General features: G+C 46.9%; 159 protein-coding genes, 5 pseudogenes and 1 other annotated feature (1 of these 165 running past the window's edge). Of the genes and pseudogenes, 72 read left to right on the top strand and 92 right to left on the bottom strand.

Annotation, left to right across the window (positions count from 1 at the left end; genetic code table 11):
- Window positions 1–231: 231 nt before the first annotated feature.
- From DMN77_RS11270 to DMN77_RS11155, 24 genes and pseudogenes are all read left to right on the top strand, one after another.
- A complete protein-coding gene (locus tag DMN77_RS11270; RefSeq protein ID WP_179014967.1) occupies window positions 232–1,710 on the top strand; it encodes an Lsa family ABC-F type ribosomal protection protein in 1,479 nt (492 codons plus the stop codon).
- A 333-nt stretch (window positions 1,711–2,043) separates the two neighbouring features.
- A complete protein-coding gene (locus tag DMN77_RS11265; protein WP_179014966.1) occupies window positions 2,044–3,294 on the top strand; it encodes a sensor histidine kinase in 1,251 nt (416 codons plus the stop codon).
- A gap of 20 nt (window positions 3,295–3,314) precedes the next feature.
- Entirely contained in the window at window positions 3,315–3,968 is a 654-nt protein-coding gene (locus tag DMN77_RS11260; protein WP_068781170.1) for a response regulator, read from the top strand.
- Window positions 3,961–4,854: a hypothetical protein gene (locus DMN77_RS11255; protein ID WP_179014965.1), complete on the top strand. Its 894-nt coding sequence runs from the start codon at window positions 3,961–3,963 to the stop codon at window positions 4,852–4,854. The genes DMN77_RS11260 and DMN77_RS11255 overlap by 8 nt, the downstream gene beginning before the upstream one ends.
- 124 nt (window positions 4,855–4,978) lie before the next feature.
- Window positions 4,979–6,511: a nitrate/nitrite transporter gene (locus DMN77_RS11250; RefSeq protein WP_179014964.1), complete on the top strand. Its 1,533-nt coding sequence runs from the start codon at window positions 4,979–4,981 to the stop codon at window positions 6,509–6,511.
- 125 nt (window positions 6,512–6,636) lie between these two features.
- Window positions 6,637–10,317: pseudogene (locus DMN77_RS11245) on the top strand (nitrate reductase subunit alpha).
- On the top strand, window positions 10,307–11,776 hold the full coding sequence (gene narH, locus DMN77_RS11240) for a nitrate reductase subunit beta (RefSeq protein WP_068781174.1): 1,470 nt from the start codon (window positions 10,307–10,309) through the stop codon (window positions 11,774–11,776). The pseudogene DMN77_RS11245 and the gene narH overlap by 11 nt, the downstream one beginning before the upstream one ends.
- 33 nt (window positions 11,777–11,809) lie before the next feature.
- Window positions 11,810–12,469: a nitrate reductase molybdenum cofactor assembly chaperone gene (gene narJ, locus DMN77_RS11235; protein ID WP_068781175.1), complete on the top strand. Its 660-nt coding sequence runs from the start codon at window positions 11,810–11,812 to the stop codon at window positions 12,467–12,469.
- Entirely contained in the window at window positions 12,469–13,149 is a 681-nt protein-coding gene (gene narI, locus DMN77_RS11230) for a respiratory nitrate reductase subunit gamma (RefSeq protein WP_179014962.1), read from the top strand. Before narJ ends, narI begins: the two co-directional genes overlap by 1 nt.
- Before the next feature lie 21 nt (window positions 13,150–13,170).
- Entirely contained in the window at window positions 13,171–14,202 is a 1,032-nt protein-coding gene (locus DMN77_RS11225) for a ThiF family adenylyltransferase (RefSeq protein WP_179014961.1), read from the top strand.
- 44 nt (window positions 14,203–14,246) lie between these two features.
- The gene (locus DMN77_RS11220) at window positions 14,247–14,477 is read left to right on the top strand and encodes a MoaD/ThiS family protein (protein WP_068781178.1); all 231 of its coding nucleotides are present in this window, start codon (window positions 14,247–14,249) and stop codon (window positions 14,475–14,477) included.
- Window positions 14,464–14,754 (top strand): annotated as a pseudogene (locus tag DMN77_RS11215) (cyclic pyranopterin monophosphate synthase MoaC); the annotation flags it as partial. The gene DMN77_RS11220 and the pseudogene DMN77_RS11215, both read left to right, overlap by 14 nt.
- 26 nt (window positions 14,755–14,780) lie before the next feature.
- The gene (locus DMN77_RS11210; protein WP_068781179.1) at window positions 14,781–15,314 is read left to right on the top strand and encodes a molybdenum cofactor biosynthesis protein MoaE; all 534 of its coding nucleotides are present in this window, start codon (window positions 14,781–14,783) and stop codon (window positions 15,312–15,314) included.
- A complete protein-coding gene (gene moaA / locus DMN77_RS11205) occupies window positions 15,289–16,299 on the top strand; it encodes a GTP 3',8-cyclase MoaA (RefSeq protein ID WP_179014959.1) in 1,011 nt (336 codons plus the stop codon). Before DMN77_RS11210 ends, moaA begins: the two co-directional genes overlap by 26 nt.
- Window positions 16,300–16,311: 12 nt before the next feature.
- Window positions 16,312–17,133 carry a molybdate ABC transporter substrate-binding protein gene (gene modA, locus DMN77_RS11200; protein ID WP_179014958.1) on the top strand — a complete coding sequence of 274 codons (822 nt, stop codon included), beginning with the start codon at window positions 16,312–16,314 and terminating at the stop codon, window positions 17,131–17,133.
- Complete coding sequence (gene modB / locus DMN77_RS11195; RefSeq protein ID WP_179014956.1) at window positions 17,130–17,804, top strand: molybdate ABC transporter permease subunit; 675 nt, start codon at window positions 17,130–17,132, stop codon at window positions 17,802–17,804. The genes modA and modB overlap by 4 nt, the downstream gene beginning before the upstream one ends.
- A 20-nt stretch (window positions 17,805–17,824) precedes the next feature.
- Window positions 17,825–18,556, top strand: coding sequence for a YwiC-like family protein (locus tag DMN77_RS11190; protein ID WP_256872348.1), 732 nt, complete (start codon window positions 17,825–17,827; stop codon window positions 18,554–18,556).
- A gap of 266 nt (window positions 18,557–18,822) precedes the next feature.
- The gene (locus tag DMN77_RS11185; RefSeq protein WP_256872347.1) at window positions 18,823–19,584 is read left to right on the top strand and encodes a YheC/YheD family protein; all 762 of its coding nucleotides are present in this window, start codon (window positions 18,823–18,825) and stop codon (window positions 19,582–19,584) included.
- Window positions 19,585–19,775: 191 nt separating this feature from the next.
- Window positions 19,776–20,270 carry a MarR family winged helix-turn-helix transcriptional regulator gene (locus tag DMN77_RS11180; RefSeq protein ID WP_069188370.1) on the top strand — a complete coding sequence of 165 codons (495 nt, stop codon included), beginning with the start codon at window positions 19,776–19,778 and terminating at the stop codon, window positions 20,268–20,270.
- The gene (locus DMN77_RS11175) at window positions 20,230–20,856 is read left to right on the top strand and encodes a nitroreductase family protein (RefSeq protein ID WP_068781183.1); all 627 of its coding nucleotides are present in this window, start codon (window positions 20,230–20,232) and stop codon (window positions 20,854–20,856) included. Before DMN77_RS11180 ends, DMN77_RS11175 begins: the two co-directional genes overlap by 41 nt.
- Window positions 20,857–21,094: 238 nt before the next feature.
- Entirely contained in the window at window positions 21,095–21,424 is a 330-nt protein-coding gene (locus tag DMN77_RS11170; protein ID WP_068781184.1) for a PadR family transcriptional regulator, read from the top strand.
- 14 nt (window positions 21,425–21,438) lie between these two features.
- Window positions 21,439–22,308 (top strand): pentapeptide repeat-containing protein, encoded by an 870-nt coding sequence (locus DMN77_RS11165; RefSeq protein ID WP_179014950.1) that lies wholly within the window; start codon window positions 21,439–21,441, stop codon window positions 22,306–22,308.
- Window positions 22,309–22,320: 12 nt separating this feature from the next.
- Window positions 22,321–23,082 carry an ABC transporter ATP-binding protein gene (locus DMN77_RS11160; protein WP_179014948.1) on the top strand — a complete coding sequence of 254 codons (762 nt, stop codon included), beginning with the start codon at window positions 22,321–22,323 and terminating at the stop codon, window positions 23,080–23,082.
- Entirely contained in the window at window positions 23,083–23,850 is a 768-nt protein-coding gene (locus DMN77_RS11155; protein WP_068781187.1) for an ABC transporter permease, read from the top strand.
- Between the two features lie 212 nt (window positions 23,851–24,062).
- Here DMN77_RS11155 and DMN77_RS11150 read toward each other — a convergent pair whose 3' ends face one another.
- On the bottom strand, window positions 24,063–24,596 hold the full coding sequence (locus DMN77_RS11150; protein ID WP_179014941.1) for a CueP family metal-binding protein: 534 nt from the start codon (window positions 24,594–24,596) through the stop codon (window positions 24,063–24,065).
- Window positions 24,597–24,808: 212 nt separating this feature from the next.
- On the opposite strand from DMN77_RS11150, the gene DMN77_RS11145 reads away from it, so the two are divergent.
- The 6 genes from DMN77_RS11145 (at window position 24,809) to DMN77_RS11120 (ending at window position 29,976) form a co-directional block, all read left to right on the top strand.
- A complete protein-coding gene (locus DMN77_RS11145) occupies window positions 24,809–25,717 on the top strand; it encodes an RCC1 domain-containing protein (protein ID WP_179014939.1) in 909 nt (302 codons plus the stop codon).
- A 39-nt stretch (window positions 25,718–25,756) separates the two neighbouring features.
- On the top strand, window positions 25,757–26,722 hold the full coding sequence (locus tag DMN77_RS11140) for an arsenic resistance protein (protein WP_179014938.1): 966 nt from the start codon (window positions 25,757–25,759) through the stop codon (window positions 26,720–26,722).
- Between the two features lie 162 nt (window positions 26,723–26,884).
- Entirely contained in the window at window positions 26,885–27,286 is a 402-nt protein-coding gene (locus tag DMN77_RS11135; protein WP_179014936.1) for an Rrf2 family transcriptional regulator, read from the top strand.
- Window positions 27,287–27,463: 177 nt separating this feature from the next.
- Window positions 27,464–27,934: a DinB family protein gene (locus tag DMN77_RS11130; RefSeq protein WP_179014935.1), complete on the top strand. Its 471-nt coding sequence runs from the start codon at window positions 27,464–27,466 to the stop codon at window positions 27,932–27,934.
- A gap of 178 nt (window positions 27,935–28,112) precedes the next feature.
- A complete protein-coding gene (locus DMN77_RS11125; protein WP_179014933.1) occupies window positions 28,113–29,027 on the top strand; it encodes a class I SAM-dependent methyltransferase in 915 nt (304 codons plus the stop codon).
- Window positions 29,028–29,064: 37 nt separating this feature from the next.
- Window positions 29,065–29,976 carry an NAD(P)/FAD-dependent oxidoreductase gene (locus tag DMN77_RS11120; RefSeq protein ID WP_179014932.1) on the top strand — a complete coding sequence of 304 codons (912 nt, stop codon included), beginning with the start codon at window positions 29,065–29,067 and terminating at the stop codon, window positions 29,974–29,976.
- 176 nt (window positions 29,977–30,152) lie between these two features.
- Here the strand turns inward: DMN77_RS11120 and DMN77_RS11115 are convergent, their stop codons facing one another.
- On the bottom strand, window positions 30,153–30,965 hold the full coding sequence (locus tag DMN77_RS11115) for a class I SAM-dependent methyltransferase (protein ID WP_179014930.1): 813 nt from the start codon (window positions 30,963–30,965) through the stop codon (window positions 30,153–30,155).
- Window positions 30,966–31,174: 209 nt separating this feature from the next.
- Between DMN77_RS11115 and DMN77_RS11110 the strand changes: the two genes are divergently transcribed.
- A complete protein-coding gene (locus DMN77_RS11110) occupies window positions 31,175–32,560 on the top strand; it encodes a DUF4832 domain-containing protein (RefSeq protein WP_179014929.1) in 1,386 nt (461 codons plus the stop codon).
- Window positions 32,561–32,767: 207 nt separating this feature from the next.
- Window positions 32,768–33,958 carry an MFS transporter gene (locus DMN77_RS11105; RefSeq protein ID WP_179014927.1) on the top strand — a complete coding sequence of 397 codons (1,191 nt, stop codon included), beginning with the start codon at window positions 32,768–32,770 and terminating at the stop codon, window positions 33,956–33,958.
- A gap of 685 nt (window positions 33,959–34,643) precedes the next feature.
- Here DMN77_RS11105 and DMN77_RS11100 read toward each other — a convergent pair.
- Entirely contained in the window at window positions 34,644–35,441 is a 798-nt protein-coding gene (locus DMN77_RS11100; RefSeq protein WP_218652932.1) for a helix-turn-helix domain-containing protein, read from the bottom strand.
- A 137-nt stretch (window positions 35,442–35,578) separates the two neighbouring features.
- On the opposite strand from DMN77_RS11100, the gene DMN77_RS11095 reads away from it, so the two are divergent.
- Entirely contained in the window at window positions 35,579–37,348 is a 1,770-nt protein-coding gene (locus DMN77_RS11095; RefSeq protein WP_179014926.1) for a glycoside hydrolase family 2 protein, read from the top strand.
- A gap of 125 nt (window positions 37,349–37,473) precedes the next feature.
- Here DMN77_RS11095 and DMN77_RS11090 read toward each other — a convergent pair whose 3' ends face one another.
- Window positions 37,474–38,502, bottom strand: a complete 1,029-nt coding sequence (locus DMN77_RS11090; protein ID WP_179014924.1) for a nitroreductase family protein — start codon at window positions 38,500–38,502, stop codon at window positions 37,474–37,476.
- A gap of 57 nt (window positions 38,503–38,559) precedes the next feature.
- Window positions 38,560–39,042: a MarR family transcriptional regulator gene (locus DMN77_RS11085; RefSeq protein WP_068781199.1), complete on the bottom strand. Its 483-nt coding sequence runs from the start codon at window positions 39,040–39,042 to the stop codon at window positions 38,560–38,562.
- 281 nt (window positions 39,043–39,323) lie between these two features.
- Between DMN77_RS11085 and sufC the strand changes: the two genes are divergently transcribed.
- From sufC to DMN77_RS11065, 4 genes are all read left to right on the top strand, one after another.
- A complete protein-coding gene (gene sufC / locus DMN77_RS11080) occupies window positions 39,324–40,151 on the top strand; it encodes a Fe-S cluster assembly ATPase SufC (RefSeq protein ID WP_068781200.1) in 828 nt (275 codons plus the stop codon).
- A gap of 17 nt (window positions 40,152–40,168) precedes the next feature.
- Window positions 40,169–41,488 carry a Fe-S cluster assembly protein SufD gene (sufD, locus tag DMN77_RS11075; protein WP_068781201.1) on the top strand — a complete coding sequence of 440 codons (1,320 nt, stop codon included), beginning with the start codon at window positions 40,169–40,171 and terminating at the stop codon, window positions 41,486–41,488.
- A 15-nt stretch (window positions 41,489–41,503) separates the two neighbouring features.
- Entirely contained in the window at window positions 41,504–42,901 is a 1,398-nt protein-coding gene (sufB, locus tag DMN77_RS11070) for a Fe-S cluster assembly protein SufB (RefSeq protein WP_179014922.1), read from the top strand.
- A 124-nt stretch (window positions 42,902–43,025) separates the two neighbouring features.
- Window positions 43,026–44,513, top strand: a complete 1,488-nt coding sequence (locus DMN77_RS11065) for an MDR family MFS transporter (RefSeq protein WP_068781203.1) — start codon at window positions 43,026–43,028, stop codon at window positions 44,511–44,513.
- A gap of 125 nt (window positions 44,514–44,638) precedes the next feature.
- Here the strand turns inward: DMN77_RS11065 and DMN77_RS11060 are convergent, their stop codons facing one another.
- Window positions 44,639–45,394 (bottom strand): YheC/YheD family protein, encoded by a 756-nt coding sequence (locus DMN77_RS11060; RefSeq protein ID WP_179014919.1) that lies wholly within the window; start codon window positions 45,392–45,394, stop codon window positions 44,639–44,641.
- Between the two features lie 249 nt (window positions 45,395–45,643).
- Here DMN77_RS11060 and DMN77_RS11055 point away from each other — a divergent pair, with 249 nt between their 5' ends.
- The 6 genes from DMN77_RS11055 (at window position 45,644) to DMN77_RS11030 (ending at window position 51,074) form a co-directional block, all read left to right on the top strand.
- Complete coding sequence (locus tag DMN77_RS11055) at window positions 45,644–46,054, top strand: hypothetical protein (protein WP_179014917.1); 411 nt, start codon at window positions 45,644–45,646, stop codon at window positions 46,052–46,054.
- 267 nt (window positions 46,055–46,321) lie between these two features.
- Complete coding sequence (locus DMN77_RS11050; protein WP_179014916.1) at window positions 46,322–47,173, top strand: helix-turn-helix transcriptional regulator; 852 nt, start codon at window positions 46,322–46,324, stop codon at window positions 47,171–47,173.
- A 71-nt stretch (window positions 47,174–47,244) separates the two neighbouring features.
- Window positions 47,245–48,252 carry an ABC transporter substrate-binding protein gene (locus DMN77_RS11045; RefSeq protein WP_179014914.1) on the top strand — a complete coding sequence of 336 codons (1,008 nt, stop codon included), beginning with the start codon at window positions 47,245–47,247 and terminating at the stop codon, window positions 48,250–48,252.
- 40 nt (window positions 48,253–48,292) lie between these two features.
- A complete protein-coding gene (locus tag DMN77_RS11040; RefSeq protein WP_068781491.1) occupies window positions 48,293–49,354 on the top strand; it encodes an NAD(P)/FAD-dependent oxidoreductase in 1,062 nt (353 codons plus the stop codon).
- Window positions 49,355–49,650: 296 nt separating this feature from the next.
- Complete coding sequence (locus tag DMN77_RS11035) at window positions 49,651–49,974, top strand: ArsR/SmtB family transcription factor (protein WP_179014913.1); 324 nt, start codon at window positions 49,651–49,653, stop codon at window positions 49,972–49,974.
- A 92-nt stretch (window positions 49,975–50,066) separates the two neighbouring features.
- Complete coding sequence (locus tag DMN77_RS11030; RefSeq protein WP_179014911.1) at window positions 50,067–51,074, top strand: NADP-dependent oxidoreductase; 1,008 nt, start codon at window positions 50,067–50,069, stop codon at window positions 51,072–51,074.
- A gap of 90 nt (window positions 51,075–51,164) precedes the next feature.
- Here DMN77_RS11030 and DMN77_RS11025 read toward each other — a convergent pair whose 3' ends face one another.
- Complete coding sequence (locus DMN77_RS11025; RefSeq protein ID WP_372775757.1) at window positions 51,165–53,537, bottom strand: ABC transporter ATP-binding protein/permease; 2,373 nt, start codon at window positions 53,535–53,537, stop codon at window positions 51,165–51,167.
- Window positions 53,538–53,678: 141 nt separating this feature from the next.
- On the opposite strand from DMN77_RS11025, the gene DMN77_RS11020 reads away from it, so the two are divergent.
- The 5 genes from DMN77_RS11020 to DMN77_RS11000 all read left to right on the top strand — a co-directional run bounded on the left by DMN77_RS11020 (window position 53,679) and on the right by DMN77_RS11000 (window position 59,703).
- The gene (locus DMN77_RS11020) at window positions 53,679–54,353 is read left to right on the top strand and encodes a response regulator transcription factor (protein ID WP_068781210.1); all 675 of its coding nucleotides are present in this window, start codon (window positions 53,679–53,681) and stop codon (window positions 54,351–54,353) included.
- Window positions 54,350–55,417 carry a HAMP domain-containing sensor histidine kinase gene (locus tag DMN77_RS11015; RefSeq protein WP_068781211.1) on the top strand — a complete coding sequence of 356 codons (1,068 nt, stop codon included), beginning with the start codon at window positions 54,350–54,352 and terminating at the stop codon, window positions 55,415–55,417. Before DMN77_RS11020 ends, DMN77_RS11015 begins: the two co-directional genes overlap by 4 nt.
- A gap of 86 nt (window positions 55,418–55,503) precedes the next feature.
- Window positions 55,504–57,264, top strand: a complete 1,761-nt coding sequence (locus DMN77_RS11010; protein WP_068781212.1) for an ABC transporter ATP-binding protein — start codon at window positions 55,504–55,506, stop codon at window positions 57,262–57,264.
- On the top strand, window positions 57,261–59,123 hold the full coding sequence (locus DMN77_RS11005; RefSeq protein WP_179014909.1) for an ABC transporter ATP-binding protein: 1,863 nt from the start codon (window positions 57,261–57,263) through the stop codon (window positions 59,121–59,123). The genes DMN77_RS11010 and DMN77_RS11005 overlap by 4 nt, the downstream gene beginning before the upstream one ends.
- 382 nt (window positions 59,124–59,505) lie before the next feature.
- On the top strand, window positions 59,506–59,703 hold the full coding sequence (locus DMN77_RS11000; protein WP_179014908.1) for a DUF3934 family protein: 198 nt from the start codon (window positions 59,506–59,508) through the stop codon (window positions 59,701–59,703).
- 232 nt (window positions 59,704–59,935) lie between these two features.
- On the opposite strand, the gene DMN77_RS10995 is transcribed toward DMN77_RS11000, so the two are convergent.
- The 3 genes from DMN77_RS10995 to DMN77_RS10985 all read right to left on the bottom strand — a co-directional run bounded on the left by DMN77_RS10995 (window position 59,936) and on the right by DMN77_RS10985 (window position 62,836).
- A complete protein-coding gene (locus DMN77_RS10995) occupies window positions 59,936–60,148 on the bottom strand; it encodes an alpha/beta-type small acid-soluble spore protein (RefSeq protein WP_068781215.1) in 213 nt (70 codons plus the stop codon).
- A 208-nt stretch (window positions 60,149–60,356) separates the two neighbouring features.
- Entirely contained in the window at window positions 60,357–62,105 is a 1,749-nt protein-coding gene (locus DMN77_RS10990; RefSeq protein WP_068781216.1) for a sensor histidine kinase, read from the bottom strand.
- Window positions 62,102–62,836: a response regulator transcription factor gene (locus tag DMN77_RS10985; protein WP_179014907.1), complete on the bottom strand. Its 735-nt coding sequence runs from the start codon at window positions 62,834–62,836 to the stop codon at window positions 62,102–62,104. The genes DMN77_RS10990 and DMN77_RS10985 overlap by 4 nt, the downstream gene beginning before the upstream one ends.
- Before the next feature lie 161 nt (window positions 62,837–62,997).
- Between DMN77_RS10985 and DMN77_RS10980 the strand changes: the two genes are divergently transcribed.
- From DMN77_RS10980 to DMN77_RS10945, 8 genes and pseudogenes are all read left to right on the top strand, one after another.
- Window positions 62,998–63,336, top strand: a complete 339-nt coding sequence (locus tag DMN77_RS10980) for a stalk domain-containing protein (RefSeq protein ID WP_068781218.1) — start codon at window positions 62,998–63,000, stop codon at window positions 63,334–63,336.
- On the top strand, window positions 63,314–64,033 hold the full coding sequence (locus DMN77_RS10975) for a TraB/GumN family protein (RefSeq protein ID WP_068781219.1): 720 nt from the start codon (window positions 63,314–63,316) through the stop codon (window positions 64,031–64,033). The genes DMN77_RS10980 and DMN77_RS10975 overlap by 23 nt, the downstream gene beginning before the upstream one ends.
- Complete coding sequence (locus DMN77_RS24270) at window positions 64,018–64,092, top strand: hypothetical protein (RefSeq protein WP_082790134.1); 75 nt, start codon at window positions 64,018–64,020, stop codon at window positions 64,090–64,092. Before DMN77_RS10975 ends, DMN77_RS24270 begins: the two co-directional genes overlap by 16 nt.
- Window positions 64,093–64,309: 217 nt before the next feature.
- Window positions 64,310–64,622: pseudogene (locus DMN77_RS10965) on the top strand (YbjQ family protein).
- A gap of 55 nt (window positions 64,623–64,677) precedes the next feature.
- Complete coding sequence (locus DMN77_RS10960) at window positions 64,678–65,484, top strand: CPBP family intramembrane glutamic endopeptidase (RefSeq protein WP_179014906.1); 807 nt, start codon at window positions 64,678–64,680, stop codon at window positions 65,482–65,484.
- A gap of 284 nt (window positions 65,485–65,768) precedes the next feature.
- A complete protein-coding gene (locus tag DMN77_RS10955) occupies window positions 65,769–66,518 on the top strand; it encodes a response regulator transcription factor (RefSeq protein WP_256872345.1) in 750 nt (249 codons plus the stop codon).
- Window positions 66,519–66,547: 29 nt separating this feature from the next.
- Window positions 66,548–67,942 (top strand): sensor histidine kinase, encoded by a 1,395-nt coding sequence (locus DMN77_RS10950; RefSeq protein WP_218652930.1) that lies wholly within the window; start codon window positions 66,548–66,550, stop codon window positions 67,940–67,942.
- Window positions 67,943–68,057: 115 nt separating this feature from the next.
- The gene (locus DMN77_RS10945; protein WP_256872344.1) at window positions 68,058–68,777 is read left to right on the top strand and encodes a hypothetical protein; all 720 of its coding nucleotides are present in this window, start codon (window positions 68,058–68,060) and stop codon (window positions 68,775–68,777) included.
- 955 nt (window positions 68,778–69,732) lie between these two features.
- On the opposite strand, the gene DMN77_RS24265 is transcribed toward DMN77_RS10945, so the two are convergent.
- The 5 genes from DMN77_RS24265 to DMN77_RS10920 all read right to left on the bottom strand — a co-directional run bounded on the left by DMN77_RS24265 (window position 69,733) and on the right by DMN77_RS10920 (window position 76,196).
- The gene (locus tag DMN77_RS24265; protein ID WP_372775773.1) at window positions 69,733–69,855 is read right to left on the bottom strand and encodes an S-layer homology domain-containing protein; all 123 of its coding nucleotides are present in this window, start codon (window positions 69,853–69,855) and stop codon (window positions 69,733–69,735) included.
- A complete protein-coding gene (locus tag DMN77_RS10935; protein WP_179014903.1) occupies window positions 69,837–70,265 on the bottom strand; it encodes an Ig-like domain-containing protein in 429 nt (142 codons plus the stop codon). Before DMN77_RS10935 ends, DMN77_RS24265 begins: the two co-directional genes overlap by 19 nt.
- A 767-nt stretch (window positions 70,266–71,032) precedes the next feature.
- Window positions 71,033–74,341 (bottom strand): leucine-rich repeat protein, encoded by a 3,309-nt coding sequence (locus DMN77_RS10930; RefSeq protein ID WP_179014901.1) that lies wholly within the window; start codon window positions 74,339–74,341, stop codon window positions 71,033–71,035.
- Between the two features lie 48 nt (window positions 74,342–74,389).
- Window positions 74,390–74,974, bottom strand: a complete 585-nt coding sequence (locus DMN77_RS10925) for a TetR/AcrR family transcriptional regulator (RefSeq protein ID WP_179014899.1) — start codon at window positions 74,972–74,974, stop codon at window positions 74,390–74,392.
- A 658-nt stretch (window positions 74,975–75,632) separates the two neighbouring features.
- Window positions 75,633–76,196, bottom strand: coding sequence for a PadR family transcriptional regulator (locus DMN77_RS10920; RefSeq protein WP_179014898.1), 564 nt, complete (start codon window positions 76,194–76,196; stop codon window positions 75,633–75,635).
- Between the two features lie 151 nt (window positions 76,197–76,347).
- On the opposite strand from DMN77_RS10920, the gene DMN77_RS10915 reads away from it, so the two are divergent.
- Window positions 76,348–77,541, top strand: a complete 1,194-nt coding sequence (locus tag DMN77_RS10915) for an alpha/beta hydrolase family protein (protein ID WP_179014896.1) — start codon at window positions 76,348–76,350, stop codon at window positions 77,539–77,541.
- 742 nt (window positions 77,542–78,283) lie between these two features.
- On the opposite strand, the gene DMN77_RS10910 is transcribed toward DMN77_RS10915, so the two are convergent.
- A complete protein-coding gene (locus tag DMN77_RS10910) occupies window positions 78,284–78,865 on the bottom strand; it encodes a TetR/AcrR family transcriptional regulator (RefSeq protein WP_179014895.1) in 582 nt (193 codons plus the stop codon).
- 445 nt (window positions 78,866–79,310) lie between these two features.
- Here DMN77_RS10910 and DMN77_RS10905 point away from each other — a divergent pair, with 445 nt between their 5' ends.
- Entirely contained in the window at window positions 79,311–80,333 is a 1,023-nt protein-coding gene (locus DMN77_RS10905; protein WP_179014893.1) for an MBL fold metallo-hydrolase, read from the top strand.
- Window positions 80,334–80,498: 165 nt separating this feature from the next.
- On the opposite strand, the gene DMN77_RS10900 is transcribed toward DMN77_RS10905, so the two are convergent.
- The 10 genes from DMN77_RS10900 to DMN77_RS10855 all read right to left on the bottom strand — a co-directional run bounded on the left by DMN77_RS10900 (window position 80,499) and on the right by DMN77_RS10855 (window position 90,776).
- The gene (locus DMN77_RS10900) at window positions 80,499–80,954 is read right to left on the bottom strand and encodes a DinB family protein (protein ID WP_179014892.1); all 456 of its coding nucleotides are present in this window, start codon (window positions 80,952–80,954) and stop codon (window positions 80,499–80,501) included.
- A gap of 59 nt (window positions 80,955–81,013) precedes the next feature.
- Entirely contained in the window at window positions 81,014–81,964 is a 951-nt protein-coding gene (locus DMN77_RS10895) for a LacI family DNA-binding transcriptional regulator (protein WP_068781228.1), read from the bottom strand.
- Window positions 81,965–82,116: 152 nt separating this feature from the next.
- Window positions 82,117–82,734, bottom strand: a complete 618-nt coding sequence (locus DMN77_RS10890; RefSeq protein WP_179014890.1) for an NUDIX hydrolase — start codon at window positions 82,732–82,734, stop codon at window positions 82,117–82,119.
- A gap of 124 nt (window positions 82,735–82,858) precedes the next feature.
- Window positions 82,859–83,485, bottom strand: coding sequence for an HAD family hydrolase (locus tag DMN77_RS10885; protein ID WP_068781230.1), 627 nt, complete (start codon window positions 83,483–83,485; stop codon window positions 82,859–82,861).
- A 173-nt stretch (window positions 83,486–83,658) separates the two neighbouring features.
- Window positions 83,659–84,255, bottom strand: coding sequence for a sugar O-acetyltransferase (locus DMN77_RS10880; protein ID WP_179014888.1), 597 nt, complete (start codon window positions 84,253–84,255; stop codon window positions 83,659–83,661).
- 162 nt (window positions 84,256–84,417) lie between these two features.
- Window positions 84,418–86,133 carry an ABC transporter ATP-binding protein gene (locus DMN77_RS10875; RefSeq protein WP_179014887.1) on the bottom strand — a complete coding sequence of 572 codons (1,716 nt, stop codon included), beginning with the start codon at window positions 86,131–86,133 and terminating at the stop codon, window positions 84,418–84,420.
- On the bottom strand, window positions 86,126–87,901 hold the full coding sequence (locus DMN77_RS10870; RefSeq protein ID WP_179014885.1) for an ABC transporter ATP-binding protein: 1,776 nt from the start codon (window positions 87,899–87,901) through the stop codon (window positions 86,126–86,128). The genes DMN77_RS10875 and DMN77_RS10870 overlap by 8 nt, the downstream gene beginning before the upstream one ends.
- 18 nt (window positions 87,902–87,919) lie before the next feature.
- Window positions 87,920–89,431 carry an ABC transporter ATP-binding protein gene (locus DMN77_RS10865; RefSeq protein ID WP_179014884.1) on the bottom strand — a complete coding sequence of 504 codons (1,512 nt, stop codon included), beginning with the start codon at window positions 89,429–89,431 and terminating at the stop codon, window positions 87,920–87,922.
- Complete coding sequence (locus tag DMN77_RS10860) at window positions 89,428–90,165, bottom strand: energy-coupling factor transporter transmembrane component T (RefSeq protein WP_179014882.1); 738 nt, start codon at window positions 90,163–90,165, stop codon at window positions 89,428–89,430. The genes DMN77_RS10865 and DMN77_RS10860 overlap by 4 nt, the downstream gene beginning before the upstream one ends.
- Window positions 90,162–90,776: an MptD family putative ECF transporter S component gene (locus tag DMN77_RS10855; RefSeq protein WP_068781235.1), complete on the bottom strand. Its 615-nt coding sequence runs from the start codon at window positions 90,774–90,776 to the stop codon at window positions 90,162–90,164. Before DMN77_RS10855 ends, DMN77_RS10860 begins: the two co-directional genes overlap by 4 nt.
- Before the next feature lie 172 nt (window positions 90,777–90,948).
- Between DMN77_RS10855 and DMN77_RS10850 the strand changes: the two genes are divergently transcribed.
- Together DMN77_RS10850 and DMN77_RS10845 are read left to right on the top strand one after the other, a co-directional pair.
- Window positions 90,949–91,950, top strand: coding sequence for a helix-turn-helix domain-containing protein (locus tag DMN77_RS10850; protein ID WP_068781236.1), 1,002 nt, complete (start codon window positions 90,949–90,951; stop codon window positions 91,948–91,950).
- 63 nt (window positions 91,951–92,013) lie between these two features.
- A complete protein-coding gene (locus DMN77_RS10845) occupies window positions 92,014–92,223 on the top strand; it encodes a CLC_0170 family protein (RefSeq protein ID WP_068781237.1) in 210 nt (69 codons plus the stop codon).
- On the opposite strand, the gene DMN77_RS10840 is transcribed toward DMN77_RS10845, so the two are convergent.
- The 18 genes from DMN77_RS10840 to tyrS form a co-directional block, all read right to left on the bottom strand.
- Window positions 92,216–93,352, bottom strand: coding sequence for a Ger(x)C family spore germination protein (locus tag DMN77_RS10840; RefSeq protein ID WP_068781238.1), 1,137 nt, complete (start codon window positions 93,350–93,352; stop codon window positions 92,216–92,218). The genes DMN77_RS10845 and DMN77_RS10840 overlap by 8 nt on opposite strands.
- Window positions 93,349–94,437 carry a GerAB/ArcD/ProY family transporter gene (locus DMN77_RS10835; RefSeq protein ID WP_179014881.1) on the bottom strand — a complete coding sequence of 363 codons (1,089 nt, stop codon included), beginning with the start codon at window positions 94,435–94,437 and terminating at the stop codon, window positions 93,349–93,351. The genes DMN77_RS10840 and DMN77_RS10835 overlap by 4 nt, the downstream gene beginning before the upstream one ends.
- Before the next feature lie 6 nt (window positions 94,438–94,443).
- Window positions 94,444–95,850, bottom strand: a complete 1,407-nt coding sequence (locus tag DMN77_RS10830; protein WP_179014879.1) for a spore germination protein — start codon at window positions 95,848–95,850, stop codon at window positions 94,444–94,446.
- Window positions 95,851–96,097: 247 nt separating this feature from the next.
- Window positions 96,098–97,150 carry a hypothetical protein gene (locus DMN77_RS10825; RefSeq protein WP_068781241.1) on the bottom strand — a complete coding sequence of 351 codons (1,053 nt, stop codon included), beginning with the start codon at window positions 97,148–97,150 and terminating at the stop codon, window positions 96,098–96,100.
- A gap of 43 nt (window positions 97,151–97,193) precedes the next feature.
- Window positions 97,194–97,997, bottom strand: a complete 804-nt coding sequence (locus DMN77_RS10820) for an ABC transporter permease (RefSeq protein WP_068781242.1) — start codon at window positions 97,995–97,997, stop codon at window positions 97,194–97,196.
- Between the two features lie 12 nt (window positions 97,998–98,009).
- Window positions 98,010–98,819, bottom strand: coding sequence for an ABC transporter permease (locus tag DMN77_RS10815; RefSeq protein ID WP_179014878.1), 810 nt, complete (start codon window positions 98,817–98,819; stop codon window positions 98,010–98,012).
- Window positions 98,816–99,811, bottom strand: coding sequence for an ABC transporter ATP-binding protein (locus DMN77_RS10810; RefSeq protein ID WP_179014876.1), 996 nt, complete (start codon window positions 99,809–99,811; stop codon window positions 98,816–98,818). Before DMN77_RS10810 ends, DMN77_RS10815 begins: the two co-directional genes overlap by 4 nt.
- Before the next feature lie 56 nt (window positions 99,812–99,867).
- Entirely contained in the window at window positions 99,868–101,043 is a 1,176-nt protein-coding gene (locus DMN77_RS10805) for a radical SAM protein (protein ID WP_068781245.1), read from the bottom strand.
- Window positions 101,007–102,122 carry a hypothetical protein gene (locus DMN77_RS10800; protein WP_256872343.1) on the bottom strand — a complete coding sequence of 372 codons (1,116 nt, stop codon included), beginning with the start codon at window positions 102,120–102,122 and terminating at the stop codon, window positions 101,007–101,009. Before DMN77_RS10800 ends, DMN77_RS10805 begins: the two co-directional genes overlap by 37 nt.
- 21 nt (window positions 102,123–102,143) lie before the next feature.
- The gene (locus tag DMN77_RS10795; protein WP_179014875.1) at window positions 102,144–103,550 is read right to left on the bottom strand and encodes a hypothetical protein; all 1,407 of its coding nucleotides are present in this window, start codon (window positions 103,548–103,550) and stop codon (window positions 102,144–102,146) included.
- Window positions 103,537–103,809 carry an acyl carrier protein gene (locus DMN77_RS10790; RefSeq protein ID WP_068781247.1) on the bottom strand — a complete coding sequence of 91 codons (273 nt, stop codon included), beginning with the start codon at window positions 103,807–103,809 and terminating at the stop codon, window positions 103,537–103,539. Before DMN77_RS10790 ends, DMN77_RS10795 begins: the two co-directional genes overlap by 14 nt.
- A gap of 495 nt (window positions 103,810–104,304) precedes the next feature.
- Window positions 104,305–104,622 (bottom strand): YerC/YecD family TrpR-related protein, encoded by a 318-nt coding sequence (locus tag DMN77_RS10785; protein WP_068781248.1) that lies wholly within the window; start codon window positions 104,620–104,622, stop codon window positions 104,305–104,307.
- A 156-nt stretch (window positions 104,623–104,778) separates the two neighbouring features.
- Entirely contained in the window at window positions 104,779–106,149 is a 1,371-nt protein-coding gene (nhaC, locus tag DMN77_RS10780) for a Na+/H+ antiporter NhaC (protein ID WP_179014873.1), read from the bottom strand.
- A gap of 89 nt (window positions 106,150–106,238) precedes the next feature.
- On the bottom strand, window positions 106,239–107,063 hold the full coding sequence (thiD, locus tag DMN77_RS10775; protein WP_179014871.1) for a bifunctional hydroxymethylpyrimidine kinase/phosphomethylpyrimidine kinase: 825 nt from the start codon (window positions 107,061–107,063) through the stop codon (window positions 106,239–106,241).
- A gap of 82 nt (window positions 107,064–107,145) precedes the next feature.
- The gene (gene tdc, locus DMN77_RS10770; RefSeq protein WP_068781251.1) at window positions 107,146–109,020 is read right to left on the bottom strand and encodes a tyrosine decarboxylase; all 1,875 of its coding nucleotides are present in this window, start codon (window positions 109,018–109,020) and stop codon (window positions 107,146–107,148) included.
- Between the two features lie 56 nt (window positions 109,021–109,076).
- Entirely contained in the window at window positions 109,077–110,483 is a 1,407-nt protein-coding gene (tyrP, locus tag DMN77_RS10765; protein ID WP_068781252.1) for a tyrosine-tyramine antiporter, read from the bottom strand.
- Window positions 110,484–111,269: 786 nt separating this feature from the next.
- On the bottom strand, window positions 111,270–111,974 hold the full coding sequence (locus tag DMN77_RS10760; protein ID WP_068781253.1) for a protein rep: 705 nt from the start codon (window positions 111,972–111,974) through the stop codon (window positions 111,270–111,272).
- A 48-nt stretch (window positions 111,975–112,022) separates the two neighbouring features.
- Window positions 112,023–113,285: a tyrosine--tRNA ligase gene (gene tyrS, locus DMN77_RS10755; protein ID WP_068781494.1), complete on the bottom strand. Its 1,263-nt coding sequence runs from the start codon at window positions 113,283–113,285 to the stop codon at window positions 112,023–112,025.
- A gap of 71 nt (window positions 113,286–113,356) precedes the next feature.
- Window positions 113,357–113,579, bottom strand: a binding site (T-box leader).
- A 591-nt stretch (window positions 113,580–114,170) separates the two neighbouring features.
- On the opposite strand from tyrS, the gene DMN77_RS10750 reads away from it, so the two are divergent.
- The 3 genes from DMN77_RS10750 to DMN77_RS10740 are packed head-to-tail and all read left to right on the top strand — an operon-like array spanning window position 114,171 to window position 117,900.
- The gene (locus DMN77_RS10750; protein ID WP_179014870.1) at window positions 114,171–115,265 is read left to right on the top strand and encodes an endospore germination permease; all 1,095 of its coding nucleotides are present in this window, start codon (window positions 114,171–114,173) and stop codon (window positions 115,263–115,265) included.
- Window positions 115,262–116,743, top strand: a complete 1,482-nt coding sequence (locus DMN77_RS10745) for a spore germination protein (RefSeq protein WP_068781255.1) — start codon at window positions 115,262–115,264, stop codon at window positions 116,741–116,743. The genes DMN77_RS10750 and DMN77_RS10745 overlap by 4 nt, the downstream gene beginning before the upstream one ends.
- On the top strand, window positions 116,740–117,900 hold the full coding sequence (locus DMN77_RS10740) for a Ger(x)C family spore germination protein (protein WP_179014868.1): 1,161 nt from the start codon (window positions 116,740–116,742) through the stop codon (window positions 117,898–117,900). The genes DMN77_RS10745 and DMN77_RS10740 overlap by 4 nt, the downstream gene beginning before the upstream one ends.
- Window positions 117,901–118,475: 575 nt before the next feature.
- Here DMN77_RS10740 and DMN77_RS10735 read toward each other — a convergent pair.
- Genes DMN77_RS10735 through DMN77_RS10715 form a run of 5 tightly spaced genes read right to left on the bottom strand, consistent with a single transcriptional unit; the run spans window position 118,476 to window position 122,158 of the window.
- Window positions 118,476–118,748: an HPr family phosphocarrier protein gene (locus DMN77_RS10735; RefSeq protein WP_179014866.1), complete on the bottom strand. Its 273-nt coding sequence runs from the start codon at window positions 118,746–118,748 to the stop codon at window positions 118,476–118,478.
- A gap of 48 nt (window positions 118,749–118,796) precedes the next feature.
- Window positions 118,797–120,248, bottom strand: a complete 1,452-nt coding sequence (locus DMN77_RS10730) for a glycoside hydrolase family 1 protein (RefSeq protein WP_179014864.1) — start codon at window positions 120,246–120,248, stop codon at window positions 118,797–118,799.
- 6 nt (window positions 120,249–120,254) lie between these two features.
- Window positions 120,255–121,505, bottom strand: a complete 1,251-nt coding sequence (locus tag DMN77_RS10725; RefSeq protein ID WP_229521042.1) for a PTS sugar transporter subunit IIC — start codon at window positions 121,503–121,505, stop codon at window positions 120,255–120,257.
- A gap of 12 nt (window positions 121,506–121,517) precedes the next feature.
- The gene (locus DMN77_RS10720) at window positions 121,518–121,838 is read right to left on the bottom strand and encodes a PTS lactose/cellobiose transporter subunit IIA (protein ID WP_068781260.1); all 321 of its coding nucleotides are present in this window, start codon (window positions 121,836–121,838) and stop codon (window positions 121,518–121,520) included.
- A gap of 2 nt (window positions 121,839–121,840) precedes the next feature.
- Window positions 121,841–122,158, bottom strand: a complete 318-nt coding sequence (locus tag DMN77_RS10715) for a PTS sugar transporter subunit IIB (RefSeq protein ID WP_179014863.1) — start codon at window positions 122,156–122,158, stop codon at window positions 121,841–121,843.
- A gap of 254 nt (window positions 122,159–122,412) precedes the next feature.
- On the opposite strand from DMN77_RS10715, the gene DMN77_RS10710 reads away from it, so the two are divergent.
- The gene (locus tag DMN77_RS10710) at window positions 122,413–124,320 is read left to right on the top strand and encodes a BglG family transcription antiterminator (protein WP_179014861.1); all 1,908 of its coding nucleotides are present in this window, start codon (window positions 122,413–122,415) and stop codon (window positions 124,318–124,320) included.
- 87 nt (window positions 124,321–124,407) lie between these two features.
- Here the strand turns inward: DMN77_RS10710 and DMN77_RS10705 are convergent, their stop codons facing one another.
- The 10 genes from DMN77_RS10705 to DMN77_RS10660 all read right to left on the bottom strand — a co-directional run bounded on the left by DMN77_RS10705 (window position 124,408) and on the right by DMN77_RS10660 (window position 133,781).
- Window positions 124,408–124,782 (bottom strand): VOC family protein, encoded by a 375-nt coding sequence (locus tag DMN77_RS10705; protein WP_179014990.1) that lies wholly within the window; start codon window positions 124,780–124,782, stop codon window positions 124,408–124,410.
- Between the two features lie 134 nt (window positions 124,783–124,916).
- On the bottom strand, window positions 124,917–125,477 hold the full coding sequence (locus DMN77_RS10700; RefSeq protein ID WP_068781263.1) for a DUF1697 domain-containing protein: 561 nt from the start codon (window positions 125,475–125,477) through the stop codon (window positions 124,917–124,919).
- 235 nt (window positions 125,478–125,712) lie between these two features.
- The gene (locus DMN77_RS10695; RefSeq protein ID WP_068781264.1) at window positions 125,713–126,129 is read right to left on the bottom strand and encodes a hypothetical protein; all 417 of its coding nucleotides are present in this window, start codon (window positions 126,127–126,129) and stop codon (window positions 125,713–125,715) included.
- Window positions 126,130–126,348: 219 nt separating this feature from the next.
- Window positions 126,349–126,849: a DUF4358 domain-containing protein gene (locus tag DMN77_RS10690; RefSeq protein ID WP_068781265.1), complete on the bottom strand. Its 501-nt coding sequence runs from the start codon at window positions 126,847–126,849 to the stop codon at window positions 126,349–126,351.
- 4 nt (window positions 126,850–126,853) lie between these two features.
- Entirely contained in the window at window positions 126,854–127,993 is a 1,140-nt protein-coding gene (locus tag DMN77_RS10685; RefSeq protein WP_068781266.1) for a DHHW family protein, read from the bottom strand.
- A gap of 12 nt (window positions 127,994–128,005) precedes the next feature.
- The gene (locus tag DMN77_RS10680) at window positions 128,006–129,412 is read right to left on the bottom strand and encodes an MBOAT family O-acyltransferase (protein WP_068781267.1); all 1,407 of its coding nucleotides are present in this window, start codon (window positions 129,410–129,412) and stop codon (window positions 128,006–128,008) included.
- A 36-nt stretch (window positions 129,413–129,448) separates the two neighbouring features.
- The gene (locus tag DMN77_RS10675; RefSeq protein ID WP_068781268.1) at window positions 129,449–130,120 is read right to left on the bottom strand and encodes an SGNH/GDSL hydrolase family protein; all 672 of its coding nucleotides are present in this window, start codon (window positions 130,118–130,120) and stop codon (window positions 129,449–129,451) included.
- Between the two features lie 183 nt (window positions 130,121–130,303).
- Entirely contained in the window at window positions 130,304–131,155 is an 852-nt protein-coding gene (locus DMN77_RS10670) for a polysaccharide deacetylase family protein (RefSeq protein WP_179014860.1), read from the bottom strand.
- A 137-nt stretch (window positions 131,156–131,292) separates the two neighbouring features.
- Window positions 131,293–133,107, bottom strand: coding sequence for a sensor histidine kinase (locus DMN77_RS10665; protein WP_179014858.1), 1,815 nt, complete (start codon window positions 133,105–133,107; stop codon window positions 131,293–131,295).
- Complete coding sequence (locus tag DMN77_RS10660; RefSeq protein WP_179014857.1) at window positions 133,104–133,781, bottom strand: response regulator transcription factor; 678 nt, start codon at window positions 133,779–133,781, stop codon at window positions 133,104–133,106. Before DMN77_RS10660 ends, DMN77_RS10665 begins: the two co-directional genes overlap by 4 nt.
- A gap of 226 nt (window positions 133,782–134,007) precedes the next feature.
- Between DMN77_RS10660 and DMN77_RS10655 the strand changes: the two genes are divergently transcribed.
- The gene (locus DMN77_RS10655) at window positions 134,008–135,183 is read left to right on the top strand and encodes a serine hydrolase domain-containing protein (RefSeq protein ID WP_179014856.1); all 1,176 of its coding nucleotides are present in this window, start codon (window positions 134,008–134,010) and stop codon (window positions 135,181–135,183) included.
- Window positions 135,184–135,421: 238 nt separating this feature from the next.
- On the opposite strand, the gene helD is transcribed toward DMN77_RS10655, so the two are convergent.
- From helD to DMN77_RS10635, 4 genes are all read right to left on the bottom strand, one after another.
- Complete coding sequence (helD, locus tag DMN77_RS10650) at window positions 135,422–137,827, bottom strand: RNA polymerase recycling motor HelD (protein WP_179014854.1); 2,406 nt, start codon at window positions 137,825–137,827, stop codon at window positions 135,422–135,424.
- Between the two features lie 478 nt (window positions 137,828–138,305).
- On the bottom strand, window positions 138,306–138,632 hold the full coding sequence (locus DMN77_RS10645; RefSeq protein WP_068781274.1) for an AzlD domain-containing protein: 327 nt from the start codon (window positions 138,630–138,632) through the stop codon (window positions 138,306–138,308).
- The gene (locus DMN77_RS10640; protein ID WP_068781275.1) at window positions 138,623–139,354 is read right to left on the bottom strand and encodes an AzlC family ABC transporter permease; all 732 of its coding nucleotides are present in this window, start codon (window positions 139,352–139,354) and stop codon (window positions 138,623–138,625) included. Before DMN77_RS10640 ends, DMN77_RS10645 begins: the two co-directional genes overlap by 10 nt.
- 69 nt (window positions 139,355–139,423) lie before the next feature.
- The gene (locus tag DMN77_RS10635; RefSeq protein ID WP_179014853.1) at window positions 139,424–140,311 is read right to left on the bottom strand and encodes a helix-turn-helix transcriptional regulator; all 888 of its coding nucleotides are present in this window, start codon (window positions 140,309–140,311) and stop codon (window positions 139,424–139,426) included.
- A gap of 128 nt (window positions 140,312–140,439) precedes the next feature.
- Here DMN77_RS10635 and DMN77_RS10630 point away from each other — a divergent pair, with 128 nt between their 5' ends.
- Window positions 140,440–141,042: a DapH/DapD/GlmU-related protein gene (locus DMN77_RS10630; RefSeq protein WP_068781277.1), complete on the top strand. Its 603-nt coding sequence runs from the start codon at window positions 140,440–140,442 to the stop codon at window positions 141,040–141,042.
- A gap of 407 nt (window positions 141,043–141,449) precedes the next feature.
- Here the strand turns inward: DMN77_RS10630 and DMN77_RS10625 are convergent, their stop codons facing one another.
- The 7 genes from DMN77_RS10625 to DMN77_RS10595 all read right to left on the bottom strand — a co-directional run bounded on the left by DMN77_RS10625 (window position 141,450) and on the right by DMN77_RS10595 (window position 154,255).
- On the bottom strand, window positions 141,450–144,707 hold the full coding sequence (locus DMN77_RS10625) for a hypothetical protein (protein WP_179014851.1): 3,258 nt from the start codon (window positions 144,705–144,707) through the stop codon (window positions 141,450–141,452).
- An 80-nt stretch (window positions 144,708–144,787) separates the two neighbouring features.
- Complete coding sequence (locus tag DMN77_RS10620; RefSeq protein ID WP_179014850.1) at window positions 144,788–146,131, bottom strand: FAD-dependent oxidoreductase; 1,344 nt, start codon at window positions 146,129–146,131, stop codon at window positions 144,788–144,790.
- Window positions 146,132–146,135: 4 nt separating this feature from the next.
- Window positions 146,136–148,247: an MGH1-like glycoside hydrolase domain-containing protein gene (locus tag DMN77_RS10615; protein WP_179014848.1), complete on the bottom strand. Its 2,112-nt coding sequence runs from the start codon at window positions 148,245–148,247 to the stop codon at window positions 146,136–146,138.
- A 36-nt stretch (window positions 148,248–148,283) separates the two neighbouring features.
- Window positions 148,284–149,813, bottom strand: coding sequence for an extracellular solute-binding protein (locus tag DMN77_RS10610; RefSeq protein ID WP_068781281.1), 1,530 nt, complete (start codon window positions 149,811–149,813; stop codon window positions 148,284–148,286).
- Window positions 149,814–149,864: 51 nt separating this feature from the next.
- Window positions 149,865–150,737 carry a carbohydrate ABC transporter permease gene (locus tag DMN77_RS10605; protein ID WP_068781282.1) on the bottom strand — a complete coding sequence of 291 codons (873 nt, stop codon included), beginning with the start codon at window positions 150,735–150,737 and terminating at the stop codon, window positions 149,865–149,867.
- Between the two features lie 3 nt (window positions 150,738–150,740).
- Window positions 150,741–151,700 (bottom strand): ABC transporter permease, encoded by a 960-nt coding sequence (locus tag DMN77_RS10600; protein ID WP_179014847.1) that lies wholly within the window; start codon window positions 151,698–151,700, stop codon window positions 150,741–150,743.
- A gap of 263 nt (window positions 151,701–151,963) precedes the next feature.
- A complete protein-coding gene (locus DMN77_RS10595; protein WP_179014845.1) occupies window positions 151,964–154,255 on the bottom strand; it encodes a helix-turn-helix domain-containing protein in 2,292 nt (763 codons plus the stop codon).
- A 190-nt stretch (window positions 154,256–154,445) separates the two neighbouring features.
- On the opposite strand from DMN77_RS10595, the gene DMN77_RS10590 reads away from it, so the two are divergent.
- Window positions 154,446–154,625, top strand: a complete 180-nt coding sequence (locus DMN77_RS10590) for a hypothetical protein (protein ID WP_179014844.1) — start codon at window positions 154,446–154,448, stop codon at window positions 154,623–154,625.
- A 42-nt stretch (window positions 154,626–154,667) separates the two neighbouring features.
- Here DMN77_RS10590 and DMN77_RS10585 read toward each other — a convergent pair whose 3' ends face one another.
- Window positions 154,668–155,585 (bottom strand): AraC family transcriptional regulator, encoded by a 918-nt coding sequence (locus DMN77_RS10585; RefSeq protein ID WP_068781286.1) that lies wholly within the window; start codon window positions 155,583–155,585, stop codon window positions 154,668–154,670.
- 133 nt (window positions 155,586–155,718) lie between these two features.
- Here DMN77_RS10585 and DMN77_RS10580 point away from each other — a divergent pair, with 133 nt between their 5' ends.
- From DMN77_RS10580 to DMN77_RS10565, 4 genes and pseudogenes are all read left to right on the top strand, one after another.
- Complete coding sequence (locus DMN77_RS10580; protein ID WP_179014842.1) at window positions 155,719–157,704, top strand: alpha-amylase family protein; 1,986 nt, start codon at window positions 155,719–155,721, stop codon at window positions 157,702–157,704.
- A gap of 330 nt (window positions 157,705–158,034) precedes the next feature.
- Window positions 158,035–159,138, top strand: a complete 1,104-nt coding sequence (locus tag DMN77_RS10575) for a DNA alkylation repair protein (protein ID WP_179014840.1) — start codon at window positions 158,035–158,037, stop codon at window positions 159,136–159,138.
- 884 nt (window positions 159,139–160,022) lie between these two features.
- A pseudogene (locus tag DMN77_RS10570) lies at window positions 160,023–160,314 on the top strand (FGGY family carbohydrate kinase); the annotation flags it as partial.
- Between the two features lie 110 nt (window positions 160,315–160,424).
- The gene (locus DMN77_RS10565) at window positions 160,425–161,771 is read left to right on the top strand and encodes a GntP family permease (protein WP_179014838.1); all 1,347 of its coding nucleotides are present in this window, start codon (window positions 160,425–160,427) and stop codon (window positions 161,769–161,771) included.
- A 6-nt stretch (window positions 161,772–161,777) separates the two neighbouring features.
- On the opposite strand, the gene DMN77_RS10560 is transcribed toward DMN77_RS10565, so the two are convergent.
- The 18 genes and pseudogenes from DMN77_RS10560 to DMN77_RS10480 all read right to left on the bottom strand — a co-directional run bounded on the left by DMN77_RS10560 (window position 161,778) and on the right by DMN77_RS10480 (window position 179,928).
- On the bottom strand, window positions 161,778–162,209 hold the full coding sequence (locus DMN77_RS10560; RefSeq protein WP_068781290.1) for a YciI family protein: 432 nt from the start codon (window positions 162,207–162,209) through the stop codon (window positions 161,778–161,780).
- Between the two features lie 45 nt (window positions 162,210–162,254).
- On the bottom strand, window positions 162,255–163,520 hold the full coding sequence (locus DMN77_RS10555) for an RNA polymerase sigma factor (protein ID WP_179014836.1): 1,266 nt from the start codon (window positions 163,518–163,520) through the stop codon (window positions 162,255–162,257).
- Window positions 163,517–163,951 (bottom strand): YciI family protein, encoded by a 435-nt coding sequence (locus DMN77_RS10550; protein ID WP_068781291.1) that lies wholly within the window; start codon window positions 163,949–163,951, stop codon window positions 163,517–163,519. Before DMN77_RS10550 ends, DMN77_RS10555 begins: the two co-directional genes overlap by 4 nt.
- Before the next feature lie 177 nt (window positions 163,952–164,128).
- Window positions 164,129–164,941 carry an alpha/beta fold hydrolase gene (locus DMN77_RS10545; protein ID WP_068781292.1) on the bottom strand — a complete coding sequence of 271 codons (813 nt, stop codon included), beginning with the start codon at window positions 164,939–164,941 and terminating at the stop codon, window positions 164,129–164,131.
- Between the two features lie 34 nt (window positions 164,942–164,975).
- Entirely contained in the window at window positions 164,976–165,542 is a 567-nt protein-coding gene (locus DMN77_RS10540; protein ID WP_068781293.1) for a dihydrofolate reductase family protein, read from the bottom strand.
- Window positions 165,543–165,897: 355 nt separating this feature from the next.
- Complete coding sequence (locus tag DMN77_RS10535) at window positions 165,898–166,488, bottom strand: pentapeptide repeat-containing protein (protein WP_068781294.1); 591 nt, start codon at window positions 166,486–166,488, stop codon at window positions 165,898–165,900.
- A 28-nt stretch (window positions 166,489–166,516) separates the two neighbouring features.
- Window positions 166,517–168,607: a PrsW family glutamic-type intramembrane protease gene (locus DMN77_RS10530; RefSeq protein ID WP_179014835.1), complete on the bottom strand. Its 2,091-nt coding sequence runs from the start codon at window positions 168,605–168,607 to the stop codon at window positions 166,517–166,519.
- A 342-nt stretch (window positions 168,608–168,949) separates the two neighbouring features.
- Window positions 168,950–170,140: a macrolide family glycosyltransferase gene (locus DMN77_RS10525; RefSeq protein ID WP_179014833.1), complete on the bottom strand. Its 1,191-nt coding sequence runs from the start codon at window positions 170,138–170,140 to the stop codon at window positions 168,950–168,952.
- Window positions 170,141–170,238: 98 nt separating this feature from the next.
- The gene (locus tag DMN77_RS23895; RefSeq protein WP_015735743.1) at window positions 170,239–170,343 is read right to left on the bottom strand and encodes a DUF6254 family protein; all 105 of its coding nucleotides are present in this window, start codon (window positions 170,341–170,343) and stop codon (window positions 170,239–170,241) included.
- 91 nt (window positions 170,344–170,434) lie between these two features.
- Window positions 170,435–171,334 (bottom strand): hypothetical protein, encoded by a 900-nt coding sequence (locus DMN77_RS10520; RefSeq protein ID WP_179014831.1) that lies wholly within the window; start codon window positions 171,332–171,334, stop codon window positions 170,435–170,437.
- Between the two features lie 96 nt (window positions 171,335–171,430).
- The gene (locus DMN77_RS10515; protein ID WP_179014829.1) at window positions 171,431–172,309 is read right to left on the bottom strand and encodes a DMT family transporter; all 879 of its coding nucleotides are present in this window, start codon (window positions 172,307–172,309) and stop codon (window positions 171,431–171,433) included.
- A 202-nt stretch (window positions 172,310–172,511) separates the two neighbouring features.
- A complete protein-coding gene (locus DMN77_RS10510; protein WP_179014827.1) occupies window positions 172,512–173,696 on the bottom strand; it encodes an aminotransferase class I/II-fold pyridoxal phosphate-dependent enzyme in 1,185 nt (394 codons plus the stop codon).
- Window positions 173,689–174,627, bottom strand: a complete 939-nt coding sequence (locus DMN77_RS10505) for a D-alanine--D-alanine ligase (RefSeq protein WP_068781299.1) — start codon at window positions 174,625–174,627, stop codon at window positions 173,689–173,691. The genes DMN77_RS10510 and DMN77_RS10505 overlap by 8 nt, the downstream gene beginning before the upstream one ends.
- Window positions 174,628–174,656: 29 nt before the next feature.
- A complete protein-coding gene (locus DMN77_RS10500; protein WP_068781300.1) occupies window positions 174,657–176,147 on the bottom strand; it encodes an aminotransferase-like domain-containing protein in 1,491 nt (496 codons plus the stop codon).
- 182 nt (window positions 176,148–176,329) lie between these two features.
- Window positions 176,330–176,860 carry a DinB family protein gene (locus DMN77_RS10495; protein ID WP_068781301.1) on the bottom strand — a complete coding sequence of 177 codons (531 nt, stop codon included), beginning with the start codon at window positions 176,858–176,860 and terminating at the stop codon, window positions 176,330–176,332.
- Between the two features lie 69 nt (window positions 176,861–176,929).
- Window positions 176,930–177,877: a helix-turn-helix transcriptional regulator gene (locus tag DMN77_RS10490; protein WP_179014826.1), complete on the bottom strand. Its 948-nt coding sequence runs from the start codon at window positions 177,875–177,877 to the stop codon at window positions 176,930–176,932.
- Between the two features lie 243 nt (window positions 177,878–178,120).
- Window positions 178,121–179,398: a DUF4179 domain-containing protein gene (locus DMN77_RS10485; protein WP_068781303.1), complete on the bottom strand. Its 1,278-nt coding sequence runs from the start codon at window positions 179,396–179,398 to the stop codon at window positions 178,121–178,123.
- Window positions 179,382–179,928 (bottom strand): annotated as a pseudogene (locus DMN77_RS10480) (sigma-70 family RNA polymerase sigma factor). The gene DMN77_RS10485 and the pseudogene DMN77_RS10480 overlap by 17 nt, the downstream one beginning before the upstream one ends.
- Before the next feature lie 183 nt (window positions 179,929–180,111).
- On the opposite strand from DMN77_RS10480, the gene DMN77_RS10475 reads away from it, so the two are divergent.
- A complete protein-coding gene (locus tag DMN77_RS10475) occupies window positions 180,112–180,723 on the top strand; it encodes a nitroreductase family protein (protein ID WP_179014824.1) in 612 nt (203 codons plus the stop codon).
- Between the two features lie 103 nt (window positions 180,724–180,826).
- Here the strand turns inward: DMN77_RS10475 and DMN77_RS10470 are convergent, their stop codons facing one another.
- The 3 genes from DMN77_RS10470 to DMN77_RS10460 all read right to left on the bottom strand — a co-directional run.
- Window positions 180,827–181,240: a hypothetical protein gene (locus DMN77_RS10470; protein WP_068781305.1), complete on the bottom strand. Its 414-nt coding sequence runs from the start codon at window positions 181,238–181,240 to the stop codon at window positions 180,827–180,829.
- Window positions 181,241–181,401: 161 nt separating this feature from the next.
- A complete protein-coding gene (locus DMN77_RS10465; protein WP_179014822.1) occupies window positions 181,402–182,484 on the bottom strand; it encodes a winged helix DNA-binding domain-containing protein in 1,083 nt (360 codons plus the stop codon).
- A gap of 60 nt (window positions 182,485–182,544) precedes the next feature.
- Window positions 182,545–184,520, bottom strand: the 3' portion of a protein-coding gene (locus DMN77_RS10460; RefSeq protein WP_179014988.1) for a hybrid sensor histidine kinase/response regulator. It continues 1,153 nt past the right edge of the window; 1,976 of the gene's 3,129 nt are visible here — the last part of the coding sequence; its start codon lies beyond the right edge, outside the window; the stop codon is at window positions 182,545–182,547.

The following is a 184,520-nucleotide window of genomic DNA, read 5'->3' as shown; positions in this document are numbered from 1 at the left end:
TAGCTTGAGCGAAGTGAAAGCTAGCGCCTTTAGACGCGAGCCGGTAATAAAGGCTTATAGCCTTAGAGCAAACCACCCGTTAGACGGGTGGTCATGATTCTCCCATAGATTGGCCTATAAGCTTTGACAATAAAGGAGGGAAGGAATGAGTACCACAGACGCCATCGTTACACATGTAATGCTCCGTATAAGCCGCTAAAATCTATCAAACTTATACGGAGGAATCAAAACATGTCAATCATACAGGTTCAAGACCTAACGTTTTCTTATCCGGGCAGCTATGACAACGTTTTTGAAGGGGTCAGCTTTCAAATAGATACGGATTGGAAGCTTGGATTTATCGGTAGAAACGGACGGGGGAAAACCACATTTTTTAATCTCTTATTAGGGAATTATCAGTATAGCGGGAAGATCACTTCATCGGTAGAATTTAATTATTTCCCATATCCGGTGTCGGATACCGCCAAGTATACTTATGAGGTCCTTGAGGAAATTTGTCCCCAAGCGGAAGATTGGGAATTCCTTCGTGAAATATCTTATCTAAATGTGGATGCCGAGGTCATGTACCGCCCTTTTAGAACCTTATCAAATGGGGAACAAACCAAGGTGCTGCTGGCCGCTCTATTTTTGAAGGAAGGTCAATTTCTGTTAATTGATGAGCCAACCAATCATTTAGACACTGAAGGGCGCAAGATGGTCTCCAATTACTTGAAGAAGAAAAAAGGGTTCATTTTAATTTCGCACGACAGAATCTTTTTAGATGGATGCGTTGACCATATCCTGTCGATCAATAGAGCGAATATTGAGGTTCAAAGCGGGAACTATTCTTCATGGAAGTTGAACTTTGATAGGCAGCAGGAATATGAAGAGGCAACCCATGAGCGTCTACAAAAAGACATCGGGAGATTAAAGGATTCCACAAAGCGTTCGGCAGGTTGGTCTAATCAGGTGGAAGCTTCAAAAAATGGGACAACAAACTCGGGTTCCAAGCTGGACAAGGGGTTTGTAGGACATAAAGCGGCAAAGATGATGAAGAGAGCAAAGAATATGGAGTCAAGACAACAAAAAGCGATTGAAGAAAAGTCCAAGCTGCTAAAAAATGTGGAAAAAACCGAGCCTTTAAAATTGGAACCCTTGGAATTTCACTCGAAAGAATGGATTGTTTTGTCCGATTTGTCTGTTAAGTACGATGAACAGATCGTGAATAAGCCTATTAGCTTTATCGTTGAGCCAGGCGACCGGATTGTACTTGATGGGAAAAACGGGAGCGGAAAAAGCAGTATCCTGAAGCTAATCTTAGGTTATCCGATACCGCATACCGGCTTAATCACTTTAAGCAGTGGATTGATCATATCCTATGTGGAGCAGGATACTTCTCATTTGAAGGGGAGGTTATCAGACTTTATCCAGGAACATGAGATTGATGAATCGTTATTTAAATCGATCTTACGCAAAATGGACTTTGATCGGATACAATTTGAGAAGGATATATCTCATTACTCTGGGGGACAAAAGAAAAAGCTGCTAATCGCCAAAAGCTTATGTGAAAAAGCTCATTTATATATTTGGGATGAACCGTTGAATTTTATTGATATTTTTTCGCGCGTACAGATTGAAGAGCTTGTTCAAACCTTTAATCCAACCATGGTGATTGTTGAACATGATCAGGCCTTTCAACAAACCGTTGCAACAAAGACTATTTCCATGTAGCTGAGGTGTTTTCGCGAAAAAAGGACATTACATATTTATATGTAGTGTCCTTTGCTTTTTCAGAGCTTATAAAGTTGGCAATAGATTCACACAGCCGTTCCACTTATGGACTATTCATGTTAATAAACTCGCGAATCCTCCATTTTTGTCCGTTTATCGCCTACATATGCTTATTTTAACGATACAGAACGTATGTTCTTGACGAACGGAAATGTGGTCGCTATAGAACTGCTGAAGAGAATGCTCTAAGGCATACACGTGATGAGAATCACACTTTGCCCAATTTAATCAATGATAGACTTTCAGTAAATAAGGATGGGGGGAGGAGCACCTTTGTTATCCACGTTTCAGAGAACCAAAGCATTTGCGAAATTCATGGTGAAGAACGGGATCTTAACCCTGAGCACCACCTTGATTATCGTATTTGCGATTCGCGCCGTCCTTCATGAGGAGAGTCGAGGCTGGCCGGAATATGTGCCGGTTTTTTTGTTTGTATTGATGATTACCACGATGTTTTTCTTTATTATTTATTGGCAGAGCCACAAGCTCCGCTCCGAGCAGGAACTGCTCTCGAATGTCTTCAAGCATAGTCCGGATGGAATTCTGGTGCTGGATCATGCCCTAAATATTGTTCGAATGAACCCTGTTGCCGGTCAGATGATCCATATGGATCATGAGTCGGTTTCGATCAATTTCTGCAATCTATGTTCGAATTATCCGGGGTTAAACAAGATTTGTTCCTACCAAAAATGTTTTATTACGTTGCCTAACCAACAGGCTGTGGAATTGCAATTGACGACGCCAAGCGGTTTGACGAAGTCGCTTAATGCCAGCGTCTCGAAATATCGGGATCCCATGTATGGCCAGTTGAACATTATTCGTATACAAGAAGTGGAGGAACAGCGTCAGGAAGAACAGCATCAGATAGCCAAAATGATTACCCACTCTATTTTGTCCGCGCAAGAAAATGAACGCAAACGCATCTCAAGAGAGCTGCACGACGGAATTGGTCAGTCCTTGTACAGTATTTTGATTCAGACGGAGATGCTGAAAGCTTCACTTGAGTCGGAGGAGACTGACGCAGCAGAAGAACCCCTGGATGCTTTGCAGGCATCCATTCGTCATACCATTGAAGATATTCGTGATTTGTCCGTTGAATTGCGACCTTCTGCGCTTGATGATATCGGCCTTGTGGCGGCACTTCGCAACTATGTGAGGTTATATGGGCAGAAATTCGGAATTCAAGTGTTGTTCACGATTGAAGGAGACAGCGGGCGGTTGCCAGCAGCGCATGAAATTGCTTTTTACCGCATCGTTCAAGAGGCGCTTACCAATGCTGCGAAATATTCGCATACCGAAGTCGTCGATGTCAGATTAAAGCTGCTGCCGAGGTTCGCTGAGCTGCATATTCGCGATTATGGAATCGGATTTATGCTGACAACCGAATTGCGTCAAGGCGTTGGACTCTATAGTATGGAGGAGCGCGTCAATATTCTGGGCGGAGAATTCGATATTCAATCGACACCGGGACAAGGAACAGCGATTCAAGTCAAGGTGCCCATTGGCGACCAACACGCTATGTAAACAAAGAGGATGTGTATACGATGGATATCAAAGTGTTAATTGTCGACGATCACGCGGTTGTTCGCAGTGGACTTCGTGCTGTTCTGGATACGAAACCGGGGATTCAGGTCGTGGGAGAAGCAGCGGATGGCATATCTTGCATGAAGGCAGCCTTTGAACTGCATCCTGATCTTGTACTTATGGATTTAAGCATGCCCAATGGTCGCGATGGACTATATACGACAAGCGAACTGCTGCAATCGATGCCGGAGGTCAAGGTCATCATTCTTACGATGCACGATGATGAGCAGTACTTATTTCGCGCGCTGAGAGCAGGCGCTTCCGGTTATATTCTCAAATCGGCCCCAATCTCGGAACTTGTGACGGCCATTACGCAGGTTCATCAAGGACTGGTTTATTTGCATCCGACAGCAACGAAAAAAGTCATCGAGGGTTACTTGCAAGCCCAGACAAGGGAAACAAAGGACGCGTTCGAGACATTAACCGAACGGGAAAAAGAAATTTTGACTCTTGTTGCGAAAGGCTACACCAATAAAGAGGCTGCTGACCTGCTAACGATCAGCGTGAAGACGATTGAGAACCATAAGGCCAATATTATGGAAAAGCTCCAATTAAATAATCGACGGGAACTGATGAAATTCGCATATAGAAGGGGGTTGCTCGATTTTGATTAATGAAAGCGATCAACCGCTGACGATTCAGCAGCAAATTCAACTGGAATTGCAGCAGCTGAAGTCAGACATGGCGCTTGATTTTGTCGCCGTGGCACTGGCTGATGCCAATTACCGGGATATATACTGGAAAATTGCACTTGGCGCCAATTCAGAGCGTTACAAGAAAATCACGGTGCGAATGGGCAACGGAATGGCAGGGAAGGTATTGCAAGCCAGACGCCCCCATGTGGTGACCTCCTTTCCTGAAGAAGTGCAGGATGAGGTGTTGGAATATCCTATTTTCCTCGTGGAATCATTACGTTCTGGCGTAGGGGTCTCGGTAGACTCGGGACGGATCGAACAGAAGGAATCTTACGGCGTCCTGCTCGTAGGTCAGCGGGAGAAGAGGCTATTCAGCCGGCAGGAGATTGAGCGTGTGGAACAAGCAGCCTCCATACTGGCAGCATTATATGACAGCATCACGATCCAGCCTTTGTCAGAGGTTATGCACAGCAAGGTGGAGATGCTTCAATCAAGCCCGCTGCTTAAGCATTTACGGAATTTTCGTGCTCAAGGGGTCACCTGTGAACTGCTGGACCAGCGTATTACGCGATTGCCCGATGAGCGCCAAGAGCAGATCGCAACGATTCTCGAACTGCTCGTATGCCGCTGTATCCAATCCCATGCGGCAGCGAAGATTGTGCTGGGACAGGACGATGGGGGGCATACGTTGGTTGAATATGAATGCGAAGGAGTCTGCCATTTATCCCGGGAGTTGTTTAACCCCGTTCAGGAACAGCTCATCGCATTGAAATGCAACTTGGAAATTATGGTGGAAGAACGACAACAGTCCGTGCGCTTTACCATACCCACGCGATTATTATTGGATGAATTGAATTGGAACTAAATAGCTTAAGTCCGAGATGGGGAATTTCCTAGAAAGCAAATGAGGGAATTCCCCAATTTTTTTTCGTGACAGTCTCCACGGATAATGATCGATAGGTAGTCGATTTCACGAGGAGGAATAAGCAATGAAACGATCCAAAGCGATATTACCCTTGCAAACGTTAAGTCTGATTCTCGGATTTGCGGTATGGGGCATCTTGTCATCATTAATTGTATTTATTAAAGACGGTATTTCACTAACACCGGGACAGCTATCTTTAGTCACGGCGGTCCCGGTTGTCCTGGGTTCGATTCTGAGGATTCCGTTCGGCTATTGGACCAATAAATACGGGGCGCGCAACATGTTTATGATCAGCTTCATCTTGCTGCTCGCTCCTGTATTCTACATCAGTCAAGCCAAGAGCTTCCCGGATCTGATTATAGGCGGGTTGTTCTTAGGGATCTCCGGTGCAACATTCTCCGTAGGGGTAACCTCTTTACCCAAATATTATCCCCAAGAAAGACATGGGTTCGTTAACGGGATTTACGGACTGGGGAACTTGGGCTCGGCGCTAAGCACATTTTTCGCCCCGGTCTTGGCGACACAGATCGGATGGCGTTCGACAGTTCAGGCCTATTTGATTCTGCTCGCGATCTTTGCCCTTGCCAACTTCTTCATAGGCGATCGGAAGGAAACGAAGCTCAATACCCGATTGATGGAACAAATTAAAGGCATCTACAGAAATGAAAAACTGTGGCTGATTTGCTTCTTTTACTTCATTACGTTCGGGGCCTTCGTAGCGTTCACCGTCTTCTTGCCCAACCATCTGGTGAATACCTTCGGGATCAGTAAAGTCGATGCGGGTCTACGTACCGCCGGGTTCGTAACTCTCGCTACCTTTATGCGGCCGGTGGGAGGATGGCTTGGGGATAAGCTCAATCCATTTAAAATACTGCTGTTCGTATTCAGCGGACTTACGATCGGCGGCATTTTGCTCGCTTTCTCCCCGTCGATTCCGCTCTTCACTGTGGGTTGTCTGTTAATCGGTTTATGCGCGGGATTGGGTAACGGTACGATCTTCAAATTGGTTCCGCTTTACTTCGCGAAGCAATCCGGGATTGCGAACGGGTTGATATCGGCGCTGGGCGGATTGGGCGGATTCTTCCCGCCGCTTATGTTATCCTTGCTATTTGCGATGACAGGTCACTATGCGATCGGATTCATGGCGTTGGCAATGGTCGCGCTGTGCAGCGTGCTTCTTGTTCTCTACATGTATTGGCAGGATCGCGTGAAATTAGCGGAACAAATTGTACGAGGCACATCGCAAGCCGTATTGGTTACTAATTCCAAAGGGCTGATTCTAACCGTCAATCCGGCGTTCACAGAAATTACAGGCTACCCCAGTGAGGCTGCTATTGGCCAGAAGCCAGGCTTCTTGAAATCCGGAAAGCATGATAATACCTTCTATGAAGCTATGTGGAGGCAGCTTGGAATAGAAAACGCATGGTCGGGCAACATCTGGAACAAAAAGCAAAATGGCGAATTGTATTTGCAGCATCTGACCATTAACGGGATCAAAAATGATGTTGGTGAGACAAATTATTATGTCGGCGTGTTCAGTGAAATCGACCCTGTGGATATTCAGAACCAATCCCGCAATCACGCAGTGAATCTATAGAGCGCAAGTCATTTCAATGATCGATATCGGGAAATCCCTACTGTGAAATGAGGGAGTTCCCCCCTCTTATCGACCAGCCCCAGCCTCTACAATAGAAATATCATAAGGCGCAAGGAGCTGGAAAGATGAACAAGACCAATCCGCTAATCCAAAAGCTGAAATTTTTCCGTAAGCGCGAGACGAATGCGGAAGGGTGGAGCGAAGAATCCACAGCCGATCGTTCTTGGGAGAATATGTATCGGAACCGCTGGCAGCATGATAAGGTTGTTCGCTCAACCCATGGCGTGAACTGTACAGGTTCATGCAGTTGGAAAATTTTCGTGAAAGACGGGATTGTGACGTGGGAGACACAGCAAACGGATTACCCGACGACAGGACCGGACATGCCGGAATTCGAGCCGCGCGGCTGTCCGCGTGGAGCCAGCTTTTCCTGGTACCTCTATAGTCCGCTGCGTGTGAAATATCCCTATATTCGTGGCAAGCTGCTGAATCTATGGCGTGAAGCGAAGAGCCGGCATCCCGATCCCGTTGCAGCGTGGAAATCTATCGTACAGGACGACAACAAAAAATTGACATATAAATCGGCTCGCGGGAAAGGCGGCATGGTTCGCGCGACTTGGGACGAGGTATCCGAGATCATCTCCGCTTCCATGATCCACACGATCCGGCAATATGGTCCGGACCGCATCATCGGGTTCTCCCCGATCCCGGCTATGTCGATGGTAAGCTATGCCGCGGGCTCACGGTTCTTATCCCTCATCGGTTCGCCGCTGCTCAGCTTTTACGACTGGTATGCCGATTTGCCGCCGGCCTCGCCGCAAATATGGGGAGACCAGACAGATGTTCCTGAGAGCAGCGACTGGTACAACTCGAGTTACTTGCTCGTATGGGGTTCAAATCTGCCGATGACAAGAACTCCGGATGCACATTTCATGACGGAAGCTCGTTACCGCGGAACCAAAGTCGTATCGATCAGTCCGGACTATGCGGAATTCGTAAAGTTCGCCGATAAATGGCTTGCAGCGAAGCAAGGAACGGATGGCGCACTCGCTATGGCGATGGGGCATGTCATCCTCAACGAGTTCTATGTGAAGCAAAGTACTTCGTATTTTGAAAATTATTCGAAGAAGTATACCGATTTTCCATTCCTCGTACTGCTCCAGGAGCAAGATGGCGTATTCACAGCCGATCGGTTCCTCACGGCAAACGATCTTGGAATCGATACAAATAACAAGGAATGGAAGACGGTTCTCATAGATGAGAAATCCGGTGAACTTCGCATTCCTAATGGTACGATCGGCTCCCGTTGGGGGGAAGAGGGCACATGGAATCTGGAAATGGTCGACACGTTCACAGCTGAAGAAATTGTACCCCAGCTCGGACTTAGGGATTCTGCTGAGGGCCGGCTTGAGATCAAGCTTCCTTATTTCGCCGACGAAGGCAAATCCGCGATTTCCAGGCGCATCCCTTACCGTACCGTTACGGGGGTAGGGGGCGCGGAATACCGCGTCACAACTGTGTTCGATCTTATGCTCGCCCAGTATGGCGTCGATCCGACCATTGGAAGCGACTACGATGACGCGAACATCGCATATACCCCCGCATGGCAGGAGCCAATTACGGGCGTTGACCGTGCATCCGTCATTCAGATTGCGAGAGAATTCGCGCAGAATGCAGTAGACAGCGAAGGACGATCGATGATCATCGTCGGGGCAGGCATTAACCACTGGTACAACTCGGATACGATTTATCGTAGCGTGCTGAACCTCGTCTTAATGACAGGCTGTCAAGGGGTCAATGGCGGCGGCTGGGCGCATTACGTCGGACAGGAGAAATTGCGTCCTGCAGAAGGCTGGGCGAATGTTGCCTTTGCAAGAGACTGGACCCTGCCGCCACGACAGCAAAATGGAACATCCTTTTTCTATTTTGCAACGAATCAATGGAGATTCGAATCCAATCCGGTGGATGGACATACGTCAGCCCTGGTCGACAAAGCGCGTTATGCGCATTATGCAGATTACAATGTGATGGCCGCACGCTTGGGCTGGCTGCCGTCTTATCCGCAGTTCAATGCGAACTCCATTGAAGTGGCGAACAAAGCGGCCGCGCAGGGGGTTGATACCCCCGAGGCGATTGCGAGCTATGTTGCGGCTCAGCTCAAGAATCGGGAATTGCAGTTCGCGATCGAAGATCCCGATGCCGAGGTGAATCATCCGAAAGTGATGTTTGTCTGGCGCGCAAATTTGATCTCCAGCTCGGGGAAAGGGCATGAATATTTCTTAAAATACTTACTTGGTGCGCATAACGGCTTATTAAATGATGATGCGGATACGATCCGTCCCGAGGAGATAAAATGGCATGAACAGGCGGCAGAGGGCAAGCTTGATCTCATGGTGGATATCGATTTCCGCATGTCCGGAACCGCCGTGTATTCGGATATCGTCCTGCCAGCGGCTACCTGGTATGAGAAGAGCGATCTCTCGTCGACGGATATGCATCCGTTCATTCATCCATTTAATCCGGCGGTGCCGCCATTATGGGAATCGAAGTCCGATTGGGAGACGTTCAAGACGATTGCCAGGACCTTCTCCGATATGGCAGCAACGCAATTTGATGCGCCGCAGCGCGATATTGTCGCCGTACCTTAGCAGCATGATACGCCGGATGGGCTGGCGCAGCCTTTCGGTAAGATCCTCGACTGGAGCAAGGGAGAGATCGAAGCGATCCCAGGCAAGACAATGCCGAAATTCGTAGTCGTTGAGCGGGATTATGCCGAGGTGTATAAGAAAATGACGGCGCTTGGGCCGAATATTAAAGATAAGCCTTACGGCATCAAAGGGATGAACTGGTCAGCGGCCGATGAATACGAGCTGATGAAAAAAGTGAACGGCGTTGTCGATGAGCCCGGGATCAGCGAGGGCTGTCCGAAGCTCTTCACGGATCGACACATGGCGGAAGCGATACTCACTCTGTCTTCGACGAGCAACGGAAAAATGGCCGTCAAAGCATGGCAGGCATTGGAGAAGAAAACCGCGCTTCAACTCAAGGATTTGGCAGAGGACCGCATCGAAGAACGCTTCACCTTCAATGAGATTACAACACAGCCGAAGACGGTCATTACTTCACCCGCCTTCAGTGGCTCCGAGCAGCACGGACGCCGGTATTCGCCATTTACGACCAATGTGGAACGTTTGATTCCATATCGAACGTTAACCGGGCGTCAGCATTACTTCCTGGATCATGAGATGCTCACCGAATTTGGCGAGAATATGGCGGTCTACAAACCGACGATGAAGCATGCGCCATTCCATACGAACAAGAAGCGCCCGGCGGAGAAGGGGAAGGAGATCGTCCTGAACTTTATGACTCCGCATAGCAAATGGTCGATTCATAGTATGTATTTCGACTCCTTGCCGATGCTTACGCTGTTCCGCGGCGGCCCCACCGTCTGGATCAATAAGGACGATGCCGCCGCCGCGGAGGTCGAGGATAACGATTGGATCGAATGCTTTAATCAAAATGGCGCTGTTGTTGCCCGTGCAGTGGTTACCCACCGGATGCCGCGCGGTATGGCTTATATGCACCATGCACAGGATCGGACGATTAACGTGCCTGCCACCGATGTGACAACAACGCGCGGTGGAACGCATAACAGCCCGACCCGGATTCATGTGAAGCCGACCCATATGATCGGCGGATATGCGCAGTTGAGCTATGGATTCAACTACTATGGACCAACAGGGAATCAACGGGATCTATATGTCGTGATTCGCAAACTTGAGGAGGTGAATTGGCTTGAGGATTAAAGCGCAAATCGGGATGGTCATGAACTTGGATAAATGTATTGGATGCCACACCTGCTCGGTTACGTGCAAGAACACATGGACAAACCGTAAAGGCGCGGAATACATGTGGTTCAACAATGTTGAGACCAAGCCGGGCATCGGGTATCCCAAGCAATGGGAGGATCAAGCCAAGTATAAAGGCGGTTGGATGCTCAAGAACGGCAAGCTGGAGCTGCGCTCCGGCAGCCGCGCCAACCGATTGAAGAATATATTCCACAATCCGGATCAACCGACGATCGATGAATACTACGAACCGTGGGACTATGATTACGAGAAGCTTCAGCAAAGTCCGGAACGCAAGCATCAGCCCGTAGCTCGTCCGAAATCCCAAATTACAGGCGAATATATGAATTTGGAATGGGGACCGAACTGGGAAGATGACCTCGCGGGGGTTCATGAGTCAGGTTACCGCGATCCGAATATGGCCGGCATCGAAGAGGCGGTGCGAATGGAATTCGAGCAGGTGTTCATGATGTATTTGCCACGAATTTGCGAGCATTGCATCAATCCCTCCTGTGTCTCAAGCTGCCCATCCGGTGCGATGTATAAGCGTGACGAGGACGGAATTGTGCTCGTCGATCAGAACGCCTGCCGGTCATGGCGGTTCTGCGTATCCAGCTGTCCGTACAAGAAAGTCTACTTCAACTGGCAGACGAATAAAGCCGAAAAATGTACCTTGTGCTTCCCGCGAATTGAACAGGGATTGCCCACGATATGTTCCGAAACCTGCGTAGGGCGCATTCGTTACCTGGGCGTCATGTTCTACGATGCAGATCGGGTGGAAGCAGCGGCTTCCGTGACTGATGAGCAGGAACTCTACGAGTCGCAGCTGGATATTTTCCTCGATCCGAAGGACCCTGAGGTAATTGCTGCCGCACGCGCAGCGAATATTCCCGAAGATTGGATTGAGCACGCGCAGCGTTCGCCAATCTATAAAATGGCGGTCGATTGGAAAATCGCGCTTCCGCTGCATCCGGAATACCGGACATTGCCGATGGTCTGGTATGTTCCGCCGCTTAGCCCGATCACGAATATGGTGGAAGGCAAAGGGGCGACAGCGACGCCGGACGATATTTTCCCGGCGATTGATGATATGCGAATTCCCGTACAATACCTCGCAAACCTGCTCTCTGCGGGCGATACCGAAGTGATTACCCGCGTGTTGAAGAAGATGGCTGTCATGCGTTCCCATATGCGTTCGCTTAACCTGAACAAGTCGCCTGACCTTGTATTACTGGAGCAATTTGGGATGACCGCCAAAGACACAGAGGAAATGTACCGCCTCTTGGCCATTGCGAAGTACGAGGATCGCTTTGTCATACCGTCGGCGCATCGTGAGGAATTCGCGGATCTCTATTCCGAGCAAGGTGCTTGCGGATTTACGAATATGATGGGCGGCCCGGGGCCTTGCGGCGGTTAACAGCCTGCTACTCATCAAAAAAGGAGGTTGGATATGAAGGAGTTTACGCGGCGTTCCAGTTGGATGCTATTCTCGCAGCTATTGCAGTATCCGGATGTTACATGGCAAGACACGGCGGATGAGATGTATGTGAATTGGTGCCATTTGATCCAGGATGAGCAAGCGGAGTCGGCAAAGTCCCTGCAAGAGCTCGCGGGTCAGTGTCTTGTTGAATTCGCAGGAATGGATGCGGAGGCCATTACAGCGGCTTATGTGAAGACCTTTGATTTTAGCAAAAAGGCGAATTTGTATTTGACTTACGCACAGCTTGGGGATGATCGAGAACGCGGTCCGGCATTATTAAAGTTAAAGCAAGTGTACGAGGAAGAAGAGATCGTTCTCGACACGGATGAATTGCCGGATTATTTACCTCTGGTATTGGAATATGTGGCAATCGCAAACGAAGAGAGGGGCATGGGCCTCCTCGTTTCGTTCCGCAAAGCGTTAGTGAGTATCCGGGATGCGCTGCACCATGCAGGCAGTCCCTATCGACATGTACTTGATGCGATATTGCTTACCCTGGATCAATCGGGCATAACAGAGGGGTCCTTTGATATGACGGCATTTGTTGGTTGCGGAAGTACGCCATCCTCACTTGGATGCGGACCGATGTGGGCCGCTGCCGGGTACGGCAACGTAGGGGGGAATGCGTAATGTCATGGGGAAGCCAGTTCCTCTGGGTTATCTATCCCTATATGATTCTTATTATTTTCCTGGTCGGTCTCTACTATCGTTACCAGACGGATCAGTTCGGTTGGACGGCAAAATCGAGCGAAATGCTCGAGAAGAAGAAGCTTCGTTGGGGAAGCAATCTATTTCATGTCGGGATCATGTTTGTCTTTTTTGGCCATGTCGGTGGGATTCTGATTCCGAAGTCATGGCTTGAAGCGATTGGTGTCTCGGATCATCTGTATCATGCGATGGCGCTATGGATTGGCTCAGCAGCAGGGCTGATGACGCTCATCGGATGTATCATTCTTGTGATCCGCCGCTTCTCCGATGTGCGAATTCGTAGAACGAGCAGCTTTGGCGACATGCTGTCGATTATTCTGCTTACGCTCATTATCGTGGTAGGTATGGCATCGACGCTGTTCAATATGACGGATCGCTCTGGCTTTGATTACCGGGAGACGATCGGGCCCTGGCTACGCGGGGTAATGCGAATTATGCCCGATTATACATTAATGAACACCGTGCCATGGATCTTCAAGATTCATATTATTCTCGGCCTGGCTTTATTTGCTGTTTTTCCTTTTACTCGACTCGTACACATGCTAAGCTTGCCGATCAAATATCTATCACGCAGCTATGTGGTATATCGTAAACGAAAGTAATCCTTGATAAGGGGGTGACCCATGTCATACGATCGGTACAGCAGACAACAGAACTTTGCTCCAATCGGCCCGGCAGGTCAGCAAGAATTATCGGCAAAGCATGTGCTGATCCTTGGAGCGGGGGCGCTGGGCGCCGGGAGTGCGGAGCTCCTGGCACGCTCAGGCGTCGGAACGATCACCATCATCGATCGTGACTATGTGGAATGGAGCAATCTCCAGCGGCAGTCGCTCTACTGCGAACAGGATGCGATAGATCAATTGCCCAAAGCTGTAGCGGCGGCGAAGCGTCTCCGACAGATCAATTCAGAGATTACCGTGCATGCACAGGTCATGGATTGCACAGCCACTGAGCTTAGTGCGCTGCTGGATAACAGGAAGGTAGATTTGATGCTTGATGCCGCGGACAATTTCCCAATACGATATATCCTGAACGATGTCGCCTATCGATATAAAATTCCGTGGATTTACGGTGCCTGTTCGGGCAGTTATGGTGCAGTGTGCGGCTTCATACCAGGACAGACCCCTTGTCTGCACTGTGTATTGGAACGGATGCCGATCGGTTCGGCATCATGTGATCGCGAGGGAATTATTGCGCCGGCGGTGCAGATGGTCGTTGCGATGCAATCGGCAGAAGCGCTGAAATGGTTGTCTGGAAACCCTGCGCGAATGTCGAATCGATATACCGTGTTTGATCTCTGGTCGAACATACAGCAATCGATTCAGATCAATAGAGCCGTGAAGCAGCAGGCCTGTCCCACCTGCGGGGCACAACCAAGCTATCCTTATCTGAAGTCGGAGTCAGCGATGAGAACAGAAGTGTTATGCGGTCGATCCTCCGTCTGGGTTCGTTATCCACGCCAAGAGCCTCTGGATTTGAATCTGGTAGCCTCCAAGGCTCTGCAGTTGCATGCCGATGTGCATCTGAATCCTTATCTGCTTCAAATTCAAGAGGGCGGATATCGCCTCGTTATTTTCCAAGATGGTAGAGCCCTAATTCATGGCACCTCAGATCCGCTTGAAGCCAAAAAACGGTATTATAGGTACTTAATCTAATTAATTTCTTATGATATAAAATAAGGGGGTGTGAACTTAAACTTATGAAAATATTATGTTTCGCCCATTTGAGTGAACAGCTAGGAACGTCCAGCATGGAAATAGAGCTGGGGCCAATCTCGGCAGCAGATTTCATCGCTGAGCTGAAGCTTCGCTATCCGGCTCTGCTGCTCGATCATGTCATGATTGCGGTTAATGAACAATTTGTCGAACCGACCTCTGTCATAGCGGCAAATGACACGGTCGCATTGCTCCCCCCGGTTAGTGGCGGTTAAGACGGCGGATCTCATTCCTATGTGCCATCCGCTTCCGCTCACGGGGGTTGATATTACGTTCGAGGTTGAAGATGCGCAGACGATATCTTTTCGTATACAGGTCAAGACGACAGGGGTGACGGGGGTCGAGATGGAAGCTTTAACGGCGGCCCAAACCGTGGGGCTCACGATTTATGACATGTGCAAAGCGTTTGATAAAGATAGGGTGCTGGGTCCGACTTACTTGGAACAAAAGCAAGGCGGCAAAAGCGGGGATTATGTCCGTTATAATATGTAAGGCGCGTGTAGTTAGGAGAGGAACCTATGAATAGCTCGATGTATGTGATTACAGATCAACCGATCGTGCCGGAGGAAGTTTCGAATAAAGTGAAGCGGAGGGAAGCCGGGGCAATCACGTTATTCCTTGGCACGGTGCGTGAATGGACCTATGGCCAACGAACGATATTCCTCGAATATGAAGCCTACCTGACCATGGCGCTCGCACAAATGGAGCAGATCGGGCACGAGGTCCGTGAACGCTGGGCAGATACCGTCGTTGCTGTGACGCATCGCGTAGGCCGATTAGAGATATCGGATATCGCCGTCGTGATCGCCGTCTCCTCACCGCATCGCAAAGCGGCCTATGAAGCGAATGAATACGTCATTGAACGAATCAAGCAGATGGTTCCCATCTGGAAAAAAGAACATGGGGAAGATGACGCCGAGTGGATTGGCGATCAACTCAATCGGCAGGTCTATCCTGACGGACGGCCATTATTAGCAGAGATGCGGAAGGAAGACCAGAAGGAACTTCGGAAAGGAGTGTCGAACAATGAACATTCCCCGCTTAATCGATAATTATGGCCGAAAGCATCATTATTTGCGGATATCAGTGACCGATCGCTGCAATTTGCGCTGCGTTTACTGTATGCCCGAAGAAGGAATGGAGTTCGAGCCTGCGGAGAAAATTCTGACGTTCAAAGAAATCACCGAAGTCGTACGTGTCGTAGCAGGGATGGGGATTCGTAAAATCCGCTTAACGGGCGGCGAGCCTTTGGTTCGAAAAAACCTTGAACAGTTAGTGGCAATGATTGCGCAGATCCCCGAGATTGAGGATATCTCGCTGACGACAAACGGCATGTTCCTTGCGGCCAAAGCGTCAGCTTTGAAGGAAGCTGGGCTTACACGCGTGAACATCAGTATGGACTCGCTTCAGCCGGATCGGTTCAAGCTGATTACGCGCGGGGGTGATGTCCGGAAGGTGCTGGATAGCATCGATGCTTGTGTGGAGGCTGGCCTCCGCCCCATCAAATTGAATGTGGTGCTGATGAGAGGATTAAACGATGATGAAATCGCGGAATTTATCCGATTAACACGGGATCGGGACATCCATATCCGGTTCATTGAGTATATGCCGATTGGACATAGCGATGCGACGTGGAAGAACTTGTACTTGCCGCTCTCCCGGGTGAGGGAGGTCTGTGCTGAGCAGCGATGGGATTATGGCCCGGTGGCAACGGTTCAAGGAAATGGCCCTTCGGAGAATTACCGTCTGGACGGAGCGCTTGGAAGCTTTGGATTGATCCATCCGGTTAGCGAGCATTTCTGCCAGTCTTGCAACCGGCTAAGGCTTACCGCTGACGGTTATATCAAGCCATGTCTAGCCTGGACGGAACAATTCCATGTCCGGCGTGTTATCGGGGATGATAAGGCAATACGGCAAATGTTTCTGGATGCTCTCGGTACCAAGCCTGAGAATCATGAAATGTCACATTTCTTGAACGATGATCCAGCGATTACACACACGCCTACTGCGCGTAGAATGTCACAAATTGGTGGATAAGGAGAGATTTATATGAGACATGTTTTAGTGAAAAGAAAATGGGGCTTGCTTGCCTTGCTATTGGTCACGACGCTGCTGATCTCAGCCTGCGGCAATCAACAAACCAGTAAGGACTCCGGTGCAAAGGGAGAGGCTGTTGAACTGACGATCTCCGCTGCAGCCAGCTTAACCGATGCGCTGCAAGAAATTCAGAAAAATTATGAGGCCAAGACGAGCGGCGTAAAGCTTAATTTCAACTTCGGCGCTTCCGGCGCATTGCAGCAGCAGATTGAGCAAGGGGCACCGGTGGATCTGTTCCTCTCCGCGGCTTCTAAAAATATGAATGCGCTCGTGGATAAGAAGCTGATTACACAGGATCAACAGAAGGACTTGCTCGCCAATGAATTGGTGGTGATTACCGCTACCGAGCCATCGATATCCGTTCAAGAAGCGAAGGATCTCCTGAATGCGGATATTCACAAAATCGCTATCGGAATACCGGAGTCGGTTCCCGCGGGAAAATACGCGCAAGAGGCTCTTACGAACGCCGGCGTTTGGGACGAACTGCAATCCAAGCTGGTGCAAGCCAAAGATGTCCGCCAAGTACTGCAATATGTTGAGACAGGAAATGCAGACGCGGGGTTCGTGTATAAAACCGATGCATTATCAACAGATCAGGTGAAAATGGCCTACACCGTCGATCCTGCCTTGTATACGCCGATTACCTATCCTGTCGGAATCGTCCAAGCGACAACCCATGCGAAGGAAACTGAGGAATTGTACAATTATCTGCAGTCGAAGGAAGCGATAGACGTCTTCACAAAATACGGATTCTCCGTGCCGAATTCGAAATGAGTATGCTGCAAGTCGACTGGGCTCAGCTATGGATGCCTATTCGGTTATCTCTACAGGTTGCGCTGATCGCAAGTATTCTCAGTACGCTCTTCGGAGTGGCTTTGGCATGGCCGATGTCGAGAAGCAAGGTGAAGGGGAAGATTTTACTTGAGACCGCATTTATGCTGCCCCTTGTGCTGCCGCCCACGGTCGTCGGCTTCTTGCTCCTCATCCTGCTTGGACGACGAAGCTGGATCGGGCAGTTCGCGGAATGGCTGTTCTCTGCGCCGATTATTTTCTCGTGGGGTGCTGCGGTGATTGCTTCGGTTGTCGTATCGTTTCCACTCGTCTATCAGACGATGAAGACGGGCTTTCATACCATTGATCAACAAATAACCGATGCCGCACGTTCGAGCGGCGCGAATGAATGGCAGGTTTTTCGCTATATCACGCTGCCGCTTGCATTTCCATCGGTGATCACCGCCTATATTCTGAGCTTCGCTCGCAGTTTGGGCGAATTCGGCGCGACACTGATGATCGCTGGCAACATTCCAGGAAAGACACAAACCGTACCCACAGCGATCTTCGTAGCGGTTGATTCCGGCAATATGACGATGGCATGGTTATGGACGATTTCCATGGTAGTTATTTCATTTTTATTGCTGCTCCTAACTGGGCGGCAGCGAACATGATTATGAAGTAGGTGAAACGATTGAAGGCTGCAAATCAGGGCATCGTGATTCCACATGAGCATGGTGGCTGGGCAATGGTCAGCGTGCCATTTCTATTCGGGGTGATGGCGGGGACGCCTAAGTGGGATCATATATTATTGTTCATCGCCTGGCTGTGCTTATATTTAGCATCGTATCCTACGCTGCAAGCTTTGAAACGAAGGAAGCAGCGCGATCATCTGTTGAAGTGGTCAGCCATTTATGGAGCTATCGCACTGGCCGCTCTCGTGTATCCGCTTTACCACATGCCGGCGTTATTCTATTTTGCCATTCCATTCGTCTTGTTATTGATCGTAAATATATGGCATGTGAAGCAGAGGGCAGAACGAGCGCTCGTGAATGATCTCTGCGCCATTCTGATCTTCTCCATCGGAGGCGCTGCAGCCTATCTGTATGGGGATGGAGATTGGAATTTAACGATGCTGTTTGTCGTTCTTTTTAATTTCCTGTATTTTATGGGGACGGCCTTCTTCGTGAAGACGATCTTCCGTGAGCGCGGCAACAAAAAATGGGAGGCAGCTGCACGAATTTACCATATCCTTTTGCTCTTCATCCCTTGGGCATGCGGTTATCCCTGGATGACATTGCCTTTCATCATTCCGCTAATTCGCACACTCCTCCTGTCAGGAAAGCAGATCAAACCGATGAAGGCAGGCATCATAGAAATTATCGGTTCCGTGCAGTTTATCGTTATTTCATGGATTGTATTCTAAGCTGCCAACAAATTCAGATTTAATTCGAGCATCTCAAGCTCATTCCTTCCGCTCGGGGCCCTCCATTTAATAGGGGTTACCGGGCTTTCTATGCATGTTCATTTTAATAATGCATTCAAATTCAATAAGCGTTACATCGTCATATGTTGGAGAGGGGATCTAATTTTCGGAATTCCTTCAAATGACCTGTCTTCGTTTCTCTGGGAGGAGCATAGTATATTCTAATTTCCTAGTTAAAACAGCAGGCGTGCGAAGGGAGAACAATCATGGCGATGGTATTAAAGAAACGTCGCAAGTATGTATTGAGCAAATGGCTTAAGACTAAAGCGCTCCTTGGGAATAAGGAAGCTCGTGCTCATATTCCGGATACCCGAAAATTCTCCAAATCTACACTTAGGACGATGTTGAAATTATACGAAATGGTATACGTTAAGCCCGAGATCGGAACTCACGGAAAAGGAGTTATCCGCGTGGAGAAGCGAGCGGAAGATAAGTATACCTACCAGCTTGGTCTCGCAGAAAAAAGCTTCCAGGATTTCGAAAGCTTCTACCAATCCCTATTAAGTGACACTAAGAAGAAAAGCTATTTGATCCAAAAAGGGATTCATTTGGTGAAATACAAAAAAAGGCGTTTTGATATAAGGGTGATGGTTCAGTTAAGTCCCGAAGGAGTGTGGGAAACGACAGGCCTCATAGGTAGAGTTGCCCCGCCGGAGAAGATTGTAACTAATTATCATAGCGGTGGTAAGCTAATGGATGTCAAGCGATTGTTCGTCACGCATCTGTCAGCAAGTAAAACGGATAAAATCATCCGGAAATTAGATAAATTGGGAGTAGTAACAGCAAAGCATCTTCATAAGAAATATCCCGGAATCCAACAGATCGGGCTTGATATCGGATTCGATCAGTCCTGGATTCCTTGGATCATTGAAGTTAACACCAATCCGGATCCTTATATTTTTAATAAGTTGTCAGATAAATCGGTGTACAGGAAGGTTATGAGATACAAAAAAGCAGGAATGGAGTAAATTGGCTATGAACGAATAAATCCTTTATAACTGAAAAAACGATGCTCCCAGAGCTCCTGGGACAAACAGGAGTTTTTTGGTTTGGCGGGGTATTTTTCGATAAGTTTAAGCAGCTTCTTGATAAATTAATATCACTGTTTTATAATTGACAAGTCAATAATTGATTAGTCATATATGGAGGTGGGAAACGAATGGCGCTGTCTCAGCAGGAAATGAAACAGATTTTCCTCATGATCAAAAATATTGATAGACACGTAACCCAATACTTTGAGAAGCGAACAGGCATTAGCTTAACCAGATACGAAATATTGTACAAGCTGCTTGAAAAAGGCCAGCTGTCTCAAATGAAGTTACGACATGAGTTGAAAATTGATCAGGCTGCTATAACGAGACACTTAAAAATACTTGAGGAAGAATGCTATGTCACCCGCAATCGCAATGCGCAAAATAATCGGGAAGTGATTGTACAGATTACAGAGGCGGGGAAAGAAACCTTAAACAACTGTGATCTTGATAAGAATCGATATATGCTGGAGTTATTCGGCAGTTTTACAGCGCAAGAATTGAAGCAGCTTCAAGCTTTAATCAAGAAGTTTGAAGGCGAAGCAGAAAAATTGAAAAGTGAACCAGAAAGGGGTATCCAGGATGCCAACGACACAAACCACAATAGAACAATTAATGCATGATCGCAAATCCGTACGTAAATATAAAGAGGGAGTTGTCATTCCGGAAGAAAAGCTGCAACATCTGCTTGAACAAGCGATTTCCGCACCCTCATCGAGTAATATGCAGCCTTGGCGATTCCTTGTCATTAAGGATCAACAAGTGAAAAAAGAGCTGCGTGCCATCGCCAATAATCAGGAACAAGTGGAGACTTCCTCAGCGATTATTGCTGTACTTGGCGATCTGAGCATGTATGAAAATGCAGAGCAAATTTATGATGCCAATTATGAACAGGGGTTTATGACTCGTGAAGTAGCGGACTTCATGATTCAAAATTCCCGGACTTTATATAGCAGCTTACCCGAAGCCGTATTGAAAAATATTATACACTTCGATGCAGGGCTCGTATCGATGCAAATTATGCTATTAGCCAAGGATATGGGGTACGATACAGTACCGATGGGTGGTTTTGACAAGGTTAAATTTGCGGAAAAATTCAATCTTCCTCAGCATGAAATCCCTATTTTGCTCATTGCCATTGGTGAAGCATCAGCCCCTGCATATGGGTCATCCCGTCTGCCTTTGGCTCAGATCACACGTTTTATCTAACAAACATACATCAGGGCAGCGAACTGGATTGAATTTACAGCCGATGTCAGATTATATAATAAGTTGAGATATGGTTAAAGCCGCATAATTGCGGCTTTTTTGTATTTTAACAGCAAAACCCTTGGCCCTGCCAACCCAGGTGAACAGTAAGAAAAGAATTCAACAAGGTATTTTAGTTAACATACTACCTTGACTGTCATAGTACTTTAATTTAAACTGCAAATATGGAGGTAATTATATGAGCGATAACAAAATCACATCAGACCTGCTGCGTGGCCATACCGATACGATGATATTACGACTCCTCTCTGAAGCTGACCGCTACGGCTATGAGATTGTCAAGCTGATTGCCCAGCGCTCTGAGGGCGAGTATGAATTGAAAGAAGCTACCATGTACTCCAGCGTACGGCGGCTAGAGGCTGATGGCGATATCGAGTGGTATTGGGGCGATGAATCTCAGGGCGGACGTCGTAAATATTTTAGGATTACCGAGAAGGGCAAGGCGACTTACGCCCGCAACAAAAGCAATTGGGAGTATGCCAAGCGCGTGCTTGAAAACTTATTATAGGGAGGTTTGCTGTGATGAATGAGAAATTGAATAGCTATTTAAACGGGGTTTTTGCGCCCTACGACGGATTAAAAAGCGTGGAAGAACTAAAGTCCGACTTACTCTCCGATTTGCAGGAGCGATTCCATGAACTTAAAGCTGAGGGGAAGGACGATGAGACCGCTTTTGAGATGACTATAGATAGCATCGGTGACATTGAGGAAACGGTACTGGAAGTTGCCAATCTCTCCCGTTCGCTGGAACGGCAGGTGCAGATTAATCTCCGAGCGATCAATTTGCAAGAGAGCGACTTCGCGGGCGTTACGTTGCACGAGGGCGAATTCAAAGTGAGCGATTTACAGGGGGCCAACTTTGCCGGTGCCGACTTGACCGGTACATCGTTTGCAACCAGCAATGCGCAAAAAGCCAATTTTGACGGCGCAAATCTGACAGACTGCAGCTTCTCTGTTACTGACCTAACCGATGCCAGCTTCCACAAATCCGTCCTTGTACGCACCAATGTGATCACCTCAAGCATGAAAGGTGCGAAGTTCAATCATATAAGACTGACCGATGTCAGGCTGACCAAGACGGACCTGAGAGAAGCCACTTTTGAGAATTGTGTATTTAATGGCGTTGATTTCAAATCCTGCGATTTGCGCGGGAGTCATTTTGACGGGCAGACCTTTATTGGTGTCAAGTTTGATAAATCTTCACTGATCAACGCTTCATTTCGAGGAGCGACGCTCAAGAACGTGTCATTCCGTTTGCCTTTCTCTATGACAAACAAGTCTTACCTTGATTTCAAAACCGTCTGTTTTGACGATGCGGCGATGGATAAGCTGACCTACGCTGCGCTCAAAGGCCTATGGGTTGTCGATTTATCAAAAGTCACGATTATTTAAGGAGGGAGAAATATGCCAGCATTGGCAATCCAAGTCAAAGGACTGCAAAAATCCTACAAGCAGCTGCAAGTCCTGAAGGGCGTTGAATTCGAGGTGGAAAAGGGCAGTATCTTCGCCTTGCTCGGCTCCAATGGGGCAGGGAAGACAACGGTTGTTAAAATTCTCAGCACGCTGCTCAAACCTGACAGCGGTAAAGCTGCCGTAAACGGGTTCGATGTGGAGTCCATGCCGGATCACGTGCGGCAGGCAATCAGTCTGACCGGGCAATTCGCCGCCGTGGATGAAATATTGACCGGACGAGAAAATCTGATCATGATTGCCAGGCTGAGATACCTTAACAATCCCCGGCAGGTGGCGGATTCCATGCTCAGACGCTTTGATCTGACAGACGCCGCCAACCGCAAAGCATCTACTTATTCGGGGGGGATGCGCCGCAGGCTAGATATTGCCCTAAGCCTTGTAGGAGATCCTCAGATCATTTTCCTTGATGAACCCACTACTGGGCTTGATCCCGAGTCGCGCATCGAGGTCTGGAAGATCGTGAGGGAGCTTACTGACAACGGTACGACCGTATTCCTGACTACACAGTATCTGGAAGAAGCAGAACAGCTTGCCGATCAAATCGCAATTCTACATGAAGGAAGAATTATTGCCGAAGGCACGCTCGAAGAACTAAAAAAGCTGCTCCCGCCAGCTGAGGTAGAATATGTTGCCAAACAACCGACTTTGGAGGAAGTATTCCTCGCAATCGTCGGTAAAAAGGGGGAAAAGTAATTGGAAGCCATCAAGAAGCACTTCTTGCATGATATAGGTGTTATGTTCGGGCGTTCCATGCGTCATATTAGCCGAAGTATGGACACTATCATCACAGTTACCTTTATGCCGATCGCAATGATGTTGCTGTTCGTCTATGTGCTGGGAGGTGCAATTCAGGCCGGAACGGATAACTATGTAAATTACCTGTTGCCCGGTATACTGCTTATTGCGATTGCCAGCGGGGTATCCTACACTTCCTTCCGCCTGTTTACCGATGTGCAACGAGGCATATTCGAGCGGTTTCACTCTATGCCAATATCACGTTCCACCGTACTGTGGGGTCATGTATTGACCTCACTGGTATCTAATGCCATATCGGTTGTCGTTATTCTTCTCGTAGCGTTAATTATGGGCTTCCGTTCGTCGGCAGGGGTGCTGTCCTGGCTTGCAGTAGCGGGCATACTCATGCTGTTTACACTGGCTTTGACTTGGGTCGCGGCGATCGCCGGATTATCGGCCAAATCAGTGGATGGAGCAAGCGCCTTTTCCTACCCGATTATCTTTCTGCCGTTTATCAGTTCAGCCTTTGTACCGACGGAGTCAATGCCAAGCGTCGTTCGCGCGTTTGCTGAAAATCAGCCGGTAACCGCGATTGTGGAGGCGATCCGTTCGTTACTTTCAGGCCAGCCCGTAGGCAATGATATCTGGGTCGCTCTAGCGTGGTGTGCTGGAATACTGCTTGTAGCGTATCTTTTGGCGATGAGGGCTTATAAAAAACGGATGTAAGCGATCGGACGGACCTGATCGGGAAAATGAACTTGTCATCATTCATAAAGGAGCAGATTTGCCAACGGCAGCTGCTCCTTCTATTTTGATGAGAATTATTGCCCGAATTAGCAAAGCTATTCTCCATGTATTGAACTTGCTGTACGATCATCTAATATTGATCTCATCTTTAGGCATTGAAATAAGAACGGAGGACAAAGAGCTCGGATTTTTTAGGCCAATTGCATAGTTGTAATGCAGGTATCGTCACTTTCAAACGTTGAGAAATCGGATTTTACGGTTTTTCCATTTTGGGTAATCGTGATCCTGTATTCTTGATCTCTTGGAAGCCATAAATCAATAAACCCATGGGAATTTGACGTTATTGTTTCATCACGTATAACGTTCCCTTCGTGATCTTCGATGTAGATTTCAAACTCTTCATTCATCAATTCACCTTGGCAACCCGTCAAGCTGTGAGTGGCGCAGGGATGTGTTTGCTCAATATAGGGTGCAATCGAAACAAAGAACTCGTCTTTTGGCAGTGCATAGGTTAACTGACTATTATCCTGCTTAGTAACTATGAGCTGTGTTGAATTAATCGAGGCGGATTGGTCTTCTATATTACCGGCACTGTAATCACTAACTAATTGTTTGATATTCACCAATTCACTATCTACGTTTCCTTTGCTTTCTGACTGCTGACCTGCACATCCGCTTAAAGCGATTATTGAAGCGATACAAACCAAGAGCAATTGTTTTCTCATTAGACGATCTACCTCAGCTTTCATAGTTTTCAAAATTTGCATAGATGCCATAATTTGTATATACACCACAAATGAGATGAAGTAAATGATTCACACTCTTACAATCTGTTGAACTTTTCCGATGATCCATTAAGAAATTTGATGTGAATATGGAATCTCGCATGAAAATAGTAGATACTTAGATGTGCGTTTAAGTGGTCAGGAGGTAGAATATGGATGACTTTTCAACGAAAGATATGGCACTCATGGTAGAACGGTGGCCTAAATATCCCCTGGCGGCGGGACGTCGTCATACTGTAGGTCTTAAATTGGACGGTACCGTGGTGGCCGTGGGTGATAATAAACGGGGTCAATGTGATGTAAGCGGCTGGCGTGATATGGTGTCGGTTGCGGCGGGCAATGTTCATATGGCGACGAACACAGGCAACGCTCACACCGTTGGGCTGAAATCAAACGGCACGGTAGTCGCCGTGGGTTGGAATGGGCACGGCCAATGCGATGTAAGCGGCTGGCAAGATATTGCAGCGGTAGCAGCAGGTTGGCGTCGTACCGTGGGAATCAGAACGGATGGCACGGTGGTGGCGGCCGGCCGGAATCATGAAGGGCAAAGCCAGGTAAGCGATTGGTGTGAGATGGTGGCAGTTACGGCGGGGGACTGGCATACAGCAGGCCTTAAATCGGACGGTACGGTGGCGGCTGTGGGGAATCATCGGCATGGGCAATGCGACGTAAGTGATTGGACCAAGATCGTGGCCGTAGCAGCGGGTTATCTTCATTCGGTCGGTCTTAAATCAGATGGCACGGCGGTAGCTGCGGGCTTGAATAAGCATGGCCAATGCGACGTAAGCGGTTGGAGCGGTATTGTGGCGATATCGGCGGGGAGTTATCACACCATCGGTCTTAAATCAGACGGCACCGTGGTGGCTGCAGGCCTGAATAAACATGACCAATGCAATGTAAGCGGCTGGCGTGAGATGGTGGCCGTAGCGGCGGGCTGCACTCATACTATCGGGCTTAAATCGGACGGTACAGTAGCCGCTGTGGGAAGTAATGAATTTGGCCAATGCGATATAGGAGACTGGTGTGATATCCAGTTACCCGGCCATCGTTTTCAGGCATAATGTCAGCGTGGAATCCGAATAAAAGGGGAGAACATATAGGTGTTTTCAAGAGAAAGTCTAGAAAAGAAACAAATCAGCGTATATGCAGTGGCATTAATCGTTGGAGGAACCTTGGGATGGTTAAGTCCGCAAATTGGCAGCTTTCTGGAACCCATGGTTTCATCCATAATTGCTATCCTCTTATTCAGTATGTTTTGTCAAATTCCTTTTTTGAAATTAAGGGAAGCACTTTCCAACAGACGCTTTATAGGAGCCTTATTGCTTGTCAATTTCATCTTAATTCCTTTGCTTGTACTCGCCTTAACCAAGCTTTTTCCTCAGCCTGGCCCGGTTCTGATAGGGGTTTTCTTGGTGCTTCTAACTCCATGTATAGATTATGTCATTGTTTTTACTCAATTGGGCAAAGGGAATGAAAAGTTAATTCTGGCGTCTACTCCAGTGCTATTTGTAGTCCAATTGATAATGCTGCCTTTTTACCTTTGGTTATTTATCGGTGCCGAGGCATCCGAAATCGTAAGAATTGGCCCCTTCGTTGAAGCTTTTACTTATTTAATTATTGTTCCTTTATTTTTGGCATTGGTCATTCAATTTTTGGCGAGAAGAAACGCTGGCGGTGTTAAAGCTCTGGATTTTACAGCATGGCTGCCCGTTCCGCTTATGGCACTTGTGCTTTTCGTGGTGATCGGCTCGCAAATCGGCAGGGTGGTAAAGGAATTCAATATCATTGTAGCTGTGATACCGATCTACGTATTATTCCATATCGCCTCGCCATTCATTTCACGAGCTATCGCAACTATTTTTAGAATAGGGCCGTCAGACGGCAGAGCACTTATTTTTAGCGGGGGAACACGCAATTCGCTTGTTGTGCTTCCGCTGGCCCTTACCTTACCGGGGGAGATGGCCACCATAGCTGCGTCAGTGGTCGTAACTCAAACCATTATTGAACTGATCGCAGAGCTTATCTATATCTATGTTGTGCCTAATCTTATCTACCAAGACGTATGAGCATATACAAGCCTTGAAGAAGGAAGCGGCACTTGGGCTGAAAATCATGCAACGGCAATCGACCCTGCGATCGGCTGCCGTTATTTATGGCAGGCATCCTTGACGATGTGAGACATAATAGATATTATGGACTTATTAAGTCTGTGTTTGAGGTGATCATGAATGAAGTTCTCCAAGGCTACTGATTATGCCCTCCATACGATGCTCTTTCTTACTGTGGCAACTCCTCAGAAACCAATCGGTGTACAGCAGCTAGCGGAGCGGCAAAAGGTGTCTCCAACCTATCTGTCCAAAATACTGACCAAGTTGGTGAAGGCGGGCATGATTGAATCGATAACGGGCGTGAATGGCGGGTACCGCCTCAAGCGTGATTGGGAAAATATTTCGTTCCTCGATATTATTCATGCGATTGAAGGCTCGGCCTCCTTGTTCGATTGCAGTTTCGATCATGGACCGGGATGCCCGATTCAAAAGGTCGTGTTATCGGCAGAAGAGAAGATGGAAGAACACTTGAGAAATCAGAAAATGTCTGATCTTGTGCGTGATCTGAATATCGTCGTATGATTCCCTTTTTTAGCTCAATTAAAGACACTAAATGTCTTTAAAGTCTGTGATTAATCATCGGCATGATTAAATCGATAATGGGGGTGAGGCGCTTGAAAGCACGGCTGGCGGATATGTAGGCGGATTGGTTATAAGCGATAGCGCTATTCAACTGATTGCCAAAAGGAGAGCGGAAACATGAATGTATTCGAAAGCCAGTATGATTTGATCCAAAACACAAGGGAATCATTGTTTCGTTATTGCGAAATTATGTCCCCTACAGATTATGTTAAAAAACTTGAAACCTTGGGTGGAGTATCTATTCACCGTTTACATGCTCACGTAGCCGAGTGTTATCAGGTATGGTTGGGGACTCGCGCCCTTGGTAAATCACTACCCAAAATAACACCGGAGTCCATTCACAATATACAGGAAATGCGTGAAGTTTTTAAGAAAACGGATGAACTGGTTTATGAATTTCTAAATGAATTTAAGAACAGATGGGATTCTGCCCTTCAAGCATCGTGGCAAAGTGATAGCATGGAGCTAACCGAATTATGGCTTTTTACGCACACGATCACCCATGAATTTCATCATAGAGGACAAATTGTAAAAATCGGCAGGCAACTCGGGTATATCCCGCCCAAAATGAACCTCGCTAAACCATAGTGGTTTCATGCAAACACTTTCGATAAGTTGGGTTCAACCCTTAAAGGCTGTATCCTTGTTCAAGGGCGGTTTCGATTTTGGAGCAGGATGTTTTTTAGGCTAATTACAGACAACCACTATCTTTAATGTCTGTAATATTCATTTAAATTTATTATGAAAAAAGCAGGGGATGAGTACAATGACAAATGAACTGTTTGATTCGTCGGTATGGGAACAGGCTTGGAAAGAGGATTCAAATACGGGAGTCAACAAAATGAAGAGGGCTGGCATCGATCCAGCGCATTCTTTTGATTCATCCGCCAAGTCATTCAATAAAGAGGTGTTTAGCGAAGAAGGAAGGCGAAGGGCCAGACGGATTATGAACTGGCTGGAGGACCAGGGCGTTGAATTTTCCGGAGCTTCTATTCTGGATATAGGTGCGGCATCGGGGGGATTTTCCGTACCTTTCGCGGAGCGGGGAGCAGCTGTAACGGCGGTGGAAACCTCCCGGCCATTGGTTGAGCTCCTTCAGCAGAATAGTTCGGGCTTGGGGAAGGGAGCCGTCAAAGTGGTCCACGAACCCTTCGAACATATCGATCTTGAGGTAAGGGGATGGAAGCGAGCCTTTGATCTTGTCTTTGTCTCCATGTGCCCGGTTCTGGTCGATTGGGCCAGTGTAGAGAAGGTGCTTAGCTGCGCGAGGGCGTTCTGTTATATGAGCTTGTCGGTAGGTTCCCACAAGCACAGCCTGGTTGACGAGATATGGCCGCTTGTCACCGCTCGGCCCCGAGAGGCCGAACATTTGGAGATGATGTACCTGACCCAGCTACTGCTATTAAAGGGATACTCTTATCAATCATTAGTAACCCAGGAAATGAAAACAATAACAGTCTCCAGAAAGACCGCATTCAATGATACGATCAATCGGTTGAAAATGCACGGGATCACGGTCGACGAGAGGGTCCGTGATGTGATCTCCCGTCATCTGGATAAGCGTTATCCCGGTGATCAGGTGGAAATTCAGCAAGGCGGTCGGTTCGGCAAAGTGCTTGTTCGTCTGCAAAATCAGCATATGTACGACAGGGAGGAGCGTTCTAGCCTGCAGTTGCCTTAAATATCGAAAAACACTTAACGAGGAGGACGAAGCATTTATGAACAAAGTGGATGTAGCGATTATCGGGGGAGGTCCCGCCGGTTTAAGCGCCGGACTTATGCTGGGACGCGCCAGGAAGCAGACAATTGTGATTGATGAGGGACGTCCGCGCAATGCCGTGACCCGGGAGGCCCATGGGTTTTTAACGCGAGACGGGATCAGCCCGAGCGAGTTCCGACGTATCGCAAAGGAGCAACTGCGTGCTTATCCGTCGGTTTCCCAAGTGGAAGATACCGTGGTATCGATCACGCGGGAGGACGGAAGCTTCTTGCTGAAGACGGCCGCCGGGATGAAGATCGCCAGCAAAAAGCTGCTGTTTGCCGCAGGCATGAAGGATCGCAAGCTTGGAATTCCGGGATTGGCCGAGGTCTACGGAAAGAGTGCATTTGTTTGTCCGTATTGCGACGGTTGGGAATTAAGGGAGGAGCCGCTGGTTGTCATCAGCAGAGGAAATGCGCTCATGCATCTCGCTCCATTGCTGTCGGGGTGGACGAAGCGGTTTACCGTTTGCACAAATGGCCCCGATGAATTGAGTGAGGCTGAACGCAATGACTTGCGGGATCATCATATTCCGCTATTCGATACGCCGATTCGTGCCATTTTATCCTATGAGGGCATGGTGAGCCATGTTCTGCTTGAGGATGGGACAGAAATTCCGTGTACGGGGATCTTCTTCAAGTCGGAACTGGTTCCGGGAACGGACTTGCCGCAGTCCCTTGGCTGCCGCCTATCAGAGACGGGAGTGATCGCCGTCGACGAATTTGGAAAATCCAGTGTCCCTGGTGTTTACGCAGCGGGTGACATGTCTTCACGAATGCATCAATCCATTGCGGCAGCCGCATCAGGAGCTGCCGCCGCGGCTGCAATAAATGGAGAATTAAATCAGGAAGCCTGGAAGCAAACACCATAAATGTTCCGCCCCCAGCTAGCAGCTCTGAACTTTTATCCAGAGCTAATTAAGGGGTCGTTCCATTGCTGGAGTAGGAAGGCTTTAAGGTGAAGAGGCGGTAGTATTCAACCATAAAAAACCAGGGATCCGGGCGAACTTCCCTTGCTTAGATCCCTGGTTTATTACGTTCAGTCGGATTATAGCTTCCTTGCCTTGATGACAAAGGTTACGGGAAGCATCTTGGCTTTTTGGGCAAAATCGTTGTTGTCTCCTCGCGATTGTATGATATCTTCATCCGATTGCTCGATCATTTGCTCAATAACAAACCCGGCCTTTGAGAGTGCATTCACATAGGTTGATAGTTTACGGTCCGACAAGGTTAGGGTACCCTCCTCAAGAGATACCGAATACCAGGATTCATCAAAATAGCATTTTTTAAAAGCAAGACTATCATTTTCTGCAGCAACACATTTGTGAATAGGGTGGGACCAACTGAAAATAAATACGCCATCTTGTTTTAAATAAGAAGCGATGCGGCCAAAGGTACCTTCCAGATCGGTGGTCCAGCCTATGGCATAAACCGAATAAACAAAGTCAAAATAATCCACCGGTATGCCGCATTCCTCTTCCATGGGAGAACAGATAAATTGAGCTGAAAGGCCGCAGTCCGTCAAATGCTGCTTTGCCTTCTCGATTTGTTGTTCAGATATATCCAAAGCCCATAGTTCAGATGCATTGCGTTCCCCTTGATATTGCAAGGAATGACCAGTTCCACAGCCGATCTCCAGCATCTTTTTTCCCGAGACATCACCAAATAGCTGGCATTTTTCTTCTGAGACAAAGGCTCCATAGTAAGGAAGCGAGGTTGCCCCTAAGATGTCATTTCCTTTTGTATCCCAGAAAAGGCTGTTTGTTTGGTGAATAGATTCCCTGTCCATCTCAACCGGGATAGCACTGCCAACTTCGCCAGCGCCTATAATGTTTGGTCTATAAACCGAATTCTTGTCCATTCCAACACCCTCCACAAAATAAAATACGAACATTTGCTCTGTTAATCCCTAATCTACCATTTTTATAGGAACAAATCTACACCGGAATATTCCATAATACGTCCTATCAAAAATAGTAAAAAGAACAAAAGTAAAATCAATAAATTGATATTGAGCTGCTGTTCGGTTCATTTATGATTAAAGTAACGAACCCGGAAGGAGTGGAAGGAATGAGTACTTGCAAAGTCATGGTTACAAGACCGAAATTAATCGACGATGTTCTGATGAACCCCGGAATCGGATTTACGACTTTTCAACGCTTTAATGGAGACAAATTGAACGAAGGAAAACGTTGGACAGAGGGATCCCCCATTGTATATCAAGACTTCGATGGAAACCTGGAGAATGAAAATCATCCAATGACTTCAATCGCTTATTTCAGGATTTACTGGAAATACATAGAGCAGGAAAAGGGCAGCTACAATTGGGAGCTCATAGACAAGGCCCTCGCGACAGCCCGGCAGCGCAAACAAACGCTAATGCTTCGAATAGCCCCTTATGGTGCTAACGAAGAAGAAGACGTTCCCGCTTGGTATCGGGAATTACTAGGGAAACCGCCCGAGAAGTTTGATGGGCCAGGTTGGATGGTTGATGCGGAAGATCCGACTTATGCCGAGTATTTCGGAGACTTTATCCGCGCCTTGGGCAGAAGATACGATGGCCACCCGGATATGGAAAGTGTGGATCTCTCCATTGTAGGCTCCTGGGGGGAAGGCATCGGTTCAAATCTGCTGACCCGTACAACAAGAGAGGCGCTGGTCGATGCCTACACGGATTCCTTCAAAGAAACACCGCTTGTGATGCTGCTGACCGATAAGAAGACGAACGGCTACGGCTTGTCTAAAGCTAATGTAGGCTGGCGTGTCGATTGTCTGGGGGATGTGTGCGGCAAAGCGTGGGATTTCTCGGATGACTGGTCGCATATGAACGATTATTATCCGCAGCAGCTTATACGCTCAGGCATGCAGGACGCGTGGAAGAAGGCTCCCGTTTCGCTGGAGGTATGCTGGGTGGTTCAGCACTGGAAGGATATGGGGTGGGATATCGATTACATTATTGATCAATCGTTGAAATGGCATATCTCATCCTTTAACGCAAAGTCTTCACCGATCCCCAAGGAATGGGAGCCCAACGTGGATCGTTGGCTCAAAAAAATGGGCTATCGTCTGGCCTTACGCAAGTTCTCATTCCCTGAGACGGTAAAACCGGGCGGCAAGCTGGCGTTTGCTTCCTGGTGGGAGAATCTGGGCGTCGCTCCTTGCTATAAGAAATTTCCTTTAGCTCTGAGACTTAAAGGCGAGCGAGCGACACAAGTTTTTATCACGGATGCCAATATCTGCGAGTGGCTCCCCGGGGACAGCCTTTTCGACAGTAACGTATGGATTCCGGCAGATATGCCACTGGGCAGTTATCAGCTTGAGCTTGCTATTTTGCATGGGCATACCCATCGGCCCGCCGTTCAACTGGCCAATACCGGCCGACAACCGGACGGTTGGTATCTGCTTGGCAACGTAGAAGTGCAGCTTGAGCTTGAATCGCCTGATGCAATCGAATAACAGTAGGGGAACAGGAACATATATGCATAAAACCGCGTAAAATCGCGGTTTTTTATTTTGCGCCAGATTTAAACCTCGGTGAAAATAATACTATAGTTATAAAATCGGATATTTTTGTTATGTTAATTTGAATAATTGAAACTATAATTATAAATATCGTGATCTGCGATTAAAGAACAGAAAAGGAATAGAAATGGAGAGGAATGGATGGTTTCGATTTTACTTATTATCATTTATTTGGCATTTATTAGTTTGGGATTGCCGGATTCCCTAATTGGATCTGCCTGGCCTGTAATGCAATCAGAATTCGGTGTTCCTGTTTCTTATGCCGGATTGATTACTATGATTATTGCCTGCGGAACCATTATTTCCAGCTTGCTTTCCGATAAACTCACCAGGAGGCTTGGAACCGGACTCGTAACGGCAATCAGTGTTTTGTTGACAGCGGCGGCTCTTTTCGGCTTCTCCATATCACATTCGTTTGTCTGGTTATGTTTATGGGCGATCCCTTATGGTCTTGGCGCAGGGGCGGTTGACGCCGCACTTAATAACTATGTTGCTCTGCACTATGCTTCCCGCCATATGAGCTGGCTGCACTGCTTCTGGGGTGTTGGCGCGGCTGTCAGTCCCTATATTATGAGCTATTATCTGACGGGCGGTTATGGGTGGAATAATGGTTATCGCACGATCGGCATCATTCAGATTATATTGACTGTGATCCTCTTTATCAGTTTGCCGTTGTGGAAGAATAGAAATGCAGAGAACTCTAAGGAAGAGATTTCATCTAAGCCGCTAAGTTTGCAGCAAGCTGTTCGAATAAACGGGGTTCCTCTTATTCTAGTTGCCTTCTTCTCATATTGTGCACTGGAACAAACAACCATGCTTTGGGCAAGCAGCTATCTGGTACAACATCGGGGAGTAGATATTAATGTAGCCGCTCGTTTTGCATCCCTGTTTTTCCTTGGAATTACATTCGGTCGCTTCCTTTCTGGATTCATCGCTGATCGATTGGGCGATAAGTTATTGATTCGCATCGGAATCTTCACATCAATGGCAGGCATCATTTTCATTGCCTTACCCGTAACAACGGATGTACTGGCGTTAATTGGGCTAATTATCGTTGGACTGGGGTGTGCGCCTACTTATCCTGCGATTATTCACTCTACACCGTTCAATTTTGGCAAAGAAAATTCACAGGCTATTATCGGTATCCAAATGGCAAGCGCTTATGTCGGCACAACCTTTATGCCTCCGCTTTTTGGCTTCATTGCAGCCCATGTTAGCATAGGCTTGTATCCTTTATTTTTGATTATTTTGGCAATTCTAATGTTATTCATGTCGGAGAAGTTAAACAAAGTGGTAGCAGAAAGAGAAGCTGCAAAATTACAACCCCAATGAAATGACGAGCGCTACAGTTTACTATCAAAAAATAATAAAGCTGTTCACTTTACTCACCATAGGCTCCGCGCGTACGTAGTACGGGGCTGAGATGGTGAGTCTTTTTTTGTTCATCTCCCCAACGCATGAAACTCAACCCTTCATCTTCTCTTTAAATGAGAGATTCAGCGATATCATCCTCAATCACCTCCACACTTGTTTACTTAAATCTCATTTTCTACATATTCAGATAAAAAAAGAGTTTATTTGGAGCGAAACAAACTATTTCCAATCCAATTTGTGGTAAAGTATTCTCTCTGATGCTAGAAAGTCTAGGCGGATTTGCGACTTCCGCACAAGCCGCCGGTTTTCAGCTTAAGCCTACAGCGAGCGCATATGCGAAAGCCTTATTCAGCAAAGTGAAGGACAGCAGTGGTTCATCGAGGAAGTCGAGAGGCTGCTTAACATCCAGGAGAAGAGCTTGAACACCATCCAAAGCCAGGAGGACCTGAATCAGATCCTGACCTTAGGCCTATACAATAAGGAACAGGAGCTAAGCCCAATCTATGGGCTTAGCTCCTGTTTTAATTAATACCTTTTTTCCATAACTTCAATAGCAATTTGCATCCCCAAGAAGAAACTTTGGAATTTCGATGTAGACGGGAAAGATCACTTCCTATTTTTAACAAAACCCAGTGCTTGCAGTTTACGGCAGCTCGGCAACATCAGGCCTTTCTCTGTATTCACTTGGCGTTAGTCCTATGAACTTTTTGAATTGCCGCATAAAATGCACATCGTTCTCATAACCACAAATTCCAGAAATATGGCTGATCGTATACGATGTGTTCTTCAGTAAATAGGAGGCATACCCTAGTCTGTTAAGGATAATATCGTTAATTACCGACACGCCAAAAATTTGTTTGTAGATATGCTGAAAATAAGATCGACTCATCTTCATCTTATCCGCCAAGAACTCGACAGTGTACCAGGTAGATGGGGAACTGAAAACTTCATTTCTCAGATTCAGGAACTGATCATAGTATTTGCTGATCTGATGATGTGGCTCCAGATGATTTCGTATATCGCTAAGCTTCATGAACAGACAACGAATGGTATAATCGATGATCTCATGTCGGAAGGTTCCATTCTGCAAATTCTCCCAATGAATCTCATTCACTTTTCTGGAAATATAAAAGGGGTCATAGGCTTTGATTAAGGTATCTAGAGGCAGACTCAACCGATCAAAAAAATCGTCTGCGGCCTCCATTTCAAAATGGAACCAGTCATGAATCAGAGGTTGTTCGGTATCCCGGTAGAAATACGGGCTGTTTTTGTTAAAAATAATAAAGCTATTGGGTTCAACAAACACATTCTGCGATTGCACCCTAAGCTCCATTTTGCTGCGAAAGAGTAAAAATACGTAATCCCCGGAGCCTTCCGGGCGATCGACCGTAAAGCCTTCCGGATGAATCACATGATAACCGCATCGCTTCAAATGTATCAATCAAGTCCACTCCTCAAAAGGATAATAGATCAGTTATTAGATAGGATAAGTCATTTCCTTTCTCTATACAAGATAGTAATCTGTGATAAGAAATACAGAGTATACTTCAGTGATTAGAGAGAGGATAGGTGCCTAAAATGTCCACAGCAGCTACGAAATTTTATATAAAAAACTATCCAAGACCCCAATTTGTACGAAATAAGTGGGTGGATCTGAACGGGGAGTGGGATTTCAGTTTCGATGATGACGAAGTTGGGGTTGCTGAACGTTGGATGGACCATTTTCCGGCTGCACTCCAAATAAACGTTCCATTTACCTATGAAACCCGGGCGAGCGGGATCGGTGAGGAGAAGTTCCATGCGCAGGTCTGGTATCGCAGAAAACTGATACTGTCCCCTGAGGCGGAAGGGAAACGAACAATCCTGCATTTCGAAGGCGTCGATTATAAAGCCACCTGTTGGGTGAACGGTAGTTATGCGGGAGAGCATGAAGGGGCATATGCTCGGTTCTCCTTTGATATTACCGACCTGCTGGTTCAAGACGCTGAAAATGAAATGGTGCTGAAAGTGGAAGACAGCGATAGCTGTTTGCAGCCTCGAGGCAAGCAGCGCTGGGCCGGGCGGAATCATGATTCGTTTTATGTGCAGACAACAGGCATTTGGAAAAGCGTCTGGCTTGAGCATGTCCATGAAACCCGCCTGGATATGGTGAAAACGACGCCGGACATCGACGCCCAAAAGATGCGGTTTGACTTTCGCTTTAACGGTACAAAGAAGAAAAATAATCTGCGGCTGGAGGCCGAAATTACATTTAAAGGGGAGACAGTAAGAAAGCTGAGCCTTTCGGTGGACAGAGCCTGGCTTATGTTGGAAACCGGCATGATGAGCGGCATCAACGGACCATGGCTGCAAAACCTGTGGTCCCCGGACCATCCCAATCTATTTGATGTGGAGTTTGTGCTGTATGAAGGAGAACAAGAGATCGATCGGGTGGGCTCCTATTTTGGCATGCGCAAAATCTCGATCAGGGATGGCCAAATCCTGCTGAACAATATTCCCCTTTACCAAAGATTGATCCTGGATCAGGGCTACTGGACCGAAAGTCATCTGACACCGCCGTCGGAAGAAGCGCTGATAGAAGATATCGAGGCGATTGCCCAGATGGGCTACAACGGTTTGCGCAAGCATATGAAAATTGAAGACGCCAGGTTCCTGTACTGGTGTGATGTCAAAGGCATGTTGGTCTGGTCCGAAATGGCGGCTGCTTTTGAATATAACGACGAAGCTGTGGAGCGTTTTACCAAGGAATGGATTGAGGTTGTACAGCAGCAGTATAATCATCCCTGCATTATTACCTGGGTACCCTTTAATGAATCCTGGGGCATTCAAAATATTATCCATGACGACCGGCAGCAAAAATTTACGGAGGGCATTTATTATTTGACCAAATCGATCGATCCTTATCGTCCAGTCATCACCAATGATGGATGGGAGCACACTATTTCTGATATTTTGACGCTTCATGATTACGTGGAGCGAGGCGAAGATTTGTATGAAACCTACAAGGATAAAGACTCGATTACGGGCAGCATCGGTACGTACAACGAGTGGAAATTTGCGTTCGCCCAAGGCTACAGTTATAAAGGCCAACCGATTATGATCAGCGAGTTTGGAGGGATTGCTTTCAAGAGCGAGCATGGCTGGGGTTACGGTAATCAGGTTGATAGTGAGGAAGCTTTCCTGGAGCGATTCGGCAGCATAACAAGAGCGATCAAAGCAATTCCGTTTATTTCCGGCTACTGTTATACGCAGATTACAGATGTGCAGCATGAGGTCAACGGCCTGCTTACCGAAGACCGAAAACCGAAAGTGGCACCGGAAAAGATCCGGGAGATCAATTTGGGATAGAGAAGCTATTAAAGAATGCAGGGTTAGTAGGATGACGACAAACAGTCCCCCTTCCGCTAGGGGAGACTGTTTTTTCTTTGGGTCAGGGTGCTAATTCCGTTTCATACGAGATATTTAATATCCCCTCATAGCTGCGTGATGTTAAGGAATGGGGAAGGGGAGGAGTGCGAGCCCGACGGTCGATCGTCTTCTCTGAATTCCAGAACCGCCACGATCCGCTCGCCCGGCTGAATGCCAAACGGCTCACACTGATTCGGGTCATAAATCCAATTCGGTATTGATCGGCGCGAGTACCATGATCTGGATTTAGCCAACAGTTGGACGTTCTGGATCAAACAGCAGACCGCCGCGTAATCCTCCTCCTGCTTGTGGGGATCAACTTCTTGCTTGGCTACAATAAGGAGAAAAGCTGATGATGCATTTCCGGATGAATCCGAGAGTTTTGTGGCAGCGAGGCTGCCCGTCACATGGATAAAGCGCCATGGCTCCCTTAGTCCATCGTTTGGTGCCCAGACGGCATCATTCAGCACTTCAAGAATGCTCGGCACCGCAATGCGCACGTGACCCGGCTGAAGCTCATCCGCTTTCCCACCGCCGATTGCAGTCCATTTCTGCTCCGCCGGCGTTCTTCTTCGGGCTCTCGGTGCTTTATCGAAATACCCTATATGCAAAATCCCGGCAAATCTTTCACCGGTCTGCAATCCGATTTCTGCAAGAAACGCCTCGCTATGAAACATAGGGTCCGTATCCCATAGCGCGCCCAACCCGCGATGCCAGGCAAGCAGCTGAAAATTTTGCATTACACTACAGACTGCAGCGTAATTTTCGTCGCTCTTCCGCCGATCGGAGGCAGACTCGGCAATGAAGATCAGGTGAGCGGGAATATCCGTTATTCGTTTGACGAAGAAATCGATCATTTTAGCGGGGATGAGCTTACCGAAGCGGCTTTCCTTCATCTTGGCCATCATGCTGTCCACCAACCTATGGCACGCCTCAGGTGTATTCGCGATAAGGCAGCGCCAGCGCGGCGCGCCTTCAGCTTCGTATAGACTGGCCGCATCATTCATCAAGGATACGACCAGTTCTGGCGCTACCGGTGTTGTGTTAAATCTCCGGATGGTTCTGCGTTCTTTGATCGCTTGGGGATAATCCAATATAATTCCTCCTTGCTAAATTTGTTTACTAGTAAACAATAATACCAAAAAATTTTTTTATCTCTTGTCTACATACCGGGACATACCTTGAAAAAACTTGAAAATCGTCTGCAGCTCGCTTTCGGAGTAATCTCCCAAAAATTGTATAAAGCGCTGTTCCTCCTCTTCATGCAAATCCCGATGCAAATCGTACATCTGCTTCCCATGGGGCGTTAGACGAAAATACACCTCTTTACGATTGTCGTTCAGCTGGGTCCGGCGAATGAGGTCAAGCTCAAGCAGCTTCTTACTGATCTTGGTAATGCTTGCCTTGGACAATTTTAATTTCTCTGCAATCGCGGAATGATTAATCGGTTCATAATGGCCGATGCAATCCAGCACATGGATAGTCGATAAATTACCTGGGATGCTTTTCAATTGCCGGAGCTGCACCATATCTTGAATCTCTTTAAGTTCAAGCTCCATTCGCTGTTCATGCAAATGAGAGAAGTGAAGCAACTGTTCATAAATTAACGCCTTAATATTGACAGGATAATCCATTGATTCGGAATCACACTCCATATTGTTAACTCGGAAATTAAAATATCACAATTTAACGGATTCAGCAAGTGCCGCAACCAAGGTTTTTCTCAAATCATCATTGACATTGAGAATCATTATCACATATTATGTTTACTAGTAAACAAAACAAAAGTGTTCTGGGGAGGTATGGTAACGGAAGCCTAAAAATGATGAGTATAAGATCAAACGGATATGTACCTGGTCAGCAGTTTTGTAAGAATACGGGTTGAATGAGGCAAATGAAAAGGAGTGGCGATGAAATGACAGTGAACCTGCGAATCGAACATTTAAAGGCGGCAGTAGAAGGCAAAGAGATCCTGAAAGGTCTGAACCTTGAGGTGAATGGCGGAGAAATTCATGTTGTAATGGGACCGAATGGAACGGGGAAGAGTACATTGGCCTCAGCTTTGATGGGGCACCCCAAGTACGAAGTGACAGAGGGGATTGTTACACTTAACGGGGAAGATCTGCTGGAGATGGAAGTGGATGAAAGGGCCCGGGCAGGATTATTCCTGGCTATGCAATATCCGAGTGAGATCACCGGGGTCACGAATTCTGACTTCATGCGCAGTGCGATCAATGCAAGGCGTGAAAAAGGCCAAGAGCTTTCGTTAATTAAATTTGTACGGATGATGGAAGCGAGCATGCAGACGCTGGAGATGAACCCGGAATTTATGCATCGTTACCTGAACGAGGGTTTTTCCGGAGGGGAGAAAAAGCGGAATGAAATTTTGCAAATGCTGATGCTCGAACCGCCTTTGGTCATATTGGATGAAATCGACTCCGGTCTGGATATTGATGCGCTGCGCATCGTTGCTGAAGGGGTCAACGCTTTGCGTAGCCCAGACCGCGGATTTTTAATTATTACGCATTATCAGCGACTGCTTAATTATATCAAGCCGGACTTCGTACATGTAATGATGCAAGGAACCATCGTAAAATCCGGGGGGCCGGAATTGGCGGAGCGGTTAGAAGCCGACGGATATGAGTGGATCAAAGAAGAACTGGGGATTACAGAGGAATCTGCTGCTCCGGACGAAGAAGAATCGTTTCAAATGCCAATGCAAACCAAGTCACCGCGTATCTGAAAGGAGAGAGCCGTAACATGACAATGAACAGTGCAGAGAACCGGGCATCAGAACAAGTTCGTTATGAAGCAGACCCGGATTGGCTGACGATGTTGAGGAAGAGAGGCCTGGATGCCATCAGTACCCTGCAGTTGCCCAGGCTGGAGAAGACGAATTTGCAGCGCTGGCCTTTACCTCAGCAAGGCGTATACCGCAAGCCAGAGCTATTGACATTTCTCGAAGAATTACCGGAATCCATCAGAAAATGGGTGTACTCTGACAATGTACTGGTACAGCAAAATTCAGGCCCTTTGATCAAGCACTTGACGGAAGGGCTGGGGGAGCAAGGCGTTATTTTAACCGATTTGGAAACAGCGGCCCGGCAATATCCGGAACTGGTTAAGCCCTATTTGATGCAAGCCGTGAAGACGGAGGAGAATCTGCTTACCGCGCAGCATGCCGCACACTGGAGCGGCGGAGCCTTTATTTACATCCCTAAGGGGGTTCATGTGGAGGCCCCGCTGCAGACGCTATTTTGTGTAGATGAATCCGATACGCTCTTTATGCCGCATGTATTGGTGGTAGCCGAGGAGGGCAGCTCCGTAACACTGGTGGAGAATACCATGTCCTCCTTAAGCAAGATTGTGGCGGTGAACCAAGCCGTTATGGAAGTATTCGTCGGCGAAGGGGCAAAGGTCCATGTCGTGTCATTGCACCAACTGGAAAGAGACTTGATCGACCTGACGTATCGACGCGCCATTGTTGAACACGACGGACAGGTCAACTGGTTGATTGGCGAAATGAATTGGGGCAAGACGATGAGCGATACAGTATCCGTGCTCCAAGGCGAAGGGGCCGGTTCGGATTTAAAGTCCATCCTGGTAGGATCCGGTCGTCAGACGATGAATATTACAGCCCGGACGGTTCATATCGGCAAGAATTCGCCAAGCGATATGGTAATCAGAGCGGTGATGAGAGAGCAGTCAACCGCCATATTAAACGGAATCACCAAAATTGAAAAGGGGGCAACAGGCGCGAACGGACAGCAGACCGAAAAAATATTGATGCTGCATCCCGAGGCGCGCGGCGATGCCAATCCGATCCTGTTGATTGATGAAGACGATGTGAAAGCCGGACACGCCGCCAGCGTCGGACAAGTTAATCCGGAACAGCTGTATTATTTGATGTCCAGAGGAATTAGCCGGGTGGAGGCGGAGCAGCTAATCGTATATGGGTTCCTTGCTCCCGTCGTGGCCGAAGTACCGCTGGAAGGTGTAGCCACCCAGCTGCAAGCGCTTGTGGAGCAGAAGCTGGGACAAATCAAGGAATCGGATCAAGCAAGCATATTTGCTGAATAAGGAGGATGAGAACATATGGCCAAGGAAATGGTGGAGCTGGGAGAATATCAATACGGCTTCAAAGATGCGCATCAAGCAGTGTTCCAATCCGGTAAGGGACTGACTCGTGAGATCGTTACTACCATCTCGGAGATGAAGGAAGAACCCGACTGGATGCTCGACTTTCGGCTAAAGGCGCTGGAAGTGTTCCAAAGTATGCCGATGCCTGCATGGGGGGGCGATTTGGGAGCCCTGGATTTCAATGATATTCAATATTATGTCAAGCCTTCCGAGAAGCAGGGCAAAACTTGGGAGGAAGTGCCGATCGAGATTAAGCAAACCTTTGACAAGCTTGGCATACCGGAAGCGGAACAGAAGTTTCTTGCCGGGGTGTCGGCTCAGTATGAATCCGAAGTCGTCTATCACAGTATCCAACAAGAGCTGGAGGAACAAGGGGTTATATTTACAGATACCGACACAGCGCTGCGCGAGCATCCCGAACTGCTGCGTCAACATTTTGGCACCATTATTCCGCCAAGCGATAACAAGTTTGCCGCACTGAACAGCGCGGTATGGTCCGGAGGAAGCTTTGTTTATGTTCCAAAAGGGGTAAAATGCGAGGTTCCTTTGCAAGCTTACTTCCGCATCAATTCGGAGAACATGGGACAATTCGAAAGAACGCTCATTATTATGGAAGAGGATAGCTTTGTCCATTATGTAGAGGGCTGCACGGCACCGATCTACAGCACGAACTCACTTCATAGTGCCGTTGTAGAGATTATCTGCAAGCGAAATTCCCGGGCGCGATATACAACTATTCAAAATTGGGCGCCCAATATTTATAATATGGTGACAAAGCGGGCGATAGCTGAAGAAAACGCAACCATGGAATGGGTGGATGGCAATATTGGCTCGCGGCTGACGATGAAATACCCTTCCGTAGTGTTAAAAGGACGCGGATCAAAGGGGAACATGCTCTCGATTGCGGTCGCAGGCAAGGGGCAGCATCAAGATGCCGGGGCCAAAATGATTCATCTGGCTCCGGATACGACATCGACCATCATATCAAAATCGATCAGCAAACACGGTGGTAAAGTGACGTACCGAGGTTTGGCTACTTTTGGACGAAAAGCTTTCGGCGCCAAGTCTAACATCAAATGCGACACGCTTATTCTCGATAATGAGTCCACGTCAGATACGATACCTTATAACGAGATCATGAACGACAATATCACGCTGGAACACGAAGCGACTGTCTCCAAGGTATCCGAGGATCAGCTCTTCTACTTGATGAGCCGAGGCCTGTCCGAGGAAGAAGCGACCCAGATGATCGTGATGGGCTTCATCGAGCCGTTCACGAAAGAACTGCCCATGGAATATGCGGTGGAAATGAACAGGCTCATCAAGCTGGAGATGGAAGGCAGTATTGGGTAAACAGCCGATCCCCCCGACGTTCCAGCCCGTCCGGGCAATGCTTGGAATGAAATTGCCGCGGATGTGTCCGAGTAGATATTTTGTTAACAAGTAAACAATAAGTAAATGGATGGTTTAACCTGCTATGGAAAAAAAGAATTTAATCAACACCGAAGAGCCACAAACACAGAAGCCTATGAAGTTTATCCCCATAATAATAGCTATTTTCATGGGAAATTTCCTTTCGCTGTTGAACAGTAATACGATTAATATAGCTTTACCGGTTTTGCAAAAAGAATTTTCCACCGACTTAAATGTCGTGCAATGGACATTGACAGGCTTTATGCTGGCGCTTGGCACGTTCGCGCCAACTGCCGGGTATTTCGGTGAACGCTACAGTTACAAGCGGCTGTATATTTTCGCTTTGCTTGGCATGACGGTGGCCTCCGTACTATGCGCTTTGTCCTGGAACGCACCGATGCTGATCGTGTTCCGCATAATTCAGGGTGCATTCTGCGGTATTATCGTGCCTGCATCGATGACGATGATATTTCAGATCATACCGCGACACCAGCAGTCTGTCGCCATGAGCATCTGGATTGCCGCTTCGATCGTGGCGCCAGCGATTGGACCGAGCTATGCAGGTTGGCTTATCCAGCACGGATCCTGGAAATGGCTCTTCTGGACCAATGTGCCGCTCGGTGTGCTTGCTATCGTTACTGCCTTTTTCTTCATTCCTTACTATCGCCTGCGCGTACCGAAGGGATTCGATTTATGGGGGCTTTTGACAGTCATCGCCGCCAGCTCACTGCTGCTGATCGCGTTGTCGCAAGGCTCCGGTTGGGGCTGGGGATCGGTTAGCACACTGCTTTGTCTGGGCGGGGGACTATTGGCGCTGGCGCTCTTTCTATGGCGCGAGATGTCCATCGAGTCGCCGCTACTGCAGCTCAGAGTGTTTCTAAATCGACGCTTCACGATGACGGTCATATTGCTCTGTATCGTAATGATCAACTTTTTTTCAGGCATGCTTCTCGTGCCCGTCTTCCTGCAAAATGTTCAGGGGCATTCGCCACTTGATACAGGGATCATTTTGTTGCCGTCCACGCTTGCCATGGCAATAATGTCCCTGGTTGTTGGCAGACTATATAAGGGGGTTGGACCCAAGCCGCTATTACTTATTGGCGTATTGCTGATGATTGCAGGAAATTTGCCGCTAGCGTGGCTTCAAATCGACAGTTCATCTGCTTATACGCTCTTATGGATGACAATCCGCAGTTTAGGTCTGGCTCTGGTGCTAATGCCGGCGACGACAGCCGGCATGGAGGAGGTTTCACGCGAGTATATCGGCCATGCCTCCTCCATTCAGAATTGGTTGCGAAATGTATTCGTATCGTTTGGTGTGGCTCTTTTCACCACGCTGCTAGCTTCACGTACAGCAGATCACGCTGACAAGCTAAAGGATGGGGACGTCGGATCGAGCTTAGTCCAGCTATCAACCACGATGGGCATTAACGATCTAAACATTTTGTCAACGCTTGTAGTAGTACTGGCTCTGCCATTTGTTTTTATGATTCGCTCCAAACGGAAGAAGGAACGGGGCATTGACAGCACTTTAAGCGATCCAGTACGTTAATCATCTCGTATCTAATAGAGCTAGACTTTTCGTAGAGTGATAGAAATAGCTTTATAAATAACCTGCAACTGCCGGGCATAGAGCCCGGCAGTTTAGCCATAAGTAGCATTCATTTCACTTTATGGCTATTTGAGACGCCCATATTGCTTCCCATAGGACAGAATCTTATTATATAGGCTCTGATCTTTTAATGCTTTAAGGGGGTATATTTGCGGCCGAGTATTCACTTCCAGAATCCAGGGTTTCCCCTTGGAATCGACAGCTACATCCAGACCGAGTTCTTGGAATCCTTGGTGATGACGGTCAAAGTTCCGGCCAACGGCAACACCCATTCTTTTGAGTTCTGATTCCAGTTGCGGGGTGAAGATGGAGTTGAAATCGGCACCGTTCATCGTCTTGCTGAAAGTGCCAATGGTTCCGCCCTGATTATAATTGGTGGCTACCTTCTTGGGGTTACCTACTTTGGTAAATAAGGCCGTGCTGACCCAATCTCCAAATCTGGTCTTCTGGACCATAACCCGGATATCGAATGGCTTGCCTTTGCTTTTGGCTAAGCGTATTCCTTTTTGCAACAGATAAGGTCTGCTCTCCGCAAAGCGTTTTAAAGCCCGATACAATTGGGCTGCACTTGAGTACACTGTTTTAGTAGTATTCAGCTGGCTCTGGTAACCCTTGTCTATTTTACGAATTCGGATAATATTTTTTCCACCTGATCCATTGGTGGGCTTTAAGAAGACGATATTATAGTCATCCAGCATAGCGAGTAGATTTTTTTTGTTGAATAATAATGTACGCGGTACGTATCTTTGGAAAAAGGGATCATTTAGCAACCACTGAGTTTTCGTCCATTTACTCTTGATCGTGGTACTTTTATATTTCATTGTTGGGAGACTCACCCCTTGTTTTTTGTTTAGCTTATGCTGAGTAGTAGAACAAGTCTCCATGATGGCCTTGAACCAAGATTTGAGCCCAAGACCATTTTTATTGAATATGATAAGAAGTAAAGATGAAGTCCTTTACGCATGAGTGTTACAGAATGCGAGCGCTTAAGGCCAGAAACATTGAACAAATTTCAATAGAATGCCGATACATATATGAGAAGATATAGACAGAAAAAGGAGTAGAGTAATATGCGGCTTGAAACAGGCACCACGGCAAGATTGAAATTTCAGGAGCCTAAACAGGATATCCGCCGGCCAGCGGAATATATGTTTGAGCTTGGCAAAGAACAGACTGACGATCCGTCGAACAAATCAAAAGAAAGCAGCGGCAAACTGGTTACATGCCGAGAGAACGGTTATATCAGGCAGTACATTGTCCGGGCGGACGGCAGCCGGATTTTGCTCAGCGAGATGCAGGAGCCGCAAAGTGATGCCGCTCCTCAGAGGCAAGAAGGGGACAAGGCGCTTCACAGCGAGCAGGAAGGCTCTATGGACCAAAACACGAAGGATATGATTCAACTGCTTAATGTGCAGGCAGGGATCGCGACCGATTATCGCAAAAAATCGGCTCATCTGGCGGCTTCGTATAACGTATTGTAAATGAAGAAACGCTGTAGTACTCGAACAAGAATATATACGCTTAAGGAGTCGCGAAAATCGCGGCTTTTTTTGTTTTTACGTTATAAGATCTATTCCCAAGCTCAGAGCAAAAGCTGATAGCCTGGTTCCATAGTAACGGCAACGGTTGCCACGATAATAGACGCGCCCCTAATTGATATTGATAATCAATATCAATTAAAGTAATATAAAATCATGTGATTTGTTGATTGGATAACTCATTAAAGCAGTACAGGGGAGCGGTGTAAAATGAAAATAGACATTAACAAGCTGGCTGAGCATTTTGCGCAAACCTCTTTTCAGGTAGAACAAGTTAGCCGGTACAGCCAGGAACCGGGAAGGTTCTGTAACGGATATACCGAAGCATTTCCAGGCTTTGTATTTCCTTTAAGAGGGGAAGCGGAATTTGTCTTCAACGGAACGCCCTATTTACTCACTCCGGGAAATGTGGTTCATGGGGGAGCAAATATGAAATTGGACAGAAAGGTTATTGGCAATGACAGGTGGGAGTATCTGCTTATACACTATCGCCTTTGCATTCCAGAGCCACCAAGCTTTTCTCTGCAAAAAACGCATTTCCAGCTCTCACCGGGCCAGAGCCCCCGTCTGATGGAACTGCTTAAACTGCTGTGGCGATTATCCCGCCAGCCGGGAGGTATTACAGCCTTTCAGACAGAGACCTTATTCCGCCGCGTACTGGAGGAACTCTTCATCTGCGTCCGAAATCAAAGCAACGACGGTGATCAAGCGTTATTTGAGCAAATATCCAATTACATACACGAGCATTATATGGATGCGCTGACCGTGCGTGCTTTAGCGGAACAAAATGATATCAATGAAAACAGGTTATTTTACGTGTTTAAGAAATACACAGGTATGGGACCGGGCAATTACTTGATGGCCTATCGTCTTAACCAGGCCAAAGACTCCTTGTTAGCCAGCGATGCGCCAATAGGCGAGGTGGCCACATGCGTTGGTTATGCCGATGCCTTATATTTCAGCCGACTGTTCAGGAAACAGTTCGGTGTCTCCCCCGGTGAGTTCAGGATCAAGTTGAGGAATAATCCATATGGATTTCAGGATGGCTCCATTCACATCTAAAATCGGTTTTGCTAAACTGGCATAGCCAAGCCAGACAAGGCAAAACAAAGAAGATAAATGGAGGAATTAGCATGAAAAAGTTTATGGGACTGATCGTCTCCATTGCACTTTTAGCAAGTATGAGTATATTAGCTGGATGTAGCGGAACACCTAAAGCTAACAGCTCTGAATCATCGAACCATACCCCGCCTGTAACGGAGGTCGCCAATTCCGAACAAAAGGAGGGGGAAGCAAAAAACTGGCCGAGAACTTATGTGGATGCACTTGGCCGCGAGGTTGTGTTGGAGAAAAAACCTGAAAAGGTTGCGCTTCTTTTCTTCCGTAATTTCGAGCATCTGTTCTTACTTGGCGAATCCCCGGTGGCCGCTACAGATATCGATGTGCTTGACGAGTGGGAGTCATTGGCACCGTATAAGAATAATGAAATTGAGGATATCGGCTCAATCGCCAACCCCAATATAGAGAAATTGCTGGAGATTGATCCGGATCTGATCATCGCGGTCTCAAGTCGATATGCGAACTACAACGGGCAGTTGGACAAAATAGCTCCTGTCATTACTGTTGACAGCAATGAAAATAATTGGCAAGGGGCGCTGCGGGAATACGGAATAATTTTCGGAAAAGAAGAGAAGGCGGAAGAGGAAATCGCACGGATTGAAGCGTTCATCGCTGAATCAAGAGAGAAGCTACAAGCCTATAACGACAAAACGTTTGGCCTCACGATGCTGGGAGATAAACAATATTGGGCCTTTACTACACAATTTATTTTCAATAAAGACAATGGTCTTGGCCTAAATCCTCCAACCTCCTATGTCGATATGTCTTCAAAAGGAGAACTGATTTCGATGGAGGGGCTGGCGAATATGAACCCCGATTATATGTTCGTCGCGGATATAGGGGGGTCTTCCCAGAAATTAAAAAGCTATTTGAAAGATTTGGAGAGCGATTCGGTATGGAATTCTCTTCAATCCGTCAAGAACAAGCATATCTACCCTTTGGATAGTTCAATTGCGGCAGGGGGTCCGCTGGCAATCGAACTAGGGGTCAAAACGATTGTTGAAAATGTTTTATCTCAATAGGGTGATATAGCCATGTCTTTGCGAGGGAGAGATTCGAATGATCAACCACGAGGAATTATACGACGTTACAATCATTGGCGGGGGGCCAGCCGGTCTGTTCGCTGCTTTTTATAGCGGTCTGCGAGAAATGAAAACCAAGTTGATCGAGTATCAGCCGGTGCTGGGTGGAAAAGTTCATGTTTATCCGGAAAAAATGATATGGGACGTGGGGGGACTTACCCCCATTCTGGGCGAACAATTAATTGAACAGATGGTTGCCCAGGGGTTAACCTTTCATCCGACCGTGGTCTTGAATGAGAAAGTGGAGTCGATTGAACGTGATGATTCCGGTTTATTTGTACTGCGGGCTGCCTCAGGAGAACTGCACTATACAAAAACGGTCATCGTAGCGATCGGGGGAGGCATTTTAGAGCCTCAGAGAATTGACCTGGAGGGTGCAGAGAAGTTCGAAGTGACGAATTTAAATTATGCCGTCAAATCACTCATGCGCTTCAAGGATAAGACAGTTGTCATTTCAGGCGGAGGAAATTCTGCGGTGGATTGGGCCAACGAACTGGAGCCTATTGCCCGTCAAGTATACTTGACTTATCGCAAGGATACTTTGTCAGGACATGAGGCTCAAGTGAAACAACTGCTGAACAGTTCTGTAAAATGTTTCTTTCACACCACGATTACGAAGCTGATTGCCCATCCTAATCACGAGAGGATTGAAACTGTTGAGTTGACCAATCACCTGACGGGTGAGGTAGAGGTACTAGCCATTGACGAAGTGATCATCAATCACGGTTATGAACGGGACCGATCATTATTGGAGAACAGCAAAGTCAATCTGAAATTAATCGACGGTCACTATATTGATGGTGATGGAGTAAGCGGGACGACTGTACCGGGGATTTATGCAGCAGGCGATATCCTGAAATATGATAAGAAATTGCAATTGATTGCAGGGGCTTTTCAAGATGCGGCGAATGCAGTGAACCAGGCTAAGCTATATTTGCAGCCTGAAGCACATCAAAGCGGGACCGTATCTTCTCATAATGATATTTTTAACAGTCGGAATCGTGATTTAATTAATCAAATCATGCTTAAGAGTGAGCAATGAGGGTAAAGCATATCCGTCTTGACTGAAGAGACGATGTATATTTCAGCCTTATAGCACAATAACAAAAAACAGTCCGTTCTTGCGATGCAGGGCGGACTATTTTTTGCTGTTTTTACAGGACTTAGTTTCTTGAGTCTTAGTTACAGCCGAAGGCGGCCAAGCTCCAATTCATGCGGGCAAGATCATACCCGTGAGTAATTTGAGGTGTTGCTAGTGAGCATGGGCTTGATTTTGTGAAGAAAATAGCTATAATTATGTTCAAGAGATTAAACCAATGGACTAAAGAGGTGGATTGCATGAGCCAGCAAACCGAGGATATTCTTCAACAATTTAAAGATTGCATCCCTCTATTGGAGGTGCTGACTGATGAAAACCGTCAAGCTATTATTATGCTGTTAGCTCAGAATAAATCGGGACTTAATGTTAATACAATAACAAGTCATATCAATTTGTCCAGACCGGCTATATCTCATCATTTAAAGGTATTGAAACAGTCCGGTTTTATTAAATCCGCAAAAAAGGGCGTAGAGAACTATTATGTATTGACTGTCCGGAAACCACTTGAGCAACTCAAATCGCTAATAACCGCCATCGAAGACGAATGTACTGGAACTCAGTAATTTAGAGAAGACTTAAGTGGATACATCGTGAGATTTAATTTAACCATTTGGTTTATATGATTAAACCAATAATCATAAGGGAGTGATAAGAAATGAAGGCTATAACTATTGAGAAATACGGAAAAAGGGTTCCCTTTGTAATGACAGAACAACCTATGCCGGATATCGGAGAACAGGATGTACTTGTAGAAATTCATGCAGCCAGCTTAAATCCTATTGACTATAAAATTAAGCAGGGGAAAGCGAAGATACTCTTAAATTACAAGTTCCCTCTCATTTTGGGAAATGATTTCTCTGGCGTTGTAGTCAAGGTTGGCCGCCGGGTGAACACCTTTAAACCCGGAGATGAAGTTTACGGTAGGCCACGCAAGAACCGAATCGGAACATTAGCTGAGTTTATTGCTGTTCACGAGGAAGATCTTTGGCTAAAACCGCAGAATCTAACCTTTGAGGAGGCAGCATCGATCCCCCTGATTGGACTTACAACTTATCAAGCTTTTGTTGATATTTTAAATCTTCAAAAAGGCCAAAAAATCTTGATTCACGCAGGTTCGGGAGGTGTAGGAACCTTCGCTATCCAATTGGCCAAGCTGATGGGTGCATTTGTTGCCACAACCGCAAGTGAAAAAGGCGATGAATTGGTCAAATCGCTGGGGGCTGATCTAATTATTAATTATAAAAAAGAGAATTTTGAAGAAATCCTTACTGGATATGACGCTGTTTTTGATACTTTGGGAGGAGAAGCTTTGGAAAAATCATTCCGCATTCTAAAACCAGGCGGACAGATTGTATCCATCTCCGGCTTACCAAACGCCAGATTTGGTAAGGAAACGAAAGCGGGTTGGCTAAAAACCGCCATTTTTTCCATCGCGAGCCGTAAGATCAAAGCCCAGGAGAAGAAGAGTCAAACGAGATATCACTTCCTGTTTATGAAGCCGAGCGGGGAACAATTGATGGTTATCAAGGGATTTATGGAAGGCGGACTCATTAGGCCTGTGATTGATAAGGTGTATCCTTTGAAAGATACCGAGCAAGCCTTTCACTACCTGGAAAGTGGAAGGGCCAAGGGAAAAGTCATAATTAGTATTAAAGGTGCTTAAATATAAAATGGATACAAAAAAGAAGGACACCTATTATGGCGATAGGTGTCCTTCTTTTAGTCGTGCCAGGGTAGGCCGTCTTTAAAATGGCTATTCGCTTCGAAGTGCAACAACAGGATCTTTCTTTGCCGCCATCCTTGATGGAATAAATCCGGCAATTAAGGTGAGTATCATACTTCCGGCAACCAGCACAGCTGCATGAAGCGGGTTAAGATTTGCAACGCCAGAAATTCCGGCCAGATTAGATATAATAGTATTGATTGGGATTTGAAGCAGATAGGAAAGACCTACCCCAATCATTCCTGCCGTGAAACCTATAATCATCGTTTCCGCATTAAATACCCTTGAAATGTCTTTCTTACGTGCCCCTACACTGCGAAGGATGCCGATTTCTTTGGTGCGCTCAATGACCGAAACATAGGTTATAATACCGATCATAATTGTCGAAACCAAAAGAGAAATAGCAGCAAATCCGGTCAAAACATAAGTTACGGTATCCAGTAATGTTCCTGTTATGGAAGAAATCATTTCCGCCATATCCGAATAGATCAGTTTATCATCGTCTGATTTGCCATCATTAAATTTATCAAGGTAATCCTTGATCTTGTCTTTACTCTCGTAATCCTTCGGATAAATATTGATGCCCGTTGGAGTAGAATCAGCTCCAAGCATGATCAGCGCATTGTCCTTCGCCTTATTGTCTAAGGGAATGCCGAGCATAACATCCTTATCCGATTTTTTTTGGGCAGTTGCAATTTTGCTCTTCTGCGCATCGCCAACTACCTCTTGGGTGAGTGCCGTAGTATATGCAATACCCGGTGATAGATAACTGCTTGTCACATCTTCTTTAGCACGCAAAATGCCGGTAATTGTGAGTTTTGTTCCGGTATCACTGTCATACAGTTTTTCATAATCTGTAGGTGCAGCCGCAGTGAATAAATCGCCATTCCTGGTATAGTAATCATCATTCGGTATGATCTTTAATATGGTTTTGCCAATAAAATCGGTCAGCTTATAATTTTCGGTATCCTCAGTAATACCAAGTTTCTCAAAAAATGCTTTGTCAATGCGATTATATTGGTCCATAACTAAGACGACTTCATTTTTTTCTGTAGGCAGCCTGCTTCCTTCACCCATTAAATCATATTGGGCTAAAATAAAATTCTTATTTTCAGGAAGCTCCTGCAAATAGGTGCTATTGCCGCCCATCATCATTCCCATTGAAGTAGAAGTTGTTTCAAACTTTACGGCCGTGTCTTGTCCCTTTGCCAACAAATTGAGATTTACTCCGTGCATATAGGAAATATTGTTGACGGCATTAGGCAATTCAGTTTCAAGTTTTCCGATATAATTCAGATAGTCTTCGGTAATGATATTACTATGCTTTGTACTGTTTTTCTCGCGATCATAGGAGTACATCACGTTATCCTTCGGATATTCTGTATAGCCTGCAGCATCCTGATTTCCTTCAAGACCACCCGGGCCGCGTTCGGTCAAATCTATGGTTTGCTCGCCCGTGCTGATGGTGATGGGAAAGCTGCTCAGTGTATCGGACTGCATACTGCTCATATAGGTAGACAGTCCGTTGGAAAGAGCCAAAACCAGGGCAACACCGATAATGCCAATGCTTCCTGCAAATGCGGTAATAAGCGTTCTGCCTCGCTTTGTCAGCAGATTTTTAAAGGAAAGCGCCGTTGCTGTTATCAGTGACATCGAGGTTTTCTTAAACTTCTGTTCCTTGGCTGCTTGTACAAATGCTTTTTCTGCTTCAGCTTCGACAATCGGATTACTGTCCGACTGAACTTCACCGTCTAAAAAACGGATAATTCGGTCCGAATACTCCTCTGCCAGTTCACCGTTATGGGTCACCATAATGACAAGACGGGTTTTGGCTACCTCCTTTAGAATATCCATGACTTGAATGCTGGTATGACTGTCAAGTGCTCCGGTCGGCTCATCCGCAAGGATAATATCGGGGTCGTTTACGAGCGCTCTTGCTATGGCGACGCGCTGCATTTGACCGCCCGACAATTGATTGGGCTTTTTGTTCAAATGGTCTGCAAGTCCGACTTCTATTAATGCCTGCTTGGCCCGTTGTTTTCTTTCGGAAGTTGATACGCCAGATAAAGTCATCGCGATCTCAACATTTTGCAATACCGTTTGATGTCCGATCAGATTATAGCTTTGAAATACAAAACCTATAGAACGGTTACGGTAAGCATCCCAATCACCGTTCTTGAACTCTTTTGTGGACAAACCGTTTATTACTAAATCGCCACTATCATAACGGTCTAAACCGCCAATAATATTAAGGAGTGTGGTCTTGCCACAGCCTGACGGACCCAGTATGGAAACAAGTTCGTTTTCTCGAAATCCCAGTGATATACTTTTTAAAGCTGTAACAACCTCGCCGCTATTATATGTTTTTTTGATTCTCTCCAGTTTGAGTTTCAGCGTAAACACCTCTCTATTGTTTTGTGTGCACCAATAGGGTAGCAGTGCAAAGTAAACTGAAAATCAAGTGAAATTGTTCCAATTGATTTTCAGTTTACTTATGGGTGGTAAAGTTGATTAGCAATAACAAGGTAAATGGAGGCATTGGATATGCTGAAAATATTAGTCGTAGAAGATGACACCAACTCCAGAAAGCTGATGTGTGCCGTTTTAAAACAGAACGGGTTTGAAACATACTGGGCGGAGGACGGCATCGTCGCACTTAAATTAATGGAACAGCAGCATTTTGATTTAGTAGTACTTGATTTAATGATGCCGAATATGGACGGCTATGAATTAACACGGCAGCTCCGACTTTCATGGGAGAATTTGCCGATCCTGATGGTTACAGCTAAGCAGGAGCCCAATGACAAAAGGAAGGGGTTTCTGGTCGGTACGGATGATTATATGACAAAACCTGTAGATGAGCAGGAGATGGTACTTCGTATTAAGGCACTTCTTCGCAGAGCAAAGATTGCCAGTGAACACAAATTAACAGTCGACAAGGTCGTGCTTGATTATGATGCGCTCACCGTATCCCGTGAAGATCAGGTGATTACACTACCGCAAAAAGAGTTTTACCTATTATTTAAGCTGCTTTCATATCCAAATATGATTTTTACCCGCCTTCAACTTATGGATGAAATTTGGGGGATGGAATCTGAAACCGATGACCACACGCTTAATGTTCATATCAACCGCTTGAGGGACAGATTTCGGGGTTGGTCAGAGTTTGAGATTGTTACCATTCGGGGGCTTGGCTATAAGGCGGTAAGAAAAACATGAGAGATTTTTTTAAGAAGCGATTAAGTCTTGCTATAACCTTAGTGATGTTTGTGTTTGGTGTGATGGTGTCAACTTTTCTGCTGATCGGAGCGAGCGTTGTCCTCTTGCAGCATATTGGAGTTATTTCTCTTTCGGATCATTTTGTACCGGAATCGAGAGGGAGCAGCGGGAATCACATTATCCCGTTATTTATTCTCTTTGGTCTTTGCATTTTGCTTGGAACTGCACTTACGGCCTTTCTTAGTAAAAAAGCGCTGAATCCCATCCGCAAGGTAATTGATGCCACACATAAGGTGGCCGGAGGAGACTTTAGCGTTAAGGTAGATCTAAAAGGCATTGGAGAATTGGAAGAATTGTCTCAGAGCTTTAATAAAATGACCCAAGAACTTTCGAGTATAGAAACACTGAGAAGCGATTTTGTTAACAACTTTTCCCATGAATTTAAAACACCTATCGTATCTTTACGTGGCTTTGCAAAACTTCTCAAGGAGAATAATCTTTCGGACGAAGAACAACGGGAGTATCTTGACATTATCATAACGGAATCTGAGCGTTTAGCTGCACTTTCCACCAATGTTCTTACTCTGTCCAAATACGAGACCCTTGAAATTGTTGTCGATAAAACCCCGTTCAGGTTAGATGAACAAATTAGAAAGTCTATCGTTTTAATGGAGCCCAAGTGGTCTGCAAAAGAGATTACCGTAAATGTGAATTTGGATAAGGTGATTTATAACGGAAATGAAGATTTGACACAGCAAATATGGATTAATCTTTTAGATAACGCGATTAAATTTACCGATCCATATGGCTTTATAGATATTACCCTTGTAAATAAAAATGACGAGATCCAGTTTATTATTCAGGATGACGGACCCGGCATGGATGATCAGACGAAAGCTCATATTTTCGATAAATTTTATCAGGGCGATACTTCACATTCCAAAACAGGATACGGGCTTGGACTTTCACTTGTAAAACGGATAGTGGTACTTTGCGGCGGTGACGTTAGCGTTCAAAGTCAACCGGGGAAAGGCAGCATATTTACCGTTATATTTCCGGTATAAGAGTTACCCGGAACGCAACCCTTGTTATTCTTCGTAAAGCTGCCACTATTTAATTTTAGCAATATTAACAAACAGGAGGATTGTGCATGATAAAAATTTTTAAGTATCTTAAGCCCAAAGAATGGATACAAGCGGTTATCAGTCTGGTATTCATTGCCCTGCAAGTATGGCTTGATTTGAAACTGCCGGATTATATGGCGGAAATTACTCAGCTTGTCCAAACGACAGGCAGTGAGATGAGTGAAATCTGGAAAGCCGGGGGGTTCATGCTCCTGTGTGCGCTAGGGAGTCTTGTTTCCGCGATTTTGGTCGGCTTTTTTGCAGCGCGGATTGCATCGTCTTTCTCACAAAGGCTTCGCAGTATGCTGTTTAACAAGGTCGAGTCTTTTTCCATGGAGGAAATAAACCGCTTTTCTACTTCAAGTCTGATTACCCGTTCCACCAACGATATTACGCAGATTCAAATGCTTGTCACAATGGGATTGCAAATCATCATCAAAGCGCCGATCATGGCGGTCTGGGCCGTTACGAAGATTGCTGGAAAAGGATATGAATGGTCGCTGGCGACAGGTGCAGCTGTTTTGATCTTGCTGGTCATGATTGCATTCATTATGGTATTCGTACTGCCGAAGTTCAGAAAAATGCAGATGCTCACCGACAACTTAACCCGCGTGGCTAGGGAGAACCTTACAGGTTTGCGCGTGGTTCGAGCTTACAATGCCGAGGATTACCAGGAACAAAAGTTTGAAACGGCAAACGAAGAACTTACCTACACCAATTTGTTCACCAACCGGGCCATGTCGATAATGATGCCGGTGATGAGTATGATTATGAGCGGGCTTAGCCTTGCTATTTACTGGATTGGCGCATATCTAATCAATGCAGCTCAAGCAACGGATCGATTGACGCTATTCTCCAATATGGTTGTATTCTCATCCTACGCCATGCAAGTAATTATGGCCTTCTTGATGCTAGTGATGATATTTATTATGCTTCCGCGAGCCAGCGTTTCCGCCAAACGTGTTAATGAGGTGCTGGATACGCAGCCGACTATAAAAGACGGTGTTGTGACTGAGGGCTTACAAGGAATAAAAGGCGAGGTCACCTTTAATCATGTTAGCTTTAAGTACCCGGACGCAGCTGATTATGTTATACATGATGTCAGCTTCACAGTGAAACAGGGGGAAACGATCGCGTTTATCGGCTCTACCGGAAGCGGGAAGTCAACCCTTATCAACCTGGTACCGCGTTTCTTCGATGCGACTGAAGGCGAAGTGCTGATTGATGGTGTGAATGTACAAGAGTACAGCATGGAATCGCTCTACAATAAAATCGGCTATGTGCCGCAAAAGGCGGTTATGTTCAAAGGAACGGTGAGTTCCAATGTGGCCTATGGAGATAATGGCAGCGAGGGTTACAGTGAAGAGGAAGTTAAAAAGGCCGTACAGATAGCACAGGGTGCGGACTTTGTGGAAAAGATGGAGGATGGTTACAATGCCTCGATTTCACAAGGCGGCACAAATGTATCGGGTGGTCAGAAACAACGTCTCGCTATTGCTCGTGCAATTTGCCGTAAACCTGAGATCTATATTTTCGATGATTCATTTTCGGCGCTGGATTATAAAACAGATCGTGTGTTACGCAGCGTGCTGAGGAGGGAAACTACTGGTGTGACAAGTATGATTGTGGCGCAGCGAATTGGAACCATCATGGACGCCGATCAAATCATCGTACTGGATGAAGGCAAAGTGGTCGGAAACGGAACACATAAAGAGCTGCTTCGCGACTGTGATGTATACAGGGAAATCGCTATGTCGCAATTGAGTGAGGAGGAATTGATATCATGAGTGAAAATACGGAAAGCAGAAGACCCGCCAGAGGACCAATGGGGGGACCTCCCGGAATGCAAGGTCACACCGAAAAACCAAAAGATTTCAAGAATACATGGGGCAAATTAATTCAATATTGCAAAAATTATATGCCCGTTATTGTCATAGCCCTCATCATCGCGGCTGTCGGTACTGTATTACAAATCATAGGGCCTGATAAATTAAAGGATATGACCAATGAAATTACCAAAGGGCTTCCTGCGCTTATAAACGGGCAACCGGTCGTGGGGGCCATTGATATGGATGCTGTAATGAATATTGCAATCATACTCGTATTCTTCTATGCTTCTTCTGCGCTGTTAAGTTTTGTTCAAAACTATATAATGGCAACTGTAACCGCCAGAATATCGAAAAATATGCGAACCGGCATCTCTCATAAAATTAATAAGCTGCCGCTTAAATACTTTGATAAAACAAGCTATGGCGACGTACTCAGCCGTGCCACGAATGATGTTGATACGATAGGACAAACGCTAAATCAAAGTGTCGGTACAATGGTAAGCGCAGTAACCATGTTCGTTGGTTCTCTAGTGATGATGTTCTACACGAACTGGATTTTGGCGTTGACCGCAATCGGCTCTACCATTGTCGGTTTTGTGTTAATGATGCTGATCATGTCAAAATCAAAGAAACATTTTACAGCGCAACAAGAAGGCCTTGGGGAAATCAATGGTCATATTGAGGAAATTTATTCGGGGCATAATGTGGTTAAAGCCTATAACGGCGGCAAAGCGGCGAAAGAGACCTTCGAGAAAATTAATGAAACTCTTTATGACAGCGGCTGGAAATCACAATTTCTATCGGGATTGATGATGCCTATTATGAGCTTTATTGGAAACTTAGGTTATGTAGCCGTGTGCGTAGTCGGAGCAGTGCTTGCCATGAACGGCACTATTTCCTTTGGTGTAATCGTTGCATTTATGTTGTATATACGCCTCTTCACGCAGCCGTTAGCGCAGTTGGCCCAAGCAGCTCAAACCATGCTAAGAACCGCTGCCGCCAGCGAGCGCGTCTTTGAATTTTTCGAAGAAGAAGAAATGGCTGATGAAAGCGAAAAAGCAAAAATACTAAGTAATATTAAAGGCGATGTAGAATTTAGACACGTGAAATTCGGCTATGATAAAGATAGAACGATAATCCACGACTTCTCAGCTATGGTCAAAGCGGGGCAAAAGGTCGCGATCGTTGGCCCGACAGGGGCGGGAAAAACGACGATGGTTAACCTTTTAATGCGCTTTTACGAGCTGGATAGCGGCGAGATCTTGCTTGACGGTATACCTACGCATCAAACTACCCGGGAAAACGTACACGAACAATTTTGCATGGTTTTGCAAGATACATGGCTCTTTGAGGGAACAATCCTGGAAAACATCAAATACAGCAAACAAGACGTCACGGAGGAGGAAGTCATTTCTGCATGTAAGGCCGTCGGACTGCATCATTTTATACGAACGCTTCCCGATGGGTACAACACCGTATTGAATGACAAAGCGAGCTTATCGGCTGGACAAAAGCAGCTTCTTACTATCGCGCGAGCCATGATCCAAAATGCACCCCTCTTAATTTTAGATGAGGCGACAAGCTCGGTGGATACACGCACGGAACGCAAAGTGCAGGAAGCGATGGATAAGCTAATGGTGGGTAGAACATCATTTGTTATTGCCCACAGACTTTCGACGATACGCAACGCGGATATGATTCTGGTCATGAAAGATGGAGACATTATAGAAAGCGGCAATCACATCGAGCTTCTGGAGAAAGGCGGATTCTACGCGGAACTTTATAACAGCCAGTTTGAACTACAAGATGCCATATAGTTTGCCATCAGTATGAATGCAGATAGAACCCCAATTTCAGCAACATTAATGCAGCTGAGATTGGGGTTTTTCTCTATTTTTAGACTAACAGGCAGGAGGGTTCAAAAGTTTCGCGAATACCCTGCATATCCAGCATTTCAGCGCTACGGGCGGGGGCAAGCTCGACCTTTGGTCCGGAAGAAGCATGATACAATAGAAGTTGGCAATTTGGAACGGGGGGGAAGCATACTCAAGTGGAATAGCGCTGTATGGGGAAAGCTGACAGGATCAGGGCTTTGAAACATACAGTATGTACATACTGACCGAAGTGGTGTATATTTCAACATGCTGGTGAATTAGTCTATGACCAAAATAAGAATACCGCATGTAACGGAGTGATCTATTGAGCAAACCAAAAGGCAAGAGTGGAACAGGTAGAGGCACGGGTAAGAAAGGCTGGACCCGCTGGGACGCAAAAGCCCGCCGGGCCAAAAGCGCCCCGAAACCTTATACGAGTAAAGGTACGAAGAAATCCAGCGATGCTAAAGACGAGGGACCTATCAAAAACGATAAAAACGATAGCGGTGTAAAGCGCAGCTGACAGTTGTGTTTCGACAATTATGTTTCGACAAGACATGATAATGTTTAATAAAAGCCGCATAATCTGCGGCTTTTAATGTTACTATGTTTTTTGTCACCCGACATGAACTTCAGATAAGCGCTTCCTAAGATTCATTAAAGAGGCAATCTCAATACGATGAGATTGCCTCTTTAATAATTTATTGAATCTTTGGTAATATTCGCAGCAAGTTAATTGGGGCCGAAATTAATAATTAGTGACGCCCTTGAATAGACTGTTCAGCCATTTGAACAAGACGTTTAGTAATGTATCCTCCAAGAGAACCAGTTTCGCGGGATGTCATATTGCCATAGTATCCATCCTGAGGGATTTGAATACCCAATTCCTGAGCAGCTTCGATTTTCATTTGCTGCAAGGCCATTTTGACTTGAGGTATAACCAGGCTGTTTGAACTAGATTGAGCCATGTTAATTTTCTCCTTTCAGTTGTGCATTATTTGGAATAAGCAAGCAAGTTTATTATGGCTCCGTCGCTAATAGTTATACAGGAAAAATGAAGTTCCTCAAACAAATCACTTTTCAAAAAATTTAAACGACTTATTACCCGGTTCTTGGCTTCATAAGTTGTTGGAATTTCCCTGCCTTTTAATTCCGCATAACAACAGTTAGACAAAATCATATAGCATCGCAGGGCAATAGAATCTCAATCTTCATGCCTTGCCATACTTTGGAATGCACCTGGATTTCGCCGCCGTGCGCTTCCACAATGGCTTTGGCGATGCTCATTCCGAGCCCGGAGCCAACCGTCGATTCTTCCGTATTCGTTCCCCGATAGTACCGCTTGAACAAATGATGCAGCGTTTCCTCGTCCATTCCTTTGCCGTTATCGATGACTCGTATACCGGCCTTGCCGTTTATTCTGCCGACTGATGCAGTGACGACTACACCCTGCGGATTATGCTTAACGGCGTTGGACAGCAAGTTATCCATCAGCCTCTGAAGCCAGGTCTCATCTGCTTTTACCATTAGGGGACTCTCCTCCCCAACATAGTGAAACTGATAGTCAGACATCGTGGCGTCATTGACGTACTTCAATACCGAGCAGCGCACCAGCTCATCCAAATCCAACTCCTGAAGATTCATAATCGAATCTCCCTGCTTAAGCTGATGAATCATGGAAAAATCAGAGATCAGTTCAAGCATATAATCCCCTTTTTCCCGAATCGTCGATCCCATAACCCGCATCTCCTCCTGGCTCCACTGCTCAGGCAAGCTCTCGAGCATATATCCATAGCCTTGAATGGTGGAGAGGGGAGTGCGCAGATCATGGGAAATCCCTGACATCCATTCCGCTTGTGCCTGCTCCAGCTTCTCACGTTCCTTCTCCGTTTGTGCCAATTGATGGGTCATCTGATAGAAGGATTCAATGACTTCCCTATAAAGTTTGTAGCTGGTTCGCATCGTACCGTTGCGGCGGAATACCTTGCGCTTGTCCTTGGCGGTCAGCACTTCGTCGTATTGACCCTTGCGCATGCGTTCGAACCAGCCTGCGAACAGAATGAGCGGCTGACCATAACGGTATCCATGCCATATGGAGACCGGAACCGCCAAGAGCAGGATTAGACCCGAAAACCATACAAGCCCACGCGTTGCCGTATCCAGCACGGGATGCTTCAGTGGACCTCCAGTTGGATTAGGCGTATAGAGGATCCAGGTCTTTCCGCTTTGCTTGTCCCGCTGGGAGACAATATTCGTGTCATAATTGCTGGGTGATTGCTGGATGGCCAGAATATCCAGCGGACGATACGCCTTTTTCGCGTTTGCTTTATCGCCGATGTCTTGTATGGTTTTGCCTGCGGGGTCGATCACCTGCAGATAGCTGCCGGTTTCGCGCAACCGCTGGTCCAAAGAGGGGATCGCTTCACTTCGCACTATCCCCTTCTGGCCGTAAGCGTCGAACCAAGCCACGAGTTGGTCGAGATCAGGACTATGGTATCCCAGCATGTACAGATGCGGCTCGTTGAAGGCAAAATTCAGCTCCGTGTTTACGGCATAAGTCCCAAGCGTACGCGTCTCTTGAATTTCAAGCAATTGAGCGGTGGAGTAGGAGGGCGGCAGCGCATGCTGCGGAGTTGAGTTTACATCATAAATTACCCTTCCTTCGGCATTCACAACCTGCAACCACATTCCTCTATCCTCAATGAGCTTAACCCACTTGGGGGAAATTTGAATGGTCCCATCCTTGGAGCTAGCTTCTTGAGCGATCAGCTGCAGGGCGCCTGCTGGAAAGTTACGGCGTATCTCATTGTTCTTCGCATTCTGAAAGTACAGGATGCATGCTACCAGAGTAATGGCCAGAATCAGTAGGGAATAAAAGATCAATTGATAGGCAAAGTGGAAAGCCATGCGTTGTTGTATTTTCATCGCACCTGCGACTCCTTCACCAGCTTGTATCCGAGCCCGCGGACGGTAACGAGCAGTTTCGGATCACCGGGCTCGATCTCGATCCGCTCCCTAATGCGCCGAATGTGTACCATGACCGTCGAATCATCTCCCAATCCGTTAATCCCCCAAACCTTATCGTATAGCTGCGTTTTGGAAAATACGATTCCCGAATGCTTGCAGAAGTGCAGCAGCAGTTGGAACTCCTGTGCGGGGCATGGAACAGGCAGTCCATCCACGATCAACTCGCCCTCCGCCTCGTTAACGGTAAGACGGCCTAACCGGTAAACCCCTGAATCCGGCCGCTTTATTGGCATGGGTGTAGGAGCCTCCTGCTCCAGTCGGCGGATGCGCGCCTGAATTCTAGCAGCTACCTCCAAGGGATTGAAGGGCTTTGTGATATAATCATCCCCGCCCATAGCGAAGCCTTGAAGGACATCGAGATCGGAAGCCTTGGCCGTCAGGAACAAAATATGCGGATTCCCATATTCGCGGAGCTTGGAGCAGAGCTCTAATCCGCTGCCGTCAGGGAGCATGATGTCGAGCAGGACGATATCGGGGGCAATGCGCGCCGCTATGTCAAGTCCTTCTGCACATGTGGAAGCCGGGTACAGACGATGAAACCCTTCCCTGCGGAGCACCATTTGGAGCATTGTAACAATCGAGGGCTCATCGTCAACGATTGCGATTTTAATATCAGATAGATTGGTCATTGTGTTCACCCTTTCCCATAGTAGCATACACACATTAACAGAACCTAAACTTCCGTGAGCAACATTAAGGTATTGTTCATCGATTTGTTTAGGTTCTGTTTTAGTAGGGTTGATAGGCTAGGAAATGAGGGATCAATTCACGAAAAGGAGCTTATACGCAAATGAAAAAAATAATTGTCTCATTGCTATCTTTATCCCTGCTTACCTCTGGACTCTCTTCGGTGTATGCAGCAGAGAAAGTCTCGACGATATGGGTTAATGGTGTGCAAATCCAGTTCAGCAACTCGGCATTGATCGTAGAAAAAGGGGTGACACTCGTCCCGATGCGTCTGCTTCTGGAGAAGATCGGCGTCAAAGTGAGCTGGAATGAAGCGACCCATACCGTCAGCGGTACCCAAAGCGGCATTTCCTTGTCCCTGGAGATTGGCAACGCTAATGCTACTATAAACGCCAAAGCAAGTCCGGAATGTAACGTATGTGCCGCTTCGCTTTCTCGCTGAGGCTGCAGGCTATCAAGTGGCATGGAATCCTTCCTCGCGCCAGATAAACCTTATTTCTAAGCAGCGAACCGCTGGCAGCCACGGCTATTTATGGAAGGTAGAGCATAAAGGCAACACTGTGTTTATGCTGGGTTCACTTCATTACGTGCTTGAAGGAATGTACCCGCTGCGTCCGGAGATTGAGAATGCGCTCCATGCAGCTGATTACTTGAGCGTTGAGGTCGATTTGTCGAAGGTCGCTCCCGAAGAATTACAAAAACTGGTGTTGGAACTGGGTGTTTATAAAGACGGTACAACATTGAAAGATCATATCTCCGCTATAACGTATAAAAAAGTCGCCGCTTTCCTAAAAGCAAATGGATTGCCGGAAAGCAGCTTCGACAATTTCAAACCGTGGTTCGTCCAACAAAACATTCTGGGTGTTATCGCTGACAAAGAAGGCTATCAGTCAGACATTGGTATTGACCATTACCTGATCAATAAGGCCAACAAAGGGAAGAAAACGGTTGTTGCTTTGGAAACTATTGATTTCCAGTTCCAAACGAACAATAACTACTCAGACGCTCTGCAGGAAAAATTGCTACTCCAAACACTGGACCCAACTGCAGGGGTCATCCTTGCTCCGGATGGGGGGATCGATACCTTGGTGGAAAAAAAGAAACCTATCTGGTCGTCGTCGGAATGCTGCACATGTTAGGCGACGAAGGGGTAGTTCCATTGCTGAAGAAGGAAGGGTATAAAGTGGAAATACAGTAGTCCTTATGCGATTTGTGTACACAAAAGTTGCCATAATAAATGGCCGGAGGCGCCACTTTAACAGAACCTAAATGCCAGAAGATTAATTAAGCTTATGTTTAGCGGTTCGTTTAGGCTCTGTTTCAATTGGGCTGTTAGCATAATGAATAAGCAAAGCAATCAATATCCCACAAGGAAAACAAGGTGTCGTTCATAATGAATTAAGGGGGGATAACTTATGATCATAACCACTACATCAACTATTGAAGGTTCACCAATCAGGAAGTATTTGGGCATTGCCACTGGTGAAGTGATCATGGGGGCTAACGTATTCAGAGACTTCAAGGCTTCCATTACCGATCTGGTAGGGGGACGCTCGCGCGTTTAGGAAGGTAAGCTTCAGGAAGCAAGGGATGCAGCATTTGCCGAGATGACCCAAAAAGCTTCGGTGATGGGGGCTAACGGGATTGTTGGAGTCGATATTGATTATGAAGTTATTCGCGAAAGGCATGTTAATGGTTGCTGTTAGCGGGACTGCGGTAATTGTATAAGCCCACACAACAGCATTGCTATGCTAGAAAATTTTAATTTATAGTGGGAGTGTTTATGATGTCAACCAAAAGGAACTTACAGCAAGAAATTATGGATCCCGCCCTTCGAGTTCGTCCTCGCGTGCGATGGGGTGTTCTCACATATTTTCTCTACATTGCAGTCTTCTACGGAATCTTTGTGCTCAACGGCATCGACTATATGAAAGTGGGCGAGAGTGAGCGTACCCTTCTTCTCGGGTACGTAGCAACGCTGTCCGGCGGCGCTGTACTAACCCTCACAGTCCTCATGATCTACGGATGGTGGCGTCCCGCCCTGGTAGAAAGGCGGAGTCTTTCTCGATGGACGATGACGCTCCCGATTATCATGGCGGTCATCGCGATTGTGAATATGCTGATCGGCGATTTCACCCGTGTAACGCCCCTCATGTGGCTGTATCTTATCGTCGGCAGCATCCTGGTCGGCTTCAATGAGGAGATGATCCACCGCGGTCAATTAATAGTCGCTCTGCGTAGCAGATTCGGTGAAACTGGAGTCTGGCTGCTCTCAACAGCGATGTTCGCAATCTTCCACCTGCCGGGCATGTTTCTGGGCCTCGGAGCGGGTGCGCTATTCCAGGTAGTGATGGCTTTCGGCCTCGGTTCAATCTTCTACCTCGCCAGAAGGTCGACCGGATCGCTCCTGGCCTCCATGTTCCTGCATGGACTTTGGGACTTTAGCGTTTTCTCTACACATAACTCGTCGTTTCACCTAGCTGGTATATTAGCTCCGTTGTTGGCGATCGCTGCAGCAATTTCGGTTCCGATCATTCTCCGCCGTAAAAAGCGACGCGATAGTATGAAACGTGTAAGCCAAGTAAACTGAAGAATGGGTACCCTCGCCCTGTAGGGTTACTCAATCACAACACCTTCAAGGAAAATGTTGTCTTATCATCAGATAAGGAAACAACCTTGAAGGTGTTTTTTACGTCCGGGCAGCTCTATGCGATAGGACGATTGCTGGTAAAAATGAGCTAATCCAGGAAGCTGGGAATATGTATTATATATCTCTTAGTGATTGTTTGATCAAGTACAGTTGGGCTCAGTGGAATATACCTCATCTTCCAGTTGGTGGAGTAATCTAAAGCGTCTGTGCTAAGATGAGGGTAAATGATCATTCAAGCTGAGGAACAAGGCTGGAAGGGGAGTACATTGAAGAAAATACTTGTCATTGACGATGAAGTCGCAATCAGAGATTTAATTGAGCTCGTACTGAGAAGAGAAAACTACGTCGTTCAAACGGCTGAAAACGGTAAAATAGCCCTGCAGCTGCTGAATGCTTTTCAACCGGACCTGGCGGTGCTTGACTTGATGCTGCCTGACTGCTCCGGATATGACTTATGCAAGGAAATCACCGGGAAACGTGCCGTTCCTGTGATCATGCTCTCTGCCAAAAATGAGGTAATCGACAAGGTGTTGGGACTAGAGCTAGGGGCGGAGGATTACATGACCAAACCCTTTGACAATCGTGAATTGCTCGCTCGAATCAAGGTGATTCTGAGAAGAAACGAGAGCAAGGAGGAATCAAGTGAAGGAACAGAAGTGAAATCTACACGCATCATTCATGAAGAGCTGACATTTGATCTGGAAAGCCGAAGGGTGCTGAAAAACGGTGTACCCGTGTCTTTAACGGCCAAAGAGTTCAAAATTCTGGAAACGTTACTCAAAAGGCCAGACAAAATCTTTACCCGGGATGAGCTGCTGCAGATCGGATGGGGATATGACTTCATGGGAGACAGTCGCAGTGTGGATATGACCGTCATGCGATTACGGAAGAAGCTGGAGGATAACGCGGACGAACCAAAGTATGTTAGGACGATCTATGGATTTGGCTATCAACTTGGAGGTGGCGAGGCCTGAAGTATGCAACCCGGTTACTGCTGAATTATTTGTTTTTCTCCGTACTGTCCTTTGGCATCATCATTTTTGCGGTGAATAAAGCCATCGATTACTACAGCTTCATTACCATTGAAAAACAGATGATGGAGAAGGCGGATCTGTCCGAATTGTCCTTCCGTGAGGTGTTGGCACAGCATAGATCATCAACAGGAGAGCATCAGACAAAAGAAATCGTCAGACTTGCTCTGGAAAAGCTGAAAGCTTCAGGCAAGGAAGTACGTATCTATGATAGCTCCAAGCAGTTGCTGGGCTTGGCTGTGGATGGCATCATCATTAATGATGGCAAACCTCATATTTTTGAAAAGAATATTGAGAAAGCCCTGAGCGGCAGTTATGCCTACACCGTAACGGAAGATCATCTGCTTTACTTTGCCACTCCCATTCAGGATCAATACTACCAAAACGCTTATGTGTATGAGTTCGTGGAGGACATTTCTTACTTTTATGCGATTATGGATCAAATCCGTTATATCCTGTTTGCGGGTGCAGGCGGATTTATTGTACTGATTACGTTATCCAGTCTGTGGATCGCCCGCAACACAACCAAGCCGATTAAGCTGTTGCTTGGCGCTGCGCAAAGTTTCTCCAGACAGGAGTTTCGGAGAGTTCATCTAAACCGGAAGGATGAGCTGGGCATGCTGGCAAACGGGCTGGATTCCATGGGACGGCAGCTTCATGATTACATTCAGTACCAGAAACAATTTGTCTCCAACGTATCTCACGAGTTAAAAACACCCTTGGCAGCAATTCGTGGTTTCTCTCAATACTTGTATGAAGGGGAGAACGAGAACAAGGAGTTGCAAAAAATCTATGCTCATCTGCTGCAGGAATCGGATCGGCTGACGCGCTTGATTAATGAACTGTTGTTGCTATCCCGATTCGACAAGGCTGGATCTAACGAACTGGAAGTCGAGAAGACGGAAATGAACGAACTAATTCAGCAAGTCGCAAGGAGTATGGGTGCCAAGGCCAAAGATAAAGGAATCGAGATTAAGTTCAGTAAGGCGGAAGTGGAACCGGAGGATAAGCTGCTGACGAGAGTCCGCGCCAACGTGAATCCAATGCTGATGTCCCATGCGATCGCCAACCTTGTGGACAATGCCATCAAATATTCAGGCAGTCCATCGCTAATCGAATTGAAGTTGGAACATACGCCAAGCGAGGTAGTTATACGGATATGTGATCAAGGTATCGGTATCGCGGGCGATGAGCTGGAGAGAGTGCAGGAACGCTTTTACCGGGCAAAAAATGCAAGCACAGCGAACGGTTCAGGTCTTGGACTTTCTATTTGCAAAGAGATTGTAGAACGGTTTAATGGATATATCGACATGGAAAGTCAAATCGGGGAAGGAACGACCGTTACGATTGTGTTACCCCGTGCGTAAACCAGGCGCGCAAATAGTTGACGTTACAAGATTGGTACAATTCTGTTATGAGACTAACAAACGCTTTTTTTATAATCACTCTATAAGAAGAAATCACACGTTTTATGGAGGGATCATGATGAAATTAATAAACAAAGCTACAGCTGTTATCCTGCTGAGCATTTTACTAACGATAGCACTGACGGGCTGTCAGTCCAATGGTGCCAAGTCGCCAGAAGCGGCGCAGAACTCGGCTGAAAAATACACGTCGAACGAACCGGGCAAAGGCGAAGGAGCATCAAATTCTACTTCGCCTGCTTCAGAAAACTCGGAAGGACAGAGTGCTGAAGCTATTAAGGAAGGTTCGATAGAGAAGGAAGGCAATGTGGTGCTGAAGGAGCTTGCTTTTGTCTATAATGAGCACACCATTGCGATTTCGGATACAGCGAATGAAGAACAGATGGAACAGATGCTGGGCAAACCGGATACCTTGAAATCTCATACGTATAGTGCCGACGATGGTACAAACATGGATATGTTAATCGGTTTTACAGAAAAGGTTTATACGTATCCTGGTCTGGAGATTAAAACAATCAGCATACCGGAAGGTAAACAAGACTCCATCTTTCATATTGAAATTACAGATCCTAAGTACGCGACAGCGCGAAACATTAAAGCAGGAGATAGCCTTGATACACTCAAAACGGCCTACCCTGAGGGGAAACTGCTTGGTGATGGAGCCCCTAATGAGGAGGATGACTTCCGTTACGAGCCATCCAATTATGTGGATGTGATGTCGTTTCATATCAAGGATGCCAAGGTGGAGAGCATTCAGATCTACAGCCTTCTGGACTAATATTTATTGTTGGTCGGAGGACAAGAGCATACGCTTAAGTTTAAGGGGTCGCGGAAATCGCGACTTTTTTGTTTTAACGTTTAACAAGTTCCTGACCCGAGCTGAGGACAAAGAACTTGCCGGGAATTAAATTTACACGGGTTTATTTTAGATATATTCACAAAACTCGTATTTTGTACATATGTCTAAAGATCCGTTTGAACCACGTTGTTACTACATTCTCTACTTCATTCATCACCTCCATACTTAGGTTTTCCGAATAAAAAACAAAAGCACTCCAATGAATCCCTTATGGGATCATGAGTGCTTCTCCTGTATGAGTATTCGGTTATTATTCATAATACGTCGTTTATCTACCTAGTATGTCAAGTTCTTTTAAAGTACTAGCATCGACACCACCTAATTTGACTCAGCACCACCATATCCTCCAATATTAAGTTGACCAGTTGGCTTTATACCAGAAACTGCTCGTTTCATTTTTATTACCCATTCCTTTCGCTTTGCTCAAGGAACAAAACAGAATGAAATCCGTTCGCCTGGGCGATTTTTTTTATTCTTGAGTTACAGGAATACCGATACAATACAAATCACGTGGTGGTAAGTGGACCACCACAGTTCCGGTGACCGCATTTTTATATGTGTAGAGGCCCTTTACAATCACAAATAAGTGTGCTTGAGCATGCAGATTTAAAACCAGAATATTCCATTCCCCCAATTAGATGAATATCAAATCGGCAATAGGACCAAGTTCTTGTCTTTTTCTCAGGACATATACTGGTGATTCAGACGATGATTACCTTGGGGTGGCGACAAACAGTTTTTGCGGCAACTGTCGTATCTGCAATAGTCAGCCAGTTTCCACAACCCTCTTCGTCAGTCATATTCAAGAAGCATTGCTGTACGTCGGCTATAGACACAAAAAACGAGCCTTTCGGCTCGTTTTCCTCTGTATCAATCAACCGTCGATCAACCCGACTTGAATGAGCATCCGTTCCAGCAGAACCGTCGCCTCGGCACGGGTCAGAAGCCGCTGCGGAAGCAATTTATCTCCATCACCTGTCACGAGACCCGTCTGAATGCCCGTTCGGAACGCTTCATTCGCCCAGTCCGCGACTTGATCGCCGTCGCTGTAGTTACCGGGCTGTCCGTCCCCAGCGTCGATGTGATAGAGACCGACTTCCCTCCAGTCGTCATCAGAGTACCCTGCGCATCTCGCAGTTGAACGACCAGCGTCGTCTGGCTCGTCCCATCCGCCGTCAGGCTGGCCGATCCGGCGGACACCCGGCTCTCGATCGGGGATAGTGAGTAATCCGCCATCATATACGTTCGGAACGCGAAGTCGTTCCCGGGCACCAACGCAGAGCCCCTGTCATACGGATCGCCGTCTGACGCGCACCATTGCAAGCTATAGCTGCCTCCCGCATCCAATTCGAACCCTATTCGATACAATAAATACGGTTCGTTTCCCGAAAAATCAAAATCAATCAACCGTCGCTCTCTCCCGGAAATTGTGCCGAGGCTAACGGTGTCGTTGGGTCACTTTCCTTGTAGATTGTCATCCGCGTATTCAATCCATAAGCGTCTACCCATAGTTCAACATTGCTCAGAAAGCTGCTCACGCTCGGCGTGAACGTCTGATAGTTCCAATTATACTTATTAACCCCCCACATGCTTGAACAGTTTGTTTACTCTTGATCCACAACTCCCACAACCTGAGCGGCTGCATCCCGAACGGGCCATACCCCTAATGCCAGCACGCAGGCGAGAAGGCTGGCCAGTCATCTCCTCTGTTGTATCTATTCCGTCATTCTCTTTCCCCCATTCTTGTCTTCCGCGAATCTCTCATTTAGAACGCTATGCCAAAGACGGCGATTGCCGCCAGCAGACTACACGTTTCTCCTTTTTCAACAACTGCTAAGTAACATACCGCCCCACTTTAACCGGAGACGCCTGTTCAATCGTAATGGTCGACCATCTCCGAGCATAAAGGAGATAATAGACGCATCTTCAATCATCAAATTGATTACAACACCTACCTCATTTTCGCGATGTCTCTCAAAATTGGAATTTACCAACCTTAGGTAAATGCGTCTTGGAATGTTCAATAAGCTTCCTGACATGCTTTTCTTAATGGTTCACTAATAAGAGACATTTCTAAGGCAATTCGTCCTGTCATATCATTCTGTAAACTCTGAATGGCTTTTATATAGAGTAGGAGGTTTTATTCACCCCCTTTTTAACGACAAAGGGTGGAACTATTGATTATCTTTGTATACCAACATTCTGAGTAGCATGACGACCGCTTCTGCCCTTGTAGCCGTATTGTTTGGCACGAATTTATTGCCGCCGCGACCGCTGACAATGCCGAGCTCGCGAATCGCTTCCACGGTGCCTTTTGCCCATTTCGGAATATCTTTATTATCGGCAAAGCCGGTTTCGACATCGTCCTCAAGAGACAGATCTAGCGCTTTGGCAATCATGTACGCCATCTCTGTGCGGGTAATCTGCGCTTCCGGTCGGAAGCTGCCGTCTTCATATCCACTGACGATCCCCGTCTGTACAGCGAGTGCTACCGCTTGTTTTGCCCAGGCGCCGATCTTGTCCTGATCCTTGAAGGGAAGCGCCGTATCCGTTCCATCCAGTTTTAGCGCGGCTGCCAGCATGACCGTAAACTCAGCGCGGGTAACCGGGATGTTCGGTTGGAAGGTGCCGTTCGGATAGCCGCTCACCAGTTCTTGGGCCACCGCGCGAACGATGAAGCTCTCACCCCAGTGACCCGTGATATCTGTGAAGGATGGAGAGGGCTGTTTCGGTGTTTCTCCATTGTCATCCTTATTCGCAGCAAGCTCCAGAACGGCAAACTTGGTAAAATGGTCAATCTCGGTTGTGATCCATTCGCCGTCCACCGTGCCGCCGACTTCGATCCACGTTTTCTTGTCTTCGTCATAATAGAAGATGGCAACTTTCTGGTTGCTGCCGACTTTAGCCGAATCGAATTTGATGGAAAGCGTGACCGGCTCTTTGAAGCTGCCGCTGAGATTTTTCGAGACTTCGTATACACGGCTCAGGATAGTTTCCCGTTCTGTAAAAAGATCGGACGTGTCGACCAGCTTTTCGATCGTGATGCGCAATTCTTGCTCAGCCGCCCGGTCAGGGATATGAATAAATATCTCACCGTCGAGACTAACCTTTCCGGAGCTTGCAGCCGGAAGGTCGATGCTGCCGTTAGTTGAAGTCACATGAGCAGGGGGGGCAACATTTTTGCCATCGTTACCACCGCTACCGACACTGCCACCATTATTACCACTACCACCGTTCTCGCCGCCGTTCCCTCCTGACGCTTGCGGAGTCGCTGTTGCCACATTGGAGAAGTCGATGACGTTTCCTGCGGCGAATGCTTTAACCGCAAACGCATAGCTCGTTCCGTTCGTTAAGCCGGTGACGGTGAAGTTCGTCGCCATGATATCCGTTTGAACAGGGACCCATTCGTTCGGATCTGACGCAGCGGCTGATCCTGCGACCTTGTACACCGAGTAGGTTACCGAGCTTGTTGCTGCCACCGCGTTCCAATTTAATTTTACTAATCCATCGCCCGCTGTCGCAGTCAGGGTGATTGGAGCTATCGGAGCAAGTGTATATTGCTCTGTCATCACTTCGCTGTCGATCAAACCCGGCTTCACTGCTATAGCCTTGAGCGTTATCGCATCCGTGATTTCAATCGGCCCCGTATACAGCGTGCTAGCACTTGTTGGCGTAGTGCCATCCGTGGTGTAGTAGATCACTGCGCCGGCAGTCGTCGACGTCAAGGTGACCTTCGTCCCGGATGCAACCGCTCCGCCCGCTGGATGGGCAAGCGGTACAGAAGTTCTACTTCCCACCTCAAAGCTGACTTCCGCACTAGCCGTCTTGAAGTCGTCAGCTCCATCTGTCTTACCATCATCCAGTACGGTATAAGTAAACTTTGCTACACCGACAAATGTTGGTTCCAAATCGAATTCAATATGTCCGTTGATGATTTCAACAGTTCCGCCAACAGCATTTCCAACATCAATAATGGTTAAGGATTGAAAGGATTCGTTAGCAGGACCCGCAGAATCATTCAGGAGTAAATCTGCAAATTCAATAATGATCTTGCCTGCACCTTTCATAACTTTCGGTAACGTATCATCAGCTGCAACCGGCGCATCATTCACCTCGGTTACATGGATGGAGGCCGTAACTGGATTACTTAGTAGCGTCCCGTCTGCCTTCGGTGCAGCCTGCACTTGAAAAGAAAACGTATCGCCAGCCACAGAATTTGCATGAGCCTCAGGTGTGAACCTTAAGCCGGCGCCACCTTCCGCAACAGTTATATAATCTCCATTCGCAATTTGTGTCGTGCCGTCATGCTTGTACAGCGTTCCGCCAACAATTCCGCTGATTTTATAATACTTCACATTGCCGGAATCCTCCGGGTCAGGTGTGATGACCAGTCCACTTGTGCTCTGCCTATTTTCTGCAGTAACAGCATCGGTAATTACGGGAGTTTTAGCATCTCGCACCCATTTGGCAAATAAGATAACATCTTCTTCTTCGATTCTGATTTTACTGTTAACAGCATAATCTTTGCCGCTTCCATCCGGAGCCGTATTCCATCCGTCAAAACGATAACCCGGTCGTTCCAGCAATCCTGTATTACCTAATACTGTTGCCTCGTCCAATCTTACATAAGATTTGTCGTCAACAGGAACGTCTCCGTCCGTGTGATTATTTCCATCGTAAGTTACCTGCATCTTTAACTGTTCAAAAAGAAAACCATTGTTTAAAGCGAATTTTTGCGCCGGCGAACCGCTGTGCCCATAAACCGTTAATTGAGATTTATTTTCTGCAATAGAATCTCGGGCTAACTGGGTTGCAGCTGAAAGAATCTTGATGTTCGTTAACGAATTCGCTGAAAATGCATGAGACCCTATTTCGGTTACGTTTTTCGGAATCGTGGCCGAAGTGATTTTATTCTCAACAAAAGTATGATTAGGGATTTTAGTCATACTTTCCGGAAAAGACACCGAAGTAATTTCGTTATGCCAGAAGGCAAACTGATCCATGGTCTTAAGTCCGCTTGGCAATGACACACTTTTTAGTTTATTGTAGCTGAATGCCGAGAAGCCAATATGTTCCAGGCTGTCAGGCAGAGTAATCTGTTCGATCTGGTTGTAATTAAAAGCATAGTCGCCTATTGAAACTAATCCGCTTGGCAATTTTACATTTTTAAGAACGCGAGTCAGTTCAAATGCTTCCTTTCCAATACTCTTGATCGTGTCCGGAAGCGTTAATCCAAAAATAAAAGCGTAACGAAAAGCTTGATCTCCAATAGCGGTTACAGTTTTACCGTCCAGCTGCGCTGGAACTACCAAATGATTATCATATTTAACCGGGTCAAAATAATAGGTAATTGTGACCGTGCCGTCCGCATTATCCATATATTCAAAATCGCCGCTGACAGCCGCATGGGCATGAAGTCCGGCCAAAAAAAAGGCACAAAAAGCCACCGCACTTAACAAACCGAATTGCACAAGCCTTGCCATAAAAATTCAGTCCACCTTTCATAAACCTTTTAACTTGAAATGAGATACTTACTCCTTAATCATTCCCCTTAACATCAAATCGACTACTTGAGTCGCCAAGCGATCTACGTTGCTTAGACCCGGTAATAATCGCGTTTCCGTAAGCTGTTCAATCATGCTTACCAAACATTCAGCTACAAATTCCATGTCCAGGTCATCTCGAAAATAACCTGCCCGCTGTTCTTTAACTAAATTTCTTTGAATCATTAGGATCATCTCCGCTTTAATTTGGGTCCTGTTTGGGTCAATGAATAACCCAATTCTCGTTAAATCGGGCTCAGTAGCTAAAAATCCAAAAAAAATTTTAAGTTTTGTTTTGATATTTTCAAAAATCTCCTCCATCTCTCTTTCGGAATCAAGCAGGCTATTATCTATTAATTCCTTCACCCGGCTATGAAAGATTTCGGTTATTTCCAGAAAAATTGCTTCTTTGCTAGAGAAATAAAGATAGAATGCAGGTTGAGTAAGACCGGCTATGGAAACAATATCGCTGATTCTTACATCATGGTAACCCCTTCGAGCAAACTCTGAGGTAGCTGCTGCAAGCAAGCGAGCTCTACTTGCTTTACCTTTTTCTTTAATATGATCTGACATTTCCAATCTCCCTTCAGATAACTTACTTAAAAGTAATATTACTACAAAGTATGATTCTTTGAAAGTAGCTAACTCCTTCAATATAAAAACACTACCGGCAATTATGCGTCGGTAGTGTTTTGAGTTGGTGGGATTTTTTTCGAAGCTTCATTTTGTTGGTTTTAGCAAATTGAATAATTTCTTCAGCTAATCAAGATTCGGGATCAATGCTTTTGTTCTCCTAACTTTTCATTCTCAAAGGAATGCAAAGTCGTATATTGATGTGCTGGCCGCCAGCAAAAAAGTTCGTACGGGTCGGACTTATTCAGGAGAAAATCAGAATGCTCGAGATACTAAATTGGAGAATCACTCCCACTCAGGTTGCGTTTCTTCGAGTTTGCACTGTCTCACATCCTGGAGCAATCATATACCTTGAGGAAACTGTCTGATCTTGTCTCGCTTCGTTGGCGCCTAAAGTGCCGATATTTCATCTGAATAAATATTTTATCTGAGCGATTTCACCACCGAAATTTGATTTAGTAACTATCTAATCGGCAATGGGACCATGTTCCTGTCCCCCAACATTTTGATTTAGTTGGAACAGGCTTTCCAGAGGAAACATGATGAAATCTTGTAGAGGTTCCGCGCTCAAACGCTTTTCTCTTCCCTCCCGTAGATACTAGGTGTCTACGGGATTGGCGAGTGTATGCTGCTTTAACACCTCATGCATGCTATTGCACCAGAGTATACCTGCCTCCTCGAAATTAATCCCCATTTCTATAACCGAAATTGTAGAGAATAAAGGATGATTAACGCCAGGATTCTGTTCTTTAAAAGACGAGATTCTCTCCTTATAATCCTTTAGCATGTGTTCATGTTGTTCCTTTTTCTTCCGTATCAGCTCAATCCATGCATCCGGACTTACTAACCAAGAACTGTATTGCTTCAACAGAAAAGTGTCTGTATCACCAACTTCAGGAAGCTCTAACACCCAAGACTTTAAGATGTCAATGCCACTAGACGTAATTCTGTAAATTTTTCGGGGGGGACGATAGGACTCCTGTTCAATGGCTTGCAGTTCAATAAATCCAGCTTCCTCCAGTTTCGAAAGAGATGGATACAGCTGGTTATTGTTAATTTTGTAGAAATGGGTAATTCTGTTGTTGATCTGCTGCTTCATTTCATATCCGCTTAACGGTTCTCGTGCCAACAATCCTAATATGGTGTACTGAATATTATTCATGAAGTTCTCCTTCCCCTCTCAATCTCTGTGTTCGAGTCCAGTCTTTCATATATAGGTTAATTATAACATAAAATAATATTGACACAATGAATGAGATGAGCTAGTATTTTTTAATAGGTTAAACATAACATATGTAAGGAGTGTACTAATCATGAAACTTATTTTCGATGATCAGACTTTTTCGTTCGAATTACTTCGGACAATGGGGTACGCAGCTTTTGGTGGAGCGGACGTAGGCGAATGCCTATCTACTGCTTATCGAATCGAGGAAGGCAATTTTGAAAGCTGGTATGAGGAATGGCTTAAGACAGCAATCCGAGCTCATCGGGAAGCTGAGGAGAGCAGCAAGCAAGGCAACAAGATCAGCGCGAGAGAATTCTACTTGCGTGCATCTAATTATTACCGTACTGCTGAATTTTTTATCCATGGCAATCCGGAGGATAAGCGTATTCTTGAAACATGGAGCCTTAGCCGTAGCACATTCAGACGGGCGCTTTCTTTGCTTGATCATCATTGGGAGATTGTTTCGATTCCTTATGAAGATACAGAGCTACCGGGGTACTTATATTTAGCCGGGAATCAGCCCGGGCCTGTCCTGATTGTTCACGGGGGATATGATTCCACTGCAGAAGAGCTCTATTTTCAAGTCGTTACCTCTGCTTTAGAAAGAGGCTATCATTGCTTGGTATTCGAGGGCCCTGGACAAGGAGCTGTTATCCGCGAGCAGCGAATTCCATTCAGGCATGACTGGGAGGCTGCTGTATCTCCAGTGGTCGATTACCTGACCAAGCGCCCAGAAGTCATCTCCGACAAAATGGCGTTAATGGGTATTAGTTTAGGTGGGTATTTGGCTCCGCGCGCGGCTGCTTATGAACACAGGCTCGCTGCATGCATAGCAAATGACGGTTTATTCTCCTTTCAAGTGGGTGCAATGGCTGAGGCGTTGGGTATAAATACAAGTGACAAATCCGATTTAAGTTCACCAGAGACTGAGAACTTAATCGCGTCCATTATGGCTAAAGATACAGGTACTCGATGGGGAATAGAAAATGGACAGTTCACGTTCCTAGCAACGAATGTAGAAGAACTCGTGCGCAAAACGGTACCCTTCACCTTAGAGGGTGTTGCTGAGCAAATCATGTGCCCGGTACTCGTGTGCGAAGCTGAGCATGATCATGCCTTTGCAGGACAACCTGAACGATTATTCCAATCTTTAAAGAGTTCCAAAACATATATGAAATTTACTGCAGAAGATTCTGCTGAAGAACATTGCCATTTTGGAGCATTGAAATTGACTAACCACCGCATATTTACCTGGTTAGATCAAGTTTTGAATAAAAATTAAGTTTCTTTTAAACAATACCGAAGCTAGGTGAAGTTTACACCACCTCTTAAGTTCCTTTCCCCAATACAGGAAAAAGGCGTTTGTGTTTTCTGAAGTTCTTTGAGTTGCATGTTCCATATGTTCTATCTTTAAAGTAAAAGGAATCCTCATATGGGAACAATAGCCTGATTCCTTAAATCCTGACCACCCGTCCAACGGGTGGTTGCTTTTGGGTAAAACCCATTGTTGTCAAACTGCGCCTAAAGACCATCGTATACATTCATCTAATCGGTAATCGGACTATGTTCTTGTCTTTTACGGCAATCGGTACAAGTTCTTGTCCTTGTCTCAGGACACGAACTTGTACCGATAAAATAAAAAGCCACTAAAATAGCGGTTTTCAATGGGACCATGTTGTTGTCCCTCGGCATAAATTGTCATGGCCCTTCTGTTCAAGAACCTGGTCCCTTTTGATTCTCCGTAATTATCAAGCACAAAAAAACCCAAAAATTTGGGCTAATCTAATGAATCGTGCTTTTTTATATATGCAACCACGTATTTTATTAGTTTTTTGTTTGACCCATTCAAAGCCTCAACATTGTTAGGAACATTGATTTTCTGAGATATTTGCGCGTTTTTTATTTTTCCTTATCATTTCTAATTTTAACATGTTTTTTTAAGCAACTATCCTGTATTTCTAAAAACAACCTTAAACTCCTCTTGATTTTTATGAATATTATACCCATATAGTACTGAGCCAACGTTATGCCTGAGATAACATCCCTTTTACAAACAATGAGACACTGTGCTTGTAGAACTCTTCCTCGGTGACGAGATGGGACTGATAATCCCGGTGAATCAGCTCGCTCATCTGAAATCCATAGCACATCGAGAGAAAAGACATAGCGGAAAGACGCTCATCTTGTATGGCTATGACTTTTTTCTTCTGCAGTCGTTCAAAATATTCAACCAGCAAGGAGTGCAGCTTTACCGGCGGATCAGCCAGCACTCTGTCCAATTCGGGAAGCATTCCTTTGTCGCGGATCCCAATTAAAATGATGTCCGCATTTTTATGGAAAAACAAACGGTACTGCTGGCTTATATTGAGAAGATCGATTTCCGGATTATCGGTCGCATCCTCTCTTAACAGCTTCTCAAATTGCGGGATATCCGAATGTCTTTCAATGATAGCTTCCAATATGCCTTGCTTGCTTCCAAATTGCCGGAAAATCGTAGATTCATTGACTTTGGCTTCCGTTGCAATGGTTTTGGTACTAACGCCCCGATAGCCCTTCGTTTTGATGAGCCGTGTCGCGGCTTCAATGATTCTGTCTGAAGTTTGCATTGTACTTCTCCTTTTGCAAATGTTAAACCTATTCTACTACAAGTTTTGCATACGCACATCAAGGCCAGGGTTCATCATTTACATAAACCTTTATTTAGAGTAAATCGCTTCTTAGTTCCCTGCGGCTTGGTTCCGTAATCTTGACATGATCAGACACCAATTGTGTGAGTGTGCCTAATTTATCAAATGTAATCAGAAATGGTCCAGTTCCCCAATTTCTCGTTAATTACGAGCCAAACAAGGATTCCAGGGATGTATTGGTTTTAAAAGTTACTAGCTTCATATCAGCGCCTCTATGCATGTAGTGTGATGTTGTTCTGCTACTATCATATAGCATTGAATGAATGCATGCAAGTGCTTGCTTGCATTTTTGTTTTCCATTCTCTATAATAAGCCTTAGTCAGCATGCCTTATCCCTAAAACATATACTCAAAGGAGAATTTTCATGAAGTATGGACGTATTATTCAAAAACCTCGCGTTAAATTTTTTGAAGTCGCAGATGGCGTCTTTGCCGGTATTTCGCCGTATCGAGGCATCAGTTGGGCCAATGCCGGGTTCATCAACAAGGGTGAAGGGCTGGTGTATGACACGTTCTTCGATTTGTTCCATGCGCGGGAAATGCGGGAAGCTTTTAAGGAAGTAAGCAACGGCGGCTCTCCCGCATATGTGGTGAACTCGCACTATAATAGCGACCATGCCTGGGGAAATAAAGTGTTTGAAGATGCTTGCATTATTATGCATAAAGAAGCGTCCAGAGAACGTCTCACCGAAAATATCGCCTGGATGGACAGCGTCATCAGAAGAGGAAAGTATTCTCCGGAATCGACCTCGGGCGAGCGGTTTTTTGCAGCGGAATTTGAAGGATTCGACCTGGAAGGTGTAGAATGGGTACTCCCGAATATTGAGATACAGGACGATATCAACATCCGTCTTGGCGATACGGAAGTAATGGTATACAACGTAGCTCCGGCCCACTCCGACAGTGACTTACTACTTTGGATGCCAAAAGAAAAGGTGCTGTTCGCCGGTGACGTCGTGTTTAACGGTTGTACAGCATACAGCGAAGAAGGAACCCTGAATTGGGTTAAAGTGCTTGATCGCATTATTGATGAAATTAAACCTGAAATCGTTGTTCCAGGACATGGCGCCATCTGCGGCCTGGACTTTGTGAAAGAGCAAAGAGACTACCTCCTGAACCTGATTAGCGAGTTCAACAAGTGTTACAATGACGAAATTGATGCTTTGTCCCTGACCAAGAAAATTGATATTTCCCGCTTCCTTCATTGGATTCAGCCAGAACGCTTGTATGTTACAGTGGACATCCTATTGAAAAGCAAACGAGGGTTACCCCCCCTTCCACTTTGGAACGAGGTGCCTGCTAAGCTGGAAGACATGAAAGCTTTTTTAGCCGGAAAATATGGAAATCAGATTAAGCCATGGGACCCTATGAGTGTATGGCAAGAATAGTTATTTAAGGCTAGCCTACGAAAAACAAAAGAACGGCCCTGTCGCAAACGATGCGAACAGTGGCCGTTCTTTTGAATGATCCACGGAAATAAAATCGGCGCTTAGAACCATGTTCGCGCATATGTCCAAATGTAGCATCGAGTCCGTGAAGTTATCTAACACCAGTTACAGCCTCGTAAACGTGATGTAATCGACTTGAACTGGCTCTGCGGATTCGATTCGAAGTGCCCGGTTGATCTGTCCCCGGTGATATTGCCCATGTAAGAGAACCTGCAACAGGATATCCCGAACAGAGGTTCGGAACGGAACCCCGCTCTGGTTCGCATAGTCGACCATCTCATCCAAGTCGGATTCCTCTAACCCTTCGATATAAACGCGATATTGCTCGGCGTTTTCTACGAACATCGTTCGAATCGCTGTCAGGTCTTCCGCTTCCTCCCACAACGAATATTGGGAGCTCCCTTTGCCCTGCAATCGGGACAGCCAGACTCGTTCCGCGACCGCAATGTGACGAACCAGTTTCAAAAGCTGCTTGCTCTTCATCTCACTCTCCTCGAGAGCATCCAGGATGCGTCCGTCCGCCCAATACAGGTGGTCCATCATACACTTGATCGTTTTCATTCCGTTTCCCCTCTTCATCTCATTGATAACATCCGGTTGATGGTTTTTACTAAATTCAGCTATGTAGTTTGCCGTACAATTATTTGATATGGAATCTCTATCTTGTCCTTGGATTTGTTAATGGTTAGATCAAAAGCTTGTTCCCCCACTTTTACTAGTTGATGATCAACCGTAGATAAGCTTAGCCCAATGCCGACGGGTTGGTTTTCCTGACCGATAATCGCCAGATCCTCCGGAATTCTCAGCTGCAGGTTTTTCGCATACCGATAGATGCCTGAAGCAACCTCGTCCCCGTTCGCGTAAATTGCCGTGGGTCTGGGGTCCAGATGAAGCAGTTGTTGAGCAGCTCTTTCCCCATCCTCCATACTATGGCAGTCCCTGATATGGTATTCCGGCGGCAGATGGCCAAAGATTTTCCGATATGCTTTTAACGTCAGCTTCGTACTATTGCTCTCTTCTCCTCTTGCCGTTGTAAAAGCAACGAGGGAATGCCCTTTATCCTTTAATAATTGAAACGTATTTATGTAAGATTCATATCGATCCATGTAGGCACAGCCAATCTCAGGATGATCGGAAAGCTCGCAAGCCACGATCGTCCCGTATTTTGTATAGGGCAGGATCACATCCCAGGTATTCGAACGAGAGGTAATGATAATTCCATCAAGCTGTTTATTTTTCAGCATATTTAAGTAGCTTAGCTCTTTTTCCGGATCGTACTTGGTAGGCAAAATCACCACGGTATAATCAAGCTCAACCGATCGATTAAGCACGCCATGAAGCAATTGATCAAATGCCTGATTGTTATTGTACGGCATGATTACACCGATGCTTCTCGTTTCATTACGAATTAAATCAACAGCTAATCGGTTTGGAGTATAGTCCAATTCATCAATCACACGTTGTACAGCTGCCCGCTTCAAATCCGACACATAGGGATGCTGATTCAACACCCTGGAAACCGTTGACACGGATACGCCGGCACGCTTTGCGATTTCCTTAATGTTTGCCATCGTCACCTTCTCCTCTTTCTTACTTCTACCATACTCTAGCCAATGGACCCGTGCCAGGCAAATTAATATGCCGAAAGCGAAAAAAACACTGTACCAACTCACGCGAATAACCGTAAAAATCATATATCAAATTGCAGTTAGTCCCCCGACCATCAGTCACATTCCACTTGCTCCTTCTCCCTGCTTAGACGAAAAGCCATTCTGATTTGGGATTCCGTATTCCTCTCAATAGACAGCTCCTCAGGCAAATCATTTTCACTAAAGAATTTAACTTCACTGGTTTCAGCCCCTATCGTAGCTTGCCCCCCAATAATTTCACACTGTATAAAGAGCTTATATACATGATAAGGTGAAGGAGGATGCGGATGAAACTTTTTATCATGTACTGCTAACAATCTGATAGCCCTCACCTCAAACCCTGACTCCTCTTTCGCTTCCTTAACCGCTACTTCTGTAGGAGATAGACCAATATCAGCCCAACCGCCAGGCAAAGCCCATCTCCCGTCCATTTTTTCCCTAACCATAAGGATATGATCATCTTTAATGATTACCGCTCTAATATCAACCTTAGGTGTAGCATAGCCCGTTTCATTGGCAAAAAGTTCTTCGATTAATTTCATTTCTGTACCTGTATGCCCTGACATAATTTCTACACTCATGTCTCGTATCTGCTGAAATCTTTCCAGGTCATATGGGTCCTTAGAGTAGGTTAACCCCGCCTGTGCTATAGACTGCAGTTGTTTTGCCCATGCAAGCCACTTATCTTCCAAGCTTATCCCCCCTTGATATAACCTTCGAAATCATTAACAGGCGAATCGCCGCCCTCTCCTCGTTTTTAGCGTCGCTTTAGCCGGGCATCCGATATATTCACTCTCTTGCTATCGTTTAATACCATTATCGGGATTTTAGAAGGGAAAGAAGATCTTTGGGATGCTCCAGCTTATACTTGGCAGGTATAAGATCAGGTTGTTTACAGCCCCACAATGCTAATCCAAAATCGACCCCCGCATCTCTGGCACATTCATAGTCATAGATCGTGTCTCCGATGTATAAGGATGTTTTGCCCTGGGCACCGGTAATTTCAAGGAATTTCAATAAAGGCTCGGGATGAGGCTTATGTTGCCTCGTATCATCAGCACATACAGTGTAAGGCAGGTCGCCAACAAGACCAAAAGGAACAAAGTCATCCATAAATTCTTGGTTCGTCTTTGAGGTGACTATCCCTGTAAGTATCGACTGCTTCTTTAGCTCAAACAGCAGTTCCTGAATTCCCTCATATACATGAACAGTATGCCGGTAATCCCTCATAAGATCGTTCCAGCATTTATTCGCATCATCAATGTCTTCGATACCGAGCTGGCGCAGGGATACAGCCCCCGGGATTCCAAGCACAAAAGCTAGATCTTGTTGGCTCATTTTCCGACTATAATTATTCAACAGCAGCTTCTGCAAGGATTTCAACACCGCTTCTTCTGTGTTAATCAATGTTCCATCAATGTCAAAAATAACGGTAGTATACATGAATCTCAACCTCCATCCGCATGATCAAGAGAACCTTCCCTTTGATGATAAAGTATGAAATCCATTTCAGGTCAATCTCAGTGATACTTTATACACAATAGCTATATCAAATACTAATAAGGACAAAAAAAGGGGCTGTCTTATAGCCCCTTCTGAACAATGAATATGTTAGGTTAAATCGTGGGTCTTTTCCAGCGATGGTCTGAAAATCGGATCGGCCTGATCACTTTACATGGAACCCCGGCAGCAATTGAATTTGGAGGAATATCCTTAGTGACTACGCTTCCTGCCCCGATAATACTATTTCTGCCTACGGTCACGCCTTGCGTAATCTTAACATCACCACCAAGCCATACATTGTCCTCCAGTATTATGGGGGCGGAATACACCCCTTTGTCAGCACGTTCGTAAGGATCTTCAGCATGATTTGCTGCATATAGTCCGGCTCTGGGACCGATATAGACGTTATTGCCGATCTTTACTTCGTTGCAGTCAAGAATGATCATATCATGATTGATATAAACATCATTTCCGATGGAAATATTAAAACCAAATTCACACCGAAAGTTGGATTCGATATACACATTTTCCCCAACTTCAGAAAATAACGCTGTCAAAATAGACATATCGTAATCATCATTGGTATTTACTTTGTGATTGTACTTCCGGCATCTGGATATCGCATGCGTTCTCAACGCTGATACCTCCATTCCTGCATCATCATACATTTTCCCGGAATTAATCATCTGCTTTATTTCTTCGATATTCATAAGCCCTCCTGATCATCGTCCAATTTCACTTATCGTGTGATAATTCAATATTCATAATTGAACTTCTTCAATATAGCTTTTTCTGTTTTACATAAGATTATATCATTGAACGAATGATCAAAAGGCACTTTATTTATTAGCAATAATACATTCCACTCCAAGTCACATCGAACTAAGCTTGTACTCCGTACGCCACATAGCTGCATATCTTCCTTCTTTTTCCAGAAGCTGCTGATGGGTTCCCTCCTCGGCTACACGCCCCCCATCCATAACTACAATCTTGTCCGCATGTTTAATAACGGATAACGTATGGGCGATCATCACAACCGTTTTTTGTTTATTCAGCAAATGTTGAGTAGCTTCCTTGACAGCCCATTCATTTTCTATATCCAAAGACGATGTTGCTTCATCCAACAGCAAAATCGAACTATCCTTCAAAATCGCCCTCGCTATAGAAATACGCTGCCGCTCTCCACCGGAAAATTTGTTGCCGTTATCTCCAGCCATCGTATCATAACCTTGTTCCAACTGTTCTATAAACGTATGACAATTAGCTTCCTTAGCCGCCGCCATTACCTCTTGCTCCGATGCCTCTGGCTTCGCGTAGCGGATATTGTTCAGAACCGTATCATTAAACAGAAAAACCTCCTGATCGACCATGGAAACGGCCTGCAGCACCTTTTCGGAATCAAGCTTTCCAATATCCTGTTTGCCTATGCAAATCTGGCCATGATCAGGCTCATAATACTTGCTTATAAGATTCAATACCGTAGATTTGCCTGAGCCGGAAGGCCCGACAATAGCCGTGAATGCTCCTGACTCTATCGAAATGTTGATGCCATACAAAACCTGCTCACCCTTTTGATATGAAAAATCAACATTTTTAAAGGTAATGCTGTAATCCTCGGGCACAAATTCCCTCTCGCTTGCAGGTTCTTCCGGCGCCGCAAATATGTGCTCAATTTGCTTTTTGGAAATCATCAGATTTTTATAGGAAGTCAGATCGATAAACAACGTTCCGAACAACTTGTTAGTAAATAGCGGTGCAATGGCCACCAGAACAAAAGAAGGACCAGCCAGGTTTCCTTCCATCCATTGAGCCCCGGCCAAGTATAAGACGACCGGCAGACTCAACCAGCTCAACATGCTGAATACCGCACCAATCGGGATTATCTTCACTTCGTAGGTATAACTAATGTCGCTATATGCTTTCATTGAGGCTGTCGTTGCTCTGTGTTTACCGCCTCCCAGCCCATAAGCCCGCAAGGTTTGTATGCCGTTTATATACTCGACCACCGCACTGGTACTGGCAGACATGATTTCCTGTTTGCGGTTGCCGTACTTGTTCACCATAAGAAAAGAATAATAAAGCGACGGAATCAGCAGCAGACCTGCGCAAAATATAACTGCCCCAGCAGGTATATATACGGTAGCTATAAAACCTGTGAGCAATAAAGTAAATGAGATATTTTTAATGATATCGCCGATTTTATGCGTTAATACATTTTCATAGCTGTTCACACTGGCGGTTGCCGTATTAATATACTCGCCTGCTTGCGTTTTGGAGAAGAAGGACAGCGGAATTCGCCGCATTTTATCCCCTAAGGCAAGCCGCAAACTTCTACTGACGGCCGCTCCGCCAATCTGTCCTCTTGTATAGCCATACGCATAGACAACCAGACGGACTAAAAATATAACGATTAACAGAAATACAGTCCGGTACAGCAAATGAGACGTTAGCCTCTCCGTCATCAGCACCTCAATAGAATGATACAGCACGATAAAGTTAAAGCCTGCGAGCATCCCTTCCAGTACATTGCATACAACAGAAATGTAAAAAGAGACATTCTTCTGAAAAGCCTGCTGCTGTTCATGCATTGGGCTGCCCCCCTTCACCCAGTTCGTATACAATCTCCCTGGCATTGCTATAGCTTTGCCAGGCTTCCCTATAATAAAGGCTCTTCTCCAGCAGTTCCTGATGCGTACCGCAAGCTTGAATCGTCTGATTTTCCACAACCGCAATCCGGTCGCAATGCTTAATGATCCCCAGTCTATGCGCAATAATGATTACTGTTTTACCCTGACAAAGCTCCGTGATCGCTTTATCGATTTCAGCCTGATTTTCCGGGTCTGCCGCTGAAGTGGCTTCATCGAGTACAAGAATTGGAGAATTCTTCAATATAGCACGCGCAATGGCAATCCGCTGCTTCTCTCCTCCGGAAAAGCGGTTGCCCCAGCTATCTATCCTGGTATCGTATCCGTGCGGCAAGGATTGAATAAAATCGTCGATTTGCGCTTTTCTTGCAGCTTCTCTTACTTCCTGCAGAGGGGCGTCTGTGCCCATAGCAATATTTTCAAATACGGTCCCGCTTGTTAAGAAAGATTTCTGAAATACAAGGGTGATATGCTTCAGCAATTCCTCATAGTCGATATCCTTCACATTGACATTGCCGATTAGCACCTCCCCCTCATCCGCATCATAGAAACGGGATATAAGCTGTACAATTGTGCTTTTCCCCGCGCCGGAAGCGCCGACAATCGCGATTTTCTCATGCTCGGCAACAGACAAATTGACATGCTGTAATTGGGGTTGCTGGCCCTCATACGAGAAGCTGACATTTCTCAACTGTATTCCGCAATGATCCGGAAAAGCCTCGCCCCGCTCAAAAATCGGCGTTTCCAAAAACGCTTGGCATTTCCTGACCGCATTTAACACTTGGGCAAAGTTGGAGCCAAGCTCCTGCAGCGGACGCAGCTCGGTTAAATATAAAGAGCCTACAAATGCAAACAGAATAAAAATACTGCCGCTCAACTTGCCGCTAAGCAGCCACATGCCTCCAATCGGAATCATTAGCAGCAAGCCGCATTCGATCATAATGACATAACTGGCATAGGGAGGGCCCATTTTTAAGGACATTTCCTTCCATACGCCAAACTCGTCGTCTACCGCCCGGGCATATTTTTTAAATGACTTGCCGCTCATACGATAAGCTTTAATCAGGCGCATTCCTTGAATATACTCAATGACGGCCGCATTCAATGCCGCGATCGAGCGCGTTGCCCGCTCCATCAGCTGGTTCGTGCCGCGAAACATCACGGCCATAATCATAACCGCAAGCAATAGTGGAACAAAAGAAATCGCGGCCAGTGGCAAATGGATGCTGCACAGATAAATAAACACGGCGATTGGACCGCTCATATAGAAAATAAGCTCCGGCAAATGGTGGGCCAAGAAGAGCTCCAGCTTTTCGATTTCTTCATTCAGCAAGGTTTTCATTTCCCCGGTATGCCGTTCGTTTAAGGAACCCAACGATACCTTCGACATATGCTCAGTGACCCTGGACCGCACATCAAACAGGGTCCGATAAGCTCCTTTGTGAGACAAAGCGCCAGACACGGCAAACATGGCGAAGCGCAGAATTAGTGCCGCTGTTAGAAACAGTACATGCTGCAGGAAATATGACTCTGTTAAAACATGATGATACACACGCTCTATCAATCGATAAATGACGAGGTAGGGTACGATCGTACATAATCCGCTAGTCAGCGAGCACAGTACCGACAAATACAAATATATTTTGTTTTTTCCCGCCCACGCGAGCAGGATGGCTACAGGGTTTCGGGGTTTGTTACATGTTCCTTCCATTTCTGTACCGCCTTTTCTTTATTGTAAAATAGAATGATAAATAGCGTGCGGCCAGTTGGTTTCATCCAATCGGCAATCTTCCAGCAAACCTCCCTTTCCCAGCTGAATTATATGGCTACAGCAGGAGGCGATCAATTCGGGATCGTGTGTAACAACGAAAATCAGTTTATTGGCCGCAGCCAAATTGCGTAAAATAGAAGCTACCCTGCACATACTGTCTCCATCGAGGCCGCTTGTCGGTTCGTCAAACACCAAAATCTCCTTCTTGCTGACGAGGCTGGCAGCCACGGCTAACCGTTGCTTTTGTCCGCCCGATAGAGTGTTCGGGTGGCGTTCGGCGAATTCCGCAAGCCCCATCTGCTCCAATGCTTCCCGCACAGCATGCGGATCAGCTCGCTTGACGCCAAAGGCGCATTCTTTCTCCACCGTCTCGGCAAACAGCTGGTAGTTCACATCCTGCATGACCATATAAGCCAGTTTGGATAGCTTATGGGGAGTCAACCTCCGCCCATTCAAGGAAATGCTGCCGTTATCCAGCTTCTGCAGCCCGCACAAAGCTCTGGCCAGGGTTGTTTTGCCAGCTCCGTTATGCCCCGTTATCGCAATAATTTCACCACTAACGGCCGTAAACCGAACGTTCTTCCAGACCGCTTTTTTACGATGTGATGCTGCCGCATTCTCTATCGCCAGTTCATACGGTGGACGATGCTTCCCGCAATCGAAAATGCCAGCCGTTTGGCCGACAGTGTTATAGCCTCGATTGTCGCAGGTGGCGCCAAATCGCACTTGCTCCAAATCGAACGCGCGCAGTCCCAGTTGCTCCCTCTCCGCATCCGTTAGCTGCAAAAATTCCTCGCGTGAATAAACAGCCTTGATTTCCCCCTGTTCCAGCACGAACGCTCTATCCAGCAAATCCCGCAAATAATACAGCCTGTGCTCGGAGATAAGGATGGTTTTACCCTGCTTCTTCAACAAAGAAATCATGTCCTTCAATTCTTCAATAACAGCGGCATCCAGGTTGGCTGACGGTTCATCCAGTAAAATTACATCCGGCGAAATGGCATATACACTGGCAAAAGCGATTTTTTGCTTCTCTCCTCCGGACAGGTGAAAAATATTGCGGCGGCGCAATGGATGCAAATGCAATTCTTCCGTAACCTGCTGCATTCGCTGCTCCATTTTCGCTCTGGAATAAGCCAGATTTTCCATGCCAAACACAATTTCACTATCCGTATCCACATTAAAAAATTGCGATCTCGGATTTTGAAAAACCGTGCCCGCCAGTCCACTGATTTCATGCATGGGCATGTCCTCCACGCACTGTCCGTCCAACAACGCCCGCCCCTGCTTGATTCCATCGTAAAAATGGGGAATCAGGCCATTTACAGCTCTGATAGCTGTTGTCTTGCCGCAGCCGCTTTTTCCGCACAACAGCACGCATTCTCCTTGGCCGACACAAAGCTCAATCTGTTTCAAGCCTTCATCACGGCCGCCGGCATAAGCAAATGAAAAATGAGATAGCTCTATCATATCCACACTCCTGCCGCAACATATGATGTAAATACTATAGCTGCCAGCACATCCGAGAATTGAAAGGACACTCGCTCATAGCAGGTGCGTTGTTTCGGATTCTCTATTCCTCTCGTTATACTGGCAACAGCCAACTCATCGGCAATTTTGGAGGCAACCATCATTAAAGGAACATAAATGCACTCTACCGTCATCAACGGCCGTCTTATAAAACCAAGCATTGAAGGCGTGATACCTCTTAACTTCATCGCATCCTTAATATATCGCCAATCCTCGCCGATCACCGGAAAGTAGCGCAGCATCACGGCAAAGGGAATAATGATCTTCTTGGACAGCCCTATTCGTGTTAATGCGGTCATGAATTCATTAATTTTGGTCGTTCCAATCAGCAGGCTTCCCAGCGCAATACACGGATAAATCTTCCTGATAAACATGGCAAAGGATACGAACATCAACTGCCAGACCCCCGGTAAAAATCGCTCGCTCAGCAACTGCACAGCCATAACGAAGCTATAACTCAGCAGTATTTTAAACAGAAGAGAATACATCCCCATCCATAAATAAAGCAGGAAAATAAGAGCCATAAAGAGGAGCTCATACTCCAAAGAAGGCGATAAAAAGACGGCGGCATTGGCTAACAACAAAAGATACATTTTCGTTCTGGGATCAAGCTTGACCGTCAACATTGCAGCTGTTGCCACACTTTGCCCAACCGTTCCTGTCTTCTCCCTCATCTGACCAGCACGCCCGATTTCTCAAACTGCTTTCTAAGCAGCTTCTTGCCGAGCAGCGCGCTAATCAACGCACACAGCAGCGTTCCGGCGATCATAGCTGGAAGCATCCAGTCCTGAGCGGTGGACAACATCGTGTCCATATATGCCGCCTCTGTTCCTTGATTCGTCAGATATTCCTTATAGGACTGCTGATTAAGCCATAGCATAATATACGAACCCATAGGATGAAGCGAAAAAATGAGAAAACTGGCTATATTGGCGCTCATTCGTTTGTATTTACCAAGCGAGGCGATCCACTCCCCGATAAAAGCTGCTGCTATACAAGCTAGCGACCAGAGCCAGTACATCCCTGTCACGAACGTGAACACCGCCAGCACAATACCTAAAATCAAAATAGGACCAAAGCGCGGAACCTTCGCTATCATTAATAGATATACTGGCCCGGTCAGCAGCGCCGCTCCCGCCGGCATTAAAAAGGTCAACACCGGATTAGGCGCAAAGAAAGCCGACCCAATCATCATAAATACAAAGTATAGCGCTGAAAAAACGCCGATCGTGATCAGTTCCTTGACAGAAAGCGATTTTTTGTCATTCATTTTCCCTTGATTCATACTCAATCCCCGTCCTTTTTCTGCAAACGATCTTTTGTCATGACAAATTTGCTATAATGATAATGATTATCACTCTTAATTATAAGAAAGCGTCCGCTTTTTAAAATAGTTCTACAGCAAACTGGGCTAATCAAGGAGAAGAATCGTCTGATCAAGGAAAGGGGCTTCAACAATGTGTTCACACCCTCTTGAGTACTTACTATTGGAGAACGGTTTCATAAATTGCGAGCATGCCGAAAGTTTTAATCCGGCCGGCAATACATATCAGCTGGATTCCAAGCGGGGACAAGGCTATTACTGGATTTACAATTACAATCAACTATTTTCTATTCTCATTCATGACTTTTATTTCTATGAGGATTTCTGTATCGATTTGACCCTGCCTGAGCTGCTGACGGTCACTTATTACGAATCAATCTCAGGTACAGAGCTGGACTCCAAAGAGAATAAACTGCAGCAAGGGAGGATCAGGTGCTACTGGGGAACAGAGGGGAAATACCGCGCATTCATCAATAAGCATGTACCAGTTAGAACTATTGGCATTGAGTATACTCCCGAATTTTGCAATCAATTTCTAAAGCAAAAATACGGGAGTCAGTCCGATGGCTTATACTCTATCTTAACGGGAATGGAAGATACCTTTTCGTTTCCCGAGTTGATTGTTTTGCTTCGTCAAATTGCTGCTTATCGCGGTTCTTCCCTGGCTTCGGCATTATTTTATGAAGGGAAAATATACGAAGCTATAGCGCTTATTATTGAGAGGGAACTGTCCGGAGCAAGCAGACGGCAACCGTCGATAACGATCAAAGACCGGGAGCAAATTCAAAAGGTTTCATCCTATATAGAAAGCCATTATTCCCTTCCTTTATCCCTGGAACAGTTATCCAAAATTTCGTATATGAGCACGACCAAGTTAAAACAACTGTTTCGGCTAGTCCATCACTGCACGATAACGGAATATATCCAGAAAAGCCGCATTCGCCAAGCGGAGCAATTGCTCGCCCAAACTGAGCTGTCTATTCACGAAATCGCACGCTCCGTAGGCTATCAAAGTGCAGGAAGACTCTCTGAATTATTCAAAAGATACGCCTGTCTGACACCGACAGAATACCGCCAGCGTTTATCGGGCTATTCACTGTCTGATGCGAAGCACTGGACTGATGTGACACAATGATTATAGTTTTCTGTTCGGGGAATGCTAATTCAACAACTATCCCTTAAATGAGGTGTCCTGCAGATGAGCATTTTGACCTCCTTTATTGAATCGGATTCCTCCTCTTACCTGGCGACCCTGCTGGCAGGAATTGGCCTCTTTTTGCGCTTTCGTTATTCCGTCAGCTATGCGGACCGGAAGCTATCATACGATGCAGCTTTTGCAAAATACGGAGGTTACGTCTGCTTGCTGCTCTGCTGCGTCGTTATTATCGGCAAATGGATTGTTATTTGACATGACCGATCCGGCGTATCGAGGTCTCTACCTCAACATTTACATCTACGGTTCGAAAGAGGTTCTCCCAATCCTGTTCGTGCTGCTTCCAATAGGCATACTTGTGCCTGCGTAACTGCTCTCCAAACCCGAAAATGTCAAGCCCAATCTCTTTTTGAAGCTTTTGGATAACGGTATCTGCATCGTGACGAATATTTTGATTTAGCATTTGTTCGATTTTTCTTAAGTCTCCCGGGGTCGAATTCGGTAAGATGCTGTCCTCGCCGATATTTCCTTCCACAATAATCCGTATTGTGAAGTAGGGGTCCCCATTACGGATATGAGGCTTAATAATGGACCGCATATTTTTCACCTCAAACGTGGTAAAGACTTGATTCTCTTTATCATTAACTGTCAAGTAATTCCCTGCCCGTACGGTTCCAATCACCCATTGGTACGACCTCACTTCATTGCTGTTCAGCCAGCCTGCAAACTTATCTTTGTTCAAAATCGCCCCGCCTTGCATAATGACATGGTCTTCGCGAGGTTCTACCTTTGTCAACAAAGTATTGCGATTCGCCCTGAAATTGACTGAAAAAGTATCAACGGTTGAATTTTGAGGCATTTTTGAGGTTTTATTGACCGATTCCTGCGTGAGCATACTCAAATAAACCCCAGGTACGGGGATTAATTTATGATTAATGTCCAGAACATCCTTCGCTTGGCCTGGCGCCACCACTAGATTTGTCTTTCTGCGCAGCTCATGATCCCGCAGGAACAGATCCATCGGTGCTGCGATGCCTTCTTTAGCGAGTTCTTCACTGATCACGATTACCTGCAAATGCTCATAAAATGGAATCCTGGCCACCTCGGTGGCCATCGAGCGCATACAATCAAATATGGAGTAGCCTGTGACACTGACATTCCAGACCGGCTTGATGTCTGTCGGAGGGCTCTTCCCGGATAAAGCCTTTGGCTCTGCCACCTGAATCGTCAATTCATACAGTATCTTTCCTTCCTTTTTAGCAACTTTATCGATCGCGACGGCAAGGACGAAAATACGATTCTCAATTTCCAGCCGATCCCAGCACCCGGTCAATGAAAGAATAAGCAGCAGAATAGCGATCTTTTTTAGGCAGCGAAATGTCAAATCCGTCCCCTCCTTTTGTTCACCCCGTACCCCAACCACAAGACAGCGATAGTTACCAGATTAAGTGAAGCGCCAAACGCTCCAACCCCCTGGCTCCACTGTTCAACCTCCAGTACATTTTGGGGCAGCACCGCCAGCATATAGACGACCGGGATCAACAAAATAGAAATCACGCGATGTTCCTTAAGGCCAAGCAACTTGGCCAGAATCAGGCTGGAACAATAATGAAGCAGCAGCATGGTCGTCAGTGCAAATGGGACCCAGCTAATCATCATAATCGACTCTACCCGCTCTATAAAGCTTCCTGGAAACTGAATATTCTTGGCGATCGTCAGCGTCGGGTAATTCACATAACCTACTTCCTTGGCACCCAGTACACTTACACAGGCAATGACAATAAACACATAAAGGAAGATGACAATACTGAACGCAACAAGAATAACACGGGTAGATTTCTGCGGTGTCTTCATAAACGGCAGCAGAAATAGGATCGCTTCAAATCCCAAAAATGAAAACGATGTCGAGGGCAAACTGCTAATGATCGGTTGAATTCCGTCTCCAAGAATCGGCAGATTATTTCCCAGATCCGCCCCGCTAAATGTAAGCAGCAAGACAAGGATCAGCAAAAAGAGAATGATCGGCTGAATGAACTGATTGAAGCGAGCAATCGCGTTGATGCCATGCAGAACGATTAAGGTGCTGGTCAGAAAAGTACTGAGAATAACCACCTCAATCGGCGTATCATCCAGCAAATACAACTTGGTCACATCGGCTGAAATCCGGGTGACCGTGCTGGCAAATACGATAAAGTAGATTAAGAATAAAAGGCATAGCATGATACCCATAGGTTTGCCTATGAGTACCGGTCCATACTCAATCAGGCTTTTCTCAGGAAAACGTTCACCGATTTTCGCCATCAATAAGGCGGAGACTGCAGCCAGAATGCCGCTCAGGATAATTACGATCCACCCATCCACACCAGCCTGGTTAGCGACCTGCTGAGGTAGCGACAATATTCCGACACCTACCATCACCGAGAACAGCAAAAATCCCATTTGTATATTTGTGATTTTGTCTTTAATCATCAGGCACTACCACCCCTTTTTGCGTTGATCCAGCTTCAATCGCTGTTCTTTCAAAGGCTTGAGTACGGATGGTCGCTTTTTTAGCAAAGGAAGCGGAGCCCGGATGACGGAATCTTTCCAATCCGCCGCTTGGTAAGGAGCAAACGGGGACAAGTAGTTTACTCCAAAGGATTTTAACGAGACGAGATGGGCAATGATGATCATAACCCCCAGGATTAATCCCAACATCCCCAGGAAGCTCACGAAAACCATAAGCGGAAATCGCAGAAGTCGTATTGCTATCGCACCGTTATAGGCTGGAATCATAAAGGAACAAATTGCGGTCAGCGCCACAACAATAACCATAATAGGACTGACGATGCCCGCCTCCACAGCCGCCTGACCAATTACCAGCCCACCGACGATTCCAATCGTTTGCCCGATAAAACCGGGCAGACGCAGACCGGCCTCCCGCAACAGTTCCAATGTGGCTTCCATCAGAAGCGCTTCAACAAAGGCGGGAAAAGGAGCATCGGCCCGTGAAGCGGCAATCGATAACGTCAGTTGAGTTGGAATCATCCCCGGATGATAGGACAATAATGCAATATAAAGCGCAGGTAGAATTAAAGCGAGAATTGAACCGATAATGCGGATGAAGCGGATAGCCGATCCAACGAGCCAGCGTTCCGAATAATCATCCATAGCCTGAAACAGCATGGAGAAGGTAAGCGGCACCATCAGTACTATAGGAGTTCCATCCACGACAATGGCAATCCGCCCTTCTGCAATGGCCGATACCACTCTTACTGGCTGTTCTGTATATTGCACCTGAGGAAAGGGAGAATACCAGCTATCCTCAATCCATTGCTCAACCGTTCCGCTATCCAGCAGCTCATCGATCTGGATTGAATTCATGCGCTGCTCCACTTCCTTAAGAATATCGGGATTTACGATGCCATCGACATAGACCAAGGCAACCTTGGTCTTGCTGTGTGCGCCAATCCGGGATATTCTCACCTGCAGACGGGTGTCGGGATACCTTCTTCGGATGAGCGACAGATTGGTAGAAATGGATTCAACGAACCCGTCTCTGGGGCCGCGAAGGGTATGCTCACTCGTCGGTTCTACGATAGAACGGCTTTGGATGCCTTCCCCCGAGAAAACATAGGAGAATTCACTCTGATTCGTCAGCACAAGAACACTGCCGTTAAACAATGCCTGCAGCGCTTGATCCACTTCATCCAGGGTATACTTTGGAACGGTGTCAAACCTGCTCCCATGAAATAAGGAAGGTATGATCTGTTCCTGTACGTAAACATCATTTACTAGGCCTTCTATATAAACCAGTATCATTATTTCACTCTGAATCTCCATTTTGCGAAATACGATATCCGAGTTCTGTTCAAGTAAATCGCGCAATTTCGTTTCCCACATGATGCTCCCCCCATGAAATGAGATAACAGTTAGTATGCAGCATGAAATGGAATGATATGTATATAAAAAAGCAAACTCGTTGTTTCATCCGAGTTTGCTTTTGCTTCCAGTGATATTTAGCAAGTTAACATAATATATATTCTGTTAACTTTATAAACGTTAGCTAAAATGAAACTATTGTATCGGATAACATCGCCTTGCCGTTGGTTGAAGAGCAAAGTGATTTTGATTTTACTATCGCAGCAAATCACAGAGCTCTGCCCTCAAGCCGACTGATCAGTTTTTGCAGTAATACAGGCTCTTCCTCCCGCAGCTCATTAATCCGCAGCCGCAGCCGTTTATACACGTCCTTATCCGCGCGAATCTCATGGCGAATGTACTGATCCCTAAGCTTCAAGATCTTTTTGCTAATCTCCTTGTAGCCCTCCACAAGCTCCCGGTCATCAGGAATGATCCCCTCCTCCACCAGATATTCAATACGCTCGCTCATCATTCTTTTGTGCTCCCAGAGGACATGAAGATGCCTCACATCATTGCGTTCTACCAACCGGGCATCGTTGTTCTCCACAGCATCATAGTACATTTGCAAATAGTCATAGACCTTGATTCCGAAAGCTTCCTCCTCGTCAGGATTGTAATTGATCCGATTTAAATGAGTCTCTCCGTTAAGATAGTCGCGCAACTGGTCGATCGCAGCCATTTTGTCGAAAGGATAAGGCGAATGCGGTTCGTATTTATAGAAATACGTATGATGGTCCGCCGTCAGGTTGTTGTTCAGAAGCTGTCTCATCGACTGGATGGCCTCCACCAACTCCCGGAACGGGATCAGCAAATTGCGATATACTCCCGTCTTATCAAACATTGAGGCATGGAAGCTGCTCTCCTCCCAATCAAAGCCATATAGAAGCAGATGATGCGGGAACGGTTCCCTCTGATAAGCTGCCGCCGGAGATAGCTTGGATTCATCCAAAAACACGATGCAGTAATAACCGTTGCGGATCTGATCCGCGAAAAGTTTCGGCCATGACTCCAATGGCAAACTTTCCAGAATCGTATAATTGACGGAGCAAGTGAGAAGAAATGGATTATTGAAGTTCAATTCGTTGGGCTTGCCTCGAAAAAAATCGATATAGTACTGTCTGCCCTTTTCCAGAAATTTTTTGTTGCAGGACAGTTGGATAAAGTTGCTATAATACCAGGGAACGGTCTCTTCGTGGGCGCTAGTGATCGAAAGCGTATAGGCCCAGCGCAAAAATCCTTTGAGCGGCGGATCCAACACAGGAAGCTGAACGGCGTTCATCTGATTCTCCCCCTTCTAGCGAATGGTTAAGTAGCGGCTAAGTCTAACTGCTTGCACTGCTGTATACCCTCAAGGCCCGCTTCCAGAAGAGCCTTACGGCTGCAAAGAGCAGAAGCGAAGCGGCCAGCGACAGTCCTGCGTGAAGCCAAGTAAGCTGTCCCAGCAGGAACATCGGTCCAAAATTCGTAATAAGAAACAGAGGAATAACAAAGGTGCCGATCCGACGGACCCAGGCTGGGTAAATGGACATGGGGAAATTGTTGGCGTCCCAGACAGAATGAGCGATCTCTGACACGGAACCCGTCTGGATGAACCAGAAGGAAAGCAGCGCCGGGATGATCATCAAGCAATAGGTAATAACAATCGAGACCAGCAGCAGCAGTGCAAACCCTGCAAGCTGCGGGAACATAAGCGGGATATCCATCGCATGCCAGCCGATTCCGATCATGGCGAACCCGACCAGAATATCGGGAATTGGCAGCGCCAAATCGACATAACGCAAGGAAGCCATAAATTGCAGGGAAACCGGCTTTGTCAGCATTAAATCAAGCGATCCGTCCTTAATATACTCGGGAATTTTCATAAAGTTTGTAAAAAACAAACCTACATAGAGGCCGGTCACCACCGTATGCATGCCTATAAACAGGAGCAGCCCTTCAGGCGGTATCCCCTCTACGTGAAGATCCGTACGAAACACGACCAGCACATACAACAGCTTGGCGATCAAGTAGACGGATTCAACAATCAGGCTCATCATAAAGTTGCCGCGAAACTCCATCTGGGCGATAAGACAATTTTTGATGAACATGCCGTAGAGGCGCGTGTATTTTTTTATGGTTTTCAACATTTGGAATATCCGCTACCCCCCGACCGCCGAATATTTCTTCATGGAAACATGCCACGTCAGACGGGAGAGTCCAAAGAACAGCAAAATCCACCCGCATTGAACGAGCAGCCCCTGGTACATCGCCGCCGCTTCCATCTTGCCGCTAAGAACATTGACAGGGAAATAAATAGTATAAGGAAATGGCGTGTAACCCAGCAGCTTCACCACCGAGTCCCCGAATATCTCCAACGGAAACATGCCTCCGCTCAAAATATTGACAAGCAGACTTGTAATGACGAAAAAATAGGAGATTTCATGCAGATAAAAAGCGCTGGCGCAGAGGCAATAGGCGATAAGAAAGTTAAGCAGAAGCGCTCCCCAGAGTGTGAAGGCAAAAACCAGCAACCGTGTGACCTGGACTTCAAGCGCCCCCCTGGAAGAGGCTATCCAGATTAATCCGACCAGCAGCAACCCCGTAATCCCATAATAAATCACCTTTTGACCGAAAAAGGAAACCAACCGATACCCGAAGTAGCTGACCGGTTTAATTAAATACTTGTTCAGCCCGCCATTTTTGATATCATCGGCAATCTGCTGCTCGAACTGGGTAGAGATCAGCTTGGATACCAATCCCGCCAAAATGGTATACAAAATAATTTGACCGTATGAATAGGAAAACAGCGCCGACTGACCGGAATGGCGATAGACCGCGGTCCAGATAAAATATTGAACAAGGATCGGAAAAGCAGCCCCTATCAGACTGAGGAAGAAGTGAAATCGGTATTCCATCGAATGCTGAACGCCCATTGAAAATATAGTCAAGTATAATTTGCGTCTGTTCATCCGACGGATTCCTTCTGATAGAGCCTTGAAATGCTTTCCTCCAGCGGTACATCCTCAATCGTCCAGTCAACCGCTGGAAACGAATCGAACACGGCGCGCGATACTTCCTTTAACAAGTATTTGGGAAGCTCCAGAACAGCGTTGTAGCCGTCTTCCATAACTACTTTCCCGTATTTGGCCAACTGCAGCGTGGCAACAGGCTCGGAGAAGCGAAGCCTAATTATTTTTCGCTCGTCAAAGAGCTCGTTGATTTTGTGCAGATCCCCGTCATACAGCAAACTTCCCTCGTTAATAATAATCGTCCGTTTGCAAAGATCCTCCACATCTTTCATGTAATGACTCGTCAGCAGGATGGTGGCACCAAATTGCTCATTATAGTATTTCAGAAACTCCCTGACCTTCTTTTGCGAGGGAAAATCAAGGCCGATCGTCGGCTCGTCCAGATAAAGCAGTCGGGGCCGATGGATCAGCGCGGCGATTAATTCCATTTTCATCCGTTCGCCCAGGGAAAGCCGGCGCACTTGTACGTTCAGAAGCTCCCGGACATCAAGCATCTCTGATAGCTCGGCAAGGCTTCGGCGATAAAGCTCATCCGGCACATCATAAATACATTTGTTCAAATAAATGGATTCAACGGCGGGAAGATCCCACCAAAGCTGGTTTTTCTGGCCCATCACAATGGAGAAAAGCCGCTTGAATTCATTTTTGCGCTCCCATGGCACATAACCAAGGACATTAGCTTCCCCGCTAGTGGGATACAGAATGCCTGATAACATCTTGAGCGTCGTGGTTTTCCCTGCCCCATTGGGTCCGAGAAATCCAACATATTCGCCAGGTCCGATCGTGAAGGAAACGGATTTAACCGCTTCCTTCAGCAGAGACTTGCGAGCAAATAAATTTTTGAATGAATTTTTGAGTCCAGCTTCTTTTCGATAGTATACAAAAGACTTGTGCAGCTCCCTCACACGGATATAGTCCGGCTTATAGTCCATCTCCGCTCCTCCTGAATGATCGCTTGTTTTGCCTGGACGGGTTAAAGTTTAACCGCTTAAACTCCATTATTGTAGAGAAGAACGCACTTTGAACAAATCGGCATCAGACCGCAAGCCAAAGTCTCTCTTTGCTTCCGCAGGTCTTCGCCGTGGAATATATCCGCCACGCTCTCCTCGTACAAATTGCCGACACTGAATTCTGGAAAAAATTTACAAGGGTTCACTTTGCCATCGGGCATCACATCCATCCGATTCGAGATCGCGAAGCATTTTGTCCGGTTCATGGCTGGCTTCTCATTGCCGCGGATAAACCCTTCCACTTCTTCAGGCTCCAGCGCCGGCTGATAGCGGATGCGAACATTCCATACGCGGGAATTAACCCGCTTAAGTTCTTCAATAAGCGTGTCGAAATTGTTCGGTGAGATATGGAACGTAAACGAGTGCCAGCTGTTCTTATGATCGTTTGCAAAGCGTGCGGCGAGGTGCGGGAAATGGGCATCAAAGTAGCTGTCCATTTTCTCCGCTGTATCGGGAGGAATGTACCAAGGGAAACAGAAATATACGGAGTCTACCCCCATCTCTTCAAAGAATTCCATAAAGTCATAGAGCTGGCCGACCATTTGGTCATTTACGGTCAGAGCAACAGATACTTTGCCTTTGTACACGCCCTCCTTCTGTAAATCCAGCAACAGTTGTATCGCGTGGATCACTTTCCGGAACGTGCCTTTGCCCCGGATCGCGTCATTCTCTTTCTCGAAGCCTTCCAGGCTAACCAGCATGACCAGATTCTCCGACATCTTCAGAATAGAGTCGAGCTTCTGTTCAATGAGAATGGCGTTCGTGCAAATGGTCGTATACCGTTCTTCTTTGGCCAGCAGCTCCGCCAGTTCGTCGAACTTGGAGTAGAACAGCGGCTCCCCGCCCCATAGAAATACGCGCGACTTGCGTTCCCTTGTCTCCTCTAGCAGCTTCTCCACGACGGGAATCTCGATTTCATCGTTCTTCACTTCTCTTGTGAAGTCGTGATGAAAGCCGTCCGGATTCCATTCAAAACAGTGCTTGCAGCGCAAATTGCAGCCGTTATTAAGCTTGATCCCGATCTCGTAAGGCACGGGAGCCGCGTAAGTCGGGTCCTCCCGGCGCTTCCTTCCCGTTTCCGCCAGTGGAATCAAAGTTCTTTTCATATTGCTGAATGTCACTTGGTCAAACGCAACTGTTGTTTTCGGCTGCATAAGTATTCCTCCCCAAAATGGTTGATTATTGCTCGCTGCCCCAGCAAACATCTGTAGATGCCCTCTAAATGAAGCTTCGAAAAATCCTGCGCTTTCCATTTATCGAACCGGACACCCAATCCGCACGATTCCCAATAGGCGGAATTATGAAGCTCATGGTCCCCAAACGGCTCCAGCATGACAAACGGGATTCCGTATGACAGCGAGTCGTTGAGAGTCGCTCCGCCCGGCTTGCTGATAATTGCTGCGCAATTCCGCAGCAGGTCTGTATATGCAGAGTAAGCCCCGAGCGGGAAAGCGCTAAGAACACCGCGTCTGCGGACATACCGGATCATGGGCGGAAACGTATGCCGCCCCAGTGCATCCCGGCTCCACGGATCCCATGAAGGCTCCGCCCCATAGTAGCGTGTTATGCCATCGTCCTCTCCGACTTCGGAAGGATCATAGACGATCACATCAAGATGATAACCGAGCCTGCGAAGCTCTGTGATCGTACTGGCATAAGTCCCGATCCCCCAGCCGCCGCCATGGATCAGAAGGCGTCCGGCACGCTCCGCGTATGGCAGAGGCCCCACATTATCCGACGTGATATAGCTGCTGGGAGACAGCTTCGAAGAATCATAGAACCAGACATTGTCGTAACCAGGGTATAGCTGCTTGTGTACTTTAAACGATGGCGTGTCCCAGGCATCCAACCGGATTAGCTGAATATCCAGGGGCTTATCGACCGCTTGCTTATAGCGCTCCAATATCGGTATCCAAAAGCCGGTAAACACAGCAAATCGAAAGACACCGGCCTGTTTCCAGCTACGCAGCAGCCTTTGGACCGCTTCCTCGTCCAGAGAAGAATCCACCGGCTTGGCCAGCTTATGCCCCATACGAGCCACGGAAAAATCAGCATGAAACGCTTTTTTAGTTGCGTGAATCTTGAGCCGAACCTCTTCATGATACAAGTTTTCCAGAACAAGAATGTCTGCACCTGCCCCCCTGCTTTGCAGGTAAGTGTACAGATGCATAGCCGGAATGTATGCGCCGAGCGAATTTCCCGACGCCAGCAAGGTTATCGGGGTTGAATGCATAGCCGCCCTCCGAGCTCAGATTTAGTTGTACAGTTTAATGGATAGATCGGCGAGCACCTGCCGCAGGTCTTGGAGCAGTTCGCTGCGGTGTTCGTCATCACGCCCCACTATTGATACATACAGTCTTCCCTTTGGCATGATCGGCTTAATTTGTATGCCATCCGCGATACGGCGGCGGATTAGAAATTCATTGACCATTACAGTATTGGAGGAGAGAGGAACGATCCCATAGCTGCCCGGGGCTGTCAAGAGAAGATTGGATTCACGCAGAATGTGCAGCAGTCTCCCGAATGCAAAGCCATCCGGCAGACCAAGAGACAGGAAGGTAAGCCAGCTTGTACACCCATATGGGCCCCAATGTTTATCAAGATAAGCATTAATCAGGCCCATAGACTTGCGGGCGTTAATCTCCACAATAGGCACGACTTCACCGCCCTTAAGGATCATGGAGTCGATGCAGACAAAGCCGAAATAGCCGTCCTCCGCCAGAAGCCGAAGTGCGTTTTCTATCACAGCAAAATAATCTGCCTTCTCCAACAAGTGGATAAAGGCTTGATCGGCTTGGATAGACCCGCTATAATTTTGCTGGTGGTTAATCATCCGCTGAATCGAGAGAAGCTCCTTCTCACCACTTACCCGGATGAACCAGTGCGAACTGAAATCCGTCTCCTTATGCAGCAGAGGCTCGAGCAAGAATTGAGAATACATTCCGCTATTCTCTTGTTGATTCAAGTGCGACATTATCCTTCGCTGCATAACCTCGCTGTCGATAAGCAGATTCCCTTTCCCTGAAACACCGAAGGGATCTTTTAGCAAATACGGTCCGCGCTTCAGAAGTAAGTTTCCAGTCTCCTCTATTTCTGCTGCACTATTCACCTCAGTCCCCCAGCACTTGGCCCCGATTCGCCAAAGGAGCCGATTGTGATATAGCTTTGAATTAACGCGTATCACCGTCTCAAGGGCCGGTAAAGGGTTGAGCGGCCTTGCTGCTTGCTGATACGCTTCCGTATCCGCCGTGATGGCGTATGGGGATAACCACCCGAAATCGGCAACTGGCCGCCCCTTGTTCATCGGTTGAAGATGCCGGGCGGGATCGACCGCATGTCTGAATATACAACGCTTGAAGATATCCGGTTCAGGTAGCGGTTCATTCGGATCATTCAGATCGTAGTGATAATGGCTGCGGAAGGAAAATCCTAATCCGTTCAGGTACTCCTGCAGTACCGGATCGAGTTTACAGCGGCTGTAGAGGATATCGTCCGGCCCACAGAACGGAAAGAGCAGCTCGTCCATACACAGGACAATTGCCTCGCGGTTTTTGTCCGGCATCGCAGGCAGCCGGGTCAGATTTGGATCTCTCCAGCGGGTTTCGGGATCAAAGGTACCCATAACGGTGGTGGAAATTACACGGGCTTTATGGGTTGACATCTTCGTATAACGGCTGCTCTTGTGGCTGGCAGCTCTTCAGAAAAGAAATGAAAGTATCCATCGAGTGGAGATGCTCATAATCGAATTGGTCATAGTCGATGACCACGTTCAACTGATCTTCAACCTTGAGCATAAACTGGATCATTTGCAGGGAATCGAGGCCAACTTCATTGTTTAAATCCGTATTGAGGGAAAGAGAATGGCGGAGTTCCGGCTGGTCTTTAATAGCGCATAAAATGTCTACGATTTTATCGTACATTTGTACACTCCTTTTATAGGGATATAGTGTGTCAAGGTACAATCGAATCTTACATCTACGAGATTTTTACATTTAAAAGCCTAGTCTCATACCTCCTTTTTCTATGAATACAATTATTATCCTTATTGTGTTAAAAACTGTCAATCATTAATCCAATAAAAATCTGCTTGACGAAGATACTGCAGAACTGCTGAGTATAATCATTTATGTGATTAATTATCAAGTGGCGTCGCAGCAAGCTTGCTGCTTTCCCGATTGGTAGGGCTTAGTTTCAGCGGTCTTATCGTCTTTCAAGGTCCTATAAGAAAATGAGGCCAATAAAAAAGTCGAACGCGATTCGGATAGAATCATGTTCGACTTTCCTCTCTTTACCTCTCATTTTCACCTATAAGAAAGAAAATATCTTTTATATCCAATAATACCAAAATCATATATTTTGGAAGCGCTTTACCCTATTGGCAGTATTAAAAATTTCCCCAAATCATTTTACACTGCTTAATCTGTCTTCTTGTTGGACTGAGGATTGTTTTGCATTCGACTGAACATCAGTTCATAGCTGTTATTGCCATGGTACAGAGATCGCTTCACCCGCGAAATGGTGGCTGTACTCGCTCCTGCATCGGATTCAATTTTACTGTACGTATGATTGTTATACAGCATTTTCGCAACCTGAAAACGTTGTACTAAAGTCTTTATTTCATTAACCGTACATAAATCATCAAAGAAAGCATAGCACTCCTCTTTTGTCTCTAAAGTTAGGATGCCTTCTATAAATTCATCCAATGCTTTGCCTTTTAATTCATCAATAAGCATTAATAGTCCCTCCTCGAGTCATGAAAGCCCCTGATTTATGTATAACACAATTTAGCAATTATTTTCACTTGCAATTATTACCATCCTCACCTCGCTTAGACCTTGACGTAAAAAAAGTTGGCTCTACTACCAACTTTTTTTACGTCAAAATGGAACTTAATGCGCTGGTTTTGCCGTTTTTCTGCCCAGAAATCCGTACAGAATGTTTAGGATCGGCGCTACAATACAGAAGATAGCGAACGGCAGATACTCCAGCGTGGATACGCCTAATGTACCCGTGATAAATACCCCACTGACTCCCCAAGGAATCAGAGCGTTAACCGCTGCTCCGCCATTGGCTAAGATCCTTGACATCTCTTTACGGTTCAATTGGATCGCATCGTATTGAGTTTTAAATGCTTCACCCGGTAAAATAATCGACAAATATTGCTCGCCAAGCAGCAGATTGACGCCCATCGAGCTTAAGCCCGTCATAAGAATCAGCTTGCCTTTGGTGCTTACGAAGGAGGTAATACGCGAGATGATCGTCTTGATGATATTCATTTCGACGAGCAGTCCCCCCAGAGCAAGCGCCAAGAGGATTAGGGATACGGACCACATCATACTTTGAATCCCGCCGCGTGTAAGCAGCTTGTCCACGCTCTCAACCCCTGTATTGGCTACATATCCATTTTGCATCAGCGCGGAAATATCCGATAAACTGGTATGCGGATGATAAATGTAGATCACACCGATCGTAAACAGAATGCTTAACAGCAGTGTCGGAATAGCGGGAACCTTCCGCCAAGCACATAAGAAGAGCACAAGAACAGGAATTAAGGTTACAACAGAAATAGGGAATGAGGTGCTTAGTGTGTTTACAAGTTCATTGACTTCCTGTCCGGTTGTCAATACCTTGGCATGTCCCGTGACTGCGAAGAAGACTAAGGAGATGAGGAATGCCGGGATGACAACACGCATCATATAACGGATATGATCGAATAAATCGACCTCAGCAATGGCCGATGCCAGGTTGGTGGTATCGGATAATGGAGAGATATTGTTGCCCAAGAAGGCACCTGAAATGATAGCACCAGTCGTAATGGCAGGATGGTAGCCCATAATTTGCCCCATGCCGAAGAAAGCGATGCCGACGGTTGAGATCGTTGTAAATGAGCTGCCTACCGTAATTCCTACGACCGCGCAAATGACAAATACGGAAGGCAAAAAATATTTAGCGGATAAAATTTTAAAGCCATAAATCATGATCGTCTGAATGGTACCTGCTGAAATCCAGACACTAATTAATGCACCAATTAACATAAAGATAAGTATAGGTATCAGTCCTGGAGAAATGCCGTTCTGAATTCCTTTATGAATCCGATCCCAGGAAGCCCCTTTAATTTTAGCAAATACGATAATAACGCCCAGAGAGACTAAGATTGGAATTTGCGGATCCATGCCCAAGCCGATAATACAAGCTCCAATAATGGCTAACAATACAACTAAAAGAAATAGGCTTTCTTTTAGAGTGACCTCTTTGTTCATAAGCTGAACTCCTTATCATGTATTAAACACCAGTTGAATGGGTGGTCATTTTTATAGATTGATCTTAGAGTGGACAAAAGGAGTCTTTGCTATTCAATGCGTCCCTCTGCCTTGTTATATGCGCCGTGCCAGACAGGACCAACAAAGCGGTTAAAAGCAAATCCGCCTTGAATAGCTGCTGTAGTGAATTGTTTTGCTTTGGAGACAGCATCCTTGACGTTCATTCCTTTGGCTAATCCGGCAGCGATAGCAGCCGCGAAGGTACAGCCTGCCCCATGGTTATGATTCGTCTCAAGCTTGTCCGCTTCATATAGCGTAAATTCACATCCATCATACAGCAGATCAACTGCTTTCTCCGCCTCAAGGGTCTTGCCGCCTTTAATAACGACATTTTTGACGCCACGCTCATAAATGCGACGTGCGGCTTCCTTCATATCGTCGATCGTTCTTACCTTCGCGATTCCGGCAAGTTGACCCGCTTCGAACAGATTTGGTGTTGTAATTGTAGCCCTCGGCAGCAGAAGCTCGCGGATCGCTTGACCATTCTCGGGTTGAACAACTTCATCTTCACCTTTGCAGACCATGACCGGATCGATTACGATATTGCTGATCTCATGCTCCTCAATCACTTTGCTCAGCATTTCAATAATTTCAACTGAGCCGAGCATGCCGGTCTTCATCGCATCCAGCTTGCCGCCAGCCATTACCGTCTTAATTTGCTTAAGAACCAGCCCGGTATCAATGGGCTGAACCTCGTGATGCCAGTGATTATCGGGATCCATGGTGACTATGGAAGTAATGCTGCAGAACCCGAAGGTCCCATATTCCTGAAATGTTTTTAGATCGGCTTCCAGACCGGCGCCACCGCTGGAATCTGAGCCTGCGACCGTCAGCACTTTTCTAATGTTGGACATTTAAAGCACCCCTTAAATTGGAGAAATGAGGAATGCGCAACAACCACAATTGGGTGTTACGCATTTCCTTATTTATAGCAGATTAGTTCATTTCGTACATGTAGATTCTTTCCAGCTTTTGTTGCATGGCCTTTTCAATCTTGGCTGCATAATCTTCAAAAGTCTCAGCATCGTGAGCATATGGAGACAATGCACAAGCACGAAGAATAGTCACTTTACCGGCGCGATCCCATTCTTGTTCGGTAAAACCAAGGCTCTTCACGAATTCCAGTGGGCTGTTGCCATAGTCAGGAATTGCAAAGTCAGTATGAGAAGTAATAAACTCATTGCTGTACAGGCCGCCTTTAACATAGGAAGCATAATCGAAGAAGTCATGGTTCAATTTGTTCATTCGAGCCAAATCGGTATTTCCTTCTTCGTTAAATACGTAGTCGACCATGTTGAAGTCCGGCTTGGTCAATGGATGAAGAACGATTGTCTTATCGCCAACGGTAAATTTCTTGTTCTTCAAGAAGTTGTAGAAGCGGTATGCCCCTTCGATACTTGCACCCATCAGTTTACCATAGCCAGTTACGTTCAGCGGCAATACTTTGTGAGCTGTCCATACAGCAGCTGCAGTCGCACCGGCTTTGGAACCTTCAAGGATATAAGCACCAAGCAATGCCGGAATATCTGCCCCTTTTTCAAATACATAAGTGGCGAAGTAAGAGATCGATTCGCGCATACGGATGTCACGGATCGCAATCGCACCAGCAGAGTAAGGAATATAACCCATTTTATGAGGGTCAATCGTTACGGATTCCGCTTTGCTCATCGCCTTGAAGGCATTGTAGATATCTTCAGTTAACCATTCATCCTTAAGCTTCATATCTGTAAAGATGTTGTATTTCTTGTACACTTCGTTAATTTTGTTGTATTCAATGAACTCGTCGTTCTCATCAAGGAAGATGGCCCGTGCATAACCGCCATAAGCAGCATCAACGTGAACATAATAATAAATGCCTTCTTTAGCGAGTTTTTCACGAAGTTCAATGATTTTATCGATGTGGTCAATTTGACCTTCTTCTGTACTACCGACAACACCCACAACCCCGAGAACCGGAATTTGCTCAGCGGCCAATTCGCGAATACGTTTTTCCAGCTTGTCGATATCCATGCGATATTCACTGTCAACATCAACAGCTTCAACTTGATCCAAGCCGATACCAATAATGTCGCCAGCTTTCAGCCAGGAATAGTGTTTCGTTTGTGGAATAAGCCATTTGCCAAGCTTTTGCAAATGTTTACCGGCCCGAGCTGATTTAGCTTTCACCTCATCCATTTTATCAGGAATCTTCTCAATAAGGTCCATAATTTCTTCCGTGGACATATTCAGCAGTTCCCATTCGGATTTTCCTGCCACCAATTCAGGTGCAACTTCTTGGATAGCCAGTGGAAGAGATTTGATATTACGCGCATACCAGAGACCTTCCAGGTTGGCAATCGAACCGTCGGCACAAATGTGGCCCCAGCTTTCGCCTGCTTTGTAGCTCATCAGTTTGGCAATTTCATGCCCCACTTCTTCTTCCATTTGCGATGTGCCTGGAGAGGATTCATAAGCCACGTTATTCCCATTCCAGAGCATCGCTGCTGAATAAGCGATAATCGATGGCATCAAGGTTTCGGAGTTCATATGGCCCCAGAAGCGGCCCGCAGTGTGCCAAGGCAGCGATTCGGAGCGAAGCTTCGAAGACAATACGTTAAATACGCTGCGCATATGGTCGGCGGTATCCTGGAAGCTCTTAGAACTTTTATCGAAAGGAGTGATGGCCGGCAAGTCCTGAGGCATATAATTCTGGCGCCAGCCGACATGCTCATCAACCATTTTTAGTAAGATTTCCTTAAACAAGTCGACGTTCTCGCCTTTATCTCCAAGGAATAATGCTTTGAGGTTAATATCAGGGATTGAATAGTTCATGTTGAGTACCTCCGTATAATAAAGTTATAAAAAGGATTAGTACGAAATAGCTGTAATTAATTGCTCTTTTTCCAGCTAGGTTTCTTGAATTTGTATATAATCAGGGCAACGCCCACCATTACTACCGTCGCAACGACTTGGTAAATGATGTATCCCGTGGAGAAGCTCTTAGGCAAAATAGATGGTGGAATCAAGCTCACCACGATGGTAATCACAACACTAAGCATCGACAGCAGAGAGACAAACCACATCATGCCATTGCCTTTGCCAAGACGGAACGGTCTGTTCATATTCGGCTCTTTATAACGCAGACGAACTGCGGAAATAGCGATCAAGGCATAGACGATACAGTACAAAATCGTGGTTGTAATTGTGATAACCAGGAAGGCACTGTTTACGTCAGGCACGACGATGTACATCACCGATACCAAGGAAATAACTATGGCTTGAAGCATTACGAAGGTAATTGGAATACCTTTGCTGTTTCTCTTCTGGAAGAATGGCGGCAAGTTGCCGTCTTCTGCAACTTTAATCATCGATTTACTTGGTCCAAGTACCCATGCGCTGAGCTGAACAAGCACACCGATCAGGATCATCGCGGAGATGATGTTAACAAAAATAGATGGAATACCCAGGTCCGCACAGAAAATCATATAAGGCTGAGTAATATTGGAGAGCTCCATTTTGCCCATTGGAACACCGTTCGCAACCGTCAAACCGGCGATCAGGTTGAAGATAACCAACAAGATTACGGAAGCGATAACTGCAATTGGATAGTTGCGCTTCGGATTCTCGATATTATTCGCATGCACTGAGGAGATTTCGACCCCAGCAAAGATGAAGATAATACCGGATAGATAAGCCAGGCTGCCCAGGTCGCTAAGATTAGGCAACAAATCGCCGGCCTTGAAGTTAGCCAAGTAACCGGACGGATTAATTCCGTTCTTGAACATGTAAGCAAGACCAAGTACGACAAGTACTAAGAATGGAATATATACACCGATGATCGAACCCCAGTTACCGGCGATCTTAACCATGTCGAACTTCAAGTTCAAGAGTGTAACGCCCCAGTAAGAAATCAAAATAACTGCAAAGATGAAGAAGTTGTTTGAAGATAAATGAGGTACATTAATTACATATCCGAACAGTACCCCTACTGTTGAAGCAACCATAACCATACCGAAAAACATTTGAACCCATAAGAGCCATGAGGTAACAAATCCCCATTTTTCTCCTATTGCTTTTTTTACCCAGACTTGTGGTCCGCCCTCTTCTTGAAATCCTGTGGACAGTTCAGCCGACATCAAAGCGATTGGAAGTGCAAATAATACTGCTGCAACGAGCATGTAGAAAATTTGTGTCCAACCGGTGATAGCGAGCGTCGGCACACTACGTACAGTACCGAAGAAGGCCATCGTGATACCAATCAACCCGAATAGGGTTAATTTTTTTGAATTGGCCATAAAGTCTCCCTTCTTTCTCTCTAGTCTAGCTTCTTAACCCATCCAAATATGAATAATTGATGTATTACAAATAAATGGATGAATCTTGAAGTTGTGGTGCAAGGAAAATTTATGAATTCGTTAATCGATTAACTTTCATCGTCAATATACGCCTAATTTTTTGTTGTGTCAATTTGGTTCAAAGCCTTGTCACATAAGGTGTTTTTGATAATTTCCAGAATCTTATTAACATTTACTTTAAAGGTTTTATTATTTCATCGTAAAGTGCTTTAAACCATTTTCGCTTTCATGGGTTAAAGCACTTTCAGGCAAAAGTGATGCATAACAATTCTGTTATTTGAATAATTATCAATCCCTATATTGGAGAATTATCCATGCACAAGTCCACTGAATTATAGGCGGCACTCTCCTCCTCACTTGAAGAAATCGGCAACGAATGATGGCTGGCTGTTGACTTTGCTTATCGTTATGATGGCTTGAGCTAAAGAAACTTATGACTGCACATTACCCCAAGTTGAGGAATATAGTGGTCATATGCTGTGGGGAGATTAATAAAAAGGAATACTTATGCGCTATGGGGAATAGCTAATCACGTTATCGAGTTACAAAACCCGTTTTACAGAAAAAGTAATATCCATCATTGTTTCTAATATTTTGAATTTCGCTAATTTTTTAAGCGTTCATTTTACTGGTAAAATAAAACAAAATAAACCGATTTTCAGCTGTTAAAACAGTGAAAAATCGGTTTATTTTTTTGCAGAATACACCTTATATTTGTGATGAAAATCATAGATTTGATAGCGTTTTAAGGGATGGCTTTGCATCTTCTCTTAATCCTGGATGCCAATCAAGAATTAACTCGAAGGCATTATTGGCAAATGCATCATATAAATTGTAATCCTGTAATTTATAGACGAATTTTGGTTGTAAGAAATCCATTTGTTCTTTTAACAATCTACTATAACCGATCATTCTTCTTGAGGTAATTGAATCAGCATTTCTTTTTGGCGCTTTATCCAAGTCATTATGTAAGAGGACTAGCCCCTTCTCCATCTTGTCCGTAATGGATGGCTGATCACTCTTATTATTTAATACATTAACATTCAACGATAGATTATAGTCGGGATTCATATCCAGCGCTCTACGCCAATAGGAAGACCATTCACTTAATTTAATATAATATCGCCCTTGAAAATAACCTCGGATCGTTGGCATCAAGATATGAATAACCGGAGATAGTTGTTCTTCTTCCTTTATAATGTCCAGCATCCGGAAGTAACCAAGACTGGCTTGCTTCACTTTCTTGTACTTGAATAACCGATTTAATCCGAGCAGCATCTGATCTAATACTTCATTAATATGCTCCGCAGCTACATGACCGATGCCTAGATCGATGATTAGCCAATTGACTTGTCTGGTTCGATTTACTTCCGATATCAAACGATGATTAATAAATGCTAGCTCCAGTGTTTTTTTCCACGATCCAAGCACTCTTAATCCTCGCCTCCATTCTTAAGGGAAGAGAATAGCTGATGTCAGCTATTCTCCGAGTTTAACGAGGTTGTAGTTCTTCTTGCCCTTACGGATAATAATGAAGCGTCCTTCGAAGGAGTTGTCCACTGTTACATTCATTTCGGTATCCGAAATCTTCTCACCATTCAGAGAAATAGCTCCGCTCGTAATATCTTCGCGTGCTTGACGCTTGGATGGTTCAATTCCCAGATCCACGAGCCAGTCTACGATATTCTTTGCTTCCTTGGAAGCGTGGAATGTTGGCATTTCTTTAAATCCTTGTTCAATTTCATCTGCGGTCAGCGACTTGATATCGCCACTGAACAATGCTTCTGTGATCTTCTTCGCTTGGGCCAGCGCTTCTTCGCCGTGTACAAATTTCGTCATCTCTTCAGCCAACACACGTTGTGCTTCACGTTTATGAGGTTCAGTTTGTACTTTCACTTCAAGAGCATCGATCTCTTCCTTCGTTAAGAAGGTGAAGAATTTCAGGTATCTAATGACATCCCGGTCATCTTGGTTCGCCCAGAACTGGAAGAATTCAAATGGAGTCGTCTTGTTCGGATCGAGCCAGATGGCCCCGCCGGCTGTCTTGCCAAATTTCGTTCCGTCTGCCTTCAGCATCAGTGGAATCGTTAAGCCGAAGGCTTTCGCTTCAGGTCCTTCCTTCTTACGGATCAAATCAAGTCCGCTTGTGATGTTGCCCCATTGGTCAGCACCGCCGATCTGTAATTGCACATCCTCATTCTTAAATAAATGAAGGAAGTCGATCGACTGCAGGATCTGGTACGAGAACTCTGTGAAGGAAATTCCCGAATCGAGACGGCTAGCTACAATATCTTTGGCCAGCATCGTGTTGACGCTAAAGTTCTTCCCGAAGTCACGAAGGAAGTCCAGGATAGTAATATCCTTCGTCCAATCGTAGTTGTTCACCATGCGAAGACCCGTGTCGCCCTCGTTCAGGAAAAGCTTCTTCATTTGTGCAGTCAGAGCATCCACGTTGTTCTGTACCTGATCCATCGTCTGCAATGTACGCTCTGTAGTGCGTCCGCTCGGATCACCGATTGTACCTGTCGCACCGCCGATCAGAATAACGGGACGATGTCCTGCGAGCTGAAATCTTTTCAACATCATAAATGGAATCAAGTGGCCTATATGCATACTGTCACCGGTAGGATCAACACCACAGTACAATGAAATCGATTTTTCGCTTGTTAGTTTACGCAATCCTTCTGCATCTGTCTGTTGATTAATGGCACCGCGCCATTCCAATTCATCGATAATGTTCATCATTGTAGTTCATCTCCCTGGTGAATTTTAAGTTTAGAAAATAAAAAAATCGTCTCCTAGTCTATTGTAGACATAGGGACGATTTATTAACCGTGTTACCACCCACATTGCATCAATGGCGCTGCAGTTCACCATTAATACCACTCGTAGCAATGATATCGATTGCCAGTCCGCTTAGCATTACCTAAGGTACTCCGGAGTGTAATTCGCAAAGTTTTGTATGACCAGGTCGCATCAACCCCTGGCTTTCTGAACAGTGACAAACTTGCTACTTCGCTCTTTCATCGTGCATCCAATATTAGATTACAGCAATCATAGTGCTAATAAATTTCTTTGTCAACACTTTAATTTCATTTTTTTTCAGGGGAATATTCCTGTATCCAAATTATACTGGCCATGATCTGTATTATTTGCATCACTAGAAATAGGTGGCTGGAGAGGAGAAATCGAAGCTTTTGGATACAGTCGCTATACATATTAAATTTCTTATATTTAATGATATTAATGATATTTTCTCTCGCTTATTGTTACATTGCTTAGCTGGGCCATCTTTGTCGACGAAACCTTGATATTACAGCTACTTCCTGTAACGTAGGTTTCTGAAATGACCCTTGAATTAACACCGGTGATCATGGCCACAAAGACAGCTGCCCAAAATCATCCCCGCTAACTGCATAATTAATAAAAATTCGTACTTCAGAAAAAATATTGATCGGATTTACAGACTAAATACGGCCGGAAAGCGGCTATTATTTCTTTATAGACTCGTTAATTTGATCATTCTCTCGTACAGCAATTTGATGCATATTTTGGTGAATAATGCTCAAGCTATATTAAACCAAAGTCGGCTAAATATTGAATTCGATTGCTATGGAGTGAGTTCTTGTGGACAAAACGGGCGGTAAAGTTGGGATTACCCAGGTCATTATGGTCATCATGCTCTTCAACGGATTGCTAAGCCACGTTATCGTTAATCCTATCCTGCTCGATGCTTCCCGCAGGGATTCCTGGATATCGCTACTGTTCACAGGTATTCTCTATGTCCCCTGGTCTGTCCTGATTGTCTATATTATGAGGAAATCCGGGAGACAGCATCTTCAGGAATGGCTTGCAAAGAAGACCCGCCCCTTCTTATCTTGGGTCATGCTGGTTCCTGTCGCTCTGCTGCTATTTATTATCGGAAATATGACAGTGACACAGACTACGGTGTGGACGGTATCTAATTATTTGCCGGCCACTCCACAAACCTTAATTATTATCGGCTTGATTATAGTCTGCCACTATACAGCCAAGCATGGGATTACCGCTATCGCTATCGGTTCAGGTATTCTACTGCCTGCGGTGCTTGTTCTTGGTTACTTTGTGGCGATTGCAAACATGCCGGAGAAGGATTGGTTATTGCTGCTGCCTGTTTTTGAAAATGGCTGGAAGCCTATTGCCAACGGAATGATTTATGCCGGAGGGGCATTAAGCGAGATTTTTCTAATTCTGTTGCTCCAGCATCGTCTAAAGTCAACGATGAAGCCCTGGCAAATCATGCTTCTGGCTTCGCTGCTTGTCTATATCTCGCTGGGTCCATTGGTTGGCGGGATCACCGAATTCGGCCCGACGGAATCCGCGAAGCAGATGGTATCTCCTTATGAGCAGTGGCGACTAGTGAAGCTAGGAAACTATGTTGAGCATGTTGACTTTCTATCTGTGTTCCAGTGGTTATCCGGAGCGACGATTCGCATCAGCCTGGCTCAGTTCCTAATTGCGGATTTATTTGCACATCGGAATCCCCAATTACGCAATCGGATCATTACGTTAATCACAACGATTTACCTCGTATTGGCGGTTGCTCTCCAAAGATACAATACGTTCTATTTGGGGCTGTTCAAATTGGTTCTTATCACCACACTTATCCTTGCTGTTGTCTTAACCGTCAGTTGGGCGGTCATCGCCCGGTTCGCCAAACCTGCCAAGGAGGAGACATCATGAGCGAACAGCACAACCAAACCTCGGTCTGGACCAAGCAGAAGCTGGCCGATTTGTTCGAGAAGGCCTCCGATGTCCTTCTCCAGTCCTTTCATTTTCAGGACCAGGGGACAACTTGTGAGATTATGCTTATTTATTCCGGGGGACTTTGTGACGGTGCGCAAATTGTGCATACGGTGATTCCGGAGCTGAACCAAATGTTCAAGGGCGATCACTTTCAGAACTTGCTAGAGGACAAGGCTGTTGGCGCTCTGCCATTGATTCCTTTCAGCAAGGAGGTGTCCGAGGAAGAGATCGTTGACTCTATCTTTGAGGGCGATCTGCTGATCTCCTTTACGGATAGTAATGATCTGTTCAAGCTGAATATCAGCAACCTGCCGGAACGTTCTCCGGAAGAATCCAGTACCGAGATTTCCATTAAAGGGCCGAAGGATGGATTTGTTGAGGCATACGCCACAAACATCGCTCTGGTTCGCAAGCGGATCCGCAGCACCTCGTTGTGCTGCGAGACGCTTATGGTGGGAAGACGAACAAGAACAAAGATCGCTTTGATGTATATAGACGATATTATTTCACCGAAAATTCTGAAAGAAGTTAAGCACCGAATCGTTAAGATTGGTGTCGATGGACTCTTCAGCGTCAATCAGCTTGAGGAAGCTCTATCCGATGTGAAATACCCGATTTTCCCGTTACTGGACACCACGGGCAGACCCGATTATGCCGTAAATGCTCTTCTTGCCGGAAGATTTGTCATCATTGTAGACGGGAACCCGCTCGCTCTCATTGGTCCCGCCACCTTCGGACTTATCTTGAAATCACCTGAGGATGTTCATTTTGGTTTTCAATATGTCTCCTTTGTCAGATTAATCCGACTGTTCAGCTTTTGGATGTCGATTCTCTTGCCTGGCCTGTGGGTCGCCCTGACCGCATTCCATCAGGACCAGATTCCGTTCCAGCTGATGGCAACCATCGCCTCTTCGCGCCAGGGGCTCCCTTTCTCTGCACAGTTGGAGATGTTCATTCTGCTGCTCCTATTAGAGATTTTCCGCGAAGCAGGTGTACGGCTCCCTACCTCAATTGGACAGACATTGACGGTGATTGGGGCGCTCGTTATCGGAGATGCGGCGATCCGGGCGGGATTGGTCTCTCCTTCTGTCGTTGTGGTTGGATCGATTACAGCGGTGATGGGAGTCACACTGGTCAATCAATCGTTGAGTTCCATCGTCAGCGTGCTGCGTTTTGTAATCTTCCTGATCTGCTCTTTTGTCGGGATGTACGGGCTTATTCTATCGATGCTGCTGCTCTTGTTCTATATGTCCAGGCTCAAGTCATTTGGCATCCCTTATCTCATGCCGATATCCCCGCTTAATTTCAAGGACCTGTTAAAGAGCTATTTGCGGCTTCCCTGGAGCAAGATGCGCAGTCGTCCAGCCGGGCTGGAACCGATCGACCCAGATCATCAGCAGGAAGATGCGCAATGAGCATGGTTAGATGCAAGCTCCTGCTGCTGGCGAGTGTGATTCCTATTTTTTTGCTAACGTCCTGCTGGAACTCCAAGGATATTCAGAACATGGCCTATGTAACCGCGATAGGGTTTGATTATAAGGATGGAAAATATGTTACGTATGTTCAGGTGCTTAATTTCGCCAACGTAGCCAAGTCCGAGACCAATTTGTCGGGAAAAAACGTGCCTACCTGGATTGGCAAAGGAGAAGGTTCGACGGTAACCCAGTCCCTCAACTCGATCTATTCAACAGCTCAGCTCAGGGTGTTCTGGGGACATGTGAAGGCCATCGTCTTTAGTGATGAGTTTCTTAAGGATGGAGAACGAATTCGATCCTCATACGATTTCGTCAATCGTTATCGGGAAATTCGATATAACATTCCTGTATACGGAACCCGGGAGTCGATGCGGGATATTTTCGCAATGAAATCGAATTTGAACATTTCTCCGCTTCAGACATTAATGGAATCTCCCGAGATGACTTATTCGCAGCGGTCAAGCATCATGCCACTACACGGTTATAAGCTCGTAGCTCTTATTAATGAGCCTGCGGGGGCTCCGCTTCTTCCTTCACTAGCGATTGATCATCAAGCATGGACGGAAGACACAGATCAGAAGCCAATGTTCAAAATTGATGGCGCTTATTTCTTCAAGGGTACTGTGGCCAAAGACTGGTTCTCCGAAGATGATCTGCAAGGCTACCGCTGGATGCAAAAGAAATTGCAGCGCTCGATCATCGACATTCCGAATGATATCGAACCTGAAGCGGCGATTGTACTTGAGAATCCCAAAAGCGAGGTTCATCATGTTGTCCGGAATGGGCACGTCAATTTCACGATCAAATTGAAACTGAACGCTTACGTAGATGAACTCCGGCGTAATCTTAAAAAGCAGGAAATCGAGCAAATGGCCGCTCAGGCCATCGAAAAGCAGATTAGACATACCTTTATGAAGGGAGTAGCCCGCAAAGTTGATATCTTCAACCTTACCGAGTGCCTGTATCGTGAAAATCCGAAGAAATGGCGGGAGTTGGAATCGGAAGGCGGGTTTATGATCGACAAAGAATCGCTAGTGAACGTCAAGGTCCATGTAAAGCTGCAGCATAGCGGAAAATATAAGCTAAGAGTAGATTAAAAAGACCTATGAAAGAGCATTCGGTTTGTCTGCCAGGCTAGTATACACCTGCGGACCATACTTGAATGCTCTTTCTAATTTCGAACGATCACGTTTACCCCATAAGGTGTTCATTTGTTGAACCCGCCTTGTGATCTGTTCCGCCTCATCGGCCTCTACGAAACTAGGTACGTACTCTAACGAGCCGTATACCTTGCTCCCCACTCTAACGAAACTGGGTATCGTTATTTAGCTATATTTGCCTTGCTTCAGATTCTAACGAAACTGGGGATCGTTATTTGGCCCAAAAAGCCATGTTCACACCCTTTCTCGAACGAATAGCGATCTGTAGTTTCGTTAGATTTTTTTTCGTCTCAATTATGGCCAAATAACGTGTCCCAGTTTCGTTAGCGCATGAGACCGCCACCACACCAGTGAATATGGAGCACCAGCGAATAACGAGCTGTCCAAGCATCAGAGATCTGTTACTAGGGAGTAAACAGGCCTCTTTACAATCACAACAAGGATGATCTCCTCGCTGATAGCAGGCTTTCGGCAGCGGCAATCCCTCACCGCGATGCACCCGGCCTTTGATCTTACCTGTAAACGATGCCTAACCCTTCTTGGGAGAAAACATCGTCAAAGGCTGCCAATAAATCGGACGCGTCTTCCCCTTCCGTAATGAACGTAACAAGGTCACCCGGCTCAAGTCCCAGGGAAAGCACACCAAGGATGGATTTCATCGTAACCTTACGGTTGTTGGCTTCTGCGAACACCTCGGATTTGAACTTATTTGCCGTATTGACCAGCGCTGTGGCCGGGCGGGCATGGATCCCGTCTTCATCGGTAATCTTATAGGTTTTCTGCATTAAAGTTCACTCCTATCCTGATGGATCTATCTAAAATGACGGATCAATCTAAATTTCTGAGCCATTGGTCGCGATGACCTGCTTATACCAATGAAAACTATCCTTCCGGATGCGCTCTCCGCTTCCTTTGCCTTCATCGTCCAGATCGACGTATATGAATCCGTAACGCTTGGACATCTGCTGCGAAGAACAGCTGACAATATCAATCGGCCCCCAGGCACAATAGGCAATCACCTCAGCGCCATCATAGATTGCGCGGCCAACCTGCTCGATATGCCTGCTCAAATAGGAGATGCGATAATCATCATGAACGGTACCGTCTTCAAGCTGGTCATGCATCCCGAACCCGTTCTCGGCAATGATGATGGGTTTTTGATAACGGTCCCAGTATTGAGAGAGCGTATGGTACAATCCTTGCGGATCGATATTCCAGCCCCATGGACTGGCCTCCAAATGGGGATTATTCGTCGTCGAGTCCGGTTTATTCGTATTTTGGGTCGAATCTACCATTTGGGAGAAGTAGTAGGAGATGGCCATATAATCCATCGTGTTTTCTCTTAAAAGCTGCAGCTCCGCTTCAGTGACATCTAATGTATAATCGTTCTCCCGGAAGTAATTGAGCGCGTATTTTGGATACTCGCCGCGCAGCTGCACATCCGTAAAGAAATATTGCATACGGTTATGCTGTAGGGCCAGTACAATATCATCCGGTTTGCATGAATAAGGATAAACCGTGCCGTCAGCTATCATCGTGCCGATTTGCAGATCGAAATTTAAACCCTTCGCGTAGTTTCGAATTTTGGCAGAAGCAACCATCTGATTGTGAACTGCTTGGTATTCAGCTTCTTCAATCGGAACATATTGATCACTGCAGATCCCCAAAGACAAGAACGGTTCAACTTGTATCATGTTAATTTGGTTAATTACGATCCAATACTTAACCCGATCACCAAAACGATCCAATAACACTTTGCCGTAACGTTCAAACATATCGATGACCGCTTTATTCTTCCACCCGCCATATTCCAGCGTGATGTTAATTGGAGTTTCATAATGCAGCATCGTGATGATAGGTTCGATTCCGAGGGACTTCATTTTGTCGATCATCTTGCCATAATGCTTTAAAGCCGCTTCATTAGGCTCGGCTTCGTCCCCCTTCGGGAATACCCTGGACCAATCGATCGAAGTTCTGAAGGTTTTGAAGCCCATTTCAGCCAGCAGTTCTAAATCGCTTTCATAATGATGATAGAAATCAATACCGAAGCGTTTTGGAAAATAGCTCGTCTCATCCTGAAGATTCTTCCTCACTTCTTCCAAGGTCATGCCTTGCATTTCCAAACGTTGTATTTCCAGGTTCGACAAGCCTTTCAGATAGGGCTGTACATCGGATGAATTGGGCAGCTTCCCGTCCTCCATATATGCACCGTCCGCTTGGCTGGCAGCAATAGCACCGCCCCATAAGAAATTTTGCGGGAAATTCGGATAGTCATTCCTTCGCATATGTTTTTAGTCCTCCTCGTCCAATAATTCCAAATCCTGCTTCACGGCCTGCTTATCATAAATCTTGAAGAACGGATAGTAGATCACCCAGCTGATCGCAAACAATACCAGTAAGAAAATAAGTCCACGAATCGACTCCGTGACAATCCAGCTCAGAATCGGCACCGGCATATACCAGAGCTGGAACGGCTTATGCGGGATTGGCACTAGCCCCATTTTCATCACGATCCAGGTTAGCACGGGCCCAACGATCCCATTGATCCACATCGGTACCATCAATATGGGGTTAAATGCAATTGGCGCACCAAACACTACCGGTTCATTAATATTGAAAATAGCGGGGATCAAGGAAGCTTTGCCGATCATTTTCAGCCGCTGTGACTTCGCCATGAAGGCCAGCATAATCACCAGCGCTAATGTAGCCCCACCTCCGCCGATCAGAAATATCATGCCTGTCTCATTCGTGAAAATGTTGGTCACAGCACGGCCCGCCTCATAATTGGACTGATTCTCGGCGATTCCGGGCAGAGCGATAGCATTCATAATCGGATACATCACCCAACTCGATATTCCAAACGTGTAGAGAAAGGCGAATCCAAGAAAGCAGGTGATTACGAGTCCCCAGAACCCTTGTCCCAGATTGATGAGCGGATAAAAGATGGAATTCACGATGTCGTACAAGTTGATATTTAATTCAAAGGTGAATAACCAGCCAATCAGAATGATTAAAGTAATCGGTATTAATGTATTAAACCAGGTGGCTACAAAGTCCGGAATAGCGGAGTCCTCGCCAATGATTTTCCATTTGGCAAATAAATTCATAATCATGCCTACAAATAGTCCGGCAATCAGAGCGGCAATCATGCCCGGCGTACCAAAGGAGTTGAGATCAAAGCTAATCCTCCCCTCTTCGGTGATCATAGGGAACACCAGGATCATAAAGAATGCCAGACCGGCAAGCCCGGCTTGTTTGGAAATCCCTTTATGACCTTTATTGTTCATCACAGCTTCCGGAATTAAATACGCCAGAAACAGCGAGAACAAACCAAACGAGAAGGTACTAAGCAGTGAGAAATCGGGAAAGCCCTTCCAATAATCTTTGACAATAGACAAAATGGTGGCGAATGAACCGATGAATACCATTGGCATCGCGGCTAACATCGAGCTTTGGACAGATGCAACCCATGGGTTCTTTGCAAATGCATTCACCTTTGGCGCAAAAACATCTGTCATCCATGACATCAACTTATCCAGCATTTTGGCCCCTCCCTACAGTCTCTTATATAACTTGATTATTTCCCGCATGACATTCATTTCGGATTTAACAGTCATTAACGTATCCTGGGCATGACCAAATAACGGCGAGAACGGGAATTCGACTCCTTCTGCTTCTTTTTGTAACGTCTTGGTTTGTGCTTTATGGGCAATGGTGATTTCGTTATTGGCTTCTGCCATAAGTTTGTCTGCTTCGTCAAACTCTCCTTTTGAGGCTTTATCCACGGCTTGAAATACACAGTCGCGGGACTTGCCGGCATGCATGATCACTTCCATGGATATTAAGGCAAGTTCCTCCAAGGTCACTTTCTCCATGCTTACTTACCGCCTTCCAAATATGGTTTGGCCACATTGACTAACCCTTGGCCATCCAGCGAACCATATACTTTTTGTGGAATGATGCCGTATTTAACGCCTGCTGCTTCACATGCGTCCTTTACATCTTCAATCATGTACTTCAAATGAGGTGCAACGAGCAACAAATCAATCGTACTCAAATTCTCTGCAAGCTCCGCTTCGCTTTTAGCTTTAAACTCAATCTCTTCGCCTGTTTTTTTAACAGCCTTTCGCGCAGCCGCAGCCATAAAACCGGATGATGCCCCAGCGCCACAAACTAACAAGACTTTTTTTGTCATGATGTTTGACCTCCTTTTGATTTACAAGCTCAGTATGGCACATGCCGAAATCCTAAACTAATAATATAATTTCCTACCCCCAGGAAAGCCTGGAATCAATTCAACCCAAGCGGGTTACTACTATAAGAAAGGTTCTTGTGAAAACAAAAAAATTTCCTGAGGGTAGGAAACTTTTAGAAACTGAGTATTTTCAAATCTACTTTATACTAATAGTAGGGATAAGTTTCGTCCAAAAGGATCAGGAGGGTTAGAGGGTGAAGAGTTCCAAAATAACAGCATTTCTCAACTACCTGGAAGCCCGGAATGACTGGGTGACCGCCGCTTCCTTAGCGAATCATTTTAAGGTTTCTACCCGAACCATCCGTAACTATGTAAGAACAATTAACAGCGATACGACAAGGATTGCATCCAATTCCAACGGATATAAATTAATAACACAGAATAATCAGAAGACCGTGCCTGCTCTTCAATCTCAGGATACCCCTTCGAAACGAATGAACATGGTTCTGAAGGAGTTAATTGTAAACACCGAAGGACTCGATATTTTCGATTTGAGCGACAAGATTTTTGTCAGTACCTCCACCATTGAGAATGATATTCTAAGCGCTAATCATTTGCTTGTCCTGTTTCAATTAAAAGTGAAGCGCAAAGGCGATCGACTGATCCTGATCGGAGCGGAAACGGAAAAGCGAAAATTAATGAGCCACATTATCACCCAGGAGACTTCTCCGCAATTTTTGAGTACGGTTAAAGTTCAGGAAATGTTTGAGGGGTATGACATCGTTCGCTTAAAATATATCGTTACCAGTACCCTAGAAAAGTATAATTTGCTGATCAATGAATATAAGATCAACAGTATCCTTTTACACTTGGTTATCACGATGGACCGCATCAAAAGCAACAAATCCATTGAGCATAATCAGGCAAAGGACATGAAAAGCAGCCTGGAGATGAACGCTGCTATCGATATTGCCCGGATGATTGGAGAAGAATTTGGGATTGAGTTTAATGAAGCCGAAAGAAGCTATCTTATGATTCTCCTGTCCGGCAAAACGACACTGCTGAATTATCAAACCTTAACTTTAGATACGTTAACCAACTTTGTGGACAAGCATTATATCGAGCTTGTGCAAACGTTGCTGGAGAAGGTTTATGAATCTTATTTTATCGATCTCTCCGATGATGAATTCATCGTTAAATTTACGCTGCATATTCGCAACTTAATATTTAGAGCGAAGAACAAGCAGTGGTCCAAAAATCCGTTAACGTATACTTTTAAAGACACCTATCCCCTAATACACGAAATATCAGTCTTTATCTCAAACGAATTGCAGCAAATGGAGAATATTACGATGGTTGAGGATGAGATCGCTTATATTTCCTTTCATATCGGCTCCTTTTTCGAGCGAAAAAAAGAACTGGAAAGCAAGCTATTATGCGCTGTGGTCTGCCCCAATTACTACGGTATGCAATTAAATCTGGTTCAAAAAATAGAAGCTAAATTCAAGGATGTCATGGAGATTATGCAAGTCACCTCGGAAATTGACAACTTGCAGCATAACAACAAAATTGATTTTATTATTACGACGCTTCCCGTGAAGTCGCCGCAAATTCCCACGATTTTTGTTCACCCGTTTATTACGAAGGAAGATTACGAGCAGATTCAAACGCTGATGGTTAAATTAAGCGAGCGGAAAAATATTTTGAACGTGAAAAATTATCTTGAGATGTTTTTTGACGAAGAGCTGTTCCTGAGAAACATTTATTTGGATAGCGCGGAAGACTATATTAAATTTATGTCCCAGAAGCTGTACGAGAAGCATTATGTCAAAGAAGATTATTGCGATTCTGTATTGGAACGAGAGAAAATGTCATCAACAGCCTTTAACAACAATGTGGCGGTGCCTCACTCTTTAAAGATGGATGCCTATCGAACGGGAACATGCATCATTATTAATGAGAAGCCGGTAAAGTGGGGAGAAGAAAAGGTTCAAATCATCACGATGATTGCAATCAATAAAACACAAAGACAACTGTTTAGCCATGTATTTGAGAGTTTTATCAATACGCTCTCAGAATGGGAAAACATTAAAAAATTAACCAAAGCCACAAATTATCAAGATTTTGTAGATGAATTCAGCTATCTAATGAACCAAATATAAAATCCAACATAGCGATTAGCAGCTTTATCTCTCACGGAAGAGGTCTATATCTTCCTCGGATATAGCCCTCTTCCCCTGCCGCAATGCTTATCCCTTTTCTGCTACGGCAAAGTAATTTTCTTCATTATCCGCAAAGTTGAAGACTCTGCCGGTCGGGAGCTCCACAATTTCTCCAACTTTCACATTTTTATTTCCCAGATCACAATATAACTCATCGAATTTCTCAGTGAAGTACATAAGAGAAGGCGTTCCCAGATTCATGTCCGGGTTCATCTTGGCAACGAGCGCTTTACTATGAAGGACTATGCTGGTTGCTGCACCTTTTGGCGCGATTTCGATCCAGCTCATTGGACCCTGAGTTACTTCCGCGATAACCTCGAAGCCTAATTTCTCTGTCCAGAAATCCCTGCATTCAACCTGGTTATTTACGTATAACATAACTTGACCAATCTTGTTAATCATCATATGCCTTCCTCTTGAGTAAGTCCTTCATAACGATTCCCCCATTACGTCTTACCGCCCGGATCGATAAATTCGATCATGGTCAAAGTAGGGCTCGTCCGAGCCTAATGCAGGATAACCCAATTTTTGATCGCTTATACTTCCATAGATTTTGCTAAGTCACGGAGCTTGTTCATTGTTTTCCAATTGCGCACGGTTGAAGGTACAATCATCTTGGCAAGTTGATTGGCCAGCTTGGAATTACGAACGCCTTCACGGAGCAATAAATAAACTTCCCGACCTTGAACATGATATTCATCAATCTCCGAAGCAAATGCTTTAAGCCGTTCGATTCTGTCTGGAGCAGGTGCATCGAGCAGCATAGCGACATAAAAAGTCTCCACCTGGGCTGATGCCTGCGCTTCGGTGAGTACTTCCGCAGAGAATGGACAGCTTTCAATCATTTGATCCAGCTCTTCAGAGGTTCGGATGATAACGGTGACTGAAATAGAAAAAACCTTCTCGATTTCATGTTCTATCCGCTCGCGTAATGAATCTGCATCCTGCTCCGCTTCAAACAGCACATTGCCGCTTTGAATGTACGTTTGTACTCGTTCGAAGCCCATCGATTGGAACATACTTTTCAATTCAGCCATCTTGATTTTATGATGTCCACCTACGTTGATTCCCCTCAATAACGCAGTGTAAATGGCCATTAAGTCACCTCTCTGTTTGTTATTTATGAACCTTATATAGGCATTTGTCATATGCGAAGACAAGATATCCAAATTTATGTATAAAGGAATATTGCAACAAAACGAGGATCTACAGCACGGAGAAACCCTGGTATCAGAAAAATAAAGCTAAGCAAACAAACGATGTAAGCCCCGTCCTTCCTTAGGCGGAGACTTACATCGTGAATAAAAAGCCGCGATTTCCATGACCTCTTATTTAATTGGCATCAGCTATTGCTTCCAGTTGTTGAATGGTATCTACATGGATCCATCCTCTTTCCCAACCACGCTCTTTTTGCAGGCGATCTTTGATGGTATCCTTCACTGCATTCTTATGCCAGGCCTGAACGACCATATCCCCTGTTCTGAGCTTCTTATCCCGTCCATGGTACTTATAATTTGCCTTAAACACTAACATATCGTCAGGACTTTCCTCAAAACTGCTTACTGTCTTGCCATCTTTGGATAGTCTTAGACCAAGAACCTTGTCGAATACCGATTGGGCAACTTCGATTTGATGATTGAGGAATTCGTTATCTGAAGCGTCTTTATGCTCACTCTGTAATTTAAGCAAATATTCCTGGACACCCTGTTTGATCAATGCTGCTTCTTCGCTTTTTAATTTTTCGTGCATACGTACACGCTCCTTATTCCTATTTATTTAACAGATGAACAGAAGAACCTTTGAACTTGGGTTCACTCTCGATCTATTATCGCAATTATCCACCTAATAAAAGTATTTTGCAATAAAAATTCTTTGACACTTTTAAACAATAAAGCGGCAAACGGTAAAATCAATAAAATCTTTACAAAAAAGGGAGCTGTCAAGCCCCTTATGTTTGTAAAATTTGCCTCAAAATGCATCGTCAAACGCACGCTCTATTTTGTCCGCCTCTTTGGAAACGGCGAACAAGACGAAAGGTCCCTTCGTTTTCAGGACATGATGTTCTACCCAATAATATTCGTCTGGCCGATAATCCTTGAATTTTATTTTCTGCGCATCGATTCGCTGTCGAATCTTAGCTTTGACGCTCTCGGCTTGACTGGCATCCTTAAGCTTGACGATAACCAATTCATCCGCTCTTACATTCGATGTTGAAATATAAAGAATAAAATCATCCACATTGTCCGCATTCAGCTTATACAATTTCTGCAGCTTGGTCCGATCTCCCGCTTTCAGGTCCTTCAAGCTCACAGCCTGTTCGATGCTTGCTCCGATTTGAGCGGCCGACAAATGGTCAGCCGTCCTGCCATCCTGGCCTGAACATCCGGTAAGCACGTAGATCGCAGCGATAATTACCAGTACCAGTACTACGGGGAAAAAACGGCTTCTATCCTTCCATGGTCTTCTCATACTATCACTCCGATAAATCATTTATTGATGGATCTTCAAAAAATGTGTTCACATTATAAAGCAGCAGCATGTCATCGATGTCGTGCTCATTTACGAACGTCGTTAACTCTCCGTCATAGTAACGCAGGTCTACCACATCAATTTCGCTAAAGTGCGGCAATAAGAACGGAATGAAACTGTTGGCATACGAATCTTTAACTACCAGCAGCTTTTTCCCGTCCGGATGAGCCGTTTGGATATGGACAAGCGCATGATTGCCATTCAGAAACACAGCATATTTATCCTTCTTTTGAAGCTGTTCCATTGCATATAACGTATCCGTGCTTCTCTGTTCATCGACATAGGTTACAGTATAGTTCTCCGGATCCTTCGGCAGATACAGATCTATGCTGTCGGGAGGCAAATGCCTGAACCCGCTCTTGGAATACAATGAACCATAAAAATTGGCGGATGCTTGGCGGATGCTATAATCTTCCTTACGCTGAGGTGTCAACCCCATTTGCCTGCAAAGCTCCACGTAGGCGATATAAGCACCTTCGGTCGTCCAATGATGATCTGTTTTATAAAATATAGGCAGCTCCCGTCCTGCATACAAAGCGGGAAACACATCAAGAAAATGAATATGGGACGGCAGCAAACGCCTGACTTTGCCCAGATAAGCTTCTTCATCGCCAACGATGGCATATCTCGGGAGCTTATCTTTATACAGAGCCGCTGCTGTTGGAACCAGCATCACAAACTTGTTCAAGCCGGGTGTGGCTTGATCAAACGCCTGAATAGCGTCCGCTTTCTCCTGCAGCTCCTCTTCGGTCGGGGGGATAAAATTCTGAATCAAATACCCGTCCTGGCCCAGATATATTCCGTTACTCTCCTTTTTCCCCGTAATGCGATCCGTATCGGTTTTCACACCGATCCAAATATCCCTATAAATAAATTGGTCAGACATGTATTTCTCAAAATCGGAAGTAAAGGTTCCCGACATTAGTGTTTTCAGTGAGAAAGCCGGCAGCTGCTCCAGCATCCGGTTCTCCGCTTCCGAGAATTCTCGGTCCGATGCCATAAGATTAAACGTGCTAACTACTCCTATAAAGAGCAGGAGCGATAACGCCAGCAATTTCCGATGGGTTTTGATAGGTTCGTCCATGGCCGCTCCCCCTTAAAATCGAAAATACAAAAATGGATTGTAGGTTTCATTTACTAAATAAGCGGTCGATAAAGTTATGAACAGAAGATAGATCAACGGAACAGTAATTCTGCCGGCGATCTGCCATTTCTCTTGCATAGACGATAAAATCTTTGCGGGAAACGGAGTGGCACAGAAGGCCAATACGACTAATAATATAGCATTTGTTGATAAAGCATAAAGCGCCTGCTGATCCGCCCAGCCATGCCCGCCGAAACCGAACATCACAGCGATGAAGCGTCCGGCGGATGTCAGAGTGTCCATTTCGAATAATACCCAGCCGATGATCACAACCAGCAGCGTATAGAGATGAGCGACAAAAGCAGGTCCGCGCTCCATCCACTTTAGCAGCAGCAATTTCTCAATCATCACGAAGAAACCGAAATACAGCCCCCACACGATAAAATTCCAGCTGGCTCCATGCCATAAACCGGTTAAAAACCATACAACCAACAAATTCCGCAGCTGCTTCCTCAGCCCTGACCTGTTACCGCCAAGCGGAATATACACGTACTCCCGAAACCATGTGCCCAGCGAAATATGCCATCTGCGCCAGAATTCCGTCACACTCCTGGAGATATAAGGGTAGCGAAAGTTTTCCATAAAATCGAAACCAAACATTTTGCCAAGTCCGCGGGCCATATCAGAATACCCGCTGAAATCAAAATAGATTTGCAGTGTGAACGCAATGATGCCAAGCCAAGCAGATAACACCGACAATTGTTCGATCGGAGTGGCTTTGACGCTTGTCCACAATAGCCCCATATTGTTGGCTAAGAGCACCTTTTTGGCGAGACCTCTGATGAACAGCTCCGCCCCTTCGCCAAATCGATCCAGAGTCACCCTGCGGGAATCGAGCTGCCTGGCGATATCTCCGTATTTCACGATGGGACCGGCAACCAGCTGTGGGAACATCGTCACGTAAGCGCCAAAAGAGATAAAATTCCGCTGCACCGGCACTTTATCCAGATAGACATCAATCACATAAGACATCGTCTGAAAGGTGTAGAAGGATATGCCTACCGGCAGAGGCAAATCAGCGGCTTGGAGATGCAGATGGAACAGCTGGTTGAGATTGTCGACCACAAAACCGGCATATTTGAAAAATCCAAGAATCCCTAAACTCCCCGTCATAGAACCTATAAATATTGCCCTTGCAAGGGGCTTACGATGCCTATACTTATCGATCAGCAGCCCATTGAAATAATCAAACACAGTTGAAAATAACATAATCAGAATATATAAAGGCTCGCCCCATGCATAGAAGATCAGGCTAACTATAAGCAGGACAGCATTTCGAAGCTTCCTGGGCGATAGATAATAGATCAGAATGGTGAACGGCAGAAAGAGGAATAGAAAGATCAGGCTGCTAAAGACCAATATTCACACCTCCAAACAGATGGACCCGTTCTCATGCTATTTCACTTGATCCTTCAGCAGATCCAGCAATTTTGTATAATACTCGGGTTTAAAATGAATGCCGTCCGAATCGTACAAAGCGTCAGAGCCGCTTGTGAATAATGGGGACAGATCAACAAATCCGATGTTCTCCTGCTCTGCCAGCTCTTTTAATGCCTGGTTATAATCGCTGATGTTGTTGTATCTCGGCTCTTGCTTGACTGCTTTGGCAGAAACCGGGGTTACCGTCAGAAGCGTAATTTGCGTTTGCGGCAGCTTTTCCTTGATCCTGGCGATCAGCTTTGCATAGTTCTGTATCGAATATGCTATGGGGTTGTCTACAGGCCACAGAATGTCGTCCGATCCCAATTGAATATACACTTGCTTCGGACTCCGCTTGGTCAATTCATCGATATCTTCTAATGCAAACTCCGCCGTCTTGCCTGCACCTGCCAGCACATTTTCCTGTTTGAGAACGTCATAGAAGGATAACCCCTCGGTAATGGAATCTCCCATAAATACGCTATTTTTATAGATGGTTTGGTACCGTGTCTCGGTTAATCCGCTTGAATTCATGGCCTGCCCCTGAGCCACAGTTGTCGACTGCTGCTGTTCTGCGAGACTATTTCCGCATGCTGCCAAGCTGAGTGCAAGCCCCCCCAGAAGCACTATCATCATCATTTTTCTCATAGCTTAAATTCCTCTCTTTCTTTAATTTCAGAGCTTTATGGGCTCTGCTCTGTACAGTAAGGAGCCCTGCCCTTTTCGGCAATTAGACTTGTTCTTCCGGAACCAAGTGTAATCTCTGGAGATAAAGATAAAGTGCAGATCATATCAAAATCATTTGGAGAATTGCTAAAGCCAAGGCTACTTCTACAAACGATGATCCTTTTGAAAGTTCATAGGGAAATGCTGGTGATCGCCGTAAACCCTAAAGCGGTATCCTTCTTCTTTGTAGAATTCAATGATCTCCGGAAGAACCTGCAGCGTCTGCAGCTTTTCATGCATCAATACAACTTCCAAATCAACCTTGGTCGCTTTTTTGATGTTCTCCACAATCTGTTCCGGATGATCCTTCAGTTTCCAGTCGTTTGATTCAATGGTCCAGTCCCAGATTTTCATTCCTTCCCGGGCAATTTGGTCGCGCAGCCCCGTATCGTCCAACCCAGGCACTGAACCATACGGCGCACGCACCAAAAGTGGATGGGTACCTGTAATCTCATGGATCAGCGCCAGGTTGTCTTTCATCTCGGATACGAATTGTCCCTCTTCATACAGCTTCTTGTATTGATGGGTCATGCTGTGTCCGCCGATGTAATGTCCCTCATCAACCGCGCGCTTCACCGTGCTTTGCAAATCCTTATGCCGCAGATTGCTTCCTTGCATAAAAAAGGTCGCCTGGACGCCATGCTCCTTTAAAACGTCAAGAAACTTACCTGTCCATTCGCTCGGACCATCATCAAACGTTAAATAGACGATTTTGCCCTCCGGCCTGGCCTCCCCGTCTATCGGATCAGCCTTGCTCACCTTGCTCGCAAGTTGTTGGTACACCGGCTGCTCCCCTTGCTGCTCCGCAATCGAGGCTGTATTGAGCGGCAGTATCCATCTCAACAGGGCCAAACCAAACAAGCCGATGGCTGCAAACATAACTATTTGCCGCCTGCGCTGCTTAGCTCTTTTTTTTCTTTCTCTCCAACCTCGATCCAGATTTGTTCTTGCTGTCATTTTCAATCCATCTCCTCTCCCCATGTAAAAAAGAATAAGATAGAGAGATGTAGAAGAAGTGCAGATCATGTCAAATTCATTTATAGAATTCGATTTCCAGCAGGTAACAAGTGCAAAAAAAGCGCAGAACCGAAGTTCTACGCTTTTTTATTTAATTGAAAATAAAATATCACCCCGTCGGAGGTGTTAATTGCGCCATAGGGCACGCCGTGCATCTCCAGGATTTTCTTGGAAATGGCAAGGCCTAAGCCGGTGCCGCCGGCCAACCGCTGGCGGGAAGGCTCCCCGCGATAAAACCGCTCCCAGATCTTCTCCAGTTGCTCGTCCGGAATGCGTGTCCCTTTATTTTCAATGCAAATTTTTACGGTGTCCCGATCCTCCAAGAGCCTGATGAGTATGGATTCCCGCTCCGGTGTATAACGAATCGCGTTGCTGAGGAAATTGACAACGACCTGCTCAATCCGGCGCTCATTGGCCATCACTTCGATTGGCTTCAGCCACGTATTCAAATGCAATTGCTTCACCTCGATGTCCGTAGCCAACTTCTCACATACCCGATCGATAACGGCGTCGATATAAAAGAAATCCATAGCCATGGTATAAGTCCCCGACTCATATTTGGCCAATTCCAGCATGTCCACGATCAGCAGATCCATTCTTTTCACTTCGTCCTCCATCGCCTGGAAATAATAATCCCGTTTATGGCTTGCTACCCCATCCTTCATAATTGCCAGGCAGCTCTGGATAACGCTTAGTGGAGTTTTCAACTCATGGGATACGCCGGAGATAAACTCTTTTCTCGTATTCTCCAGCTGCTTTTCCTTCTCGATGTCCTGCTCAAGTCGAAGAATATGGGAGTGCAGGCGTTCGGAGAGCACGTTAATATTACGCGACAAATCCCCGATTTCATCTTTCGTTGTGATCGGAATTTTCTCCGAAAAATCAAGATCGGCCATTTGCCGTGTGGTACGGTTGATGCGCAGCAGCGGTCTAGTGATCTGACGGGAGTAATAGAACGATGCCAGCACGACGAGAAGCAAAGTGGCAACAATGATGTACACATAATAATTTTTGATCATCCCGGCGGCTTCATTAACCGGCTGGAGTGACGTCATCGCGAACAGGTATGCGGGATTTCCGTCGCGATCTTGAATGCGATCCACGAAAATTTTGTAATTCACATGGTTTTCTTCATAATCGATGATCCGATTGGCATTTTTACTATCCTCCAAGTCGCCGTACAGTAGATCCGCCTGGAAAGCCAGGACACGATCCAGCATCAAGTGATTGGTGTAACGCGGAACACCTGCCCCTTCCGGTATCCGAACCTTTGTAATGGTCCCTTTGATCAGAAATGTGGGATATTTCTCATGATATTGGATCGGGTTCTCATACCGGGTGACGATCTCGTATTCCTTTTTCACCATGTGTCGGTTTTCCAGGTGGCTCTCGTCTCTTAGGTTGGGATTGCCCATCCTCTGGATCACCGGTTGACCGTTCATGATCAAACCTTCCATAGCGATTTCCTGCCCTTCCTGAATCCAAGGAGTGAGGAACGGGTTATCGCTGCCGAAGTCCTCCACGTTGATTACACTGTATAGAGGGAGGGTCATGGTTTGATTGGAGAACATAATCTCATCCGAAGGGGCCAGCTTAATCTCCATGCTGAAGTCGTCGGTATATTTTAAATTTCCCCGGGTGTCCACGGTCGTAATCCAGGTGTTATACTTTTGATAAAAATCTTGCTCCAGCTTTGCCATCCCCTGTGTGTCCGCTGCATTATTCAGGTAGTTCTGTTCATAGGTTTGAAGCGCCGCGTTCACGTCCTTCACTTTCTGATGAACATAAAACTGCTTGAAAAATACGGTTTGCAAGGTAAAAATAACGGCAAGAATGAACAAGCATAACCCCGTCGTTAATAGAAACAGCTTAAGAACAATGCCTTGTTTCATAGCTTCTCCTCAAATTTATAGCCGGACCGAACAATCGTGGCAACGTGCTTGGCACGCTCCCCCAACTTGGCACGCAAATTACGGATATGGCTGTTAACGGTGCGATCGTCACCGACGAAATCATACCCCCAGATCTTTGTAATCAGCTGTTCTCGGGTAATAATAACGCCTTTGTTTTTCATCAGATAAGCTAGAATTTCAAATTCCGTATGCGTCAAACTGCAGTTTTCCCCATCTACGTTAACTGTCCGGGACGGAAAATGAATGGAAATACCGCTGGCGGATAATGTATCGTCTTCTTGCTCCCGATTCTGTTTGCTCTCCAAAAGCCGCTTCGCCCGTGCCAGCAAGATGGGAGGGCTGTAGGGCTTGGTTACATAGTCATCAGCTCCCAGTTCAAACCCCAGCAGGGTATCGTCCTCATCCGAACGGGCTGTTAACATAATAATTGGAACATTAGATATTTTTCGAATCCGTTTGCATACGGACCATCCGTCCAGTTCTGGGAGCATTATATCGAGTATGATTAAATCTACTGCATGCGATTGGAACAACTCCAGCGCCTGCTTGCCGTCGCCAGCCTCAAGCACCGCGTATCCTTCTTCCAGCAGATAATCTTTCATCACTTCCCGTAAAATAGGCTCGTCTTCCACAATCAATATCGTTCTTGTCATATAACTACCTCACCCTGTTTTTCTTGCCTCCCGAAAGCTTGAGACTTTTTTCCATTCTCCATATGAGTATAATTGGATGCTAGCATGTTTTCAAAAACCAAACAAATGCACTAGGGTGTTATTTCTTCTATACAACCGTCGCGAAAGCGCTTAATATTTTCTATAGTAAATGGCTTTACATACGCTACGCTGAAGTGAACTTATTCGTGAAGGGGTCATTGCAAACATGCTGGAACTGAAATTAGCCAACCAATTGAAAAAAACGCTAAAAGCAAGTATTGATCGTCAGGAAATCGCCGGTGCGAACTTTATGGTAATTAAGGATGGAAATATGGTTTTTTATCATGAAGACGGCTTGGCCGATATTGAATCGGGACGCCCGATGACCAGGGATTCTATCTTTCGCTTATATTCGATGACAAAGCCGATTACCGCCACTTCCGTCATGATGCTGCTGGAACGCGGGGAGATCGATTTATTCGATCCGGTAAGCCGCTATATTCCAGGATTTAATAACCCGCAGGTCGAGAACAACGGTGAATGGGTACCTGCCAGTCGCGAGGTTAATATTCATGATTTGCTGAACATGACATCGGGATTAGTATATGGTGGAACCGATCAGGCTGGGCAATATACCGAAGCACTGTTTCAAGAAATGAACGAGCGATCGTATGGTGAGAATCCCATGAGCACCCTGGAGTTCGCAAACCGCCTGGGGCAGGGCCCCCTTTCGTTCGAGCCAGGATCGAGCTGGCAATACGGAGCGTCAGCGGATATCCTTGGCGCAATTGTAGAGTCGGTCAGCGGCATGCGATACGGCGAGTTTTTGCAAAAGGAAATTTTCGACCCATTAGAGATGAAAGATACCGGATTTTGGCTGCCTGAGGAAAAAAGATCCCGCCTGGTGAAAACCTATCAGGATGATGGTGCAGGCGGCTTGAAGCTGTTTGCGGAAACCCATCTGGGAATACAACATCAGATGGATCAGCAGCCCGCATTCGAATCTGGCGGAGCGGGTCTGGCGTCTACAATTGACGATGCCGCCCGGTTTACAACGATGCTGATGAATCAGGGAAGCTGCAACGGTATTCAGCTATTAAGGCCAAGAACTGTTCAATATTTAACTTCAGCGGCTCTCACGGACTGGCAGCAAAAAGGCTTTGATACATGGCATACTTTCCGCGGCTATAGCTATGGCAACCAAATGCGCATCATGACCAACCCGGAAAAAGCCGGATTGATCGGCAGTTCCGGCGAATATGGCTGGGACGGCTGGCTTGGAGCATACTTCTGCAACAGCCCTCAAGACGGTCTGACCATCCTGTTTATGATCCAGAAAAAAGATGCCGGTACGATGGCGATTACACGCAAGCTGCGGAATATCGTGTTCAGTGGTTTGTAAATTGTGTTGATTTAATAAAAGATAGACTTGGTCGGTGAACTGGCCAAGTCTATCTGCATAAGGAAACTTTCTCAATATTCTCCACCTGATTCCCAGACTCATTGAATGGATAATCCTCTAAGTCGGCCCATTTCATCTGAGTTGCGGTTTTCTGCGATCTTTCAGCCTGTAACGGACAATTTGGTCCATTACAAGGGCTGCATACCCAAAATGGAGCGCTAACGGACACTTTTGACCATTAAGCGTATAAATTGCGGTTTATGTTCTCCACAAAGGGCGTCCAATCGCCAGTCGAGTAGAGCAGCAGTTCATGCATGGCCCGCGTACAGGCGGTGTATAGAAGCTTGCGATCATTGCCGCGGCTATAGGCTTGAGACGAGGCTTCATAGATTAAGACGGCGTCGAACTCAATCCCCTTGGCCAGATATACGGGAATGACCATCACACCTTTATCAAACTGTATCGTCTGCTTCGTAATCAGCTGCAATTTTAGGCTTCCTTGTGCCTGCAATGATTCAAAGGCTGCACGGCTTTCCGCCGCTGTCTTCGTGATAACGGCAATCGAGTCATAGCCTTCGGCTTGAAGTACCGCAATATCTTGCAGTATCTGCGCATCACGTATCTCCCCGCCTTCTAATCTGGCAAGAATCGGCTTCGGTCCCCTTCTGTCAAACGGCACGATCTCCGACTCTTCCGGGAGCAGTTCCTTTGTGAACTCTACAACCTCCCGTGTTGAACGATAACTTCTCATCAGGCGGATCAAGCTGGTCTTATCTTCCCCATAAAGCCTGACCAGCGGCGAATCATCCCCATGCAATCTTGTAGACTGCGTGAAGATCGCCTGCGCAAAATCGCCGAGCACCGTCATGCGGGCACGAGGAAACAGCTTCTTGAGATATTCGTATTGAAATGCCGAATAATCCTGTCCTTCATCAATGAAGACATGGCGGATCTCCGTGTTCGTCCGAACACCCTCAATCAGTTCTTTTAAATACAAGTATGGAGTCGCATCCTCATAAAACAATTCATTCTGACCCAGCTTCTCTCTGGTTTGCCGGCAAATTTCAGACCATAGAGCAGGAATCTCCCCCTCTTGCGTCTTCTCTTGATAATGCGCCTCCGCTTCAAACAATTGGTCGTATAACCCCCGGACATCTATAAAAGATAATTTCTTCACGTTTTGTCTTACCGGTTTGAAGTTCTGCTTCACAATCCTCTGGCTAAGCGATTTTTTCTCCTGCTCGGCAAAGTCGAAGTCGCCTTCATCTTTCCGGCGCTTTTTGCTTATGATCTCGTACACTTCCGCATAACGCTCTGCAATATCAAACACTTCCCGATCCCTATGCAGCTCGCCTAAAACTTCCTCATATTGATCAATGTCAAGATATTGGAGTTCCTCCTCTACCCAGCAGGCTTCGCGTTCTTTGCGTTCCAGAATCGATAGCTCCTTCATAAGCCATTTCTGCAGCAGATCGATCCGATTGGCCAGGCTCAGGGTAAAGTCATAACTGTAAAATTGCGTGCTTATCTGCTCCGCAGTGATCAGATCACGGTCGCGAAACCGAATACTTTTAAAGAGCATTCCCTCCTGCCCTAGCCACAGGGCATAATTCTGCAAAGCTGTCAAGAAAGCCTCCGAAGCCTTGTATTTCATTCCCTGAAGCCGAGCCTCGTACTCCGGCATTGATTGTGCGGTCAGCACATATTCGATCTGATCGAACGGGTCCTCCAGGCGCAAGGATGAACCCAGCCAATATTCGAGGTACTCCTGGAAAGTCGTCTGCTGCATATTCTCCTCCCCCAGCTCCGGAAGTACAGAGGATACATAGCTGTTAAAGATCGGATTCGGCGAGAAAAGAACGATCTGATCGGCCTTGAGTGTATCGCGGTTCTTATACAATAGGTAGGCTGCACGCTGCAAAGCCGCAGAGGTCTTGCCGCTGCCGGCAGCTCCCTGCACAATAAGCAGCCGGCTGTGATCGTCACGAATGATCGCGTTCTGCTCCTTCTGAATCGTCGCTACGATGCTTTTCATTTGCGAGTCCGCGCCTTTAGACAAGACTTGCTGGAGCAGCTCATCACCGATCGTGACATTCGCATCAAACATGTTGCGGATTTGTCCATTTTGAATCTGATATTGCCGCTTCAACTCCATCGATCCCGTAATCCTGCCAACAGGCGTGTCATAAAAGGCCGTACCGAGGGAATGATCGTAGTAGAGACTGGCAATGGGAGTGCGCCAATCATACACCAGGAAGTTTAGTCCATCTTCTTCAACGAAAGAAGCTACACCGATATAGATATGCTCCGTCAAATTCAAGCCGTCCTCTTGAAAATCGATGCGTCCAAAATAAGGTGAGGGCAGCAGCCGATGCAAGCTCTTCCATTGCTGGCTGAGCATGCGATGACGGCGCTCCCGTTCGGATAAAACTGCGGCTTGCTGATTAATGTTATGGAAGGTCTCCTCAAAGTCCTCATCCGAGCTTGTGTTGACCGTTACTTCTTCCCAGAAGTGCCTGCGCATCTCCGAAGCCTGCTCACGCGTCCCGGTAACCTCCGGCTCCAGTTCGTAGATCCTTACTTGCAGCTTCTCTCTAACCTGATCCAGTCGCGCCTGCTCTATCTGCCATTCCTTCGCTTCCATATTCTTCTGAACACACTCCTTTTCATTCCGAAAAATGGGCATTGACAAATCAGAAGTCACTGGTGTACAATAAAATTAGGAATAGTAATTATAATAATCAGCTTCACTTTGATTTGAAATGCGCTATTGATTATATCATAGCGTTTTTAGTGTTTCAATTTATTTATTTTACTTGGTCATTTGACCAAGTTTTTTGTTTGACGAAACCCGACCGGCCTGAAATTTCTCGTCCCCTTCAAAGTTTGGGTTTACCCCTGATAAACCTGAAAAAGAGCATTGCCAAAGTTTCGCGATGACACAAAAACGGATGTCCAATTAAAGGCATCCGTTTCTTTTTTTTCAAATCTTTCTCTAAATCCTGAATGAATATAATTCTCTACTTTATAAAGTGAGCGTCCTACCTTGTTTTCAGTTCAACCTTACCTAAATAGGAATCGCCCTTCAAAACAGATCCTGACAGCGATCACGACTTCGCCTTTCAAAAAATGAAACGCAACACCATGATAGAAATAATACCGACTACTACAGTTCCTAGTAAACTCCGCGTGAATTTAGCCACAATGAAAGTTGGCAAGGCCGCCAATAACTCCAGGTTGCTGTGTAAGGGAGACAATTCTCCATTCTTCATAAGCAGCTCTTGTCCGACCAGCGCCGCCATGACGGCGATTGGAACATAATTCAACCAGCGCATTCCCCAATCCGGTATTTGTATGCGACTAAGCACAACAAGCGGAAGCACCCTTGGAATGAGGGTAACAATGGATGCCCCGATAATAATCAGAAGAATTGACCATCTTACTTCCATTTTTCCACCGCCATTCCAATTGTCGAGGCAATAATTGTAGCTATGATGACGCCTACACTTCCTGAGGTCAGCAGGGATACGCCTACAACAATGATCACTGCGCTTACAGCGACAACAATATCTACAGCCACTTTAGAACGGCTGACCATCAGCAGAACCAGCAATCCAATAAACATGGCTGGCAAGGCAAAGTCCAGACCAAATTTCTGGGGATCTGTAATCCACTGTCCCAAGAAGGCTCCGGCAATATTGGCGATGACCCAATTCAGATATGCGGTTATGTTTAGGCCGTGCATCCATTGATCACTGATGTATGTCTTGTTCGCGGTCTGAGCCATGGCAACACCAAATGTCTCATCGGTGAGCAAGGAGCCTATTAACATGTTCTTCAAGGGAGATAAATGGCGAAAATAAGGCGATAATGCCGCACTCAATAAAAGGTGCCGAAGATTCACAAAGAATATCGTAAAGATAATAGCCGAAGCGGAGCCATTTGCCGCCACCATCCCGGCAATAATAAATTGAGCGGAGCCAGCATAGACTAGCAAGCTCATCAGGGTGATCTCAGTGATGCTTAGTCCTGATGTTTTTCCCAGCACTCCGGCAGCAAATCCGATGCTCAAGTACCCCAATAAGGTAGGAATACAGTCTTTTACTCCCTGTAAGAAGCTCTCTCCGCTAACTTCAACCCCATGTTGCTTGATTTGCAAATTCTCTTGCATCTTATGATCCTCTCCACCTTTTCTCTATCTGTGTCTTCATTATAATAGAAAAACGGCCGATTTTCCGAGTTAATTACTAGTTATTGTTTTTCTGTACTCAGTTGGAGAGACTCCCCATATTTTTTTGAAGGTTTCAGCAAAATAACTTGAACTATTAAACCCGCAGGCAGCGGAGATTTCTGTCATATTAAGACTATCATTAGTCATGAAGTCTACACTTTTTTGGATACGGTAGCTGGCAAGGTACTCTATCGGCGATTTTTTCAAAGAATTTCTAAATAAAGTACAGCATTTACTACGGCCCACAGATCCAGCAGCAGCGATCTCTTGCAAACTGATATTTTCGGCAAAATGGGATTGAATGTACCCCAGCATATTTTTAAGAGCGTTCATATCCCTGGAGTACTCTTGGTGCAGTCCATGATAGCCAACCGTATTCTGATATAAAAGTAAAAATAATAACTCAAACTGACTGAGGGCCAGAAGCTCATAACCTTCCACTTGTGCATGACATAGCTCATACAGCTTTCTGATATAATCAAGCGCCTCCTTTTGCCAGACAATTTCCTCTCTGAACACAATGGCATTGCTCAGGTGATCCTGTAATAACGGCCGAATATATTTATTCTCTATATGAGAATTCCGCACCAGCAGCTGAGGGCTAAGCAATAACACGAGAAAATCGCAGTCCTCCTCCTTATGTCCATAGCCGTAGTGCAGCCGATTTGAGTTCACAAAAATACCTTCCCCTTTTTGAAGGGTATAGTTCTCCCCGTCCACAAAGTAGTTCATGGAGCCATCCAAAACATATATAAACTCCAAATCGATATGCCAGTGGCAGCTCGCGCTGCGATTATAAAAATAAGATAATTTGGATCGTCTCGTACGAATAGGAAGATAAGGTGTATCGTATTCAATGATTTCCGACAGATTTTCAGCAACATTTAGCTGTGCCATATTGCCCTCCCAAAATACGATTGTTATATAAATATGGTTAATTTCGATATAATCGAAAATTATTATGCACTATAATTATAAAATAATTCAATAAGATATCAATTCTGTGCAGAAAGAGGGTCGTAAGCATGTCTCAACGCGACAATATAAAAAATGGAAAGCTTTTTACGGATATGGGGGAAGGATTGCCGGAGGAACGCCTAAAAGGAAAAGAACGGGTATATGACTTTAACCAAACCAGACCCTCAGAGGCAGAAAAAAGAGCCGCCTTGGCTCATCAGCTCTTTGGGAGTTATGGGGCGAATTGCTGGATCGAGCCTCCCTTGCATATTTGTTATGGCTCCCATACGTTTATTGGAGACGGTTTCTATGCCAATACGAACTTGACTATTATAGATGACACGACGGTTACGATCGGCAAGGGCGTCTTAGTCGGGCCCAATGTAACGATATGTACGGTAGGGCATCCCGTTGATCCGGAATTGCGGGCGACCGGGCAAATGTATGCCTTCCCTGTCGTGATTGAAGATGGTGTATGGATCGGAAGCGGCGCCATTATTAATCCTGGCGTAACGATTGGCAAGAACAGTGTCATTGGCGCAGGAAGCATCGTCACAACAGATGTGCCTCCCGGTGTAATCGCCGTAGGGAACCCGTGCAGAGTGCTGCGTGAAATTAATGAAGAGGACAAAATTTACTATTATAAGAACCGGCGAGTAGAACCCTCATGAGCCTCTTGGTGAGAGACCGAAGCATCTACAAAAGCTTTTTCAGCTTAACGCTGATTATTGGTCTGCAAACACAATTACGATACAAAGCGGCAGAGATACAACCTTCGTGATATATAATGAGTTTATCTTGATGTGGCTGCTAATTTTGCCGGCCTCACTGCGGGGAGCATTTATGTTTAACTTCTCACCGGTGTTCATTTTTATAGTTCTTAAAAGCGATCAAATGCTTAAGTGCTTTTGTAGAGCTGGTCAAAGTAAATCGATCAAGTGATGGAGCACTCACCGAAGCGAAGTGGAATGGTAAGAGAAGAAAGAGGCAGCCGGTTTCCCGGCTGCCTCTGATTGCTTTAAATCCATATCCCGTTGCGTACATATCTCTTCATCACCCGCGGACAGAATCCTGCTCTTTACTGCACCAGTTGTGCGTGGCGGAACAAGGCAGGGTTCTTCGGCGTAGTGCCGACTCCCGAGCCCCACTGCAAGAAACCATCGCGAGAATCGCCACTGGAGCCCTGGTCATCGTCATTTACCAGGAATGATATGCCAAGGGGCTGCATCGGCGGTCCATTAAATCCAAGCGAAGCCCACGGGACGGAGATGACGTAATGCATAGTGCTGCCATCTTGAACGATGTCCGCTTGAGCGCCAGGGGTTGGGCCCGGCTGCTGGCCATCCGGTGCCGCGAAGGTGTAAACGGACGGTCCACTGTCGAGAAGCGCCGCCCCGATTTCAACGCGTTGCCCACCCTCCTGTCCTGGCACCCGGTCGTAAGTGCTGAACTGGATGGAATCGGTCTGCCATAAGGCGTCGGGCGCGCGCGCGCCGAAATGCTTGTCGTCCGTGATCACAGCGTCGATGATAAGCCCGTCGCTGTTATAAGTGATGCGCAGCTGCCCGCTGAGATCGCTGTTGCTGCTTCGCGTCCCGGAGAGCGACACCCATGCCGCTTGCGACGCCAGGTCGATGGCAGGCAATGTAGATTGGTCCGCAAGCTCAATAGGCGAGTAGGATATCGATCCGGCTGAAATGTCCGAACCGTTCCCGCTGGCAACGGTCACACTATAGCTCAAAGCATCAAATAACGGGACATCGGGGAGCGGAACACGCATCGAGACCATTCCGTTCGCAGCGATCTGAACCGCATCCGTCAGTTCCCCGGACACCGGACCGACTTGGTAGGTAACCTGGGTGGCCGTGAAGGCTTGGTTGCGATTATTTTTCAGATCAAGATCGAGAAAATAGCTTCGGGACGTTGCCTTCGATGTGATTGTTGGCTGAACGCTGATCTCGAACGGCTTTACGACATGGGTGGTTGCCCTCAAGCCGGCAACAAGGCTTGGCTCGTGTTTGTCCTTGCCTCCCTTCCCCGGCTTCACCTTCGTCACATCCACGGCTATGGTTCGCTGACCCAGGAGCAGGGACGCAGGGACATTGATAGTGGCGCTTGTTGCCTTGCCCGGGGAAGTGCGAAGCTTAACAGGTTGTGCCCCGCTGGCAATAAGCGTCAACTCATTAGGAAGGTCTGTCTTAGGGTTCGAACGATCTGCCGTCACCGTCACAGAGATCGCATCTCCTTTGATCGGCTGTCCGACAACTTTCATCGAGAGCGCTGATTGTGTTACGCCCAAGCTGTCAACTTCGCCGGTGACGTAAATCGGGCTGCCGTTGAGCGTGAGAATGATCTTGCCGTTAGTCGGATTTACCGTTTTTGTCGCCCCGTATTCATTCGTGACGATCAGAGGCTGGGTAGTGTTCAGAGCAGCGCTTTCACTGCCGGTGGACCACATGACTCGAGTTGTAGAACCTCCTCCCGTATACGGATATGAGTAGGCAGTATCGGAGCCGAGACTTTCGCGAGCTTCAATACCCTTTCCGGTTACCGCACGAATAAGCACGGCGTTTGTAACTGCCCCAGGCTTTGGGGCTACACCAACTACACCATCCACAGGTTGCCTGAACAGTCCAAAGTGATGCTCTCTGTTATTGGGGTCCGTCCCGTCATCCATAGCCGAGTACCAGCTGAAGACATCTACGCCTGCTGCCCTTGCCAGCACCTGCGCACGCACCAGATTGTCCGCCTGCTGCTGCTCCGTAGAGGCAGCGGCATAAGTTGGCCAGCCGTTCTCGGTTATCCATACAGGAACATGCCGATCCCCAGCCTCCTGCTTCACCTGCTGTACCAATGCAGGCAGCTTCGACACCAGCAATGTGCGCTCGGGCGGGGTATTCGCTCCCTCGAGAGCGTACCCGTAGACATTCGTTGCAAAAGTATCCATGTATTTGATACCGTTAGCCGCAAAAAAGGCATTATTCCAGTTATCGTCAATGGTGGATGGAATCGGGCCAATAACGTTCGCGTCGGGATTTCCTTCGTGAATCGGTCCATACATAGCCTGAAGCATCTGTACATAACAGGCTGCGGAAGTGCCGCAAGCCCCGTTGTTAAAGCCGGTGCCATTGAACTCGTTATAGACGTTGAAATCGCTGACCTTGCCTTTGTAATGCTCGGCAGCAGCCTTCCCGAACTGGCCGAATGCGGCCAGCCCCTCCTCGGAACTTGGTGTTTTTCCGTTGTCATAATTGGTGTTGCTGTAGGCCAGAACCCCCTGGGGAGTCATACCAAGTTCAAGAGCTTGCTGTGATCTGGCTTCAAAATCATATCCGGCCCAGTTGTACACGCCTGGCTGCTTTTCAATTAACGACCAGTTCACATCGCTTCGAATGTGACCGTAACCGATGGTCGCCAAAGCGTTCATCAGCCCGTCTTCCAGCGCTTTGTAGTGACCAAAATGAGTGTCGATCCCAAAAAAGGAATCGGGACTCAAGGCCCCGACTGGCGTCGGGGTCACAATGCCAAATGTGGTGGTCCGCGTTATCGGATGATCGTCAATGACGCTGGAGAAAGTGAGATTGTAGAATCCCGGACCCAGATCCTGTACGGATAGCGGAGCATGTCCGTTGGCACCCACAGGAATGGATCCCGTGCGAAGACTCGCACCCTGATCGTCTGCAATTTCATAGGAGACCGAGTCACCCACCGTCCCGAAGTCCAGGTTTGCGGATTGGGTGGTGAAGAGCAGGCTCGGATTCATTACGGATAGCGTTGGAGTCGTCGCAAAGGTCACCTGGATTCGCGCAAAACAGATTTCTGGCATAACGCCATTGATACTGTGAACGCGCAGACGGAAATCCGCACCGTTTGTACGATTGGCGAACTTGATTCCTTTCAGCTCAAAGATTTGGTTCTTCCAAGTCTGACTGCCGCTGGTGGGCATCCATGGAGTAGCTTGGTACGCGTTGTTTTGGCCGTCGTATTCAATGGCTACCGTCGTTGCCGCTGCGTCATAGTAGTCCACAGACACAATCGCATAGGTTGCGTCAGCAGGTTTTACTGTGCTTTCGACATCGACATACAAGTAAGGATTTAGCGGATCTTGCGATGTTGTCCAGCATGCCGTACCCTTCCTGGTCGTCGCAGCATGTGTCGGATCTTTGTCCGCATCCCCGGGCCAAGCCCTGTTAACCCCTTGGTATATCGGGGGCGAGCTGAGAATAACCTCGGCCTGAGGCTGGGCAGCGGCGGCCCGAGGCGCCGCCCCCGGAATAATACTGACGGATACCAGCAAAACAAGCACCAAACGGATCATCCATTTTTTCATGAACATGACTTTTCACTCCCTTATCTTGACTGGAATACAACCACCTCACTGTAAGCGTTTTCTAGGATGATGGGATTTTTACCATCTTATCGGGCCTCTTCTGCCCATGCAGGGCTGGCCGGCATAGCAATCCGCTTCACCTCCCCTTCGACAAATTGCCCCCGCAGCTGCAGGATGAACCGGATATGAGGGCTCTCCACCTGCCTGACATCCTGGAGCCCTTGCAAGACATAGAGCGCAGCGGCCGTTCCCGCCGCTTCCCCGATCGCACTGACCGAGGCCATAATCCGATAAGAACTGTGGGCTTCATGAGTACCGCTGATGCATCGGGAGCTTAGCAATAGATTGGTGCAGCCCTTGGGAATAAGCGAGCGGTATGGAATATGGTAGTAGCCTGGCTCCGGAATGCTTTCGAGCCGGCTAGCGCCTCCATCCGGACTATGAATATCCAGGGAATAGGCGCAAGCGGCCACCATATCCTCAAAGCGCCGGCTCTCAAGACAGTCCTCTGCCGTCAATTCATATTCCCCAACGATTCGCCGCCCCTCCCGGATTCCCAGCTTGGGGGCGATATATTCCAGCTTGGCATGATGGAAAGCCGGATGCTGCCGGATCGCTTCAAACAGCTCCTGCGCTTGGCGGATTCCTTCTTCCTTCCCCCGAATCAGCGTCTTCGGACGGGTCGGGTCTACATCCAGCACCGAGGTCGAATTAAACAGCAGGGACTCGCCGTCCGGATAAGGAAAACAGGTGATGCTCTGCCGCGGGTTGCTGGTGAGGCCTGCTGCTTTCCTATCAAGGTAATAAGGCAGCAGCTCCCTGCGCAGCGAATGAATGGCTGACCATTGCCGAATATCCGGCTCCTTCAGCCGGGAGCAGTCAACCCCGCTGACCTTGAAAGTCGCAGTGGCGGATTGCAGCCTGCCATCGCCTTCTCTGCCCAGCTTGTATTGCAAGCCCGCCAACGCGGAAAGATTGCCGTCGGCAGTGGCATCGAGATAGATTTTGGCGGTAACCGTTGTGGTCCGGCTGCCCTGAAGATGCAGACGGACAATTCGTCTGTCCTTCGTATCCACTTGGAACACCTGGCAGTGGGTCCATAACGTCAGGGTCGGTTCGGAGGCCAATAGCCTCTCATATGCAGCCTTCAAATCCCGCTCATCATAGGTTGGAACGAGCTTCTCATTGTAATGCGTGTACGAGGCGGGGAACAGTTCCCGGTGAATGCCGCTAGTAATCGGTCTTCCCCAGGAATCCCGGAAGTTGCATATTAAGGACACGCTTGAGAATACGCCGGTTCCCCCAACTTCATCGGCTTGCTCAAGCAGCAGCACCTTCATCTGCAATCTTGCGGCAGCAAGCGCCGCGCTGATCCCTCCGACGCCCGCACCCGCGATGATCATATCAAAATCATAAGACTCCTTGTTCATATGGTTATACCTCCTGAATGTGCAGCTTCTCTCCCCCTGCGGAAAACCGGCCTGCCAGCACCCGTTGCGGGGCACCGCTATAGACGATGCCGCCATCGCAGGAAATCTCGCAAAAGCCGGGGCTCATGCTGATGTCCAGGCTATGTCCCCGGAACAGGAAGCCAGAAACTCGCACCGAACCTTCTTCCGGCGGATTTGGATGTATCCACAAGCTGCCGTCCAATCCCGGTTCGATTCCCGCCATCCCGAACAGCAGAGCTTCCATCCCCGATAGACCTGCTACTACATTGGCCCGTTTATGCGCAGGTACAGCCGGTCGATCGCAATAATGCTCCTGCGGATAGTAAGGCAGATGCTGCCCCATCCACAATAAACGCTTAAGCACGTTCCACGCCGGCCCACTCTGGCCTTTTTCCCATAAAGTCAAAGCCAGCATCGGTCCGTCCCCGGTATATGATCCGCTGCCGGACCAGTCCGGATCGTTCTGCTCATAATGAAGTTCGTCCCTGGCAGATACACTGCTGACCCCGTAAGCGCCGAGGAACGCACCGTCTGCAACCTGTCTGAGCATTCCGTCCATCATCGTCCCGGTGCAGGCACCAAAGCGCATAGCGTCATAATATTGGATCGAGTAGATGATTTCCTCATGCCCTTCGGGATAGAGCGCTTTGAACCAGCCAGCCTCTTCATCCCACAGATGTTCCCGGATGGACCGCCGAATCCGCTCCGCTTTTTCCTGCCACTCCTTGATCGGCTCATGGTTCGCTTCCAAATGCGCTGCCAGCTCTGCCAGACGGTCGTAGCTCCAGGCCCGCTCGGCATTCGGGCTGGCTACGATATGCTCGTAGCCCGCTCCGCGCATTTCCAGCAAATTGTGCTGCAGGCCGTAATCCAGCAAATCATTCCACTCGGCCAGGTGCTGGTCATCATGCAGCGTCAGCAGCCTCACTGTCGGGAACAGCTCGCTCCCCTCCCCGTGAAGCAAAATAGCGGACCAGGCAAAATGGATAAAGGACCACATGCTATAGGAATAAGGAACGTCCGCTCCTCTGCCGCTTGGGGCAAACCGGGAGTGGCGGTCAATTCCGCTTGCCACCATCAGCCTGGCCAATTCCAGGCTTTTCTCCGGGCCAAGCAGCAGAACCATCGTCTTAGCTGCATAGCCGCCAACATCCCACGGATAGCAGCATATGCCTGCCCCCTCCACACCGGATACCGCAGGAAACGGCGTCATAGCAAACTCCGGGTTCTCCCATAAACAGACGAGACCGCTAATTAACGACCGTTTATAGTAATCTTCCAGACCGGGGATGTCGGATTGCAAGGAAGGCAGACGTTGGCCGGCTTCCTCCAATCTTTTCTTCCAACCCGCTGTTGTCCGCAGCTCCAGCTCTGCCAGCGTATCATCCGTGTTGTATGCCACTCCAGACTCGGTCATAAGGAGGGCCAGACGAACCTCCAGCTCCTCCCCATCGGCCAGCTCCGCTTCCCAAGCTCCTTCCTGCAATAGAGTTACTCGAGCCTGCTCATTCTCCCAAATTCCTGACACCGCAAAGGCCAGCTTTTCAGATTCGCTTTTGCTGCCATCGATCCCCAATTCCTGAGCGGGGGATGCTGCCGTCTCCGGCCAGCCATAGTCCCACCTGTCATAGGCCACATAAGCCGGTTTGTCTGGTGCTACTTGCGGACATAAGCTGATCGGTACCGAACTTCCGCTGCGGTTGCGGACGATTACCTTCAACACAAATCCATGAGCATTCAACAAGGGAACGAGCTCGCTGCGAACGCTTAAGGAAATCAACCTTTCCCTGACAAAATGGTGGTAGGTGCCTCGGCGGATAATCCGATCAGGGCGCCAGTGCTCTTCAGCGTAAAGCACTCCGCAGTCTCCCTTGCCCAGGTTTCCAGTATCCTCAATTTCGTGACCGTTCGCGAACATTCGAATCCCGATCTGCAGATTTTTAGCAGCAAAAGGGGGCGAGTAACACCCCTTGACCCCCATTACCGTATTTCGCTCTGGAGCTACGGTGCTATAACCGCTGCATACCCAAATATGCTCTTTAGGTGCAAGGCTAGCCCGCAAATCAAATGCAAAGTCCTCCAGCAAATAACTCATAACGCACCTCATTTTCTTGAAATAGCCATAGCCCGATTATTTCTCAGCCTGCTTTGCGTACAGCTCCGTGTAATCCTGGATCATTTGATCCCCACCCTGAGAGCGCCACTTCTCCACTTCTTTATTGAAGCCGTCTTCATCCAGAGTTCCCATAATGAATTTGACACGGGCGTCAGCGATGATCTTGTTCAGCTCCGTCCCCTTCTCCACCGCCGTTTGAGAGATCAAAGGCTCCACCGGGTTGGATATAGCTATGGCCTCGTTGTCTTTCATCATCGTGCGGAATTTATTGTCCGCTTCCCCTTTCCCTTTCCAGATCATCAGCGAGCCGTCATAGGTAGGCAGCTGCTTCAGCGGAGACACCTCATTGGCATACGCTGTCTGGTCAGAGATGGCCGGTTCGCCGTCTTCCCCCTTCGTGTAATGAACCCCTTCGATCCCCCATGTCCAGGTATACATCATTTCGTCATCGACGATCTTATCGAAGAAACCAAGCAGCTGCTTCAGCTCTGCCTCTGACTTGACTGTAGCCTTCGGAAATACAAACATTCCATTATACCCCGTGGTTGCAAATACCCGTTCCCCTTTTGGTCCTTCAATTCTGCTGAAAATATCGATCTTGGCGTCAGGATTCGCCTTCTTCAACTCGTTGCCTCCGGTGATCACAAAGTCAAGGGTTGTGAACAGCATCCCGGCCTTGCCCTGGAAAAATTGCTCTTGCTGTTTGCTGATTTTAGTGGCCGCAAAATCCTGATTTATCAGCTTTTCCTCATACAGCTTCCTATAGAACTTCATGGCTTCCATATTTTCCTCGGTCATAAACTCGGGTACCGCTTTGCCATCCTGAATATCCCATTGGTTGGGCGCACCGAAGAAGGAGGCGATGGTCTGGAATCCAAGCAGACCTGTGGAGCCTGCGCCACCGGAATCCTCGGCTTCTACCAGCCCGAATGTATCGTCTTTGCCATTTTTGTCCGGATCGTCTAGCGCGAATGCGCGAATAACATTGTAGAGCTCATCGATCGTCTTGGGCTGCTGCAGGCCAAGATTCTCCAGCCAATCCTGCCGAAAGGTGATGCCCTGGCGGGCCAGCGCTCTGGCGCGGTACAAACCATAAACCTTGCCATCTACTGAGATATTGTTCAGTACCTGTTCATTGGTGTTGTACTTGCTCAGGTTTGGATAGTCCTTAAGATAAGGTCCGATCTCCCAAAACATGCCCGACCGCTCCGCATTGATGATTGATGAGGATTTGGTGTCCGCGATCATCAATACTTGAGGCAGATCATTGGAGGCGATAGAAACGTTGATCTTGTCATTGTAGGCAGACGCGGGAACCCAAGTAATATTAAGCTTGGTATTCGTATACTCCTCGATCTTCTTGATAATCGGATTGTCAGCCTTGGGCGGCTCGGTCGAGGAATACTGATTCATCATGGTAAATGAAAGCTTTCCGCCTGCCTGTGAGCCCTTTCCTTCCTGATTGCTTCCGCACGCTGACAAGCTTGCTACTGCCAGAATGGTTAACAGACTCATTAGGAACACTTTGTAGCTTAGCTGCTTCATGTCTTACTCCCCCTCGTTATACTAAAAATATTATATTAAAAGATGAACAAGTCATCCCTTAACCGAACCCAGCAGCACTCCTTTGGCAAAGTGCTTTTGCAGGAATGGATATATGGACAGGATCGGAACGGTAGAGAACACGATAACCGCCATATTGATAATTTTAGATGGTGGAGGAGGCGCCTCATTCATATCAGACAACCCCTTCTCCGATAGAATCACAATCTGTCTTAACAAAACCTGGATGGGCCATTTTTTCGAGTCATTGATATACAAAATAGCGCTCAGAAAAGTGTTCCAATGCGTTACGGCGTAAAACAGGGAAAAGGTAGCCAGCGCAGGCAGAGACAGAGGGATAACAATGCGGAATAAAATCCCAAGGTCATTGCAACCGTCGATCTTGGCCGATTCCTCCAGGCCATCAGGCAGCTGCTGGAAGAAATTTTTGATAATGATCATATTAAAAGCACTGATCGCGCTAGGAATAATCAGCGCCCAGTAAGTATTGGTCAGGTGCAGCTCTTTGACAATCAAAAAAGTAGGCACAATCCCGGCGTTAAATAACATCGTGAAGATAACCATAAGCATGACGGGTCGGCGTCCATAGAGATCTTTACGGGCAAGCGGGTAGGCCATTAACACGGTCAGCAGCAGGTTGACCAATGTGCCGATCACCGTCACCCCGATGGTCACCGCCAGGCTGCGAAGCAATATCGGAGTGGAGAAAATATAACGGTAGCCCTCCAGCGAAAATTTTGTTGGAAATATAAGAAAACTCTTGGACAGCACCTCCTGCTCGGTCGCAAAGGAGATCAGGATGATGTAAATAAACGGAATGATCATCACCGCTGATACCACTAGCAGGATGGCGAGATTAAGTCCGTCAAACAGATGGGTGCTCCAGCTTCGATTCTTTTGATTCATCGCTTAATACACCCCTTCCTCGCCGAATCTTTTGGCCAACCAGTTGGAACTGATGACTAACACAAATCCAACCAGCGATTTGAAAAGCCCCACAGCGGTGCTGAAGCTGAACTGCCCTTGCGTAATCCCCGCCGTATATACATAAGTATCAAATACTTCTCCCACCTCGCGGTTAATCGGATTCAGCATCAGGAAGATCTGCTCGAAGCCCGTATCCAGGAAGCTGCCCAGCCGAAGGATAAAAAGAATGACAATCGTGGAGCGTATAGCTGGCAGCGTCACATTCCACAGTTGTCGCAGCCGGCCTGCACCGTCCATCTTTGCCGCTTCATATAGCTGAGGATCGACCCCTGCCAGCGCAGCGAGGAATATAATCGTTCCCCAGCCCGTCTCCTTCCAAATAACTTCCAAGGTAATCATCGGCCTGAACCAGCCCGCACTGGCGAGGAAATTGATCTTCTCCCCTCCCATCGCCATGATGGCTTCATTCACTAATCCGCCGTCAATGGTAAAGAAGGTATAAGCGATGCCGACGACCACGACCCATGAGACAAAATGCGGGATGTAGATCACGGTCTGTATAGCCCGTTTTAATTTGTCCCGGCGCACTTCATTAATCATAAGAGAGAGCAGAATCGGTGCCGGAAAGAAAAATAAAATATTGTATCCCGCCAACACCAGGGTATTCCGTAAAAGCATCCAGAACGCGGGGTCATGGAACAGCCGCTCGTAGTGCTTCATGCCCACCCAGTTACTGCCGAAAAAACCCAAGAAAGGCTGGTAATCCTTAAAAGCTAACAGAAGTCCCCACATCGGGAGGTATTTGAATAATAGAAAATAAAGCACCCCGGGAGCCAGCATCCCGTATAGCCATTTGTTTCTCCGTATCTGTCCCCAGAAGTAGGTTCGTTTTCTGATCGGGGCAGATATTTCAATCGCAAGATTTGCTTTGCTTTGATTCATCTTCGACTCCACCTTCGTGTTATTTGTGCGGTACCCTCAAGATAAGCGCCCCGGCAAGCCGGCGTCTATAATCAAGGGATAATCACCAGGAAAGGTGTTTGCCGCTGTGTGGAATATAATCAGAATCACGTATGGAATAATCATGGGAATGCCTCCGCCGAACCCCTCTTTTGCCTCTCTTTTGCCCCCCCTTCGTAACCTCACAATAAAAAAAACCCGACGACGGGCTGGCAGCCTATCGCGGGAGTCTTCGACTGGAGCGTTCATATTTTCGAATTGCCATGCAATTTCCGGTATTGTCCGGGCGTCATATTCTCCATCTTGCGAAAGAAGCGAATAAAGTTCTGAGGATTGGTATAGGTTAGCCGATCCGCAATATCCCCGATCTTCATATCCGTTTCGATCAGCCATTGCTTCGCCATGTGCAAGCGATAGTTCTGCAGGTACTCGCTGAAGCTGATCCCTTTTTCCCGGCTGAACAGCGGGCCTAAATGGTTGGGATGATAATTCAATTGCTTGGCGCAAGCTTCAAGCGTAAGCTCAGTATCGAAGTTCTGATGGATCATATTCGTGAGCTGGTCCGATAATTTCTTGGCATGAGACTTGCTCTGCTGCTCCAATCTGCATATGATCGGAGCGATAACGGTATCGTTAAACCAAAGGCGGATTTCCTCCCGGGATTTTAGATCAAGCAATCTGTCAAAAAGCTGCTTTTCCTGTTCGGGCGGAAACTCTGCGGCGGAATCCTGCTTCGTATCCGCTGCTGCTGTCTCGGATTGTCCCAGCTCCGTCAGCATCGTGTACAGCCTGACCAATGCCATCCGGTATTGGCGCCAGTCGGCTTGCTCTGCGAAGATTAAGCTAATGCAGTGTTCCAGCAGTTCTTCGGCTCTTGTTCGCTCCGCGAGCTTAACGGCGTCGTAAAGCTCTTTTGCTGCACGGTGCGGGAACACACTGGACACCAGGTCGTTAGGCTGGACGTCATCGATAAACAGCACCGATTCTGTGCCAAACCGAATCTTATAGCGAAGCGCCTCCAGTGCTTGCTCGGCAGACTCAGAAATTTCGGCGAACCGTTTTTGGGGGCGGCTGATGCCGATGCTAATATGCAGCTTCAAGTATTGCAGCACGGTTGTCTGAATCAGCTCCGCTACGGTAAATAACCGGCTCTTGTACTCCACATCTGTCGATCCGGTACCTCCGATCACGGTAATTTGGGATTGCTCCAGCAGCACAGGCTCCAGCCTTTCCTCGGGAGGGATCAGCTCGCCGACGATATTGGCGATGGCGAAGAGCAGCAGATCACGGTCGTTTTCGCTGTATTGGGACTTCTCCAGCGCATCGATCTGAATGGCAAGTGCGGCATGCCAGCTCCAATCGATGGGGTAGCCATATTCTTTCAGTCTGGCTGATAGCTGAGATTCTTTCTGTTCGCCGCGGATTAGCTTCATAACGAAAAACTGCTTCAGCTCCCGCACTTGCCCTGTCAGCTGTGCCAAGAGGCGGGATTCCGTCTGCAGCATGGATTGCAGACGATAGCCAATCATCGCAAACTCATCGGTGCGGGCTTCATCTGGCGGATCCCCAAACCTGTTGGCTATCGTTGCGACCAGCTTCCCAATCGGCCGATAGTACTTCCGGGAACCAAGCCATGCCAGACCGCCGGTGATCAGAACCATGAGCAGGCATACAAACAGAGTAACCCAGCCTATAGAGCGGGAATCTCGGGTAATATCCTTAATGGAAATAGCGGAGACATAAGTCCAGCCATTATAACTTGACTTGCGAATGATCACGCTGGTGTTGTCTCCATCCAGCTCAACGTTAAATTGCCCTTCTGTTTCACTTTGCCTTTGCATCTTGGCCACGAGCTGCTCCAAGCCGGATTGCTGTAGCTTCTGATCACTCCGGGACAATAGCTGGTAAGCTTGATCCATAACCATAATGCTGCCAAGCTGATTGTCGGCTGTCAGAAGGTTGGCCAACTGCGATTCAGCGATGGTCACGATAGCCAAGCCATCGGCTTTCAGCGAATTCAGCGGGATTTTTTTCACAAGGCTAATGCTTGGCGAACTCTCGTTCTTGTCCGTTACCCAAACGGAAAATGAAGGCAGCTTCTCGTACCCTAGAAGATCATCCAGATTCGACACATCGTCGAATGTAAAAATATTGTTGTTGTCGACGCCCCATTGCCCCCTCAAATTGAGCACCGTCATATTGTTTATGGTTAGCTCGAAGGTTTGGCTGCGCACCATGTTCTGGTACATTTCACTATAAACCTGATAATGCTCTGCTGAATATGGGAGCGACATGGCATTTACCACAAGAGGCGAGCTAATATACTGCGTAACCGAATGATCGATCGTCTTGAGAGTTTGCTCCACGCGAAGTTGAGTCTGCTGAAGCGCCGCCATGCTGCTCTGGTTCACCTTGTCCTGAACGATTGAGGAAGCTTTGTAATATGATATAATTCCAACTATAATCACTGGAATAGAGCCAATCAGCAGACTATACATTAAGAGACGGGTGTAATAATTGCCGGAACGAATTTTCATAGCATCTCCCTTGTAAGCGATTTCATTTATGTTTCTCCTATTATAGAGATGAGATGGAAAGAAGTCTATAATCAGGGCATAATCATTAGAACGGGTGTCGCCGCTTGAATCCTCGATTTCCTCCCTTGTGATCTACTTCCTAGTTCCAAACGGATATCCGGCAATATGAAGCAGAAAGGAGAAGAACCTTATGAATGATTTTCGCAACCCGCCTGGACAATACGATCCCCATGTACACAAGCAGCGGCATGAAGAGAAGCAAAAAATGGGAGCCGGCAGCCTAAAGGAAGTATTATGGGACTTAGTCAGTTTACTTATTGCCTTGGGAATAATGGTATTGATTTTTTGCATGTTTAGATTTTTCTTTTAAGTGGACACGCCAATCATGTAAAATGCGATGATATGCTCCGTATCATCCGTCAAGTTGTTCCTGCTCCCCGGAAGCTTCCTCTCCCTTCCTCTGCTGACGAAGCATCAGCCGATAAGCCCCAGGTGTCATGCCCAGCTTGGCTGTAAACAATCGTACCATATAGTTGGGATCGCGGATTCCTACCTTTTCCGCGATCTCGGAAATGCCAAGCACCGTTCCTCCCAACAGTTTTTTGGCCTCCTCCAGGCGCAGGTGCAGTACATACTGCAGCGGGGTTTTGCCGATATGTCTCTTCATGCATCTCGTGATGTAATTGGCCTGGAAATGCAAGCTTGCTTCCAATTCTGCAAGCTGGAACGGCTGCCTCCAATGTTCGTTCAAATACGCTACGGCAGCCCTGGCCAGCCGCAAGGATGGCTCCGGTTCGAACGTCCGCACACACTCCGCCTGCAATGCCGCGAACAGCTCGGCCAGCAAGAGATGGAGCCGAAGTGCAGTTTCTACATTTAACCCATTGTGGATATCGTCCAACTCGCGCAGCAGCGGCTCTATGCTTTGTACATCGACGGCAGCGAATTTCGGCAAGTACACCCGCTGCTGCGAGGATGGCTCGACATCCTCGTTCGTGCCTTTGGACAGCAGGGTCGACCAAGGAATATCCTCCTGTCGGATATGTGCCGCCGGATGTCCATGGACGAAATGCACCCAATAAATCTCCGTATCCTCCGAGCAGGAGCGATGCCCGAAATGCGGCAGCCCCGCTTCCAGCACAAGCATCTTTCCTGCGCCAATTTCATATTCCGTCTCTTCTTCCGTCATATAGAGCGTTCCCCGCGTTACCAGAAGCAGGTCGTATACGCCAAAGATGCGGGCGAAATGCTGATCTCCCGGCTTCCATACGGCATGTCCTGCCATTAAAAATTGCGGCAGTGGCGGAATGGCAAATTCCAGACAATACACGTTGATTCTCTCCAATCTACAAGTCCGTTTTGTGCTATTCAAAGTTTCTATTATCACTGGTTGCGCCCCGGTAAAAGAGGTACATTGAACACAAGAAATCGTTCTAATCTACCGCTAAAGGGGCTGTTCACACATGCGTTTTCGCCAAGTTCATCTCGACTTTCATACTTCTGAGGCCATCCCGGGCATCGGAAGCCAGTTTTCCAGATCACAGTTCCAGAATATGCTGCGTATTGGTCATGTTGATTCGATTACTGTCTTTTCGAAATGCCATCACGGCTGGGCTTACCATCCCAGTGAAGCTAATACGATGCATCCGCATCTCTCATTCGACCTGCTCGGCGAAATGATTGACTCCGCTCATGAAATCGGCGTTAAAACCCCCGTCTATCTCTCCGCAGGCCTCGACGAAAAGCTGGCCAGACGCCATCCCGAATGGCTAATCCGTGATGCAGAGGATCGAACACGCTGGGTGAGAGATTTTATGACGCCAGGCTACCACGAATTTTGCTTTAATACCCCTTATCTGGACCTCCTGCTGGCTCAAATCCATGAGATCGTGTCCAACTATGATGCGGACGGCATCTTCCTCGACATCGTCGGGATTCGCGAATGCCGATGCCAGTATTGCGTGGCCGCGCTTCGGGAGGCCGGACAGGATCCGCGCGACGAAGCAGCCGTAGCCGCCTTGGGCGAACGAACTTACCTGAACTATACTCGGCGAGTGCGGGAAACTATCGATGCTGTCAAGCCCGGCCTTCCGGCCTTTCATAACAGCAGTCATCAACTGCGGGGCCGCCGTGATCTTGCTCGTGTCAACAGCCATCTGGAGCTTGAATCGCTGCCGACCGGGGGCTGGGGTTATGATCACTTTCCGCTTTCGGCGCGTTACGTCCAGTCGCTGGGCATGGACTATCTGGGCATGACGGGCAAGTTCCACACCTCCTGGGGCGAATTCGGCGGGTACAAGCATCCGAACGCGCTTCGCTTCGAGACGGCGCTTAGCCTCGCCCATGGCGCCAAATGCTCGATCGGCGACCAGCTTCAGCCTTCGGGACAGATGGATGAGGCAACCTATGCCCTGATCGGCGCCGCCTATGCAGAAGTAGAAGCAAAAGAGCCGTGGTGTCGTAACACTTCATCCGTGGCAGACATCGCCGTCTTGTCACTGGAAGCGGCTCGGGAAGCCTGCCCGGACACCCTGCAGCAGGACCAGCAAGCCAGCCTGGCTGATGCAGGCGCAGTGCGAATTCTGACCGAAGGTCATTATTTGTACGACATCGTGGATGTCGATGCGGATTTCAGCCGTTACAAAGTGTTGGTCCTCCCCGATGAGGTGCCGGTATGGCCGGAATTAAGGGATCTCATCAACCAATTTACAGCGAACGGCGGAAAAGTTCTGGCTACAGGGCGTTCCGGCCTAAATGCGGCCGGCGATACCTTTATGCTTGAACTGGGATTGAACTGGAAAGGTGCTAACCCGTACCAGCCATCCTATTTTCATCCGCAGTTCTCCCCGGGCCCCCTTCTGCCTGCTTCTTATGTGATGTACAGTGAAGGACAACTGGTGGAGCTCAACGGAGGCCGTTCGCTTGGCCGACGGGAGAATCCGTATTTCAACCGCGACGTCTTTACCTTCAGCTCGCATTTGCATACCCCAAGCGCCGGGGAGGATAACGGGCCCGGTATGATTGAAAGCCAAAGCGGCATCTATATCGCCTGGAATGTATTCGGCGACTATGCCGACAACGGCCACCTCGTCCTGAAGGAGACAGTATTGCACGCTCTTTCCCGGCTGCTGCCGCAGCCGTCTCTGCGCTGCGATTTGCCAGCCCGGGGTATCGCGACACTGCAATATCAAGCGGAGGAAAACCGCTATATCCATCACTTATTGTTTGCCGCCCCTGTGCTGAAGGGGCGTGTTGAAGTCATCGAGGACATCGTGCCGCTGCAGAAGGTTGCCGTCAGTTTGCGTCTGCCCGCTTCCGCTGCAATGAAGCGGGTCTATCTGGCCCCCTCTATGGAGGAACTTCCCTATAAGACCGGCGAGTATGGCGAAATCAAGTATACGGTTCCTTACTTAGAGAATCATCAGATGGTCGTATTGGAGCTGGTGTAAGCTCAAAGTAAACCACCCTGCCGGCCCTTTTCACAAGGCGGCTCGCAGCATATTATAAAAGGGGCATCTTAAAGGTAGATTTCCGGCCTGTAGATGCCCTTTTGCGTGGGCAACAATCTTGATATGCCCATATTTTCGAGCTGATCTATCGGACAATGATTGACCGTTAACTAGGTGCGATAACGTTGCTTTCCATGTTTAATTGGAAAATTGCTGTGCGAAGCTCTCGCGCATAACATGCCATACTGCTGTCAGGTTAGATCTGATAAAATTCGGATATAGTTACAAAGACATAAATCGATCTATGCTTACGTTGAAGGAGGATATACATTGGCGGAATTATTAAAAGAGATCTATAATGAAAAGTTTTTATTGGATTTTAGTAAAAAGGTGCAATCCGCTTATAGCGTTTTTGATGCTATGGCGTTTGTAACAGCGGTGATGGATGATATATGGGATACGCTTCCGCTTAAAGCCCGGACACGGCGGATTTCCGAGAAGCTAGGGCTGTATCTGCCCCATGACTATGCCGCCGCGCTGGAGATTTTGCATGCCATTGCAGACAGCTGCATTGGTTTTCCCTATCTTTTCTTTCCGGACTTTGTAGAAGTATATGGTCGGGAGGAACAGCACTGGGAGCTCTCAATGAACGCATTAGAGAACTTTACGCAAAAATCGTCCGCCGAATTTGCCGTTCGAACCTTTATCCTGGCTGACCCTGAACGGGTTATGCGCCGGATGTCTTCATGGGCTGAGCACGCCAATGAGCATGTAAGACGGCTTGCCAGCGAAGGCTGCCGTCCGCGTCTTCCCTGGGGACAAGCCCTTCCGATATTTAAGAAGGACCCCGCTCCGGTATTGTCCATCCTTGAACTGCTTAAGGCGGACCCTTCCCTATATGTACGCAAGAGCGTGGCTAATAACCTCAACGACATCTCCAAGGACAATCCCTCCCTGGTGCTTGAGACCGGACGCCGCTGGATCGGCTCGCACCCTGATACAGATTGGATCATACGGCATGGCTGCCGCACCTTGGTTCGCGGAGCGAATCCTGAAGCCATGAAGTTATTTGGCTATGCAAGCACTACAGAGGAAGCTCCGCTTGCCACGTCAGCTTCAATCTCTGTACAGCCGTTGTCTCTTAGGATTGGCGATAGCAGCGAAATACAATATAGCCTCGATGTCCGTGAAGGCGAATCCCTGCATATTCGGATCGAATACGGGATTTACTTCATTAAGGCAAACGGGAAACCGTCGCGCAAATTATTTCTGCTCTCCGATAAGACCCTATCCGGCGGTGTACATCTCACCGGGACAAGAAGCCATAGCTGGGCTAATTTGACCACACGATGCCATTATCCGGGTCCTCACAAGCTTGTGCTTCTCGTAAATGGGGTCGAGGTCGCCGAGACTTCCCTGACGCTTCGTTCGTAAAGACAAAAGCATCCCCACCCTGATCGGTGGGGATGCTTTAATGAGTCTCTACACTAGTATTATTCTAGCAATATCTCTATAAAAAATTCTCCGTCTTACAAACACGCCTCTAATTCTAACACGAAGAATAAGAGAGAAAAGCCCTGCAAAGACAATAACGCCTTCTATGCGCCTGCCTGACCTGAGCACTACGATTACACGCCGGCCAAAATGCCGTCTAGCAAAACGACGAATCTCAAACAGAGTCAATATAATCACCTCCAAATATGAAGATGATGCTATTTTATGTGGAGCCATTGATTCTGATTGTGTGCTTAACTTGGATAAGACAAGTTTCATAAATTGACCTACTATTTATTGCTGTAAAGATGAGCTTATAAGCTCACCCCACAACCTTTAAGCTAACAATATATCCCCCACCCTCTCCGCATCCCAATCTAAACCTTCAAGTATGCTTGAAGGTTTAGATTCAATTTCAGAGCAAATCATTTTTCTATGATTTCAATAATAAAACGCTTGCATAATGAACTATCCAGAGTATAATACTTGTATACAAGTATACTTATAACGAAGAGATTGGTGAAGCCTTGACCGATTTATCCGTATTTATTTATCCTGAAAGGAGCTTGCAAATGCTTCTGCCCATCTGTTCCTAGCCTGCAAACTTTAAATATGCATGAGTTCCCGCAGTAAAGAAAGCGGTGCCATTTTGTGAAAAAAGAACTGCCGATTTTCATTTTCCGTCAGGTACTCCATTCTCTATCTGTGAAATCTAATGGTGCTGCCTATGAAAATATGATTCGGGATAATTTAAAATCTGTAATGGAAAACCTTATCTGATTGGTAGAGGCGCAAATGGTTAACTAAAGGAGTAAAACAACATCATGAGCAACTACATGTTAGGTATAGATATTGGCACCACAAGCACCAAATCGGTCTTGTTCACCGTTCAAGGCGAAGTCGTTCAAACCGAAAATATAGGTTACCCCCTGTACCACCTGGGCGGATAATCGCAGTGAAGCATGGGCTCGGAAGATTAAAGAGGAACTGAACGGCCATGAAGTCTATAGACGTACAGGCACCCCGATCCACCCCATGTCCCCATTAAGCAAAATAACCTGGATCGTTCATGATCGGCCCGAAATCGCAACCAAAGTCAAAAAATATATAGGCATCAACCTGTCCAGAGTATTAACAGATGAATATACACGCATAACCGATTATTAGAGAAGTCTGATCCAGGACAACTCATCTAAACTAATCTAAAGCAGCAAGGGGATTTTACGATGCCATTAATTATTGTAGCCATTGGGATAGTCGCATTACTTATACTAATTATGTTCCTAAAATTAAACACCTTCGTATCGCTGATTATTGTATCTTTCGGGGTTTCATTAGCACTTGGCATTCCGCTGGATAACATAGTAACGACCATTGAGTCTGGATTAGGCGGAACCTTAGGCCACTTAGCACTTATCTTTGGTCTTGGCGCCATGTTGGGCAAGCTGCTCTCCGATTCCGGCGGCGCTCAGCGGATCGCTATGACCCTGGTGAACAAATTCGGTGAGAAGAACATCCAATGGGCCGTTGTAACAGCCTCATTCATTATTGGTATTGCCCTATTTTTTGAAGTAGGTCTGGTATTATTAATTCCGATTATCTTTGCCATATCCAGAGAATTGAAAGTTTCTATTCTCTATCTTGGCATTCCGATGGGCGCAGCGCTGTCTGTGACGCACGGATTTCTGCCGCCGCATCCAGGACCAACTGCAATTGCGGGTGAACTCGGAGCGAACCTTGGCCATGTATTGCTATACGGATTAATCGTAGCTGTTCCAACGGTGATCATTGCTGGCCCCTTATTTACGAAGCTGGCTAAACGTTTGGTGCCCGAAGCATTTACAAAAACAGGGGATATACGCTCCCTGGGCGAACAGAAAGTATTTAAACTCGAAGACACACCCGGGTTTGGAATTAGTGTTTTTACCGCTTTGCTGCCCGTTATTCTTATGTCTATCGGTACATTTATTACTCTGCTGCAAAAAACGATAGGGTTTCAGGAAAATGCTCTTGTCAAAGGCATCGGATTTATCGGGAACGCGGATGTATCCATGCTGATATCCTTATTAGTTGCGATCTATACGATGGGATTGGCAAGAAAGATTCCAATCAAGCAGGTCATGGAATCTTGCTCCACCGCAATCTCCAATATCGGGATGATGCTCTTGATCATCGGTGGAGGCGGAGTCTTCAAGCAAGTATTAATTGATGGAGGCGTTGGCGACTACGTAGCAGAGTTATTCCAGGGAACCTCATTGTCGCCAATCCTGCTGGCCTGGATCATCGCTTCCATCTTGCGTATTTCCTTGGGCTCTGCTACGGTCGCCGCTTTAACGACTACCGGTCTGGTCCTCCCCATGTTAGGACAAACCGACGTGAACCTGGCTCTAGTCGTGCTTGCAACCGGGGCCGGCAGTGTTATTGCCTCGCACGTAAATGATGCCGGCTTCTGGATGTTCAAGGAATACTTTGGCTTAAGCATGAAGGAGACCTTTGCCACCTGGACCCTGCTTGAGACGATTATATCCGTAGCTGGCTTAGGCGTTATCCTATTGTTAAGCCTGGTCATCTAATGGCGGCTATAATTTTCTTAACATCTGCAGATAACCCTGTAAGTCAGCCTCCAAGGCATGTATGCCGGGCTCTGATAGAGAATCTGCGTTCTCATGGAGGCTTCTTAGCTCGATTGTACTCCCCAGGCCCGTTGGAATCGGCATGCGAATTGCCCATTCCAGGGCCTCTTCTTCTGTTTGAACATCGATCACTACGAATTCGGCCACAAGTTCTTGATCTACTGGAAAAGGGCCCGCTTGGATCTTTGGCTGCCCTCCCTCCGGCGGATAACATATCCTGATGCCTCTGGAACTGGGGGTAAGCTCTTCGGCAGTCAGAAGCGCCCCGGCTTCAACCAAAGATCGCTTATATGCCTTCATGGCATCGACAAACTCCTGACTGTAATGAATCCCCGTCTCCGAGAATCCATTTGCTTTTACTATAAGCATAAATCGCATATGGGGGGTTCTCCCTTCGACCTCATGATCATCATGATCTATAGATTATTGATATGTCCCCGATTCACAATCAGCTGCCCGTTGAAGCAGCAGCTCGCGCTCACGGGCATTCCGCGTCATCGACGCCGCGCGTCCGAATTCTGACCGTGCTTCATCATACCTTCCCAGCTTTGCCAGCAAATCGGCACGAACGCTGGGGAGCAAGTGGTACCCTTTTAAGGCAGGCTCCTTGTTCAGCTCGTCAACGAGCTGCAGTCCGAAGGCCGGACCAAAGGCCATCGATATCGCGACCGCCCGGTTCAATTCGACGATCGGCGAGGGCGTTAACCGGGCAAGCGCTTCGTAAAGCGCCGCGATACGGATCCAATCCGTCTCAGCTGGGGAACGCGCCGCGGCATGGCAAGCAGATATGGCTGCTTGCAAAGCGTAAGGGCCGAGCGGCCTTCCTAGCCTACGGCTACGCTCTAACGCCGTTATGCCGCGGCGAATTAGCAGTTGATCCCACTTTGCGCGATTTTGATCCATAAGCAGGATCGGTTCTCCCTTCGCATTAATCCTGGTCTTTAGACGCGAAGCTTGAATCTCCATCAACGCTACCAGTCCGTGAACTTCCGGTTCATATGGCGCAATCTCAGCCAGTATCCTTCCCAGCCGGAGCGCTTCCTGACATAGCAAAGGCCGAATCCAATGCTCCCCGGAAGTCGCGGAATACCCCTCATTGAACATTAAATAAATAACTTCAAGTACCGCGGCCATACGCTGATCCAGTTCCTCCCCTTCAGGCACTTCAAAAGGGACCTTCTCGGCGCTAAGCGTTCTCTTCGCCCGAACTATCCGCTGAGCAACCGTAGACTCTGCTACCAGGAAAGAGCGGGCAATTTCATCGGTGGTCAGACCGCATAACAGACGAAGCGTCAGCGCTACCCGGGCATCCTGGGAGAGTACCGGATGGCATGTCATAAAGATCAGACGAAGGAGATCATCACTGATCTCGCCATCCAAAGCTTGATCCACCTCATCTTCTGTATATAAAGGAGCTGTGCGGCCAATCTCACCGTATTTCTGATCGCGCAGCTTGCTCCGGCGCATAAAATCAATGGCGCGACGCTTCGCGGTTGTCATCAGCCATCCGCCCGGATTGTCCGGAATGCCGGTCTCCGGCCAGCGTTCAAGGGCAATAAGCAGCGCGTCCTGGGCCAGATCTTCCGCGAGGGCCACATCCCTCACCATTCGTGTCAGCCCTGCAATAAGCTTCGCCGATTCCATCCGCCATATCGCATCAATGGTTCGATGTGTTTGGACTGAGCTCACGCGTTCTTCTGCTCCTCAACCTGCCTGCGAAGCGCGGCTTCTTTGGCCAGTGTATCGGGATTGTCCATCAATTCCTCGACTTCGAACACCTGCCTAAGCTCAATCTCCCCTTGTCCCAACCCATGTGGATCCGGCATGCGCAGCGCCCATTCGACCGCTTCTTCCCTCGATTTAACCTCGATCAGCGTATATCCGGCGATGAGCTCCTTGGACTCCGTAAACGGACCGTCCACCAATTTCGGTTTGCCCCCCGGCTCCGGGTAAGCAATCCGGATTGCGCTTGAGCTAGGCATTAGTCCGTCGGCGGCCAGCAGCACACCGGCCTTCACCAATTCTTCGTTATATTTCTGCATCGCATCAATAAGCTCTTGACTGGGCATAACCCCGGCCTCCGAATCGGTTGTTGCTTTTACAATCAACATAAATCTCATAAGTCGATCTCTCCTTAGTTAGATGGATTCACTTACAGTTGAAGAGCTTCCACAGGCAATTTTGCAGTGAAAGCTGAGACTCAGCCGCAAGCAAGCAGCGAATTGAGTACAGCTCATGGTCATGCGCCAATATACAAGCGCGCCTCGGCCAAACCTGAAATCATGAGCAGGGTGTGATTACGATTTAGTGCTAAAGAATGCTTCGAGCTCGGATGAAACCTGCTTGGTATTGAGCTTTTTCGTGTGACCGAGGCCTTTTTTGCTCAGCAATCTTGCATTCGGGAGTACATCCGCTAATGCTTGGGCCGCATGCCGCAGTGCCACCGGGCTCTCGGTACCTTCCATGACCAGCGTTGGCATCTTAACGGCATCCCACAATTTTGCAGGAAGAGCCTTGCCATCCATATATCCATCGAGCAGGGCCGCATCGTAAGGCAGAGTGTGAGCAAGCGATGTCAGATTAGACCATACGCCGGGCATGACCCGCATCATGCTAACAACCCATGAAGGCGCCCCCATTCCCCGGGTCATAAAATATTTGACCGTCTCGCCTCGCCGATTCGCAGACATCAGGGCGGATACTTGTCTGGCAAAGTCTTGCGGCGGCTTATGTCCGGCATTATCAACGACAAAGGGAGGTTCATGAAGGATTAGCTTCTGAATATTCGCCCCTCTCGCCGCAGCCTGCAGAGCTAAAATGGCTCCGGATGATAAGCCCCACACATAAGCGGAGCCCCCCGCTTCGTCAATCATCGCCTGCAGATCTTCAATCTCACGCTCAATCGAATAGGTTGATGCATCTCCGCTGTCGCCGCGCCCGCGGCGATCGTAATTGAAAACGGTAAAATTGGCTGATAACAGATTGGCCATTTGCACCTGTCCGGGAAATTTACGGTAGCTAAATGCTCCCCCTACAAATATTAGCGACGGTCCTTGACCAACACGATCATAAGCAATGGATGTGCCATCTTTTGAAATTACTGAATACATCGTACATTCTCCTTTTCATATCTATCTCTAATCTCTATTTCTCCGGCTCGTAGGTAGAAATTACAACCCCTGATTTCAATGTCTTAACCTCGATGAGACGCATTGACGCTCTCTCATTTCCTTCTCTGAACAATCGTTGCCCGTCGCCTAAGATCACCGGGTGAACCCAGAGTCGATATTCATCAATGAGCTGATGCTTCATCAGCGTCTGAGCAAGATCACCGCTGCCAACGACGAGCAAATCTCCGCTTAATTGCTGCTTGAGCTTGACGGCTTCTTCAGCCGCTTCACCAAGAAGGATTGAAGTATTCCACTCCGCCTGGCTTAAGCTTCTCGACATAACGAACTTCGCCATTTGGTTCATCCGCTCAGCCAGCCCTCGCATACCAGTCGCCAATGGCCAGGAGGCCGCGAAACCCTCGTATGTTTTGCGGCCGAGCAAAAGCGCTTCCACCGCATGGGCCTGTTCAACAATCCGTTCCAGGTGCTCCTCGCCTACATACGGCATCTGCCAGCCGCCATATTCGTATTCATTCGGATCGCCTGGCGCCTGCATAACGCCATCCAATGATACGAATTGCTGCATTATGATTTTTCCCATAACCTGATTCTCCGTCCTTCCTTGTCATAAGGTTGTTTTCCAAGCGTCGCGCGCATTCGGATGTTCTTCATCCGCGCCTCGCTGAACTCGCTGTTATATAGACAACGAACGACGATAGAGAGAATCGACATGGCATCAGAAAATTTTTCAATTATTTTTTTAGATTGCTTACACCTCTTCAGAAGCAGACAAACAGATCATCATTGCAACTAGTATAAAAACGAAAAGGTTAGCTTAGGACACGCGCAGAAATGAAAATTGAGGAGGTCCGTGCCGGCAAAAAGAACATGCCAAGAAGTCCGCATAAGCCTAACCAGCTCCTATACGGACTTTTGTTGTCGGAATGCCATTGATTTTACCCTCTTCCCTGTTCCAAGAGCCACTGGTGTACCGCTTCCCCCTCCAACCTCACGGGCTCCGCTGCTGTCCCGATGATAACATAATTGGCGGATACCTCATCAAGCCCTCTTGCCGCTTTGAAGTCAGTTCCGCAGAGCAGCGCTCCATCAAGAATAGCACCCGATAAATCAGCAGCAGCAAAATTAGCGTGACTTAAGTTAGCCTTTCGAAATGAGGCCCGGCGCAAATCGGCCGCAAACAAATCAGCTGAGCTAAGATCCGCCTCTTCAAAGGACGCCTTGATCGCGATGCTATTTTTCAAAACGGCTTCTTTCAAGGAGGCAAAATCAAATACGGCTTTGCTGATTAAGCTATCCGATAGATCCGCGCCATCGAAGGAGGTACTCAAAAAATAGCCATCGCTCATGTCGTTATTTGTTAATATGGCCCGGTTCAAATTGGATTCCACAATTAACGAACAGCTTAGATTTAATCCCCTCATCTCAATTCCGCTCATTTCGGCATGTTCAATTTCTAATTTTTCACCATTTTTACCATCTGAGATTGCCCATTCGTTATGTTTCAAAAAAAGGTTGTTCATATCCATGCTAACCCTCCTTCCGGGACTTTTTCCGTTATGGCCACCATAGCACTTTATCACTTAAACCTAATCGTTGAAGTTGAACACGTACCTCTTCGATATGCTCCGGGTACATTTTCGTTGTATCGATAATTACATTTTCGCCCGTGGATAGCGATTTTTCAATGTCAGAGATCGCCTTATCCAGCGAGTATCCCTTGGGAGCGTACTTAGAGTGCCATCCTTTCACATCCCATTTGACGCCATTTCCATCAATAAACTCTGCCCCGGCCGGATTGGGATCCCTGCGAATAGGACCCGGCAAATCTCCTCGGGCCTCCAGCTCCAGTCCGGCCTGTCTTTCGATTTTTGACTTCCCGTTTATTTTAAAATTTTTGGCGGGATCTTTAGCTAAATTCTCGTAATCATCAACGGTTCTATGAAAATAATGCCCTTGATCTCCGTATTTGTCCATCAGGTCTTTATAATAATCCGGAGCAGTCTCTCTGATGTGGTCCAATTCGGCTTTTGACAGCCTTGGGGGCTTGGGCTCAGGAGCACTGACCCCTGGCTTCCGGGAACCCAACTTATCCAGAAGCTTGCGCCCATAATGGCGCGCTTTCCGTCCCGCCCACTTCAGCCCTCTGCCGAACGGAATCCGGCTTAATACAATCCCTATCGCGACGGATAGCGCATTTTCGGGAGTGAGCAGCCTCTTCGGATGACGGATATAGCCGGCAATCTCATGACCGCTCCCGGCGATGCCCCAACCTGTCATAACAATACCAAACGCGGGCCAAAATCCGACGAACAGCAGCGATAAAGCAAGAGCGCCGAGCAGAATGGCCCCCTGTTGGTACCCGTCGAGGCGATCCCACCAGTTCTGCAGCGAATCAAACATACAGGCGAAGCAGGACGCTTCCCCTCCTCCGGTATAGGCCCCGATGCCGGCAAACCAACCAACCCCGAGCAGAATCAGCGCAAGTCCGGTCAGGACCCGGTAAAGCGCTTTGACCCTGGCATCTATAGGCTCCCGTCTGCTGGCCGCTTCGTTGTTTCCATAGAGCATAACGAATCCAAGCTCTCTGCGCTCACGATAAAAGCCCAGCCAATACATGAATTTCCCACGCTCAACCAAAAAAGAGCGACTCATATTCCACAGCTCGGTAAACGGATTAAGGAACCGTTCATTCGGCAATAAAGGCAGCCGTTTTCGTATTTGGTTCAACGTCCAGTAATCGGCAACTAGCGAAACAATCAGCATCAGCAGGAATACAGGCTGAGTCTTATATCCGCTGCCGGTCCAGTCATGAAGCTTGAGCACCCATCCGGGCAATTCATACTGACCGTTATACGCCGCGTGATCGAGGATGGACCATAGCAGAATGATGGCCGGGAACAAAAAAATCCATTTCGTCAGCCTTGATCGCAGCCTGTAAGCGATGCCACACGCCAATGCGATCATAGCGGTATGTACAGGATGACCCACGGTCATCACCGTTGGAAATATACTTTCCTCGAAACGACCGGGAAACAGCGAGAACAAATCCCAGTGAATCGTCTTGCCGCCCAGCAAGGTATAGCCGTAGCCGAATGTGCCAGGATTCAGCCACCTTCGGGTTAGCTCCTCGATCAGTTGGAAGCCTACGCCCGTCGCGGCACCCATCAGCGTGTAATCGCTGAAGCTCAAGGCTGAAGCCCGGCGCGAGAACAACAGGAAGGCGGCCAAAGGAAGCAGCTTCCACAGCTCTTCGAAGATAGGCGTTACGACGGCTACAGACCAAGTGTCGGAAGTTCTTCCGTTGAAGATCAGGTGGAAGGTATTAACCGTTAGCGTTGTAAAAGGCACGACCAGAAAAACGCCGGCCAGCACAAACGGGATGATTTGTTTCCAGGGCAGCGTCTTGCTCCGGCACAGAAGCCAAAATTGCAAGAGCACATAGAATGACCATAAATATTGCACCAGCATCGTGCGTGATTCTTTAAAGAAGAACAAGCTTAACACAAAGGCGATTAGCGATATCCAGGAAATTATCGTGTACACCGTTCTAATGAACGGAAACCTCTCGATCCATGAGCGGCAAATGCAAATGATATTTTCCAGAAAATCCCGGACTCCGGTTCGGATGGACCAGATCATATTCATGGGACACCTCCTATGAAATCCGTTAATGACTGTTCTTGTTCTGATTCAGAACCTCTATATTCATGTCACCTTATGCAGTAGAGAAAAATCTTATCCGAGCAGACTAGTATAATGTCGTTTCCTCCATGTTCCGTAGCATTTGGAATTCCTAATTTCTATTGTGGATAATCATACCTTACAAACCGATCATTTACACTCAAAAATGGATAAAAAAATAAATATTAGACTTTATTCCCATACCGATCGAACCAGGAATAGGCCTATGAAACTGACAGGGGATTTTACTTAAGGGCTGCAAAAAAAATCTCCCCAACGAGTTGGGAAGACAGGTGTTCTCAGCATTTACCTTATATGATTGAAAATCTCATCCACCGCCTGACGATACCCACCGGAAGATCGCAGAGAATCCTGCATTTTTGCAGCGGCTATCCGGAAAGAGGTTTCGTTCAGCACATGATCTGCCGCTTCGCGGAGTTGGTCTGCTGTCAAGGATGGCATTTGCAAGGTGATGCCCGCTCCAATATGGGCGACTTGCTCGGCAATCAAGGGCTGATCCGCACTAAGGGGGAGAACGATAAGCGGAACGCCATAATAGAGGCCCTCATGGGCACTATTCATCCCGCCATGGGTAATGAACAATTTCACATTTTGAAGTACATCCGTTTGTGGAACATAATTTTTCACGATAAGATTCTCGGGGATATTTCCCAGATCAGAGACCTGAACTCGATCCCCTACAGACAAAATGATCTTATGCTGCGTATCCTTGAAGGCCGCGAAACAGAGCTGATAGAACTCCACGGCTTGATTAAAGACAGTTCCCAAGGAGATGTAAATGGAGCTATTCCGCTTAAGCTCTGTATAGTCAAAGCTGTCTGGATTGAACCGTGCAGAGATGGAGGGTCCAACAAATTTATAGGATGAATCAAATGCTCCCGCCTCAGGCTGGAACTCTCTCGTTGTATATACAAGCGTGAGTGGAGCGGGATTACAATATACTTCGTAAGGCGAAGGACTCTCTACTCCATATTGATCCTTCACCATCTCCGCCAGGCTATAAAATTTATCTTTGATCGGTCCGGCAATCTCTGCGGGAGCTTCGGTCATAAACAATTGCAGCGTCTGATTGACGGAGGCTTCGGTCTCGGCAAAAGTAGTGCACGAGCTAATAGCCGGCAGCTTAAGAATTTGCGCGAGGAGCCGTCCACAGCCGAACATGGAATCATGAATGATATAATCAAAGTGCTCTCCCTTAATTTGTTCAAGGACGCTCGGGATAACAATATCGGCCGTAAGCAAAAGCCCGTTGATCCTTTCGAGCAAATAATTTCTGCCGCCGGAGATAAAAGCCTTAATAAACCTCTGATCGTCAAAGGTTCGCACTGTCGCCCCCGTCTTCTCCATCCGTTCCCGAAAAGCCTCGATACAGAAGTACACGACCTCTTCGCCGCGTGATATAAGCTCCTGCACTACTCCGATCGTGGGGTTAATATGTCCCTCTGACCCGGCATTAATAAATAACACACGCGCCATATGTATCACTCCCTTTAAACTCTTGTAGAAACATTATTGCATAAAAAGACCGCCGGAGAAATTTCCGACAGTCTTTGTCAGGCATGAAGTATACTCTCCTATTCGCTGGACAATTCCTTTAACGACTTGATCTTGCCATGAGGGTGCTGTTCTTGCTTTCGAGACTTCCAGGCAGCTTCTTTCCTTCTTTTCTGGTGAGCCATAGCACATATCCTCCTCTGGAAAATGAGATGTATACCACTACCTTAGGTTGCCATTCCTGGGGGATATCATTCAGACGACATGCCTGTATGACTAACTATTTAATCTCTGCTGGAGGATGGATATCAGCTCTTCCGCGGAGTTCCAGATCATTGGACGGATCTCTTGTATTTTTACGTTGAGGGTATCCTCATCGCGACTGTTCATACTCCAAATTACCGGGATGCTCAGCCCAAGGGCGTACCCCGCTGCAAAATATACTTCAGGGGATTGTCCCGTTGCATCCGCGATAATCAATTTACTGTCCGCTATAAGCTCCAGGGAGTACTTTTCGCCATGAGGCGTTGTTGCCGTTGCATGTGTAAGCAATCGCGGCAGATAACCATATTGCTCGACAATCGGTAATATTCTTCCCTGCCATTCCTGGCTCAAATCCCCATCATTCGCGATAAGGATCGTGCATGGCTTCAGCTTCTTGCCCCCGGCACTTGCCACCGCTTCGCGCCAGCCTTGCTCCGTAAGTTGAAAGCTCGTTCCTTCTCTAATGATAAGCTGCTCGTTCCTTAATTTATCAATAATATATACGAGCTCTTGCAGATTAGGGGAATAGGTCAGATTATAATTGCTGGAGAGCGGATGAATGACCACGGATTCCCCTGCACGATCCGAATGCCTATATAAATATTGCAGAAGGCGGATCCCTTTGTCTTCTATTGTCACAGGAATCGTCGGCGTATTCACAATCGTCTCCAGATCATTGGCCGATAATACGACTGCTTCATCGCGATCCGTTTGCTCGCGGAGATAGGCCGATATGATATGAAGCATGCTGCGCTTCTTGGGGTGTGGCAACGAATTAATCGATTCGTAGCTGTCTCTATGCAAGCTATAGGACCCGTCCGGTGAACAGGAACAGCCTAAATATTGATCATAATCGCCTTCCGGTTTAGTCGGTACAATCTCATCGCAGAACAAACAGCGTTTCTTTATCATAAGAATTCATCACCTCTTATCCATTTGCTATTCTCTACCATACCAAGATTTCAAATAAAAATGGACAAGAAAAATCTTCCTTATGATAGCAAGGTGTTATTTGAGCGTTCGCGATTTGCTGCTGGATAGATACAAGCCGATAAACACCAGCAGCCCCCCGGAAATCTGAATAAATGTAATCGGTTGACCCAAAATCAGGCCGATGATTGCCGTGAATACCGTTATCAAATACATAAAAATCCCGGCTCGCCCCGGTCCCATCTGGCGTATTCCAATATTCCAGAAGACAAAAGCGCCAACAGAAGGAAACAACCCCATATAGATAATGCCAACCATTGCCTGGGGACTATGAGGAATCTGCAGACCGGTATACAGCACAAAAGGGAGCAGGATAATAAGCGCAATCAATACCGACACGGCGGTAGCCGATATCGGAGGAATGGATAGGATTTTCTTGCCAAGAATCGAATAAAAGGTCCAGACCAGGATCGCCAGAATCATAAGCAAATCCCCAGTGTTATATTCAAGTCTAAATATTTGCAGCACTTGTCCTTTGGTCAGAACAAGCAGTACACCACACAAAGACACGAGCAGACCCAGTTTATTCTTAAAAGGGATCTTCTCTTTCAAAATAAGCGCCGAGAATAAAGCGATCAATACCGGATTTACAGCATTAACAAGCGAGGCGTTGAGCGACGAAGTATAGCGAAGCGCTTCATACAGCAAATAGTTGTAAGCAATAATGCCGGTAAGCGACATGACGAGGAGTATTTTCCAACGGGACCAGCCATCCCTCCAATTTGGCCGCTCAATCCACTGAGCAATCGGAAAGAATAAAATCACCGCGATCGACCATCTTGAAAAAGTCATTTGCAAGGGGGTCAGCTCCGCAACTACATATTTGCCAAATATATAATTCCCGGCCCAGAAAATATTCGCCAGCACCAGAAATAATATCACAGTATGTTTCTTCATTATCCGTCACCTCTTGAACCAATGCTCAGTCAAAAACATGATCACTTTATCATATGAAAGAAGGAAGTAATATCAAATATATCATTGACTCAAGATACCCTACACTCCGCCAGCCGCCTGGCTCACAAGCAATCTCCAAACAAAAAACAGATCACTTTATGGTGCAGCTTCCCCATCCAGTGATCTGTTTTATTTCATTGCCTCAAACCGGCTGCAAAACCTGTACGAAGCGTCCCAGCCTCTCCAACGCTTGTTCTAACTCAGCGAGCGAGGTAGCATAGGAGCAGCGGATAAAGCCCTCTCCTCCCGATCCGAATACATGACCTGGCACTACCGCAACCTTCGCTTCCTTCAATAGCCGTAAAGCAAATTGCTCCGATGACATTCCTGTAGAGCTGATAGAAGGGAAGGCATAAAATGCGCTTTCAGGTTCATGACAGGTTAACCCGATCGCATTTAATCCCGCCACAAACAGCTTGCGACGTTCATTGTAGCTCGCCATCATCTCATCTTTGTCAGCCAGGCCATAACGCAATGATTCGAGAGCTGCAATCTGTGCTATTGTTGGAGCACACATGGCGGTATACTGATGGATTTTCAGCATGCCGGCTATCAGCTCACGCGGGCCGCAAGCATAACCGACACGCCAGCCTGTCATCGCGAATGCCTTGGAGAAGCCGCTAATCACGATCGTACGCTCCTTCATCCCCGGCAAGGCTGCAAGGCTTGCATGCTTCCTCCCATAGGTCAGCTCGGCATACACTTCATCCGAAATAACAACCAGATTATGCTCGATCACAAGTTCCGCAATCGGCTGCCAATCCTCTTTGCTCATAACTGCTCCGGTCGGATTACTCGGATAATTAAGCATCAAAACTTTAGAATGGGGCGTAATCGCCGCCCGCAATGCTTGTGCCGTCAGCTTGAACTTCTCCTCTGGCTTCGTTATCACCTCAACAACTTTACCGCCATGCAGATGGGTGATGGGTTCATAGGCTACATAGCTTGGCGCCGGAATCAGCACTTCATCTCCCGGATCAAGCACGGCCCGCAGTGCCAGATCCACAGCCTCACTGCTCCCGACCGTCACGAAGATCTCATCACAGGGGTCATAGGAAAGCGCAAAGCTGTTAGCTAAATAAGAGGAGAGTTCCTCCCGCAGCTCCATCAAGCCGGCGTTGGAGGTATATTTGGTCTTCCCTTCACGCAAGGCCTGAATGCAGGCCTCGCGCACCTTTTCCGGTGTAACGAAATCCGGTTCCCCCACTCCAAGAGCGATTGTATCTCCACCCGCCGTATTCAGATCAAAGAAAGCGCGGATTCCTGATGGCCGAATCTCCCGTACGCTGGAGGACAAAAATGGCCCTGCATTCTTCTCGTTATACATGCTGCAGCTTCCCCCATTCCTCTTCCCGCTCCCGAAGCGAGCAGGAAATAATACGATCCAGCAGCTGTGTGAAGGTCATTCCTGCCGCTGCCGCGCTCTTGGGCAGCAGGCTGCCAGCAGTCATTCCCGGCAAAGTATTCACTTCCAGTACATAAGGGATATCCTGACACAAGATCATATCGACCCGGGCATAAACTTTGCATTGCAGCAGCTGATAGCTGGCAAGCGCCGCTTCGCGCACACGCTGATGGGTAGCTGGAGGAAGCTCGATCACCTTCTCCTCAGCAGCGCCAGTCTCATATTTTGCCGTGTAGTCGAACCACTCCGAATGGGCGGAGCGAATACCGATTATCGGCAGCAGCTCCCCATCGATAATCGAGCAGGTAATCTCCATGCCATGAATATAAGGTTCAATCAAGATCGTCTGATCCAAAGCGCAGGACTCCTGAACAGCCTTCAGCAGTTCGGTCTCATGATGCACGAGCTGGATGCCGATGCTTGATCCCCCCGTGTTTGGCTTCACAATCACCGGATAACCCAACCGTTCTACCGCCCGTGGATTATAGTCCTCCATTCCCTGCCAGCAAAGACCTGTCGGCGTATTTATGCCCGCTGCCGCAAGCAGCATCTTGGATAGCCGCTTATTCATGCAGAGACTGCTTGCCAGAATGCCGCTGCCTGTATACGGAATTCCCAGCGTTTCCAGCGCTCCTTGTACCGTGCCGTCCTCGCCATATTGACCATGCAGAGCCAGCAGCGCGAGATCTATTTCAGCCTGCTGTACCTGCCCAATCAAATCCGCTCGCTGATCAATCACCATAGGGACCGCCTCATAACGGCTAGGGTCCAAATGACGGATCATCTCCTGACCTGTCCGGAGCGAAACCTCACGCTCGGAGGAAACACCGCCCATAATCACACCAATCTTCATCATGACACCTCATTTGTCTGTAGTTATCGTTATGCCTTAAGAAGGTCTCGAACCTGCTCGCCGATAATCTGAATCCCCAGCGCGATATGCTCATCCGAGACTCGTGAGAATCCAAGCCGCAACGTATTTGTTCCTTCGTCCTCTGCGATAAAAAATCGGTCTCCCGGTGTAAAAATAACCCCCTGCGCCGTACAGGCTTCCAGCAATTCGTGCGTGTCTACGCTTGCCGGGAAGGTAAGGAACAAATGCAAGCCTCCGTCGCCAGACAGCTGCGCCTCAGGAAGATATGCTTCACAGCAGGCCTTCGTCAGCTCGTATTTGCGCTTATATTCCGTTCGGGCTTTTTTGACATATTTATCGAAATTCCCGTTCAGCAAATATTGATACAGGATCGATTGATCGATCGTTGATGTATGAATCGTACGCGCTCGCTTAATGCTCTCCAGATTGTCAATCAGCGCCCGGTCGGCAAGCACCCAACCAACCCGCAAGCCCGGGAACAGCACCTTGGAGAAGCTGCCGATATAGATCACGCCATTCCCTTGCCCTGCTGTCGCAATAATCGGTGCGATATGCGCTCCTGAGTATCGCAGCTCCTCATTAAATCCATCCTCAATCACCGGAATCTGATAACGCATCATTAACTTTACAACAGCACTGCGCTTGGCTGCCGACATCACGATCCCGGTTGGATTGTGATAGGAAGGCGTCAGATATGCCAGATCATAGCAGTTCGTCTGCTTTTGCAGCTCCTGCTCAAGCTGTTCCACATCAATACCGTCCCGTTCCATCGGAATGCCGGTAATCTCAAACCCCTGCAGCTTCAAATTTTTGATGGCGGTATGATGGGTCGGATTTTCGCAAATCGCTGCTCCGCGGCGTCCGGAAGGACGCAGTGCAGACAGGACAATGTCGAAGCCCTCGGTAAAACCGCTTGTAATCAACATATCCTTGCCGCTGATATCGACGCCTTTATTCTCCATATAACGCATCAGATAATCGATCAGTGGCTTATACCCTTTGGCGTAACCGTAGTTCAGCAGCACCTGCCCTTCGATAGCCATCCGATCCATAAAAGCTCGCTTCACATCTCCGAGATCGAATAAATGCTCATCCGGAGCGATGCTGGTGAACGAGATCGTCCCTTTCTGGGCCCGGATGCCTTGCTTCATCATATCCAGTTCGACCGCTGCCCCGGCATATTCGTTCATTCTCCCCTTCCAGTCAATCTGCCAGGCGGAAGAAGCAGCAGAATCACCGTGGTCTCCGGCCAGTCTCGTTACCATTGCTGCTACATAGCTGCCCTTCCCGGGAAGAGCATACGTATATCCGTCATCCTCCAGCCCTTCATAGGCGGCAATGACTGTATTGCGGCTCACTTTGAGCAATTCGCTCATTTCTCTTGTAGAAGGCAGCTTCTGATCCGCCTGAAGCGCCCCTTTTATAATTAAACGTTTGACGTATTCTTTCACTTGTATCGCGACCGGACGGTCGTCAACGAGCTTGAAATCCTGGAACACTCTTCATCGCCCCCTTCTGTAATTCTGGCATAGGATGCGCAAGAAAAAAAGAACCACCCTGCAGGATTTTTCATCCTTTGGTGGTTCCCCTGTATTTCAGGCCAGATTTGCCCTTTTCATTATAATAGGGTTGACTACATAGTTAACATGGTTAACAAACTTACAAACCGGACATGATTCGTTCAGAGCTCTTTTTTCAAACGTTCCAACTGCAAGAAGTGATGGCGATAATGCATTTCAACCAGTAAGAACCACTCTATAGCGGTTAACGCACCGAATCTGGGATGAGCGATTTTGTGCTCTTGCGATGCCTGACTCAAAGCGGGTTCCGTTCGTCTCATCCTTTCTACTACACCGGATAACCCTTCCCTCAATTGTGCCTTGCTTACCGGCTGCTGCGGGGTATATTGCGGCGAAGCCGGAACCCGGATCCGAATCGGCGGAAAGCCTCCTTGCTCGAATATGCTTCTGCCTTGCTCCGTTTTTTCATCCTCGGGGGCCAAGGTGTCATTCCCTTCAGCCAAACATTGCTCGACATGTTGTAAATGCATAAATTGCGCCGATTGAATCAAATGCAGGTACATTTGGCCGATGGACCATTCCTCTTCATTCGTTTTTTGAAGCAGCTGCTCCCATTCAAGGTTGTCCAGTTCGGATAAATATCGCTCTACGGCTGCTTCAAATTCCTGTAATGCTTCCTTTGTACTTTTCATCAAGTAAACAACTCCTCATCAATCTCAGATATATATCCAATATAAAAAAACGCTGCTGACATCTGTATGTCAGTAGCGTTTTAGTATTTTTTCGGCCTCTTCCCGGATCCTGTTCCGAAGCGTTGCTGGCTCCAGAACCTCGACATCACCACCCCAGCCGAGAATATAAGGCAGCAGCTCTTCGGGATGTCTAACGCGAAAGGTGACCAGAAGATAATCCTGCTCCGTCTCCATCGCTTCCATATAATAATTCCCGGTCTCAACAATTTTGTCGGCAATATCAGAATTCACCCGAACCAGTATCCACAAATTGCGGTCGTCCGGCTGGCGGTAACGGCTCAGATCAAACCCGGGCAGCATGGAAAAGCGCTCATCCGACACCGTAAGCTCGGTCATCCGCGACAACCGGAAATGGCGGATATCCTGCCGTAGATCACAGTATGCAATCAGCATCCAGTTTCCCTGAACAAACACCAGTCCGTATGGATCAACCTCTCGCCTGCTTTCACGTTTACCGTCTGAAGCTGATATCTTTTTCAGGTACGTAAAACTTAATTTGCGATGTTCCAGAATTGCGCGTCGTACTTGTCCAAGATAATTCTTCTCCTTCCGCCCCATTACCGATTCTCCAACACGAAGAAGGCGCATCGCTTCCCGTACACGCTCTGATTCGCCGCGCACCTGCTCTGGCAGAACCGCTTCGATCTTGCGCCTGGCCGCCTTGGCAGCACTGACGTATTCGCCATCCAGCTTCTGCTCGACAAAATCCGCTCCCATCAGCAGGGCTACAGACTCTTGCGCCGTAAAACCAACAGGTGGCAAAAAGTACCCTTCCATTAGAGAATATCCCTGCCCGGGAGCTCCGATGATCGGGACACCGGCTTCGCTAAGCGCTTGAATATCACGATATATCGTCCGCACGCTCGTCTCAAATTGAGCCGCCAGATCCTCCGCCCTGACCACGTTACTCCGTTGCAGTTCAAGCGTAATGGCAAGTTGCCGTTCGGTTTTGTTCATGTTAGCTTCCCTCTATCTCTTGTGCATTTATCATTTCCGCCGTTCTGTCCAACAGCTCCCCCATGGCTGCACCGTATAATCGGCTTTTGATGCGGTTGGATCATCTATTCACCATACCGACATCTTTATGCTTAATTCTCATCGTGCGCTTTGATTATAACGCATACCCGTGGGGGACAACATATGCCATACGGCGCAAGCATGTGATTCCTATTTTCATATCTTTATTTATCTATATACATGTCATTTTCTGCGATCTACTGGGATCGAGATTTTCTTATTGTAGGTTTTTATATATTGATATCCGTCGCAAATGAGAGATTCCGGTTTATCCTCCGTGTCAAATGAATACGTCTGCTCCCACAGAATATTGCCGTTATTCAGGTTCCAGGGACGTTCCGCGGAGATTGATGCTACAGGCACTGTCTTTCCCCCCGCTTGGATGGCTAAACTGTCCGTATCCAGGAAAGTAAACTGTCTTCTGGCAATAACGATATCATAACCTGTTTTGGTCTTAGCGACGCTCCGAATCCACAGCTTCTCATCCCCCACCTTCATAGATCGATCGGATGGCGAGGTCAGCGAGATGGGCTGATTGATTTTATGGTACCCTTCAAAATTTTCAAGTACAAGCTCAAGGGATTGAATCTGGTCCGTAGGAAACGGATCAAATTGAAGCGAAAAGTCGGGATTATGCGCCTCTGCCCTCGTCCTCCCAACCTCTATTCCATTCACATAAAGCTTGGTTTCTCCAGAAAACCTCGGATACTCTTCAAGATCATAATGCCCTTTAACAATAGTCGAGGTAGGCGAAGCCGTAATATAGTCATAGTGAATCGTGCCTTTATCAACCGCAATGGATTCGGACAGCTTTTCTTTAATCATACTCTTCATCGCCTTATTTGCCTCAAAATCGAAGGAGAGGGAATAGGATACCTTCTCCCCATTGTCCAGCCACTCGTTAAATACAAGGGTTAACGTTCGAGCAAACGGGCTCACGGGTTCGAATTCACTTTCCCCGATGAACTGGCTCTTGTCTTTACCGGGAGACCCGCCTCCGCCAAGCGACTTGGACTGAGTCAGGAACCCTTGCACCCGAACAAAGCTATAACGTAAGAAATCTTCGTCAGTATATTCAGTTCCTGCCGGTCGGTCGATCGTATAATACATGCGAAATACATTATCGTCCGCAATCAGTCCATTAATGGTAAGAACAGTGCCATCATTAAGCGTTAGGCTTTTATCCACCTTTTGACCATATCCCTGCTCCATCACCTCGGCAAAGCTAAGAGAGTTTAAGCTAACTTTGTTAAAATAATAAGCCAGGGCAGGATACTCATAAGCTCCGACCACTAAAATTAGCGCTGCCACAGCTGAAGAAATCCATACCACCGTTTTATTTACTTTTCTTTGTTTTACGGGAACTTGCTGCAATGCATTGCGAAGTCTCCCCTCCAGATCTGATGGAGCTTGTAACTGATTCTGTTTGTATTCCTCGAATTTCTTATCGACCGTTCTCATAACGATCCACCTCCGATCACAATCTCCAGCTTTTGAATTCCTTGCGAGATTCTCGATTTAATAGTTCCAAGCGGTGCGCCGGTTATATCCGCAATCGTCTGATACGGTAGGTCATGCACATAACGAAGCTCAATCGCTTCACGCTGCTGTGCATTAAGATGGGATAGCAATACCTGCATATTCATCTCGGACTCGGTATCACGATAGGGATTATCGTCTGTTAATGCAGCAAATAAGGGTCCCTTATCATCCTCTAGTGGAACAAATCGATTCTGTTTACGAAGTAATGTTTTGCAGCGATTCACGAGGATGGTTTTACTCCAGCTGTAAAAGGCTTCCCTTTTCTTCAACTGATCGATCTTTTCATACAGGGTCACAATCATATCTTCCATTGCATCCATCGCGTCATGCTCGTTCCCCATGTAGGCATAGGCAAGGCGATAATAAGCGTCCTTATCGGCCAGGATGAGTTGTAATAAGGCCTCCTTATTGCCTTTTTGGGCTTGTTTGACAAGATGATTCACTTTCATGCTCACTCCCCTTTTCATGTATAAGAGGCCATTAAGGTAATAAAAGTTCATTTTATACGAAAATATTTTTTTCGTACTATGTTTTTGCTTTGCAAAACCGATAGAGTTCGAAAAGTAATTTGATAAGCTTAAGTAAGTCACATATACTGGAAAAGTAAATTACCTTTGGAAGGAGATATTCAGATGAGCAATGTACAAACCATCATCAATGAAATTTCAGCGGAGGTGCAGGCTACACGCGTCTCCGAGTATCCGGTCAGCCCTCTCTTTCTGAATCGCTGGTCAACGCGCGCTTTTTCAACTCGTGAAGTGAGCGATCAAGATCTATATACGGTGTTGGATGCCGCACACTGGGCACCCTCTTCTTTTAATGATCAGCCATGGCGCTTTATCGTCGCCAAAACGGAGGAGCAGCGCAGCGTATTCCATCAATTCATCAATGAATTCAATTTAACCTGGGTATCGACCGCCCCGGTTCTGATTGTGGTTGCTTCCGATACACAAAGAGACAATGGCGATCCAAACGGCGCTCATGCCTTCGATGCGGGTGCGGCCTGGGCTTCGATGGCGATTCAGGCGACCATGCTGGGTATGGTTACTCACGCCCTGGGAGGCATCGATCGCAATAAAGCCAAACAAATGCTGAATATCCCGGACAGCTTCGAGATTCATGCCCTTATCGCTCTTGGATACCATGGGGATAAATCCTTACTGCCCGAAGCCGTTCAGCAGCGTGAAGTGCCCAACAGCCGCCGCCCGCTGCATGAGCTTGTGTACGAAGGGAAAATCGAATAGCAACCCCTCTACGCCCAACAAAAAAGCTGGCCTATTGGCCAGCTTTATCATTTTTCCGCAAAATAAAAAGCAAATCAGATTAATTAACGGCTATCCCCAGGCTTTATTTGGCTTCATTGTCGTCTACGGGTTGAATCGTACCTACAAATATCCATCCCGGTTCCCAGCCGCGTTCTTTGTGAAGTTGATCTTTAACCGCTTGCTTCACATACGCCTTATGGCTTACTTGAACGACTATACTTCCTGTTCTGGTATTTTTATCGCGGCCATGGTACGTGTAATTGGCTTTGAAAGCCATATCCTTAACAGGGACTTCCCCGGCACTGCTGACCGTCGTGCCATCATCGGATAATCGTAAATCAAGAACCTTCTCGAATACTGATTGCGCAACTTTAATCTGATGATGGAGAAATTCCTTATCGGAAGGATCTTCAAGCTCTCCTCGTAATTTTAGCAAGAAATGCTGAATACTTTGCATGATCAATGCAGACTCTTCATTGGATAAATTTTCTTGCATATTACGCACGCTCCTTAGCCTCTAGTAATCGAACGGTTTGGAATCACTTGCTAAATAATATTCTATGCTTCCCCCAGCAACTCCTCTTATACCTGTCCGTTTTTCTGCCAGAATTCTGCTGCTGTCAGCGGTGAGTCCAATGCTCCATTCAAGGCCGGCTGTTATTCCTTAAAAGATGTCAAAGCTAAAGGAAGATTCATAAATGCACAATAGCGCTCTGCGGCCATAGTGATCTCCTCTGCTCTATCTGCCAATGGAATAAATAAATCAAATTCGATATCTATCCCTTTATTCTTGATCGCTCGTTTCCATATACCCACGATTTGACCATCGATGACGATGGTTGGCATAAATACTCCGTTGTTACCGGGGATCGTACGGGAGGCGAATTCAGCTTTTAAAACCGCACTGCGATCCTTATAGCCAAGCTGATACTCGTCATATCCCGGAAGCAGATAAACACCCGGTTCAGCATCCCTTGACCCGACCAGAACAGGCTCGCCCCACCAGTATTCGTGGCCGTTTATTTTCTCCGAAACCAGGCGGGATTTTGCCGCTTCAATCCCCTGTCGGGCATGGGAGAGCGTGATACCGGCCCACCAGGCAAAATCCTGGACCGTAGCTGGACCGTGCCCGGTAAAATAACGTTCAGCCAGGATACCTATCGCTTCATCCATAGATCGTTTTTGGGCATTCGGCGCCCACTCATCCAGCAATACAAAAGTTTGAAGCTTCCCTTCCTTTGGCCCGTGACAGATCAAACCAGATTGGGCGATATACCATAACAGGTGATACCCGCGCTGGTTTTTCGTACTGATCCCATCCTCCTCCAGCAATTGCATAAGCTCGGGCCGAGATTGCCGCTTGTTCCCGTGCAGCGCATCATAGATTATTGTGCTGGCATGTTGAATAATCTCCTGATTCAGCTCCAATTGCTCCAGCCTTCGATGATCCTGCGCCAGGGTACGCGAAGCCAACAGCTCCAACATCCACTTTACATCTTCCGCAGGCACAAAATGCAGCGTACCCCGCATCATCCAGGTCAATACGATTTTATGGTCGGCCATGTTTTGCTCGACGTCCGCAACGGTACCGAATTGCATGCGCAATCCAATCGCCCATAAAGCCTGATGATAATCCTGTGCCTGCATAGCACCCAGATGTCTTACAACCTGCTCGGGCTTATCCCGCTTCCCGCCAGCAATAAGCTGGTTGAATAGACGCCGATCCACCACATTTTGCATTGCCGCTGGCCCCCTATAAAATCCATAGATATTTACAATCCGCCGTAGTTCACATACAACTCAACTGTCATATACATAATAAGTAACTTTGGTGCCTGCGCCCAACACGCTTTCAATATGAAGACCCGAACCGAAATGCCGTTTTAAGCGCTGATCCGTATTGATCAGGCCAACTCCCGAACTGCGATCCGCTCTTCTCTCCAGTACTCGCTGCAATTGAACCTCATCCATGCCAATTCCGTCGTCTTCGACGGTAACCTCGGTATGTGACTCATAGACAGCAATCCGAATGATCAGCTTTCCTCCGCGGGTGCGCTTCATGATGCCATGTCGTATCGCATTTTCGACTAAAGGCTGGATGGATAGAAACGGGACTCTCAATCGTTCACACTCATCAACCTCCCATATCACCTCTAGCCGTTCATCAAACCGGACCTTCTCAATATATAGATAAGAGCGTACCAGACTAAGCTCCTCCTCGATCGGTACAAGCCCATCCATATGATGAAAGCTGAACTTATGCCTTAAGAAGTGGCTGAACTGATCCAGCAAATCACGCATCTTATCCAGATTAACATCACTTAGAGCCGCGATAGCGTTCAATGCATTAAATAAGAAGTGAGGCTGAATTTGCGCTTGCAGCCAGGCTGCTTCTAACCGCAACTGCTCCTGGACGCTTTGTTTTATCGTGACGAGTGCCTCGATCCGGGATCTGATCTCGATAGCTTCCACCGGCTTGGTCACGTAGTCATTGGCCCCGGCGAGGAAACCGCATTGAATGTCCTTCGGTTGGCTCCGTGCCGTAAGAAGCAGGACAGGAAGCTCGGTCAGGGTAAACCGCTCGCGAATGATTCGTGTCAGCTCATAACCGGACATCTGCGGCATCATAATATCCGAGACAACCAGATCCCACTCCTTGGCGTCCAGGACTGCCAGCGCTTCCTTGCCGCTTGTGACCATCGTCGTATCATACTCCTCGTACGGCAAAATGGCTTCGAGTACCTGCAGGTTGACGGGATCATCATCCACAACGAGTATGATCGGTCGCTCGCGGCTGATTTCAGCGGAAGCGGTTGGGTTCGCCATCGAGGTCTTTGCTATCGGAGTCGGCTCCTCTTTCTCCAGACTGGCTGAGACTTGATGCAGTGCAGGCATATGACCGGTTGTCAGCTGGGCATAAGAGTCCGAAATCGTATAGATTTCATTCTCTATCTCGGCATCATCAGACGCAAGCTGCAGCGAAAAGGAGAATTGGGATCCTCGTCCGAGGATAGACGATACTTTGAGACGACCTCCATGCTGTTCAACCAGCTGCTTGCTGATACTCAGGCCCAATCCAAAACCGCCTTCAATCATCGTGTCATTCGCGGCTGCTTGTTCATAGGGATGAAATAGACGCTTGAGCATGTCCTCATCCATCCCCATTCCGGTGTCGGCAATCTCGATATTGGCTCTGCCATCCTGGATAGTGGCTTTAATCGATACCGTTCCTTCATTGGTGTATTTCACCGCATTATGCAGTAGATTAAAGACGATTTGCACGACCCGATTCTCATCCGCAAGGACTGGCGGAAAATCCTCCGCAACCTGATTGACAAATTGAACGGATTTTACTTCGGCATTAAATTGCAGCATATCCATGACTCCAGTAATGACCGGTTGCAGGCGGATGGCCTTTTTATACAGACGCGGATTGCCTTCCCGTAAGCTCATCACGTCAATTAAATCATTTAATATCAGGCTGAGGCGCCGCCCTACAGTGAGAACCGTTTCAAGCTCTTTGATGCTTCTCTCCTGCAGCAGATGACGTTCCCTCTTTAATACCGATTGCGACATGTTCAAAATACTATGCAGCGGATTTTTAAATTCATGTGATGTATTGGCTAAAAATTGATCCTTATGGTCGTTCATTCTTTGCAAGGTGGCGGCAAGCTCCTTGGTATTGGCATGCATTCTGAAATAGTCTTTAAACCAGACCGAAGCAAGGCACCCCATTGCAATAATCAGATCAAATGGATAATGAACATAGCTCATAC

It is taken from the genome of Paenibacillus sp. 79R4 (assembly GCF_013393165.1).
Classification (GTDB): Bacteria; Bacillota; Bacilli; order Paenibacillales; family Paenibacillaceae; genus Fontibacillus.
The sequence above is the reverse complement of the archived record's forward strand: the minus strand, read 5'-3'. Positions and strand labels throughout refer to the sequence as shown.

Excerpts from the sequence above, each read along its gene's own strand:
- DMN77_RS11270 (WP_179014967.1), top strand. The coding sequence starts at position 232 with ATGTCAATCATACAGGTTCAAGACCTAACGTTTTCTTATCCGGGCAGC.
- DMN77_RS11260 (WP_068781170.1), top strand. The coding sequence starts at position 3,315 with ATGGATATCAAAGTGTTAATTGTCGACGATCACGCGGTTGTTCGCAGT.
- DMN77_RS11250 (WP_179014964.1), top strand. The coding sequence starts at position 4,979 with ATGAAACGATCCAAAGCGATATTACCCTTGCAAACGTTAAGTCTGATT.
- narJ (WP_068781175.1), top strand. The coding sequence starts at position 11,810 with ATGAAGGAGTTTACGCGGCGTTCCAGTTGGATGCTATTCTCGCAGCTA.
- narI (WP_179014962.1), top strand. The coding sequence starts at position 12,469 with ATGTCATGGGGAAGCCAGTTCCTCTGGGTTATCTATCCCTATATGATT.
- DMN77_RS11225 (WP_179014961.1), top strand. The coding sequence starts at position 13,171 with ATGTCATACGATCGGTACAGCAGACAACAGAACTTTGCTCCAATCGGC.
- DMN77_RS11220 (WP_068781178.1), top strand. The coding sequence starts at position 14,247 with ATGAAAATATTATGTTTCGCCCATTTGAGTGAACAGCTAGGAACGTCC.
- DMN77_RS11210 (WP_068781179.1), top strand. The coding sequence starts at position 14,781 with ATGAATAGCTCGATGTATGTGATTACAGATCAACCGATCGTGCCGGAG.
- moaA (WP_179014959.1), top strand. The coding sequence starts at position 15,289 with ATGAACATTCCCCGCTTAATCGATAATTATGGCCGAAAGCATCATTAT.
- modA (WP_179014958.1), top strand. The coding sequence starts at position 16,312 with ATGAGACATGTTTTAGTGAAAAGAAAATGGGGCTTGCTTGCCTTGCTA.
- modB (WP_179014956.1), top strand. The coding sequence starts at position 17,130 with ATGAGTATGCTGCAAGTCGACTGGGCTCAGCTATGGATGCCTATTCGG.
- DMN77_RS11185 (WP_256872347.1), top strand. The coding sequence starts at position 18,823 with ATGGCGATGGTATTAAAGAAACGTCGCAAGTATGTATTGAGCAAATGG.
- DMN77_RS11180 (WP_069188370.1), top strand. The coding sequence starts at position 19,776 with ATGGCGCTGTCTCAGCAGGAAATGAAACAGATTTTCCTCATGATCAAA.
- DMN77_RS11175 (WP_068781183.1), top strand. The coding sequence starts at position 20,230 with ATGCCAACGACACAAACCACAATAGAACAATTAATGCATGATCGCAAA.
- DMN77_RS11170 (WP_068781184.1), top strand. The coding sequence starts at position 21,095 with ATGAGCGATAACAAAATCACATCAGACCTGCTGCGTGGCCATACCGAT.
- DMN77_RS11165 (WP_179014950.1), top strand. The coding sequence starts at position 21,439 with ATGAATGAGAAATTGAATAGCTATTTAAACGGGGTTTTTGCGCCCTAC.
- DMN77_RS11160 (WP_179014948.1), top strand. The coding sequence starts at position 22,321 with ATGCCAGCATTGGCAATCCAAGTCAAAGGACTGCAAAAATCCTACAAG.
- DMN77_RS11150 (WP_179014941.1), bottom strand. The coding sequence starts at position 24,596 with ATGAGAAAACAATTGCTCTTGGTTTGTATCGCTTCAATAATCGCTTTA.
- DMN77_RS11145 (WP_179014939.1), top strand. The coding sequence starts at position 24,809 with ATGGATGACTTTTCAACGAAAGATATGGCACTCATGGTAGAACGGTGG.
- DMN77_RS11135 (WP_179014936.1), top strand. The coding sequence starts at position 26,885 with ATGAAGTTCTCCAAGGCTACTGATTATGCCCTCCATACGATGCTCTTT.
- DMN77_RS11130 (WP_179014935.1), top strand. The coding sequence starts at position 27,464 with ATGAATGTATTCGAAAGCCAGTATGATTTGATCCAAAACACAAGGGAA.
- DMN77_RS11125 (WP_179014933.1), top strand. The coding sequence starts at position 28,113 with ATGACAAATGAACTGTTTGATTCGTCGGTATGGGAACAGGCTTGGAAA.
- DMN77_RS11120 (WP_179014932.1), top strand. The coding sequence starts at position 29,065 with ATGAACAAAGTGGATGTAGCGATTATCGGGGGAGGTCCCGCCGGTTTA.
- DMN77_RS11115 (WP_179014930.1), bottom strand. The coding sequence starts at position 30,965 with ATGGACAAGAATTCGGTTTATAGACCAAACATTATAGGCGCTGGCGAA.
- DMN77_RS11110 (WP_179014929.1), top strand. The coding sequence starts at position 31,175 with ATGAGTACTTGCAAAGTCATGGTTACAAGACCGAAATTAATCGACGAT.
- DMN77_RS11105 (WP_179014927.1), top strand. The coding sequence starts at position 32,768 with ATGGTTTCGATTTTACTTATTATCATTTATTTGGCATTTATTAGTTTG.
- DMN77_RS11095 (WP_179014926.1), top strand. The coding sequence starts at position 35,579 with ATGTCCACAGCAGCTACGAAATTTTATATAAAAAACTATCCAAGACCC.
- DMN77_RS11085 (WP_068781199.1), bottom strand. The coding sequence starts at position 39,042 with ATGGATTATCCTGTCAATATTAAGGCGTTAATTTATGAACAGTTGCTT.
- sufC (WP_068781200.1), top strand. The coding sequence starts at position 39,324 with ATGACAGTGAACCTGCGAATCGAACATTTAAAGGCGGCAGTAGAAGGC.
- sufD (WP_068781201.1), top strand. The coding sequence starts at position 40,169 with ATGACAATGAACAGTGCAGAGAACCGGGCATCAGAACAAGTTCGTTAT.
- sufB (WP_179014922.1), top strand. The coding sequence starts at position 41,504 with ATGGCCAAGGAAATGGTGGAGCTGGGAGAATATCAATACGGCTTCAAA.
- DMN77_RS11065 (WP_068781203.1), top strand. The coding sequence starts at position 43,026 with ATGGAAAAAAAGAATTTAATCAACACCGAAGAGCCACAAACACAGAAG.
- DMN77_RS11060 (WP_179014919.1), bottom strand. The coding sequence starts at position 45,394 with ATGAAATATAAAAGTACCACGATCAAGAGTAAATGGACGAAAACTCAG.
- DMN77_RS11055 (WP_179014917.1), top strand. The coding sequence starts at position 45,644 with ATGCGGCTTGAAACAGGCACCACGGCAAGATTGAAATTTCAGGAGCCT.
- DMN77_RS11050 (WP_179014916.1), top strand. The coding sequence starts at position 46,322 with ATGAAAATAGACATTAACAAGCTGGCTGAGCATTTTGCGCAAACCTCT.
- DMN77_RS11045 (WP_179014914.1), top strand. The coding sequence starts at position 47,245 with ATGAAAAAGTTTATGGGACTGATCGTCTCCATTGCACTTTTAGCAAGT.
- DMN77_RS11035 (WP_179014913.1), top strand. The coding sequence starts at position 49,651 with ATGAGCCAGCAAACCGAGGATATTCTTCAACAATTTAAAGATTGCATC.
- DMN77_RS11030 (WP_179014911.1), top strand. The coding sequence starts at position 50,067 with ATGAAGGCTATAACTATTGAGAAATACGGAAAAAGGGTTCCCTTTGTA.
- DMN77_RS11020 (WP_068781210.1), top strand. The coding sequence starts at position 53,679 with ATGCTGAAAATATTAGTCGTAGAAGATGACACCAACTCCAGAAAGCTG.
- DMN77_RS11015 (WP_068781211.1), top strand. The coding sequence starts at position 54,350 with ATGAGAGATTTTTTTAAGAAGCGATTAAGTCTTGCTATAACCTTAGTG.
- DMN77_RS11010 (WP_068781212.1), top strand. The coding sequence starts at position 55,504 with ATGATAAAAATTTTTAAGTATCTTAAGCCCAAAGAATGGATACAAGCG.
- DMN77_RS11005 (WP_179014909.1), top strand. The coding sequence starts at position 57,261 with ATGAGTGAAAATACGGAAAGCAGAAGACCCGCCAGAGGACCAATGGGG.
- DMN77_RS10995 (WP_068781215.1), bottom strand. The coding sequence starts at position 60,148 with ATGGCTCAATCTAGTTCAAACAGCCTGGTTATACCTCAAGTCAAAATG.
- DMN77_RS10990 (WP_068781216.1), bottom strand. The coding sequence starts at position 62,105 with ATGAAAATACAACAACGCATGGCTTTCCACTTTGCCTATCAATTGATC.
- DMN77_RS10985 (WP_179014907.1), bottom strand. The coding sequence starts at position 62,836 with ATGACCAATCTATCTGATATTAAAATCGCAATCGTTGACGATGAGCCC.
- DMN77_RS10980 (WP_068781218.1), top strand. The coding sequence starts at position 62,998 with ATGAAAAAAATAATTGTCTCATTGCTATCTTTATCCCTGCTTACCTCT.
- DMN77_RS10960 (WP_179014906.1), top strand. The coding sequence starts at position 64,678 with ATGATGTCAACCAAAAGGAACTTACAGCAAGAAATTATGGATCCCGCC.
- DMN77_RS10955 (WP_256872345.1), top strand. The coding sequence starts at position 65,769 with ATGATCATTCAAGCTGAGGAACAAGGCTGGAAGGGGAGTACATTGAAG.
- DMN77_RS10945 (WP_256872344.1), top strand. The coding sequence starts at position 68,058 with ATGATGAAATTAATAAACAAAGCTACAGCTGTTATCCTGCTGAGCATT.
- DMN77_RS10930 (WP_179014901.1), bottom strand. The coding sequence starts at position 74,341 with ATGGCAAGGCTTGTGCAATTCGGTTTGTTAAGTGCGGTGGCTTTTTGT.
- DMN77_RS10925 (WP_179014899.1), bottom strand. The coding sequence starts at position 74,974 with ATGTCAGATCATATTAAAGAAAAAGGTAAAGCAAGTAGAGCTCGCTTG.
- DMN77_RS10920 (WP_179014898.1), bottom strand. The coding sequence starts at position 76,196 with ATGAATAATATTCAGTACACCATATTAGGATTGTTGGCACGAGAACCG.
- DMN77_RS10915 (WP_179014896.1), top strand. The coding sequence starts at position 76,348 with ATGAAACTTATTTTCGATGATCAGACTTTTTCGTTCGAATTACTTCGG.
- DMN77_RS10910 (WP_179014895.1), bottom strand. The coding sequence starts at position 78,865 with ATGCAAACTTCAGACAGAATCATTGAAGCCGCGACACGGCTCATCAAA.
- DMN77_RS10905 (WP_179014893.1), top strand. The coding sequence starts at position 79,311 with ATGAAGTATGGACGTATTATTCAAAAACCTCGCGTTAAATTTTTTGAA.
- DMN77_RS10900 (WP_179014892.1), bottom strand. The coding sequence starts at position 80,954 with ATGAAAACGATCAAGTGTATGATGGACCACCTGTATTGGGCGGACGGA.
- DMN77_RS10895 (WP_068781228.1), bottom strand. The coding sequence starts at position 81,964 with ATGGCAAACATTAAGGAAATCGCAAAGCGTGCCGGCGTATCCGTGTCA.
- DMN77_RS10885 (WP_068781230.1), bottom strand. The coding sequence starts at position 83,485 with ATGTATACTACCGTTATTTTTGACATTGATGGAACATTGATTAACACA.
- DMN77_RS10880 (WP_179014888.1), bottom strand. The coding sequence starts at position 84,255 with ATGAATATCGAAGAAATAAAGCAGATGATTAATTCCGGGAAAATGTAT.
- DMN77_RS10875 (WP_179014887.1), bottom strand. The coding sequence starts at position 86,133 with ATGCATGAACAGCAGCAGGCTTTTCAGAAGAATGTCTCTTTTTACATT.
- DMN77_RS10870 (WP_179014885.1), bottom strand. The coding sequence starts at position 87,901 with ATGGAAGGAACATGTAACAAACCCCGAAACCCTGTAGCCATCCTGCTC.
- DMN77_RS10865 (WP_179014884.1), bottom strand. The coding sequence starts at position 89,431 with ATGATAGAGCTATCTCATTTTTCATTTGCTTATGCCGGCGGCCGTGAT.
- DMN77_RS10860 (WP_179014882.1), bottom strand. The coding sequence starts at position 90,165 with ATGAGGGAGAAGACAGGAACGGTTGGGCAAAGTGTGGCAACAGCTGCA.
- DMN77_RS10855 (WP_068781235.1), bottom strand. The coding sequence starts at position 90,776 with ATGAATCAAGGGAAAATGAATGACAAAAAATCGCTTTCTGTCAAGGAA.
- DMN77_RS10850 (WP_068781236.1), top strand. The coding sequence starts at position 90,949 with ATGTGTTCACACCCTCTTGAGTACTTACTATTGGAGAACGGTTTCATA.
- DMN77_RS10845 (WP_068781237.1), top strand. The coding sequence starts at position 92,014 with ATGAGCATTTTGACCTCCTTTATTGAATCGGATTCCTCCTCTTACCTG.
- DMN77_RS10835 (WP_179014881.1), bottom strand. The coding sequence starts at position 94,437 with ATGATTAAAGACAAAATCACAAATATACAAATGGGATTTTTGCTGTTC.
- DMN77_RS10830 (WP_179014879.1), bottom strand. The coding sequence starts at position 95,850 with ATGTGGGAAACGAAATTGCGCGATTTACTTGAACAGAACTCGGATATC.
- DMN77_RS10825 (WP_068781241.1), bottom strand. The coding sequence starts at position 97,150 with ATGAACGCCGTTCAGCTTCCTGTGTTGGATCCGCCGCTCAAAGGATTT.
- DMN77_RS10820 (WP_068781242.1), bottom strand. The coding sequence starts at position 97,997 with ATGTTGAAAACCATAAAAAAATACACGCGCCTCTACGGCATGTTCATC.
- DMN77_RS10815 (WP_179014878.1), bottom strand. The coding sequence starts at position 98,819 with ATGAACAGACGCAAATTATACTTGACTATATTTTCAATGGGCGTTCAG.
- DMN77_RS10810 (WP_179014876.1), bottom strand. The coding sequence starts at position 99,811 with ATGGACTATAAGCCGGACTATATCCGTGTGAGGGAGCTGCACAAGTCT.
- DMN77_RS10805 (WP_068781245.1), bottom strand. The coding sequence starts at position 101,043 with ATGCAGCCGAAAACAACAGTTGCGTTTGACCAAGTGACATTCAGCAAT.
- DMN77_RS10800 (WP_256872343.1), bottom strand. The coding sequence starts at position 102,122 with ATGCATTCAACCCCGATAACCTTGCTGGCGTCGGGAAATTCGCTCGGC.
- DMN77_RS10795 (WP_179014875.1), bottom strand. The coding sequence starts at position 103,550 with ATGTCAACCCATAAAGCCCGTGTAATTTCCACCACCGTTATGGGTACC.
- DMN77_RS10790 (WP_068781247.1), bottom strand. The coding sequence starts at position 103,809 with ATGTACGATAAAATCGTAGACATTTTATGCGCTATTAAAGACCAGCCG.
- DMN77_RS10785 (WP_068781248.1), bottom strand. The coding sequence starts at position 104,622 with ATGCTTATTGATGAATTAAAAGGCAAAGCATTGGATGAATTTATAGAA.
- nhaC (WP_179014873.1), bottom strand. The coding sequence starts at position 106,149 with ATGAACAAAGAGGTCACTCTAAAAGAAAGCCTATTTCTTTTAGTTGTA.
- thiD (WP_179014871.1), bottom strand. The coding sequence starts at position 107,063 with ATGTCCAACATTAGAAAAGTGCTGACGGTCGCAGGCTCAGATTCCAGC.
- tdc (WP_068781251.1), bottom strand. The coding sequence starts at position 109,020 with ATGAACTATTCAATCCCTGATATTAACCTCAAAGCATTATTCCTTGGA.
- tyrP (WP_068781252.1), bottom strand. The coding sequence starts at position 110,483 with ATGGCCAATTCAAAAAAATTAACCCTATTCGGGTTGATTGGTATCACG.
- tyrS (WP_068781494.1), bottom strand. The coding sequence starts at position 113,285 with ATGAACATTATCGATGAATTGGAATGGCGCGGTGCCATTAATCAACAG.
- DMN77_RS10745 (WP_068781255.1), top strand. The coding sequence starts at position 115,262 with ATGAGCGAACAGCACAACCAAACCTCGGTCTGGACCAAGCAGAAGCTG.
- DMN77_RS10740 (WP_179014868.1), top strand. The coding sequence starts at position 116,740 with ATGAGCATGGTTAGATGCAAGCTCCTGCTGCTGGCGAGTGTGATTCCT.
- DMN77_RS10735 (WP_179014866.1), bottom strand. The coding sequence starts at position 118,748 with ATGCAGAAAACCTATAAGATTACCGATGAAGACGGGATCCATGCCCGC.
- DMN77_RS10730 (WP_179014864.1), bottom strand. The coding sequence starts at position 120,248 with ATGCGAAGGAATGACTATCCGAATTTCCCGCAAAATTTCTTATGGGGC.
- DMN77_RS10725 (WP_229521042.1), bottom strand. The coding sequence starts at position 121,505 with ATGCTGGATAAGTTGATGTCATGGATGACAGATGTTTTTGCGCCAAAG.
- DMN77_RS10720 (WP_068781260.1), bottom strand. The coding sequence starts at position 121,838 with ATGGAGAAAGTGACCTTGGAGGAACTTGCCTTAATATCCATGGAAGTG.
- DMN77_RS10715 (WP_179014863.1), bottom strand. The coding sequence starts at position 122,158 with ATGACAAAAAAAGTCTTGTTAGTTTGTGGCGCTGGGGCATCATCCGGT.
- DMN77_RS10705 (WP_179014990.1), bottom strand. The coding sequence starts at position 124,782 with ATGATTAACAAGATTGGTCAAGTTATGTTATACGTAAATAACCAGGTT.
- DMN77_RS10700 (WP_068781263.1), bottom strand. The coding sequence starts at position 125,477 with ATGGCCATTTACACTGCGTTATTGAGGGGAATCAACGTAGGTGGACAT.
- DMN77_RS10695 (WP_068781264.1), bottom strand. The coding sequence starts at position 126,129 with ATGCACGAAAAATTAAAAAGCGAAGAAGCAGCATTGATCAAACAGGGT.
- DMN77_RS10690 (WP_068781265.1), bottom strand. The coding sequence starts at position 126,849 with ATGAGAAGACCATGGAAGGATAGAAGCCGTTTTTTCCCCGTAGTACTG.
- DMN77_RS10685 (WP_068781266.1), bottom strand. The coding sequence starts at position 127,993 with ATGGACGAACCTATCAAAACCCATCGGAAATTGCTGGCGTTATCGCTC.
- DMN77_RS10675 (WP_068781268.1), bottom strand. The coding sequence starts at position 130,120 with ATGAGAAAAATGATGATGATAGTGCTTCTGGGGGGGCTTGCACTCAGC.
- DMN77_RS10670 (WP_179014860.1), bottom strand. The coding sequence starts at position 131,155 with ATGACAGCAAGAACAAATCTGGATCGAGGTTGGAGAGAAAGAAAAAAA.
- DMN77_RS10665 (WP_179014858.1), bottom strand. The coding sequence starts at position 133,107 with ATGAAACAAGGCATTGTTCTTAAGCTGTTTCTATTAACGACGGGGTTA.
- DMN77_RS10660 (WP_179014857.1), bottom strand. The coding sequence starts at position 133,781 with ATGACAAGAACGATATTGATTGTGGAAGACGAGCCTATTTTACGGGAA.
- DMN77_RS10655 (WP_179014856.1), top strand. The coding sequence starts at position 134,008 with ATGCTGGAACTGAAATTAGCCAACCAATTGAAAAAAACGCTAAAAGCA.
- helD (WP_179014854.1), bottom strand. The coding sequence starts at position 137,827 with ATGGAAGCGAAGGAATGGCAGATAGAGCAGGCGCGACTGGATCAGGTT.
- DMN77_RS10645 (WP_068781274.1), bottom strand. The coding sequence starts at position 138,632 with ATGGAAGTAAGATGGTCAATTCTTCTGATTATTATCGGGGCATCCATT.
- DMN77_RS10640 (WP_068781275.1), bottom strand. The coding sequence starts at position 139,354 with ATGCAAGAGAATTTGCAAATCAAGCAACATGGGGTTGAAGTTAGCGGA.
- DMN77_RS10635 (WP_179014853.1), bottom strand. The coding sequence starts at position 140,311 with ATGGCACAGCTAAATGTTGCTGAAAATCTGTCGGAAATCATTGAATAC.
- DMN77_RS10630 (WP_068781277.1), top strand. The coding sequence starts at position 140,440 with ATGTCTCAACGCGACAATATAAAAAATGGAAAGCTTTTTACGGATATG.
- DMN77_RS10625 (WP_179014851.1), bottom strand. The coding sequence starts at position 144,707 with ATGTTCATGAAAAAATGGATGATCCGTTTGGTGCTTGTTTTGCTGGTA.
- DMN77_RS10620 (WP_179014850.1), bottom strand. The coding sequence starts at position 146,131 with ATGAACAAGGAGTCTTATGATTTTGATATGATCATCGCGGGTGCGGGC.
- DMN77_RS10615 (WP_179014848.1), bottom strand. The coding sequence starts at position 148,247 with ATGAGTTATTTGCTGGAGGACTTTGCATTTGATTTGCGGGCTAGCCTT.
- DMN77_RS10610 (WP_068781281.1), bottom strand. The coding sequence starts at position 149,813 with ATGAAGCAGCTAAGCTACAAAGTGTTCCTAATGAGTCTGTTAACCATT.
- DMN77_RS10605 (WP_068781282.1), bottom strand. The coding sequence starts at position 150,737 with ATGAATCAAAAGAATCGAAGCTGGAGCACCCATCTGTTTGACGGACTT.
- DMN77_RS10600 (WP_179014847.1), bottom strand. The coding sequence starts at position 151,700 with ATGAATCAAAGCAAAGCAAATCTTGCGATTGAAATATCTGCCCCGATC.
- DMN77_RS10595 (WP_179014845.1), bottom strand. The coding sequence starts at position 154,255 with ATGAAAATTCGTTCCGGCAATTATTACACCCGTCTCTTAATGTATAGT.
- DMN77_RS10590 (WP_179014844.1), top strand. The coding sequence starts at position 154,446 with ATGAATGATTTTCGCAACCCGCCTGGACAATACGATCCCCATGTACAC.
- DMN77_RS10580 (WP_179014842.1), top strand. The coding sequence starts at position 155,719 with ATGCGTTTTCGCCAAGTTCATCTCGACTTTCATACTTCTGAGGCCATC.
- DMN77_RS10565 (WP_179014838.1), top strand. The coding sequence starts at position 160,425 with ATGCCATTAATTATTGTAGCCATTGGGATAGTCGCATTACTTATACTA.
- DMN77_RS10560 (WP_068781290.1), bottom strand. The coding sequence starts at position 162,209 with ATGCGATTTATGCTTATAGTAAAAGCAAATGGATTCTCGGAGACGGGG.
- DMN77_RS10550 (WP_068781291.1), bottom strand. The coding sequence starts at position 163,951 with ATGAGATTTATGTTGATTGTAAAAGCAACAACCGATTCGGAGGCCGGG.
- DMN77_RS10545 (WP_068781292.1), bottom strand. The coding sequence starts at position 164,941 with ATGTATTCAGTAATTTCAAAAGATGGCACATCCATTGCTTATGATCGT.
- DMN77_RS10540 (WP_068781293.1), bottom strand. The coding sequence starts at position 165,542 with ATGGGAAAAATCATAATGCAGCAATTCGTATCATTGGATGGCGTTATG.
- DMN77_RS10535 (WP_068781294.1), bottom strand. The coding sequence starts at position 166,488 with ATGGATATGAACAACCTTTTTTTGAAACATAACGAATGGGCAATCTCA.
- DMN77_RS10530 (WP_179014835.1), bottom strand. The coding sequence starts at position 168,607 with ATGAATATGATCTGGTCCATCCGAACCGGAGTCCGGGATTTTCTGGAA.
- DMN77_RS10525 (WP_179014833.1), bottom strand. The coding sequence starts at position 170,140 with ATGGCGCGTGTGTTATTTATTAATGCCGGGTCAGAGGGACATATTAAC.
- DMN77_RS23895 (WP_015735743.1), bottom strand. The coding sequence starts at position 170,343 with ATGGCTCACCAGAAAAGAAGGAAAGAAGCTGCCTGGAAGTCTCGAAAG.
- DMN77_RS10520 (WP_179014831.1), bottom strand. The coding sequence starts at position 171,334 with ATGATAAAGAAACGCTGTTTGTTCTGCGATGAGATTGTACCGACTAAA.
- DMN77_RS10515 (WP_179014829.1), bottom strand. The coding sequence starts at position 172,309 with ATGAAGAAACATACTGTGATATTATTTCTGGTGCTGGCGAATATTTTC.
- DMN77_RS10510 (WP_179014827.1), bottom strand. The coding sequence starts at position 173,696 with ATGTATAACGAGAAGAATGCAGGGCCATTTTTGTCCTCCAGCGTACGG.
- DMN77_RS10505 (WP_068781299.1), bottom strand. The coding sequence starts at position 174,627 with ATGAAGATTGGTGTGATTATGGGCGGTGTTTCCTCCGAGCGTGAGGTT.
- DMN77_RS10495 (WP_068781301.1), bottom strand. The coding sequence starts at position 176,860 with ATGAAAAGTACAAAGGAAGCATTACAGGAATTTGAAGCAGCCGTAGAG.
- DMN77_RS10490 (WP_179014826.1), bottom strand. The coding sequence starts at position 177,877 with ATGAACAAAACCGAACGGCAACTTGCCATTACGCTTGAACTGCAACGG.
- DMN77_RS10485 (WP_068781303.1), bottom strand. The coding sequence starts at position 179,398 with ATGAGAACGGTCGATAAGAAATTCGAGGAATACAAACAGAATCAGTTA.
- DMN77_RS10475 (WP_179014824.1), top strand. The coding sequence starts at position 180,112 with ATGAGCAATGTACAAACCATCATCAATGAAATTTCAGCGGAGGTGCAG.
- DMN77_RS10470 (WP_068781305.1), bottom strand. The coding sequence starts at position 181,240 with ATGCAAGAAAATTTATCCAATGAAGAGTCTGCATTGATCATGCAAAGT.
- DMN77_RS10465 (WP_179014822.1), bottom strand. The coding sequence starts at position 182,484 with ATGCAAAATGTGGTGGATCGGCGTCTATTCAACCAGCTTATTGCTGGC.